This is a genomic window from Cupriavidus sp. MEYA8, assembly GCF_059278825.1.
Genome location: NZ_CM181221.1, coordinates 2,974,957 through 3,199,369, shown reverse-complemented (window position 1 = coordinate 3,199,369; position 224,413 = coordinate 2,974,957). Strand labels below are relative to the sequence as shown.

The 224,413-nt window shown below is 66.6% G+C and carries 207 protein-coding genes, 1 tRNA gene and 4 pseudogenes (1 of these 212 cut by a window edge); 124 read left to right on the top strand and 88 right to left on the bottom strand.

What is annotated here, in order from left to right; all coding sequences use genetic code 11:
• The 4 genes from AC5WJ1_RS14910 to AC5WJ1_RS14895 all read left to right on the top strand — a co-directional run.
• Positions 1-1,960, top strand: partial view of a molybdopterin-containing oxidoreductase family protein gene (locus tag AC5WJ1_RS14910; RefSeq protein WP_195431153.1) — the 3' portion only. The gene continues 149 nt to the left of window position 1, outside the view; the window shows 1,960 of its 2,109 coding nt (coding positions 150-2,109); the start codon falls outside the window, past its left edge; it ends in the stop codon at positions 1,958-1,960.
• Positions 1,961-2,022: 62 nt separating this feature from the next.
• The gene (locus AC5WJ1_RS14905; protein WP_494476196.1) at positions 2,023-3,105 is read left to right on the top strand and encodes an aminopeptidase; all 1,083 of its coding nucleotides are present in this window, start codon (positions 2,023-2,025) and stop codon (positions 3,103-3,105) included.
• Positions 3,106-3,160: 55 nt separating this feature from the next.
• Positions 3,161-3,811: a TetR/AcrR family transcriptional regulator gene (locus AC5WJ1_RS14900; protein ID WP_494476195.1), complete on the top strand. Its 651-nt coding sequence runs from the start codon at positions 3,161-3,163 to the stop codon at positions 3,809-3,811.
• A gap of 194 nt (positions 3,812-4,005) precedes the next feature.
• Positions 4,006-5,688: a long-chain fatty acid--CoA ligase gene (locus AC5WJ1_RS14895; protein WP_133097981.1), complete on the top strand. Its 1,683-nt coding sequence runs from the start codon at positions 4,006-4,008 to the stop codon at positions 5,686-5,688.
• Between the two features lie 69 nt (positions 5,689-5,757).
• Here AC5WJ1_RS14895 and AC5WJ1_RS14890 read toward each other — a convergent pair whose 3' ends face one another.
• The 4 genes from AC5WJ1_RS14890 to AC5WJ1_RS14875 form a co-directional block, all read right to left on the bottom strand.
• Entirely contained in the window at positions 5,758-6,201 is a 444-nt protein-coding gene (locus tag AC5WJ1_RS14890) for a hypothetical protein (RefSeq protein WP_135705981.1), read from the bottom strand.
• Entirely contained in the window at positions 6,198-6,701 is a 504-nt protein-coding gene (locus AC5WJ1_RS14885) for a MarR family winged helix-turn-helix transcriptional regulator (RefSeq protein ID WP_494476194.1), read from the bottom strand. The genes AC5WJ1_RS14890 and AC5WJ1_RS14885 overlap by 4 nt, the downstream gene beginning before the upstream one ends.
• Before the next feature lie 132 nt (positions 6,702-6,833).
• A complete protein-coding gene (locus tag AC5WJ1_RS14880) occupies positions 6,834-7,835 on the bottom strand; it encodes a tripartite tricarboxylate transporter substrate binding protein (RefSeq protein WP_133097984.1) in 1,002 nt (333 codons plus the stop codon).
• A 180-nt stretch (positions 7,836-8,015) separates the two neighbouring features.
• The gene (locus AC5WJ1_RS14875) at positions 8,016-9,149 is read right to left on the bottom strand and encodes a porin (RefSeq protein WP_133097985.1); all 1,134 of its coding nucleotides are present in this window, start codon (positions 9,147-9,149) and stop codon (positions 8,016-8,018) included.
• A gap of 338 nt (positions 9,150-9,487) precedes the next feature.
• Between AC5WJ1_RS14875 and coq7 the strand changes: the two genes are divergently transcribed.
• The 18 genes from coq7 to lpxC all read left to right on the top strand — a co-directional run bounded on the left by coq7 (position 9,488) and on the right by lpxC (position 30,217).
• Positions 9,488-10,111 (top strand): 2-polyprenyl-3-methyl-6-methoxy-1,4-benzoquinone monooxygenase, encoded by a 624-nt coding sequence (coq7, locus tag AC5WJ1_RS14870; protein ID WP_434033375.1) that lies wholly within the window; start codon positions 9,488-9,490, stop codon positions 10,109-10,111.
• A gap of 456 nt (positions 10,112-10,567) precedes the next feature.
• Positions 10,568-10,996, top strand: a complete 429-nt coding sequence (gene mraZ, locus AC5WJ1_RS14865) for a division/cell wall cluster transcriptional repressor MraZ (protein ID WP_010814778.1) — start codon at positions 10,568-10,570, stop codon at positions 10,994-10,996.
• Positions 10,997-11,003: 7 nt separating this feature from the next.
• Positions 11,004-11,993, top strand: coding sequence for a 16S rRNA (cytosine(1402)-N(4))-methyltransferase RsmH (gene rsmH / locus AC5WJ1_RS14860; protein WP_133097987.1), 990 nt, complete (start codon positions 11,004-11,006; stop codon positions 11,991-11,993).
• Positions 11,990-12,304, top strand: coding sequence for a cell division protein FtsL (gene ftsL, locus AC5WJ1_RS14855; protein ID WP_133097988.1), 315 nt, complete (start codon positions 11,990-11,992; stop codon positions 12,302-12,304). The genes rsmH and ftsL overlap by 4 nt, the downstream gene beginning before the upstream one ends.
• Positions 12,301-14,106, top strand: a complete 1,806-nt coding sequence (locus AC5WJ1_RS14850; protein ID WP_133097989.1) for a peptidoglycan D,D-transpeptidase FtsI family protein — start codon at positions 12,301-12,303, stop codon at positions 14,104-14,106. The genes ftsL and AC5WJ1_RS14850 overlap by 4 nt, the downstream gene beginning before the upstream one ends.
• Complete coding sequence (locus AC5WJ1_RS14845) at positions 14,103-15,671, top strand: UDP-N-acetylmuramoyl-L-alanyl-D-glutamate--2,6-diaminopimelate ligase (RefSeq protein ID WP_135705979.1); 1,569 nt, start codon at positions 14,103-14,105, stop codon at positions 15,669-15,671. Before AC5WJ1_RS14850 ends, AC5WJ1_RS14845 begins: the two co-directional genes overlap by 4 nt.
• Entirely contained in the window at positions 15,668-17,080 is a 1,413-nt protein-coding gene (locus AC5WJ1_RS14840; RefSeq protein WP_135705978.1) for a UDP-N-acetylmuramoyl-tripeptide--D-alanyl-D-alanine ligase, read from the top strand. The genes AC5WJ1_RS14845 and AC5WJ1_RS14840 overlap by 4 nt, the downstream gene beginning before the upstream one ends.
• A 13-nt stretch (positions 17,081-17,093) precedes the next feature.
• A complete protein-coding gene (gene mraY / locus AC5WJ1_RS14835) occupies positions 17,094-18,263 on the top strand; it encodes a phospho-N-acetylmuramoyl-pentapeptide-transferase (RefSeq protein WP_133097992.1) in 1,170 nt (389 codons plus the stop codon).
• A 79-nt stretch (positions 18,264-18,342) separates the two neighbouring features.
• Positions 18,343-19,854 (top strand): UDP-N-acetylmuramoyl-L-alanine--D-glutamate ligase, encoded by a 1,512-nt coding sequence (gene murD, locus AC5WJ1_RS14830; RefSeq protein ID WP_133097993.1) that lies wholly within the window; start codon positions 18,343-18,345, stop codon positions 19,852-19,854.
• On the top strand, positions 19,851-21,092 hold the full coding sequence (gene ftsW / locus AC5WJ1_RS14825; RefSeq protein ID WP_133097994.1) for a putative lipid II flippase FtsW: 1,242 nt from the start codon (positions 19,851-19,853) through the stop codon (positions 21,090-21,092). The genes murD and ftsW overlap by 4 nt, the downstream gene beginning before the upstream one ends.
• Positions 21,089-22,159, top strand: a complete 1,071-nt coding sequence (murG, locus tag AC5WJ1_RS14820; protein ID WP_135705976.1) for an undecaprenyldiphospho-muramoylpentapeptide beta-N-acetylglucosaminyltransferase — start codon at positions 21,089-21,091, stop codon at positions 22,157-22,159. The genes ftsW and murG overlap by 4 nt, the downstream gene beginning before the upstream one ends.
• 21 nt (positions 22,160-22,180) lie before the next feature.
• Complete coding sequence (gene murC / locus AC5WJ1_RS14815; RefSeq protein ID WP_133097996.1) at positions 22,181-23,608, top strand: UDP-N-acetylmuramate--L-alanine ligase; 1,428 nt, start codon at positions 22,181-22,183, stop codon at positions 23,606-23,608.
• A complete protein-coding gene (locus AC5WJ1_RS14810) occupies positions 23,605-24,588 on the top strand; it encodes a D-alanine--D-alanine ligase (protein WP_133097997.1) in 984 nt (327 codons plus the stop codon). Before murC ends, AC5WJ1_RS14810 begins: the two co-directional genes overlap by 4 nt.
• Before the next feature lie 19 nt (positions 24,589-24,607).
• On the top strand, positions 24,608-25,522 hold the full coding sequence (locus tag AC5WJ1_RS14805; protein ID WP_133097998.1) for a cell division protein FtsQ/DivIB: 915 nt from the start codon (positions 24,608-24,610) through the stop codon (positions 25,520-25,522).
• Positions 25,519-26,751, top strand: coding sequence for a cell division protein FtsA (ftsA, locus tag AC5WJ1_RS14800; RefSeq protein ID WP_012353950.1), 1,233 nt, complete (start codon positions 25,519-25,521; stop codon positions 26,749-26,751). The genes AC5WJ1_RS14805 and ftsA overlap by 4 nt, the downstream gene beginning before the upstream one ends.
• 184 nt (positions 26,752-26,935) lie before the next feature.
• A complete protein-coding gene (gene ftsZ / locus AC5WJ1_RS14795) occupies positions 26,936-28,129 on the top strand; it encodes a cell division protein FtsZ (RefSeq protein WP_063241547.1) in 1,194 nt (397 codons plus the stop codon).
• 509 nt (positions 28,130-28,638) lie between these two features.
• On the top strand, positions 28,639-29,145 hold the full coding sequence (locus AC5WJ1_RS14790) for a peroxiredoxin (RefSeq protein ID WP_133097999.1): 507 nt from the start codon (positions 28,639-28,641) through the stop codon (positions 29,143-29,145).
• Between the two features lie 154 nt (positions 29,146-29,299).
• The gene (lpxC, locus tag AC5WJ1_RS14785; protein ID WP_494476193.1) at positions 29,300-30,217 is read left to right on the top strand and encodes a UDP-3-O-acyl-N-acetylglucosamine deacetylase; all 918 of its coding nucleotides are present in this window, start codon (positions 29,300-29,302) and stop codon (positions 30,215-30,217) included.
• Positions 30,218-30,300: 83 nt separating this feature from the next.
• On the opposite strand, the gene AC5WJ1_RS14780 is transcribed toward lpxC, so the two are convergent.
• Positions 30,301-30,804 (bottom strand): DciA family protein, encoded by a 504-nt coding sequence (locus AC5WJ1_RS14780; protein WP_133098000.1) that lies wholly within the window; start codon positions 30,802-30,804, stop codon positions 30,301-30,303.
• 281 nt (positions 30,805-31,085) lie between these two features.
• Between AC5WJ1_RS14780 and secA the strand changes: the two genes are divergently transcribed.
• The 4 genes from secA (at position 31,086) to AC5WJ1_RS14760 (ending at position 36,644) form a co-directional block, all read left to right on the top strand.
• The gene (secA, locus tag AC5WJ1_RS14775; protein WP_494476192.1) at positions 31,086-33,863 is read left to right on the top strand and encodes a preprotein translocase subunit SecA; all 2,778 of its coding nucleotides are present in this window, start codon (positions 31,086-31,088) and stop codon (positions 33,861-33,863) included.
• A gap of 142 nt (positions 33,864-34,005) precedes the next feature.
• Positions 34,006-35,244 (top strand): bifunctional glutamate N-acetyltransferase/amino-acid acetyltransferase ArgJ, encoded by a 1,239-nt coding sequence (gene argJ, locus AC5WJ1_RS14770; protein ID WP_494476191.1) that lies wholly within the window; start codon positions 34,006-34,008, stop codon positions 35,242-35,244.
• A gap of 60 nt (positions 35,245-35,304) precedes the next feature.
• Positions 35,305-36,210 (top strand): ATP-binding protein, encoded by a 906-nt coding sequence (locus tag AC5WJ1_RS14765; protein WP_133098003.1) that lies wholly within the window; start codon positions 35,305-35,307, stop codon positions 36,208-36,210.
• Entirely contained in the window at positions 36,207-36,644 is a 438-nt protein-coding gene (locus AC5WJ1_RS14760; protein ID WP_133098004.1) for an NUDIX domain-containing protein, read from the top strand. The genes AC5WJ1_RS14765 and AC5WJ1_RS14760 overlap by 4 nt, the downstream gene beginning before the upstream one ends.
• Positions 36,645-36,818: 174 nt before the next feature.
• Here AC5WJ1_RS14760 and AC5WJ1_RS14755 read toward each other — a convergent pair whose 3' ends face one another.
• The 8 genes from AC5WJ1_RS14755 to ispB all read right to left on the bottom strand — a co-directional run bounded on the left by AC5WJ1_RS14755 (position 36,819) and on the right by ispB (position 44,075).
• Positions 36,819-37,010, bottom strand: a complete 192-nt coding sequence (locus AC5WJ1_RS14755) for a DNA gyrase inhibitor YacG (RefSeq protein WP_135705971.1) — start codon at positions 37,008-37,010, stop codon at positions 36,819-36,821.
• Between the two features lie 17 nt (positions 37,011-37,027).
• The gene (gene zapD, locus AC5WJ1_RS14750) at positions 37,028-37,786 is read right to left on the bottom strand and encodes a cell division protein ZapD (protein WP_133098005.1); all 759 of its coding nucleotides are present in this window, start codon (positions 37,784-37,786) and stop codon (positions 37,028-37,030) included.
• A 237-nt stretch (positions 37,787-38,023) separates the two neighbouring features.
• Positions 38,024-38,662: a dephospho-CoA kinase gene (gene coaE, locus AC5WJ1_RS14745; RefSeq protein ID WP_133098006.1), complete on the bottom strand. Its 639-nt coding sequence runs from the start codon at positions 38,660-38,662 to the stop codon at positions 38,024-38,026.
• Positions 38,663-38,713: 51 nt separating this feature from the next.
• Positions 38,714-39,616, bottom strand: coding sequence for a prepilin peptidase (locus tag AC5WJ1_RS14740; RefSeq protein WP_434033378.1), 903 nt, complete (start codon positions 39,614-39,616; stop codon positions 38,714-38,716).
• Positions 39,617-39,619: 3 nt separating this feature from the next.
• Entirely contained in the window at positions 39,620-40,891 is a 1,272-nt protein-coding gene (locus AC5WJ1_RS14735) for a type II secretion system F family protein (protein WP_133098008.1), read from the bottom strand.
• A gap of 72 nt (positions 40,892-40,963) precedes the next feature.
• Positions 40,964-42,733, bottom strand: coding sequence for an ATPase, T2SS/T4P/T4SS family (locus tag AC5WJ1_RS14730; protein WP_133098009.1), 1,770 nt, complete (start codon positions 42,731-42,733; stop codon positions 40,964-40,966).
• Positions 42,734-42,976: 243 nt separating this feature from the next.
• Positions 42,977-43,053: transfer RNA gene (locus AC5WJ1_RS14725), tRNA-Pro, on the bottom strand.
• A 92-nt stretch (positions 43,054-43,145) separates the two neighbouring features.
• On the bottom strand, positions 43,146-44,075 hold the full coding sequence (gene ispB / locus AC5WJ1_RS14720) for an octaprenyl diphosphate synthase (RefSeq protein WP_133098448.1): 930 nt from the start codon (positions 44,073-44,075) through the stop codon (positions 43,146-43,148).
• Between ispB and AC5WJ1_RS14715 the strand changes: the two genes are divergently transcribed.
• From AC5WJ1_RS14715 to proB, 5 genes are all read left to right on the top strand, one after another.
• Positions 44,074-44,367, top strand: a complete 294-nt coding sequence (locus tag AC5WJ1_RS14715) for a hypothetical protein (RefSeq protein WP_135705969.1) — start codon at positions 44,074-44,076, stop codon at positions 44,365-44,367. The two genes, ispB and AC5WJ1_RS14715, sit on opposite strands and share 2 nt — an antisense overlap.
• 195 nt (positions 44,368-44,562) lie before the next feature.
• On the top strand, positions 44,563-44,874 hold the full coding sequence (gene rplU / locus AC5WJ1_RS14710) for a 50S ribosomal protein L21 (RefSeq protein ID WP_006576525.1): 312 nt from the start codon (positions 44,563-44,565) through the stop codon (positions 44,872-44,874).
• 39 nt (positions 44,875-44,913) lie between these two features.
• Entirely contained in the window at positions 44,914-45,174 is a 261-nt protein-coding gene (rpmA, locus tag AC5WJ1_RS14705) for a 50S ribosomal protein L27 (RefSeq protein ID WP_010814747.1), read from the top strand.
• Positions 45,175-45,286: 112 nt separating this feature from the next.
• Positions 45,287-46,384 carry a GTPase ObgE gene (obgE, locus tag AC5WJ1_RS14700; protein WP_133098446.1) on the top strand — a complete coding sequence of 366 codons (1,098 nt, stop codon included), beginning with the start codon at positions 45,287-45,289 and terminating at the stop codon, positions 46,382-46,384.
• A 47-nt stretch (positions 46,385-46,431) separates the two neighbouring features.
• Positions 46,432-47,550: a glutamate 5-kinase gene (gene proB / locus AC5WJ1_RS14695; protein WP_133098445.1), complete on the top strand. Its 1,119-nt coding sequence runs from the start codon at positions 46,432-46,434 to the stop codon at positions 47,548-47,550.
• 80 nt (positions 47,551-47,630) lie between these two features.
• On the opposite strand, the gene AC5WJ1_RS14690 is transcribed toward proB, so the two are convergent.
• Both AC5WJ1_RS14690 and AC5WJ1_RS14685 read right to left on the bottom strand, forming a co-directional pair.
• Entirely contained in the window at positions 47,631-48,212 is a 582-nt protein-coding gene (locus AC5WJ1_RS14690; RefSeq protein ID WP_434033379.1) for a CNP1-like family protein, read from the bottom strand.
• Positions 48,205-48,867 (bottom strand): RNA pyrophosphohydrolase, encoded by a 663-nt coding sequence (locus tag AC5WJ1_RS14685; RefSeq protein WP_135705967.1) that lies wholly within the window; start codon positions 48,865-48,867, stop codon positions 48,205-48,207. The genes AC5WJ1_RS14690 and AC5WJ1_RS14685 overlap by 8 nt, the downstream gene beginning before the upstream one ends.
• Before the next feature lie 181 nt (positions 48,868-49,048).
• Here AC5WJ1_RS14685 and AC5WJ1_RS14680 point away from each other — a divergent pair, with 181 nt between their 5' ends.
• The 4 genes from AC5WJ1_RS14680 to AC5WJ1_RS14665 all read left to right on the top strand — a co-directional run bounded on the left by AC5WJ1_RS14680 (position 49,049) and on the right by AC5WJ1_RS14665 (position 53,155).
• On the top strand, positions 49,049-50,770 hold the full coding sequence (locus AC5WJ1_RS14680; RefSeq protein ID WP_133098442.1) for a proline--tRNA ligase: 1,722 nt from the start codon (positions 49,049-49,051) through the stop codon (positions 50,768-50,770).
• A gap of 5 nt (positions 50,771-50,775) precedes the next feature.
• Entirely contained in the window at positions 50,776-51,516 is a 741-nt protein-coding gene (locus tag AC5WJ1_RS14675; protein WP_133098441.1) for a lytic transglycosylase domain-containing protein, read from the top strand.
• Positions 51,513-52,415 carry a 2OG-Fe(II) oxygenase gene (locus AC5WJ1_RS14670; protein ID WP_133098440.1) on the top strand — a complete coding sequence of 301 codons (903 nt, stop codon included), beginning with the start codon at positions 51,513-51,515 and terminating at the stop codon, positions 52,413-52,415. Before AC5WJ1_RS14675 ends, AC5WJ1_RS14670 begins: the two co-directional genes overlap by 4 nt.
• Positions 52,416-52,531: 116 nt before the next feature.
• Entirely contained in the window at positions 52,532-53,155 is a 624-nt protein-coding gene (locus tag AC5WJ1_RS14665) for a LysE family translocator (protein ID WP_133098439.1), read from the top strand.
• Between the two features lie 63 nt (positions 53,156-53,218).
• Here the strand turns inward: AC5WJ1_RS14665 and AC5WJ1_RS14660 are convergent, their stop codons facing one another.
• Together AC5WJ1_RS14660 and ffh are read right to left on the bottom strand one after the other, a co-directional pair.
• Positions 53,219-53,761 (bottom strand): hypoxanthine-guanine phosphoribosyltransferase, encoded by a 543-nt coding sequence (locus AC5WJ1_RS14660; protein ID WP_133098438.1) that lies wholly within the window; start codon positions 53,759-53,761, stop codon positions 53,219-53,221.
• A gap of 52 nt (positions 53,762-53,813) precedes the next feature.
• Positions 53,814-55,208, bottom strand: coding sequence for a signal recognition particle protein (ffh, locus tag AC5WJ1_RS14655; protein WP_494476190.1), 1,395 nt, complete (start codon positions 55,206-55,208; stop codon positions 53,814-53,816).
• A gap of 130 nt (positions 55,209-55,338) precedes the next feature.
• On the opposite strand from ffh, the gene AC5WJ1_RS14650 reads away from it, so the two are divergent.
• From AC5WJ1_RS14650 to AC5WJ1_RS14620, 7 genes are all read left to right on the top strand, one after another.
• Positions 55,339-56,301 carry a cytochrome C assembly family protein gene (locus AC5WJ1_RS14650; protein ID WP_133098436.1) on the top strand — a complete coding sequence of 321 codons (963 nt, stop codon included), beginning with the start codon at positions 55,339-55,341 and terminating at the stop codon, positions 56,299-56,301.
• A 6-nt stretch (positions 56,302-56,307) separates the two neighbouring features.
• Positions 56,308-56,604, top strand: coding sequence for a PP0621 family protein (locus AC5WJ1_RS14645; RefSeq protein ID WP_133098435.1), 297 nt, complete (start codon positions 56,308-56,310; stop codon positions 56,602-56,604).
• Positions 56,601-58,715, top strand: a complete 2,115-nt coding sequence (locus AC5WJ1_RS14640; protein ID WP_494476189.1) for a sensor histidine kinase — start codon at positions 56,601-56,603, stop codon at positions 58,713-58,715. The genes AC5WJ1_RS14645 and AC5WJ1_RS14640 overlap by 4 nt, the downstream gene beginning before the upstream one ends.
• A 29-nt stretch (positions 58,716-58,744) precedes the next feature.
• Positions 58,745-60,400, top strand: coding sequence for a sigma-54-dependent transcriptional regulator (locus tag AC5WJ1_RS14635; protein WP_494476188.1), 1,656 nt, complete (start codon positions 58,745-58,747; stop codon positions 60,398-60,400).
• Positions 60,397-61,017, top strand: a complete 621-nt coding sequence (gene ampD, locus AC5WJ1_RS14630; RefSeq protein ID WP_135705963.1) for a 1,6-anhydro-N-acetylmuramyl-L-alanine amidase AmpD — start codon at positions 60,397-60,399, stop codon at positions 61,015-61,017. Before AC5WJ1_RS14635 ends, ampD begins: the two co-directional genes overlap by 4 nt.
• Positions 61,018-61,533: 516 nt before the next feature.
• Positions 61,534-64,470 carry a ribonucleoside-diphosphate reductase subunit alpha gene (locus tag AC5WJ1_RS14625; RefSeq protein WP_494476187.1) on the top strand — a complete coding sequence of 979 codons (2,937 nt, stop codon included), beginning with the start codon at positions 61,534-61,536 and terminating at the stop codon, positions 64,468-64,470.
• A gap of 137 nt (positions 64,471-64,607) precedes the next feature.
• Positions 64,608-65,795, top strand: coding sequence for a ribonucleotide-diphosphate reductase subunit beta (locus AC5WJ1_RS14620; RefSeq protein ID WP_116318196.1), 1,188 nt, complete (start codon positions 64,608-64,610; stop codon positions 65,793-65,795).
• Positions 65,796-66,034: 239 nt separating this feature from the next.
• On the opposite strand, the gene AC5WJ1_RS14615 is transcribed toward AC5WJ1_RS14620, so the two are convergent.
• The 3 genes from AC5WJ1_RS14615 to AC5WJ1_RS14605 are packed head-to-tail and all read right to left on the bottom strand — an operon-like array spanning position 66,035 to position 68,468.
• Positions 66,035-66,883, bottom strand: a complete 849-nt coding sequence (locus AC5WJ1_RS14615) for an SDR family oxidoreductase (protein WP_135705961.1) — start codon at positions 66,881-66,883, stop codon at positions 66,035-66,037.
• 41 nt (positions 66,884-66,924) lie between these two features.
• Positions 66,925-67,686: an SDR family NAD(P)-dependent oxidoreductase gene (locus tag AC5WJ1_RS14610; RefSeq protein ID WP_135705960.1), complete on the bottom strand. Its 762-nt coding sequence runs from the start codon at positions 67,684-67,686 to the stop codon at positions 66,925-66,927.
• Positions 67,687-67,727: 41 nt separating this feature from the next.
• A complete protein-coding gene (locus AC5WJ1_RS14605; RefSeq protein ID WP_167884598.1) occupies positions 67,728-68,468 on the bottom strand; it encodes an SDR family oxidoreductase in 741 nt (246 codons plus the stop codon).
• A 282-nt stretch (positions 68,469-68,750) separates the two neighbouring features.
• Between AC5WJ1_RS14605 and AC5WJ1_RS14600 the strand changes: the two genes are divergently transcribed.
• The gene (locus tag AC5WJ1_RS14600; RefSeq protein ID WP_149137637.1) at positions 68,751-69,644 is read left to right on the top strand and encodes an AraC family transcriptional regulator; all 894 of its coding nucleotides are present in this window, start codon (positions 68,751-68,753) and stop codon (positions 69,642-69,644) included.
• Positions 69,645-69,651: 7 nt separating this feature from the next.
• Here AC5WJ1_RS14600 and AC5WJ1_RS14595 read toward each other — a convergent pair whose 3' ends face one another.
• Genes AC5WJ1_RS14595 through AC5WJ1_RS14585 form a run of 3 tightly spaced genes read right to left on the bottom strand, consistent with a single transcriptional unit; the run spans position 69,652 to position 71,459 of the window.
• Complete coding sequence (locus AC5WJ1_RS14595; RefSeq protein ID WP_494476186.1) at positions 69,652-70,578, bottom strand: NADP-dependent oxidoreductase; 927 nt, start codon at positions 70,576-70,578, stop codon at positions 69,652-69,654.
• Positions 70,578-71,006 (bottom strand): nuclear transport factor 2 family protein, encoded by a 429-nt coding sequence (locus AC5WJ1_RS14590; RefSeq protein WP_135705958.1) that lies wholly within the window; start codon positions 71,004-71,006, stop codon positions 70,578-70,580. Before AC5WJ1_RS14590 ends, AC5WJ1_RS14595 begins: the two co-directional genes overlap by 1 nt.
• Before the next feature lie 21 nt (positions 71,007-71,027).
• The gene (locus tag AC5WJ1_RS14585; RefSeq protein ID WP_135705957.1) at positions 71,028-71,459 is read right to left on the bottom strand and encodes a DoxX family protein; all 432 of its coding nucleotides are present in this window, start codon (positions 71,457-71,459) and stop codon (positions 71,028-71,030) included.
• Between the two features lie 101 nt (positions 71,460-71,560).
• Between AC5WJ1_RS14585 and AC5WJ1_RS14580 the strand changes: the two genes are divergently transcribed.
• Positions 71,561-72,463: a LysR family transcriptional regulator gene (locus tag AC5WJ1_RS14580; RefSeq protein WP_135705956.1), complete on the top strand. Its 903-nt coding sequence runs from the start codon at positions 71,561-71,563 to the stop codon at positions 72,461-72,463.
• Between the two features lie 126 nt (positions 72,464-72,589).
• On the opposite strand, the gene AC5WJ1_RS14575 is transcribed toward AC5WJ1_RS14580, so the two are convergent.
• The 3 genes from AC5WJ1_RS14575 to AC5WJ1_RS14565 form a co-directional block, all read right to left on the bottom strand.
• On the bottom strand, positions 72,590-72,805 hold the full coding sequence (locus tag AC5WJ1_RS14575) for a SymE family type I addiction module toxin (protein WP_135705955.1): 216 nt from the start codon (positions 72,803-72,805) through the stop codon (positions 72,590-72,592).
• A 317-nt stretch (positions 72,806-73,122) separates the two neighbouring features.
• Positions 73,123-74,646, bottom strand: coding sequence for a M81 family metallopeptidase (locus AC5WJ1_RS14570; RefSeq protein ID WP_494476185.1), 1,524 nt, complete (start codon positions 74,644-74,646; stop codon positions 73,123-73,125).
• A gap of 34 nt (positions 74,647-74,680) precedes the next feature.
• Entirely contained in the window at positions 74,681-75,001 is a 321-nt protein-coding gene (locus AC5WJ1_RS14565) for a hypothetical protein (protein WP_205751638.1), read from the bottom strand.
• A gap of 22 nt (positions 75,002-75,023) precedes the next feature.
• On the opposite strand from AC5WJ1_RS14565, the pseudogene AC5WJ1_RS14560 reads away from it, so the two are divergent.
• A pseudogene (locus AC5WJ1_RS14560) lies at positions 75,024-76,240 on the top strand (RNA-guided endonuclease InsQ/TnpB family protein).
• 49 nt (positions 76,241-76,289) lie between these two features.
• Here AC5WJ1_RS14560 and AC5WJ1_RS14555 read toward each other — a convergent pair.
• Positions 76,290-76,628 (bottom strand): annotated as a pseudogene (locus tag AC5WJ1_RS14555) (D-serine ammonia-lyase); the annotation flags it as partial.
• A gap of 16 nt (positions 76,629-76,644) precedes the next feature.
• Here AC5WJ1_RS14555 and AC5WJ1_RS14550 point away from each other — a divergent pair.
• The 12 genes and pseudogenes from AC5WJ1_RS14550 to AC5WJ1_RS14495 all read left to right on the top strand — a co-directional run bounded on the left by AC5WJ1_RS14550 (position 76,645) and on the right by AC5WJ1_RS14495 (position 87,858).
• Positions 76,645-76,848 carry a hypothetical protein gene (locus AC5WJ1_RS14550; protein WP_240745900.1) on the top strand — a complete coding sequence of 68 codons (204 nt, stop codon included), beginning with the start codon at positions 76,645-76,647 and terminating at the stop codon, positions 76,846-76,848.
• Between the two features lie 654 nt (positions 76,849-77,502).
• Positions 77,503-77,943, top strand: a pseudogene (locus AC5WJ1_RS14545) (dihydrodipicolinate synthase family protein); the annotation flags it as partial.
• Between the two features lie 121 nt (positions 77,944-78,064).
• Entirely contained in the window at positions 78,065-79,330 is a 1,266-nt protein-coding gene (locus tag AC5WJ1_RS14540; protein WP_022540107.1) for an IS256 family transposase, read from the top strand.
• 47 nt (positions 79,331-79,377) lie between these two features.
• Positions 79,378-79,839, top strand: a pseudogene (locus AC5WJ1_RS14535) (dihydrodipicolinate synthase family protein); the annotation flags it as partial.
• Positions 79,840-80,352: 513 nt separating this feature from the next.
• A protein-coding gene (locus AC5WJ1_RS14530) for an IS3 family transposase (RefSeq protein WP_494476184.1) occupies positions 80,353-81,518 on the top strand; the annotation gives its coding sequence in 2 pieces (ribosomal slippage) (positions 80,353-80,617 and positions 80,617-81,518; 1,167 coding nt in all).
• Positions 81,519-81,729: 211 nt separating this feature from the next.
• A complete protein-coding gene (locus tag AC5WJ1_RS14525; protein WP_135705952.1) occupies positions 81,730-82,290 on the top strand; it encodes a PAAR domain-containing protein in 561 nt (186 codons plus the stop codon).
• Positions 82,287-82,928, top strand: coding sequence for a hypothetical protein (locus tag AC5WJ1_RS14520; RefSeq protein ID WP_434033387.1), 642 nt, complete (start codon positions 82,287-82,289; stop codon positions 82,926-82,928). The genes AC5WJ1_RS14525 and AC5WJ1_RS14520 overlap by 4 nt, the downstream gene beginning before the upstream one ends.
• Positions 82,925-83,470, top strand: a complete 546-nt coding sequence (locus tag AC5WJ1_RS14515) for a hypothetical protein (RefSeq protein ID WP_240745899.1) — start codon at positions 82,925-82,927, stop codon at positions 83,468-83,470. The genes AC5WJ1_RS14520 and AC5WJ1_RS14515 overlap by 4 nt, the downstream gene beginning before the upstream one ends.
• Positions 83,471-83,747: 277 nt before the next feature.
• On the top strand, positions 83,748-84,686 hold the full coding sequence (locus tag AC5WJ1_RS14510) for a LysR family transcriptional regulator (RefSeq protein WP_135705950.1): 939 nt from the start codon (positions 83,748-83,750) through the stop codon (positions 84,684-84,686).
• A 66-nt stretch (positions 84,687-84,752) separates the two neighbouring features.
• Entirely contained in the window at positions 84,753-85,721 is a 969-nt protein-coding gene (locus AC5WJ1_RS14505) for a Bug family tripartite tricarboxylate transporter substrate binding protein (protein ID WP_434033388.1), read from the top strand.
• Between the two features lie 59 nt (positions 85,722-85,780).
• Positions 85,781-87,016, top strand: a complete 1,236-nt coding sequence (locus AC5WJ1_RS14500) for a CaiB/BaiF CoA transferase family protein (RefSeq protein WP_195431195.1) — start codon at positions 85,781-85,783, stop codon at positions 87,014-87,016.
• Entirely contained in the window at positions 87,013-87,858 is an 846-nt protein-coding gene (locus AC5WJ1_RS14495; protein ID WP_494476183.1) for an enoyl-CoA hydratase/isomerase family protein, read from the top strand. The genes AC5WJ1_RS14500 and AC5WJ1_RS14495 overlap by 4 nt, the downstream gene beginning before the upstream one ends.
• Positions 87,859-87,961: 103 nt before the next feature.
• On the opposite strand, the gene AC5WJ1_RS14490 is transcribed toward AC5WJ1_RS14495, so the two are convergent.
• From AC5WJ1_RS14490 to AC5WJ1_RS14475, 4 genes are all read right to left on the bottom strand, one after another.
• A complete protein-coding gene (locus AC5WJ1_RS14490) occupies positions 87,962-88,465 on the bottom strand; it encodes a GNAT family N-acetyltransferase (protein WP_133092365.1) in 504 nt (167 codons plus the stop codon).
• Positions 88,466-88,595: 130 nt separating this feature from the next.
• Positions 88,596-89,768: an acyl-CoA dehydrogenase family protein gene (locus tag AC5WJ1_RS14485; protein WP_135705946.1), complete on the bottom strand. Its 1,173-nt coding sequence runs from the start codon at positions 89,766-89,768 to the stop codon at positions 88,596-88,598.
• A 66-nt stretch (positions 89,769-89,834) separates the two neighbouring features.
• Positions 89,835-90,764 carry a Bug family tripartite tricarboxylate transporter substrate binding protein gene (locus tag AC5WJ1_RS14480; protein WP_494476182.1) on the bottom strand — a complete coding sequence of 310 codons (930 nt, stop codon included), beginning with the start codon at positions 90,762-90,764 and terminating at the stop codon, positions 89,835-89,837.
• Positions 90,765-90,964: 200 nt separating this feature from the next.
• Positions 90,965-91,771: an IclR family transcriptional regulator gene (locus AC5WJ1_RS14475; protein WP_133092362.1), complete on the bottom strand. Its 807-nt coding sequence runs from the start codon at positions 91,769-91,771 to the stop codon at positions 90,965-90,967.
• Between the two features lie 270 nt (positions 91,772-92,041).
• Between AC5WJ1_RS14475 and AC5WJ1_RS14470 the strand changes: the two genes are divergently transcribed.
• Complete coding sequence (locus tag AC5WJ1_RS14470) at positions 92,042-93,199, top strand: CaiB/BaiF CoA transferase family protein (protein WP_494476542.1); 1,158 nt, start codon at positions 92,042-92,044, stop codon at positions 93,197-93,199.
• A gap of 218 nt (positions 93,200-93,417) precedes the next feature.
• Entirely contained in the window at positions 93,418-93,939 is a 522-nt protein-coding gene (locus AC5WJ1_RS14465) for a DNA-binding protein (RefSeq protein WP_434033391.1), read from the top strand.
• A 104-nt stretch (positions 93,940-94,043) separates the two neighbouring features.
• Here the strand turns inward: AC5WJ1_RS14465 and AC5WJ1_RS14460 are convergent, their stop codons facing one another.
• A complete protein-coding gene (locus tag AC5WJ1_RS14460; protein ID WP_135705942.1) occupies positions 94,044-95,054 on the bottom strand; it encodes a Bug family tripartite tricarboxylate transporter substrate binding protein in 1,011 nt (336 codons plus the stop codon).
• Positions 95,055-95,330: 276 nt separating this feature from the next.
• Here AC5WJ1_RS14460 and AC5WJ1_RS14455 point away from each other — a divergent pair, with 276 nt between their 5' ends.
• The 11 genes from AC5WJ1_RS14455 to AC5WJ1_RS14405 all read left to right on the top strand — a co-directional run bounded on the left by AC5WJ1_RS14455 (position 95,331) and on the right by AC5WJ1_RS14405 (position 109,393).
• Positions 95,331-96,632, top strand: a complete 1,302-nt coding sequence (locus tag AC5WJ1_RS14455; RefSeq protein ID WP_494476181.1) for a formylglycine-generating enzyme family protein — start codon at positions 95,331-95,333, stop codon at positions 96,630-96,632.
• 37 nt (positions 96,633-96,669) lie between these two features.
• The gene (locus AC5WJ1_RS14450) at positions 96,670-97,770 is read left to right on the top strand and encodes an HAD family hydrolase (protein ID WP_494476180.1); all 1,101 of its coding nucleotides are present in this window, start codon (positions 96,670-96,672) and stop codon (positions 97,768-97,770) included.
• Between the two features lie 56 nt (positions 97,771-97,826).
• A complete protein-coding gene (locus AC5WJ1_RS14445) occupies positions 97,827-99,575 on the top strand; it encodes an arylsulfatase (RefSeq protein WP_494476179.1) in 1,749 nt (582 codons plus the stop codon).
• 58 nt (positions 99,576-99,633) lie between these two features.
• Positions 99,634-102,282 carry a fused MFS/spermidine synthase gene (locus AC5WJ1_RS14440; RefSeq protein ID WP_494476178.1) on the top strand — a complete coding sequence of 883 codons (2,649 nt, stop codon included), beginning with the start codon at positions 99,634-99,636 and terminating at the stop codon, positions 102,280-102,282.
• On the top strand, positions 102,269-103,246 hold the full coding sequence (locus AC5WJ1_RS14435; protein ID WP_135705939.1) for an AAA family ATPase: 978 nt from the start codon (positions 102,269-102,271) through the stop codon (positions 103,244-103,246). Before AC5WJ1_RS14440 ends, AC5WJ1_RS14435 begins: the two co-directional genes overlap by 14 nt.
• Before the next feature lie 16 nt (positions 103,247-103,262).
• Entirely contained in the window at positions 103,263-104,291 is a 1,029-nt protein-coding gene (locus tag AC5WJ1_RS14430; RefSeq protein WP_135705938.1) for a DUF58 domain-containing protein, read from the top strand.
• Complete coding sequence (locus AC5WJ1_RS14425) at positions 104,288-104,833, top strand: DUF4381 domain-containing protein (RefSeq protein WP_195431232.1); 546 nt, start codon at positions 104,288-104,290, stop codon at positions 104,831-104,833. The genes AC5WJ1_RS14430 and AC5WJ1_RS14425 overlap by 4 nt, the downstream gene beginning before the upstream one ends.
• Entirely contained in the window at positions 104,820-105,842 is a 1,023-nt protein-coding gene (locus AC5WJ1_RS14420) for a vWA domain-containing protein (RefSeq protein ID WP_135705936.1), read from the top strand. Before AC5WJ1_RS14425 ends, AC5WJ1_RS14420 begins: the two co-directional genes overlap by 14 nt.
• Positions 105,842-107,479, top strand: a complete 1,638-nt coding sequence (locus tag AC5WJ1_RS14415; RefSeq protein ID WP_494476177.1) for a VWA domain-containing protein — start codon at positions 105,842-105,844, stop codon at positions 107,477-107,479. The genes AC5WJ1_RS14420 and AC5WJ1_RS14415 overlap by 1 nt, the downstream gene beginning before the upstream one ends.
• On the top strand, positions 107,476-108,828 hold the full coding sequence (locus AC5WJ1_RS14410; RefSeq protein ID WP_494476176.1) for a BatD family protein: 1,353 nt from the start codon (positions 107,476-107,478) through the stop codon (positions 108,826-108,828). The genes AC5WJ1_RS14415 and AC5WJ1_RS14410 overlap by 4 nt, the downstream gene beginning before the upstream one ends.
• A gap of 121 nt (positions 108,829-108,949) precedes the next feature.
• Entirely contained in the window at positions 108,950-109,393 is a 444-nt protein-coding gene (locus AC5WJ1_RS14405) for a thioesterase family protein (protein ID WP_133092349.1), read from the top strand.
• 45 nt (positions 109,394-109,438) lie between these two features.
• Here the strand turns inward: AC5WJ1_RS14405 and AC5WJ1_RS14400 are convergent, their stop codons facing one another.
• Together AC5WJ1_RS14400 and AC5WJ1_RS14395 are read right to left on the bottom strand one after the other, a co-directional pair.
• Positions 109,439-110,338 (bottom strand): recombination-associated protein RdgC, encoded by a 900-nt coding sequence (locus AC5WJ1_RS14400; protein WP_135705933.1) that lies wholly within the window; start codon positions 110,336-110,338, stop codon positions 109,439-109,441.
• 106 nt (positions 110,339-110,444) lie between these two features.
• Positions 110,445-111,023 (bottom strand): BPSL1445 family SYLF domain-containing lipoprotein, encoded by a 579-nt coding sequence (locus AC5WJ1_RS14395; RefSeq protein ID WP_133092347.1) that lies wholly within the window; start codon positions 111,021-111,023, stop codon positions 110,445-110,447.
• Positions 111,024-111,211: 188 nt separating this feature from the next.
• Here AC5WJ1_RS14395 and AC5WJ1_RS14390 point away from each other — a divergent pair, with 188 nt between their 5' ends.
• Entirely contained in the window at positions 111,212-111,634 is a 423-nt protein-coding gene (locus tag AC5WJ1_RS14390) for a hypothetical protein (protein ID WP_135705932.1), read from the top strand.
• 19 nt (positions 111,635-111,653) lie between these two features.
• Here AC5WJ1_RS14390 and AC5WJ1_RS14385 read toward each other — a convergent pair whose 3' ends face one another.
• Together AC5WJ1_RS14385 and AC5WJ1_RS14380 are read right to left on the bottom strand one after the other, a co-directional pair.
• The gene (locus AC5WJ1_RS14385) at positions 111,654-112,487 is read right to left on the bottom strand and encodes an aldo/keto reductase (RefSeq protein WP_135705931.1); all 834 of its coding nucleotides are present in this window, start codon (positions 112,485-112,487) and stop codon (positions 111,654-111,656) included.
• 164 nt (positions 112,488-112,651) lie between these two features.
• A complete protein-coding gene (locus AC5WJ1_RS14380; RefSeq protein ID WP_135705930.1) occupies positions 112,652-113,044 on the bottom strand; it encodes a tautomerase family protein in 393 nt (130 codons plus the stop codon).
• Positions 113,045-113,197: 153 nt separating this feature from the next.
• Here AC5WJ1_RS14380 and AC5WJ1_RS14375 point away from each other — a divergent pair, with 153 nt between their 5' ends.
• Positions 113,198-114,079, top strand: coding sequence for a LysR family transcriptional regulator (locus tag AC5WJ1_RS14375; protein WP_135705929.1), 882 nt, complete (start codon positions 113,198-113,200; stop codon positions 114,077-114,079).
• Positions 114,080-114,260: 181 nt separating this feature from the next.
• Positions 114,261-116,384 carry a TonB-dependent receptor gene (locus tag AC5WJ1_RS14370; RefSeq protein WP_135705928.1) on the top strand — a complete coding sequence of 708 codons (2,124 nt, stop codon included), beginning with the start codon at positions 114,261-114,263 and terminating at the stop codon, positions 116,382-116,384.
• Positions 116,385-116,515: 131 nt separating this feature from the next.
• On the opposite strand, the gene AC5WJ1_RS14365 is transcribed toward AC5WJ1_RS14370, so the two are convergent.
• Positions 116,516-117,001, bottom strand: a complete 486-nt coding sequence (locus AC5WJ1_RS14365; RefSeq protein ID WP_133092341.1) for a DUF2147 domain-containing protein — start codon at positions 116,999-117,001, stop codon at positions 116,516-116,518.
• Between the two features lie 1,645 nt (positions 117,002-118,646).
• Here AC5WJ1_RS14365 and AC5WJ1_RS14360 point away from each other — a divergent pair.
• Complete coding sequence (locus AC5WJ1_RS14360) at positions 118,647-119,228, top strand: histone H1-like DNA-binding protein (RefSeq protein ID WP_133092340.1); 582 nt, start codon at positions 118,647-118,649, stop codon at positions 119,226-119,228.
• A gap of 241 nt (positions 119,229-119,469) precedes the next feature.
• On the opposite strand, the gene AC5WJ1_RS14355 is transcribed toward AC5WJ1_RS14360, so the two are convergent.
• From AC5WJ1_RS14355 to AC5WJ1_RS14310, 10 genes are all read right to left on the bottom strand, one after another.
• Positions 119,470-119,937 carry an outer membrane lipoprotein gene (locus AC5WJ1_RS14355; protein WP_133092339.1) on the bottom strand — a complete coding sequence of 156 codons (468 nt, stop codon included), beginning with the start codon at positions 119,935-119,937 and terminating at the stop codon, positions 119,470-119,472.
• Positions 119,938-119,972: 35 nt separating this feature from the next.
• The gene (locus AC5WJ1_RS14350) at positions 119,973-120,920 is read right to left on the bottom strand and encodes a carbohydrate kinase family protein (RefSeq protein WP_135705927.1); all 948 of its coding nucleotides are present in this window, start codon (positions 120,918-120,920) and stop codon (positions 119,973-119,975) included.
• A gap of 97 nt (positions 120,921-121,017) precedes the next feature.
• Entirely contained in the window at positions 121,018-121,518 is a 501-nt protein-coding gene (gene tpx / locus AC5WJ1_RS14345; protein WP_133092337.1) for a thiol peroxidase, read from the bottom strand.
• A gap of 121 nt (positions 121,519-121,639) precedes the next feature.
• Complete coding sequence (locus AC5WJ1_RS14340) at positions 121,640-123,313, bottom strand: zinc-ribbon and DUF3426 domain-containing protein (RefSeq protein ID WP_135705926.1); 1,674 nt, start codon at positions 123,311-123,313, stop codon at positions 121,640-121,642.
• Positions 123,314-123,322: 9 nt separating this feature from the next.
• The gene (prmA, locus tag AC5WJ1_RS14335) at positions 123,323-124,216 is read right to left on the bottom strand and encodes a 50S ribosomal protein L11 methyltransferase (protein WP_135705925.1); all 894 of its coding nucleotides are present in this window, start codon (positions 124,214-124,216) and stop codon (positions 123,323-123,325) included.
• Positions 124,217-124,257: 41 nt separating this feature from the next.
• Positions 124,258-125,610, bottom strand: coding sequence for an acetyl-CoA carboxylase biotin carboxylase subunit (gene accC / locus AC5WJ1_RS14330; RefSeq protein WP_133092335.1), 1,353 nt, complete (start codon positions 125,608-125,610; stop codon positions 124,258-124,260).
• A gap of 255 nt (positions 125,611-125,865) precedes the next feature.
• Entirely contained in the window at positions 125,866-126,327 is a 462-nt protein-coding gene (gene accB, locus AC5WJ1_RS14325) for an acetyl-CoA carboxylase biotin carboxyl carrier protein (protein WP_135705924.1), read from the bottom strand.
• A gap of 173 nt (positions 126,328-126,500) precedes the next feature.
• Entirely contained in the window at positions 126,501-126,998 is a 498-nt protein-coding gene (gene aroQ, locus AC5WJ1_RS14320; protein ID WP_133092333.1) for a type II 3-dehydroquinate dehydratase, read from the bottom strand.
• Positions 126,999-127,193: 195 nt separating this feature from the next.
• Entirely contained in the window at positions 127,194-127,742 is a 549-nt protein-coding gene (locus AC5WJ1_RS14315) for a TlpA family protein disulfide reductase (RefSeq protein ID WP_135705923.1), read from the bottom strand.
• A 40-nt stretch (positions 127,743-127,782) separates the two neighbouring features.
• The gene (locus tag AC5WJ1_RS14310; RefSeq protein ID WP_135705922.1) at positions 127,783-128,472 is read right to left on the bottom strand and encodes a UDP-N-acetylmuramate--alanine ligase; all 690 of its coding nucleotides are present in this window, start codon (positions 128,470-128,472) and stop codon (positions 127,783-127,785) included.
• 200 nt (positions 128,473-128,672) lie between these two features.
• Here AC5WJ1_RS14310 and mpl point away from each other — a divergent pair, with 200 nt between their 5' ends.
• From mpl to mtgA, 8 genes are all read left to right on the top strand, one after another.
• The gene (mpl, locus tag AC5WJ1_RS14305; protein WP_135705921.1) at positions 128,673-130,088 is read left to right on the top strand and encodes a UDP-N-acetylmuramate:L-alanyl-gamma-D-glutamyl-meso-diaminopimelate ligase; all 1,416 of its coding nucleotides are present in this window, start codon (positions 128,673-128,675) and stop codon (positions 130,086-130,088) included.
• 16 nt (positions 130,089-130,104) lie between these two features.
• Entirely contained in the window at positions 130,105-130,719 is a 615-nt protein-coding gene (locus AC5WJ1_RS14300; RefSeq protein ID WP_494476175.1) for a YqiA/YcfP family alpha/beta fold hydrolase, read from the top strand.
• The gene (locus AC5WJ1_RS14295; protein ID WP_135705920.1) at positions 130,716-131,369 is read left to right on the top strand and encodes a chorismate--pyruvate lyase family protein; all 654 of its coding nucleotides are present in this window, start codon (positions 130,716-130,718) and stop codon (positions 131,367-131,369) included. Before AC5WJ1_RS14300 ends, AC5WJ1_RS14295 begins: the two co-directional genes overlap by 4 nt.
• A 4-nt stretch (positions 131,370-131,373) precedes the next feature.
• Entirely contained in the window at positions 131,374-132,114 is a 741-nt protein-coding gene (fabG, locus tag AC5WJ1_RS14290) for a 3-oxoacyl-ACP reductase FabG (protein WP_133092327.1), read from the top strand.
• Positions 132,115-132,361: 247 nt separating this feature from the next.
• On the top strand, positions 132,362-134,476 hold the full coding sequence (locus AC5WJ1_RS14285; protein WP_135705918.1) for a ribonuclease catalytic domain-containing protein: 2,115 nt from the start codon (positions 132,362-132,364) through the stop codon (positions 134,474-134,476).
• 111 nt (positions 134,477-134,587) lie between these two features.
• Complete coding sequence (locus AC5WJ1_RS14280; RefSeq protein WP_434033405.1) at positions 134,588-135,520, top strand: energy transducer TonB; 933 nt, start codon at positions 134,588-134,590, stop codon at positions 135,518-135,520.
• Positions 135,520-136,419 carry a shikimate dehydrogenase gene (gene aroE / locus AC5WJ1_RS14275; protein ID WP_133092324.1) on the top strand — a complete coding sequence of 300 codons (900 nt, stop codon included), beginning with the start codon at positions 135,520-135,522 and terminating at the stop codon, positions 136,417-136,419. The genes AC5WJ1_RS14280 and aroE overlap by 1 nt, the downstream gene beginning before the upstream one ends.
• 86 nt (positions 136,420-136,505) lie before the next feature.
• Complete coding sequence (gene mtgA / locus AC5WJ1_RS14270; RefSeq protein ID WP_133092386.1) at positions 136,506-137,207, top strand: monofunctional biosynthetic peptidoglycan transglycosylase; 702 nt, start codon at positions 136,506-136,508, stop codon at positions 137,205-137,207.
• A gap of 21 nt (positions 137,208-137,228) precedes the next feature.
• Here mtgA and corA read toward each other — a convergent pair whose 3' ends face one another.
• A complete protein-coding gene (gene corA, locus AC5WJ1_RS14265; RefSeq protein ID WP_133092323.1) occupies positions 137,229-138,191 on the bottom strand; it encodes a magnesium/cobalt transporter CorA in 963 nt (320 codons plus the stop codon).
• 557 nt (positions 138,192-138,748) lie between these two features.
• Positions 138,749-139,648: a DMT family transporter gene (locus AC5WJ1_RS14260; protein ID WP_135705916.1), complete on the bottom strand. Its 900-nt coding sequence runs from the start codon at positions 139,646-139,648 to the stop codon at positions 138,749-138,751.
• Between the two features lie 202 nt (positions 139,649-139,850).
• Here AC5WJ1_RS14260 and pyrF point away from each other — a divergent pair, with 202 nt between their 5' ends.
• Positions 139,851-140,669, top strand: coding sequence for an orotidine-5'-phosphate decarboxylase (gene pyrF / locus AC5WJ1_RS14255; RefSeq protein WP_135705915.1), 819 nt, complete (start codon positions 139,851-139,853; stop codon positions 140,667-140,669).
• A 101-nt stretch (positions 140,670-140,770) separates the two neighbouring features.
• Here pyrF and AC5WJ1_RS14250 read toward each other — a convergent pair whose 3' ends face one another.
• From AC5WJ1_RS14250 to thiL, 3 genes are all read right to left on the bottom strand, one after another.
• Complete coding sequence (locus AC5WJ1_RS14250) at positions 140,771-141,268, bottom strand: CinA family protein (RefSeq protein ID WP_133092320.1); 498 nt, start codon at positions 141,266-141,268, stop codon at positions 140,771-140,773.
• Positions 141,269-141,301: 33 nt separating this feature from the next.
• Positions 141,302-141,868 (bottom strand): phosphatidylglycerophosphatase A family protein, encoded by a 567-nt coding sequence (locus AC5WJ1_RS14245; RefSeq protein ID WP_133092319.1) that lies wholly within the window; start codon positions 141,866-141,868, stop codon positions 141,302-141,304.
• Positions 141,869-142,014: 146 nt separating this feature from the next.
• On the bottom strand, positions 142,015-142,995 hold the full coding sequence (gene thiL / locus AC5WJ1_RS14240; RefSeq protein WP_133092318.1) for a thiamine-phosphate kinase: 981 nt from the start codon (positions 142,993-142,995) through the stop codon (positions 142,015-142,017).
• Positions 142,996-143,364: 369 nt separating this feature from the next.
• On the opposite strand from thiL, the gene AC5WJ1_RS14235 reads away from it, so the two are divergent.
• From AC5WJ1_RS14235 to AC5WJ1_RS14225, 3 genes are all read left to right on the top strand, one after another.
• Positions 143,365-145,689, top strand: coding sequence for an NADP-dependent malic enzyme (locus tag AC5WJ1_RS14235; protein ID WP_195431267.1), 2,325 nt, complete (start codon positions 143,365-143,367; stop codon positions 145,687-145,689).
• 366 nt (positions 145,690-146,055) lie between these two features.
• Positions 146,056-146,427, top strand: coding sequence for a guanyl-specific ribonuclease (locus tag AC5WJ1_RS14230; RefSeq protein WP_133092385.1), 372 nt, complete (start codon positions 146,056-146,058; stop codon positions 146,425-146,427).
• On the top strand, positions 146,424-147,044 hold the full coding sequence (locus AC5WJ1_RS14225) for a barstar family protein (protein WP_029047850.1): 621 nt from the start codon (positions 146,424-146,426) through the stop codon (positions 147,042-147,044). The genes AC5WJ1_RS14230 and AC5WJ1_RS14225 overlap by 4 nt, the downstream gene beginning before the upstream one ends.
• A gap of 78 nt (positions 147,045-147,122) precedes the next feature.
• Here AC5WJ1_RS14225 and AC5WJ1_RS14220 read toward each other — a convergent pair whose 3' ends face one another.
• Genes AC5WJ1_RS14220 through AC5WJ1_RS14210 form a run of 3 tightly spaced genes read right to left on the bottom strand, consistent with a single transcriptional unit; the run spans position 147,123 to position 148,957 of the window.
• On the bottom strand, positions 147,123-147,725 hold the full coding sequence (locus AC5WJ1_RS14220) for a YidB family protein (protein ID WP_133092316.1): 603 nt from the start codon (positions 147,723-147,725) through the stop codon (positions 147,123-147,125).
• A 48-nt stretch (positions 147,726-147,773) separates the two neighbouring features.
• On the bottom strand, positions 147,774-148,529 hold the full coding sequence (locus AC5WJ1_RS14215; protein ID WP_494476174.1) for a 16S rRNA (uracil(1498)-N(3))-methyltransferase: 756 nt from the start codon (positions 148,527-148,529) through the stop codon (positions 147,774-147,776).
• Positions 148,529-148,957 (bottom strand): VOC family protein, encoded by a 429-nt coding sequence (locus AC5WJ1_RS14210; protein WP_133092314.1) that lies wholly within the window; start codon positions 148,955-148,957, stop codon positions 148,529-148,531. Before AC5WJ1_RS14210 ends, AC5WJ1_RS14215 begins: the two co-directional genes overlap by 1 nt.
• 275 nt (positions 148,958-149,232) lie before the next feature.
• On the opposite strand from AC5WJ1_RS14210, the gene tkt reads away from it, so the two are divergent.
• Together tkt and gap are read left to right on the top strand one after the other, a co-directional pair.
• Complete coding sequence (tkt, locus tag AC5WJ1_RS14205; RefSeq protein ID WP_195431272.1) at positions 149,233-151,266, top strand: transketolase; 2,034 nt, start codon at positions 149,233-149,235, stop codon at positions 151,264-151,266.
• Between the two features lie 84 nt (positions 151,267-151,350).
• Complete coding sequence (gap, locus tag AC5WJ1_RS14200) at positions 151,351-152,349, top strand: type I glyceraldehyde-3-phosphate dehydrogenase (protein WP_011298986.1); 999 nt, start codon at positions 151,351-151,353, stop codon at positions 152,347-152,349.
• Between the two features lie 67 nt (positions 152,350-152,416).
• Here the strand turns inward: gap and AC5WJ1_RS14195 are convergent, their stop codons facing one another.
• The gene (locus AC5WJ1_RS14195; RefSeq protein ID WP_195431274.1) at positions 152,417-153,040 is read right to left on the bottom strand and encodes a flavin reductase family protein; all 624 of its coding nucleotides are present in this window, start codon (positions 153,038-153,040) and stop codon (positions 152,417-152,419) included.
• A 300-nt stretch (positions 153,041-153,340) separates the two neighbouring features.
• Here AC5WJ1_RS14195 and AC5WJ1_RS14190 point away from each other — a divergent pair, with 300 nt between their 5' ends.
• Entirely contained in the window at positions 153,341-154,336 is a 996-nt protein-coding gene (locus tag AC5WJ1_RS14190) for a LysR family transcriptional regulator (RefSeq protein WP_133092312.1), read from the top strand.
• Positions 154,337-154,417: 81 nt separating this feature from the next.
• Here AC5WJ1_RS14190 and fur read toward each other — a convergent pair whose 3' ends face one another.
• Positions 154,418-154,849, bottom strand: coding sequence for a ferric iron uptake transcriptional regulator (fur, locus tag AC5WJ1_RS14185; protein ID WP_010813212.1), 432 nt, complete (start codon positions 154,847-154,849; stop codon positions 154,418-154,420).
• A 243-nt stretch (positions 154,850-155,092) separates the two neighbouring features.
• Here fur and AC5WJ1_RS14180 point away from each other — a divergent pair, with 243 nt between their 5' ends.
• The 9 genes from AC5WJ1_RS14180 (at position 155,093) to AC5WJ1_RS14140 (ending at position 164,993) form a co-directional block, all read left to right on the top strand.
• A complete protein-coding gene (locus AC5WJ1_RS14180; protein WP_133092311.1) occupies positions 155,093-155,743 on the top strand; it encodes an outer membrane protein assembly factor BamE in 651 nt (216 codons plus the stop codon).
• Between the two features lie 98 nt (positions 155,744-155,841).
• Positions 155,842-156,639, top strand: coding sequence for a 4-hydroxy-tetrahydrodipicolinate reductase (dapB, locus tag AC5WJ1_RS14175; RefSeq protein WP_135705912.1), 798 nt, complete (start codon positions 155,842-155,844; stop codon positions 156,637-156,639).
• A gap of 180 nt (positions 156,640-156,819) precedes the next feature.
• Positions 156,820-159,441, top strand: a complete 2,622-nt coding sequence (gene leuS, locus AC5WJ1_RS14170; protein ID WP_434033406.1) for a leucine--tRNA ligase — start codon at positions 156,820-156,822, stop codon at positions 159,439-159,441.
• A gap of 40 nt (positions 159,442-159,481) precedes the next feature.
• Positions 159,482-159,997 carry an LPS-assembly lipoprotein LptE gene (locus AC5WJ1_RS14165; protein ID WP_116318117.1) on the top strand — a complete coding sequence of 172 codons (516 nt, stop codon included), beginning with the start codon at positions 159,482-159,484 and terminating at the stop codon, positions 159,995-159,997.
• Positions 159,998-160,015: 18 nt separating this feature from the next.
• A complete protein-coding gene (gene holA, locus AC5WJ1_RS14160; RefSeq protein WP_434033407.1) occupies positions 160,016-161,074 on the top strand; it encodes a DNA polymerase III subunit delta in 1,059 nt (352 codons plus the stop codon).
• A 183-nt stretch (positions 161,075-161,257) separates the two neighbouring features.
• A complete protein-coding gene (locus AC5WJ1_RS14155) occupies positions 161,258-162,538 on the top strand; it encodes a glutamate-5-semialdehyde dehydrogenase (protein ID WP_135705909.1) in 1,281 nt (426 codons plus the stop codon).
• Positions 162,539-162,612: 74 nt separating this feature from the next.
• Positions 162,613-163,035 carry a CopD family protein gene (locus AC5WJ1_RS14150; RefSeq protein ID WP_063241672.1) on the top strand — a complete coding sequence of 141 codons (423 nt, stop codon included), beginning with the start codon at positions 162,613-162,615 and terminating at the stop codon, positions 163,033-163,035.
• A gap of 34 nt (positions 163,036-163,069) precedes the next feature.
• On the top strand, positions 163,070-163,675 hold the full coding sequence (locus tag AC5WJ1_RS14145) for a 2-hydroxychromene-2-carboxylate isomerase (protein WP_434033408.1): 606 nt from the start codon (positions 163,070-163,072) through the stop codon (positions 163,673-163,675).
• A gap of 64 nt (positions 163,676-163,739) precedes the next feature.
• The gene (locus AC5WJ1_RS14140) at positions 163,740-164,993 is read left to right on the top strand and encodes a THUMP domain-containing class I SAM-dependent RNA methyltransferase (protein ID WP_135705907.1); all 1,254 of its coding nucleotides are present in this window, start codon (positions 163,740-163,742) and stop codon (positions 164,991-164,993) included.
• Between the two features lie 33 nt (positions 164,994-165,026).
• Here the strand turns inward: AC5WJ1_RS14140 and AC5WJ1_RS14135 are convergent, their stop codons facing one another.
• The 4 genes from AC5WJ1_RS14135 to AC5WJ1_RS14120 form a co-directional block, all read right to left on the bottom strand.
• Positions 165,027-166,073 carry a response regulator gene (locus AC5WJ1_RS14135; RefSeq protein WP_135705906.1) on the bottom strand — a complete coding sequence of 349 codons (1,047 nt, stop codon included), beginning with the start codon at positions 166,071-166,073 and terminating at the stop codon, positions 165,027-165,029.
• Between the two features lie 154 nt (positions 166,074-166,227).
• Positions 166,228-167,706 (bottom strand): NAD(P)(+) transhydrogenase (Re/Si-specific) subunit beta, encoded by a 1,479-nt coding sequence (locus AC5WJ1_RS14130; RefSeq protein WP_133092302.1) that lies wholly within the window; start codon positions 167,704-167,706, stop codon positions 166,228-166,230.
• The gene (locus AC5WJ1_RS14125; RefSeq protein WP_133092301.1) at positions 167,706-168,047 is read right to left on the bottom strand and encodes an NAD(P) transhydrogenase subunit alpha part 2; all 342 of its coding nucleotides are present in this window, start codon (positions 168,045-168,047) and stop codon (positions 167,706-167,708) included. The genes AC5WJ1_RS14130 and AC5WJ1_RS14125 overlap by 1 nt, the downstream gene beginning before the upstream one ends.
• A gap of 188 nt (positions 168,048-168,235) precedes the next feature.
• Positions 168,236-169,357, bottom strand: a complete 1,122-nt coding sequence (locus AC5WJ1_RS14120) for a Re/Si-specific NAD(P)(+) transhydrogenase subunit alpha (RefSeq protein ID WP_494476173.1) — start codon at positions 169,355-169,357, stop codon at positions 168,236-168,238.
• Here AC5WJ1_RS14120 and AC5WJ1_RS14115 point away from each other — a divergent pair.
• Genes AC5WJ1_RS14115 through mnmA form a run of 3 tightly spaced genes read left to right on the top strand, consistent with a single transcriptional unit; the run spans position 169,350 to position 171,230 of the window.
• Positions 169,350-169,649: a hypothetical protein gene (locus AC5WJ1_RS14115; protein ID WP_135705905.1), complete on the top strand. Its 300-nt coding sequence runs from the start codon at positions 169,350-169,352 to the stop codon at positions 169,647-169,649. The genes AC5WJ1_RS14120 and AC5WJ1_RS14115 overlap by 8 nt on opposite strands.
• Positions 169,639-170,130: an NUDIX hydrolase gene (locus tag AC5WJ1_RS14110; RefSeq protein WP_133092298.1), complete on the top strand. Its 492-nt coding sequence runs from the start codon at positions 169,639-169,641 to the stop codon at positions 170,128-170,130. The genes AC5WJ1_RS14115 and AC5WJ1_RS14110 overlap by 11 nt, the downstream gene beginning before the upstream one ends.
• Positions 170,131-170,177: 47 nt before the next feature.
• Positions 170,178-171,230: a tRNA 2-thiouridine(34) synthase MnmA gene (gene mnmA / locus AC5WJ1_RS14105; protein WP_135706307.1), complete on the top strand. Its 1,053-nt coding sequence runs from the start codon at positions 170,178-170,180 to the stop codon at positions 171,228-171,230.
• A gap of 67 nt (positions 171,231-171,297) precedes the next feature.
• Here mnmA and AC5WJ1_RS14100 read toward each other — a convergent pair whose 3' ends face one another.
• Positions 171,298-171,912, bottom strand: a complete 615-nt coding sequence (locus tag AC5WJ1_RS14100; RefSeq protein WP_133092297.1) for a glutathione S-transferase family protein — start codon at positions 171,910-171,912, stop codon at positions 171,298-171,300.
• A 366-nt stretch (positions 171,913-172,278) separates the two neighbouring features.
• Here AC5WJ1_RS14100 and purB point away from each other — a divergent pair, with 366 nt between their 5' ends.
• The 9 genes from purB to AC5WJ1_RS14055 all read left to right on the top strand — a co-directional run bounded on the left by purB (position 172,279) and on the right by AC5WJ1_RS14055 (position 182,536).
• Positions 172,279-173,655 (top strand): adenylosuccinate lyase, encoded by a 1,377-nt coding sequence (purB, locus tag AC5WJ1_RS14095; protein WP_133092296.1) that lies wholly within the window; start codon positions 172,279-172,281, stop codon positions 173,653-173,655.
• Between the two features lie 289 nt (positions 173,656-173,944).
• Positions 173,945-174,499, top strand: coding sequence for a cytochrome b (locus AC5WJ1_RS14090; RefSeq protein WP_135705904.1), 555 nt, complete (start codon positions 173,945-173,947; stop codon positions 174,497-174,499).
• Positions 174,500-174,570: 71 nt separating this feature from the next.
• Positions 174,571-175,152, top strand: coding sequence for a YceI family protein (locus tag AC5WJ1_RS14085; RefSeq protein ID WP_133092294.1), 582 nt, complete (start codon positions 174,571-174,573; stop codon positions 175,150-175,152).
• Positions 175,153-175,238: 86 nt separating this feature from the next.
• Positions 175,239-175,829, top strand: coding sequence for a YceI family protein (locus AC5WJ1_RS14080; RefSeq protein ID WP_133092293.1), 591 nt, complete (start codon positions 175,239-175,241; stop codon positions 175,827-175,829).
• A 150-nt stretch (positions 175,830-175,979) separates the two neighbouring features.
• On the top strand, positions 175,980-177,296 hold the full coding sequence (locus AC5WJ1_RS14075) for an IS4 family transposase (protein WP_494476172.1): 1,317 nt from the start codon (positions 175,980-175,982) through the stop codon (positions 177,294-177,296).
• A 341-nt stretch (positions 177,297-177,637) separates the two neighbouring features.
• The gene (locus tag AC5WJ1_RS14070; RefSeq protein WP_494476171.1) at positions 177,638-179,029 is read left to right on the top strand and encodes a class I SAM-dependent methyltransferase; all 1,392 of its coding nucleotides are present in this window, start codon (positions 177,638-177,640) and stop codon (positions 179,027-179,029) included.
• 22 nt (positions 179,030-179,051) lie between these two features.
• Positions 179,052-180,383 carry a sensor histidine kinase gene (locus tag AC5WJ1_RS14065; protein ID WP_494476170.1) on the top strand — a complete coding sequence of 444 codons (1,332 nt, stop codon included), beginning with the start codon at positions 179,052-179,054 and terminating at the stop codon, positions 180,381-180,383.
• Between the two features lie 15 nt (positions 180,384-180,398).
• Entirely contained in the window at positions 180,399-181,532 is a 1,134-nt protein-coding gene (locus AC5WJ1_RS14060; RefSeq protein ID WP_135706306.1) for a hybrid sensor histidine kinase/response regulator, read from the top strand.
• Complete coding sequence (locus AC5WJ1_RS14055; protein ID WP_133092290.1) at positions 181,529-182,536, top strand: response regulator; 1,008 nt, start codon at positions 181,529-181,531, stop codon at positions 182,534-182,536. Before AC5WJ1_RS14060 ends, AC5WJ1_RS14055 begins: the two co-directional genes overlap by 4 nt.
• A 71-nt stretch (positions 182,537-182,607) precedes the next feature.
• Here AC5WJ1_RS14055 and secF read toward each other — a convergent pair whose 3' ends face one another.
• The 5 genes from secF to queA form a co-directional block, all read right to left on the bottom strand.
• A complete protein-coding gene (gene secF, locus AC5WJ1_RS14050) occupies positions 182,608-183,579 on the bottom strand; it encodes a protein translocase subunit SecF (protein ID WP_133092289.1) in 972 nt (323 codons plus the stop codon).
• Positions 183,580-183,629: 50 nt separating this feature from the next.
• Positions 183,630-185,501, bottom strand: a complete 1,872-nt coding sequence (gene secD / locus AC5WJ1_RS14045) for a protein translocase subunit SecD (RefSeq protein WP_195431947.1) — start codon at positions 185,499-185,501, stop codon at positions 183,630-183,632.
• Between the two features lie 217 nt (positions 185,502-185,718).
• Entirely contained in the window at positions 185,719-186,045 is a 327-nt protein-coding gene (gene yajC / locus AC5WJ1_RS14040) for a preprotein translocase subunit YajC (RefSeq protein WP_133092287.1), read from the bottom strand.
• 223 nt (positions 186,046-186,268) lie between these two features.
• Entirely contained in the window at positions 186,269-187,399 is a 1,131-nt protein-coding gene (gene tgt / locus AC5WJ1_RS14035) for a tRNA guanosine(34) transglycosylase Tgt (protein ID WP_133092286.1), read from the bottom strand.
• 14 nt (positions 187,400-187,413) lie between these two features.
• Positions 187,414-188,502: a tRNA preQ1(34) S-adenosylmethionine ribosyltransferase-isomerase QueA gene (gene queA / locus AC5WJ1_RS14030; protein WP_195431946.1), complete on the bottom strand. Its 1,089-nt coding sequence runs from the start codon at positions 188,500-188,502 to the stop codon at positions 187,414-187,416.
• Between the two features lie 228 nt (positions 188,503-188,730).
• Here queA and recG point away from each other — a divergent pair, with 228 nt between their 5' ends.
• From recG to ubiA, 7 genes are all read left to right on the top strand, one after another.
• Positions 188,731-190,947: an ATP-dependent DNA helicase RecG gene (gene recG, locus AC5WJ1_RS14025; protein WP_195431945.1), complete on the top strand. Its 2,217-nt coding sequence runs from the start codon at positions 188,731-188,733 to the stop codon at positions 190,945-190,947.
• Between the two features lie 111 nt (positions 190,948-191,058).
• A complete protein-coding gene (locus tag AC5WJ1_RS14020) occupies positions 191,059-192,009 on the top strand; it encodes a LysR substrate-binding domain-containing protein (RefSeq protein ID WP_133092283.1) in 951 nt (316 codons plus the stop codon).
• Between the two features lie 214 nt (positions 192,010-192,223).
• Positions 192,224-192,370 carry a hypothetical protein gene (locus AC5WJ1_RS14015; protein ID WP_494476169.1) on the top strand — a complete coding sequence of 49 codons (147 nt, stop codon included), beginning with the start codon at positions 192,224-192,226 and terminating at the stop codon, positions 192,368-192,370.
• A gap of 41 nt (positions 192,371-192,411) precedes the next feature.
• A complete protein-coding gene (locus AC5WJ1_RS14010; RefSeq protein WP_494476168.1) occupies positions 192,412-193,854 on the top strand; it encodes a catalase in 1,443 nt (480 codons plus the stop codon).
• 45 nt (positions 193,855-193,899) lie between these two features.
• Positions 193,900-194,094, top strand: a complete 195-nt coding sequence (locus AC5WJ1_RS14005; RefSeq protein ID WP_135705900.1) for a hypothetical protein — start codon at positions 193,900-193,902, stop codon at positions 194,092-194,094.
• 92 nt (positions 194,095-194,186) lie between these two features.
• Complete coding sequence (locus AC5WJ1_RS14000; protein WP_010815054.1) at positions 194,187-194,672, top strand: Dps family protein; 486 nt, start codon at positions 194,187-194,189, stop codon at positions 194,670-194,672.
• Positions 194,673-194,813: 141 nt separating this feature from the next.
• Complete coding sequence (ubiA, locus tag AC5WJ1_RS13995; RefSeq protein ID WP_195431948.1) at positions 194,814-195,671, top strand: 4-hydroxybenzoate octaprenyltransferase; 858 nt, start codon at positions 194,814-194,816, stop codon at positions 195,669-195,671.
• Positions 195,672-196,529: 858 nt separating this feature from the next.
• On the opposite strand, the gene proC is transcribed toward ubiA, so the two are convergent.
• Positions 196,530-197,363 carry a pyrroline-5-carboxylate reductase gene (gene proC, locus AC5WJ1_RS13990; RefSeq protein ID WP_135705899.1) on the bottom strand — a complete coding sequence of 278 codons (834 nt, stop codon included), beginning with the start codon at positions 197,361-197,363 and terminating at the stop codon, positions 196,530-196,532.
• A 39-nt stretch (positions 197,364-197,402) separates the two neighbouring features.
• Positions 197,403-198,092, bottom strand: coding sequence for a YggS family pyridoxal phosphate-dependent enzyme (locus tag AC5WJ1_RS13985; RefSeq protein ID WP_133092278.1), 690 nt, complete (start codon positions 198,090-198,092; stop codon positions 197,403-197,405).
• 65 nt (positions 198,093-198,157) lie between these two features.
• On the opposite strand from AC5WJ1_RS13985, the gene AC5WJ1_RS13980 reads away from it, so the two are divergent.
• The 3 genes from AC5WJ1_RS13980 (at position 198,158) to AC5WJ1_RS13970 (ending at position 200,980) form a co-directional block, all read left to right on the top strand.
• Positions 198,158-199,201, top strand: coding sequence for a type IV pilus twitching motility protein PilT (locus AC5WJ1_RS13980; RefSeq protein ID WP_063240245.1), 1,044 nt, complete (start codon positions 198,158-198,160; stop codon positions 199,199-199,201).
• Between the two features lie 69 nt (positions 199,202-199,270).
• Positions 199,271-200,410: a PilT/PilU family type 4a pilus ATPase gene (locus AC5WJ1_RS13975; RefSeq protein ID WP_133092277.1), complete on the top strand. Its 1,140-nt coding sequence runs from the start codon at positions 199,271-199,273 to the stop codon at positions 200,408-200,410.
• Between the two features lie 75 nt (positions 200,411-200,485).
• On the top strand, positions 200,486-200,980 hold the full coding sequence (locus AC5WJ1_RS13970) for a glutathione peroxidase (RefSeq protein WP_135705898.1): 495 nt from the start codon (positions 200,486-200,488) through the stop codon (positions 200,978-200,980).
• A 1-nt stretch (position 200,981) separates the two neighbouring features.
• On the opposite strand, the gene AC5WJ1_RS13965 is transcribed toward AC5WJ1_RS13970, so the two are convergent.
• The 11 genes from AC5WJ1_RS13965 to AC5WJ1_RS13915 all read right to left on the bottom strand — a co-directional run bounded on the left by AC5WJ1_RS13965 (position 200,982) and on the right by AC5WJ1_RS13915 (position 211,352).
• A complete protein-coding gene (locus AC5WJ1_RS13965) occupies positions 200,982-201,671 on the bottom strand; it encodes a helix-turn-helix transcriptional regulator (RefSeq protein ID WP_195431943.1) in 690 nt (229 codons plus the stop codon).
• A gap of 34 nt (positions 201,672-201,705) precedes the next feature.
• Entirely contained in the window at positions 201,706-202,077 is a 372-nt protein-coding gene (locus AC5WJ1_RS13960; protein WP_195431942.1) for a VOC family protein, read from the bottom strand.
• A gap of 85 nt (positions 202,078-202,162) precedes the next feature.
• Complete coding sequence (locus AC5WJ1_RS13955; protein WP_133092273.1) at positions 202,163-202,888, bottom strand: LrgB family protein; 726 nt, start codon at positions 202,886-202,888, stop codon at positions 202,163-202,165.
• Positions 202,885-203,262 (bottom strand): CidA/LrgA family protein, encoded by a 378-nt coding sequence (locus tag AC5WJ1_RS13950; RefSeq protein ID WP_434033414.1) that lies wholly within the window; start codon positions 203,260-203,262, stop codon positions 202,885-202,887. The genes AC5WJ1_RS13955 and AC5WJ1_RS13950 overlap by 4 nt, the downstream gene beginning before the upstream one ends.
• An 85-nt stretch (positions 203,263-203,347) precedes the next feature.
• Positions 203,348-204,601 carry a glycolate oxidase subunit GlcF gene (gene glcF, locus AC5WJ1_RS13945; protein WP_135705895.1) on the bottom strand — a complete coding sequence of 418 codons (1,254 nt, stop codon included), beginning with the start codon at positions 204,599-204,601 and terminating at the stop codon, positions 203,348-203,350.
• Positions 204,602-204,650: 49 nt separating this feature from the next.
• Positions 204,651-205,754 (bottom strand): glycolate oxidase subunit GlcE, encoded by a 1,104-nt coding sequence (gene glcE / locus AC5WJ1_RS13940; RefSeq protein WP_133092270.1) that lies wholly within the window; start codon positions 205,752-205,754, stop codon positions 204,651-204,653.
• 50 nt (positions 205,755-205,804) lie between these two features.
• A complete protein-coding gene (locus AC5WJ1_RS13935; protein WP_135705894.1) occupies positions 205,805-206,731 on the bottom strand; it encodes an ion transporter in 927 nt (308 codons plus the stop codon).
• Between the two features lie 10 nt (positions 206,732-206,741).
• Positions 206,742-208,265 (bottom strand): FAD-linked oxidase C-terminal domain-containing protein, encoded by a 1,524-nt coding sequence (locus AC5WJ1_RS13930; RefSeq protein ID WP_135705893.1) that lies wholly within the window; start codon positions 208,263-208,265, stop codon positions 206,742-206,744.
• 218 nt (positions 208,266-208,483) lie between these two features.
• The gene (locus AC5WJ1_RS13925; protein ID WP_135706305.1) at positions 208,484-208,999 is read right to left on the bottom strand and encodes a GNAT family N-acetyltransferase; all 516 of its coding nucleotides are present in this window, start codon (positions 208,997-208,999) and stop codon (positions 208,484-208,486) included.
• Positions 209,000-209,020: 21 nt separating this feature from the next.
• Positions 209,021-209,911, bottom strand: coding sequence for a LysR substrate-binding domain-containing protein (locus AC5WJ1_RS13920; RefSeq protein ID WP_494476167.1), 891 nt, complete (start codon positions 209,909-209,911; stop codon positions 209,021-209,023).
• Positions 209,912-209,921: 10 nt separating this feature from the next.
• The gene (locus AC5WJ1_RS13915; protein WP_133092265.1) at positions 209,922-211,352 is read right to left on the bottom strand and encodes an FAD-binding oxidoreductase; all 1,431 of its coding nucleotides are present in this window, start codon (positions 211,350-211,352) and stop codon (positions 209,922-209,924) included.
• 282 nt (positions 211,353-211,634) lie between these two features.
• Between AC5WJ1_RS13915 and AC5WJ1_RS13910 the strand changes: the two genes are divergently transcribed.
• The 4 genes from AC5WJ1_RS13910 to AC5WJ1_RS13895 all read left to right on the top strand — a co-directional run bounded on the left by AC5WJ1_RS13910 (position 211,635) and on the right by AC5WJ1_RS13895 (position 217,849).
• Positions 211,635-212,189, top strand: coding sequence for a cob(I)yrinic acid a,c-diamide adenosyltransferase (locus AC5WJ1_RS13910; RefSeq protein WP_135705892.1), 555 nt, complete (start codon positions 211,635-211,637; stop codon positions 212,187-212,189).
• Between the two features lie 247 nt (positions 212,190-212,436).
• A complete protein-coding gene (dnaK, locus tag AC5WJ1_RS13905) occupies positions 212,437-214,380 on the top strand; it encodes a molecular chaperone DnaK (protein WP_133092263.1) in 1,944 nt (647 codons plus the stop codon).
• A gap of 171 nt (positions 214,381-214,551) precedes the next feature.
• Positions 214,552-215,697, top strand: a complete 1,146-nt coding sequence (gene dnaJ / locus AC5WJ1_RS13900; RefSeq protein WP_135705891.1) for a molecular chaperone DnaJ — start codon at positions 214,552-214,554, stop codon at positions 215,695-215,697.
• Between the two features lie 229 nt (positions 215,698-215,926).
• Positions 215,927-217,849 (top strand): chorismate-binding protein, encoded by a 1,923-nt coding sequence (locus AC5WJ1_RS13895; RefSeq protein WP_494476166.1) that lies wholly within the window; start codon positions 215,927-215,929, stop codon positions 217,847-217,849.
• A gap of 3 nt (positions 217,850-217,852) precedes the next feature.
• On the opposite strand, the gene AC5WJ1_RS13890 is transcribed toward AC5WJ1_RS13895, so the two are convergent.
• From AC5WJ1_RS13890 to hda, 8 genes are all read right to left on the bottom strand, one after another.
• Positions 217,853-218,551, bottom strand: a complete 699-nt coding sequence (locus AC5WJ1_RS13890) for an ATP-binding cassette domain-containing protein (RefSeq protein WP_133092260.1) — start codon at positions 218,549-218,551, stop codon at positions 217,853-217,855.
• Positions 218,548-219,246, bottom strand: a complete 699-nt coding sequence (locus tag AC5WJ1_RS13885; RefSeq protein WP_133092259.1) for an ABC transporter permease — start codon at positions 219,244-219,246, stop codon at positions 218,548-218,550. Before AC5WJ1_RS13885 ends, AC5WJ1_RS13890 begins: the two co-directional genes overlap by 4 nt.
• Before the next feature lie 4 nt (positions 219,247-219,250).
• Entirely contained in the window at positions 219,251-220,072 is an 822-nt protein-coding gene (panB, locus tag AC5WJ1_RS13880; RefSeq protein WP_195431933.1) for a 3-methyl-2-oxobutanoate hydroxymethyltransferase, read from the bottom strand.
• A 106-nt stretch (positions 220,073-220,178) separates the two neighbouring features.
• Complete coding sequence (locus AC5WJ1_RS13875; protein ID WP_195431932.1) at positions 220,179-220,820, bottom strand: deoxynucleoside kinase; 642 nt, start codon at positions 220,818-220,820, stop codon at positions 220,179-220,181.
• Positions 220,821-220,848: 28 nt separating this feature from the next.
• Positions 220,849-221,376, bottom strand: coding sequence for a 2-amino-4-hydroxy-6-hydroxymethyldihydropteridine diphosphokinase (gene folK / locus AC5WJ1_RS13870; RefSeq protein WP_133092256.1), 528 nt, complete (start codon positions 221,374-221,376; stop codon positions 220,849-220,851).
• Complete coding sequence (gene pcnB, locus AC5WJ1_RS13865) at positions 221,377-222,906, bottom strand: polynucleotide adenylyltransferase PcnB (protein ID WP_135705887.1); 1,530 nt, start codon at positions 222,904-222,906, stop codon at positions 221,377-221,379.
• Between the two features lies 1 nt (position 222,907).
• Positions 222,908-223,582, bottom strand: coding sequence for a histidinol-phosphatase (locus AC5WJ1_RS13860; protein WP_133092254.1), 675 nt, complete (start codon positions 223,580-223,582; stop codon positions 222,908-222,910).
• A 61-nt stretch (positions 223,583-223,643) separates the two neighbouring features.
• A complete protein-coding gene (gene hda, locus AC5WJ1_RS13855; protein WP_133092253.1) occupies positions 223,644-224,354 on the bottom strand; it encodes a DnaA regulatory inactivator Hda in 711 nt (236 codons plus the stop codon).
• Positions 224,355-224,413 lie beyond the last annotated feature (59 nt).

The window sequence follows — 224,413 nt, the reverse complement described above, 5'->3', positions numbered from 1 at the left end:
GCGCTACACCGAACGCACCTACCATCCCGACCGCCTGCTGACGCCGATGAAGCGCATTGGCAGGAAGGGCGAGGGCAAGTTCGCGCCGATTTCCTGGGACGAAGCGCTCGACACCATCGCCACGCGCCTGCAGGCCATCGCCGCGCGCGATCCGCAGGCCATCGTGCCATACAGCTATGCGGGCACCATGGGGCTGGTGCAGGGCGAGAGCATGGCCGCACGCTTCTTCCACAAGCTGGGCGCATCGCGGCTGGATCGCACCATCTGCGCCAGCGCCGGCGCCACCGCGTTGCGCTACACCTATGGCGCCAGCGTCGGCATGGACATGGAGCACGTGGCCGATGCCAGGCTGGTGATCATCTGGGGCGGCAACCCGATCGCTTCCAACCTGCATTTCTGGACGCGTGCGCAGGAAGCCAAGCGCCGCGGCGCCACGCTGGTGGCGATCGATCCCTACCGCTCGCTGAGTGCCGAGAAATGCCACCGCCATATCGCGCCGATGCCCGGCACCGACGGCGCGCTGGCGCTGGGCATGATCCATGTGCTGGTCCGCGACGGGCTGCTCGACCACGACTACATCGAACGCCACACGGTGGGCTTCGAGGCACTGCGCGAGCGCGCCCAGTCCTATCCGCCGGCGCGCGTGGCCGAGATCTGCGGCATCCCCGTTGAAGACATCGAGTGGCTGGCAGGCCTCTACGGCCAGCTGGCGGTACGCGAGCGCCAGCCGGTGGCGATCCGCCTGAACTACGGCATGCAGCGCGTGCACGGCGGCGGCCAGGCGGTGCGGGCGGTGGCGTGCCTGCCGTCGCTGGTGGGCGCGTGGCGCCATGCCGCGGGCGGGCTGCAGCTGTCGACCTCGGGCTTCTTCCCGATCAACGAGGCCGCGCTGCAGCGGCCCGACCTGCTGCCGGGCTGGCCCGGGAAGCTGCCGCGGCTGGTCAACATGAGCACCATCGGCGATGCACTGCTGGCAGACCCCGCCCCCGGTGCACCGCGGATCGAGGCGGTGGTGGTCTACAACAGCAATCCGGTCGCGGTGGCGCCGGAATCCAGCAAGGTGGCCGCAGGCTTTGCGCGTGAAGACCTGTTCACCGTGGTGCTGGAGCACTTCCGCACCGATACCGCCGACTACGCCGACATCCTGCTGCCGGCCACCACGCAGCTGGAGCACACCGACGTGCACAAGGCCTACGGCCACACCTATTTCCTGGCCAACAACGCGGCGATCGCGCCGATGGGCGAGGCGCTGCCGAACACCGAGATCTTCCGCCGCCTGGCGCTGCGCATGGGCTTTGCCGAGGCGTGCTTTGCCGACAGCGATGACGACATCGCCGCGCAGGCGATCCTTCCGGGCGACGCGCGTGCCGCCGGCATCAGCTGGGCATCGCTCAAGGAGCAGGGCTGGCAGAAGCTGGCGCTGGCGCCGGCACCGTTCGCCGAAGGCGGCTTTCCGACCGACTCGGGCAAGTGCCAGTTCTATTCCGAGCCGATGGCGCGCGACGGCTTCGACCCGCTGCCTGACTACGTGCCGCAGTACGAGTCCCCGGCGACCGCGCCGGAACTTGCGGCGCGCTACCCGCTGGCGATGATCTCGCCGCCGGCGCGCAACTTCCTGAACAGCTCCTTCGTCAATGTCGACAGCCTGCGCGCCACCGAGGGCGAGCCGCACCTGGACATCCACCCGGCCGACGCCGCCGAGCGCGGCATCGTGCACGGCGCCATGGTGCGCGCCTTCAACGACCGCGGCAGCATGCTGGCGCGCGCCCGCGTGACCGACCGCGCCCGGCGCGGGCTGGTGGTAGGCCTGTCGATCTGGTGGAAGAAGCTGGCTTCGGACGGCAAGAACGCCAACGAGCTGACCAGCCAGCGCCTGACCGACCTGGGGCGGGCGCCGGTATTCTATGACTGCCTGGTGCAGGTCGAGGCCTGCACGGAAGGGGCGGTCCAGCCGGCATGAACGCGCGGCACGGTCCGCGGCCCGGCCGCCGGCGCGGGGCGGCAATCCTGGCGGCGGCGGTCATGACGGCCCTGGCCCTGCTCACGGCCGGGTGCGAAACCGTCAGCTACTACGCGCAGTCGATCGGCGGCCACCTCGGCGTGATGGCGCAGGCGCAGCCGCTCGACGACGCCATTGCCGGCGCGCGCGACGCCAACGACGCGCGCCTGGCGCAACGGCTGGCGCTGGCCGGCCGCATCCGCGACTACGCGTCGCGCGAGCTGAAGTTGCCCGACAACGGCAGCTACCGCCGCTACGCCAACCTGCACCGGCCCTACGTGGTGTGGAGCGTGTTCGCCACGCCCGAGCTGTCGATGGAGCTGCGCAAGTGGTGCTTCCCGATCGTCGGCTGCATCAGCTACCGCGGCTACTACGCGCAGGCCGATGCCGAGCAGTACGCGCAGGGCCTGCGCCGCGACGGCCTGGAAGCGTACGTGGCAGGCGTTCCCGCCTATTCGACGCTGGGCTATTTCGACGACCCGCTGCTCAACACCTTCGTCTACCTGCCGGAAGGCGAGCTGGCGCGGCTGATCTTCCACGAACTGGCGCACCAGGTGGTCTACGTGCGCAACGACACCGCCTTCAACGAGTCCTTTGCCACCGCCGTGGAAGCCGCCGGCGTGGAGCGCTGGCTGGCCGAGGATGCGTCGGAGGACGCGCGCGCCAGCTATCGCCAGTACGACGCGCGCCGCCAGCAGTTCCGCGCGCTGCTGCTCGGCACGCGCGACCGGCTGGCGGCGCTGTACGAGACGCCGCTGGACGACGAAGCCAAGCGCGAGGGCAAGGCCAGGATCTTCGCCGGCATGCGCGAACAATACGCGCGGCTCAAGGTGGAGTGGGGCAACTACAGCGGCTATGACCGCTGGTTCGACCAGCCCCTGACCAATGCCCACCTGGCGGCGGTGGCGACCTACCAGCAGTGGGTGCCGGCCTTTACCGCGCTGCTGGCGCAGTGCGATGGCGATTGGCGCCGCTTCTATGCCGAAGCCGGCCGCATCGGCGCGCTGCCGTCCGCCGAGCGCGAGGCGGCGCTGCGCCGGCTGGCGCCGCCCGCTACCCGCGTCGATACGCTGACCGCGAGCGGCAAGGCGGCCGCGACCAACTGACGATCGGCGCATTCTGGTCCGTTCCCGCCCATGGCGCCATGCGAGAATTGCGATCATGTCGACCGTACCGAGCCCCAACCCACAAGACGTCGCGCCCGAGCCCGTGCCGGCGCGCGCGCAGATCGCCGAGCGCCAGGAAGCGCGCCGCCGCCAGATCCTGGATACCGCCGCGCAGCTCTTCTACACCAAGGGCTATCCCGGCATGACCATGAACGACCTGTGCCGCGCGCTGGGCGTGACCAAGCCGGCGGTCTACTACTACTTCACCGACAAGTACGAGATCTTCGACATCCTGTGCCGCGAGTCGGCGCAGACCTGCCTGCCCGTGATCCGCGAAACCGCCGACCCGGCGCTGCCGGTGCGCGAGCGCCTGCATGCCTGCCTGCTCGAAATGGCGCGCCGCTGCGTCGCCTGCCACGTGCCCGCGACGCTCAGCTTCCGCGACAACCAGTACCTGCGCCCCGAGACCGTGGCGTGGCTCGACATCATGGCGCGCGGCTTCTACCGCGACCTGTATGCGTTGCTGGAAGAGGGCAAGCGCGAGGGCGTGTTTGCCTTTGGCGATGCGCGCGTGACGGCGCATGCGATCGGCAGCGTGGTCGGCTTCATGTACACGTGGCACCAGCCGGGCCGCATGGATGACGAGGCGCTTGCGCACGAACTCGCCACCAACATGATGAAGCTGGTGCTGCCCAGCGGCGGTTGAGCGCACCGTCCTAGGGGTTATCCCGCTGCCACCGCGGCACCGGTGGCGCATAATGCCCGTCAGGGGCGCGTTGCATCGTGCAATGTCCCCGAGGACTTCGTCTAAGTTGTTGCTAAGTTGTTGTTCTAACCGGGGCGCCCGTTTAGCATCTCGGAAAAATCGAACGACCATTCAGAAATTCAGGAGACGGTGCTATGGACAAGATTTGGCTGAAACACTACCCGGCCGGCGTACCCGCCGAGATTGATGCCAGCCAGTTTCGTACGCTTGCCCAGCTGCTCGAAGCGTCTTTTCGCACCTATGCCGACCGCAAGGCCTTCGTCTGCATGGACAAGGCCATCACCTACGGCGAACTCGACCAGATGTCCGCGCGCTTCGCCGCGTGGCTGCAGTCGCGCGGGCTGCGTCCCGGCGCGCGCGTGGCGATCATGATGCCGAACGTGCTGCAGTATCCGGTGGTGCTGGCCGCGGTGCTGCGCGCCGGCTTCGTCGTGGTCAACGTCAATCCGCTTTACACCCCGCGCGAGCTGGAGCACCAGCTCAAGGACAGCGGCGCCGAGGCCATTGTCATCCTGGAGAACTTTGCCGCCACGCTGCAGCAGGTGCTGGCCCGCACCCCGGTCAAGCATGTGGTGGTCGCCACCATGGGCGACATGCTCGGCGGACTGAAGGGCGCGATCGTCAATTTCGTGGTGCGCAATGTCAAGAAGATGGTGCCGGAGTGGGAGCTGCCCAACTGCGTGCGCTTCAACAGCGTGCTGGCCGAAGGCAGCAAGCTAACGCTGCAGCCAGCGACCACCGGACCTGACGACATCGCCTTCCTGCAATACACCGGCGGCACTACCGGCGTGAGCAAGGGCGCCGTGCTGCTGCACCGTAACGTGGTCGCCAACGTGCTGCAGTCCGAGGCCTGGATGCAGCCGGCGCTGGCCAAGGGCGGCCATATCGACCAGATCGTCACCATTACCGCGCTGCCGCTGTACCACATCTTTGCGCTGACGGTCTGCTGCCTGCTGGGGATGCGCAGCGGCGGCATGAGCGTGCTGATCCCGAACCCGCGCGATATCCCGGGCTTTATCAAGGAACTGCAGAAGTACAAGTTCCACATGTTCCCGGCGGTCAACACGCTGTACAACGCGCTGATCAACAACCCGGAGATCGCCAAGGTCGATTTCTCCGGCCTGCGCGTGGCCAACGGCGGTGGCATGGCGGTGCAGGAAGCGGTAGCCAAGAAGTGGCTGGACAAGACCGGCTGCCCGATCATCGAAGGCTACGGCCTGTCCGAGACCTCGCCGTCGGCCACCTGCAACCCGACCGACAGCAATGCGTTCTCCGGCACCATCGGCATGCCGCTGCCTTCGACCGAAGTGGTGATCCGCGACGACGACGGCAAGGACGTGCCGCTGGGCCAGCCGGGCGAGATCTGCATCCGCGGCCCGCAGGTGATGGCGGGCTACTGGAACCGCCCGGACGAGACCGCCAAGGTCATGACCCCTGACGGCTTCTTCAAGACCGGCGATATCGGCGTGATGGACGAGCGCGGCTACACCAAGATCGTTGACCGCAAAAAGGACATGATCCTGGTGTCGGGCTTCAACGTGTACCCGAACGAAGTCGAAGGCGTGGTGGCCGAGTGCCCGGGCGTGCTGGAAGTGGCCGCTGTGGGCGTGCCCGACACGCACTCGGGCGAGGTGGTCAAGCTGTTCGTGGTCAAGCAAGACCCGGCGCTGACCGAGGCGGACGTGATCGAGTTCTGCAAGGAGCGGCTGACCGGCTACAAGCGGCCGAAGTACGTGGAGTTCCGCACCGAGTTGCCCAAGACCAACGTCGGCAAGATCCTGCGCCGCGAACTGCGCGACAGCCGCAAGGCGGCCTGAGCGCCAGTTCCTGCGCAAACGAAAACGGCCTCCGCAACGGGGGCCGTTTGTCTTGCAGCCTTCAGCGGCTCAGCATTCGTTCGACGGCGCCAGCCTTGGGTCCGGGCTTCCGTCGAGGTAGATCACCCGCACGCACGCGCCAGGCTCCAGCCCCGCTATCGCCGGCGCATTGGCCGATACGAGCGCTCCTTCCGTGGTCCGCACCTTGTACTGGAACAGGTCGATCTGCTGCACCGGCCCCGGACGGCTGAACAGTCGGCTCAGGTCGAAGGCAAAGCCAACGCCCACCCCGCCGCCGCCGCCACCACCCGCCGCGCCCACGCCGACGCTGGTGCCGCTGCCGTAGTAGGGCACCTGCGCGACGTCCATCCTCGTCAGGAATGTCTTCTCGGTCACGCGGCCGAGCTTGATGGTGGCGTTCACCGGGGTCACCTGCGGCGGTTGCGGCGTGCTGCTGCACGCCGCCATGAGCGGCAGCAGGCCGCACAGCGTGAGGTAGGGTAGCGTCTTCATGGCGAGATCAGGCCATTCTTGAGCCTGCCGAGTAGTCGGAACAGCGCGCGCCGGTCGGTTTCGGCCAGACCCGAAAACAGTTGCCCGATCCAGTCCTCATGCGCGCGCGCCATGCGCGAGAATGCCGCGCGTCCGGCCGGCGTCAGGCGGATCAGGTAGGCGCGGCGGTCGGTGGGCAGCGCCTCGCGCGAGACAAGGCCTTCCTGCTGCAACTGGTCAGTGATGCCGGTGACGTTGCCGCCGGTGACCATCATGCGGCGCGACAGCTCGCCCATCTTCAGCCCTTCGGGGTGGCGGTCGAGCTGGGCCATCAGGTCGAAGCGCGGCAGCGTGCAGGCAAATTCCTGCCGCAGCCGCGAGCGGATGTCGCCTTCGATCAGGTTGGTGCAGGTCAGCAGCCGCAGCCACAGCCGCAGGTCTTCGTGCTCGGTCTGGTCGGCACGGGTTTCAAGGTCGACCGGCGCGGTCTCGGCGCCGGCGGCAGGGGACAGGTTTGGCATCTTCAGTGCAACGGTGCGCGGGTGTGCGGCGAACGCCGCCAGCGGCTGCCGGAGCGGGACCGGCAGCCAACATTTGATGCCTCAAGTATATGCGCGATGCGGACGGTCGCCCTGCCGGCGGTCAAACCGCCATCAATCCACCTTGGCGCCTGAATCCTTGACCACCTTGGCCCATTTGGCGGTTTCGGCGCGGATCAGCGCGGCGAACTGCTCCGGCGTGTTGCCGACCGGTTCGGCGCCCTGTGCCTGCAGGCGTTCGCGCACCGCGGGCGCGCCGAGCGCCTTGGCCACTTCCTGCTGGATGCGGTGGATGATGTCCGGCGGTGTCCCGGCGGGTGCCAGCATGCCGAACCAGGAACTGGCCTCGTACTGCGGCAGGCCGGCCGCCTGCGCGATGGTCGGCACGCCCGGCAGCGCCGGCGAGGGTTTGGCGCTGGTCACGGCCAGCGCCTTGAGCTTGCCGGCCTTGATCAGCGCCATCGACGAGGGCAGGTTGTCGAACATCACCTGCATGGTGCCGCCGGTCAGGTCGGTCAGCGCCGGCCCGCTGCCCTTGTACGGGAAATGGACCATGAAGGTCTTGGTCTGCGTCTTGAACAGCTCGCCTGCCAGGTGGATCGAGGTGCCGTTGCCGCTGGACGCCATGTTCAGCTTGCCCGGGTTGGCGCGCGCGTAGGCGATCAGGTCCTTGACGCTGTCGATCTTGTTCTGCTGCGCAAACGCCGGGTTGACCACCAGGACGTTCGGCACCGCCGCGACTTCGGCGATGGGGGCAAAGTCCTTGATGGGGTCGAACGGCAGCTTGCCGTACAGCGACTGGTTGATGCCGTGGGTGCCGACCGTGCCCATCAGCAGCGTATAGCCGTCCGGCGCCGCCTTGGCGACGATATCGGCGCCGATATTGCCGCCCGCGCCGGGTTTGTTGTCCACGACCACGTTCCAGCCGGGCAGCTTGGCCAGCTCCGCGGCGACAGCTCGGGCCAGGATATCGGTGGTGCCGCCGGCGGCGAATGGCACGACCAGGCGGATCGGCTTGGTCGGATACGGATCGGCGGCCAGTGCCGCGGGACTGGCGAGCGCGGCAAGGCTGGCGGACAGCAACAGCGCGACGGCGCGCCGGCGAAGGGGTTGCATGCGTGGTCTCCTGTTGTAGCCGCCTCGTGTTGCCGGGCGGTGGCATGGTCAGTGCATTCTAGTTGGCGGGAATCGGCGCGCCGATGGGGTGATGCCCTATGCGGCAGGCGCCACTCGCCCCCAATGAAAAAAAAAGGCACCCGCAGGTGCCTTTGATCGATCGGCCGGTGAGGCTGGCGATCAGAACTTGTGGCGGATGCCGATGGCGGCGCCAATCATCTTGTCTTCGCCGGTACCCAGGAAGTAACCATTGGCGAAGCTGATCGCCGAGGTGTCGAAGTTCAGGCCGGCGTTCTTCGAGAAGGCCGTGGTCAGGTACACGTCGGTGCGCTTGGACAGGTTGTAGTCGGCGATGAACGAGATCTGCCAGGGGTTCTTGATGTTGTTGGTGGCGCCGGTGGCGGCCGGGTTGAAGTTCTTGACGTCGTCGTAGTAGTACGCGAGCGTCAGGCCCAGTGCCGGGGTGACCTGGTAGTTGCCGCCGACCCAGTAGTAGTTGTCCTTCAGGATCGTATTGTCGTTCGGCGCCTTGCTCATGCCCCAGCGATAGCCGGCCATCAGCTTGGCCGGGCCAAAGGCATAGCTGGCAGCGACCGCGGCCTTCTTGAATTCCCCAGTGCCGCCGGCGGCGTTCAGGGTCGGGTTGTACTGGTCATACGCGCCGCTGATGCCGAACGGGCCGGCTGCCCACGACACGCCTGCACCGTAGCCGGTGTCGCGGCGGAACTGGCCCGGGACTTCGCCGCCGCCGGCGACGCCATTGCCGAACGACCAGTGGGCGACCGCGGTCACCGGACCGAACTTGCCCGTGTACTTGGCGGTGTTGTCCGAGCGGAAGTTCAGGCCCAGCTGCGCCACCACCGGCTCATACTGAGTGGCATAGCCGGTCGGCGAGAAGTTGGCCATCATGTCGAACAGCGAGGTGTACTGACGACCGAAGGTCACGCGGCCCGCCTGGGCGCTTTCCAGGCCGACATAAGCCTGACGGCCGAAGAGGCGGCCGCCTTGCTGCGAGCGGCCATCATCGAGGCCGAAACCGCTTTCGAGCACGAACAAGGCTTTCAGGCCGCTGCCCAGGTCTTCCACGCCGCGCAGGCCCCAACGCGAACCGGACAGGCCGCCGGACGACATGCGGAAGAGGTTCTCCGACGGGCCCGTTGCGAATCCGTTGGCCGCTGACGGCGTGACGCTCGACATATTGCTCACGTACTCGATGTTGGCATCCACCACACCGTAGAGCGTGACGCTCGATTGGGCCTGCGCCGCCCCGGTAAATGCGCCAAGCGCTGCCAGCGCCAGAAGCGATTTCTTCATGCTCGTTGATCTCCACTGTAAGAATTATTGGTGACGGCCCGGGGGAACCTCCTGTTGGTCTCCATCCCCCCTGCGTCAAACTTCCTTAGAAGTTGCGAAGTACTGTAACAAACAACTTTTCGTTCACCATTCGGGCGCAACCCCCTTGTCTGGTTTTAACAACTCAGGGTTTCTGAGTAGCGTGCCGCATCAATGCAAGGCGTGGCGCGGGATGGCGCGAATTAGAGGCAAGCTACAATGCGGGTAATCCCGATGGCGGTCGTAGCGGGCCGCGCCGGCAGCGCGTACCCCACCATGGCGGGGCCTTGGGAGCCAGAAGATCAATCCGCATCCGCGACATGGACACCCTGATCAAAGAATTCGACGTGGCACTGCGCGCCGTTGCCGGGGCAACCCGCTCCGCGCGCGCCAACCCGGCCGACCAGCTGGCACCGGACACCGAACAGATGAGCGCCGAAGAGCGGCGCCACGTGGCCGGGCTGATGCGCATCAACCATGTCGGCGAGGTTTGCGCCCAGGCCCTGTACCAGGCGCAGAAGCTGACCGCGCGCAACGCGACGGTGCGCGCGCAGATGGATGCCGCCGCGCGCGAAGAAGAGGACCACCTGGCCTGGTGCGCCGAGCGGCTGCGCGAACTGGGTTCGCGGCCGAGCCTGCTCAACCCGCTGTGGTACGCCGGCGCGTTTGCGATCGGCTTTGTCGCCGGCCGCGCCGGCGACAAGGTCAGTCTCGGCTTCGTGGCCGAGACCGAGCGCCAGGTCGAGCACCATCTCGGCGGCCACCTGGACCGCCTGCCTGGAGCTGACGGCCGCTCGCGCGCCATCCTCGAGCAGATGCGCGACGACGAGATCCGCCATGGCGATGCCGCGCGCGATGCCGGTGGCATCCCGTTGCCCGCGCCGGTGCGTGCGCTGATGCGTGGTGCCTCGCGCGTGATGACCACCGCGGCCTACCGCATCTGACGCGCTGGGTCCGAGCGCCCGGCCTTATGGCCGCGCGCTCGCGGTTGCCCGCCCGCCCTTGATTTTCAGGCGCTGGCGGGCGATTGTTGTATCCTTCCCTCGGGTTGCGGGACAGTCGTTCCCGCCGCCGCCGGCAGTCCTCCTCCCGCAGTTCTCAGGTGGTTTCTCTGCTTTCCTCCCTAAGATGTTCATTTCATTAAGGATTCACTTTCACGGTGCGTGAGGTGTGCGCGCTAAGTCATTGTTCTGATTCGAAAAATCTCGTTTGCTGCCCTGCAAGCAGCCTTGACCGCCCAAATTGCTTCCTCTAAAGTGGGAAATAGTGTGAGGAAGTGTATTTTTGTGTGAAATTGCGAACCGACCGTGGGATCATTTCGTCACAGTCGGAAACAGCCGAATTCACGCGATTGCCAGCCGCCAGGGGTCACCGGCAGCGGGCAGTAACCGGGGGCGAGCTTGTTTCAGGGAGCATCGGCGCTGTCGCTGGATGCCAAGGGGCGGATGTCCATTCCGTCCAGGCACCGCGAGGCGCTGCAACAGCAGGCCGAGGGCCGGGTGACGCTTACCAAGCACCCGGATGGCTGCCTGCTGCTGTTTCCCCGGCCCGAGTGGGAAACCTTCCGCACGCGCATTGCAGCGCTGCCGATGGATGCGCACTGGTGGAAGCGCATCTTCCTGGGCAACGCCGCCGACGTGGAAATGGACGGCGCAGGCCGGGTGCTGATCGCGCCAGAGCTGCGCAGTGCAGCCATGCTCGACAAGGAAGTCATGCTGCTCGGCATGGGCAGCCATTTCGAAGTGTGGGATGCCGCGACTTACGCCGCCAAGGAACAGCAGGCGATGGCGCAAGGCATGCCCGAAGCATTGAAAAATTTCTCTTTCTGAAGAGGTCATGAGTCCTACCGGAACGCCGGCAACCCCCGCCCTGCGCCATCGCACCGTGCTGCTGGACGAGGCCGTCGACGCCCTGGTCTGGCGCCCGGGCGGCGTCTACGTGGACGGCACCTTCGGCAGGGGAGGGCACAGCCGGGCGGTACTGGCCCGGCTGGGCCCAGACGGGGCCCTGGTCGCGTTCGACAAGGACCCAGCAGCAATCGCAGAAGCGGGCACCATCGGGGATGCCCGCTTCTCCATTGAGCACGCCAGCTTTGCGGACATGGCAGAGCGCCTGGCCGGGCGCGGCCACGTGGCCGGCGTGCTGCTCGACCTGGGGATCAGCTCGCCCCAGATCGATGAGGCGGCGAGGGGGTTTTCCTTTCGTTTCGAGGGCCCGCTGGACATGCGCATGGACACCACGCGCGGCATCACCGCCGCGCAGTGGCTGGCGCAGGCGGATGAGCAGGACATTGCCAGGGTGATACGAGACTATGGGGAAGAACGGTTTGCTGTACAGATTGCAAAGGCGATTGTTGCTCGCCGGCGCGAACCCGGCGATGGCGGACCCATCGCCACTACTGCCGACCTTGCCGCGCTCGTGGCGAAAGCCGTCAAAACACGCGAGAAGGGCCAGGACCCTGCGACCCGCACCTTTCAGGCTCTACGGATTCACGTCAATCAAGAGCTTGAGGACCTCGAAAGAGGGCTGAAGGCGGCTTATGACCTGCTGCAGGTAGGGGGACGCCTGGTGGTGATCAGCTTCCATTCGCTGGAGGACCGCATCGTCAAGCGGTTCATGGCGGCGCACGCCCGTCCCCAGCAGGATGCCGACCCGGCCCTGCGCCGCGCGCCGCTGCGCGCGGCCGACCTGCCGCAACCCACGCTGCGCCTGCTGGGCCGCTCCAAGCCCGGCGCCGAGGAAATCGCAGCCAACCCGCGCGCGCGCTCGGCCGTGATGCGTGTGGCCGAGAAACTGGCTCCGGCCGGCGGAGGTGCGCGCGCATGAACCGCCTGACCTTCTTCCTGCTGGCCGCGCTGATCCTGTGTGCGCTTTCGCTGGTGAGCGCGCAGCACCAGGCGCGCACGCTGTTCGTGGCGCTGGAGCGGGCGCAGGGGGAAGAACGCCAGCTCGACATCGACTGGGCGCGCCTGCAGTACCAGCAGAGCTCGCTTGGCAAGAGCGCGCGCATCGCCGACGCGGCGCGCGCGCAGCTGAAGATGGCGCCGGCCAACCCCGGCAAGACCCAATACCTGTCGGGCATCGTGCTGCCGCCGGCGCAGCCAGCGCCGGCCAGCGAGGCGGAGGCGCGCCAATGAGCATGGCCCGACCCAACCCGCCCGGCCGCAACGGCAGCGGCACCCCGTCGCGCCCGCGCAGCGGCCAGTTCTCGGCCAGCCCGGTGCTGGGGCTGCGCCTGCCGATGTGGCGCTCCAAGCTGGTGGTGTTCCTGATGTTCGCGGCCTTTGTCGCGCTGGCGCTGCGCGCCGCATGGATCCAGGGTCCGGGCAACCAGTTCTATGAGGCCGAGGGCAAGAAGCGCTTCCAGCGCACGCTGGAGCTGCCGGCCACGCGCGGCAAGATCCTCGACCGCAACGGCCTGGTGCTGGCCACCAGCCTGCCGGTCAAGGCGATCTGGGCGGTGCCCGAGGACGTGCCCAACCAGGTCGAGCTGGCCAAGATCCGCCAGCTGGCCAAGCTGCTCGGCATGTCCGAGAAAGACCTCGGCAAGAAGCTGTCGGAAGACAAGGGCTTTGTCTACCTGAAGCGCCAGGTGCTGCCCGACGTCGCCGACAAGATCGCCGCGCTCAAGATCGACGGCATCCACCAGACCCGCGAGTACAAGCGCTTCTACCCGGAAGGCGAGGCGATGGCGCATATCGTGGGCTTCACCAACGTCGAGGACCGCGGCCAGGAAGGCGTGGAGCTGGCGCGCGAGACCGGGCTGGCCGGCCGCGCCGGCGCGCGCCAGGTGATCAAGGACCGCCTCGGCCGCGTGGTCGAGGATATCGGCATCCTGAAGACTCCGCGCGACGGCGAGGACATCCAGCTGTCGATCGACGCCAAGATCCAGTACCTGGCCTACAACGAACTGAAGGCCGTGGTCGAGAAGCACAAGGCCAAGGCCGCCAGCGCGGTGGTGCTCGACGCCCAGACCGGCGAGGTGCTGGCGCTGGCCAACTGGCCCACCTACAACCCCAACGACCGCACCCGGCTGTCCGGCGAGCAGCTGCGCAACCGCGTGCTGACCGACACCTTCGAGCCCGGCTCAATGATGAAGCCGATCACCGTGGGGCTGGCGCTGCAGCTCAAGCGCGTGACGCCATCGACGGTGATCACTACCACCGGCAAGTACCAGTTCGAAGGCGCCACCATCACCGATACCCACAACTACGGCGCGCTCACCGTCACCGGCGTGATACAGAAGTCGTCCAATATCGGCACGACCAAGATCGCGATGCTGATGAAGCCGCAGGAGATGTGGGACATGTACACCAGCATCGGCCTGGGCCAGGCGCCCAAGATCGGCTTCCCCGGCGCGGTGGCGGGGCGCGTGCGCCCGTTCAAGAGCTGGCGTCCGATCGAGCAGGCCACCATGTCGTACGGCTACGGCCTGTCGGTGTCGCTGTTCCAGATGGCGCATGCCTACACCATCTTTGCGCACGACGGGGAGCTGATCCCGGTCACCATGTTCCGCACCAACGGCCCGGCCACCGGCGAGCGCATCCTGTCGCCGCAGGTGGCGCGCGACGTGCGCGCCATGATGGAAACCGTGACCGCGCCCGGCGGCACCGCGCCCGAGGCGCAGGTGATGGGCTACCGCGTCGGCGGCAAGACCGGCACCGCCTACAAGCACGAAGGCCGCGGCTACAACCGCAGCAAGTACCGCGCCTCGTTCATCGGCCTGGCGCCGATGTCCAACCCGCGCATCATCGTCGCCGTCAGCGTCGACGAGCCCACCGCCGGCAGCCACTATGGCGGCCTGGTAGCCGGCCCGGCGTTCGCCGCCATCACCGGCGGCACGCTGCGCGCACTGAATGTCCAGCCCGATTCGCCGATCCGCCAGCTGGTGGTCAGCGACAAGGTGCCGGAAAGCGAACCGTGGACTGCGACCCAATGACGGCCAAGCCCCTGCTCCCGCTCGAGGTGACCACCCAGGCCAGCAACGCGCTGGCCTGGCTGCGTACCAACGTGGCCGCTTCGGCGCAGCTGACCGGCGATAGCCGCCGGCTGGCGCACGGCGACGTGTTCTTCGCCTACGTGCTCGGCAACGAGCGCCTGACCACCGATGGGCGGCCGTATATCCAGCAGGCCATCGCGGCCGGCGCCGGCGCCATCGTCTATGAGGCCGACGGCTTCGACTGGCCGTTTGGCGATGTCGTGCCCCACCTGGCGCTCAGCAACCTGCATCAGCTTGCCGGCCCGATCGCCGCCGGCTGGCACGGCAATCCGGTGCGCGGCCTGGCCGTGACCGGCATCACCGGCACCAACGGCAAGACCTCGTGCAGCCAGTGGCTGGCGCGCGTGCTGCAGGCCGCGGGCACGCCATGCGCGACCGTCGGCACGCTCGGCACCGGTTTCCCCGGCGCCCTGCAGGCGACCGGCTTCACCACGCCCGACGCGGTGCAGCTGCAGGCCAGCCTGGCGGCGCTGCACGATGCCGGCGCGCGTGCCGTGGCGATGGAAGTGTCCTCGCACGGCCTCGAGCAGGAGCGCGTCGCCGGCACGCATTTCTCGGTGGCGGTGCTGACCAACCTGACGCAGGACCACCTCGACTACCACGGCTCGATGGCCGAGTACGAGGCTGCCAAGGAGCGCCTGTTCCGCTGGGACGGCCTGCGCACCGCGGTGGTCAACCGCGACGACGCCATGGGCCAGCGGCTGCTGGCCGCGGACGCGGCCGCGATCGCCGCGCCGCACGTGATCGAATACGGCATCGACGGGCCCGGCGCCGCCACGGTGCGCCGCCCGCGCGGCGAATGGCTGCGCGCCACCAACGTGCGCGCCACGCCCAACGGCACCGCTTTCCATATCGACGGCAACTTCGGCAGCGCCGAGATGTCCACGCCCATGATCGGCGCCTTCAACGTCAGCAACCTGCTGGCGGTGCTGGGCGCGGCGCTGGCCAACGGCGTGGCGTGGGATGCGGCCCTGGCCGCGCTGCGCGCGCTGACGCCGGTCGAGGGCCGCATGGAACTGTTCGGCGCCAACGGTGGCGATGCCGCGCTGGGCCCGCTCGCCGTGGTCGACTATGCCCACACCCCCGACGCGCTGGAACAGACGCTGGCCGCGCTGCGCCCGGTGGCGCAGGCGCGCCATGGCCGCCTGTGGTGCGTGTTCGGCTGCGGCGGCGACCGCGACCCAATCAAGCGCCCGCTGATGGGCGCAGTGGCCGAACGACTGGCCGACGACGTCATCCTGACCAGCGACAACCCGCGCAGCGAGGACCCGCAGGACATCCTTGACGCGATCTCCGACGGCATGGCGGACCGCGCGCGCGGCCGCCAGATCGAGGACCGCGCCGCGGCCATTCTCTACGCCATCAAGCATGCGGCCCCGGCCGACGTGGTGCTGGTGGCAGGCAAGGGCCACGAGGCCACCCAGGAGATCCAGGGGCGCAAGCGCCCGTTCTCCGACCGCGAGCATGTCCGCCTGGCGCTTGCCACCCGTGGAGTATCGGCATGAGCCAGACCACCATGACTACCTTGCAGGACGCCGCCGGCTGGATCGCCGGCGCGCGCGTTTGTGGCGACGGCGCCGTTGCGTTCTCGCGCGTGCAGACCGACAGCCGTACCGTCGAGCCCGGCGACCTGTTCGTCGCGCTGAAGGGCGAGCGCTTCGATGCGCATGATTTCATCGCCGACGTGGTGGCCAAGGGCGCCGCTGCGGTGCTGGTGAGCCGCGACGCGGCTACCAGCAACTATGCCGGCGTGCCGGCCATCGTCGCCCCCGACACCCGCATCGCGCTGGGCGAGCTGGGCGCCGGCTGGCGCCGCCGGTTCACGCTGCCCGCGGTGGCGGTGACCGGCAGCAACGGCAAGACCACGGTCAAGGAAATGATCGCGGCGATCTTCTCCGCGGCGGTGGGCGAGGACCAGCGCCTGGCCACCGGCGGCAACCTGAACAACGACATCGGCCTGCCGTTGACGGTGCTGCGCCTGCGCGCCACGCACAAGCTGGCGGTGCTGGAGCTCGGCATGAACCATCCGGGCGAGACCGTCTACCTGGCCGGCATCGCCCAGCCCACCGTGGCGGTCATCACCAACGCGCAGCGCGAGCACCAGGAATTCATGGTCAGCGTGGAAGCCGTGGCGCACGAACACGCGGCCGCGCTGGCGGCGCTGCCGGCGGACGGCGTGGCGGTGTTCCCGCTCGACGAGGAAAGCGGCGGTGCCTTTGCGCCGGTCTGGCGCGAGGCCGCCGGTGCGCGCCGCGCGCTGTCGTTCGGCACCTCGCAGCGCGCGGATGTGCACGCCACCATGGCACTGGTCGACGGCGCGCAGGTGATGCAGGTGCGCGCGCCGGGCCATGCGTTTGAAGTCAGGCTCGCGCTGCTGGGCGAGCACAACGTGCGCAACGCGCTGGCGGCTATCGCCTGCGCGCTGGCCGCGGGCGTGCACGTGCCGGCGATCCAGGCGGGGCTGGCCGGCTTCCAGGCGGTCAAGGGCCGTCTGCAGGTGAAGTACACACCGGGCGGCACGGTGGTCATCGACGACACCTACAACGCCAACCCCGATTCCATGCGCGCCGCCATCGACGTGCTGGCCGGCTTCGCCGCGCCGCGCGTGCTGGTGCTGGGCGACATGGGCGAGGTCGGCGACCAGGGGCCGGCGTTCCACGAAGAAATCGGCGCCTACGCGCAGGCGCGCGGCGTCGACACGCTGTGGGGCACCGGCGAGCTGGCCGTGCACGCGGTGCGTGCGTTCGGCGCCAATGGCCGCCATTTCGGCAGCGCGGAGGACCTGGCAAAGGCCCTGGAGGAAGACAGCGGGGGCATGGTGGCGCAAGCCGGCGCCGTGCTGGTGAAGGGATCGCGCTTCATGCGCATGGAACGGATGGTCGCTGCGCTGGTCGCAGACACTTCCGCACATTAACGAAGACAACACGATGTTATTGGCTCTGGCCCAGTGGCTGCAAAACGACTACAGCTTCCTCCGGGTCGTCAACTACCTGACTTTCCGCGCGGTGATGGCCAACCTCACCGCGCTGCTGATCGGCCTGACGTTCGGGCCGTGGGTGATCCGCAAGCTGACCGAGCTGAAGGTCGGCCAGGCGGTGCGCACCATCGGCCCGCAGACGCACCTGGTCAAGTCCGGCACGCCGACCATGGGCGGCGTGCTGGTGCTGGTGTCGATTGCCGTCTCGACGCTGCTTTGGTGCGACTGGGGCAACCGCTTTATCTGGGTGGTGATGCTGGTCACCTTCGGCTACGGCGCCATCGGCTGGGTCGACGACTACCGCAAGGTGGTCTATCGCGATCCGCGCGGCATGTCGAGCCGCGAAAAGTTTTTCTGGCAGACGCTGATCGGCCTGGTGGCCGCGGTCTACCTGGCGTTCTCGGTGTCCGAAAGCAGCAACGTGCGGGTCTGGGAGCTGTTCCTGAACTGGGTCGAGGGCGGGCTGTCGCTCGACATGCCGTACAAGTCCAACCTGATCGTGCCCTTCTTCAAGGAGATCAGCTACCCGCTGGGCGTGGCCGGCTTCATCGTGCTGACCTACCTGGTGATCGTGGGCTCGAGCAACGCCGTGAACCTGACCGACGGCCTGGACGGCCTGGTGATCATGCCGGTGGTGCTGGTGGGCGGCGGGCTGGGCGTGTTTGCCTACGTGATGGGCAACGCGGTCTACAGCAAGTACCTGCTGTTCCCGCATATCCCGGGCGCGGGGGAGCTGCTGATCTTCTGTTCCGCGCTGGGCGGGGCAGGGCTGGCTTTCCTCTGGTTCAACGCGCATCCGGCGCAGGTGTTCATGGGCGACGTGGGCGCGCTGGCGCTGGGCGGCGCGCTGGGCACGGTGGCGGTGATCGTGCGCCAGGAGATCGTGCTGTTCGTGATGGGCGGCATCTTCGTGGTCGAAACGCTGTCGGTGATGGCGCAGGTCACGTGGTTCAAGATCACCAAGCGCCGTTTTGGCGAGGGCAGGCGGCTGTTCCGGATGGCGCCGCTGCACCACCATTTCGAGCTGGGCGGCTGGAAGGAAACGCAGGTCACGGTGCGCTTCTGGATCATCACCATGCTGCTGGTGCTGATCGGATTGTCGACGCTGAAGCTGCGCTAGGGGTGTTGGTGGTTGCGCCGATGGTCAGAACCGCGGCGCTCTCTATATAGAAACAGGAAACCAAAGGCAGGAAATCGAAGTGTTTGGCGAGCTGCAGAAACCTCATGTGCTGGTACTAGGCCTCGGCGAATCGGGGCTGGCCATGGCGCGCTGGTGTGGCCTGAACGGCTGCGCGGTGCGCGTGGCCGACACGCGCGAGGCGCCCGCCAACCTTGTCTTCCTGCAGGCCGAGCTGACTTCGGCCGGGTTCGTGGGCGGGCCGTTCTCGGAAAGCCTGCTCGACGGTATCGGCCTGGTGGCGATCAGCCCCGGGCTGTCGCCGCTGGACGCCGGCACCGGAGCGCTTCTGGCCGCCGCGCAGGCGCGCGGCATCCCGGTGTGGGGCGAGATCGAGCTGTTCGTGCGCGCGCTCAGGCACCTGGAGGCCGAATCCGGCTACGCGCCGAAGCTGCTCGCGATCACCGGCACCAATGGCAAGACCACCACCACGGCACTGACCGGCCGGCTGGTCGAGCGCGCCGGCAAGACCGTGGCAGTGGCGGGCAATATCAGCCCGTCGGCGCTGGACAAGCTGTCGGCGTGCATCGCCTCGGCCACGCTGCCGGAGGTGTGGGTGCTGGAACTCTCCAGCTTCCAGCTGGAAACCACGCATACGCTGGCGCCGGATGCGGCCACCGTGCTCAACGTGAGCCAGGACCATCTTGACTGGCACGGCTCGATGGAAGCCTACGCTGCCTCCAAGGCGCGCATCTTCGGGCCCGCCGGCAGCGAGTGCGTGCAGGTGCTGAACCGCAATGACCGGCTCACGCTGGACATGGCGCGGGCGGGCCGCAAGCCGGTGACCTTCGGCATCGATCTGCCGGAAGTGCCGGGCAGCTTCGGCATCCTGCGCGAGGGCGGCATGCCCTGGCTGGTGCTGGCCGAACCCGATTCGGAAGCGGAAGGGGAGGGCAAGCCGCGCCGCCGCAAGGCCGCCGAAGCTACCGAGGAAGCCGTGCCGGTGCGCCACAAGCGCCTGATGCCGGCCGATGCGCTGCATATCCGTGGCATGCACAACGCCACCAACGCCATGGCGGCGCTGGCGCTGTGCCGTGCCATCGACCTGCCGATGAACGCGTTGCTGCATGGCCTGCGCGAGTATCGCGGCGAGCCGCACCGCGTGGAGTGGGTCGCCACCATCGATGACGTCGAGTATTTCGACGACAGCAAGGGCACCAATGTCGGCGCCACCGTGGCCGCGCTGTCCGGGCTGGACAAGCGCGTGGTGCTGATCGCGGGCGGCGAAGGCAAGGGCCAGGATTTCTCGCCGCTGGCCGCGCCGGTGGCGCAATACGCACGCGCCGTGGTGCTGATCGGCCGGGCCGCGGGAGAGTTGCGCGATGCCCTGCAGGGCAGCGGCTCGACCCTGGCCGATGCCGCCACGCTGGAAGAAGCCGTGACCAAGGCAACCGAACTGGCCGAGCGCGGCGACGTCGTGCTGCTTTCGCCGGCCTGCGCCAGCCTCGACATGTTCCGCAACTACGTGCACCGCGCCGAGGTATTCCGCGCCGCGGTGGAAGAACTGGCCCTGTCCCGGGGGATCCTGCCATGAGTGAGGCACAGGTCAAGCGCAGCGGTTTCATCGGCGCCACCATCGGCAACGCCTGGGGTGGCCTGCGTGACGCGGTTTCGGGCGTCAAGCCCACGCGTTCGCGCATGATGGAGTACGACCAGCCCCTGCTGTGGGTCGCGATCGTGCTGCTCGCGCTCGGCCTGGTGATGGTCTTTTCGGCCTCGATCGCGCTGCCGGATTCGCCGCGCTACGCCAACTACCGCGAAAGCCATTTCCTGGTGCGGCATGCGTTCGCGCTGTTTATCGGACTGTCGGTCGGGCTGGTGGCGTTCCAGGTGCCGGTGAAGGTGTGGGACCGGTATGCGCCCAAGCTCTTTATCGTCGCGCTGATCCTGCTGGTGATCGTGCTGGTGCCGTTCGTCGGCAAGGGCGTGAACGGCGCGCGCCGGTGGATCCCGCTGGGCGTGATGAATTTCCAGCCGTCGGAACTGATGAAGCTGGCAGTGGTGCTGTACGCCGCCAACTACACCGTGCGCAAGCAGGAGTGGATGCAGACCGTGTCCAAGGGCTTCCTGCCGATGGGCGTGGCGGTAGTGGTGGTCGGCATGCTGCTGCTGCTCGAGCCCGACATGGGCGCGTTCCTGGTGATCGCGGCGGTGGCGATGGGCATCCTGTTCCTGGGCGGCATCAACGGCAAGCTGTTCGCCGGGCTGGTCGGCGTGGCGGTGGGCGCGTTCGCGCTGCTGATCACGGCGTCCCCATGGCGGCGCGAGCGGATCTTTGCCTACCTGAGCCCGTGGGAAGAGAGCAACGCGCTGGGCAAGGCCTACCAGCTCACGCATTCGCTGATTGCCTTCGGCCGCGGCGAGTGGACCGGGGTCGGGCTGGGCGGCAGCATCGAGAAGCTGCACTACCTGCCCGAGGCGCATACCGACTTCATCCTTGCGGTAATCGGCGAGGAGTTTGGCTTTGTCGGCGTGCTGGTGGTGATCGTGCTGTTCTACTGGCTGGTGCGCCGCGCCTTCAATATCGGCCGCACCGCGCTGCAGCTCGACCGCACCTTTGCCGGACTGGTGGCCAAGGGCATCGGCGTGTGGATCGGCTGGCAGACCTTTATCAACATGGGCGTGAACCTGGGGCTGCTGCCGACCAAGGGGCTGACGCTGCCGCTGGTGAGCTATGGCGGGTCGGGGATTCTGATGAACTGCGTGGCGTTGGCGATCCTGCTGCGCATTGACTATGAAAACCGTGTGTTGATGCGCGGAGGCAAGGTATGACCGCACCGCGCACCCTGCTCGTGATGGCCGGCGGCACCGGGGGGCATGTGTTCCCGGGGCTGGCGGTCGCGCATGCGTTGCGCGAGCAGGGCTGGAACATCGTCTGGCTGGGCAACCGCACCGGCATGGAAGCCACGCTGGTGCCCAAGCACGGCATCCCGATGGAATACATCCAGTTCGGCGGCCTGCGTGGCAAGGGGCTGGTGACCAAGTTCCTGCTGCCGCTGAACCTGCTGCGCGCGTTCTGGCAGAGCATCGGCGCGCTGCGCCGGGTAAAGCCGAACGTGGTGCTGGGCATGGGCGGGTACATCACCTTCCCGGCCGGCATGATGGCCTCGCTGCTGGGCCGCCCGCTGGTGCTGCACGAGCAGAACTCGATCGCCGGCCTGGCCAACAAGGTGCTGGCCAAGGTGGCCGACCGCGTGCTGTGCGCGTTCCCGGACACGCTGCCCGGCGGCGAATGGACCGGCAACCCGGTGCGCGAGGAACTGGCGCACCTGGATGCGCCCCAGGCGCGCTACGACCAGCGCACCGGTCCGCTGCGCATCCTGGTAGTGGGCGGCAGCCTGGGCGCCGCGGCGCTGAACGAGGTGGTGCCGAAGGCGATCGCGCTGCTGCCGGAAAGCGAGCGCCCGGTGGTGACGCACCAGGCGGGCGCGAAGCAGATCGACACGCTGCGCGCCAACTATGCGGCGGCACAGGTGCCGGCGCAGACCCTGCCGTTCATCGACGACATGGCGCGCGCCTATGCCGATGCGGATCTCGTGATCTGCCGCGCCGGCGCGATGACGGTGTCGGAAGTGGCCGCGGCGGGCGTGGCGGCGCTGTTCGTGCCGTTCCCGCACGCAGTGGACGATCACCAGACCACCAACGCAAAGTTCTTATCCAGCCAGGGCGCGGCCCTGCTGGTGCAGCAACAAGACCTGACGGCCGGGGGCCTGGCGCAGACCATCGCCAGCCTGACCCGGCCGCAGCTGAAAGACATGGCGCGCCTGGCGCGCGGACTAGCCAAGCCTGAGGCAACCCGGCGCGTCGCCGAGGTGTGCAGCCAGCTGGCCAGGGACTGAAGTGAGCGAAGCAGCAATCCAATGAAGCATATCGTCAAAAACATCCACTTCGTGGGGATCGGCGGGGCCGGCATGAGCGGCATCGCCGAGGTCCTGCTGAACCTGGGCTACAAGGTCTCGGGTTCCGACGTGGGCAGCAATGCCGCCACGCGGCGCCTGGCCTCGCTCGGCGCCACGGTCATGCACGGGCATGACGCGGCCAACGTGACCGGCGCCAACGCCGTGGTGGTGTCGACCGCGGTCAGCGGCGACAACCCCGAGGTGCTGGCCGCCCGCAGCAAGCGCATCCCGGTGGTGCCGCGCGCGGTAATGCTGGCCGAGCTGATGCGCCTGAAGCAGGGCGTGGCCATCGCCGGCACGCACGGCAAGACCACCACCACCAGCCTGGTGGCATCGGTGCTGGCCGAAGGCGGGCTGGATCCCACCTTCGTCATCGGCGGCCGGCTCAACTCCGCCGGCGCCAACGCGCGCCTGGGCACCGGCGACTTCATCGTGGCCGAGGCGGATGAATCCGACGCATCGTTCCTGAACCTGTTCCCGGTCATCGAGGTCATCACCAATATCGATGCCGACCACATGGACACCTACGGGCACGACTTTGCCCGGCTCAAGCAGGCGTTCATCGAATTCACGCAGCGCCTGCCGTTCTACGGCATTGCCGTGCTGTGCGTCGACGACCCCAACGTGCGCGAGATCCTGCCGTTCGTGTCCAAGCCGGTGGTGCGCTACGGGTTTGCCGAAGACGCGCAGATCCGCGCCGTGGACGCGCGCGCGGTCGACGGCCAGATGCACTTCACCGTGCTGCGCCAGCTCAACGGCCATACCGAGCCGCCGCTGGAAATCGTGCTGAACCTGCCCGGCATGCACAACGTGCAGAACGCGCTGGCGGCGATCGCCATCGCGACCGAGCTGGAAGTGCCCGACGCCGCCATCGTCAAGGCGCTGCGCGAGTTCCACGGCGTGGGCCGCCGCTTCCAGCGCTACGGCGAAGTGGCCACCACCGACGGTGCCGGCACCTTCACGCTGGTGGACGACTACGGCCACCACCCGGTGGAAATGGCCGCCACGCTTGCCGCGGCGCGCGGCGCGTTCCCGGGCCGCCGCCTGGTGCTGGCGTTCCAGCCGCACCGATTCACCCGTACGCGGGATTGCTTTGAAGACTTCGTCAAAGTGCTGGGCACTGTCGATGCCCTGCTGCTGTCCGAGGTCTATGCCGCCGGCGAGACCCCGATCGTGGCCGCCGACGGCCGTGCGCTGACCCGCGCGTTGCGCGTGGCCGGCAAGGTAGAACCTGTTTTCGTGGAGCAGATGGAAGAGATGCCGCAGGCCATCCTGAATGCTGTCCGGCCCGGCGATGTGGTCGTGACGATGGGCGCCGGCTCGATCGGCGGCGTGCCGGGGCAGCTGGTGTCGCACCAGCAGACGCAACAGTCGGGAGGCCAGCAATGAGCTTCGTCGCCCATCCCAATATCGATCCCAAGTCGCTGGGCAAGGTCGGCGTGCTGTTCGGCGGCCGCTCGGCCGAGCGCGAGATCTCGCTGATGTCGGGCAGCGGCGTGCTGGCCGCGCTGCAGTCGCGCGGCGTCGACGCGCATGGCTTCGATCCCGGCCTGCAAGGCGTGGCCGAGCTGGCCGCGGCCAAGTTCGACCGCGTCTTTATCGCGCTGCACGGCCGCTATGGCGAAGACGGCACCATCCAGGGCCTGCTGGAACAACTGGGCGTGCCCTACACCGGCAGCGGCGTGCTGGCCTCGGCGCTGGCGATGGACAAGCAGGCCACCAAGCGCCTGTGGACCACGCATGACCTGCCCACGCCGCGTTTCGCGATGCTGCATGCCGATACGGATTTCGACGCGGTGGTCGCCGACCTGGGCCTGCCGCTGATCGTCAAGCCGGCGCGCGAAGGCTCGTCGATCGGCCTGACCAAGGTGACGGCGGCCGGGCAGATGCGCGAGGCGTTCGAGAAGGCCGAGGCGCTGGACAACGACGTCATCGCCGAGACTTTCATCGACGGCGCCGAGCTGACCTGCCCGATCGTGGGCGAGGGCGATACCGCCGAAGCGCTGCCGGTGATCCGCATCGTCGCGCCCGAAGCGAACTACGACTATCAAAATAAGTACTTTACTGACGATACCCAATACTTGTGTCCGTCAGGACTGGACCCCGAAGTCGAGAAGGAAGTCCAGGCGCTGGCGGTGCAGTCCTATCGCGTGCTGGGCTGCCGCGGCTGGGCGCGCGCCGACGTGATGCTGCGCGCCGACGGCAAGCCTTTCCTGCTCGAGATGAATACCTCGCCCGGCATGACCGGCCACTCGCTGGTGCCGATGGCGGCGCGCGCGGCCGGCATCAGCTACGAGGACTTCGTGCTGCAGGTGGTGGCCGCCGCGACGCTGGACCTGCACCCGAACGAGCACTGGAAGCCCGAATAACAGAGAACCCGCCTGGACCATGTGGCATAACGCACGCCTGCTCAACCTGATCGCCACCACGCTCTATGCCGTGGTGGCGCTGATGGCGCTCGCGGCCGGCCTGCTGTGGCTGGCGCAGCGGCCGGTGTTTGCCATCACCCACGTGGAGATCGCGCCGATGGACGGCGGTGCGCTGCGCCACGTGAACGCCCCCAGCGTGCGTGCCAGCGCGCTGGGCAAGCTGTCGGGCAACTTCTTCACGCTTGACCTGAACGCGGCACGGCAGGCGTTCGAGTCGGTGCCCTGGGTGCGGCGCGCCAGCGTGCGGCGCGAGTGGCCAAACGGCCTGGCTGTGGAGGTCGAGGAACACGAGGCGCTGGGTACCTGGGGCTCGCCGGAGAGCGGGCGCCTGCTCAATACCTACGGCGAGATCTTCGTGGCCAACACCGCCGAGGCGGAAGAAGACGCACAGTTGCTGGCGCTGGACGGTCCTCCGGACAGCGAGGGCGACGTGATCGAGAAGCTCGAGGTCATGCGCCAGTGGTTCAAGCCGCTGCATACCGAGCCGCTGGCGGTGACGCTGTCGGGCCGCTATGCCTGGCGCGCCAGGCTGTCCAACGGCATGGTGGTCGAGCTTGGCCGCGAGCAGAACGATGAAGACCGCACTGCGATGGACCAGCGGGTCAGGCGTTTCGTCGCTGCATGGCCGCAGGTCACCGAGCAGTGGGGCAAGCAGATCGACTACGCCGACCTGCGTTATCCCAATGGTTTTGCCATCCGCGCCGCCAATGCCCGCTTCCTGACCGAGGCGCAGATCGCTGCGGCGGTGCGGGCCGAGAAGGCGGAGCGGGCGGCGAAGGCGGCCCGGGCTACGCAGGCAGCGGCAGCGGTTTCCGGTACTTCCAACAACAATCCGACGCGACTGAAGAGCAAGAACGCGGAGAAAACCCGATGAGCAAGGAATACAAGGACCTGTTGGTCGGTCTCGATATCGGCACCTCGAAGGTGGCGGCGGTGGTCGCAGAACTGCGCCCCGACGGCAGCTACGAGGTGATCGGGATGGGCCAGTCGGAGTCCAAGGGTCTGAAGAAAGGGGTCGTGGTCAATATCGAGGCCACCGTGCAGTCGATCCAGAAAGCACTGGAAGAGGCTGAGCTGATGGCCGACTGCAAGATCTCGGAGGTCTTTACCGGCATTGCCGGCAGCCATATCCGCAGCTTCAACTCCAGCGGCATGGTGGCAATCAAGGACAAGGAGGTCACGCAGACCGACGTGGCGCGCGTGATCGAGACCGCCAAGGCGGTCAATATCCCGACCGACCAGCAGATCCTGCACATCCTGACGCAGGAATTCATCATCGACGGCCAGGAAGACGTGCGCGAGCCCATCGGCATGAGCGGCATCCGCCTGGAAGTGAAGGTGCATATCGTCACCGGCGCCGTCAGCGCCGCGCAGAACATCGTCAAGTGCGTGCGCCGCTGCGGCCTGGAAGTGCATGACCTGATCCTGCAGCCGCTGGCCTCGAGCCTGGCGGTGCTGACCGAGGACGAGAAGGAACTGGGCGTGGTGCTGGTCGACATCGGCGGCGGCACCACCGACATCGCCATCTTCAGCGAAGGCGCGATCCGCCATACGGCCGTGATCCCCATCGCCGGCGACCAGATCACCAACGACATCGCCATGGCGCTGCGCACGCCCACGCCGGACGCCGAGGACATCAAGATCCAGTACGGCATCGCCAAGCAGGCGATCGCCGATCCGGAAGACATGATCGAGGTGCCGGGCGTGGGCGACCGCGGCACGCGCACGCTCAGCCGCCAGGCGCTGGCCGCGGTGATCGAGCCGCGCATCGAAGAGCTGTACTCGCTGGTGCACCAGGTGGTGCGCGAGTCGGGCTATGAAGAACTGTTGTCGTCCGGCGTGGTCATCACCGGTGGTACCGCGATGATGCCGGGCATGGTCGAGCTGGGCGAGGACATCTTCCTCAAGCCCGTGCGCGTGGGCGTGCCGGAGTACCGCGGCAACCTGCACGAGGTGGTGAAGAGCCCGCGCTATGCGACGGTGATGGGCCTGCTGCTGGAAGGCCGCGTGCAACGGATGCGCGGGCGCAAGGTGGCGGTGCAGAGCGGGTCGGTCAAGCAGGTCTGGACCCGCATGAAGGAATGGTTCGTCGGCAATTTCTGATCGATGCGGAAATTGCCGGGCTGAAGATGCGACGGCGCGCGCAAGGTCTTGTCTACCGGACAGCCGATGGCGCGTTGAGCAAAGGTTTCGTGGTTCTTTCTTTTAATGGTTTTTTTGTTCAGAAACCAGGGGTTGCGGCGGGGAGGCTGCATCGTCTGGGGACTGATTCTTCTCGGAGGCAGTGATGGACTTTGACATGATCGAAACGGAAGTGATGGACGGCACCATCATCAAGGTGGTCGGCGTGGGCGGCGCGGGCGGCAATGCCGTGCAGCACATGATCAGCCGCGGCGTGCAGGGCGTCGAATTCATCTGCATGAATACCGACGCCCAGGCGCTCAAGCGTTCCAGCGCTTCGCGCGTGCTGCAATTGGGCAGTACGGGACTGGGTGCCGGCGCCAAGCCGGAAGTCGGCCGCGGTTGCGCCGATCAGGCCCGCGAGCAGATCGCCGACGCGCTGCGCGGCGCGCACATGGTCTTCATCACTGCCGGCATGGGCGGCGGTACCGGTACCGGTGCCGCGCCGATCGTGGCGCAGGTTGCCAAGGAAATGGGCATCCTGACCGTGGGCGTGGTCAGCAAGCCGTTCGACTTCGAAGGCGCGCGCCGCGCCAAGGTGGCCGAGCATGGCTCCAGCGAGCTGGAATCGAGCGTCGACTCGCTGATCGTGGTGCTGAACGAAAAGCTGTTCGAAGTGATGGGCGACGACGCCGAGATGGACGCATGCTTCCAGTGCGCCGACGACGTGCTGCACAACGCGGTGGCCGGCATTGCCGAGATCATCAACGTTGACGGCCTGGTGAACGTCGACTTCGAAGACGTGAAGACGGTGATGGGCGAGCAGGGCAAGGCCATGATGGGGACGGCCACCGTGTCGGGCGTGGACCGCGCCCGCCTGGCGGCCGAGCAGGCCGTTGCCAGCCCGCTGCTGGAAGGCGTGGACCTGTCCGGCGCGCGCGGCGTGCTGGTCAACATCACCGCCAGCCGTTCGCTGAAGCTGTCGGAAACCAAGGAAGTCATGAACACCATCCGCAGCTACGCCGCGGAAGACGCGACCGTGATCTTCGGTACGGTGTACGACGATTCGATGAGCGATGCGCTGCGCGTGACCGTGGTCGCGACCGGCCTGGGCCGCTCGGCCAAGAAGCAGCAGCCGATGACGCTGCTGAAGACCGGCACGGACAACATGCCGGTGCAGATGATGGCCAACATGGCCGCCACCGCTGCGCAGCACAGCTCGCCGGACTACAGCAACCTGGACACGCCGGCGGTATGGCGCAGCTCGCGCGAATCGGCGTCGGCCCACGTGGCGGCGCTGCAGGAAAAGGGTGTGGACACGTACGATATTCCGGCCTTCCTGCGCAAGCAGGCAGACTGAGCGCCGGACGGCTCGGCATCGGTGCCTCCACCGGCCGCCTGACGGATCGCGTCGCCTTGTCGCGATGCACGCGCGCTCCCTATCCGCGCGTGCCTTGCATGGACTGACGTGACCCGGCAGGCAGCCGGCGGCGCCGCGCCGCCTGCCGCAACGGCGCATCGTCCGCCACAACCTGCATCCCGTCGCCGGGCAGGGCGTGCCGCTGGCCGCCTCCCCGGACTGGTTTCCCGCCTTCCCGGTCGGGATGTCTCGCCGTCCGCGCGGCGCACCCACAGGTGCGTCGCGCGGACGTCTTTGTAGCAAGGTGTATCGAATGCGACCGGATGTGATCCGGCTTTTGCATCGCCGGCGCGGCGCCTATGATCTTGGGGTTGCCCGCAGTACGGAACACTACCCGGAACGCTGTCCGGATCGCTGTCCGGATTGTTGAACCGGCACGCTGCCGCGCCGCTGCGGCGCAGCCGGCCGCCATCCGTCCTATCCTTCAGACAACCCAGAGACTTCGCCCCATGATTACCGTCGGTTCCCGCGTCCCGGACGCCACCCTGCAGGAATTCATCGAAACCGAGAGCGAGGGCTGCTCGCTCGGACCCAACGCCTTCCGCGTCGCCGACCTGGTGCGCGGGCGCAAGATCGTGGTGTTCGGGCTGCCCGGCGCGTTCACGCCGACCTGCTCGGCCAAGCATGTGCCGGGCTTCGTGACGCATGCCGCAGACCTGCGCGCCGCCGGCGTCGATGAAGTGTGGTGCGTGTCGGTCAACGACGCCTTCGTCATGGGCGCGTGGGGCCGCGAACAGCAGGTCGCCGGCGCGGTACGCATGATGGCCGACGGCAGCGCCGAATGGACGCGTGCGCTGGGCCTGGACCAGGACCTGGGCGCGCGCGGCATGGGCGTGCGCTCCAAGCGCTATGCCATGGTGATCGACGATGGTGTGGTGACCCGGCTCGACGTGGAGGCGCCCGGCGAATTCCGCGTCAGCAGCGCCGACGCCGTGCTGGCTGCGTTGCGCGGCTGACACAGTCATCCGGGTAAACGTGGATTATTCGCAACATCTTAATGCGGTGTTAACAGCCGGAAACAAAACCCGGCTGCACCACCTTCCAGGTGGTGGTAAAATCGCTTAATCAAAAAAAGCACCACGATAGATTTTTATAATAGTTGAGGCTGTCATGCTCAAACAGCGCACGATCAAATCCCTGGTGAAGACGGTTGGCATCGGCCTGCACTCCGGCCGCAAGGTCACGCTGACCCTGCGTCCCGCAGCCGCCGACACCGGCATCGTCTTTACCCGCGTCGACCTGCCCGAGGCCGTCGAGATTCCCGTGGCCGCTTCGGCCATCGGCGACACGCGCCTGGCGTCGGTGCTGCAGAAGGATGGCGCGCGCGTTTCGACCGTCGAGCACCTGATGTCGGCATGCGCCGGCCTGGGCATCGACAACCTCTATGTCGACGTCGACGCCGAGGAAATCCCGATCATGGACGGCAGCGCCGCGTCCTTCGTGTTCCTGCTGCAGTCGGCCGGCATTGATGAACAGAACGCGCTGAAGACCTTTATCCGCGTCAAGAAGCCGGTGGAAGTTCGCGAAGGCGACAAGTTCGCGCGGCTCGAGCCGTTCTTCGGCTTCAAGCTGGCGTTCACCATCGACTTCCGTCATCCGGCGGTCGACAAGACCGGCCAGACCTTCTCGATCGACTTCGGCGACACCAGCTACGTGCGTGAGATCGCCAGGGCCCGCACCTTCGGCTTTGCCCATGAGGTGGAAGCGCTGCGCGAGATGGGCCTGGCGCGCGGCGGCAGCCTGGACAACGCCATCGTGCTGGACGAGCACCGCATGCTGAACAACGAGGAACTGCGCTATGGCGATGAATTCGTGCGCCACAAGATCCTCGATGCCATCGGCGACCTGTATGTGGTCGGCCATCCGCTGATCGGGTCCTATGTCGCGCACAAGTCGGGCCACGGCCTGAACAACCAGCTGCTGCGCGCGCTGCTGGCGGACCAGGAGGCCTATGAACTGGTCACCTTCGACCGTGTCGAGGAAGCGCCCGCTGCCTTCCTGCCGCAGGCGCAGCCGGCCTTTGCCTGAGCCGGGCCACCTGCCCGCCACGCAACGAGAAAGCCGACCCGGGGGTCGGCTTTCTTGTTTGTCCGGAAATCGCCGTCGGCCGCTCAGCGGTGATGCGAGAGCAGCGTCTTGAGCGCGTCGCGCAGCGGCGAATCGGGCAGCGTGCGCGCGAGCTGGTCCAGGCTGGCAAGGCCGGTCGGCGTCATCTGCCCGCTGGTGCGCTTGCGCTCGACCGGACCGGTGTCCCAGTCCGCGTGGCGCTGCACCTCGGGCTGCACCCGCACCCGGATCGCGGTGATCTGCGAGCCGCGCTGCTGCAGCCGTCCCAGCAGCGTCGGCACCACCTGCCGCACCCGCGCCGCGGCCGCGCCGTGTGCCGCCAGCAACAGCAGCACCTGGCCGTTTGCGTCGACGGCGTCGCGCTTGACCCCGGCCACGGCAATGCCGGCGCGCATGCCGGGGGGCAGCAGCGACAGCACTTCGGCCTCCAGCACGGACAGCTGGCGCGCGGTCTGCATCAGCCCGGAAACCGGGCCGGACTTGGCCAGCCAGTCATTGAGCGGCTTGGCGGCAGCGGTCTGCAGGGCGTGGTGGGTGAAGCGGCGCATGGCTGCATTCTAGCAAGGGGCGGCGGGGCTGCCCGGGGCGGAAAGGATTGAAGCACCCGCACCCGCCCCAAACTGCTGCAGGCAGGGGGCGGGGTCGGCCCGCGCTGGCCGGTGTCTGGCATTCGCAGCCTTGCACGGCAAGGCCCGGCGCGCGTTCCGGCCGTGACCCCGGCACATGATAAACTCGGCGTTTCGCGCCAATCTATCCATTCCTCGCCCGGCCGCCGGGGAGCCCGCTTACCAGGGGCGTCAATCCGGTCCCGCGCAGGTGAAAGCAATCGATGATCACGGGCCTTCTCAAGAAAGTCTTCGGCAGCCGCAATGAGCGGCTGATCAAACAATACCGCCGCACGGTGGCGCAGATCAATGCGCTGGAGCCGAAGTTCGAGCAACTCTCGGACGACGACCTGCGCGGCATGACCGAGACCTTCCGGCAGCGCCACGCCGGCGGCGAGTCGCTCGAAGCGCTGCTGCCCGAGGCTTTCGCCGTGTGCCGCGAGGCCAGCAAGCGCGTCATGAAGATGCGCCACTTCGACGTGCAGCTGATCGGCGGCATGGTGCTGAACGACAACAAGATCGCCGAAATGCGCACCGGCGAGGGCAAGACGCTGACCGCGACGCTGGCCGTGTACCTGAATGCCATCACCGGCAAGGGCGTGCACGTGGTGACGGTCAACGACTACCTGGCGCAGCGCGATGCCGAGTGGATGGGCCGCCTGTACAACTACCTGGGCCTGTCGGTGGGTGTGAACCTGTCGCAGATGGCGCATGACGAGAAGCAGGCTGCGTACAACGCCGACATCACCTACGGCACCAACAACGAGTTCGGCTTCGACTACCTGCGCGACAACATGGTCTACGACCCGTCGCAGCGGGTGCAGCGGCCGCTGAACTACGCCATCGTCGATGAAGTGGACTCGATCCTGATCGACGAGGCGCGCACCCCGCTGATCATCTCGGGCCAGGCCGAGAACCAGACCGACCTGTACCAGCGCATGAACGGCATCCCCAGGCTGCTCGAGCGCCAGATCGGCGAAGAGAAGGCCGACGGCACCGGCGTCGAGAAGCCGGGCGACTACTACGTCGACGAGAAGGGCCACCAGGTCTACCTGACCGAGGCCGGCCACGAGAAGGCCGAAGAAATCCTGGCGCAGCAGGGCCTGATCGGCGAGGGCGAGTCGCTGTACGCGCCGCAGAACATCACGCTGATGCACCACCTGTACGCCGCCCTGCGCGCGCACAGCCTGTTCCATCGCGACCAGCACTACGTGGTGCAGAACGACGAAGTCGTGATCGTCGACGAATTCACCGGCCGCCTGATGACCGGCCGGCGCTGGTCCGACGGCCTGCACCAGGCCGTCGAGGCCAAGGAAGGCGTGACCGTCCAGCAAGAGAACCAGACGCTGGCGACCATCACCTTCCAGAACTACTTCCGCATGTACACCAAGCTGGCCGGCATGACCGGCACGGCCGATACCGAGGCGTACGAGTTCCAGGAGATCTATGGCCTGGAAGTGGTGGTGATCCCGACCAACCGCCCGGCCCAGCGCAAGGACCAGCAGGACCAGATCTACAAGACCGGCAAGGAGCGCTACGACGCCGTGGTGCGCGATATCCGCGACTGCTACGAGCGTGGCCAGCCGGTGCTGGTGGGCACCACCTCGATCGAGACCTCGGAATACCTGTCGGGCCTGCTCGAGCGCGAACAGCTGCCGCACCAGGTGCTCAACGCCAAGCAGCACGCCCGCGAAGCCGAGATCGTGGCGCAGGCCGGCCGTCCCAAGATGATCACCATCGCTACCAACATGGCCGGTCGCGGTACCGACATCGTGCTGGGCGGCAACGTGGAAAAGCAGTCGGGCTTTATCGAAGCGGACCCGAACCTGTCCGACGCCGAAAAGGCCGCGCGCATCCAGCAGCTCGAGGACGAATGGCAGTCGCTGCACGAGCAGGTCAAGGCCGCCGGCGGCCTGCATATCGTCGGCACCGAGCGCCATGAATCGCGCCGTATCGACAACCAGCTGCGCGGCCGCGCCGGCCGCCAGGGCGACCCGGGTTCGTCGCGCTTCTACCTGTCGCTGGACGACCAGCTGCTGCGCATCTTTGCCGGCGACCGCGTGCGCGCGATCATGGAGCGCCTGAAGATGCCCGAAGGCGAGCCGATCGAGGCCGGCATCGTCACGCGCTCGATCGAATCGGCGCAGCGCAAGGTGGAAGGCCGCAACTTCGACATCCGCAAGCAGCTGCTGCAGTACGACGACGTCGCCAACGACCAGCGCAAGGAAATCTACAAGCTGCGCAACGACGTGCTCGAAGCCAATGACGTCGGCGAGATGGTCGCCAACCTGCGCGAAAGCGTGCTGGTCGAGCTGTTCCGCGACCACGTGCCGGCCGACACCATGGAAGAGCAGTGGAACATCGCCGGCCTGGAAGCGCGCCTGCGCGAGGACTGGGGCCTGGAAGTGCCGCTGGCGCAGACCATCGAGGGCGCGCAGAGCATCGAGGACGAAGAGCTGCTCAACCTGATCATGAAGGCGGCGACCGAACGCTACGACGGCAAGGTCGCGATGGTCGGGCGCGAGTCGTTCGCCGGCTTCGAGCGCTCGGTCATGCTGCAGAGCATCGACACGCACTGGCGCGAACACCTGGCCGCGCTGGACCACCTGCGCCAGGGCATCCACCTGCGCGGCTATGCGCAGAAGGATCCCAAGCAGGAGTACAAGCGCGAGTCGTTCGAGCTGTTCGCGCGCCTGCTGGACGTGATCAAGAACGAAGTCACCCGCGTGACCTTCAACGTGCAGATCCAGTCGCCGGAGGAACTGGAACAGGCTTCCGAGGAGATCGAGGAAGGCCTGTCGCACCTGGAGAACGTGCAGTACAAGCACGACGAGTTCGCCGAAGGCCGCGAGCCGGTCGAGGAAGCGCCGTCGCAGCGCACCGGCACTGCCATGGCCGCCGCCGAACTGGCGCTGGCGGGCATGCCCAAGGTCGGCCGCAACGATCCGTGCCCGTGCGGCTCGGGCAAGAAGTTCAAGCAGTGCCACGGCAAGCTCAGCTGAACTGAGCCGCGCCGGGTGCCCGGTATGACGTCGGTCCCGCAGCGCGGGGCGTGACGCAACAGGAAACGAACATGCCCGCCCCTCGCGGGCATGTTCGTCTGATGACAAGCAAGTCGCGAGCAGGAACATCGAGGAGTCCTACATGCCCGTCAATCTTCCGCTGCCCCAGGCAGAGAACCTGAAATCCGTCGCCGGCGTGGAGCTCGGCTGGGCCGAGGCGGGCATCCGCAAGGCCAACCGCAAGGACGTGCTGGTGGTGCGCGTGGCCGAAGGCAGCACCGTGGCCGGCGTCTTCACCAGCAACCGCTTCTGCGCCGCGCCGGTGCAGGTGTGCCGGGAGCACCTCGCTGCCGCGGACAAGTCGGGCAAGGGCATCCGCGCCCTGGTGGTCAACACCGGCAATGCCAACGCCGGTACCGGCGAGCAGGGCCTGGCCAATGCCCGCGCCACCTGCGACGCGCTGGCGGCGCAGCTGGGCATCAGCGCCAACCAGGTGCTGCCGTTCTCGACCGGCGTGATCCTCGAGCAGTTGCCGATGGACCGCCTGCTGGCAGGGCTGCCCGCCGCCATCGCCAATGCCAGGGCCGACAACTGGCTGGCCGCGGCGGAAGCCATCATGACCACCGACACACAGCCCAAGGTCGCGTCGCGCACGGTGCAGATCGACGGCAAGACCGTGACGCTGTCGGGCATCAGCAAGGGCGCCGGCATGATCCGCCCGAACATGGCGACCATGCTGGGCTTTATCGCCATGGACGCCGCCGTGGCGCAGCCGGTACTGCAGGGACTGGTGACGCACGCCGCCGATCACTCGTTCAACAGCATCACCATCGACGGCGATACCTCGACCAACGATTCGTTCGTGCTGATTGCCTCGGGCAAGTCCGGTGCCGTGGTCGACCGTGCCGAAGGCCCGGCCTTCGAAGCGCTGCGCGATGCCGTGACCGGCCTGGCGCAAGAGCTGGCGCAGATGATCGTGCGCGACGGCGAAGGCGCGACCAAGCTGATGACCATCCGGGTCGAAGGCGGCAAGGACGTGGCCGAGTGCCGCCAGATCGCCTATGCGGTCGCGCATTCGCCGCTGGTCAAGACTGCGTTCTACGCCTCGGACCCCAACCTGGGCCGCATCCTGGCCGCGGTGGGCTACGCCGGCGTGGACGACCTCGATGTCGGCCGCGTCAACCTGTGGCTGGACGATGTCTGGGTCGCCCGCGACGGCGGCCGCAATCCCGACTATCGCGAGGAAGACGGCCAGCGCGTGATGAAGCAGGCCGAGATCACGGTGCGCATCGCGCTGGGCCGCGGCAATGCCGAAGCCACGGTGTGGACCTGCGACCTGTCGCACGACTACGTGTCGATCAACGCCGACTACCGTTCCTGAGCCCGTTCCATCCTGCCCGCGCACGCGGGCAGGGCGCAAGAATTCATTCTCCGCCCCGCCATGTCCGACCTCGCCGCCCGCCTCGACAACTTCCTCTCACGCCTCGAACAATGGCTGCCGCCGCAACTGAACGACGCGGACTGGCAGGAGGCGGTAGCGTTCCGCTGGCGCAAGCGCCAGAGCCTGTTCGGTAATATCGGCTACCTGCAGCCGGTGCGCCAGCTGCCGCCAATCCACCTGGACGACCTGAAGAACATCGAGCGCCAGAAGGACGCCATCGTCGCCAACACGCGCCAGTTCGTGAACAGGCTGCCGGCCAACAACGTGCTGCTGACCGGCGCGCGCGGCACCGGCAAGTCGTCGCTGATCAAGGCCTGCCTGAATGCCTTCGTCAAGGACGGGCTGCGGCTGGTGGAGGTCGACAAGGATGACCTGGGCGACCTCGGCGATATCGTCGAGCTGGTCTCGACCCGGCCCGAGCGCTTTGTCATCTTCTGCGACGACCTGTCGTTCGAGGAAGGCGAGTCGGGCTACAAGTCGCTGAAGTCGGCGCTGGACGGCTCGGTCGCGGCGCAGTCGGACAACGTGCTGATCTACGCCACGTCCAACCGCCGGCACCTGCTGCCGGAGTACATGAAGGACAACGAAACCTACCGCCACACCGACGACGGCGAGATCCATCCTGGCGAAGTGGTCGAAGAGAAGATCTCGCTGTCCGAGCGCTTCGGGCTGTGGCTGTCGTTCTACCCGCCCAAGCAGGACGAGTACCTGGCGATCGTCGGCCACTGGCTCAGGCACTTCGGCTGCACCGACGAAGACATCGCCGCCGCGCGCGGCGACGCGCTGGTGTGGGCGCTGGAGCGCGGCTCGCGCTCGGGCCGCGTGGCGTGGCAGTTCGCGCGCGACTGGGGCGGCAAGCATGGCCAGCCGTACATCGCCGACGTGCCGGGGAACGACAAGGCATGAGCGCGGCCATGGACAAGCCCGCGGAGACCGCCGGCAACCCGCCGCGCAAGGTCACCGAAGTCGCCGTCGGCGTGATGGTGCAGCCGGATGGCCGCTTCCTGCTGGCGCAGCGCCCCGCGGGCAAGCCGTACGAGGGCTATTGGGAATTCCCCGGCGGCAAGCTCGAGCCAGGGGAGACCGTGGAAGCCGCGCTCGCCCGCGAGCTGCATGAGGAGCTGGGGCTGGACATTACCGCGTGCGAGCGCTGGCATGTGCTCGAGCACGACTACCCGCACGCCTATGTGCGGCTGCATTTCTGCAAGGTCACTGCCTGGCGCGGTGACCCGGTCGGCCGCGAAGGCCAGGCCTTTTCCTGGCAGACGGTGCCCGTGACGGTCGCGCCGCTGCTGCCGGCCACCATTCCGGTGGTCGAATGGCTGGGCGAAGAAGCCTAGGGCACAGACCCTGGGCCGGCTTGGCCTGACATACCCGCGGCCGCGGCGCCCGTGATTGCGCCGATCGACGGCGTGTGGCTGGGCCTGGCGGTCTTCGTGCTGGTGTGCGTGGGGTTCTACCGCCGCGTACTGGCGGCGGCGCACTGAGCGGACTGTGCGGCGAAGGCGATTACGTCAGTCGTCCTCGTCGTCAGGCAGGTCAGGCGAGGGCGTCTCGCCCGGCTTGCCGCCAATTACGTACTTTTCGGACGCCCAGGCGCCGAGGTCGATCTGCTTGCAGCGCTCGGAACAGAACGGGCGGAACTTGTTGTCGGGCACCCAGGCCACCTCGGTGCCGCAGGTGGGGCATTTGACTACAGCGGGCATGGCTTCAGACTCAGGCTTCAGAAATTGCAGAGTTTCAGCAGGAACGGGATATCGGCATCGACCGAGCGCGGCCGCAGGTCGCCGTCCTGCTGCGTGAAACGCACCCACAGCATGTACTTGTTCGCGCTCATTTCCGGGATGAAGGCCAGCAGCGAGTCATCCAGCCACACCTGCATCAACTGGTAGCTGCGCCCGGACAGCATCTGCTGGTAGCTGCCGCCGGTGGCGATGACCTTGCCGCTCTGGCCGGCTTCGCGCAGCAGGCGCAGCACGATGGTGGTGCCCATGCGCAGCGACACCAGCGGGCGCGCCCACTTCAGGATATCGGCGCGGCGATCCTCAGCGGGGCGATGCTGCCACGCGTAGTAGGCAGGCAGGTCGAACTCGCAGGTGCCGCCGGGAATGATGGCACGGCTGCGGATGCTGGTCAGCCACTCGTTGTCGGTCAGCAGCTGCCCGGCCTTGCCCACGGTCTGGTTGAGCATGGTGATGCCCTGCTCGATCTCGCCGATCACGCTGTCCAGCGCTTCCTGGTCGATCTGCGGGTTGGCGCGCAGCGGCGCCAGCGCCTGGCGCTGGCGTTCCAGTTCCTTGATCAGGTCGGTCTTGAGGTCGGCGCGGCCGGCTACGTCGATGATCTCGAACAGCGTGGTCAGCGCGACATGGTGCTGCTGGGGATGATCCTGGCCGAGGAAGTATTCCAGCCGATCGAACAGGTCCTCCAGGCGCAGGAGTGTCCTGATGCGTTCGTTGAAAGGGTATTCGTACAGAATCAAGTGCTATGTCCGTGCAGGGCGCCGGGCGGGCCCCGTGTGAGGAGCAGGCCCGGTGCGGAATGTGGCCCGGGGAACGCCGGAAGGGGCTGGGTGGACTGTGTCGGAGTGATCCGCGGTGTCCAATGCCCGCAGTATGCGGCGATTTCCCGGCATGTTCCAGCGCATTCTATGCGAGACCCGGGCCGAGGACAATGTCGGACGCGCGTTCGCCGCGTGCCGCCGGGCCGTGCCCGCGCATCATGCGCCAGCTTCGGGATGGACCTTTCCGGACGCCGACAGTTCGCGGTAATAGCGGTCGAGGCGGTCCACCTGTGCCACCAGCGCATCGACCGGCCCGTCGTTGTCGATGACGTCGTCGGCACATGCCAGCCGCGCGCGCCGCGTTGCCTGCCTGGCCATGATCGCCTGCACCTGTTCGCGGCTGAAGCCGTTGCGCGCCATCACGCGCGCCACCTGGGTGTCTTCCGTGCAGTCGACCACCAGCACCCGGCCCACGCGCTCGCGCCATGAGCCGGACTCGACCAGCAGCGGCACCACGTAGATCAGGTAAGGATGCTCGCCGGCGTCGCGGACCGCCTGCGCATGCTCGTTGGTCAGCGCGCGGATCAGCGGATGGGTGATGCCTTCGAGGCGCGCCTTGGCGGCCGGGTCGGCGAACACCAGCGCGCGCATCGCGTCGCGATCCATGGCGCCGTCAGGGCGCAGGCATTCGGTCCCGAAGGCCTCGACCAGCGCCGGGATGGCACGCCCGCCCGGGGCGGTGATCTGATGGGCGAGCAGGTCGGTATCGATGATCGCGGCGCCGCGCGCGGCGAACATGTCGGCCACGCGGGTCTTGCCGCTGCCGATGCCGCCGGTCAGTCCGATTTCCAGCATGTGGGGATGCCGTGAAGGCCAGTTGACGATGTTGCCGTCACAATACCAGCTTCACGGCAATACGGTCAGCGGCAGCACACCGGAGCCGAACACCAGCACCACCAGGCCCGCCAGCGCGATAAAGGGGCCGAAGGGGAAGGGCGTGTCGCGATCCTGCCGGCGCAGCGCGATGCTGGCCAGCCCGAACACCACGCCGGCCACCGATGACAGCAGCACCAGCGCCGGCAGCGCCTGCCAGCCAAACCACGCGCCGAGTGCCGCCATCAGCTTGAAGTCGCCGAAACCCATGCCTTCCTTGCCACGTACCAGCCGGAACAGCCAGTACGCCGCCCACAGCACCACGTAGCCGGCGGCGGCACCGACCACGGCATCGGCCAGCGGCACGAACAACCCGCCCAGGTTCAGCACCAGTCCCAGCCACAGCAGCGGCAGCGTGATCTGGTCCGGCAGCAGCTGGGTGTCGGCATCGATCAGGGTCAGCGCCAGCAGCGCCCAGACCAGCACCAGCGCCGCCAATGCCTGCACGCCAGGGCCGAAGCGCCACGCCACCAGCCCGCTCAGCACGCCGCAGGCCAGCTCCACCAGCGGATAGCGCGCGCTGATCCGGGTCTTGCAGGCCGAGCAGCGCCCGCGCAGCGCCAGCCAACTCAGCACCGGCACGTTTTCCCAGGGCGCGATCGCGTGGCCGCAGTGCGGACAGGCCGAGCGCGGCACCATCAGGTTGTAGCGGGCGGGGTAGGGCAGCGGATCGCCGCGCAGCTCGGCGATATAGTTGGCTTCCTCGCGCTCCATCATGCGCGGCAGCCGGTGGATCACCACGTTGAGGAAACTGCCCACCACCAGGCCCAGCACGGCCGTCACCGCCACCATGAAGGCAGGCGGCAGCGCCGCCAGTGCCTGCAGCAATTGCCCGCTGCCGGCGGGAAACGGCGAAACGGAATACGCCAGCGCCATCGCTTACACCACCTGTCCCAGCTTGAAGATCGGCAGGTACATCGCCACCACCATGCCGCCGATCAGCACGCCCAGCACCACGATGATGATCGGTTCGATCAGGCTGGAGATGGCGGCCACCGCGTCGTCGACCTCGCGCTCGTAGAACTCGGCCACCTTCAGCAGCATGTTGTCGAGCGCGCCGGATTCTTCACCGATCTGCGTCATCTGCAGCACCATGTTGTCGAACACGTGCGTGGCCTGCATGGCGTTGGTCAGGCTGGTACCGATGCGCACCGACTGTTCGATCTCGCGCGTGGCGTCGTAGTAGACCCAGTTGCCGGCGGCGCCCGCCACCGACTCCATCGACTCCACCAGCGGCGTGCCGGCGGCGAACATGGTCGCCAGCGTACGCGTCCAGCGGGCAATCACCGCCTTGCGGAACAGGCTGCCGAAGATCGGCAGCTTCAGCAGCGCGCGGTCGGACCAGCGCTGCACCTTCTCCGACTTCTTGCGCGCCCGCAGGTAGAACGTGATGCCGGCCACCGGTGCGCCGATGACCAGGTACCAGTACTGCACGAAAAAGTCCGAGATCGCGATCACCAGCAGCGTCGGCGCGGGCAGGTTGGCGCCGAAGCTGGAGAACACGCCCTTGAACGCCGGGATCACGAACAGCATCAGGATCACGGTGACGGCAAAGGCCACCGTCAGCACCGCGATCGGATAGATCATCGCCGACTTGATCTGGCCCTTCAGCGCGATGGTCTTTTCCATGTAGAGCGACAGGCGCTCCAGCAACGCATCGAGGATACCGCCCTGTTCGCCGGCATCGATCAGGTTGCAGTAGAGCGTGTCGAAGTACTTCGGCTGTCGCCGGAATGCCGCCGCCATGCTGCTGCCCGATTCGATATCGAAGCGGATCTCGGACAGCAGCTGGGTAAAGTTGGGATTGGCGTGCCCGCGCGCGATGATGTCGATCGACTGCAGCAGCGGAATCCCCGCCTTGAGCATGGTCGACAGCTGCCGGGTGAAGTAGGCGATGTCCTTCTCGGTGATCTTGCGCCCGCGCGCGGCCTTGCGCTTCTTGAGCTTGACGATGGTCAGGCCCTGCTTGCGCAGCGTGGCGGTGACCTCGGCCTGGCTCTCCGCGCGCAGCTCGCCGGTGAAGGTCTTGCCCTTGCGGTCCTTGCCTTCCCATTCGAAGATGTACTGGGTGGGGGCCTTGCGCCCCTTGCCTGATTTTGCCCGCGACGGTGCTGCCGTCCGGGCGCCCGCCGCTGGTGCGCGCGTCGCCATGTTGTTGACCCCCGGTGTAAATGACGCTTCTGGTACGTCTTGTATTTACGTTGTGACTTGACTGCGTTGCTACTACGTATTCGTGGTCGCCAGCACCTCTTCGAGTGACGTGACGCCCGCCCTGACCTTCAGCAGCCCGGCTTCGCGCAACGATAGCACGCCATCCTTGCGCGCCTGCTCGGCGATCTGCAGGGCGGTGCCGTGCGACAGGATGATCTGCTGCATGGCCTCGGTGATCGGCATGACCTGGTAGATACCGCAGCGGCCCTTGTAGCCGCTGCCGTTGCAGCGCTCGCACCCGACCGGATGGTAGGGCTGCCAGCTGCCGTCCAGGTCGTGTTCGCGGAAGCCGGCGTCCAGCAGCGTCTCGCGCGGCAGCTCGCCGGCGCGCTTGCATGTGCACAGCCGGCGCGCCAGCCGCTGCGCCGTGATCATCAGCACGCTGGAAGCGATGTTGAACGGCGCCACGCCCATGTTCATCAGCCGCGTCAGCGTGGTGGGGGCGTCATTGGTGTGCAGCGTCGACAGCACCAGGTGGCCGGTCTGCGCGGCCTTGATCGAGATATCGGCGGTTTCCAGGTCGCGGATTTCGCCGACCATGATGACGTCCGGATCCTGCCGCAGGAACGAACGCAGCGCCGCGGCAAAGGTCAGGCCGGCCTTGTCGTTGACGTTGACCTGGTTGATGCCGGGCAGCTGGATTTCGGCCGGGTCCTCTGCGGTCGAGATATTGATGTCGCCCTGGTTCAGCAGGTTCAGGAAGGTGTACAGCGACACCGTCTTGCCGCTGCCGGTGGGGCCGGTCACCAGCACCATGCCGTACGGACGCTTGATCACGTCCAGCAGCAGCGCCTTCTGTTGCGCCTCGTAGCCGAGCTGGTCGATGTCGAGCTTGTCGGTCGACGATTCCAGGATCCGCATCACGATCTTCTCGCCGAACAGCGTCGGCAGCGTCGAGACGCGGAAATCGACGGCTTTCTCGACCGTTTCCCTGGCGTCCTTGTCCTTGGGATCCTTCGCGTCCTTGCTGTCCTTGTTGTCCTTCGGATCCTTGGGCAGCGCGATCAGCAGCTTCATGCGGCCGTCCTGCGGCACGCGCTTTTCAGAAATATCCAGCCGGGACAGCACCTTGATGCGGGTGGCAATCTTGTCGCGGATATCCAGCGGTGGCCTTGCCACCTCCTGCAGCACGCCGTCCACGCGGAAGCGGATCCGGTAGAAGGTCTCGAACGGCTCGAAATGCAGGTCGGACGCGCCGCGGTGGAAGGCTTCGGTCAGCAGCTTCTGCAGGAAGCGCACCACGGGCGCGTCGTCGATGGCATCGGCGGCAGTGCGGTTGCGCTGCGCGCCGGCGGCCGCCACCGGGTCGTACTCGATCATCTTGCGCTCGGCCTGCACCGGCGAGATGTTCTTCAGCGTGCCCAGCGCCTCGCCGGCGGAGCGCACGTGCTTCATCAGCTTGTCGTGCTCGACCACCACCGCTTCGACCGGCACCTTGTACTTTTCCTTGATCGCGTCCAGGCCGGCCTGGTTGGACGGATCGGACAGCCCGAGCACCAGCCGGTTTTCGCGGCGGCCCAGCGGCAGCAGGCGGTGCGCATGGAATTCGCGGTTGCCCGCCAGCCCCGGCGGCACCTTGGTCAGGTTGTACTGGTTCAGGTCGAGCAGCGGCAGCTGGTACTTGTCCGCGGCAAACACCGCCAGGTCGTGCGCGCTCATGGTGCCGCTGCCGACGATCTCGTCGATCAGCTGCGACTGCTTTTCACGGGCGGCCTGCTCCAGCTGAGCAAGCAGGGCGGGCGCGATACGCCGGCTCTGGGCCAGGGCAAGTCCGAGTGTCATGACAGGTGCGCAGTGGTTGGACAGTGGCCGCCGGCCACGGACGGACGATACGGTTCACGTCCTGGGATCGGGGCAGTTTGCCGCTGGGGTCACTTTTTGTAAAGGCGATGGCGGGACGTGTTGGCGTTTGCGCGACACGGGCGCAACCCTACTTGCGCGGGGGCAGGGGTGGCCATGAGGATCGGGAGGGCAGAAAGACAAAAAGCCGAATCAACTTTCGTTGATTCGGCTTTTTTTTAAATCTGGTCGGGGTGAGAGGATTCGAACCTCCGGCCTCTACGTCCCGAACGTAGCGCTCTACCAGGCTAAGCTACACCCCGATTTGTTTTTGCTTGCCGTCGCTGGGCGTCAGCAGCAAAGAAGGTAACTATAACAGCGTTTTTCCTGAAATGGAAGAGGGGTGAAGCATCCCTTACGACTGCCGCTGCAGCGAGAACGCGCAGAGCTGGATCAGCGTTTCCTTCAGCGCGGAATCCGGGAATTGCTGCGCGGCCCGCTCGGCGGCTTCCGCTTCCTGGCGCGCGGCCTCGAAGGTGACCTCGAGCGCGCCGCTGGCGTGGATGGCCGCGAAGACCGCGTCGAAGTGCTCGGTGCCGCCCTGCACGATGGCGTCGCGCGCCAGCTGGCGCTGCTCCGCGGTACCGTGCTCCAGCAGATGCAGCAGCGGCAGCGTGGGCTTGCCTTCGCGCAGGTCGTCGCCGGCGTTCTTGCCCATCTGCTCGGCGCTGGCGGTGTAGTCCAGCATGTCGTCGATCAGCTGGAAGGCGGTGCCGATGCGGCGGCCGTATTCGGCGGCGGCTTCTTCCATCTGCGCGTCGGCGCCGGCCAGCACCGCGCCCAGCTGGGCGGCGGCCTCGAACAGCTTGGCGGTCTTGTAGCGGATCACCTGCAGGTAGCGCTCGATGGTGACATCCGGATCGTGCATGTTCAGCAGCTGCAGCACTTCGCCCTCGGCGATCACGTTGGTCGCGTTGGACAGGATCTCCATGATGCGCATGCTGCCGGCATCGACCATCATCTGGAACGCGCGCGAGTAGAGGAAGTCGCCAACCAGCACGCTGGCGGCATTGCCGAACACCGCGTTGGCGGTGTCGCGGCCGCGGCGCAGCTCGGATTCGTCGACGACGTCGTCGTGCAGCAGCGTGGCGGTGTGGATGAACTCGACGACGGCGGCCAGCTCGTGGTGCCGGTTGCCGTCATAACCCAGCGCGCGCGCCGTCAGCAGCAGGATCACCGGGCGCAGGCGCTTGCCGCCGGCACCGATGATGTATTCACCGATCTGTTCGATCAGGGGGACTTCGGAAGACAGCCGCTGGCGGATGACAGCATCAACCGCGCGCATGTCTGCAGCGACCGGGGCAAGCAAGGCAGTGGCGGAAGGCTGGGACAAGATGATCACCGTTACGCAAAACCGGACGATTATATGCGAAGCACGCGGCGTTCTACGCATGCCCCGCATTCTTGCCGCGGGTGGGCAGGTAGGCGGCTCAGGGTATGCGCGCAGCGGCGTCGGTGACCGGCGCAACTATAATGCGGACATGGACAAGCCCGTATCCCGTCGCCAGCTGCGCCGCACCGCGTGGTGGGTGGCGTTTGCCGCACTGGCGGGGTTCCTTCTCGCCGATCTGACCTGAGCTGGGCGGCCGCCGATTGTGCCGACCGCGCCGCTCACAGGCTATGTGCCTGTTTTCTTTGCAGTTTTCCCCGATCTCGTTTACAATTCCCGGTTTCCTCCGGTAGTCGCTCGCCTTGCGGGTCCTTGCCGGTGGGAGATAACCGGGCCGCATCGCGCGGTTTCGGCGTTTTATTCACATCCGAGAGGTTCGACAATGTACGCGGTCGTAAAAACCGGCGGCAAGCAATACAAGGTTGCTGCTGGCGAAAAACTGAAAGTAGAACAGATACCGGCAGACATTGGCGCAGAAATCACGCTCGACCAGGTGCTCGCAGTGGGCGCCGGCGACCAAATCAAGTTTGGTACGCCGCTGGTTAGCGGGGCTTCCGTCAAGGCTACCGTTATCTCCCAGGGTCGTCACGACAAGGTGAAGATCTTCAAGATGCGCCGTCGCAAGCACTACCAGAAGCGTCAGGGCCATCGTCAGAATTACACCGAACTGCGCATCGAAGCGATCGTTGCCTGATCGATCGAGCGTAATCCGGTAAAGCGACAGGAGTAAGACATGGCACAGAAAAAAGGCGGCGGTTCCACGCGGAACGGCCGTGATTCCGAATCGAAGCGTCTGGGCGTGAAGGTGTTTGGTGGCCAGGCCATCAACGCCGGCGGCATCATCATCCGCCAGCGCGGTACCCGCGTGCATGCCGGCGACAACGTCGGCGTGGGCAAGGACCACACGCTGTTCGCCCTGGTTGACGGCCACGTGCAGTTCGCCGTCAAGGGCCCTGCCAAGAAGCAGCAAGTCAGCGTCGTCCCGGCGGCCTGATAACAGCCTTTGCAGGATGAAAGGCCCCGCAACGCTTGCGGGGCTTTTTCTTTTCTGGCGAAGTAAACTACGCCGGCCCCCGATCTGCCGATCCCATCACGGAAAACCCATCATGAAGTTCATCGACGAAGCCCGAATCGAAGCCATCGCCGGCAACGGCGGCAATGGCAGCGCCTCGTTCCGGCGCGAGAAGTTTGTGCCCTTCGGCGGCCCGGATGGTGGCGACGGCGGCCGTGGCGGCAGCGTGTTCGCGCAGGCGGACCGCAATATCAATACCCTGATCGACTTCCGCTACGCCAAGAAGCACGTGGCCAGGAACGGCGAAAACGGCCGAGGCTCCGACTGCTATGGCGCCGCTGGCGACGACATCACGCTGCGCATGCCGGTCGGCACGCTGATCACGGATATGGATAGCGGCGAGGTCATCGCCGACCTGACCGAGCATGGCCAGCGCGTGTGCCTGGCCGAAGGCGGCATGGGCGGCTGGGGCAACCTGCATTTCAAGTCCAGTACCAACCGCGCGCCGCGCCAGCAGGTGGACGGCAAGCCGGGCGAGCGCCGCATGCTCAAGCTCGAGTTGAAGGTGCTGGCCGACGTCGGCCTGCTGGGCATGCCCAATGCCGGCAAGTCGACTTTCATTTCGCATATTTCCAACGCGCGCCCCAAGGTGGCGGACTATCCGTTCACCACGCTGCATCCCAACCTGGGCGTGGTGCGCGTTGACCATGAGCAGTCGTTCGTGGTCGCCGACATTCCGGGCCTGATCGAAGGCGCGGCCGAGGGCGCGGGCCTGGGCCACCAGTTCCTGCGCCACCTGCAGCGCACCGGCCTGCTGCTGCATATCGTCGACCTGGCGCCGTTCGACGAGGCGGTCGACCCGGTCGCCGAGGCCAAGGCCATCGTCAACGAGCTGAAGAAGTACGACGAGGACTTGCACGACAAGCCGCGCTGGCTGGTGCTGAACAAGCTCGACATGGTGCCCGAGGACGAGCGTGCCGCACGGGTCAAGGACTTCCTCAAGCGCTACAAGTGGAAGGGCCCGGTGTTCCAGATCTCGGCGCTGACCGGCGAAGGCTGCCGCGAGCTGATCTACGCGATCAAGGACCATCTGGCGGCGATCAAGGCCGAAGAGGCCGCGGCGCTGGCCGAACCGGACATCCGTCTGGACGATCGGCTGCACAACGTCGACCAGGACGAGCGCGAGGCATAATCAAAACCCAACGGTCTGAAACGAATTCCGGAGACAGGATTCCCGCCATGCAATCGGTCATCGCGCAGGCAAAGCGCATCGTCGTCAAAGTCGGCTCCAGCCTGGTCACCAACGATGGCAAGGGACTGGACCACGACGCCATCGCCCGCTGGGCATCGCAGATCGCCAGGCTGCGCGTGGCGGGCAAGGAAGTGGTGCTGGTCAGCTCCGGCGCCATCGCCGAAGGCATGCAGCGCCTGGGCTGGGTGCGCCGGCCGAAGGAAATCCACGAGCTGCAGGCCGCCGCCGCCGTCGGCCAGATGGGCCTGGCGCAGGTCTATGAAAGCCAGTTCACGCGCTACGGCATCCGCACCGCGCAGGTGCTGCTGACCCACGCCGACCTGGCCGACCGCGAGCGCTACCTGAACGCGCGTTCCACGCTGCTGACGCTGCTGTCGCTGGGCGTGGTGCCGATCATCAACGAGAACGACACCGTGGTTACCGACGAAATCAAGTTCGGCGACAACGACACGCTCGGCGCCCTGGTCACCAACCTGATCGAAGGCGACGCGCTGGTAATCCTGACCGACCAGCGCGGCCTGTACACCGCCGATCCGCGCAAGGACCCGGCGGCGCAGTTCGTCGACGAGGCCATGGCCGGTACGCCGGAACTGGAAGCGATGGCCGGTGGCGCCGGTACCTCGATCGGGCGCGGCGGCATGCTGACCAAGATCCTGGCGGCCAAGCGCGCCGCCAAGTCCGGCGCGCACACCACCATCGCCTCCGGGCGCGAGGCCAGCGTGCTCGAGCGGCTGGCCGCGGGCGAGGCCATCGGCACCCAGCTGCTGGCGCCGACCGGCCGGCTCACCGCGCGCAAGCAGTGGATGGCCGACCACCTGCAGCTGCGCGGGCGCGTGGTGATCGATAACGGCGCGGTCGAGAAGCTGACCGGCGGCGGCAAGTCGCTGCTGCCGATCGGCGTGGTCGAGGTGCAGGGCGAATTTGCCCGCGGCGAGGTGATCGCCTGTGTCGATCCGCAGGGCAAGGAAGTGGCGCGCGGCATCACCAACTATTCGAGCGCCGAGGCGCGCCTGATCGCGCGCAAGCCTTCGTCGGAGATCGAGTCGGTGCTGGGCCACCTGAACGAGCCCGAGCTGATCCACCGCGACAACCTCGTGCTGGTCTGAGCGGCGACCGAAAACAGCCAAAGAAAAACGGCGGAACTGCCAGGCAGTCCCGCCGTTTTTTTATGCCGATGCCGCCCGCCTCAGCGGCGGCTGGGCGCGCGCGATTGCAGCTCGCGCACCATGTCCTCCGGCTTGCCGGCCACCGTGCGGCCCTGGCAGAAGAACTCGATGGCCAGCGTGGCAGCATAGGCGTTGCGCACGCCGGTTTCCATGCGATGCCAGGTCTCGCCGTAGCCGCTGGTGTTAGGCACCCATTCGGTGGCGCCCTTGGGCAGCGTGGCGTAGAGCTTGCGCTCGAAGGCGTCGCAGCGCATGCCTTCGAAGGTCACGTTGCGGGCGCCGCTCTGGCTGGTGGTGACCACGGTGTAGCGCACCACGTTGTCCTTGCCCACCGAAACCGACTTGCTGTCCACCGCAAACGACAGCGTGCCGGTGCCGGAAACCGAGAACGGCACCAGGTTGGCATCCTGCGGCGGCGCCGGCAGCATCGCCTTGGCTTCCTCGAAGGTCTTGGGCGCGAAGGGGCTGAGCCAGGTGCTTTCTTCTTCCGCCATCTCCTTGCCGGTGGTCTTGCAGCCCGCCAGCGCCAGCGTGGCGGCGGCAAGCAGCAGGCCGGCAGCGGTCAGGCCGCCGCGGCGGCCCGGGCCGGTGCAACTAGTCATCAGTACTCCGTGAGTTGGTAACCGGCGCCGCCGGCGAAACAGTTTCTTGTGCTGCCGCGCCGCCGCAGTCGGCCGCGGCAGGCCTTGACGACTGGCCGGCGACCGGGGGCGGGATGCCGCGCTGGCCGCCTCCATGGCGGCCGTGCGCATGCGTGCCATAGGGGCTCAGCGGCACGCGCGGATGCCGGTTCAGGAAGCGCGACAGTTCCGTCAGCGCCATCTGGTAGACATCGCGCTTGAACTCGATCACCGCCTCCAGCGGCACCCAGTAGTGGCTCCAGCGCCAGGCATCGAACTCCGGATGGTCGGTGGCGCGCAGGTGGATATCGCAGTCCCTGCCCGCCATGCGGAGCAGGAACCAGATTTGTTTCTGGCCCCTGTAGTGGCCGCGGATCTCGCGGCGGATGAACTTGTCCGGCACCTCGTAACGCAGCCAGTCGCGTGTGCGACCTACGATCCTGACGTGCTCCGGAAGCAGGCCGGTTTCCTCATGCAGTTCGCGGTACATGGCCTGTTCCGGCGTCTCGCCGTACTTGATGCCGCCTTGCGGAAACTGCCAGGAGTGTTCGCCGATGCGCTTGCCCCAGAAAACCTCGTTGCGTGCGTTGAGGAGGATGATGCCGACGTTCGGGCGAAAGCCTTCACGATCGAGCATGACTGCACCTCGAATCCTTTAGAATTACGCTGATTATAAAGGAAGCGCGCAGCTGGGCTCTGGCGGGGGGATGCTGGTTTTCCCGAGCAGAAGGGCAGTTTCAGGCGCGTGCGCGACAATTCAGTGCCGCCGCTACCGGAATTCGCCGGGCAGGCGTTGCGGCCTCGAGAGAAAGCTACGGATGAAAGCCTCGCAATTCTTCATTTCCACCCTTAAGGAAGCGCCCGCCGACGCGGAAATCGTGTCGCACAAACTGATGATGCGTGCCGGCATGATCAAGAAGCTGGGCGCCGGCATCTACACCTACATGCCGATCGGGCTGCGCGTGATCCGCAAGGTGGAGAACATCGTGCGCGAGGAAATGAACCGCGCCGGCGCGGTGGAAATGTCCATGCCGGTGATCCAGCCGGCCGAGCTGTGGCAGGAGACCGGCCGCTGGGACAAGATGGGCCCCGAACTGCTGCGCCTGAAGGACCGCCATGAGCGCGACTTCGCCGTGCAGCCGACCTCGGAAGAGGTGGTGACCGACATCGCCCGCAGCGAGATCCGCAGCTACAAGCAGCTGCCGCTCAATTTCTACCAGATCCAGACCAAGTTCCGCGACGAGCGCCGGCCGCGCTTCGGCATCATGCGCGGGCGCGAGTTCACCATGAAGGACGCCTATTCCTTCGACCGCGACACCGACGGCCTGCGCAAGTCGTACGAGAACATGTACGACGCTTACGTGCGCATCTTCAGCCGCTTCGGGCTTGAGTTCCGCGCGGTGGCGGCCGACAACGGTGCCATTGGCGGTTCGGGTTCGCATGAATTCCATGTGATCGCCGATACCGGCGAAGACGCCATCGTCTACTGCCCGACCTCGGCCTACGCCGCCAACATGGAGGCCGCCGAGGCGCTGCCGCTGTTGGCGGAGCGCGCCGCGCCGAAGCAAGACCTGGTCAAGACCTTCACTCCGGAGAAGGTCAAGTGCGAGCAGGTTGCCGAATTCCTGAGCATCCCGCTGGAGACCAACGTCAAGTCGATCGTGCTGGCCACGGACAGCGAAGCCGGCGCCCAGATCTGGCTGCTGCTGATCCGCGCCGACCACGAGCTGAACGAGGTCAAGGCCTCCAAGGTGCCGGGGCTGGCCGACTTCCGCTTTGCCACCGAGAACGAGATCGTCGACGCCTTCGGCTCGCCCCCGGGCTATCTCGGCCCGATCGACATGAAGAAGCCGGTCAAGGTGGTGGCCGACCGCACCGTCGCCAACATGAGCGACTTTGTCTGCGGCGCCAACTACCGCGACTACCACTTCACCGGCGTCAACTGGGGCCGCGACCTGCCCGAGCCGATCGTCGCCGACCTGCGCAACGTGGTGGCGGGCGATGCCTCGCCGGACGGCCAGGGCACGCTGGAGATCTGCCGCGGCATCGAGGTGGGCCACGTGTTTATGCTGGGCACGCGTTACTCGGAATCGATGAACGCCACCTTCCTGGACGAGAACGGCAAGACCCAGCCGATGCAGATGGGCTGCTACGGCATCGGCGTCACCCGTATCCTGGGCGCCGCGATCGAGCAGAATTTCGACGAACGCGGCATCATCTGGCCGGCGGCGATCGCGCCGTTCGAGGTGGTGATCTGCCCGGTTGGCTATGACCGCTCCGAGGCCGTCAAGGCCGAGGCCGACCGCATCCATGCCGAGCTGCTGGCTGCCGGTGTCGACGTCATCATCGACGACCGCGGCGAGCGTCCGGGCGTGATGTTCGCCGACTGGGAACTGATCGGCGTGCCGCACCGCGTGGTGGTGGGCGACCGCGGCCTGAAGGAAGGCAAGGTCGAGTACCAGGGCCGGCGAGACGCGCAGGCCACCCCGGTCAGCGTGGCCGACGTGGTCAGCCACGTGCGCAACCAGCTGGCGAACTGAGCCCGATGCGCGCCGCACGCGCAATGCCCGCCGCCCGCCGCCTTGCCGGCGGGCTGCTGCTGGCGCTGGCCGCGGCGGCCGCGCATGCCGGCGCGCAGAAGGAAGAAGACCTGGCAGATTCCGTGCGCGGCGCGCTGGCCGCGGCGATTGCAGACGACCGGCCCACGCGGCCGGTCTTTGCATCCGGCGGCGAGCGCCTGGCTTACCTGAAGTGGCTGGGCGAAATGTCTTCGCGCCTGGCCACGCGCATCCCCGAGCCGCAGGTGCGCGTGGAACTGATCGAGGTCGCCTACTACGAGGCCAAGCGCGCCGGGCTGGAACCCGCGCTGGTGCTGGGCCTGGTCCAGGTCGAGAGCAATTTCCGCAAGTACGCGATCAGCTCGGCCGGCGCGCGCGGGCTGATGCAGGTGATGCCGTTCTGGGTCCGCGCCATCGGCGACAGCGACCCGCGCAAGCTGTTCCACCTGCAGAGCAACCTGCGCTACGGCTGCACCATCCTGCGCTACTACCTCGACCGCGAGCAGGGCGACCTGTACCTGGCGCTGGGCCGCTACAACGGCAGCCGCGGCCGCCCCGAGTATCCCAATGCCGTACTGGCGGCGTGGAAGCGCTGGCAGTATTCCGAAGCTTCGGTCACCGTTGCCGGCGAACCGGACAATGCGCCGGCGCGCGCCCCCCGTGCGCTGCCGTCGGATCCGCCGGAACGCAATCCTTTCTCGCCGCGCCGCGTCGCCAACCCGTCATGATCCGCGAAGCATCCGATGCCGGCGGCAGGGCCGGCTATACCGAATCCTCGCCCGAACTCGAGCAATGGCTGGCCCGGCATATCGCGCAGGGCTTTGCGGCCGATGCGCTGGTGCTGTCGATGCTGCGTTCGGGCTATGACGACGGCTTTGCGCGCCGGGCCGTGGCGGCAGCGTTCGGTGCGGACGTCGCCGCGGGCCGCCCGGCCAGGCCGGAGCCGGCGCGCACGGCGGCGCCTCCTCAGGCCAGGAGCACCGCGGCAGCCTTTGTGGCCGACGGCGGCGACCGCCAGGTGCCGATCCTGTTCCGGCTCGCCTCGCCGCAGATCCGGCTGTACCAGCAACTGCTGAGCGCCGACGAGTGCGACGCGCTGGTGGCGCTGTCGCGCGGCCGGCTGGCGCGCTCGCCGGTGGTCAACCCCGACACCGGCGACGAGAACCTGATCGACGCCCGCACCAGCATGGGCGCCATGTTCCAGGTGGGCGAGCATGCGCTGATCGAACGCATCGAGGCGCGTATCGCCGCGGTCACCGGCGTGCCGGCCGAGCACGGCGAAGGCTTGCAGATCCTCAACTACAAGCCCGGTGGCGAATACCAGCCGCATTTCGATTTCTTCAATCCGCAACGGCCGGGCGAGGCCCGCCAGCTGACCGTTGGCGGCCAGCGCATCGCCACGCTGGTGATCTACCTGAACACGCCCGCGGCCGGCGGCGCCACCGCGTTCCCGCGCCTGGGGCTGGAAGTGGCGCCGGTAAAGGGCAATGCGGTCTATTTCAGCTACCTGCTGCCCGACGGCATGCTGGACGAGCGCACGCTGCATGCGGGCCTGCCGGTCGCCGAGGGCGAGAAGTGGATTGCGACCAAGTGGCTGCGCGAGCGGCCGTATCGCAGCGAGGCCTGACCGCGCCGAGCAGGATTGCGCCGATCGATCCTGTATCGGCAATTTGCTGAAAAAGTGTACCGGTACTGTACCGTTGACTGACCGTAGACTGATTCCCTGAACGCATGGAGTCAGTCATGGAAGTATCCCAACTCGCAGCCGGCACCGGTGTCTTTGCCGCTTTTGCCGGTTTTGCGCTGGTGTCGTCGATCACCCCCGGTCCGAATAACACGATGCTGCTGGCCTCCGGCGTGAACTTCGGGTTCTTGCGCACGGTGCCGCACCTGCTCGGCGTCAGCATCGGCTTTGCGCTGATGGTGGCGCTGGTCGGGCTGGGGCTGGGGTCGCTGTTCCACGCCTTCCCATGGACCTGGCAGGTGCTGCGCGTGGTGGCGACCGTCTACCTGGTCTGGCTGGCATGGAAGCTCGCCACGGCCGGCGGCGTGCAGGACCAGCAGGTGGCGCGGCCGATGGGCTTCTGGGCCGCGGCGGCGTTCCAGTGGGTCAATCCCAAGGCGTGGGTGATGGCCGTGGGCGCGTGCAGCACCTATGTGCTGCACGGCAACCTGTGGCTCAACGTGCTGCTGCTGGCCGGGATCTTCGGGGTGGTGAACCTGCCCAGCGTGGCGATGTGGGCGTTATGCGGCTCGGCGCTGCGGCGCTGGCTGGCGCGGCCGAAGGTGCTGCGCGCGTTCAATATCGGGATGGCGGTGTTGCTGCTGGCTTCGCTGTGGCCGATTTTGGGGTCGCACCAGGCGTGATGTATTTTCTCCCCTCTCCCGCCTGCGGGGAGTGTAGGGGGGCCAAACCTCAGCCCGTCAAAATCAAACCAGCGCCCGGATCGCGCCCAGATTCCGCCAATACCCCTTGGCATCCATCCCGCACCCGAACACATAGCGATCCGGCACCGCAAAGCCGCAGAAGTCCGGGTGCATCGGCTTGAGCTTGGTCAGCGTCTTCTCGCACAGCACCGCCGCGTGGAATTCCCTGGCGCCCATTTCCATGATGCGCTCGCGGATCGCGGCCATGGTCTCGCCTTCATCCAGGATGTCGTCCAGCACCAGCACCACGCGGTCCTTGACCGACTCGCGCGGGGCCACGCGCCATTGCATCTCGCCGCCAACGGTCTTGTTGTTGTAGCGGGAGAGGTGGATGTAGTCGAACTCCAGCGGGAACGCCAGCTTGGGCAGCAGCATGCCGGTGAACACCACCGCGCCGCCCATCACGGACAGCACCAGCGGGAAGGCATCGCCCATCTTGGCGGTGATCTCGGCGGCCATGCGGTCCAGCGATGCCTGGACTTCCTCGGCCGAGACGATTTCTTCGGAGTTGGCCCACAGTTCGCGGGCCTGTACGGCGCTCATCATGATGTCTTTCCTGTCCTTTTGCGGGGGAGGCGGATAACGCTGCAGCGTGCGCTCAGCGGTTGAAGAGGCCCTTCATGCCGCCCTTCATCGCGCCCATTTGGCGCATCATCTTCATCATGCCGCCGCCCTTGAGCTTTTTCATCATGGATTGCATCTGGTCGAACTGGTTCAGCAAGCGGTTGACTTCCTGAACCGGCACGCCGGCGCCCGCGGCAATGCGGCGCTTGCGGCTGGCCTTGATCAGGTCGGGCTTGGCGCGCTCGGCCGGCGTCATGCTGTTGATGATGCCTTCCATGCGGGCCACCTGCTTCTCGGCCTGGTCCATGTTGGCGCCCTGCGCCTGCTGGGCGAACTGCGCCGGCAGCTTGTCGACCAGGCTGGCCATGCCGCCCATCTTCTTCATCTGGCCGATCTGCGCCTTGAAGTCTTCCAGGTCGAAATCGCCGGTCTTCTTGATCTTCTTGGCCAGCTTCTCGGCCGCTTCCATGTCGACACCGCGCTGGGCTTCCTCGACCAGCGCCATGATGTCGCCCATGCCCAGGATGCGCTGGGCCATGCGGTCCGGGAAGAACGGCTCCAGCCCGTCCAGCTTTTCGCCGACGCCGACGAACTTGATCGGCCGGCCGGTGATATGGCGCACCGACAGCGCGGCACCGCCGCGCGCATCGCCGTCCAGCTTGGTCAGCACCACGCCGGTCAGTGGCAGGGTGTCGTTGAAGGCCTTGGCGGTGTTGACCGCGTCCTGGCCGAGCATGGCGTCGACCACGAACAGGGTCTCGGCGGGCTTCAGCTCGGCGTGCAGCGCGGCAATTTCCTGCATCATCAATTCGTCGATGCCCAGGCGGCCGGCCGTATCGACGATCAGCACGTCGTGGTAGTGCTTGCGCGCCCAGTCCACCGCCGCGCGGGCGATCTCGACCGGCTTCTGGTCCGGCTGCGACGGGAAGAAGTCGGCGCCGACCTGCTCGGAAACGGTCTTCAGCTGGGCGATAGCGGCGGGGCGGTAGACGTCGCAAGAGACCGTCAGGATTCTCTTCTTCTTGTTTTCCTTGAGCCACTTCGCCAGCTTGCCGACGGTTGTGGTCTTGCCGGCACCCTGCAGGCCGGCCATCAGGATGATGGCGGGCGGCTGCACGTTCAGGTTCAGCTCGGCTTCCTTGTTATTGCCGCCGGCGGCCTCGGCGCCGCCGATGACCGAGGTCAGCTCGCGCTGGACCACGCCGACCAGCGCCTGGCCCGGCGTGAGGCTGGTGATCACATCCTCGCCCAGCGCCTTTTCCTTGACGCGGGCGATGAATTCGCGCACGACCGGCAGCGCCACGTCGGCTTCGAGCATGGCAAGGCGCACTTCGCGCAGCATCTCGGCGGTGTTGGCCTCGGTCAGGCGCGCCTCGCCGCGCATGGTCTTGACCACGCGCGCCAGGCGTTGAGTGAGATTGTCCAGCATGGCAGGAATCGGGGGAGATATCGGAGCAGGAGCTCGGTCTGAAATCGGGGCAGACCCGTGCCGGTTGCAGGCCCGGAGTACCGGTTCAACCGGCCGCCACCGTCCGTGGGCACTAAGGTAAACTGCGCAAATGGTCATTGTACTGTATGCCTTGACGGCACTTCTCTATTGCGGCCTGGCCTGGCACGGCTGGGCCACGCGCCATGCCGGCGTTGCCTCCACGGCCGCCAAGGCGGGACAGGCCGGCGGCGCGGCCTCGGCCGTGCTGGTCGCCGGCGGGCCCGGCAACACCCTGCCACCTGCGGGCGGTGCGCACGGCGAGGGCCGGCCGGCGTGGTGGCACGTGCTGATGCTGGCGGCGCTGGCCAGCCACGGCATGCTGCTGCACGAAACCATCTTCCCGGCCGAGCGCATGATGTTCGGCTTTGCTTTCGCGCTGTCGGCCATGCTGTGGCTGGGCGTTGGCATCTACTGGATCGAGAGCTTCTTCTTTTCGCTGGCCGGGCTGGGGCTGATCGTGATCCCCGTCGCGCTGGTCGCCAGCCTGATGCCGCTGGCCTTTCCCGGCTCGCAGATCCTGGGCTATGCCGCGCAGCCGCTGTTCAAGCTGCACTTCATCATCGCCAACGTGGCGTACGGGCTGTTCACGCTGGCGGCGTTCCATGCCTTCCTGATGCTGCTGGCCGAGCGCCGGCTGCACGGTTTCCGCCACGCGCCGGCGCGCCCGGCCGATGGCAAGGCCGCGCAAACCGGCCAGTGGCTGGGCCGCTGGCTGGACCTGCTGCCGCCGCTGCTGACGCTGGAGAAGCTGCTGTTCCGCCTGATCGGCGCCGGCTTCGTTCTGCTGACACTGACGATCGGCTCGGGCCTGCTGTTTTCCGAAGAACTGTTCGGCCGCGCTTTCCGGATGGACCACAAGACTGTGTTCGCGCTGATCTCGTGGGCCATGTTCGGCGGCATCCTGGCAGGGCGCATCTTCCGCGGCTGGCGCGGCAAGGTGGCGCTGCGCTGGGTCATCGCCTCGTTCGGCATCCTGCTGCTGGCCTATGTCGGCAGCCGCTTTGTAATTGAAGTGGTCCTCCACCGTTTCTGAGACACCATGGCACGTATCCTGATCCTGCTGGCCGTGGTGCTGGGCGTCTTCTGGTGGCTGCGCGCCCGCGCCGAAGCGCGGCTGGCGCAGCAACGCGCCCGGCAGCAAGCCAGCGAAAGCGCCGCCCGGTCCAGCGCCAACGCCCGGCAAACCGAATCCGCCGAACCGATGGTCCAGTGCGCCCAGTGCGGCGTGCACCTGCCGCAAGGCGAGGCCATCGCCTGGCGCGGCCTGCACTACTGCCGCCGCAGCCACTTGCCTGACGAGGCCAGCCACACCGACGGCGGCGGCGCGCGCCCATGATCGAACCGGCGCTGTCAGGCTGGCAGCGGCTCAATGCCTGGCGCGGCCTGGCGCAGCTGTGGCGCCAGCCTGAACCGCCCGAATTCCACTGGCGCCTGCTGCGCTATTTCTGCTGGACCCGCGTCGCCGTGGGCCTGCTGCTGCTCGGCTACGCGCTGATGCGGCGCGGCGAGCCTGCCCCAACGTCATTGCCGCCTTCGCTGCTGCCGGATTTGTCCTTCGGGATGGCCGGCGTCGAACATGCGGCGGCCATGACGGTCGCCGTGCCTTACCTTGGCATTGCGCTGGCGATGCTCGCCGGCACGCTGTGGCGCCGCCATTTCCACCTGCGCGTGCGCGTGCAGGTGCTGGCCGACCTGGCGCTGCTGGCGCTGGTCTTCCACGCCATCGGCCACCCGGCCAGCCAGGGCCAGGCCGACGGCCTCGCCATGATCTTCCTGCTGCCCGCGCTCGAAGCCGGTGCGCTCACCAGCCTGCCGTTCGCGCTCTTTGCCGCGTCGATCTCCGCGCTGGTGGTGATGGGCGGACCGTTCATGCACACAATCCTGCTGCGCCAGGCCGATGCCGGGCTGCTGGGCTCGGGCCTGTTCGGCCTGGTGTTCATGATCGCGGCGCTGCTGATGTATATGCTGGCCAACCGCCAGATCGCGCAGGAGCGGCTGGCGCTGGTGCGCGAGCAGGAATTGCGCATGCAGCAGCTGGTCAACCGGCTGATGGTCAACGACATGCAGGACGGCGTGATGCTGGTGCGCGCCAACGGCGCCGTGGTGGCGGCCAACCCGGCGGCGGTGGTGCTGCTGGGCGTGCAGGCGCATGAGCGCATCTATTCGCGCCGGCTGGGGGCATCGGCGGAGCAGGGCAGTGGCGGCGGCACCGATGCCGTGCTGTTCGACCTGCGCCGCATCCCGCGCCTGCAGCCGCTGATGGAAATGCTGCGCGACTGGCTGCGCAGCAAGGACGACGTGCCGCGCATCCTGCAGCTGCTGCCGATGGCGTCGGGCAGCGCGCTGGCCGACGGCACCATGCAGCACACCCGGTTGCGGCTGCGCTTCGTGCTGCCGGGGCTGGCGGGGTTGCGCTCGACGCTGGCGCAGGGGCGCACGGTGCCGTCGCAACTCGACACCGCCGCCTGGAACGAACTCTCGCCCGAGGCTGCCGCCCGCCTGCGCCTGGCCATCGCGCAGAACGAGGCCATGGCCTGGTCGCAGGAAGACGAAGCGCTGCTGCGCAGCGAGATGCGCGACACCGTGCTGGTTCATATCGAAAGCTGGGAGCGCATCGCCGAACAGGTGCAGCAGGAAAAGCTGGCCGCGATGGGCCGGCTGGTGGCCAGCATCGCGCACCAGATCCGCAACCCGCTGGCGGCGATCAGCCAGGCCAGCGAACTGCTGGCCGATTCCGCGCGGCAGGAGCCTGGCGCGGCGGACAGCGGCGCGGACGTCGACATCGACGCTCGCCTGCTGCGCATCATCAACGACAACGTGCGCCGGCTCGATCAGGTGGTGTCCGACGTGCTGCAGATGTCGCGCCGCCCGCGCACCGGCCGCAGCACCGTGCACCTGGCGCAGGCGCTGCCCGAGATCGTCGAGCGCTGGCGCCTGGAAATGCGCTCGCGCCGCCCGCACGCCGGCGAGACCCGCCCGGCCGGCCGCGCCGACGTCAACGCCAACGCCATCCGCCTGACCGTCGACGTGGCCCAGCCGGTGGTGTTCGACGCCGCGCAGTTGCAACAGGTGCTGGGCAACCTGCTCGACAACGCCTGGCGCTACTGCAGCCGGCTGCCCGGCTCGATCCGGCTGCTGGCGCACGCGCTGGACCAGCATCACGCCGAGCTGATCGTCTGGAACGACGGCGCCGAGGTCTCGCGCGAGCACCAGCGCAGCCTGTTCGAACCCTTCTTTACCAGCAACGCCCAGGGCACCGGCCTGGGCCTGTTCATGGCACGCGAGCTGTGCGGCGCCAACGATGCGCAAGTACGCTACGGCGCGGTCTCGGTGCCGGCGCTGCTCGAGCGCACCGGCGTGCTGGCCGCCGCTGCGCGCGATACACTGCCGGCCAAAGCCTTTGTCCTGACGCTGCGCATCGAGACCGCCGACGCGGCCGTCGCATGAACGGCGTCCGCCCATCCACACCCGCCACCATGCCACCCCGTACGCCCGATCCCATCCTCGTCATCGACGACGAGGCCGACCTGCGCGAGCTGCTCGACATCTCCATCCGGCGCATGGGCCATGACGTGGTGCTGGCCGGCTCGCTGGCCGAGGCGCGGCAGAAGCTGGCGCAGGGCCGCTACAGCCTGGTGCTGACCGACATGCGGCTGGGCGATGGCCTGGGCATCGAGATCGTGCGGCAGCTGTCGGCCGCGCCCGAGCGCATCCCGGTGGCGGTCATCACCGCCTACGGCAGCGCCGACAACGCGGTCGAGGCGCTCAAGGCCGGCGCCTTCGACTACATCGCCAAGCCGGTCTCGCTGGAGCAGCTGCGCAGCCTGGTGCTCAACGCGCTCGGCCGCCAGCAGCGCGACAGCACCGAAGCCGATGCCGGCGGCAGCGCCGGCGCGGATGCCGCCGCCGATCGCGCTGCGGCATTGCTGCCCGGCCATTCGGCCGCCATGCACGAGGTGCGCCGCTCGCTGTCGCGGCTGGCGCGCAGCATGGCCCCGGTGGTCATCAGCGGCGAATCGGGCAGCGGCAAGGAGCGCGCCGCGCGCGCCATCCACGCGATCAGCGCGCGCGCCTCGCATCCGTTCATCGCGGTCAACTGCGGCGCCATCCCCGAGACGCTGATGGAGTCGGAGTTCTTCGGCCACGTCAAAGGCGCCTTCACCGGCGCCGACGGCGAGCGCGGCGGCTTCTTCCACGCCGCCAACGGCGGCACGCTGCTGCTCGACGAGGTGGCCGACCTGCCGCTGGCCATGCAGGTCAAGCTGCTGCGCGCGCTGCAGGAGCGCCGCGTGCGCAAGATCGGCGCCAGCCGCGAAGACGCCGTCGACGTCCGCGTGATGTGTGCCAGCCACAAGGACCTGGCCGCGATGGTCGCCGCCGGCCAGTTCCGCCAGGACTTGTACTACCGCCTGAACGTGCTGGCGCTGCGCATGCCCACGCTGCGCGAGCGCGGCGAAGACATCCCGGTGCTGGCGCGCGCCATCCTGGACCACCTGGCAATGCGCTACGGCGACCCGCATCCCAAGCGGCTGGCGCCGGCGGCGCTGGAACAGCTGGCCGCCTACCGCTTCCCGGGCAACGTCCGCGAACTGGAAAACCTGCTCGAGCGTGCCTACGCCTTTGCCGAGAGCGAGCAGATCGAGGTGGCCGACCTCGGCCCGCTGGATGCCGGCGCGCCCGGCGCCGGGCTGATGGCCCCCGCGCCCACGATGGCGTCACCGGTCCCTGCGACCCAGTACGCCCCCTGGGGCGCGCCGGGCATGTGGGCGCCGATGCCGCCCGCGGCGACACCCACGCCCGCAGCCGTGGCCGAACCTGCTGCCGCGCCACAGGTTGCCGCACCGCCCGCCACCCAGCCCGAACCCGAGGGCGACGCCACCGAGCGCGCCTGCCGCGGCATCGTCTTCCCAATCGACCTGCCGGCCCGGCTCGAAGCCGTGGAGCGCGAACTGATTTTGCAGGCACTGGCGCAGACCAACTTCAACCGCACCGCTGCCGCGCCGCTGCTCGGCCTGAACCTGCGCCAGCTGCGCTACCGCATCCAGCAGCTTGGCATCCGCGAAGCCATGGACGCCGCTGACCGCGGCGTGGCCGAGAACAACGGCGACGGCGCGGGCGAGGGCACGCCATGACGAGGCCCAGCCAGCCCAATCTGCCTGCACAGGTGCGTGCCTTCCTCCCAGACGCAGACGGCTGGGTACCCGCCGCCCGCCGCGTGCCGTCGCCCAATTTCGACGAACGGCCCACCGGCATGCCCGTGGACCTGGTGGTGCTGCACAACATCAGCCTGCCGCCCGGCCAGTTCGGCAGCGGCGACATCGAAGCGTTCTTCCAGAACCGGCTCGACCCGGACAAGCACCCGTTCTTCGCCACCATCCACCAGGTCCAGGTGTCCGCGCACTTCCTGGTGACGCGGCAGGGCGAGCTGGTGCAGTTCGTGCCGTGCACGCAGCGGGCCTGGCATGCCGGCCAGTCCGACTTCTTCGGCCGCACGCGCTGCAACGACTTCTCGATCGGCATCGAGATCGAGGGTTGCGACGACCTGCCGTTCACCCCCGCCCAGTACGACACCGTGGCCGCCCTGGTCCCGGCCCTGATGGCGGCCTACCCGGTGCGCGCGATTGCCGGCCACAGCGACATCGCCCCGGGGCGCAAGACCGATCCCGGCCCGCATTTCGACTGGGACCGCTTCGCCGCCGGTGCAGCAGTGCCGCCAGGCATGTTGCCCTATCGGCATACCACGGGGTGATGAATTCGTAACGTCATTCCCCATGGTCGTGCGCCTCTTTTTGGCACACATGCCCCAGGCAGGTTAGGGGCTATCGCATGCTCGCAACAATCAAAAAAATTTTTGTGAAATGTGCAGTTGCGAACGGTTTCGCTGAAACCCTTGTGTGTACTAGGCTCCCGGGCATGTGGCGCTGCCGCACGCGGCGGCCCGACCGCGAAACGACCCCGAAATAACGGTTGTCAAGACTGGTCATTCGGATTCGTTTCACTATACTTAGCCAAGTTTTCAGCAGTACCCACTATATCTAGTAGTCAAACCGGGGAGCTGGCCCAAGTGTGAGGTGCCGGTTGCACAGCGAGTGCAACCCGTCCGGAAACCTCCGCAAAGCTAGCGAATCACAAAGAGTCCCTGGCGAAATGTTCACGCAAAGGCAGTTTGTCCGTGCGCGGTCACACCGAAACGGATCCTTCTTTCCGCCGCATTTCGCCAGGGACTCTTTTGTCTCTTAAATCCAGGGTAAAAACAGGACTTCACATGCAAACGGCCCAGAACGAACTCACCACGGGTGGCGCCGCCGCCGGCGTTGCCAGCCAGGCACCGAACGCACAGACCTCCAGCGCCGCTTCCACCAGCTACCCGGATCACAAGATCATCCGTCGCAACGGCGCCGTGGTGGCGTTCGAGCCGTCCAAGATCAACGTCGCCATGACCAAGGCCTTCCTCGCCGTCAACGGCGGGCAGGGTGCAGCTTCCGCGCGCGTGCGCGAGATCGTCGAGCAACTGACCGACAGCGTGGTGCGCGCGCTGGTGCGTAGCCGCCCGAGCGGTGGCGCCATCCATATCGAAGACGTGCAGGACCACGTCGAGCTGGCCCTGATGCGCTCGGGCGAGCATGAAGTGGCCCGCGCCTACGTGCTGTACCGCGAGAAGCGCGCCCAGGAGCGCGCCAGCGCCAGCGCCCAGGCCGTGGCCCGCGTGCAGCAGTCCGGCATCCAGATCAATGTGACAGACGCCGGCGTGACCAAGCCGCTGGACATCGTCGCGCTGCACGCCCTGATCGACAACGCCTGCTCCGGTTTGGGCGATGCGGTCAGCGCCGAGCCGATCCTGAAGGAAACCCTGAAGAACCTGTACGAAGGCGTGCCGATGACGCAGGTGTACGACTCCGCCATCCTGGCTGCGCGTACCCTGATCGAAAAGGACCCCAACTACAGCCAGGTCACCGCCCGTATCCTGCTGCACACCATCCGCAAGGAAATCCTGGGCGCCGAAGTGACCCAGACGGAGATGTCGGCCCGCTACGTCGAGTACTTCCCCAAGTTCATCGCCCGCGGCATCGAAGCCGAGCTGCTGGACGAAAAGCTGGCCACCTATGACCTGGCCCGCCTGGGCGCCGCGCTCGACGCCGGCCGCGACTTCCAGTTCAACTACCTGGGCCTGCAGACCCTGTACGACCGCTACTTCCTGCATATCGATGAAACCCGCATCGAAATGCCGCAGGCCTTCTTCATGCGCGTGGCCATGGGCCTGGCGCTGAACGAGAAGGACCGCGAAGCGCGCGCCATCGAGTTCTACCAGCTGCTGTCGTCGTTCGACTTCATGTCGTCCACGCCGACCCTGTTCAACTCCGGCACCCGCCGCTCGCAGCTGTCGTCGTGCTACCTGACCACCGTGTCGGACGACCTGGAAGGCATCTACGAAGCGCTGAAGGAAAACGCGCTGCTGTCCAAGTTCGCCGGCGGCCTGGGCAATGACTGGACCAACGTGCGCGCACTCGGCTCGCACATCAAGGGCACCAACGGCAAGTCGCAAGGCGTGGTCCCGTTCCTGAAGGTAGTGAACGACACCGCTGTCGCCGTGAACCAGGGCGGCAAGCGCAAGGGCGCCGTCTGCGCCTACCTGGAAACGTGGCACCTGGACATCGAAGAATTCCTGGAGCTGCGCAAGAACACCGGCGACGACCGCCGCCGCACCCACGACATGAACACGGCCAACTGGATCCCGGATCTGTTCATGAAGCGCGTGATGGAAGGCGGCGAGTGGACCCTGTTCTCGCCCGCCACCTGCCCGGACCTGCACGACAAGGTCGGCAAGGAATTCGAAAAGGCCTACCTGGGCTATGAAGCCAAGGCCGCCAGCGGCGAACTGAAGCTGTTCAAGAAGCTGCCGGCGCTGCAACTGTGGCGCAAGATGCTGGGCATGCTGTTCGAGACCGGCCACCCGTGGATCACCTTCAAGGATCCTTGCAACATCCGCAGCCCGCAGCAGCACGTCGGCGTCGTCCACAGCTCCAACCTGTGCACGGAAATCACGCTGAACACCAACGACAGCGAAATCGCCGTCTGCAACCTGGGCTCGGTCAACCTGGTGGCCCACCTGGCCAAGCAGGCCGACGGCTCGTACGCGCTCGACCACGCCAAGCTGCAGAAGACCATCCGCACCGCCATGCGGATGCTGGATAACGTCATCGACATCAACTACTACGCTGTCGAGAAGGCGCGCAATTCCAACCTGCGCCATCGTCCGGTCGGCATGGGCATCATGGGCTTCCAGGACTGCCTGCACGTGCTGCGCACGCCGTACGCAAGCAAGGCCGCGGTGCAGTTCGCCGACACCTCGATGGAAGCGGTGTGCTACTACGCCTACCAGGCTTCGACCGAGCTGGCCGAAGAGCGCGGCCGCTACAGCACCTACGAAGGCTCGCTGTGGGACCGTGGCATCCTGCCGCAAGATTCGCTCAAGCTGCTGGCCGAAGAGCGCGGCGGCTACCTGGAAGTGGACCTGTCCAGCACCATGGACTGGGACAGCCTGCGCGCCCGCATCAAGCAGCACGGCATGCGCAACTCGAACTGCATCGCGATCGCCCCGACCGCGACCATTTCGAACATCATCGGCGTGTCCGCTTGCATCGAGCCGACCTTCCAGAACCTGTACGTCAAGTCCAACCTGTCGGGCGAGTTCACCGTGGTCAATGACTACCTGGTGCGCGACCTGAAGGAACGCGGCCTGTGGGACGAGGTGATGGTTGCCGACCTGAAGTACTTCGACGGCTCGCTGTCGCGCATCGACCGCATTCCGCAAGACCTGCGCGACATCTACGCCACCGCGTTTGAAGTCGAGCCGACCTGGCTGGTGGAAGCCGCCAGCCGCCGCCAGAAGTGGATCGACCAGGCCCAGTCGCTGAACATCTACATGGCCGGCGCGTCGGGCAAGAAGCTGGACGACACCTACAAGCTGGCATGGGTGCGCGGCCTGAAGACCACGTACTACCTGCGCACCATGGCTGCCACGCACGTGGAGAAGTCCACCGTGTCGCGCGGCTCGCTGAACGCGGTGTCGTCGGGCAGCGACAGCGGCTCGGCCCTGGACGCAGCGGCCGCCTCGGCCCCGACCATGCCGGAAGCCGAAGGCGCGGTCTGCACGATGCGCCCGGGCGACCCCGGCTTCGAAGAGTGCGAAGCCTGCCAGTAAGTCTTACCTAGCCCTCGGTTCCTCCCCTCTCCCGCAAGCGGGAGAGGGGCCGGGGGAGAGGGCCGGCGCCACCACGAAGTGCAAAGTCAAAAACACTGAAACCGCCGCCCCCAAACCGAATCACGGAGAACCACATCATGCTGAGCTGGGACGACGACGTTCAAGCCACCCCGCAGGCCGCACCGCAGCCTGCCCTGCAACCCGCTGCATCGGCTGCCACCGCTGACCAGCAAGGCGTCCTGCCGTCGAGCGCCACGCAAGCCGGCATCCTGGGCAACAACCCCAACGCCGCCGCCGCGCAAAGCAACCGCCGCGTCAACGCCGCCGACAAGCGCGTGATCAACGGCTCGACCGACGTCAACCAGCTCGTCCCGTTCAAGTACAAGTGGGCGTGGGAAAAGTATCTGGCCGGCTGCGCCAACCACTGGATGCCGCAGGAAATCAACATGTCCCGCGACATCGCCACGTGGAAAGACCCCAACGGCCTGACCGAAGACGAGCGCCGCATCATCAAGCGCAACCTCGGCTTCTTCGTCACTGCCGACTCGCTGGCCGCCAACAACATCGTGCTGGGCACCTACCGCCAGATCACCGCGCCGGAATGCCGCCAGTACCTGCTGCGCCAGGCCTTTGAAGAGGCCATCCACACGCACGCCTACCAGTACATCGTTGAATCGCTGGGCCTGAACGAAGCCGAGATCTTCAACGCGTACCACGAAGTGCAGTCGATCCGCGACAAGGACGAGTTCCTGATCCCGTTCATCGACACGCTGACCGACCCGTCGTTCAAGACCGGCACGCCGGAAAACGACCAGAAGCTGCTGAAGTCGCTGATCGTGTTCGCCTGCATCATGGAAGGGCTGTTCTTCTATGTGGGCTTCACGCAGATCCTGGCGATGGGGCGGCAGAACAAGATGACTGGGGCTGCGGAGCAGTATCAGTACATCCTGCGGGATGAGTCGCTGCACTGCAATTTTGGTATCGACCTGATCAATCAGATCAAGCTGGAGAATCCGCATCTTTGGACGGCGGAGTTCAAGGCTGAGATTACGGAGCTGTTCAAGAAGGCGGTGGATCTGGAGTATCGCTATGCGGAAGACACGATGCCGCGTGGGGTGCTTGGTTTGAATGCGCCGATGTTCAAGTCGTATCTGCGGTTTATCTGCAATCGTCGTTGCCAGCAAATTGGTCTTGATCAGCTGTTCCCGAACGAGGAGAACCCGTTCCCGTGGATGAGCGAGATGATTGATCTGAAGAAGGAACGCAACTTCTTCGAGACGCGCGTCATTGAGTATCAGACGGGTGGGGCGTTGAGCTGGGATTGAGTTTTTTTGCTTTGATGATGAGAAATGGGAGCTGATGGCTCCCATTTTTTATGGACCTACCAAGACAAAAGGTGGCTGCAATCGGCCAGTTTGAGACATATCCCTACGCTCTTCGAATGTCCCATCTTGGCCAAAGCTGCCATTATGGGGCCTGAGTGGATACATTCTCAAAGCCCACGTTGTGTCGTAGGCCTTATAGGAAAAGAGTCCCGGCAAAGCCGGGACCCCCTCACTATCGATCAGTCTGCAAAGTCGGTAGCCTCGGACGAGCCCCTCCAGGTGTCGAGATCCTTTGCAACAGCGTTAGCTTTCGCAGCCGCAAGTTCATTGGCGATCTTGCCGGCGAACAGATGCAACGGCGCCGATTCGACCGCAGCGGCCTGCATGATCAGCAGGGCGAGCTTGTCAGGATCGCCGGCCTGATGGCCATGTAGAGTGTCGAGATGCAGGTCCAGCGAAGCCTTGGCCTCCGAGTAGTCGTCGATCTGTCGCTTGGCCACTGCGAGCGCACCGTTCGACAGAAAGTCCGTGCGCACAGGCCCCGGATAGACCACAGTGGCTCGGATACCCAGTTCCGCGACTTCCGCCGCCAGGGATTCCGTCAAGCCTGACAGTGCGAACTTGCTCGCGACGTAGCTGCCCCAGCCCGCATACCCGCCCTGGTAGCCCACGATGGAGGAGATGTTGATGATGTGCCCGCTGCGCTGGCGACGAAGCTGCGGCAGCGCATGGCGCAGTACAGCCATCGGTGCGAAGAAGTTGACCTCGAAATTGCCGCGCAGTTCGTCGTCGGACAGTGCCTCGACCGTGCCTTGCTGGGCATAGCCGGCATTGTTGACGACCACGTCGATCACGCCGAACCATTGCACTGTCTTCTCGACGGCCGCCTGGACACTGCGGTCGCTGGTCAGGTCAACTTCCAAAGGTAGAAAGCGGTCGGATGCGCCACCAAATGTCTCCGTCAGCGATGCGGCTATGCGGGACGTTGCCGCTACCCGGTGGCCTTGCTCCAGCAGGTGGGCAACGAGTTTCTGACCGACGCCCTTCGACGCGCCTGTGATGAACCATGTACGGGATGCTTGTTTCATGATGCAAATTCCTTCAGATAAATATGCGGTCAAGACGTTGATCAAGGCAGGGCCACGCTCATGCCACCGTCGGCCATGACCACGGCGCCGACGATAAAGCTGGCCTTTTCCGATGCGAGGAAGGCGATTACCTCGGCGATTTCCTTGGGCTGTGCCGCGCGGCGGATCGGTGCCTTCTTGCCATGCTCTGCGAGGAACGCCTGGCCGTCGGCATGGATGTGGTTGGTAATGTTGGTAATGACATCGCCGGAGCCCACCGCATTGACGCGAATGCCGTGTTCGATGGCTTCCAGCGAAAGGGCCCGCGTCAACTGCGCCAGCGCGCCCTTCGACGCCGCATAGGCCGCAATCAACGGAAAAGCCTGATAGCAGGCGTAGGACCCCACGTTGACGATGGCGCCTGTCTTTGCCGGCAGCATGGCGCGCATGGCTTCCCGCGAGAATAGGAAAGCGCCCGTGGCATTGACGGCCTGAATGCCATTCCAGTCTTCCAGCGACATGTCCACCAGTGGCTTGTTGATGATGACCGCCGCGTTGTTGACGAGGATGTCGAGCTTGCCAAACCGGTCGATTGCCGTGGCAACGGCCTGTACGGCACTTTCCTCGCGCGCCACGTCGGCGACGATGGGAACGATGCCAGGTCGCGCCAGTGCTTCCACGTTGCTGCTGCGGCCAACGGCAATCACATTCGCGCCTTCGGCGTGAAGCAGTTCGGTCGTGGCCAGGCCGATGCCACTGGCTGCACCGGTAACGATGGCGACCTTGCCTGCAAAGGCGCCGCCTGCCGTGTTTCGTGATGTCATGATGTTCTCCTGATTGATTTGGGTTCCGCGTGCTGCCTGGATCAGAACGGGCTGGCGGTGGGCCGTACGACGATCTCGCTGACGTCGACTTCGGCGGGCTGCTCCACCGCGTATGCAATGGCGCGAGCGATGGCGTCGGGCGTAATGGCGATGCGACGGAACTCCTGCATCGCGCTACGCGCGGTGTCGTCAGAGATCGAATCGGCCAGCTCGGACTCCACGACGCCGGGGCAGATCACCGTCACGCGGATCTTGTCGGTCTCCTGGCGCAGCCCGTCGGAGATGGCACGCACGGCGAACTTGGTCGCGCAGTAGACCGCGGCAGTGGGCGACACGGAGAGTCCACCAATCGAGGAAATATTGATGATCTGGCCGAGCCCTTGCGCCTCCATCGTCGGCAGCACGGCGGCAATGCCATGCAGCACCCCACGAATGTTCACGTCGATCATCCGGTTCCATTCGCTGACCTTCAGGGCGTTGAGGGGCGAAAGCGGCATCACGCCCGCGTTATTGATGAGGACGTCGATGCGGCCGAAGGCATCGAGCGCGAAGCGGGCGAATGCCGCCACGTCATCGGCCGACGTCACGTCGAGCTCGCGGTAACGAACCACGCCGCCGGAGGCTTCGATCGATGCCGCCAACTCGGCGAGCCGGTCGGTCCGGCGTGCACCGATCACGAGCCGGTGTCCTTGCGCGGCGAGCAGGCGAGCGGCGCCCTCGCCGATGCCGCTGCTGGCGCCGGTGATCAGAATAACTTTCGATTCGTTGGTGGCGATTGCCATGTTGCATACTCCTATTGTTGGTTCGGATCTGACCGCAGGGTTCAGCGCTTGATGCGGCGCGCTCTGCAGTCACGTTTCGGCCTTCAATGAAGCGGTATGGTTCGTCGGCCGGTGAATGAATGATAGGGATGACCTGCCTGCAGGCGAATACACGGACCGATGCCGTTATTGCCTATTCCTATTGATCTGGCTGGTACGGTGTGCAAGACGCGGCTAGAATGGCGCTGCAGGCAAACAACAGGAGGCTTTGTGTCCAAGGTCCGCTCCCCCGCTTCCGTCAAGATGATTCGTTTGATCGAGAAACTGGCGCCCAACGAGGGCTACACGCAGTCGACGCTCGACAGCGTGCGGCTGATGCGTTCGGATCGGCCCCTTGGGCGCACACCGGTGCTGTACGAGCCAAGCATCGTGATCGTGTGCCAGGGCCGCAAGCTTGGCTTTCTGGGCAATGAGGTCTATGTCTACGACGCGCAGCACTATCTTGTACTGTCGGTACCGCTGCCGTTTTCCACGGAAACCCAGGCTTCGCCAGAGGAACCCATGCTGGCGGTGTCCATCCGTCTGGACCTCCTCGAACTCAGCGAACTGATCACGCAGATCGGTGCAGCAGGAGATCTGCCTGAAGAGCCACCCAACGGCATGGTGTCTACGGAGCTGGACGAGAATCTGGCCGGTACAACCGTCAGGTTGCTGGAGGCATTGACCGTGCCGATGGATGCCCGGATTCTGGGTCCGGGCCTGGTGCGGGAAATCTGCTACCGCGTGTTGACGGGGGCACAGGGAGGCGCGATGCGTGCCGCCCTCGCTCACCACGGGCGCTTCGGCCGCGTCGCGAGAGCGCTGAAGCGCATCCACGCGGATTATGCGGCGCCCCTGAACGTGTCACGCCTGGCTGAAGAGGCTGGCATGAGCGTGCCAGCGTTTCACGCCAACTTCCGCACGGTGACCCAGACGTCGCCAATCCAGTACATCAAGTCCACCCGCCTTCATCAAGCGCGCCTGATGATGATTCGCGACGGGGTCACCGCTGCGGCAGCAGCGGGGCGGGTCGGCTACGAGAGCACTTCGCAGTTCAGCAGGGAGTTCAAGCGGCTTTTCGGGCGAACGCCGGTTGAGGAGGCACGCGACATGCGCGAGTCTTTCACCCTGTCACCGGCGGTTCGCTTTGGCGCCTAGGCGCACTCTACTGGGCCACGGCCACAACGACCTTGCCTTTCACGTGGCCGCCCTTGCTGTGGTCGAGCGCCTGGCTAACGTCTGAGAGCACAAAGACCGAATCGATCTGGGTACGCAGATCGCCCGATGCATGGAGCGTAGCCAGTTTCTCGAGCTGGGGCGCGTCGCTACGCGTAGCGAAATGTCTGCCGGTCGCCTGCGTTCCTTTGGCTCGAGCTGCGTCGGGCCTTGCCACCGTCGACACCAGGGTGCCGCCCGGCTTCAGCACCGACCATGAACGCTCCTGAGTTTCACCGCCAATCAGGTCGAGGACGAGGTCCAATCCCGAGACCCGCGCGGCGAAATCCTCGGTGCGGTAGTCAATAAAGGCATCGGCGCCGAGGCTTGCTACATATTCGCGGCTCTGGGCTGAACCGGTGCCGATGACGTGGGCGCCGGCCAACTTGGCAAGCTGCACGGCCGCAGTGCCTACGCCGCCTGCGGCCCCGTGGATTAGGACCGACTGCCCGGCTTGCAAGCCCCCATGCTCGTGGAGCGCCTGCCATGCCGTCAGCGTTGCAGCGGGAATCGCCGCGGCTTCCGCGAAAGCCAAGGACGCAGGCTTGCGCGCCAGGCGGGTGGCCTCCACGACGGCGCGCGTGGCGAAAGCCCCGACAATCCCGATGAATCCCATCACTTCATCGCCCGGCTTCAGTCTTGTGACGTTGCGCCCCACGGCGATGACGGTCCCTGCAGCATCAACCCCAGGGGTGAAAGGCAACGGCAGTGGAATAAACGCCCGCATGGCGCCACTGACGATCTTCCAGTCAATCGGATTCACCGATGCCGCGGCAATGTCGATCAAGACTTCGTTGTCGCCCGGTACGGGGTCGTCCGCCTCGACCAGCGTCATGCCGCTGGGGCTGCCGTAGCCAGTTACTTGGATGGCTTTCATCAGATGCTCCTGGAGGCGACGCCCACTACAGGCGCGTCAAGGGCAAGGGCTGCCTGAACCGGGTCGAAATACTCGCGCAGATGCACGATGCGACCGTCGCGGGCTGTCAGAAACACGACATACTCCTGGCGGTAGGTACGGCCGGTCGCCGCGATCAGGCCCTCCCCACGCACCCGAGCAATCGCCTGCTGCGGATCGTCCGTCGCAGTCACGATGGCATCGGAGAAGCGAAAGTTCCTGACCGCCCCCACGAACCAGCTCGCATGCCGCAGCACAGATTCACGTCCTTCGAGTTTCAGCGGATGACCCAGGCTGGGTGCGTACGGCAGATCCCAGACGATGCTGTCGGCGATTAGTTCCTGCCATTGCTCCGGCTTGTCGACTAGGAACTGGAGATGTTGCTCCAGAAGCGTTGTGGCAATGCTCATGATGTCTTCTCCTGCGATGTGTCAGGCGGCAACGCGCTTGGCCGGCGCGCGACGGTTGTCCAGACTGAAGGCGCCGGGGCCGAACGCCACTACCTGCAGGAGACCACCGGCCATCGCCAGGTTTTTCAGGAAATGGAACATCTGATTCTGGTCAGCGAGCGCGTGGTGAAAGATCAGCGCGGTCACGACAGCGTAGGCAGCAAGCAGGAGAGCCACCACGCGCGTCTTGTAGCCAATGACCAGGAGTGCGGCGCTCGCCAGTTCCAGCACCAGTGCGCCAATCAGTCCGAGCGCTGGCGCGGGCAGACCCAGCGATCCGATATAGGCCATCGTTGCGCCAGGTGCCATCAGCTTGCCGAAGCCGCTGATGAAAAAGATGACCGCGATGAGGGTGCGGCCAACGGCGGGGATGGCGGAGTTTTCGTTCAGCGAGGTGTTCAGGTTCGAGTTCATAGTGTTCATCCTTTCAAAGAGTGGATGAACGAAGATTAGAGACTTGACAACCATCAAGGTAGCCTATATTTCTAGATGCAATCCATCTACTCCATAGATATATGCTCGATGCCGTCTCGCTGGACCAGCTTCGCACCTTCATCGCTGCCGCCGACGAAGGCAGTTTCTCCGCCGCAGGCCGCAAACTCCGGCGAGCGCAATCCGTGGTCAGCCATACGCTGGCCAACTTAGAGAGTCAGATCGGCGTGCAGCTCTTCGATCGGGCGGGCCGTTATCCAAAGCTGACGGACGAAGGATCGGCCTTACTTGCGCAGGCGCGGCTGGTGGTGGGTGGCATGGACGGGTTTAAGGCGAAGGCGCGGACAATTTCCGACGGACTCGAGCCCGAGCTCTCTGTCGTGGTGGACGTCATGTATCCAATGACATCACTGACAGACGCCGTCGGTGCATTTCGAAGCGAGTTTCCGCACACACCATTACGCCTTTACGTCGAAGCGCTGGGTGCTGTCATGCAGCCGGTACTCGCCCAGACATGCCGGCTCGGAATCAGCGGCTCGATGCCATCGGTCCCAGAAATTCTCGATGCCGAGAAATTGCTGGATGTGCCAATGATTACGGTCTCTGCCTCGTCCCATCCCCTGGCATCAACGAATCGGATCCTAGGGCCGGTGGATCTCAAGGAGCACGTCCAACTCGTGCTGACGGACCGCACGACCCTCACAGAGGGCACCACTTTCGGCGTTTTCTCTCCACAGATATGGCGCCTTGCCGATCTAGGAGCCAAGCACGCATTCTTGCGCGCTGGCTTTGGATGGGGCCATATGCCGGTGGCAATGGTTCAGGATGACCTGGACAGCGGCAAGCTAGTGCCCCTGCGACTCGAAGCGTTCCAGCCACATACGCCGCCCATCGCCATGTTTGCAGTCTTTAGGAAGGACACACCGCCCGGGCCTGCTGGAAGGTGGTTTCTCAAGCGCCTCAGAGACGCAGGCGACACCCACTAACGAGCATCACTGCGGGGAGGCTATGTCTCCTAGTCATCCGTTGCCAGCCAGACGCAGTAACGACATGACGGACCAAGATGGGTCGGTAGGTGCCGTCGCCGGCGCCCACCGGATTGACTGTCTACGTTACTCCACCCAAATAACTATCCGCTTATGCTGAACTCTAACCTTCAGGGATTGGCCGACGCTGAATCCAGCCCGCTCCAACCAAAGACCTCGCAAGCGAATCCAAGGGATCGTCCGCAGACCAGTGAAGTTATTGCTGTTACTTGGAACAGCCGGGAATTGAGTCCGACTAATCTTGATAGTCCGTACGTGCGTGCCAGTGGATTTGATTTTCATGGCGGCTCCTGAGAGGATGACCGCAAGCTGTCCGGGTGCGGTAAGGCCGCTGCGAGAGTGTGTTCATCACTTGACGATGAAATAGGCTACGCATGACCGTTGCCGCTGGCAATCTCCTATAAGGGCACGTCAGGCACCACGATGGCCCGGCGATCGGCTAGGAGGCCAAGACGTCAAAGATCCCTCGGAAGAATTACGCGAAGGAGGCTGGGCACATGCTCCCCACGCGCGTGGGCCTGTTCATCGGGATAGCCGCTGCGGCCGCCGCGATTGCGCACGGGGCACCCAACTCGTTTGATGACGTAGTCTCGCTTCCGTCATGCGACATCGGCACCGCCATCGAAGCGCACCTCATCCGACAAGGGCCAAAACGCCCCAGCGAGCCTTTCACGCGGAAACGACGCAATCGCAGCTGTACTCAAGCCCTCACTGTCGACAGAAATGATCTGCTTAGCCACCGTCCGATATCCAGCACGGAAGTGGTTGGCCCCCTTGATCGCAACGAGCTTGTACCCAGTGACATCCAGCCCATGCAGCACAAACGGCTCGACATCAAAGATCTGCTCGGCACGCGAAGCCACGATGACATCGACACCGTTGATGATGAGGCGACACATCACCCCCAGGTCGAAGCGAACACCTTCGAACATCGATCCAGGGCGATTCACGAAGCGCCCGTCCGTGATGCATTTCACATAGGCATCGGCCTCAATGGGCGCGCCCTGGAAGCGGCCTTGCTTGCCACCCAGTGAGACCCTGATCGTGACGCCGACACCCGCGCGCTGTGCTTGTGCAACCACGGCAGCATCATTGATCGACGCGAAACAGCACGCGCCGGCGGGCGGATTGGCGTCCAGTAACGCGCGAAGCAGATGCGTGCCGTCTCCGGGTGTGCCGCCGCCCGGGTTGTCTGCGTACTCGTTGACAACGACAGGCCCCTCTGCCGCCGACAGGGCAAGGGCGACGCCCTGTGCGGGGGCCGGAAATGTCGGACGGAACGCCTCGCGATGCGACCAGATCCATTGCGCGACTTCGTCGACGCAACGCTGCGCAAGCGCGGCGTCTCCGCTTGTGGTGCACACGACCGCCGGGCAGGGGGCCGCGATATCCGCGTAGGGGAAACCATGGAACCACGAGCAGTCGATGACGCCGGGCTGTGCGGCCAGCTTCCGGCAAACGTCGTTGACTTCCGCTGGGATGAACCCGTCTTGTGTCGTCACGATGTACGGCAGCATCGGCAGGCGTCGCATTGCGGTGACCGGTGTGAGCCCGCCCCGAATCATCTCAAGCAGCAGCTCGACGGCTTCGACGGCCCGGTCATGGAAGTCGGTATGCGGATACAGCTTGCACGGCAACGTCAGGTCGCAAGCGTCGCGCATCGCGTCCGTCATGTTGCCGTGCAAATCGTAGACCGCGGCAATCGGGACACCCGGCCCGACCAGCGCACGAACGGCAAGCGCCAGGTCGCCTTCGACGTCTTCAGTGCCGTCGGCGACACCGGCGCCATGCAGGGCCAGCAGCACGCCGTCAACCGGCAGCGCAGCGCGAATGCCTTCGAGGATGTCTTGCTTCATGGCGGCATACGCGCCGGCTTCGATCGTGCCCGAGGGCGTCGCCTGCCCGACATAGGTGGGAATGAGCGTGGCGCCGGTCCTGCGCGCGCCTTCGATAAAGCCGCCCACCTGATGATTCGATTTGTCGAACGCCGCCAGGATTTCGTTGCCCCGATACTGCTCGAACACGCGCAGCGGCGTCATGCCCGCGAACTCGGCGGCGTACGTGTTGGTCTCGTGGAGGAGTCCGGCAACGGCCAGGCGGACGGGCAATTGGTCTGAAGTCACGGGAATGCCTCCGGGAGCTATGTGTTGCGCGCGATCAGCGATTGACCTTCTTTGGATCAAAGCTTAGGGCGATCAGGGCGCTGGAGACAAGCGCGGCGGCGATGATGAAGATGGCAGGCGCGGTGCTGTGGTACGTGTCGCGGATCCAGCCGATCAGGTGCGGGCTGACGAAGCCGCCAAGGTTCGCCAGGCTGTTGATCGGAATGCGCGTCAAACCTCGTCCTTCAGGGCGAGGAAGGATAGCGCGGACGCCACAGGCGTCCATTTCAGCGGTTAGTGTGGCGTCTTCTAGATCAAATGCACGCGCATCAGAAAGACGCAATGCCTGCCGTGCCGAATGCGATTTCTCTCTCATTGGCCAACTTTATAATGGGCCGATGCAACGACTTCAAGCCTTCAAATACGAACTGAAGCCGACCGGCGAACAGCAGCGCGACATGCGCCGCTTTTCCGGATCGTGCCGATTCGTCTACAACAAGGCGCTGGCGTTGCAGAAGGGAAACTACGAGGCCGGCGGCAACTTCATCGGCTATGTCGCCATGGCAAAGCACCTGACGGGATGGCGCAACGGGCCGGAGACACCGTGGCTCAAGGACTCTCCCGTTCATCCGCTGCAGCATGCGCTCAAGGACTGGAGCGAGCCTACAAGAACTTCTTCGCCAAACGGGCCGCGTTCCCGCGCTTCAAGAAGAAGGGGCAACGCGACAGCTTCCGCTACCCGGACCCGAAACAGATCAAGCTGGATCAGGCCAACAGTCGTATCTTCCTGCCCAAACTTGGATGGCTGCACTAACGAAACAGCCGGAATGTGCAGGGCGAGGTGCGCAACGCTACAGTATCCATGAGCGCGGGCAAGTGGTTCGTCTCGATCCAGACGCAACGTGAGGTCGAGCAGCCCGTGCCTCAGGGCACCAGCGCCGTCGGCATCGATGTTGGCGTGACACGCTTTGCGACACTCAGCGACGGCAGCTACCTTGCACCGCTCAATAGTTTCAAGCGGCACGAAGCTCGGCTGGGCCGAGCGCAGCGGACGATGAGCCGCAAACAGAAATTCAGCAGCAACTGGAAGAAGGCGAAAGCCCGCGTCCAGCGCATTCTCGCCCGCATCGGCAATGCCCGCCGCGATTACCTGCACAAAGCCACGACCACGATCAGCCAAAACCACGCGATGGTGTGTATCGAGGACTTGCAGGTGAGGAGCATGTCCAGGTCGGCAGCGGGCAGTGCCGAGAAGCCGGGCAAGAACATTCGGGCCAAGTCCGGCCTGAACAAAGCGATTCTGGATCAGGGCTGGTTCGAATTCCGCCGCCAGTTGGAATACAAGCTGGTATGGAACGGCGGCTGGCTTGTCGCAGTGCCGCCCGAGAACACGAGCCGGACGTGTCCGGCGTGCGGTTGCGTAAGCGCGGACAACAGGCTTACGCAAGCTCGGTTCGCCTGCATCGAATGCGGTTTCGAGGAAAACGCCGACGTGGTCGGCGCGATCAACGTTTTGGCGCGGGGACACCGCGTTGCAGCCTGTGGAGAGCCGGTGCAGTTAGGCCGCTCTGCGAAACAGGAACCCACCGAAGTGGCTGCGCAGCTCACCGCGTAGCGCCGTAGGAATCCCCTTCCATTCCGCCGACAAGCGGCGACCGAAGGTCGAGGGAGAGGAGGATGTCAACGTCGGGGACGGTGAACACGCCGGCGAGTTGGGAACCCATCAACGGGCTGACCAGATGCGATGCCTGGCCGACGGCGAGGCCATCGGCGTCGGTCCGGTTATCCAGGCCGATGTGGTAGACGGATACGGGAGCTTGCGCACCTGAGGCCAACTGCACCAGTACGCACGGCGAGGCCACGGGCTCGGCGAAGAAGCAGTGCACATGTTCGCCGAACAGTGCCTTGAGACCGTAAGTGATACCACCCGGTGCGCCGCCGACACCGCAGGGCAGATAGACGAAGAGCGGATGCGCGGCATCCACGACGCGGCCGGCTTCGGACGCGGAAGACATTGACGTGGCAGTTCGCTACGACCCCGTCCGCTACAGACAGTTGCACGCTGACGTTTTGCTGGATGAGTACCTGATTCCTGTGGCCACGCCCGAGTACCTCGCCCGGCATTCTGGGTTATCTGATGGCGCTTCGCTCGACGGCGTCGTGTTGCTGCATGACGCATCTCCATGGGTCGGCGCAGCCGAGTTCGTGGAATGGCGGACGTAGCTTGAGGCCTTTCATCCGGCATGGATTGCGCAGCTGGAGGGGCCGCAATTCAATCTGTCGAGCCTTGCCATCAGCGCGGCGCTGAACCACCAAGGGGGTGGCGATGGGGCGCACGGCCCTGGTCTATGACGGGATCAGGAGCGGACGGCTGGTGAATGTCTTCGGCAAGCACGTACGCGCGCCGGCGCGCTACATGCTGCATTCTCGTAATCCTGAGGATCGGCGCACGACCATTTTCTCTACGTGGCTTAAGGCCGAGTGTGCGCGCTTTGATGCTGCGCGAATGGAGTTGTTTTCGCTGGATGCCGTACCGCGAAGAGCCGGGTTGGGGGCGTTGATTCGATAGCCCCTTGGAGGAGAGCCCTTCCAAGCCAGGCTTGACGAGATTGCGGAGAAGCGGATAGATTGACGCAACCATGAGCCGCCGCCCCGCCTCCCTCTCTCTTGATCTCACTGCGAACCAGCCGCAGTGGGGCGCGCGCGCCAAATTCAAAAAACAGTCGCTCATCTGACCGGAGCGCGCTGTTCCGTCAGTTGAGCGACGGAACAGCATCAATGTAAAAGACGGTCTGCCAATCCCCCTTACTGTCTTGAGCGCATCTTGCTCCGTCGCTTGCCTGTGCGGTTTCCGAATCGGTCGATCCGGAGCATGCAATGCAAGAAGTGGAATATCTCTATCGTGGTATCTGGCTACCCCTGGTCACTCCTTTTCGCAACCATGAGGTTGATCACGTCGCGCTGCGGCGGCTAGTGGCCTATTACCGCTGCAGCGGCCTGGCGGGATTGGTGGTGTGCGGCAGCACCGGCGAAGCCGCCGCGCTCGATGAGGCGGAACAGTTGGCGGTGCTGGATACCGTGCTGGCCGAGGTCGGGGAGTTGCCGGTCATGATGGGCCTGGCTGGCAACAATCTCCGGCATGTGCTTGGCCGTCTGGACAGGATTGGCGAACGTCCGCTGGCGGGGGTGCTGGCGCCTGCACCGTACTACATAAGACCGTCGCAGGAAGGATTGAAGGGGTATTTTCGCGAGCTGGCCGACAGATCTCGGGCACCCTTGGTGCTTTATGACATCCCCTACCGAACCGGTGTGACGCTGAGGAGCTAAAGTCGAAACTGGTGTACGGGCGGGGAATTTGAGGCGCGGAGTAGAGGGCGGTGGAGCTTTCCGCTGAGAATCTGATTGTCGAGATCGGAAACCAGCACAAGAAAGGTCCACCATGAGCAAGGATAAAGGGAAAGAAGCAGTCGGTCTATCGGAAATCGGGCTTGGGCTCGAGGAGCTGATCAGGCGCGGGGCTCGGCGGGTCATCCAGGAGGCGATTGAAGTGGAGCTGGCAGAGCTGCTTGAGCAGTTCAGTAACGTCAAGACGTTGAGCGGGCAGCGCGCCGTGGTTCGCAATGGCTACCTCCCGGAGCGCGAGGTGCTGACGGGGGCCGGCCCGATTGCCGTGAAGGTGCCCAAGGTGCGCGATCGGTCCGGGTCTGGCGTGAAGTTCAACTCGGCGATCGTGCCGCCGTATGTGAGGAAGTCGCCGCGGGTGAGTGCAGCGCTGCCCTGGCTGTATCTGAAGGGAGTATCGACAGGCGACATGAGCGAGGCGTTGTCGGTGCTGCTTGGTGAGGATGCCAAAGGGCTATCGGCCAACGTGGTGAGCCGATTGAAGGCGCAGTGGGCAGACGAGCATGCGAGCTGGAATCAGCGTGATCTGTCGGCGGCGCGCCATGTGTATTGGTGGGTGGACGGCATCCACACGGGTCTGCGTAGCGAGGGATCGGACGGGCAATGCCTGCTGGTCATCATCGGCGTTACGCCAGACGGCAGGAAGGAGCGCGTGGCGATCGGTGACGGCTATCGGGAATCGAAGGCATCGTGGGTGGAAGTACTGTTGGACCTGAAATCCCGCGGCCTGCAGGCTGGCCCGCTGGCGGCGGTCGGCGATGGCGCCATGGGATTCTGGGCTGCCCTGGAGGAGGTGTTCCCGGCCACGCGCGCCCAGCGTTGCTGGTTCCACAAGATGGGCAATGTCCTGAACGCCTTGCCCAAGTCCCAGCACGGCCGCGCCAAGGCAGATCTGCAGGCGATTTGGATGGCGGCCACCAGGGCAGATGCCTATGCTGCCTTCGATCGCTTTGCGACGATCTACGGCGCCAAGTACCCCAAGGCCACCGGCGTGCTCACCAAGGACCGAGACAGCCTGCTGACCTTCTACGACTTCCCGGCCGAGCACTGGCAGCACATCCGCACGACCAACGCGATTGAGTCGACCTTCGCGACCGTGCGTCACCGCACGACGCGCACGCGCAATTGCGTGTCACGAGCGACTTTCCTTGGCCTGGCCTTCAAGCTGATCGAGGAAGCCGAGAAAACATGGCGCCGCATCAAAGGTGCCGAACACATCGAACTGCTCTTGAAGGGCGTCCCCTTCAAGGACGGTGCCCCGGCGCAAGACAATCCGCCGGTTCAGCAGAAACTCGCCGCCTGACGACCGGCCACGATCAACCTTCATACACCAGATTTGACTTTATCTCGACGCTGAGCGCCGAAACGCTGCTCTCGTTGGCAAGCCACGGCAATATTCGAGGAATCAAGGACTGCGGCGGCAATGCTGAAACCACGCAAGCGTTAATCGCCGATGGCCGCCTGGCAGTTCTCGCGGGAGAGGATAACCAACTGCTTGCCACGCTATGCATGGGCGGGCAGGGCGCGATCGTTGCGTCAGCGCACATTCGGCCTGATCTCTTTTCGGAGCTGTGGCGCGCTGTGGATGACCAGCGCCTGAGCGTTGCCCGCGAGCTTTTCCATGCCCTGATGCCGCTGATTCGGCTGATGTTTGCAGAACCTAACCCTGGACCGGTCAAGGCATTACTGGCCAGGCAAGGCTTGCTGTCTGAGGAACTGCGTTTGCCAATGATGCCGGCTTCAACAGCGCTCGCCGAGCAATTGGCAATTGTTTGTGATGCCTTGGACGCGGTACACGCGAATGCGTTGTAACTGAGCAGGTTAGATGTGGGCGTACGGTCGCCCGTATGCCTTCATAAGCGCAGCCCGGAGATATTCGGCGCAACACTGGACTATGGCCGCCGTGCTCAATCGACGGCGCTTCCTTAGCCATTGACTCCCGCCATCTTGCGACATCGGCACCGCCATCGACCCGCACCTCATCCGACGAAGGCCAGAATTCTCCAACGAGCCTTTCACGCGGGAAACGACGCAATTGCAGCCGTACTCAAGGCATCTGCTTCGATCGAAGCAACAGGAAGCGGCCTTGCTTGCCGCCAAGTGACACCCTGATGGTGGCACCGACACCTGCGCGCTGTGCTTGTGCAACCTAAATTCTGATACGAATTCATTTCATTCAGATTCGGAACCGTCCTATGGCGGGGCGGGCGCCCCTAGTGGAAGCATGGCTGTGTCGAATTGGGTCGTTGAATGTTGTGAGGTAGCCTGATCGAGGCGGACACGCTTGGTCCTTAGATTAAGATCGTGGATCAGGAGTGTGCACAGATGAGCAAGGCAAGACAGACGTACGGGGAAGAGTTTCAGGCAGAGGCCGTGAGACTGGTGCTGGAACAGGGACTGACGCTGCAGTCGGCCGCGCAGCGTCTGGGGATTCCGAAGGGCACGTTGACGAATTGGGTGTCGAAAGCCAAGGCGCCTGGAACAGCAGCGGCACCAGGGGGCGTGACAGTGGCAGAGTTGGCGGCGGAGAATGCGAGGCTGCGCAAGGAGCTGGCCGAGGCGAGGCTGGAGCGCGATATTGTAAAAAAAGCCGCGGCGTACTTCGCCAGGGAATCACTGCCCGGTACGCGTTCGTGAGTCAATGGCGAGAAGTGTATCCGGTGAAGTTGATGTGCCGGGTATTGGAGGTCTCGCGCAGTGGCTACTACGACTGGACACACAGACCTTACGGGCTCAGTCCGGAACAGGAGCGGCTGCGTCTGGCGATCCGGGCAGCCCACAAGCGCACGCGTCAGACGTACGGTACGCGGCGCCTGCAGCGCGAGCTGGCTGGCGATGGATTCGTGGTCGGCCGTGATCGGCTGGCCAGATTGCGCAACGAGATGGGGATTCGGTGTCGGCAAAAGCGTCGATTCGTAGCGACAACTCGCTCGGCTCATAATCTGCCAGTGGCGCCCAACCTACTGGAGCAGAAATTTGAAGCCGACAGGCCAAATGCCGCGTGGGTGACAGACATCACGTATATCGCGACCGATGAGGGTTGGTTGTACCTGGCAGGAATCAAGGACCTGTACACGTGCGAGATCGTGGGCTACGCGATGGGGCCCAGAATGACACAGGAATTGGTGGGCGAGGCGCTGTTCCGGGCGGTGCGCAGCAAGCGGCCACGGCCCGGCCTGATTCATCATTCAGACCGGGGCAGCCAATACTGTGCTCACGGCTATCGCAGGTTGCTAGCGCAGTTCGGCATGCTGGCTTCGATGTCACGCAAGGGAAACTGCTACGACAATGCGCCCATGGAAAGCTTCTGGGGCAGCCTGAAAGCAGAGTTGGTGTACCACCATCGGTATGCCACCCGGCTGGAAGCCATGGCCTCTGTCCGTGAGTACATTGAGATTTTTTACAATCGCCAACGGCGCCATTCGAAGTTGGGGTACCGAACGCCAGGCGAAGTCGCTGCAAGCTACCTCAGTCGACTAGCTGCAGCATGAACCAGACGTGTCCGCGCTGGACAGAACACCTCATTGGTCCGATTCGCTCATCCTTTTCCCTCTAAGGAATGCTAAACCTTGCGTAGCGCTGTCCACAGCGGCCCACCCTTGCGGACACATCCCCACACTACGCCGGACCTATGTATTCTGGTCCGCTACCAACCCAAAAAAGACGACGTCTTTTACGCCAACACCGCCATAAGGAGTTGTAATGCCTGATATTCGCTATGCTCTGCTAGATGGGGACAAGACCAACGCAAACGGTGTACTCATCGCCACCGGCGAGAGCATGTTCCATCACGGTGTGAAGGTGGGTGTCGAAGGCGACTATGCAACCTGTCTGGCCTGCAAGGCTGGCGGGCCTGTGATGAACGACTGTTACCCTGCCTTTGATCTGCGTGGGAAACAAATATTGGTGAGCGGCGCGCGCGTCTATTGCAAGTGCCCGACCAACCCGATAGTCATCCACTCCCAGACCAATTTCACCATAGAAGTAAACCGGATGGGGCACTATGCGCCGCCACTCTCATCGGGGCCAAGCTCCAGCGTAGTATCGGCAAGTCACGATACGCAAATCATTGAGCAATACTACGAGCTTGTTGATGCCGAGACCGGCGCGGGGGAGGAAGGTTATCGCTATGACCTATTTGTTGAGGGGCAGCGGATTAGCCAGGATACCCCGTTTGGCAGCGGAGCAACCCCGACGGTGCGCGGTGGCGTGTCCATGGAAATCGTCATGTGGCTGGACAAGGCAAAGGAAACACGAGCATGACAGAAGTATCAAGATCGGCGTCGGCAAGTTCAGCTCTGTCTTCTGAGGAGCGTCTGTTGGCAGCTATCGCCTATGGCGAGTCGTCAACAAGGGACCTGTACGAAGAAATGGCCGCACTGGCAAGTGTGATGGTCCGTCAGATGAAAGCCAGGGGCTATTCCACCATCGATGCCTTTACATCGAAGGACAAGAATTTTTCATTTGTGAGAGCAGACGGCAACGCGCGCTACGCTAAGTTAATGAAGGCCACGGAGAAAGACATTGAAAAGAGCCCGCCTATGTCCGATGCAGTCAAGGCCGCACGAAATGCTTTCTCAGGAGGCGTAGACTTCTCGAATGGCGCGTATTTTTGGGATGGAGCAGACATAAAGTCTAACTACAAGCATCACGCGAAAGTAAAGTCCGGAATCCATATCACGGATCCTGTTCACAATATTTACGGAATCAGCGACTCAGGGAAGACGAAAATTCTGTACAAAACAGTCAAGAAGAAGGTAGGCGGACAGGTGAAGACTGTGCGGGAGGAGGTTGGACGCTACTCCTGGGTCTATGAATCCACCGCAGGCGTAGGCGGCACCATCTTCTGGCGTTATGGCCGGGATTGGGTGACAGTCACCCGTGCGAAGGAGTACAGATGATACGGCCCACCATTCTGGCTTTGCTTGTCGCACTTTCAGTTTCTGCACATGCCGAACTGGTGCCGGAGGCGGTCATCGATAGTTGCCTGCTATTTGACAAATCGACTGACGCTTCGGTTTCTATTGTCCCAATTGAAGGGGAGGCGCATCTGATTGATGATGTAACGGTACCCGGCCATCGGCTATTTATACCTGCCAGCGACAGAAACAGGCTTCGGATTGGCTATGCGACCAGCAAGCGCGGACTCAAGGATTATATCTTCGTAGGTACACATCGTGGCTACATCATGCGAGCGGTTGCGGTCGGCAAATTCCGGCCAGCAAGAGTTGAGGAACCGGGCCTTGCAGCTTTTGCATTGTTGCGCCAGCGTGGACTTCAATATGTGTGCCTGATGGAAAGCAACGGCAACGGCAGTGCGGCTTTTGTGAGATCGGCCTTTGTAGGCCGAATTCCACCCTCGAAAGGCTCCGCACTGAAACTGTTCTACAAGGTGGCAGACGTGAAGAAGTTCAATGCATTCGATGGCGCAGAGCGCTTTTGATGCGGACTTAGCTTCCATCGCTTCAGACAACAAGCTTAGATGTAAGGAGGATGGCGGGACGACACAACGATTACAGTCCGGCCTAGCCGCGAAGCGCATCAATCATCAGCGGCTGCCCCGGTCCCGCCCAAATACTCGTTCGAGGGTTGCATGGGAATCTGCAATTGCCGAGATCGCTTGAGCGGTGGAAAATCGGGCCGCCACGGCTCTTTTTTCGAAGGGCCCAACCCCAGCCCGGCAGCCTTTCTTCCGCAACGACGCAGCAGATGCGACCATCGTGACGTCCTCCGCCTCCTCTCGCCTTCCTCGGCTGCATTTCGACCTGACCACTGTCCAGCTCTTCATTGCCGTCGCCGACCTGGGCAGCATCACCCGCGGCGCCGAACGCCTCCATCTGGCTCCCGCCGCCGCCTCCCGCCGCATCCTCGAACTGGAAGCCCAACTAGGCGTCTCGCTGTTCGAGCGCCTTCCCCATGGGATGGCTTGCACTGAAGCCGGCCGCGCACTGTTAGCCCACGCCCGCGGCATCACCCACACCGTCCAGCGCATGCAGGACGACGCCGCCTCCTTCGTCGGCGGCGACCTGGGCGTGGTACGCGTTGCCGCCCCAAAGTCAGCAGTCATCCAGTTCCTCCCCTTCGACATCCAGCGCTGCGCCACCGACTGCCCCGGCGTCCGCATCGACCTCCAGGAAATGAACAGCCTGGAAGTCCAGCAATCCCTGCGCCGCGGCACCGTGGACATTGGCATCTACGAAGGCAGCCTGGGCGTCGTGGACCTGCCGACCGCGCTCTACCGGACCGACAAGCTGGTGCTGGTGGTGGCGCGCGGCCACGCGCTGGCCAAGCGCAAGCAGGTCACCTCGGAAGACGTGCTCGACTGCGACCTGATCGTCCTCGGCGAAAGCTCGGCCATCTCCATCGGCCTTGAACGTCTGGCCGAGGAAGCCGGCCGCGTGCTCCATATGCGGATGCGCGTCGGCGGCTTCGACAGCATCGCCGCACTGGTGGCCCAGAACCTGGGCGGCGGCGTGATGCCGGAGGCGATTGCGCGCGAGGTGGCAGGCGGTAGCCGCTTCGTGCGTTTGCCGATCGCGGAAGATTGGGCGCGACGCCAGTTCGTGCTATGCCACCGGCCCCATGGCGCACTTTCCTCCGCCGCGCTCAGCGTCCTGGAAGTGCTTGCGCAAAACGCGAAACCAGAATCCCCAAAATAGCGATAGCCCTTGGCGCGCGCATTGCGGAAGATGGCTCCATAACGATTAGTACTACGGAGACACGCAATGCAGCGCAGACAATTCATCCTGGCCGCAGCGGCCGGACTGGCGATGCCCGGCCTGGCGCGCGCCGCCGCTGACGTACAAGGGCCGGTGCGCATCGTAGTGGGGTTTGCCCCCGGTGGCGGCACGGATGTGCTGGCGCGCGTGATCGGGCAGAAGCTCGGGGTCATGTGGAATACCAGCGTGCTGGTGGAGAACAAGCCCGGCGCGACCGGCGCGATCGCCGCTGCCTATGTGGCCAAGCAACCGCCGGATGGCACCACGCTGCTGATGGCGCATGTCAACAGCCATGCGATCGCCCCGGCGCTGCTGGACGTCAAGTACGACCCCCGCGCTGATTTCACCCCGATTTCGATGGTGGGCGTCACGCCCAATATGCTCACCTGCCGTCCGGAACAGAAGATGCGCACCGTTTCGGACATCGTGGCGCTGTGCCGCAAGAACCCGGGCAAGATTTCCTTCGGCTCGTCCGGCATCGGCTCGGCGCAGCATCTGGCGCTGGAGATGTTCCGGATGCAGGCCAGGATCGACGTGGTGCACGTCCCGTACAAGGGCTCGGGCCCGCTGGTGGCGGACCTGATGGGCGGCCAGATCGACTATGCGTTCGACACGATGACCGCCGCCACGCCCTTTATCCAGCAGGGCAAGGTGATCGCAATCGCGCAGACCCGGCTCAAGCGCGCGGCCAGCCATCCCAATGTGCCGACGCTGGCGGAGTCGGGCTTCCCCGGCCTGGACGCTGCGTCGTGGTACGGCCTGGTGGGGCCGAAGGGCATGCCGCCGGCGCTGGTGCAGCGCATGAACGCGGACGTCAACCGCGTGCTGGCGATGCCCGATGTGGCCGAGCGCCTCAAGAGCTTTGGCGCCGAGGACTCCGGCGGCACGAACCAGCAGTTCGGCGCCTTCATCGCGTCCGAGTCTACCAAGTGGGCCAAGGTCGTGAAGGACGCCGGCGTGAAGGCCGAGAGCTGATGGCGCGGAGCCGCCGCGCCCACATCCGCCGACTTGTCGAATTTCCCAGGAAGCACCCGATGACCGATTTCACCGATTCCGGCGCGCAAGCGCCTGCCACCAAACTGCCGCTGTCCGGCGTGCGCGTGCTCGACGTCAGCCAGGTCATGGCCGGGCCCTACGCGTGCATGCTGCTGGCCGACCTCGGCGCCGACGTGATCAAGATCGAACCGCCAGAAGGCGGTGACCAGACGCGCGGGGCGATGGGGTTCAAGATGAAGGGCCCGGACAGCATGGGCTTCCTCAACATGAACCGCAACAAGCGCAGTGTCACGCTGGACCTGAAGACCGAGTCGGGCCGGGAGGTGCTCTATCGCATGGCGGAATCGGCCGACATCCTGGTGGAGAACTACCGCCCCGGCGTGATGAAGCGCCTGGGGATCGACTACGAGACGCTCAGCAAGATCAATCCGAAGCTGGTCTATTGCAGCATCTCGGGCTTCGGCCAGAGCGGGCCGTGGGCCGGCCGGCCGGGCTTCGACCTGATGGCGCAGGCGATGTCGGGCGTGATGAGCGTCACCGGCTACCCGGGCGGCGCGCCGGTGAAGGCGGGCGTGCCGGTGGCCGATATCGGCTGCGCGCTGTTCGCGACCTACGGCATGCTGTCGGCCTATATCGGCGCCAAGGAGACGGGGAAGGGGCAGTATGTCGACGCGTCGCTGTTCGACTCGGCGCTGGCGTTCTCGGTGTGGGACACCTGCGAGTACTGGGGCACGGGCCGCGAGCCCGAGCCGCTTGGCACGGCCAACCGCATGAGCGCGCCCTACCAGGCGATGAAGGCCGCCGACGGCTACTTTGTGATGGGAGCTACCAACCAGAAGCTGTGGCAGCTTCTGTGCAACACGCTCGACCGGCAGGACCTGCTGGCGGATGAGCGCTTTGCCACCGTGGCGCTGCGGCTGGCCAACCGGCAGGCACTGATCACGGCACTGGAAGAGAGCTTCGCCAGGCAGGGCGCCGACTACTGGATCGAACAGCTGCTGGAAGTCGGCATCCCTGCCGGGCCGATCCTGACCTACCCGCAAGCTTTCGACAGCGAGCATGGCCGTCACCGCCAGATGCGTATCGAGATCGATCACCCGATCGAGGGCAAGGTGCCCAATATCGGCTTCGCGGTGAAGATGGGCGGCACGCCGCAGCAGGTACGCCGTCCGCCGCCGCTGCTGGGCCAGCATACGGAAGAAATCCTGGCCGAGCTGGGGCTGTCGAAGGACGAACAGCAGTCGCTGGCCGCGGCCGGCGCGTTCGGCGCATGAGCGCCGCGCAGCCGCGGGGAGGCGGTCAATCCGGGGCGAGCCAGCGTGAAGGCGGTGCTGGCAGCGACGGGCAAGTCCGGCTGACGGTGCAGGGGCAGGTCGCGACGCTGACGTTCGACCGCCCGGCCGCGCGCAACGCGATGACGTGGGCGATGTACGAGCAACTCGCCACTCACTGCCGCGCGCTCGCGGCGGATGGCAGCGCGGGCGTGCGCGTGGTAGTGCTGCGCGGGGAGGGCGGGGAGGCCTTTGTCGCGGGCACTGATATCGCGCAGTTCCGGCAATTCTCGAATGGCGATGACGGGGTGGCCTACGAAGCGCGCATCGACGAGGGCATCCGCCTGGTCGAACAGCTGCCGATGCCGACCGTTGCCGTGATCGAGGGCTGGGCGGTGGGCGGCGGGCTTGCCATCGCGACCGCCTGTGATTTCCGCGTGGCGACGTCCAAGGCCCGCTTCGGCGTGCCGATCGCCAAGACCCTCGGCAACACGCTGTCGGCGCTGAACCTCGCCAAGCTGCGCGCGGCGTGGGGCTTGCAGCCGGTGCGGCGCATGCTGCTGCTGGCGCAGATCCTGGACGCCGATGCCGCATTGGCGTGCGGATTCCTGGAAGGCGTCTATGCTGCCGAGTCGCTGGAGAGCGAGGTCGCTGCGCTATGCAGCCGGCTTGCCGCGCTGGCGCCTGTTACGCAGACGGTCGTCAAGGAGGCCTTGCGGCGGCAGACCGTGGAGGCGGTGGCCGATACCGATGATCTCGTGCGCCTGTGCTACGGGAGCGAAGACTTCCGCGAAGGGGTGGAGGCGTTTGTAGGCCGGCGGCCGCCGGAGTGGAAGGGGCGTTAAGCGTGCAGGCTGGCCCGGCGCGAATGATGGTTCGCGCCGGGCCATTATCGTTTACCGTCAAGCGGCCTTCCTCGCCTCGGAAGCATCCGGCTGTGTGCGCGCATCACCGCGCTGGCACTTCATAAATCAGCCGCACATATTTCGGCGCAGGCTGGCTGTCCACTACCACGCCGCCCATCGCCTCCGGAATCCGCCGGCTTGCCCAATTCTCTTCCGCCACCGGATAGATGAACCGCGGCGGCTGCAAGGCAGCCATCGCCCAGTCTTTCACCGCCAGCACGGCCTCCATTCCATAGCCGTGGCCGTGGGCGTCTTCCCGGATCCAGATGCCGAATTCCGGCGCGGGCGTATCGGCATGATGCAGCCCGGCCAGTCCCAGGAATTGGCCGTCACTCGTGCGGCGGATGGTAAAGATAAAATCCGATCCGTCGTCCATGGCCGGCAGCCAGGCTTGCCAGACGTCACGGAATGCCGCCAGGGATGGGGCAGGTTCCCATTCCATGTAGCGTGCCAGGGTTGGCGTGATGCAAGGCCATACTTCGTCGGCATCGGCGCCGGAGAAGGGGATCAGGGCGAGGCGTGCCGAATGGATCGTTGGTGCGGACATGGCGTTCTCGATGGGAGATCAGGCACCTTCATTATTGCGCACAAGAATCCATTCGACCGGTACTACGCATTGCTTTGGGGGAATCAAGCGGCTGTCATTCGTTGACCGTACGCATGGGTGTACCTGGGCGTTACCCTGCCCGATCCAGCACTCCTTCCCGCGCCTGCATCGTCCGCTTTGCGATATTTAACTGGTGAATCTGTGTGGTCCCCTCATACAAGCGGAACAACCGCACATCGCGATAGAAGCGCTCCGCCACCGTACGCGCCATATACCCGCTGCCGCCAAAGATCTGCACCGCACGATCCGCCACGCGTCCGCACATTTCAGAGGCGAACAGCTTGCACATCGATGCCTCCATAGTCACGTCCTCGCCGTTGTCGCGGCGGCGGGCGGTTTCCAGTACCAGCGCGCGCGCGGCGTGGATGTCGGTGTTGCTGTCGGCAACCATTTGCTGCACCAGCTGGTAATCGGCGATCGGCTTGCCGAACTGGCGCCGCTGGCTCGCGTAGCGCACCATCTCGTCCACCAGGCGGATTGCAGGGCCGATGCACAGGCCGGCCAGGTTGATGCGCTGCTTGTTGAGCGCCTTCATCGCCGTCTTGAAGCCGACGCCAGGCTGGCCGCCGACGATGGCGGTGGCGGGCACGCGACAGTCCCGCAGGTAGACGTCGCCCACCGGGGAGCCGTGCTGGCCCATCTTGCGTTCCGGTTCGCCGGTGCTGATGCCGGGCGTGCCGCGTTCGACCAGGAAGGCGCTGATGCCGTGCGCGCCAGGGGTATCGGAGTCGGTGCGCGCGAAGACGGTGAACAGGTCGGCGATCGGTGCGTTGGTGATGAAGCATTTGCTGCCGTTCAGCACGTAATGGTCGCCCTCGCGCCGGGCCGATGTCAGCAGCGAGGTGGCGTCGGATCCGGCTTCGGGCTCGGTCAGCGCGAAGCAGCCGGTCAGCTCGCCCGATGCAAGCCGCGGCAGGTAGCGCGTCTTCTGCGCTTCGGTGCCGTCGACGACCAGCGACTCGGAGGCGATGCCGGTGTTGCCGCCGAAGCGCGCGCGGAAGACGGTCGCGGCCTGCGAAACTTCGATGTTGACGAGCGTCAGTTCTTCGGACGTCAGCCCCGCGCCGCCATAGGCCTCGGGGATGCTGTGTCCGAACAATCCGAGTTGTCGCATGGCGTCGACCACCGGTTCAGGGATGACGTCGTCGCGGTCGATGTCGGCTTCGAGCGGAATGCAGGTGTTGAGGACGAACTGGCGGAGGTCGGCAAGCAGGGCTTGCATGCGGGCGGCGTCGCGGATCATGGGAGCGTCAGGTGGGTAGGTGTCTGGGAAGGAGCGGGATGTGTCTTGCCGTGTGGACGACAGGCGCTACTGGGCGCTGATGCCGGCGGTCTTCAGCACGCGGGTCCACTTCTTCGACTCGCTGTCCAGGTAGCGGTCAAAGGCCGGTGCGGATTGCGGGGCTACGTCCATGCCGATGTCGGCCAAACGCTTGACCACGGCAGGATCGCTGACGGCCTGCGCCGCGGCGTCGGCGAGCTTGCGCACGACGGCGTCGGGGGTGGCGTGCGGCGCGACCAGTCCGAACCACGCGCCTACTTCATAGCCGGGCAGGCGCGCAACTTTGGCGACGGTGGGAATGTCCGGCAACGCCGCGGACCGCTTGGCGGAAGTCACCGCGAGTGCGCGCAGCTTGCCGCTCTGGACCTGCTGGCGGGCGATCGCCGCGGTCAGCGCCATCATCGACACGCGCGCGCCCAGCACGTCCGTCAGCGCCTCGGGCTGGCCCTTGTACGGCACATGCATCAGCTTGACCTCGGTCATTTGCGCGAGCAATTCGCCGGAGAGGTGGTTGGAGGTACCCAAGCCGGCGCTGGCGTAGGTCAGCGCACCGGGCTGGCTGCGCGCGGCGTCAAGCAGTTCAGGCAGGGTGCGCAGGCGCGACGATGCGGGGACCACGATCACGTTGGGCACCACGCCAAAGCCGGCAACCGCGCGGAAGTCGCGGGTGCCTTTCCAGTTGATCGCGCTGTTGAGCAGCGGCCCGACCACGTAGCTGGGACTGACGGCAAGCAGGTTATAGCCGTCAGGCGTGGCCTTGGCAGCGATGTCGGTGCCGATGGAGCCGCCCGCGCCGGTGCGGTTCTCGACGATGACAGGCTGGCGCAGCAGCAGGGCCATGCGCTCGGCGGTGACGCGGGTGACGGTGTCGACCACGCCGCCGGCCGAGAACGGCACGATGATGCGAATGGGGTGGGCGGGGAACCTGTCGGCACTGTCGGCGGCGCCAAGGGCCACGGCAGGCGCGAGCGCGGCGCAGCCTCACATGGCGGCCAGCAGGCGCCGGCGTGCTGTTTGAGAGGATTGCATCTTGTCTCCTGGTCTGGGATGTTCCCGTGGTTTCCCGATAAGGCCGCAATCTCGCCGGATCGCTTGGCGCCTCCTTGCTACAACCTCCGCGGCGTCGTCACCGCTTGTCGTCACTGCCTGGCATCACATCAACGCGCGCACGCCAGCTCGATCTGCCTGACGCCTTCGCGCAACTTCTGCGCGACCGTGCGCGCCAGCATGTCGTCACGGTCGCGCGCGGCGGCGACGGTGCAGTTCAGCGCGAACGGGTCTTCATGCAGCGATTGCCGGATCGGCACGGCTATCGCGTGGATGTCCGTTCGCCATTCGCCGCGGCTAAGGCAAAAGCCATGCGCCGCGTAGTGCGCCTGTTCCGCAATCCACATCGGCTGCTCCCGTTCGAAGCGCCCGGCATCTTCCACGCGCAGCCGGTTCAGCACCGCGGCGCGCTCTTCCGCCCCGCACGCCAGCAGCACGGCGCGGCCGATCGAGGTGGACAGCAAGGGCCGCGTACTCCCGATGTCGGGCTGGTACACGTTGCCCGGATCGACGCGGCAGCTGTCCACGTACACCACCGTCAGCCGCTCGCGCATCCCCAGGTTCACCGTGCACCCGGTTTCGCGGGCGATGGCTTCCATATATGGCCGCGCGATCTGGCGGATAGCCAGCCCGGCAAGCATCGGATACGCCAGCGCCAGCACGCCAGCGCCGAGCCGGTACTTCTGGTTGCCCGGCACCCGGCTCAGGAAGCCAAGCAGGCTGAGCGTGTACGTCAGGCGCGACACCGTTGCCTTGGGCAGTCCGGTCCGCGCCACGATGTCCTGGTTGCCCAGCACCGGGCTGCCCGGCGTGAACGCCCGCAGCACGTCCAGCCCGCGAGCCAGGTTGCTGGCGAACTGGCGATCGGTTGAGAGTTCGTCGGCGCTGGCAAGGCCGGGCAGTGGAGTGCGTTCCATGTCTGGCGGCGGTCTGTTGGCATTCATGCTCGGATCCGTGAGGGGGCTCGTCAATGTTGTAGCACGACGGTTCCGCACAGCGAAACCGTGCTTGCGCCCGGCGAGCGGGGCTGTCAGTTTGGATCGCAGCAACCTGCGCCCAACCCCAAAACGAAGAGACAGATCCCAATGCCGAACGCGTCACCCGACCACGCCGCCACGGCGGCAACGCCTTGCAACACCCACACCGACGCCAGCACCGGCCCGCTGGCGGGCGTGCGTATCCTGGACATGGCCACCGTGGTGGCGGCACCGTTCTCGGCCACGCTGTGCGGCGACATGGGCGCCGAAGTCGTCAAGCTGGAACTGCCCGATGGCAGCGATCCGCTGCGCTCGCTTGAACCCGTCACCGACGCGCACGCGCTGTACTGGAAAGTGACCAACCGCGGCAAGCGCGGTATCTCGCTGGACGTGCGCACGCCGCGCGGCAAGGAGATCTTCCTGAAGCTGCTGCCGCAGTTCGATGTCCTGGTCGAGAACTTCCGCACCGGCACGCTGGCGCGCTGGGGGCTGGATATCGAGACCCTGCGCGCGGCCAATCCCGGCCTGGTGGTATTGCGGCTGACCGGCTTCGGCCAGACCGGACCGTATGCGCAGCGGCCCGGGTTTGCGCGGATCTTTGAAGCGATGAGCGGGTTCACCAACCTGGCAGGCTCGCCGGAGAGCGGGCCGATGCACATGAACTACCCGGTCGGCGACATGGTCGCTGGCTTGTTCGGCGCCTTTGCCATCGCCACCGCCGTGGCGGAGCGGCGCGCGCGGCCGGACCTGCCTGGCCGCGAGATCGACCTGGCCGCCACTGAAGCACTGTTCCGGCTGCTGGAGCCGCTGGCGGTCGAGTACGAGCAACTGGGCCGCGTGCGCCAGCGCGCGGGCAATCGGACTACCTATGCGGCACCGTCGAATATGTACCGGACCTCGGACGATGTCTGGGTCTCGGTGGTGGCCTCGTCCGATGCCACCTTCCGCCGCCTGGCAGAGGCGATGGCTGCGCCGCAGCTCGCGTGCGCGGCCGACTACGCCACCAACGCCGGCCGCGTGCGTAATCTCGATGCGCTCGACGCGCAGATCGCGGCCTGGTTTGCTGCGCGGTCCTACGCGGACGCGGCGTCGGCGCTCGAGGCGTGCCAGGTGCCGTTCAGCAAGGTGTTCAGCATCGCCGACATTGTTGAAGATCCGCAGATGCGCGCGCGCGCGGCGATCATGCGCCTGCCGGATGCCGAGCTTGGGTCAGTGCCGGCGCCATGCGTGGTGCCGAGATTCTCCGGCTACGCACCGGCCGCGCCGCGCTGCGGTCCGGCCGTGGGCGAGCACAATGCGCTGGTCTATGGCGCGTTGGGACTGGGGGCGAGTGAGTTGCGCGCACTGAGGGAAGCGGGCGTGATCTGAATCGTTTCAGTTCTTGCCGACTGGTGCCGCCGAAAGAACTTAGCGTGCGCGAAGGACACACCGATTGCAGTGTCCTCTCAGTGCCGCTTTAAGTCCCTATTTCACACTCCTTCGATTCATAGGCTTTCGTCTGCGTTAGTTGTCAGTTGACAACTAACGCAGACGCACTTAATCTTGGAGACAGGACCACGGTTCAATCTGCAGAAGGCGAAGTAGCTATGGAATATTCTTTCACCCTCAGATATCAACTATCACCGGACGATAACAATCCCGATGCCCTGGTCGAACGCCTGTACGAGGCGGGATGTGACGACGTAATCGTCGGGACGGGCGTGGCGGGCCGGATTGCAGTCGCCTTTGACCGTGATGCGGAGTCCGCCATGGACGCCATCATGAGCGCGCTCGCCGACATAAAGCGTGCCATACCATCCGCAATGCTGATCGAAGCCGCGCCGGATCTGGTCGGCCTGACGGATATTGCCGATGCGATCGGAATGTCCCGCCAGAACATGCGCAAACTGATGATCGGCCATCCCGAGTCATTTCCGCCGCCGGTGCATGAAGGCGCCAGTTCGCTATGGCACCTGCGCGAGGTCTTGTTGTGGATGAGCAAAAACAGCTACGAGATAGAGCGGACACTGATTGAAACGGCATCCACGACCATGCAAGTCAATCTGGCAATGCGCGTCAGGGACGTGAGCCCTGCAATGGAGCGCCGGTTCCGGCCGTTGGTGGCCTGATCAGCGCTTCCGGTTGCCCCTGTCAGCGCACCACACCCCGCTGCGGCATGCCGTAGCCAGTTGGTGCGCTGGTTCCGCAATTACGGCGTCTGACGCATGCCAGCTCAATCCAGCCGGATGTTGTACTCCTTGATCACATTCCCCCAATAAGCCTGGTCGGCCTTCGCCACCGCCGCGAACGCCGCCGGGCGCGAAGTCTTGACGATCAGCCCCAGGTCGGCCATGCGTTGCCGGATATCGGCCGCGGCCATCACGGTCTCCACATCCGCGGAAATCTTCTCGACGATAGCCTGCGGCGTCCCGGCCGTGGTGAACAGGCCGAGCCAGGCCGGGCCGTCCAGCCCCTTGTAGCCGAGTTCCTGGAAGGTGGGCACGTCGGGCAGCATCGGCGCGCGCGTGTTGCCGGTCACGGCCAGCGGCTGCAGCTTGCCGCTGCGCGCATGCTGGCGCACGGTCATCGGCGACAGCGTACCCAGCGAGATCTGGCCCCCGATCAGGTCGGTGGCGATCGGCGCCTCGCCCTTGTACGGGACGTGCAGCAGCTCGACGCCGGCACCGGTCGTGAACACCTGCATATAGAGATGGGCGCCGGTGCCGATGCCATAAGTGCCGTAAGAAAGCTTGTTCGGCTGCGACTTGGCCAGGCTCACCACCTCGGGCAGCGTGCGTGGCATGGCGCTGTTGGCGGTCAGCACCAGGCTGGAGGTGCACAGCTGGCCGATGGCGGTCAGGTCGCGCAGCGGATCGAAGGGGGGCTTGGCCACCATGTAGGGCGTCTGCACCAGGCTGGGCAGCGCCAGCAGCAGCGTGTAGCCATCGGGCGCCGCCTTGGCCACCACGTCGGCGCCGATCATGCCGCCGACGCCGGGGCGGTTCTCGACGATGACCGGGCGCTGCCACAGCTTGCCGAGCGGTTCGCCAAGCGCGCGTGCCAGCACGTCAGTGGCGCCGCCCGGCGGGTAGGGCACGACCAGCCGCACCGGCCTCGACGGATAGTTCAATACGGCGGACTGGGCTGACTGGGCCCGGGCATGGCCAAGGCCAAGCGCCGAGGCCGTGGCGGCGAGGGAACCTGCACCCAGCCACTGCAGGGCTTTGCGTCGGTCAGCTTGCATGGTGTTTCCTCCTGGTTGTGACGTCCTGGTTGTCTTGTCGCGCCTTGCGCGCATGGCAAACGGCAGCGTACGGGCCGCTGCCGGCGCGGCACATCGGCGCTATGGACGAGACAGTGGGATGGTATTTACCCCGAGGAGCAAACGGCGATGACAGCGCTGCCGTGAAATCTTTCAACACACTCGGCAAGAAATCTAAATTCCTTTTCAGTAACCGTTCTGTGACGATACCCGCAGGTGCGCTATTGCACCTTTTTGTCTTTTGGCGGAGGACGTCCTATGGCAACCGGCAAGCGCAACGGGCTTCATTCGCAGGCCCCGGCGCACGGCGCAGCGCAAGCGCCGCCTGCCTCTGCTGCTGCGGCGCCGCATCGACGCCGCACGTTCCTGATTGCCGTGCTGGCCTGTGCCTGCATGGCGGCAGGCGCGGGCGGCAGCTGGTGGTACGCGCAGTCGCTCTCCGGCAAGGCGCCCGGGGTGGTGGAAGGCGACGGCAAGAGCGGTCCGCTCGGCATGGTCCGCATACCCGGCGGCGAATTCCTGATGGGCAGCGACAGCAAGATGGCGCAGGCCAACGAGAAGCCGGCGCACAAGGTGCGCGTGCATGCGTTCTGGATGGACAAGCACCACGTCACCAACGGCGAGTTCCGCAAGTTCGTCGAGGCCACGGGGTACGTCACCACGGCGGAGCGGGTGCCGGACTGGGAGACCCTGAAGGTACAGCTGCCCCCTGGCACGCCGCGTCCGCCCGACAGCGCGATGGTGGCCGGCGGCATGGTCTTTGTCGGCACGCCGCGTCCGGTGCCGCTGCGGGACTATTCGCGCTGGTGGCGCTATGTGCCCGGCGCCGACTGGCGTCATCCGGGAGGTCCCGGTACCTCGATCGAAGGCAAGGACGACCATCCGGTGGTGCAGGTGTCGTACGAAGACGCCCAGGCCTATGCCAAATGGGTCGGCAAGCGCCTGCCTACCGAGGCCGAGTGGGAATTTGCCGCGCGTGGCGGGCTGGAGCAGGCCACCTACGCATGGGGCGACCAGTTCGCGCCCGCCGGCAAGCAGATGGCCAACGTCTGGCAGGGCCAGCAGAACCAGCCGTTCCCGGTTGTTAGCCCGGCAGTCAGCCCGGCAGTGAGCCAGGTAGTCAGCCCGAAGGCCGGTGGCGCGCTGGGCACCAGCCCGGTCGGCACGTTCCCGCCCAACGGCTACGGACTGTCCGACATGACCGGCAATGCCTGGCAATGGGTCGCCGACTGGTACCGCGCCGACCAGTTCCGGCGCGAAGCCGGCAAGGCGCAGCCGATCGAGAACCCGGCCGGCCCCCTGGCCTCATGGGATCCCAGCGAGCCTGGCGTACCGGTCAACGCGCCCAAGCGCGTGACGCGCGGCGGCTCGTTCCTGTGCAACGAAGACTACTGCCTGAGCTACCGCCCCAGCGCTCGGCGCGGGACGGATCCTTTCAACAGCATGTCGCACCTTGGCTTCCGGCTCGTGATGGACGACAGCCGCTGGGCCGAAATGCGCCGCAACGCGCCCCATCTGCCGCTGGCGATGGGCGGACAGCCGCAGCCGGCGTCACGCTGATGCCGGAGCGGTGCGACACGACACAGGAGCAAGTGCCATGAGCATGCCTGCCAACAGCGCCTTGCGCGCAAGCGCATCGCGCAAGACGATCGCCGCACTATGCGCCGTGCTGGCGCTTGCGGGCCTGCAGCTTTCCGGCTGTACCGCGCCCGCCGGACCCGCGGCCCCCGCGGCACAGGCCACTGCCGTCCAGGCGCAGCCCGCCGCACAGCCCGCGGAACAAGCGCTGCCATCGTGGCGCGACGGCGCCGCGCGTCAGGCGCTGCTCAAGTTCGTGGCCGACGTGACGCGCCCGGGCTCGCCCACCTTCGTGCCACCCGAGGCGCGCGTGGCGGTGTTCGACAACGACGGCACGCTGTGGAGCGAGCAGCCGCTGTACTTCCAGTTCTTCTTCCTGCTCGACCAGGTCAGGGCCGCCGCGCCGCAGCATCCCGAGTGGCGCAACAATGCCGCGTTCAAGGCGCTGATGGCCAACGACATGAACGCGCTGATGGCAAACCAGAAGCAGCTGCTCGGCTTGATCGCCACTGCCAACAGCGGCATGAGCGTGGACGAGTACGACCGCACCATCCGCGACTGGCTGTCCAGGGCGCGCCATCCCAGGTTCAAGCGGCCCTATACCGAGCTGGTCTACCAGCCGCAGCTGGAACTGCTGTCCTACCTGCGCGCTAACGGCTTCAAGACCTACATCGTCTCCGGCGGCACCATCGATTTCATGCGGCCGTGGAGCCAGCAGGTCTATGGCATCCCGCCCGAGCAGGTGATCGGCTCGTCGCAGGCGGTGCGCTACATGGTGCGCGACGGCAAGCCGGTGCTGGTGCGCGATCCCAAGCTCGACTTTATCGATGACGGCCCCGGCAAGCCGGTCGGCATCTACCGCCATATCGGCCGCCGGCCCATCCTCGCCGTCGGCAATTCCGACGGCGACCTGCAAATGCTCGAGTACACCGCCGGCGGCGACGGTCCGCGCATGGCGGTGCTGGTGCATCACGACGACGCCGAGCGGGAGTTCGCCTACGACCGCCAGTCCAAGGTGGGCAAGCTGGACAAGGCGCTGGATGCGGCGCGCTCGCGAGGCTGGACCGTGGTCAGCATGAAGCAGGACTGGCAGCAGATTTATCCGGCCGGCAAGCCATGAGCACGATGCGAGCAGCAGTGAACCGACCGTAACGGGTCAATGAACGGAGGCGGAACATGCACCGAGTTGAAGAAGGCATAGGGAAAGGGCGGGGCTCCAGGCTGGTGATACTGGCCATGGCCGCCGCCGTGTTTGCGATTGCGGGCTGCGGCAAGAAGGAGACGCCGCCTAAGGAACAGCAGCCGGCGGCGCAGGCGCCCACGGCGGCGCCAGTAGCGGCCGAGCCAGCGCCGGCCAAGGAGAATCCGCCGGTGGCGGCCAACGCGCCGGTTGCCGCAGCTTCGGCGCCCGCGCTGGCGGCCACCGCGCCGTCCGGCAAGAAGCCGAACATCCTCGTCATCTTCGGCGATGACGTCGGGCAGACCAACATCAGCGCCTACAGCCACGGTGTGGTGGGCTATCGCACGCCCAATATCGACCGGATCGCGAACGAAGGCATGATGCTCACCGACTACTACGGCGAGAACAGTTGCACGGCGGGCCGCTCCACCTTCATCACCGGCGAGGTCGGGCTGCGCACGGGCCTGCTGAAGGTGGGTATTCCGGGCGCGCCGGTCGGCCTGCAAGCGCAGAACGTGACAATTGCCCAGGCGCTCAAACCGCTTGGCTATGCGACCGGGCAGTTCGGCAAGAACCACCTGGGCGACCGCAACGAGTACCTGCCGACCGCGCACGGCTTCGACGAGTTCTTCGGCAACCTGTACCACCTCAATGCGGAAGAGGAGCCTGAGCGTCCGTACTACCCGAAGAACGACACGGCCTGGGTCAAGGCGAATGGGCCGCGCGGCGTCCTCCACTCCTACGCCGACGGCAAGGTGGAAGATACCGGTCCGCTGAACCGCAAGCGCATGGAGACCATCGACGACGAAACCACGGCGGCGGCGATCGGCTTCATGGAGAAGCAGGTGAAGGCGGACAAGCCGTTCTTCGTGTGGATGAACACCACGCGCATGCACGCGTTCACGCACGTGCGCGAGTCGATGCGCGGACAGAGCGGCATGCCTGGCAATGAGTACGCGGACGGCATGCTCGAACACGACGGCGACATCGGCAAGCTGCTCAAGTCGCTCGACGACCTGAAGGTTGCCGACAACACCATCGTTGTCTACACGACCGACAACGGACCCAACCAGTGGTCCTGGCCGGACGCGGCAACCACGCCGTTCCGCAGCGAGAAGGACACCAACTGGGAAGGGGCATTCCGCGTGCCGGCACTGGTACGCTGGCCGGGCAAGATCAAGCCTGGCACGGTGTCCACGACCATGATGTCCGGTCTCGACTGGTTCCCGACGCTGCTTGCGGCCGCCGGCGATGCCGACATCAAGGACCGGCTGCTCAAGGGCGCCAACATTGGCGGAAAGTCCTTCAAGGTCCACCTGGATGGCTATAACTTCCTGCCGTACCTGACCGGCCAGACCAATGCCGGGCCCCGCCAGGACTTCTTCTACTTCAACGATGACGGCGTACTGGTGGCAATGCGCCACAACGACTGGAAGTTCGTGTTCTGCGAGCAGCGTCACCCGGGCGGCTTCGAAGTCTGGGCCAACCCTTTTACCTGCCTGCGCGTGCCAAAGGTGTTCAACCTGCGCATGGATCCGTATGAACGGGCGGATATCGTCTCCGATCAGTACTATGACTGGACGGCGAAGAATGCCTATATGGTCAGCTATGCATCGTCACGGGTGGCGCCGTTCCTCCAGACGTTCAAGGACTACCCGCCCAGCCAGCGCCCGGCGAGCTTCACCATCGACCAGATGACCGAGGCGGTGATGAAGTCCCTCGACAAGGGGGCAGCCGGGAAGTAATTCCAGTGGCAATGGTTGGCCGGGTCATCCCGGCCAACCTCTTCACCAGGATCGCACCATGAGAGAAGCGCATGCCGGCGCCAACGCCGGCAAGCAGCAAGCGCGGCACAGTTCTGACAAGCCGCGGCGCGCGGAAGGCGCCGCCTTGCAGGCAGGGCAGGGTCAACTGGCGCATCACGGCGCCATGCTGACACCTGCCCTGCTGCTTTTCGTGTCCGGTGCGGCCGGACTGATCTACCAGATTCTCTGGATAAAGCAGCTCGCGCTCGTGGTCGGCGTGGATGTGCACGCCGTCACCACCGCCGTGGGCGCATTCTTTGCCGGGCTCGCACTCGGCGGCTGGTTGTTCGGGCGTGTCGCGGACCGCCATGCGCGGCCGCTGCGGCTGTATGCGTGGCTCGAAATCGCCGTGCTGGTGCTGGCCATTGGCGCCACGCTGGCGCTGGCGCGCTCCGCCGCGCCGTTCGCATGGCTGGAGAGCCGCGCCGGGCTGCTGGCCTGGGCGTTGCCGTTCGTGCTGGTGATCGTGCCGGCGGCAGCCATGGGCGGCACGCTGCCGGTGCTGATGCGTGTGCTGGCGTCGCGCCCCGGCTACATCGGCACACATGGCGGACGCCTGTATGCCGCCAACACCACGGGCGCCATTGCCGGCACGCTGCTGGCGGGCTTCGTGCTGATCCCGTGGCTCGGCATCACCGGCAGCGCGCTGGCCGCGGCCACGCTCAACGGTCTCGCCGCGGTCGCCGCGCTGGTCCTGGCTTCGCGCACCGTGCCTGCGCAGGAACCGGCCGCCACCGCTGCCGCGCCAGCATCCGCAGAGCGCGTGCGCGATGCGGACGACGGGCGGCTGGCGCTGGTGCTTTATGCCGCCGCGGGCGGCATCGCGCTCGGCTATGAAGTGGTGTGGTCGCAGGCCATCGTGCAGTTCATCAGCACGCGCACCTTTGCCTTCACGGTGGTGCTGGCGACTTATCTTGCTGGCCTTGCCATCGGCAGCGCGCTGGCCGCGCGGCGGTCCGATCGGGCGCGCGACCCGTGGGGCGCATTCGCGATGCTGATCGCCGCCGCAGGGCTGGTGGCGCTGCTCGAAATCGTGGTGCTTGGCGAATGGCTGCTGCAGGCGCAGGCTGGGGTGTCGGCCTGGGTGCAATCGGCCACGTCGAGCGGCCTGGCGGCCGCCTGCGCGAGTTTCGCGGTGGCGGCGCTGTGCGTGGTGTTCGTGCCTACGCTGCTGCTGGGCGCGGCGTTCCCGTTCGTGCTGCGAGTGGGCGTGGACAACCACCGGCTCGGCGCTGGCGTGGGCGCGGTGGTCGCGCTCAACACGCTGGGCGGCATCGTCGGCACGGCGGTGGCGGGGTTTGTCCTGGTGCCGCGCATCGGCCTGGTCCATACGCTGTCGCTGCTGGCCGTGGGCGCCGGCATGGTCGGCATCGTCGCGGTCGCGCTCGGCTCGGGTGTGCGCAAGCTGGCGCGCTGGTCGGTGCCGATGGTGGCGGTGCTTGCGGTGATTGCCGCGGCGCTCGCGCCCGCGGACCGGCTCGCCACGCTGCTGGCGCGCGCACGTGGCGGCGAGATCGTGTTTTACGAGGAAGGCGGTGGCGCCACCGTGGCGGTGGTGAAGCAGTCGTCGCCGAGCCACACATTCAACCGCCTCTATATCCAGGGCGTGTCCAATTCCGGCGACACCATGACGTCGCTGCGCTACATGCGATTGCAGGCGCTGCTGCCGCTGATCGTGCATGGCGGCACGCCGCGCTCGGCGCTGGTGATCGGCCTCGGCACCGGCATCACGGCCGCTGCCACGCTGCCATATCCGGGCCTGGAACAGCGCGTGGTGGCCGAACTGCTGCCGCCGGTGCTGCGCGCCGTGCCGCAGTTCCAGGGCAACTTCGGCGTGGCCGGGGACAAGCGCGTCGAGATCCGCGTGCGTGACGGCCGGCGCGAACTGTTGCAGAGCGAGCAACGCTACGACCTGATCACGCTGGAACCGCCGCCGCCTTCGGCCGCGGGCGTGGTCAACCTGTACTCGACCGATTTCTATCGCCTCGCCGCGGCACGGCTGCAACCGGGCGGACTGGTCGCGCAATGGCTGCCGTTGCCCACGCAGAACGATGAAGACACGCGCTCGCTGGTGCGTAGCTTCCTCGACGTGTTCCCGCACGCGACGCTGTGGACCACGGAGCTGCACGAGATGATGCTGGTCGGTTCGCCGTCGCCGATCACACTCGATGCAGTGCGCATCCGCCAGCGCTTTGCGGAGCCCGAAGTCGCGTCGGCGCTGCGCGCGGTGGGCGTGGCGTCGCCGGCAGCGCTGCTGGCGACCTGGGTGACGGACCGCGCGGGCCTGGAGCGCTATGCCGGCGATGCGCCCGCCGTGACCGACGACCGCCCGCGCATCGAATACGCTACCTGGGTGCGGCGCGCCGAGTTCCCGCAGGTCCTGCAGCGCCTGCTGACGCTGCAGACCGAGCCGACGGTGACGGGTGCCGATGCCGGGCTGATCGCCGACATCGGGCGCGAACGCGAAACGCTGCACACTTTCTACACTGCCGGCCTCGACGCCTATTACGGCGACCGCGACGCGTGGGCGCTGCATATGCAGCAAGTCATGCGTGCCGATCCCGACAACCCTTACTACGCCTGGTTCGGAGGTGGCCGCCGAACGCCCGGGCCGGCGCCATCGAGGAAGCCCCATGAGCACCCGTGACGACGTGCTGGCACTGCAGCAGCGGATGGGCGAAGCCATCGTCGGCCAGCAGCACATGATCGAGCGCATGTTGCTGGGCCTGCTCGCTGACGGCCACCTGCTGGTTGAGGGGCTGCCGGGGCTGGCCAAGACGCGCGCGATCAAGGTGCTGGCGCGGAACCTGGAGGCGAAGCTGTCGCGCATCCAGTTCACACCCGACCTGCTGCCGGCCGATATCACTGGCTCCGAGGTGTACTACGCCGAGGGCGGCAAGGGCGAGTTCCGTTTCCAGCCCGGGCCGATCTTCGCCAACCTGGTGCTCGCCGACGAGGTCAACCGCTCGCCGGCCAAGGTGCAGGCGGCGCTGCTCGAAGCCATGGAAGAGCGCCAGGTCACCGTCGGCGGCGTCACCCACAAGCTTGATCCGCTGTTCCTGGTCATGGCTACGCAGAACCCGATCGAGCAGGAAGGCACCTACCCGCTGCCCGAAGCGCAGATGGACCGCTTCCTGATGCACGTGAACGTGACCTATCCCGAGGCCGACGCCGAGGCGCAGATCGTGGCGCTGGCGCGCGCCGAGGAGTCCGGGGCCGCCCCGGGCGCGCAGTCGGCCGCCGCGCAGAAGCTGGCGCCTGAAGTCATCTTCGCCGCGCGGGCCGAGATCCACGGCATCCACGTGAGCGAAGCGGTCGCGCGCTACATGGTGGCGCTCGTGCATGCCACGCGCGAACCCAAGGCCGTCGACGACGAGCTGGACCGCTGGATCCAGGTCGGCGCGAGCCCGCGCGGTTCGATCGGGCTGGACAAGGTGGCGCGCGCCCATGCCTGGCTGCGCGGTCACGACTTCGTCTCGCCCGAGGATGTGCAGGCCGTGGTGCACGAGGTCTTCCGCCACCGCCTGATCCTGTCGTACGAGGCGCACGCGGCCGGTGTCAGCGCCGATGCCGTGATCGACCGCCTGGTGCGGCAGGTGGCCGTGGCCTGACGCGGCGGGCGGCGCCATGCGTTCCCACCTTGCCTCGCTCGGCCGCTCGCCGGTGCCCGCCGGGGAGGGGCCTGATTCGCGCGCGCAGCCTGGTGTCAGCGTCGATGCCGCGGCGCTGGCGGCGCTCGAAGTTGCCGCGCGCGATTTCCATTTCCTGCCGCGGCAGCCCGTGCACAGCGTGCTGGCCGGCCGGCATGCCTCCAGGGTGCGCGGGCGCGGCCTGACCTTCGAGGAGGTGCGCGGCTACCTGCCCGGCGACGATATCCGCAGCATGGACTGGCGCGTCACGGCGCGTACCGGCAAGCCGCACGTACGCGTGTACAGCGAGGAAAAGGACCGGCCGGTGCTGCTGCTGGTGGACCAGCGCATCAACATGTTCTTCGGCAGCCGCCGCGCGATGAAGTCCGTGGTCGCGGCCGAGGCCGCAGCGCTGGCCGCGTGGCGCGTGCTGTCCGAGGGCGACCGTGTCGGCGGCCTCGTGTTCGGCGACGGTGAATGCACCGAGCTCGCGCCGCGCCGCAGCCGCCAGGCGGTGGAGCACATGCTCGGCGAGATCGCGCGCCATAACCAGGCGCTGCGCGCCGATGCCCCCGCGCGGCGCGGCGCCGGCCAGCTCAATGCCGCGCTCGAGCGCGCGGCGCGGCTCGCGCGGCATGACCACCTCGTCATCGTCATCAGCGACTTCGACGGGCATGACGCGGCCACGCGCGACCTGATGCTGTCGATGAGCGCCCGCAACGACCTGCTGACGATGCTGGTCTATGACCCGTTCCTGCTCGAACTGCCGGCCTCCGGCCACCTTGTCGTCAGCGACGGCGAGCTGCAGGTCGAGCTGGGATTCGGCCACGCGTCGACACGCAAGGGCATTGCCGAATTCGTCGATGCGCAGAGCCGCGACCTGCTGGGCTGGCACCGCGCCATCGGCGTGCCGCTGCTGCCGCTGTCGGCTGCGGAGGAAACGCCGCTGCAACTGCGCCGCCTGCTCGGGCAGGCGCTGCCGCAAGGCCAGGGAACGCTGCGCGCCCGGCAGGGAGGGCGGCCATGAGCGACCTGGTGCACAGCACGGCCGCGCCCGACAGCGCCACGATTGCCGGCGATCTCCTGCATATGGCCGAGGTGGTCGTGCCGCCGCCGCCGTCATGGCGGCCGCAGACCATCGGCTGGCCGGTGGCCGGCGCGATCGTGCTGGCGCTGCTGGCCTTCGCGGCCTGGCGCTGGTGGCGCCACTTCCGCGCCAACCGCTACCGCCGCGAAGCACTGGCCGAGCTGGCACGGTTGCGCGCGGGCATGTCCGCGTCGCCGCAGGCTCGCGCGCACGCGCTGGTTGCCATGGCGGAGCTGCTCAAGCGCACCGCGCTGGCGGCGTGGCCGCGCACAGAGGTGGCGAGCTTGGCCGGCGCCGAGTGGGCGCGGTTCCTGCAAGCCTATGCGGGCAAGGCCGGCGCGGCGGCACCGGTGCTCGCGACGCTGGTCAATGACGCGCAGTACCGCGATGCGGCCGCGCTGGCGCAATGGCCCGACAGCCAGGTGACGGCAACCGCCGCGGCCTGCCAGCAATGGATCGCCGGCCACCATGTACCAGTTTGAATACCCGTGGCTCTTCGTGCTGCTGCCGCTGCCCTTGCTGCTGTGGTGGCTGTTGCCGCCGTATCGCGAGGAAAGCCCGTCGGTGCGGCTGCCGTTCTTCGGCGAGGTGGCCAGCGCCGTGGGGCTGAAGCCGGCGCCGGGCGCGGTCGTGCCGCGCAGCAACTGGCTGCAGCGCATCCTGGCGCCGCTCGCATGGGCGCTGCTGGTGACCGCGCTGGCGCGCCCGCAGTTCCTGGAGGCGCCGATCGAGAAGGTGCAGCCGGCGCGCGACCTGCTGCTCGCGCTGGACCTGTCGCAGTCAATGGATACGCAGGACTTCCGCGATCCGGCCGGCGCGCTGATTCCGCGCGTGCAGGCGGTGCGCGAGGTAGTCAGCAGTTTCGTGGCGCGCCGGCCCGGCGACCGCGTCGGCCTGATCGTCTTCGGCGACGCGCCGTACCCGCTGGCGCCGTTCACGCTGGACCACGCGCTGGTGCAGGCCATGATCCATGACCTGCTGCCGGGCATGGCCGGGCCCAGCACGGCGTTCGGCGATGCCATCGGCCTTGGCATCAAGATGTTCGACCAGAGCCAGGCGCCCGAGAAGGTGCTGATCGTGCTGACCGACGGCAACGACACCGCCAGCAAGATGCCGCCCGAACGCGCCGCGGAGATCGCCAGGCAGCGGCACGTGATCGTGCATACGATCGGCATCGGCGATCCTTCCGCCGAGGGCGAGCAGCGCGTCGATCTGGGCGTGCTGCAGCGCATCGCCGCGCAGACGGGTGGACGCTATTTCTTCGGTGCCGACCAAAAGGGACTCGAAAGCATCTACGCAACGCTCGACCGCATTACGCCGCACAACCACAAGACGCTGTCGTGGCGGCCGCGGCGCGAGCTGTTCATGTGGCCGCTCGGCGCGGCGGTTGGCATGGTGCTGGCGTACCAGCTCATCATGGCGGCGTGGTCTGCATGGCTTGCGCGTCCGCGCCGGCGTGGCGCGCCGCAGCCGGCGGCGCAGGAGTCGTGATGCAGGCGCTCGCGGATTTCCATTTCCTGCGCCCGTGGTGGCTGCTGGCGCTGGTCCCGGCGGCGCTGCTGGTGTGGGCCGTGCGCCGCCGTGGCGATGTGCGGCGTCGCTGGCGCGATGCGATCGCTCCGCACCTGCTGGACGCGTTGATGGTCGGCGAGCGGCGCCGGCTGGCCATCCGTCCCGTGCACCTGACTGCGCTGCTGCTTGCGCTCGGCGCCATTGCGCTGGCCGGTCCCGCGTGGGAGCGCGAGCGCCCGCCGTTTCTCGACGACAAGGCGCCGCTGGCGATCGCCATCGACCTGTCGCCGACCATGGATGCCATCGACGTGACGCCCACGCGGCTCGAGCGCGCGAAGCTCAAGGTCAAGGCGCTGCTGGCGCGCCGCGACGGCGGACGCACCGCTATCTGGGCCTACGCCGGCTCCACGCACCTGGTGCTGCCGCTGACCGACGACGCCATGCTGCTGCAGACTTTCGTCGATGCGCTGCAGACCCGTATCATGCCGGCGCCCGGCAGGGACACCGCACTTGCGCTGCGCACCATCGACGCGGCGCTCGCGCACGAGGAGGTGCCTGGCACCATCCTGTTCCTGACCGACGGCGTGGAAACCGCCGCCGTGCGCGCGTTCAAGACCCGGGCAGGCAGCGGGCGCAGCCAGCCGGTGGTGCTGGCGATCGGCACCGAACGCGGCGGCCCGCTGCGCAGCGGCACCGACGGCTTTGTCGAGAAGGACGGCGTGCGCGTGTTCGCGCGCATGGACACGGCCGCACTCAAGCGCTTTGGCGACGACACCGGCGTGCCGGTCGCCACGTTCACGCCCGACAGCGACGACGACGTCGCCTGGGTGCAGCGCCATGTGCAGTCGCACCTCGCGCAGAAGCAGTCGGCGGACAACACGCGCTGGAAGGATGAGGGCTGGTGGCTGACGGTTCCCATCGCACTGCTCGGCGTGCTGTGGTTCCGCAAGGGCTGGACCGTGCGCTGGATCACCGGCGTGCTGCTTGCCGTGGCGCTGGCGGCGCCGCAGCAGGCGCTGCGCGCGCAGGCGCCGGCGCCCGGTGCCGAAGCGCCACGCGCGTCGCGCTTTGTCGACCTGTGGCTCACGCATGACCAGCAGGGCCGCCGGGCCTTCGAGCGCGGCGATTTTGCCGCCGCCGCCGCGCTGTTCGACGACCCCATGTGGCGCGGCGTGGCGCAGTACCGCGCCGGGCAGTACGCGCAGGCGGTGCAGAGCTTCGCGCTGATCGATTCGCCCGAGAGCGACTTCAACCAGGGCGATGCGCTGGCACGGATGGGCAAGTACAAGGACGCGGCGGCGCGCTACCGGGAGGCCCTGAAGCGCCGCCCCCAATGGCCCGCGGCAACGGCCAACCTGGCGCTCATGGAGAAGCTGGCCGCGAAGGCGGAAAATCCGAAGGAAGGCGAGGAGCCGCCCGACATCAAGCCCGACGAAGTGAAGTACGACAGCGAGTCCAGGCCGCCCGAAGGCGAGGGCAAGAAGCTGGAGATGGGCGCGGTCGAAAGCGCGGAGACCTGGATGCGCGCGATCCAGACCACGCCGACCGAACTGCTGCAACGCAAGTTCGCGCTGCAGCAGGGCCAGGCGCAGCCGGGCGCCGGAGCCAAACCATGACGCGCGCGGGTCGGGGCTTCGGCATCTGGCTCGCCGGCCTTGCGCTATGGCTGGCGAGCGCGCTCGCGCTGGCGGCCGATCCCATCGTGCGCGTCGACGTGGCGGCGCGGCAGCCCGTGCTGCCGGGCCAGCAGATCCGCATCGACGTGACGATACTGGCGCCCAACTTCTTCCTGTCGGCGCCTGCCTTCCCGACACTGCAGGTGCCCGGCGCGATCATCACCATGCCGGACGACCGCGGCCAGAACACGGTCGAGACCATTGGCGGCGTGAGCTATGCCGGCATCCGGAAGACCTACCTGTTTGCCGCGGAGCAGGGCGGCGAGTTCCGGTTGCCGCAGGTCTCCATCGCCTTCACTTATGCCGGCGACGACGGCAAGCCGCGCCAGGGCAGCGTGACGCTGCCGGCCACCACGATCCGTGCCGCGGGCGCAGCCGGCGCGCCGGCCGTTGCCACGCTGCCGGTGGCGCGCCTGAACGTCACGCAGCGCTTCGACCGCCCGGTCAGCGGCCCGCAGGCGCAATTCCATGCCGGCGACGCGCTGGTGCGCACTATCATCACGTTCGCGCCGCAGACGCAGGCCATGATGATCCGGCCGCCCAAGGTGGAAGCGCCGGCCGGCGTGCGCGTGTTCGCGGGCGATCCGCAACTCAGCGATGCCGCGCACGACAGCGCGGGCAACACGGGCGGCAGCCGCACCGACCGCATCACCTATGTGTTCGAGCACGCAGGGACCTATACGCTGCCGGCGATCAAGGTGGAGTGGTTTGACCCGGTCACGCGCAAGCCCGGCGAATCGGAGGCGCCCGAGGTGAAGGTGGACGTGGCCGCCGCGCCGCACCTTGCAGGATTGTCCCCGACCGGCCCCCACGCCGCGCCGTTGCCCGGGGAGGGCGGGACCGCGTGGCGCCTGTGGCTGTGGGCGGCCGGCGGCGCCCCGGTTTTGCTGCTGGGATGGCTGCTGCTGCATTGGGCACGGCCGCGCGTGGCACGCCTGCGCCGGGCGCTCTCGGCACGGCGCAGCGCCAGGGCGGCTGGCAGCGAGGCGCGGCTCGCGGCGCTGCTGCAGGCCTGCCGCGCGAACGACGCGCCGGCAGCCTATCGCGCCCTTGGCGTGTGGTCGCGCAGCGCGTGGGGCAAGGCACCATCGGAGTGGGCGGCAGGCACCGACGCGGCGCTGGCTTCCGCCGTCGATGGACTCGAACGGCGCCTGTTCGGTGCCGGCACCGGCACGGGGCAATGGAACGGCAGCGAACTGGCGGGCCTGTTGCCGAAGTACGGCCCCGCACACCGGCCTGTCCGGGCGCATCGGGCCACGCCGGCAGCCCTGCCGCCGCTCAATCCCTGAGCCCCGCTGGCGAACCGGCCGGATCGACTATGATGGGCGCCTCGCCGCCAGCCTGCCCGGAATCGGATGGTCCTTATGCGTGCCTGGCGGCGGCTTCTTGTCCACTTTGCCCGATGCCGCCATGGCCCGCCTTCAACTCGATCTTCCCGACGACCAGTTCTGCTATTCGACCCACCTGACCGTGCGCGTCACCGACATCAACTCGGCCAACCACCTGGCCAACGATTCGATGATCTCGATGATCTCCGAGGCGCGCGCCCGCTTCCTCTATGAGTTCGGCAGCGAGGGAGACAAGGTGGAGGGTCTCGGCATCATCGTCACGGACCTGGCCACCATGTACCGCAACGAAGCGCACGCGCGCGACCAGCTGCTGTTCGAAGTCGGCGTGATGGACTTCAACAAGTACGGCGGCGACATCATCTTCCGCATCACGCGCCCGGCTGACGGCACCCTGATCGCCATGGCCAAGTCCGGCTTCGTGTTCTTCGACTACGTCGGCAAGACCGTGATGCCGATGCCGGCCGGATTTGCCGACCGCTTCCCCAAGGTGAACTGGGTAGCGTAACCGGCGTATCGGTGCGCCGGCGCGCGGCAGCGCGCGCCGCCAGCATCAGCTCTTGCGCTCGCCGCCCAGCGCTTCGGTCAGGTCGCCCAGCAGGCCCGACAGCTCGCCGGCCATCATGGCAAAGTCGGCGTCGAAGCGCTCGTCTTCGTCATACGTGGTGCCGTCGGCCTGTTCCTTGATCACGTCCAGCGGCGCCACCTTCTTCACCACCAGCCCGTCGGTCAGCACGAACGAGACCCGGTCGTTCCAGGTCATCGCCAGGCGCGTGCAGCGCTTGCCGGCGGCAATGTGCCGGCGCAGGTCTTCAGGATCGAGGGGGTGGCGCACGTAGCGCACCGTGGCCTTGCTTTCGCTGCCGGACTGCAGCTCGATTTCCTGGTCGACGGTGAAGCCGCCCGGCGCGGCGTCGCCGGCCAGCCATTCGGTCATCGCCGCCACCGGCGACTGGTTGACATGCAGGTTGACCAGGGGCAGCGGATCCAGCGCCTTGAATAGCATGCCGCGCACTTCATCGGCCTTGGCCGCGGCAGCGGCGTCGATCGCCAGCCAGCCGTTGTCCGGGTCGATCCACACGCGGGTGTCGCGGCGGATGCTGAAGGCGCGCGGCAGCAGTTCCTCGGTGACCTGCTCCTTCAGTTCCTTCAGCTGCTTGCGGCCCGGCTTGTAGCCTTGCTGCTCCTCGATCTCCGCGGCGCGTGCGCGTGTGACCTGGTTGACCACGGTGGTCGGCAGCAGCTTCTTCTCGGTGCGCAGCGTCAGCAGCATCTGGCGGCCGACGGCGTGGACCAGCTGGCCGTTGTCACGGGGCGAGGCCCAGCCCTGCGTCTGCATTTCGAGGCTGGTGCCGGGGTAGAAGGCGTGCTTCGCCAGGCTGGCTTCGACCTCGTCGGCGCCGGGCGTCCACGGGGCGGAGAAACGATGGACCTGCAGGTTCTTGAACCACATGAGAATTCGGCCAAAGGGACGAATTCTATCCCCTCGCGGCGGATGGCCGCGAAAAACCGCCGCCGCACGACCGTCGGACCGTGCGGCGCAAGCCGGCGCCAGGCGCTTACAGGTCGAGCCGGGTGACCTTGCTGCCTTCGAGGCTCAGGCCTGCCATCAGCCCGGCATTGGTCATCACGAAACCGACGATCGGCTGCTGCGCGGTATTGGTGTCGAGCACGCCGCTGGCGCCGACCGTCGCCAGCGCGACGGTAGCGTCGACACCAGCGGTCCAGCCTGAACTGCGCACGAATTTGTCGTACGCGTCCTGCGTCAGGAACATCAGGATCACCGACTTGGACTGCGCGCCGATCTGCCAGCCGACCGAGCCGGAGACCAGGCGGTAATAGCCGCGCGTCGCGCCGCCCGAGCGCAGCGCGCCGTCCCCATATTCGCCGCCGACGATAAAGCCCGCCGACAAGGTCTTGGGGAACACCAGGATGCCGCGCGCGCGATTGCCGAGTTCACGCGAGCCGTTGACCGAGCCATACAGGCGCGACAACGTGGCATCGACGCCCGAGTCCAGCTCGCGGCGCCGTGCCGCCTTGTCGGTCGGTGCGTCGGGCTTTGTGGTGGTGCAGGCACCCAGTGCCAGGCTGCCCAGGGCAAGGCCCGCGCTGGCGGTCAGGAAGTTTCGACGTTTCATCTTGTCTCCTTGGGTGTTGTTGTCGTCTCTGAAGCATAGGCGGCAAAAGCACTCGGACAAAAGATCACGTGGTGACGAGTCGTTTCCATTTGTGACGAAGGTAGCCTCGCCCGGGCATTCATGGCAGTTTGTCGGCTCCAGAAATGACTACGCATCCATGCGGCACCGCCGCATCGCATCATCAAGGCATGAAGAAATTACTTACCGCCCTGCCACTGGCCTTGCTCGCCGCGTGCGCTTCCCAGCCCTCGACCGGACCCGCCAGTGAAACTACCAACGCTGCCGCCAGCGCCGCCACCGCCGACAGCAGCGGCTGGCAGGCGCTGCGCGCCAAATACATGGACTGCGTCAAGGAGAAGGCCGACGACAACCTGTCGTCCAAGGGCCAGTCGAAAGACGTGGCGAATGCGGCGCTAGCCGCATGCCAGTCCGACCTGAACGCCATGCACGACTCTTTCCGCAGTTACCTGGACGGCCAGATGTCGTCGGCGCACGGCAAGAACAGCGCCCGCCAGGCGGCGGCGCGCGTCACTGCCGATACCCGCGACAAGGCGCGCAACTACCTGGTGCGCTATGTCGAGAACCAACGCTACGCGTCGCGCGTGAACTGACGCCGCGCCGCGGGCGCGCTCACAGCATCTCCAGCGCCCCCGGCCCGTCCGGAGGCGGGAAGATGCGGTCGAGTTCGGCCAGCTGGGCCGCCGACAACGGGTGCGACAGCGCGCCGATATTCTCCTGCAGGCGCTCGCGCCGGCCGGTCTTGGGGATGGCGATGACGCCGTCCTGCGCCAGCAGCCAGGCCAGCGCCGCCTGCGCCGCGGTCATGCCGTGGTCGCGCGCGAAGCGCTTCAGCCCCGGGTTGCCCAGCAGCCGCGATTGCTCGATCGGCGAGTAGGCCATCACCGGGATGCCGCGCTGGCGCAGCCACGGCAACAGGTCCCATTCGATGCCGCGCCGGCCGAGGTTGTACAGCAGCTGGTTGGTTGCCATGCCGTCGCCGCCGGGCGCGTCCCATAGCTCCTGCAGGTCTGCCAGGTCCAGGTTGCTGACGCCCCAGTGGCGGATCTTGCCGTCGCGCTGCAGCGCCTGCATGGCGGCGACGGTCTCTTCCAGCGGCACGCCGCCGCGCCAGTGCAGCAGGTAGAGGTCGATGCGGTCGGTGCGCAGCCGCTGCAGGCTGCGCTCGCACGCCTGCACGGTGCCGCGGCGGCTGGCGTTGAACGGATAGACCTTGCTGACCAGGAAGGCTTCGTCGCGCCGTCCGGCCACGGCCTCGCCGATCATCTCCTCGGACTGGCCCTCGCCATACATCTCGGCGGTATCGATCAGCCGCAGGCCCAGGTCCAGGCCCAGCCTCAGCGTGGCGATCTCTTCGGCGCGCGCGGCGGGCGACTCGCCCATGTTCCACGTTCCCATGCCGAGCGCGGGGATGCGCTCGCCGTCGGGCAGGGTGATCTGTTTCATGCGTCGGATTCCAGGATGGCCGGGTTGGATGCCGGCGGCACCCAACTCACACTAGTTAACAACGCACTAAATGTACAAGCGGCGGGGCCCCCGATTGCTTCAGACCAGTCCGGTCACAAAATACAGCCCAGCGCGATAACGCCGCCCTGCAGGCGACGCGCGCTTCATCCGTGCTGGTGCCGATACTCCTGCGTGCGGCCGCCGTAGCCATACGCCGCCGCGCGGGCATCGATCACATGCACATAAGAGACGGGATGCAGGTTGCCGAGCAGGCCCGCCATGGTCTCGAACACAGCCTGGATGAACTGCGCCTTCTCGGCTTTGGTATTGGTCTCATCGGTGACGCTGATATCGAGATGGAAGGCGTTGCGGCCCTGCTCGGACAGCGGCACGCCGCCGATGATCCAGCTGTCGTGCGGCACGTAGTGGACGGTGATGGCAATCACGTCGCGTTTCTTGCCGAGCACGCTTGCGGTCAGGTCGGCGATGGCGGCGGCGCTGCGGCGGGTGAGGGCGGCATCGGGCTGGCCGGACAGTTGCAGGACGATGTGGGGCATGGCTGGCTCCTGGTTTCGTGGGTGGGTGATGCCATGTTAGGAGCCGGTGTAGTATCGGAAAAGCGGGAATGTCCGATACCATCCATCGGATTTGCCGAAGTAACTGCGGCCGCCTTTGCCACCCTCTGCCAGCCCATGCCGGAGCGTCCCATCATGCGTGGATTCGACACAGACCAGTTGCGCACCTTCGTCACCGTTGCCGACTGCGGCAGCCTGTCCGCCGCCGCGCCCCGGCTGTTCCTGTCGCAATCGTCGGTCAGCGAACAGCTGCGCAAGCTGGAAGAGCGCGCCGGCGTGCCGCTGCTGTCGCGCGGGCGGCACGGCGCGGTGCCGACGCCGGCCGGCGCGCGGCTGCTGGAGCACGCGCGGCGCATCCTCGCGCTGAACGAACTGGCGCTGCAGGAACTGCGCGGACACGCGCTGGAAGGCGACCTGCGGCTTGCCGTCACCGACTACTTCCGCCCGGGCGAAATCGCCGGCATGCTGCGGCGCCTGCGCGAACGCTATCCCTACCTGCGGCTGCACGTGACGGTGATGAAGAGTGCGGCAATCGATGCCGCCGCCGACATGGATGCCTTCGATATCGGCCTGAGCATGCGCCTGCCGCGCGGCCGCCACACCCCGGGCAAGAGCACGCGGGGCACGGTGCTGCGGCGCGAACCGCTGGCCTGGGTGGCGGCCTCCGGCGATGCCGATGCCTTGCCCGCCACGCTGCCGCTGGTGCTGCTGCCCGACACCTGCTCGCTGCACCAGTTCGTGGTGCAGCTGCTGCTGCGCAAGCGCTTGCCGTTCGAGGTCGCGCACTCGGCCTCGGGCGTGGCGGGCCTGCATCTCGCGCTCGCGGCCGGGCTCGGGCTGTCCTGCCTGAATGCAGCGGCGATCGGGCCGGGCGTCGCGCCGCTGGACGGCGGCACGGTTGCGCGGCTCGGCTTGCCGCGCCTGCCCGAAGCGGAGTTCTTCCTGCTACCTGCCCGCCGCAACGAATCGCCGTTCATTGCCGAGGCTCGCAACGTGCTGGCCGAGCAGTTGGCCTGAGTCGGCCCACCTGAGTCGGCTCACAAGTCAAACACCAGCGTACTGCCCCGGTCAACGCCGATCTGAAAACAACGCTCGCGCGGCAATAAATGGGAATAATTCGCAATCTCATTGACCCCTTCATTCTCATAATTGATAATGCATCGCTTTCTTAAAAAGAATTACAGTCAATTACAGGGAAATGAGAATAAAACTTCACCCGATCTGCGCCGCGGTGGCAGGGACTCTTGTTTTTCAACCGATGGCAGCCTGGTCGCAGGCGACACCGACTGCAGCGGCGCAGCTGCCCGAGGTCACCGTCAAGGCCGACGTCAGCCGAGAACTGGGCGCCGGCTACAACCCGCCCAACGCGCTCAGCGCGACCAAGACCGAAGCGCCGCTGCGCGACGTCCCGCAGACCGTCAACGTGGTCACCGCCGAGGTAATGCGCGACCAGCACGCCACGTCGATGCAGGACGCGCTGAAGAACGTGCCCGGCGTGTCGTTCTCGCATGGCGACGGCCAGCGCGACCAGGTCTCGATCCGCGGCTTCACCGCGATCGCCGACCAGTTCGTCGATGGCATTCGTGACGATGCGCTGTACTTCCGCGACCTGTCCAACGTGGATCGCGTCGAAGTGGTCAAGGGCCCGGCGGCGGTGCTCTACGGGCGCGGTTCGGCAGGCGGTCTGATCAACCGCGTCACCAAGAAGCCTGGCATCGACGTCACCGATTTCGCGCTGAGCTATGGCATGTGGGCCGACCGCCGCGCCGAGGCCGACGTCGGCCGCGTGTTCGCCGACGGCGCCGCCGCGTTCCGCATCACCGGCGCCGTGGAGAAGGCCAACAGCTATCGCTCGCAGCAGTTCCTGGACCGCAAGGCGATCGCGCCGTCGCTGGAGCTGCGCGTCGCACCCGAGACCACCGTGCTGTTCCAGGCCGACTACCTGGAAGACCGCCGCGTCACCGACTTCGGCATCCCGGCCTACCAGGGCCGCCCGGTCGACGTGCCGGCCTCGCGCTACTACGGCGCGGCCAATGCGCGCGATGCCGACTACTCGCAGTCGCGCGTGTTCTCCGGCACCGCCACGATCAACCACCGCTTCAACCAGAACTGGTCGATCCGCAACGCCACGCGCTACTACCACTACTCGCTGGACCGCAACAACACGCTGACCGCTGCGGTCAACGAAGCGGCGCGCACGCTGACCATGAACCACGGCAATGTCCGCCGCGAGGAACATGGCTGGTTCAACCAGACCGACCTGACCCAGAAGGCCACCTTCCTGGGCATGGAGCACGAGATCCTGTACGGCATGGAGATCGGGCAGCAGAACAAGGACCAGGTCAACAACACCAAGCCGGTGCTCGGCGCCAACGGCCGCCCGGCAGTGTTCGACCTGTTCAACCCGGTGCTGATGACGCTGCCGCTGAAGGCGCCGGGCAACCCGACCACCTCGAACCTGGGCGTGTTCGACACCCTGGCGTTCTACACCCAGGACATGATCAAGTTCAGCGAGCAGTGGAAGGCGCTGGTGGGGGTGCGCTACGACAACTTCCAGCAAGAGACCAGGAACCGGATCGCCGGCCAGCGCGACCTGTCGCGCACCGACACCGCCTGGAGCCCGCGCGCCGGCCTGGTGTGGCAGCCGTCGAAGGCGCAGTCGTACTACGTGTCGTGGAGCAAGTCGTTCCAGCCGTCGGGTGAGGCCTTTGCGCTGGCGGCCAACAACGCCGACCTGGCGCCCGAGACCACCAACAACACCGAAGTCGGCGCCAAGTATGACTGGCTGAACGGCAAGGCCAGCACCACGATCTCGGTGTTCCGCCTGGAGCGCAGCAACATCAAGGTGGCCAACGCCACCAACACGGCACTGCTGCCGATCGGCGAGCAGCGCACCGACGGCATCGAGATCTCCGGCGCGGCCGAGCTGGGCGGCGGCTGGCGCATGCTGGCGGGCTACGCGTACCTGGATGCCACCATCACCAAGTCCACCGCCGCGCTGCAGGGCAAGCGCGCCACCATCACGCCGCGCCACTCGGGCAACGCGTGGGTGACCAAGGACCTGGGCCACGGCTTCGGCGTGGGCGCCGGCCTCAACCTGGTGGGCGCGCGCTATGCCGATCCGCTCAACACCGTGACGCTGCCCGGCTACGTCACCGCCGACGCTATGGCCTGGTACCGGCGCGGCGCCTTCGAGGCGCAGCTGAACGTGTACAACCTGTTCGACAAGGGCTACATCGTGTCGGCGCACGGCACCAGCCCTAACCTGAACATGCCGGGCGCCCCGCGCAGCGTGATGGCGACGCTGCGGTACCGGATGTAAAGCGCAGCATCGAGGACAAAAAAACCGGGCGGTGAGAATCGCCCGGTTTTTTTTCGCCAGCCGCGTCGCCGCGCCATCGCATGCTGCCGGCGGTTGCGGAGAAACCCTGAGTCACATGAGCCGTCGCACGCTCAGTGATCGCGCTCCCAGGTCTGGGTGCGGCCGATCAGGCTGATGCCGATGAAGCCGCGCACGTTGAGCTTGCTGCCATCCTCGGCGAGCGACATCTTGCTCTTGTAGACCTTGCCGTTCTCGGGGTCGAGGATCTCGCCGCCGCTCCACTCGTTGTCGCCGGTCTTGCGCAGGCCGGTCAGGATGGTCATGCCGATCAGCGGCTGGTCCTTGCGCGCGTCGGTGCACTTGTCGCAGACCCTGGGCTTGCCGTCGCCTTCGACGAAGGTCTTCACCAGGCGTCCGCTGTAGACGCCGTTCTTCTCGCTGATCTCCACCAGGCCGCGCGGCTTGCCGGTGCTGTCGTCGATGGTCTTCCACATGCCGCTGGGCGAGGCCTGCGCCATCGCGGCGGCGCTGCCGAGCAGGGCGGCGGCGAGCACCGCGGCACGCAGTGCCGGACGCACCAGCGGACGGACAGCGGCGAGGTGGGATGGATTGCGCATGATGTCTCCTTTGAGGTTCGTTGCCCACCGGCAGGGTGCCGGTGCGATGCGCCGCGTGGCGATTGCCGCCTGCGTCGAAGCAGCGGAGCCTGGGCGGCGGGCGCGCACGCCAATCTACTGTCGCAGCAGCGGCACTGCAATCGCCCGGCATGCTGCGCCGGTCCCCGCGGCGGCCTGCGCGCACGCCTTGCATGCTCCCCGCAAAGCCGCATGCAGCCGTTGTTTGCGGGTTATTGTGTTGCAGCAAATCGGGCCGCCGAGCGCGCTGCCGAAGCATTCCTCTAAGCGGACGTGCGGCGCATCGCCGGGCTCTCGCGGCGAGATCGGCAAGCCTGTGGCAAGCGCTGCGAAGCGTGCCGGCACGCTCGGCATCGCGCGATGCGCGCAGCGATCTGTGGTGCGTGATCGGAGTCATCCGAATGGATGAGAGCGGCGATCGCGATGCTGTCGGCGCAGCTGTGTCCCGACAAACGATCGAAGTGTTGCCGCGATGCTTCGCACGCGTCGCCGCTTTGCTCAATCGCAACGCTTTGATGTCCTCGCGCTGTTGCTTCGATGCAAACCGTTGCGTTCGCGCATCACTCTTCGTGGGCTTGTTCGGCGTGCTTTCGCGAGGTGAGTGGCGCGAGTCGTCGCAGTCAGCCGGACGCCCTTCGCGCGTGCGCGCTGACGACTGTGTAACGCATGCAGGCGACGAAGCGCGCCACCCGTTTCCGGCGCGAGCGCTTACGTGCTCGCGCACTGCCGCGCAGGTCGCGCGCGTATCGGTGCATCGCCCGCAAAGCCTTTGTCCATGCGGCTTTTCGGAAAGCGCGATGACGTGCGCAGCAGGGCGCGCGCAATCCTGCGATGCGCGTTGCGCGGGTTGTAATCGGGTGCCGTGCGGGTGTGTAAAAGCTGCGCGTGCGCGGGTCGGGATGGAGGGCCGCGACGCGTGTGTGAACGAGCGAAGCGCGTGTTCGCATCAGCGTGCGCGCGATGCATTGCGATGCCATCGGCAACGTCTTCGTGACGACGCGCGAGAGAACTAGTTTGAGTAATGCATGCAGGCAAGTTTTTTTGCACTTTTTTCTTAACATCATCGTGCAAACGAATTATGATTCGCCTTGACAAGAGTCTCACTTCATTGCAGAGAAGCAGGAAGCAAGATTGGAACGACGAGCGCGATGCGCGCTTCGATGCAGTGATGAAGGTTGTAGCTGAGGAGCACGAGAACTTTGACGCAGACCTGGCCGAGCCGGCTTCTTAAAACGCGTGCAGTCTCCCTTGGTCCATTGACGGGTTGGACCAGCTACCACCGAATGAATGCCGCTTGCCGTGCGCGAGGCCATGCCCGCACCGCAGGCCTGCTGTCCGATATCTCCTCTTTTCAGGCCGCGCGCCGACCCGACTGGCGGGGCGGGCCGATCGAATATTCCAGGGCGCGGCAAGTGCCCCGGTCCCGCTTGCGGGTCCGCGACTGCCGCGAAGTCACCGCCATGGGCGGTGCGCCTGCAACCGAATTCATTAGCGTGCAGCCGCAGTCGGGCCGCGCGCCGATGAATCGCTCGCTCGACTGGGGCCGCGCTGTGGTATCGCGCCTCGGGTCGGTCGGGTCGCCTGACTTAGGTCATTCGATATTCACTCTCTAGTGAAGGAGTTATCCATGGCAACTGCTGCAAAGAAAAAGCCGGCGGCTAAGAAGGCCGCCAAGCCGGCCGCCAAGAAGGCCGCTCCGGCCAAGAAGGCCGCAACCAAGAAGGTAGCCGCCAAGAAGGCAGCACCGGCCGCCAAGAAGGCACCGGCCAAGAAGGCCGCCGTGAAGAAGGTCGCCGCCAAGAAGGCTGCGCCGGCCAAGAAGGCTGCGGCCAAGAAGGCCCCCGCCAAGAAGGCCGCGGTGAAGAAGGTCGCCGCCAAGAAGGTTGCAACCAAGAAGGTCGCCGCCAAGAAGGCAGCACCGGCCAAGAAGGCCGCAGTAAAGAAGGTCGCCGCCAAGAAGGCAGCACCGGCCAAGAAGGCTGCAACCAAGAAGGTCGCCGCCAAGAAGGCTGCACCGGCCAAGAAGGCTGCTGCCAAGAAGCCGGCTGCCAAGAAGGCTCCTGCCAAGAAGGCTGCTGCGAAGAAGCCGGCTGCCAAGAAGGCTGCCGCGAAGCCTGCCGCTGCCCCTGCCGTTGCTCCCGCTTCGGCTGCCAAGACCGCGCTGAACCCGGCCGCTGCCTGGCCGTTCCCGACGGGCAACCGTCCGTAAGCTGCGCCGCCACGGCGTGGGACTTACGCGTTCCGTACGGAACCACATCGGCACGCAGTGCGTGCCAGCATGACCGGATACTGCGTATCCGGTCAGCAAGACGCCAGTCTTGCAGACCCGCCGATGGCCGCTGGCCCGGCGGGTTTTTTCATTGGTGCGCGAGCAAAGAAAAAGCGCCGCGGCCCTTGCGGGCGCGGCGCCTGGATGCGCTGCATGCTGGCGCCCGCCCGGGCGCAGCGGTTCAGTGCGTGACGCGGGTGACGCCGCCCGAGGACAGCAGCCGCACGCGCTCGCCCGGGCGGAAAACCTCGTCGGCCTCCTGCGTGATCGCGCGCATCTCGCCGTTGTCCAGGCGCACGGTGATCTCCAGGCCGCGCCGCTCGTTGACCTTGTTCTCGGCAGCGCTGCCGGCGATGCCGCCCAGGATCGCGCCGAGGATGCCCGCCGCCACCGCGCCGTTGCCGCTGCCGATGGTGCTGCCAGCGGCGATGCCGCCGATGGCACTGCCGGCGAGCGTGCCCGCGCCGGTCTGGCTGCGCTGGATGGCAACTTCGCGTATGCCTTCGACCACGCCATAGCGTACGGTCTGCTCGCGCTGCGCCTGCCCGGTGCTGTAGACGCTGTTGGAGTTCGACTCCGTCGCACAGCCGGCGACCAGGGCCGCGATGGCAATGACGGCAAGCGCGCCGCCACGGAGCTGGTGGTTCATGTCAAATCCCGAAGAGGCCACGCACTGGCCGCAGGTCAGGCGTAGCGGTACCCGAATGCAGACTGGAACCGGTTGCCGATTTCCTCGCGCGACAACCAGTGGTTCTGCGGACCCTGCTGCGCGATCTTGACCGACCCCATCAGCGATGCCAGGCGGCCGGTCGTTTCCCAGTCTAAACCGTTTTCAATGCCGTAGAGCAGGCCGCCGCGGAAGGCGTCGCCACAGCCGGTCGGGTCGACGATGCGCTCGGCCCGCACGGCCGGGATCGCGTACTGCTGGCCATCGGCATAGATGCTGGCGCCGCGCTCGCCGTGCGTGACGATGAAGGCACGAACCTTGGCGGCAACCTCGGCGCTGGTCCATGCGGTACGGGACAGCAGCACCTGCGCCTCGTAGTCATTGACTGTCACGTAACTGGCGAGTTCAACGAACTCCCGCAGGTCTTCGCCGTTGAACAGCGGCATCGCCTGGCCCAGGTCGAAGATGAACGGAACACCCGCCTCGGCGAACTGGCGCGCGTGGTGCAGCATGCCTTCGCGGCTGTCCGGGGCCACGATGCCGAGCGCGGGCGCCTTGCCGCTGCCGAGCGCGTCCTTGACGTTGTTCAGCTGCGACTGGCTCATTGCGCCAGGGTGGAAGGCGGTGATCTGGTTGTTGTCCAGGTCGGTGGTGATCATGGCCTGCGCCGTGAAGCTCTCGGGCAGCACGCGGATGTGGCTGGTGGGAATCTCCAGCTTGCGCAGGTATTCCAGGTAGGGCTCGGCATCGGTGCCGACGGTGGCCATCACCACCGGATCGCCGCCCAGCATCTTCAGCGTGTAGGCGATGTTGCCGGCGCAGCCGCCGAACTCGCGGCGCATGCCGGGCACCAGGAACGAGACGTTCAGCATATGGATCTGGTCCGGCAGGATGTGTTCGCGGAAGCGTCCGTCGAACGTCATGATGGTGTCGTAGGCGACGGAGCCGCAGATCAGGCTGGCCATGCTCTCTCCAGGTGGTAGGTTGTTGGTGGATAGGTCAGATAAAGCAAAAACGGCCGCCCCGGTTGCGCGGGCGGCCGCTGCCGTCAGGCGGTGCGGATTACTTCAGCGCGGCCAGGGCGGCTTCGTAGTCCGGCTCGGTCTTGATTTCCGGGACCAGCTGGGCGTACTTGACGGTGTCGTTCTCGTCGAGCACCACCACTGCGCGCGCGGTCGCGCCGGCCAGCGGGCCGCTCTTGATGTCCACGCCGTAGTTGCCCTTGAACTCGGCGCCGCGCATCGTCGACAGCGTCACCACGTTGGCCAGGCCTTCGGTGGTGCAGAAGCGGCCCATCGCGAAGGGCAGGTCGGCCGAGATCGTCAGCACGACGGTGTTGGCCAGGCTGTTGGCGGCCTCGTTGAACTTGCGGGCCGAAGCCTGGCACACCGGCGTGTCCAGGCTCGGGACGATGTTCAGCACCTTGCGCTTGCCGGCGAAGTCGGCCAGCGTGACGTCCTTCAGGTCCTTGCCGACCAGCGAGAAGGCGGGCGCCTTGTCGCCGGCTTGCGGGAACTTGCCTGCGACTTCGATCGGGTTGCCGCCGAGGGTAACGCTGCTCATGTCTGCTCCTTGATGTCTGATGGTTTCCGGTTCAGTTTCCGGCGCCTGGCCGGCCAATGCCCCGGTGGGGGGCGCTGCCCGCCGCCGGACTCGGATTCGGTCCGGCGGCAGGCCGCGGAATTCAGGGATAAAAAATCAGCACGCGGTAGTTGGATGGCGCCTGCTGCGTCCGGAATCGTACCCGAACCGGCAGCTCCATGCCGGCGCGAAGCCCCTCTGTCGCGAAGGCCTTTTGCGAAGGGTCCAGGTAATCCGCCGGTTGCAGCACACGCCTCAGCAGCAGCTGGTCCTGCAGGTCGGTCATTACCAGCTCGATCGCTGGCAGCGCGGTGGTGGCGCGGCCGAGGTTGCGCAGCGTGACGGCGAGCATGTAGGCATCGCCGCCTTCGTCCAGGCGCTGCAGCTGCGAACTCTCGATGCGCAGTGCGTCGATGTCGCGCCACGGCGGCACGTCGCAGCCGAACGGGGCGCATGCGGCTTCCAGTGCCGGGCGCAGCATCGGGAACTGTCCGGCCAGCGGGCTGCGCGCGAGATACACGGCCTGCACCGTCGCGCCCAGGGCGAGCACCGCTGCCGCGGCGTACCAGAGCGTGCGCGGCGCCGGCGCGCGGCTGCGCGCGGGGGCACGCTCGCGCTCGCGTTCGCGGGCGTGGCGCAGGAAGTCGGGAGCGAAGACCGGGCCGGCCGGGGCTTCGGCGCGGGTCCAGCGGCGCGTGGTCTGCTCGCGTGCGACGGCTTCGCCAGTGATGCTGGCGGGCGCGCCAGTGTCGGGCGCGGGCCCGGCGTCGCGGCCGTAGCGCGTATCGCTGGTGTCGGTGCGCTCGGCAGCCTTGCTCTCGGACGGCTCGGCGGCGGACTCGGGCGTGTCTGCCGGCGCCGGATGGATCGCCGGTGGCGGGCCGATATCCGCCGACGCCGCGCGCAGGAATTCGCTGGCACTCGGGATTGCCGCGGGTGCGGGCACAGCGTCCGGCTGGGGCGCCGGCGCTTCCGCTTTCCCTCGCGCTTCTGCTTCGGGCTCCCCGGCCTTGCCGATCCGTGCCGGCTCTTCAAGCGCAGGATGATCGAGTGCGTTGTGGTTCAGTGCGGGCCATGCCGGCGCTGCAACTTCGGGTTCGGCCGGCTGAGGCGCCGCGTGCGTCGCCGTGGCCTCTGCGTCGTGCGTGGCTTTGCGCTCTGGTTCAGGCTGCGCTTCGGGTTCCGGTCCTGGTTTTGCCTCTGGCTCCGGTTCCGACTCCGCCATGGGTTCCGCTTCCCGCGCGGTCTCCGTGGCAGGCGTCTGCTGCGGCACGGGCTCGACGTCCGCCTGCCGCTCCGCATCGCGCGCGTCGCGCTGGGCGACGGCATCGTTGGCCTCGCGCAGCGCCCGTTCGATCTCGTCCTCATGCACGTCCGCGTGGGGCGGTGCCGCGACGTCGAGGTCCGCGGGCGAGGTCATGAGCATGGTAGGCGCGTCCAGCGCCGGCACGTCATAGCCGGGATCGGTGGTGGGCGTGAAGGGCGTGAAGGGGGCAGGGGCTGGCTGCGATGCCGGGGCAGACTCGCCGGGGCGCGCAGCTTCAGCTGCCGGTGCGGGCGTGGCCGCGGTCGGCGTGGTCGTTGCCGGTACGGCGGACGCCGGCGGCGTGGCACTGCCTGCCGGCACGGGGATTTCGATCAGGTGCTCGCGCGCATCGAACACCGTTTCGCAGTGGCCGCAACGCACCAGCCCCTGGCGCAGGCGCAACTGGTCGGCGACCAGCCGGAAGGCGGTGCGGCAGGCCGGGCAGCGCGTGACGAGCTTGACGGCGGCCATCTGGACTGGTCAGGGACGGGTGCCGTGCAGGCACACCCAGCCTTCCTCGGCGCGCCATACCGTCAGCGGCAGCCACGGTGCATAGGCGGCGGCAACTTCATCCGCCTGGCGCTCCAGCACGCCCGACAGCACCAGCCGGCCGCCGGGGCGCACGCGGGCGCTGAGCATGGCGGCCATCAGCTTGAGCGGGTTCGACAGGATATTGGCGACCACCAGGTCATAGGTGGCCTCCGACACCGACTCGGGCAGCGCGAACGACGCCTCGACCTGGTTGCGCTCGGCGTTGTAGCGCGACGCTTCCACGGCGTTGGGATCGATGTCGATGCCAACGGTAGCGCCCGCGCCGAGCTTGCGCGCGACGATCGCCAGGATGCCGGAGCCGCAGCCATAGTCGAGCACGGTCTCGCCCGGCACCACATGTTGCTCCAGCCACTGCATGCACAGCCGCGTGGTCGGATGGCTGCCGGTGCCGAAGGCCAGGCCGGGGTCCAGCTCCAGCACCACCGCATCGGGCTCGGGGGCGTCGTGCCACGACGGCACCACCCAGATGCGCTCGCCGATGCGGATCGGTTCGAACTGCGATTGCGTCAGGCGCACCCAGTCCTGGTCTTCCACCGCGCGCAGTTCGTATGCCGGCACCGGATCGATGCCAAGCTGGTTGGCGGCAGCGGCCACCACCACGGCGGGATCGGCATCGTCGCCGAACAGCGCCACCACGCGCGACCGGTTCCACGCGAGTTGCTTGGGTTCGAGCCCGGGCTCGCCGAAAAGCGGTTGCTCATCGGGCGTATCGGCATCGGCGTCTTCCACCGAGACCGACAGCGCACCGAGGTCGAACAGGGCCTCGGACCAGGCTTCGGCCTGGTCCTGCGCCACTTCGATCACACATTCCTGAAATGCCACGGGCTTCCTTGCTTGCTGCTTGGGGTTGCGGGTAAGTCGCGTCAGGCCTTCGCGCGCTCCGCCAGGCGATGCTCGAGATAGTGGATGCTGGTGCCGCCTTCGACGAAGTTGGCGTCCATCATGAGCTCGCGGTGCAGCGGCACGTTGGTCTGGATGCCGTCCACAACCATTTCGGACAGCGCGATGCGCATGCGGGCGATGGCCTGCTCGCGCGTGGCGCCGTATGTGATGATCTTGCCGATCATCGAATCGTAGTTGGGCGGCACGAAGTAGCCATCATACGCGTGCGAGTCCACGCGTACACCAGGGCCCCCCGGCATGTGCCAGGCGGTGATGCGGCCGGGCGACGGGATGAACTTGAACGGGTCCTCGGCATTCACGCGGCATTCGATCGCGTGGCCGCGGAATTGCACGTCCTTCTGGCGGAAACGCAGCTTCTCGCCGAAGGCGATGCGGATCTGTTCCTGCACGATGTCGATGCCGGTGATCATCTCGGTGACCGGGTGCTCCACCTGCACACGCGTGTTCATCTCGATGAAGTAGAACTCGTTGTTTTCGTACAGGAACTCGAAAGTGCCGGCGCCGCGGTATCCCATCTTCTTGCAGGCCTCGGCGCAACGGTCGCCGATGCGCTCGATCAGGCGGCGCGGGATATGCGGCGCCGGCGCTTCTTCGATCACCTTCTGGTGGCGGCGCTGCATCGAGCAGTCGCGCTCGCCCAGCCAGATCGCCTGCTTGTGCTGGTCGGCCAGGATCTGGATCTCCACATGGCGCGGATTCTCCAGGAACTTCTCCATGTAGACCTCGGGATTGCCGAAGGCGCGGCCGGCTTCCTCACGCGTCATGTTGACGGCGTTGATCAGCGCCGCTTCGGTGTGCACCACGCGCATGCCGCGGCCACCGCCGCCGCCGGCGGCCTTGATGATTACCGGGTAGCCTACGCGGCGCGCGGTCGCCAGGATTTCCTTGGGGTCGTCGGGCAGGGCGCCGTCAGAGCCCGGCACGCACGGCACGCCGGCCTTGATCATGGCCTGCTTGGCCGAGACCTTGTCGCCCATCAGGCGGATGCTGTCGGCGGTCGGGCCGATGAAGACGAAGCCGGATTTCTCCACGCGCTCGGCGAAGTCGGCGTTCTCCGACAGAAAGCCGTAGCCCGGGTGGATGGCCTGCGCATCGGTCACTTCGGCGGCCGAGATGATGGCCGGCATGTTCAGGTACGACTGCGGCGACGGGGCCGGGCCGATGCAGACGGCTTCGTCGGCCAGGCGCACGTACTTGGCCTCCTTGTCGGCCTCGGAATACACCACCACCGTCTTGATGCCCAGTTCGCGGCAGGCGCGCTGGATGCGAAGTGCGATTTCGCCGCGGTTCGCGATCAGAATTTTTTCAAACATGGTCTCTCTCTGCGAGAACGGGAGCGGTCCCGCTGCGTGCCGCCATGGCACGTCGGGCGCGCGGCCGTCAGGCTGGCCGCCGGGCCGCACGCCGGGCCGCACTAACGCGCGGAACTGCATGGAACTGCACGGAACGGGTCGCGATGCCCACAACGTCCCTGGCGTCCTGAAACGCCATAGAGGGCCGCGCCGGTGCTGTGCCTGCCGCCGCAAGGGCGGTCGTCGGCAGCGCTGGGCGCGGCATGCCTTTCAGGCTCAGCCGATGACGAACAGCGGCTGGCCGTATTCCACGGCCTGGCCGTTCTCGACCAGGATTTCCTTGATGACGCCGGCCTTGTCGCACTCGATTTCGTTGAGCAGCTTCATGGCTTCGATGATGCAGACGGTCTGGCCTTCCTTGACCGAATCGCCGACATTGACGAACGGTGCGGCGCCCGGCGACGGCGCGCGGTAGAACGTGCCCACCATCGGCGAGGTCACGATGTGGCCGGCGGGCAGTTGCGCAACCGGCTCGGCGGCCGGGGCGGCGGTGCCGACCGGGGCAGCGGCCGATGCGGCCGGCAGTGCCTGCAGCTGCGGCATGGCCATCGGCGCGGCGACGATTTGCGGCGGTTGCTTGACGATGCGTACCTTGCCGTCGCCTTCGGTGACTTCCAGCTCGGAGATGCCGGATTCGGCCACCAGGTCGATGAGCGTCTTCAGCTTGCGCAGGTCCATCTTCTTATCCTCCTGAATCAGGTTGTCCGGCCGCGGCCCCGCTGGGCTGCGGCGGAAGAAATCGTTTGGCGCCCACCACGGAGCCGCGCCCGCCGCGCCGTGCCGCAGCACGTGCAACGGGCGCGGTCCGCCGGGCGGCGCGCGCAGGTTCGTCAAAAAAATTCTGGCAGGGGTCAGCGCCCCGGGCTTCCTGGCGGCGGCTGTTCCTGGGCGAGCGCATAGTCGAGTGCCAGCAGGTATCCCTGCCAGCCCAGCCCACAGATCACTCCGACAGCGATATCGGAGAAATAGGAGTGGTGACGGAAGCTCTCGCGGCGGTGCACGTTGGACAGGTGGACCTCCACAAACGGGATGGCCACGCCGGCCAGCGCATCGCGCAGGGCCACGCTGGTGTGCGTGTAGGCCGCCGGGTTGATGATGATGAAATCGACGCCTTCCTCGCGCGCGGCGTGGATGCGATCGACCAGTGCCCCCTCATGGTTGGACTGGAACGAAGCCAGGGAAATACCGGCCTTGGATGCATGGTCGGCCAGCGCTGCGTCGATATCGGCCAGGGTGGTGTGCCCGTAGGTCTCCGGTTCGCGCGTTCCCAGCAGGTTCAGGTTAGGCCCATGCAGGACCAGCACCTTGCGGTAGCGGGCTGAGCGACGGATGGAGCGGGTTGCAGTCACGGCGGCTCGACCAGATCAACGAAATTGCGCGGAGATTACCGTAGCTTAGAGGGATTTGTCTAGCGCGGGATACAAGGCGCGGCGGCATCGGGACGATACGGCGGCGCTTTCGGCACTTTCTCGGGCCTCACATACGGAAACGGAACAAATCGCGCGAGAAATCCGAAATTGACCGGAGATACCGAAAGAACTTACTCAGGTGCGAGGCAGCACCGCGCGCAGCTCTTCCGCGGTGACGCGGCCCATCTTGCGGTACTTGACGCTGCCGTCGGGGTTGATGACCACGGTATAGGGCAAGCCGCCGGCGCTGTTGCCGAAATTGCGCGACAGCTCGGTGCCGGCGAAGCCTGCCACCGCGAGCGGATAGGCGACCGGTACCTTCCTGGTGAACTGCTGGATATTACTGGCTGAATCGATGCCGATGCCGACAAACTCGACTTGCCGGTTCTTGTATTCCTCGTGCAGCGCGGTCAGCTCGGGCATTTCTTCGACGCAGGGGCCGCACCACGGCGCCCAGAAGTTCACCACCAGTGTCTTGCCCCGCAGCGTGCCCAGGTCAAGCTCGGTGCCCGCGGGGTCCGGCAGCCGCGTCTGGAAGAACGCCTCGACGGCCTGGTCGCTGGCCGGCTTGGGCGAGAACACGAAATGGCCGGCAATCGCGCCGGCGGCGCATGCCGCCACGGCAACTGCGATCCACAGCCAGAGGCGGGAGCGGCGGACGGTCGAGGAGACGGTATCAGTCATTGGATTAGGTAGCGTGAGCGGGGCGGGCGCGGGCCGTGATTCAGGACGGCCCGGTGCCGGCATCTTCGCCGATCAGCGCGCGTACGGCCTGCAGGTCCGCGCGGGTGAGCCGCCCGGAGGCGTCGGCGCGCACGGCGCCGCGTTCGTCGACGGCATCATACAGCGCAATATGGATGCCGACCGGCGCACCCAGTTCCGCGCGCACCTCGCCGGCCAGCTGGCGGGCCGCGCGGCGGTCGGGCCACTGGCCCTTCCACAGGAAGCTGAGGGTCTCGACATCGCCGCGGCCGCCGAAGTGACGGCTTTCGCTGGTTTCGAAGTCGACCCCGGCGTTCAGCAGGTGCAGCGTGGCGTCCTTGGCGCTGTCGCAGAAGCACTGCAGGTAGATATCCGAGTGCTCGGTGGCGGTGCCGTTCAGCACGGCGCCCACCAGGTAGGGCCGGAACGGCGCGAGGTCCTCCATGGCCAGCACGGCCACGCGGCGCAGCAGGGCCAGCACGCGCGGCTGGGTGTCGCCATGGAACAGCGCCTGGTAGGCGCGCACTTCGGCCTCGACCTGGTCGTTGTCGGGCAGCCATTCGCCGGGCACGCGCTGCTCGCCCAGCACCTGGCGCGCGGCCTTGCGCTTGGCGGTGGCGTAGTCGGCGCCGTCCTCGGCGATCATGCGGGCGGCGGCCTGGGCGATTTCCTCGCGCAGGCGGGTGGGGTCGGGCGGGGTACGTCGGCTCATTGCCCCATGATACCGGAGCGCACGCGGGGCGCCGCACGCACGTGGCCGCCGGTGCCGCGGTGCAGCGAAGGCCGCCGGCGCTCGGGTACAATCAGTGGCTTCCTGCCCGGCCTGCCATCACCATGCGGCCACGCTGCCGCCGCGCGAGCGCCGGGTGCCGAGTCCCCAAGCCTGCGGGCTTCATGTCTTCCCGGGAACCCATGCATATTCATATCCTTGGCATCTGCGGCACCTTCATGGGCGGCCTGGCGGTGCTGGCCAAGCAGGCCGGCCATCGCGTCACCGGCTGCGATGCCAATGTCTATCCGCCGATGAGCACCCAGCTGGAAGCGCAGGGCATCGAGCTGATCGAAGGCTTCGACCCCGCCCAGCTGGCGCTGGAGCCTGACCTGTTCGTGATCGGCAACGTGGTTTCGCGCGGCAATCCGCTGATGGAAGCCATCCTCGATCGCAACCTGCCCTATGTGTCCGGCCCGCAATGGCTGGGCGAACACGTGCTGGCGCGCAAGTGGGTGCTGGCGGTGGCCGGCACGCACGGCAAGACCACCACCACGTCGATGCTGGCCTGGATCCTGGAGGATGCCGGCTACAACCCGGGCTTCCTGGTGGGCGGCGTGCCGCAGAACTTCGGCATCTCGGCGCGCGTGACCGAGTCCGATTTCTTCGTGATCGAGGCCGACGAGTACGACACCGCGTTCTTCGACAAGCGCAGCAAGTTCGTGCATTACCGCCCGCGCACTGCGATCCTGAACAACCTGGAATACGATCACGCCGACATCTTCCCGGATCTGGCGGCGATCGAGACGCAGTTCCACCACCTGGTGCGCATCGTACCGGGCCAGGGCCGGCTGGTCGTCAACGGCGTCGAGGAAAGCCTGGCGCGCGTGCTCGAGCGCGGCTGCTGGAGCGAGGTCGAGCAGTTCGGCGTGGGCGACTGGCGCGAGAGCGATGCCGCCCACACCGCCCACACCGCCCACACCGCCCACACCGCCCACACCGCACAGCCGGGCAAGGATGCCTTCGACGTCTGGTTCGAGGGCGCCGTGGTCGGCACCGTGGTGTGGGACCTGCAGGGCACGCATAACCGCATGAACGCGCTGGCGGCAATCGCCGCGGCGCGCCACGTGGGCGTGCCGGCGGAGCAGGCGATCGCTTCGCTGTCGCGCTTCGCCAACGTCAAGCGCCGCATGGAAGTGCGCGGCGAGGTCGGCGGCGTGACCGTCTACGACGACTTCGCCCACCATCCGACCGCGATCCAGACCACGCTGGAAGGGCTGCGCCGGCGTGTCGGCAATGCCCGCATCCTGGCGGTGCTGGAGCCGCGCTCGAACACCATGAAGCTGGGCGTGATGAAAGCCCAGCTGCCGGCAAGCCTGGAGCAGGCTGACCTGGTGTTCGGCTACGGCGCCCCGGCCGGCAAGGACGCGCTGGGCTGGGACCTGGCCGAGTCGCTGGCGCCGCTGGGCGACAAGGCTGGCGCATTCCAGGACCTGGGCGCGCTGGTGCAGGCCGTGTGCGCCGCGGCACAGCCGGGCGACCACGTGCTGGTGATGAGCAACGGCGGCTTCGGCGGCGTGCACCAGAAGCTGCTGGACGCGCTGGCCGCGGCGGCCTGAGCCGCAGGGGGCTGCCATGCTGCTGTACCTGCACGGATTCCGCTCCTCACCGCAGTCGTTCAAGGCGCGCCTGGTGCAGGAGCGCATGCGCGAGTGGGGCGTGGGCCGCTACTACGCCTGTCCGGAGCTCAATGTCTCGCCGGCGCTGGCGATCGCCCAGGCCGACGCCGCCATCCGCGCCGCCCAGGCCGGCGGCGACCAGGAAGTTGCCATCGTGGGCTCGTCGCTGGGCGGCTTCTATGCCCGCTGGCTCGGCGAGCGCCACGGCTGCAAGACCGTGCTGCTGAACCCGGCGGTCCATCCGTGGACCGACCTGGAGCAATACCTCGGGGAGCAGCCGCTGTGGCTCGGCGGCGGCTCGGTCACGGTCGAGCGCCGCCACCTGCAGGAGCTGCTGGCCCTGCGGGTGGACGCCATCACGCGCCCCGAGCGCTACTACCTCCTCGCCGCCACCGGCGACGAGGTGCTGGACTACCGTGAAATGGTGGCCGCCTGCCCCGGCGCGAATATCCGCGTGATCGAGGGCAGCGACCACGGCATCAGCGAATTTGCCGACTACGTCGACGAAGTGCTCGCTTTCTGCGGCTATGGCCCGGGCGGCAAGGTGCCGGCAAGCGCGGGCGCGGCATGAGCGCGCAGTCCGCGCGCCGCTGCGGCTGGAGTTCGCACCTGGCATTCGATGCGGCGATCACGCCCAACCTGCGGCGCTGGGTCACCGGCGACGACGGTTCGCTGACCGCGCGGCTGGTGGCCGCGTCCGAGCGCTTCCGCGTGGCGCAGCTGCTGCAGCGCCCATTGCGGCCGCTGGCCGATGAATGGCAGGTGCTGGGCCAGCACGACCGCGTCCCGGCGCTGACGCGCGAAGTGCTGCTGATCTGCGACGATATCCCCGCCGTCTTCGCCCACACCGTGGTGCGGCTGCGCCATGCGCGGCGCGACTGGCCGTTCCTGCGGGGGCTGGGCGCGCGCCCCCTGGGCGGGCGGCTGTTTATCGATCCGGCCGTGACGCGCGACCCGTTCCAGTTTGCCCGGCTGCTGCCGCACCATCCATTGCGCCATGCGCTGCAGCGCGTGCTGCCGGCGATGGCGCCGCTGCCCATGCTGCCTGCGCGACGCTCCGTATTCCGGCGCGGCGACGGCGTCATGCTCGTGACAGAGGTCTTCTTGCCGGACCTGCTGGCACGGCCAGCCCCGGGGACCAAGGCGATTGCGCTACCGATGTTCCGGCGCACCACAGACCGCGGCCCCATCACTTCACACACTACCGAAATCAAGAGATAACAAGATGAAACTGCAGGGTCGGGTTGCCATCATCACCGGTGCCGCCGCTGGCATCGGCTTTGCCACCGCGCAGCGCTTCGCCGCCGAAGGCGCCGTCGTCGTGCTGTGCGACGTCAATGAAGCGCGCGTGCGCGAAGCCGCCGGCAAGCTTGCCGGCGCCGGCGCCAGCGTCTCCGCCTACCGGGTCGACGTGACCCGCCGCGAAGACGTCGATGCCATGGTGGCTGCGGTGCTGGCCGCGCACGGCCGCATCGACATCCTGGTCAACAACGCCGGCATCACCAAGGACGCGCGCCTGGCCAAGATGACCGAGGCGCAGTTCGATGCCGTGATCGACGTCAACCTGAAGGGCGTCTTCAACTGCGCCCAGGCTGTCGCCACGATCATGACCGAGCAGGGCAAGGGCGTGATCCTGAACGCTTCCAGCGTGGTCGGCCTGTATGGCAACTTCGGCCAGACCAACTATGCCGCCAGCAAGTTCGGCGTGATCGGCTTCACCAAGACCTGGGCGCGCGAGCTGGGTCCCAAGGGCGTGCGCGTCAACGCCGTTTGCCCCGGCTTCGTCAATACCGAGATCCTGCAGACCGTGCCCGACAAGGTGCTCGACGGCATGAAGTCGTCGTGCTGGCTGCGCCGGCTGGCCGAGCCGGCCGAGATCGCCAGCATCTACGCCTTCCTGGCCAGCGACGACGCCAGCTATGTCAACGGCGTGGCGATCGAAGCCAGCGGCGGCATGTCGCTCTGACCCTTCCGGTTATTTCGGGCCCGGTCCCCGGCGTCCCGCGGCGCGCACCGCCCCGGGGCGCACGCCCGGGGCCGCAGCGCCGGTGCGGTATCATTCCGGGTCTGCGGCCTGGCCCTCGTGGCCACGGCGCGGCGTGCAGCGCGCCGCCGGCCGGGGCCGTTTGCACCATTTCTCCCACAGGATCCACCGCTGCGCCCGCTCCGTGGCGCCCCGAAGCGGATCCGCGCATTTCTGAAAGTACCGATCGATGCAGTTGCTGTTCGAAGAAGGCGGCGAGATCCGCGCCGGCACCGTGCTGAACCAGCAGGGCGAGGCTTACCAGGTGGAGCTGCCGGCCGGCAAGCGCACCAAGGTCAAGTCGCGCGACGTGCTGCTGCAGTTTGCGCAGCCGTCGGCGATCGAGCTGGTCCGCCAGACCGGCGACATGGTGGCCGAGATCGACCTGGACTTCCTGTGGGAATGCGCCCCCGAGGCCGAGTTCGGCTTTGCCGAGCTGGCCGCCGAGTATTACGGCGCCGAGCCTGGCGCGGTGCAGCAGGCGGCGCTTGCGATGGCGCTGCACGGCAACCCGGTGTACTTCCGCCGCAAGGGGCGTGGCCGCTACCAGCGCGCGCCCGAGGACCAGCTCAAGGCCGCGCTGGCCGCGCTCGAGCGCAAGCGCCAGCAGGCGCTGGTCCAGGCCGAATATGAAGAACAGCTCAAGGCGCTGACGCTGCCGGAATCGTTCCGCAACAAGGTGCTGCAACTGCTGTTCAAGCCGGACAAGAACAGCCTGGAATACAAGGCCATGGACGCGGCCTGCACCGCGCTCGGCATGACGCCGATGCGGCTGATGGTGGCCGTCGGCGGCGTCGCCAGCGCACGTGCGCTGCACGAGGCCAAGTTCCTCGCCGAGTGCTTTCCGAAGGGCACCGGCTTCCCCGATACCGACGTGCCCGAGCCGCCCGCCGACCTGCCACTGGCCGAGGTCGAGGCGTTCTCGATCGACGACGTCACCACCACGGAGATCGACGATGCGCTGTCGGTGACGAAGCTGCCCGATGGCAAGCTGCGCATCGGCATCCATATCGCCGCGCCCGCGCTGGGTATCCGCCGAGGCGAGGCGCTCGACGTGATCGCGCGCCAGCGCCTGTCTACGGTGTACTTCCCGGGCGACAAGATCACCATGCTGCCCGACCCGGTGGTCGAGCGCTACACGCTGCAGGAAGGCCGGGTTTGTCCGGCCCTGTCGTTGTATGTGACGGTGGACCCGACGGTCTGGCTGATCACCGGCAGCGAGACCCGCGCCGAGATGGTGCCGATCTCCGCCAACCTGCGCCACAACCTGCTCGACGATGTCATCACCGAGGCCTCGCTCGCCGACGGCACCGGCGACTACCCGTTCCGCGAGGCGCTGACCCAGCTGTGGCACTTCGCCGGCTACCTGTACGATGAGCGCCAGAAGGCGCGCCTGGCCAGCGGCCTGCGCCCCGAGACACACAACCGCGCCGACTTCAACTTCTACCTCGACGACCAGGACGACGGCAGCCAGCGCGTGCGCATCGAGCAGCGCAAGCGTGGCTCGCCCTTGGACAAGATCGTGGCCGAGCTGATGATCCTGGCCAACAGCACGTGGGGCAAGCTGCTGGCGGACAACGGCGTACCGGGCATCTACCGCACGCAGAAGGCGTGGGGCATGCACCGCACCCGCATGCAGACCTACCCGGCGCCGCACGAAGGCCTGGGCGTGCAGCAGTACGCGTGGAGCACCTCGCCGCTGCGCCGCTACGTCGACCTGGTCAACCAGTGGCAGATCCTGGCGGTGGCGCAGCACGGCGTGACCGCCAAGCTGGTGGCGCCGTTCAAGCCCAAGGACGCCGACCTGCTGGCTGCCGTGGCCGACTTCGAAGGCACTTATGCCGCCTATGCCGACCACCAGTCGACCATGGAGCGCTACTGGTGCCTGCGCTGGCTCAAGCAGGAGAACCGCGAGCGCCTGGTCGCCGCAGTGCTCAAGGAAGGCGCGGTGCGCTTTACCGAGATCCCGCTGGTCACGCGCGTGCCCGAGCTGGTCCAGGCGCAGCGCGGCACCCAGGTGCTGCTGGAGATCGGCGAGACCGACGAGATCACGCTGGAAGTCTCGTGCCGCGTGCTGGAAATCTTTGCCGGCGAGGGTGTGTTGCCTGAAGAAGAGCTGGAAAGCGACGAGGAAGCCGCTGAAATGTCAGCCGAAGCCGCTGCCGAGGCTGCTGCGGAAGACGCTGCCGAGCAGGCCGCGGGGGCCTCGGAAGAGGCTGCCGCAGAAGCCCCCGCAGAAGCCGGTGGCAACGTGCCGGCGGAGCCGTCGGCTGAGCGCGACACCGGCGGCACCGCCGCGGGCTGAAGCCTTCGGAAATCGGCGGGGCTCACTTACAATGCCTAGCGGCATTCCCGGCTGGCCGGGAATGCTCGTCAACCAGTCGCCTCGCACCTTCCGAGCCAAATTCCCGCCATCGTGAACGCCGCATTCGCCGCTCCCCGCCACTGGTGGCACGCCAGGTGGCACAACAGCAGTACGCTGGCCAAGGCGCTGGCCATTTCCCTGGTTGTGCATGCGCTGCTGCTGATGGTGCGCGTCGCCGCGCCCGAGGTGTTCGAGATCAAGCGCACCGACTCGCCGCTTGACGTGGTGCTGGTCAACGCCAAGTCGGCGCAGAAGCCGCGCAACCCGACCGCGCTGGCGCAAGCCAACCTCGACGGCGGCGGCGACCACGACCTGCAGCGCGCCACCACGCCGCTGCCCGCGCAGACCGTGACGCAGGAAGGCGACCTTGTGCGCCAGGTGCAGCGCCGCGTCGAGCAGCTCGAAATGGAGCAGCAACGCCTGCTGACACAGGCGCGCGAGGCCGCGCCCGCGGTGCACAGCCAGCCGCTCAAGCCCGGCGAGAAGCGCCAGGACAATCCCCAGCGCGGCCAGGACGAGCGCACCTCGGCCGACGAGATGGCCAAGCTCGAAGCCGAGATCGGCCGCAACCTGGACCACTATGCCAAGCGGCCCAAGCGCTTCCAGCTGACCGCGACCAGCGCGCAGGCGGTCGACTACGCGCAGTACTACGACCGGCTGCGCCGCAAGATCGAGGCGCGCGGCACCACCGATTTCCCGCAGCGCAATGGCAAGCCGCTGTACGGCCAGCTGATCCTGGTGATCAACGTGAACCGGCTCGGCAAGCTCGGCTACAACCGCGACGGCTACAACATCGACGCCATCGACGTGGTCAAGAGCTCGGGCGATCCCGCGCTGGACCGACAGGCCGTGGCGATCGTGCGTGCGGCCGCGCCGTTCGGCGCCTTCACCGCGGAAATGGCGGCACGCCAGGACATCCTGGAAGTCATTTCCACCTTCAAGTTTTCGCGCAGCGGGCTGGAAACCCGGCTGCAGGCACGCTGATGACAACTCCAGACACTACGCCCGACAGCACCCAGAACACGCCGGACCAGTATGTGGTGATCGGCAATCCGATCGCGCACAGCCGTTCGCCGGCGATCCACGCCGCCTTTGCGCGCCAGACCGGCGAAGCGGTGCAGTATGACCGGCTGGAAGCGCCGCTGGACGGGTTTGCCGATACCGTGCGCAAGTTCTTCGCCGACGGCGGTTACGGCTGCAACGTGACGGTGCCGTTCAAGCTGGAGGCCTATGACCTGGCCGACCGCCTGACCGAGCGTGCCGAAGCCGCCGGCGCGGTCAATACGCTGTGGATCGAGGATGGCCTGATCCACGGCGACAACACCGATGGCGTGGGCCTGGTGCGCGATATCCAGGACAACCTCGACACGCTGGTCGAAGGCAAGCGCGTGCTGCTGCTTGGCGCGGGCGGCGCGGCCATGGGTGCGATGCTGCCGCTGATCGAGGCGCGTCCGTCGCGCATCGTGGTGGCCAATCGCACCGCGTCGCGCGCGTCCGACATGCTTGAAGAATTCGTCGAAGCGGCCGACCAGTTCGGCGTGGAGCTGTGGGGCGGCGGCCTCGATGCGCTCGAAGGCCTGTCCGAGGACGAGGCCTGCGACATCGTGATCAACGCCTCGTCGAGCAGCCTGCATGGCGAAGTGCCGCCGCTGCCCGAGTTCCTGCTGGGCGAAGGCGTGCTGGCCTACGACATGATGTACGGTGCCGAGCCGACCGTGTTCCTGCAGTTCGCCGCGCGCTGCGGCGCGCGCACCAGCGACGGCCTGGGCATGCTGGTCGAGCAGGCCGCCGAGGCCTTCTATATCTGGCGCGGCGTGCGTCCCCGCACCGCTCCCGTGCTGGCCGAGCTGCGCGAAGCGCTGCAGGCCGAACGCAAGGGCTGAGCGGGGCGCCGCCAGCCGTGGCCATCCGCAACCGCACGGCCGGCGCTGCCCGCGGCGCTGCTTCCGCCGGCTCGGCGCTCAATCCGCTGCGCTGGCTCGGCTACCTGCTGGGCTGCGTGGTCGCGGGCGTGCTGGCGATGCAGCTGTATTTCTTCGTGCAGATTGCCAGCTGGCAGTACGTCAATCCGTCGAGCACGACCTTCATGCGAGCCGAGCGCTGGCGGCTGTGCGGCTTCAATTTTTGGAGCTGCGGGCTGGAACGCGACTGGGTGCCATACGAGCGCATCTCGCGCAACCTCAAGCGCGCGGTGATCGCCAGCGAGGATGCGGGCTTCGTCAACCATCCCGGCTACGAACTCGACGCCATGCTCGATGCCTGGGAGCGCAACAAGAAGCGCGGCCGCATCGTGCGCGGCGCGTCGACCATCACGCAGCAGCTGGCCAAAAACCTGTTCCTGTCGTCCGAGCAGCATTACCTGCGCAAGGGGCAGGAGCTGGCGATCACGTGGATGCTGGAGTTCTGGCTGGACAAGCAGCGCATCTACGAGATCTACCTGAACTCGGTGGAGTGGGGCGAGGGCGTGTTCGGCGCGCAGGCCGCGGCACAGCACTACTTCCGCACCAATGCCGACAAGCTCAGCATCGGCCAGTCCGCGCGGCTGGCGGCGGCGCTGCCGGCGCCCAAGTGCTTCGACAAGAAGGAGTACTGCGCCAACGTGCGGGTGAATTTCCGCGCCAAGGCGGGGATCATCGCGCGCCGGATGGGCGCGGCGACGCTGCCGGACTGAGGCCCGGCGGGCCTCCGGGACTCAGCTCAGCCACCCCTTGCGGCGGAAATACACCAGCGGGATCGCCGCCGACACCGCCATCAGCGCAATCGCCCACGGATAGCCCGCGGCCCAGTCCAGTTCCGGCATCACCTTGAAGTTCATGCCGTAGATACTCGCGATCAGCGTGGGCGGCATCAATGCCACCGACACCACCGAGAACAGTTTGATGATCTTGTTCTGGTTGATGTTGATGAAACCGACGGTCGCATCCATCAGGAAGTTGATCTTGTCGAACAGGAACGCGGTGTGGTTCTCGATCGAGTCGATGTCGCGCAGGATCTGGCGCGCTTCGTCCTGCTGCTCGGCCGACAGCAGCTGGCTGCGCATCAGGAAGGACACCGCACGGCGCGTGTCCATCACGTTGCGGCGGATGCGGCCGTTCAGGTCTTCCTCGCGGGCGATGGTTTCCAGCACGTCGGCCGCGGCGGCATCGGTCACGTTCTCGGCCAGCACGCGGCGGCTGGCTTCTTCCAGGCGCTCGTAGACTTCTTCGATCGAGTCGGCCGAGTATTCCGCATCGGTCGCGTACAGGTCCATCAGCACATCCTTGGCGTTGCGCACCGAGCCCGGTCGCATGCGCGCGCGCAGCCGCACCAGCCGGAACACCGGCAGGTCTTCGTCGTGGATGGAGAACAGGACGTCCTTGGTCAGCACGAAGGCCACGCGCACGTTGCGCGAGACCTCTTCCTCGGCGAGCAGGAAGTCGGTGCGGATATGGATATTTTCGTCCTCGCCCTCGAAATAGCGCGCCGACGCCTCCAGGTCGCCCAGGTCTTCCAGCTCGGGAAGGGCGACGCCGTAGGCTTCCTTGATCCAGTTCAGCTCTTCGTCGTCAGGGTTGACGACATCGATCCAGATCGGCTTGTGCTGCAGCAGCTCATTGCGCTCGTCGACTTGCTCCTGGGCAAGCCGGCCTTTCTGCAGGACGAACAGGTTGATCATCCCCGGGATTCCTTATTGCTGATTTGCGACGAAAAACAATGACAAGCGCGAAGACAAGCGCAGGCGGCTCGCCGCATCCCAGGTATTGCGTCATGCCCCGTCATGGCCCAGCGGCAAGCCGCGAAAGGCCGGGCCACGGGCAAGCGTGATCGCGCTGTCCCGCGGCTGCGCGAGAGCAGGGCGGACAAGGCGATGGCGTTTGCCTGGGTTGGCTGGCTAGCCGGGAGAGGGAAGATCCGCCACGGCAGGGCGCGCATGGAGGCGCCGCCGGTGGCACGGAAAGACACTCGCCCGCAGTTCTGACTGCGGGCAAGGCCGACGAAGCGCGGAGCCGGGTGCTCCGGGCAGGTCGTCGTTACGCAGCCCGCAGTGACATGGCATTCGCAGTGGCCGCATGACTGCGCCAACTCGAACACCCGATGCTACTGCCCACGTAATTTCTCCGGGATTGTGATGGCCGCGAGTGTAGCCCAACGAAGGGGCGCTTGTTAAGTGAAATCTCCGCGAAGTCGGCGCGGCAGGCGGCGTGGCCGTTGTGCTCCGCCCCCCAGGCGGGCTCAGCCCATGGCACCGCGCAGCCGGCGCCACAACAGCGGCGCCAGCATCACCGAGGACAGGGCCATGAACATCAGCACGATGGCGGCGTAGTCCTGCCAGTGCGGCTGCTCGCCCAGCAGCCACATGCCCGAGAAGACGCCGACCACCGGGATGAACATGATCGACAGGCTCGACACCACCGGCGGCAGGCTGCGCGCCAGCCCGAACCAGACCAGGTGGCAGAAGGCGAAGACCACCACCGCGTTGTAGGCGATCGCACCCCATTCGACGGCGGTCGGCATGCGCCACCCGTGCTCCAGCAGCAGCGTGCCGGCGAGCAGGAAGGGCACGGTTGCCAGCAGCATCCAGAAGGTCATGGCGCCGATCGGCACGTCAGTCTGGGTGCGCTTCATCAACTGGGTGCCGAAGCCCCAGCCAGCCGCGGCCAGCAGCATCAGCAGCGTGCCGGCAGGGCTGCCGGTCAGCGCGCTGATTTCGCCCGACAGCAGCAGCACCGTGCCCGCCAGCGCGCAGCCGATGCCAATCCAGGCCCAGCCGCCGATGCGTTCGCGGAAGAAGACCAGGCCCCACACCACGGCCCAGATCGGCATGGTGTAGCCGAGGATGGCGGCACGTCCCGACGACAGCATCTTGACCGCGCAGATGGCGAACAGGTGCCACACCACCATGTTGGGCAGGGCAAGGCGGAACACCGTGCCCCATTCGCGCCGCGGCACCGCCAGCGAATCGCCGCGCAGGCGCAGCGCCAGGCCCAGCGCGACCACGCCGCCGGCCATGCACAGCAGGCGGAAGCCCATCGGCGGAAAATGCGCAACCCCGACCTTCATGATGGGCCAGTTGATGCCCCAGGCGAGGGTCAGAACGACAAGCAGGAAAATACCGCGGCGATCGAGAGACATGACTGCAGGATGGCGGCTGTGCGCGATGCCGCTCTTTGTTTTGAGAGGAAGCGCAAAACGATAGCACGCAGCGGGTAAAATTGCCGGAAACGACATATGCTGCAGGGATGAAAGGTTTTCACGCCGCTGCGGCCAACCGTGCCGGCCTGGGACTTGGATGTCCCATGAGGCGCCGGCGCCACCAGGAAATTTCGAGCATCCCATGACTTTCACCGAGCAGCTTGCTGCCGCCTGGCAGCGCAACGATTCCCTTCTGTGCGTCGGGCTCGACCCTGATCCGCATAAGCTGCCGCTGTCGCTGACCGGCACGGGCGGCGCCATCTTCTCGTTCTGCCGCGAGATCGTCGATGCCACCGCCGACCTGGTTTGCGCCTTCAAGCCGCAGATCGCGTATTTCCATTCGCAGCGCGCCGAAGACCAGCTCGAGCAGCTGATCCACTACATCCACGACGCCCACCCCGGCATCCCGGTGATCCTGGACGCCAAGCGCGGCGATATCGGCTCGACCGCCGAGCACTATGCGCTGGAAGCATTCGAGCGCTACCGCGCCGACGCAGTCACGGTCAGCCCGTACATGGGCTTCGATTCGATGCAGCCGTACCTGGCCTACCCGGACCGCGGGGTGATCGTGCTGTGCCGCACTTCCAACCCCGGCGGCTCGGACGTGCAGTTCCTGCAGGTCGAGGGCAAGCCGCTGTACCAGCTGGTGGCCGAGGCCGCGCGCGAGCGCTGGAACACCACCGGCCAGATGGGCCTGGTGGTGGGCGCCACCTTCCCCAACGAAATCGCGCGCGTGCGCCAGATCGTCGGCGACATGCCGCTGCTGATCCCCGGCATCGGCGCGCAGGGGGGCGATATCGAAGCGACGGTCAAGGCCGGGCGTACCGCGGATGGCACCGGCATGATGATCAACTCGTCGCGCGCGATCCTGTACGCCAGCCGCGAGAAGGATTTCGCGGCGGCGGCGCGCAACGTGGCGCTGCAGACGCGGGAGACCATCAATCGCTACCGCCACGGCTGACTGCCGCATGCGGCAGGTTAAAAAAACCGCGCCAGCTGGCGCGGTTTTTTGTTGGGCTGCAGTGTGGGCTGCGGTTGGGCACCCTGGGACGGCAGGAGCCCTCAGGCCTCATTGCGCAGCAACTCCAGCAACCCCCGCATCGCGTGCTCCGCCGCCTGGCGCCGGATCTGCGCCCGGTCGCCGGGAAAGCGCTGGGTTTCCACGATGGTGGTGATGCGGTTGCTCCAGCCAAAGCACACCATGCCCACCGGTTTTTCCGGCGTGCCGCCGTTGGGGCCGGCCACGCCGGTGATCGCCAGCGAGACCTGCGCGCGGCTGTTCAGCAGCGCCCCTTCTGCCATCGCGCGCGCGACCTCTTCGCTGACGGCACCGTGGTCGCGGATCAGCTTGGCCGGCACGCCCAGCATAGTGGACTTGGCTTCGTTGGAATAGGTGACGAAGCCGCGCTCGAACCAGCCTGAAGAGCCCGAGACATCGGTGATGGCGGCGGCGACCAGTCCGCCGGTACAGGACTCGGCGGTGGCCAGCATCAGGGATTTATCGGCAAGGGCGACGCCGGACTGGACGGCAAGCTGGTCGAGCAGGCGGCTGACTGACATGATGGATTTGGGGTTTGTTGGAAGGGGCGGGACTCAGAACGAGCGCCACAGCGCGAACACCAGCAGCGTGTAGAAGGCCGCGAAGATGTCGTCGAACATCACGCCGAAGCCGCCGCGCAGGCCGGGGCCCTTGAGCGTGCGGTCGTAGTAGCCAATCGGCGCGGGCTTGGCGATATCGAACAGCCGGAACCACAGGAAGGCGGCGAACTGCCCCCAGAATCCGGTCGGCGTGACAAAGGCCAGCACCAGCCAGAACGCGATGATCTCGTCCCACACCATGCTGCCATGGTCATGCACGCCCATGTCGCGCGCGGTTTTGGCGCAGGCCCAAAGGCCCAGCAGGAAGCCGCCGCCTACCACCCATAGCCAGGTGGTCGGCTCGATCCACAGCGACACCACCACGAACGACAGCCACGCGTAGAGCGTGCCGACCGTGCCGGGGCTGACCGGCGACAGGCCCGAGCCGAAGCCGAAGGCGATCAGGTGGGCCGGATGCGCCAGCATGAAGCGCGCCGTCGGGCGCGTGACCTTGACGGTCTGGCCGGCTTCCAGGGTCATGGCGGGATCGCGGGGTGCGGCCCCGGACGGGATGGTGGACATCAAGGTTGGCTCGTGTGATGCGGATGCTGCTTATGGTTATGGCCGGCTTGCTGCGGCAACTGCTGCTTTTAGTGCTGCAAAAGGCGGGACTCCGGTTCCCGCGCGGCGCGCCGATGCCGGCATCATGACACGCCTGTGCCCCGGTGTCAGGAGGAGGCGAAGTGGTCGAAGCTGGCGCCGGTGTAGCGCGTGGGGTTGCCGGCATGGTCGACCAGGCGCAGGCCCGGCTCCGATGTGATCGCCCCGACTCGCGTCAGCGGCAACGCCAGCCGTTCGCTGATTGCGGCGAGCGCATCGCGGTTGCCCGCCGGGGCGGTGAAGCACAGCTCGTAGTCGTCCCCGCCCGCCAAGACGCATTCACGCTGGATCGCCTCCGGCTGGCTGGCCAGCACCGCCGAGCGCGGCAGGGCGTCGACATCGACCAGTGCGCCCACCTGCGAGCGTGCCAGGATATGGCCAAGGTCGCCGATCAGGCCGTCGGAGATGTCGAGTGCTGCATGCGCTACGCCGCGCAGGGCCATGCCCAGTGCCACGCGCGGTGTCGGCGTGTCCATGCGCGGGCGTACCTGGGTGAAGTCGGGCTCGGGCAGCAGCCATTCTCCACGGCAGTCGCCCAGTGCGAGGCGCGCGTCGCCAAGCGTGCCGGAGATCCAGATATCGTCGCCCGGGCGTGCCGCGTCGCGGCGCAGCGCCGCGCGGTGCGGGACATCGCCGAACACGGTCAGCGACAGCGTCAGCGGACCGCGCGTGGTGTCGCCGCCGACCAGCTCGCAGCCGTGGGCGTCGGCCAGGGCCAGCATGCCGTCGGCCAGCTCGGCCAGCCATGCCGGGTCGGCCTCGGGCAGGGCTAGCGCCAGCGTGAAGGCGCGCGGCTCGGCCCCCATCGCGGCGAGGTCGGACAGGTTGACCGCCAGCGCCTTGTGGCCCAGCGCGCGTGGCGCCACGTCGGCAAAGAAATGGCGGCCGCTGACCAGCATGTCGGTGCTGATGGCGAGGTGATGGCCCGGGCGGCCTTCGATCAGTGCGCAGTCGTCGCCCACGCCGAGTGCGGCTTTGTGCACCGGACGCGTGAAATAGCGGCGAATCAGGTCGAACTCTGAAAGGGGAGCGGTCTGGGCGTCGGACATCGCGGCGAACTGGCAGTGGACAGGTGTTTGCCCGGCCGGCAGGCACCGGAGGGACGGAAGGACTCGGATGGGCGCATCAGGATGCGGCGCCGGCAGCGTTTCAGCAAGATACTGCCGCGCACGACAGCCATGACCGCAGCGAGTCACCAGCCATGCGCCGGGCGGCGCTACGCTTGCTGGTGTTGCCCCGCTGGATGGGGCATATTGTACCGAATAGCAAAGGTGCCCCAAGCAAAAGGCTTATTGTGAAATAGTATTTCACTATATAAAATGCTGGGTTCCAAAGGAAGAGAAGGGCGGACACGTGGAGCCGGTCCGCCGATCGTCCCCGCCAGTCAATGACGGCTCCACCGATTGGAAAATGCGCCGATGACCAGCCCTCAGCAGTCCCCGTCCCAAGACGATCTGAAACAGCAGCAGCGTGAGGCGCTGCGCAAAGCGGCGCTCGAGTACCACGAGTTTCCGACCCCCGGCAAGATTTCCGTCACCCCGACCAAGCCGCTGTCGAACCAGCGCGACCTGGCACTGGCCTACTCGCCGGGCGTGGCCGCGGCCTGTGAAGAGATCGTGGTCGACCAGGCCAATTCCTTCCGCTATACCGCGCGCGGCAACCTCGTCGCGGTGATCACCAACGGCACCGCCGTGCTCGGCCTGGGCGACATCGGCGCCGCGGCCTCCAAGCCCGTGATGGAAGGCAAGGGCGGCCTGTTCAAGAAGTTTGCCGGTATCGACGTGTTCGATATCGAAATCGACGAGAAGGACCCGGAAAAGCTGGTCCAGATCATCGCCGCGCTGGAGCCCACCTTCGGCGGCATCAACCTGGAAGACATCAAGGCACCGGAGTGCTTCTACGTCGAGCGCAAGCTGCGCGAGAAGATGAAGATTCCCGTCTTCCACGACGACCAGCACGGCACCGCAATCGTGGTGGCCGCGGCCGTGATCAACGGCCTGAAGGTGGTCGGCAAGGACATCAGCAAGGTCAAGCTGGTCGCCTCGGGCGCCGGCGCCGCCGCGCTGGCCTGCCTGGACCTGCTGGTCGACATCGGCCTGCCCATCGAGAACATCTGGGTGACCGACCTGGCCGGCGTGGTCTATGAAGGCCGTACCGAGCTGATGGATCCGGAAAAGGCCCGTTTCTCGCAGAAAACCGACAAGCGCAAGCTGGGTGAGGTCATCGACGGCGCCGACATCTTCCTGGGCCTGTCCGCCGCGGGCGTGCTCAAGCAGGACATGGTCCAGCGCATGGCCGACAAGCCGCTGGTGCTGGCGCTGGCCAACCCGAACCCGGAAATCGCGCCCGAGCTGGTCAAGGAAGTGCGCCCGGACGCCGTGATGGCCACCGGCCGCACCGACTACCCGAACCAGGTCAACAACGTCCTGTGCTTCCCGTTCATCTTCCGTGGCGCGCTGGACTGCGGCGCCACCACCATCACGCGCGAGATGGAGATCGCCGCGGCCAACGCGCTGGCCGAGCTGGCGCGCCAGGAGCAGAGCGACATCGTTGCCAGCGCCTATGGCATCCAGGACCTGTCGTTCGGCCCCGAGTACCTGATCCCGAAGCCGTTCGATCCGCGCCTGATCGTCAAGGTGGCGCCGGCCGTGGCCGAAGCCGCGATGAAGTCGGGCGTGGCCGCCCGTCCAATCGAGGACATGGACGCCTACCGCCTGCAACTGCAGCAGTTCGTGTACCACTCCGGCACGCTGATGAAGCCGATCTACGCCGCCGCGCGCAAGGTCGAGATGGAGAAGAAGCGCATCGTCTTTGCCGAGGGCGAAGAAGAGCGCGTGCTGCGCGCCGTGCAGGTGATCGTCGATGAAAAGCTGGCCAACCCGATCCTGATCGGCCGCCCGGCCGTGCTGCAGCACCGCATCGAGCGCTTCGGCCTGCGCCTGCGCGCCGGCGTCGACTTCACTGTGGTCAATCCCGAGCACGACGAGCGCTTCCGCGACTACTCCGACGCGTATTACCGCATGATGGCGCGCCAGGGCATCACGCCCCAGTACGCCAAGCTGGAACTGCGCCGCCGCACCACGCTGATCGGCGCCATGCTGGTCAAGCAGGGCGAGGCCGACGGCATGATCTGCGGTACCGTCAGCACCACCGCGGCGCACCTGCGCTACATCGACCAGGTGCTGGGCGGCACTGGCAAGGTCTACGCGGCCATGAACGGCCTGGTGCTGCCGGGCCGCCAGATCTTCCTGGTCGACACCCACGTCAACGTGGACCCGACCGCCGAGGAGCTGGCCGAGATCACGCTGATGGCTGCCGAAGAACTGAAGCGCTTCGGTATCGAGCCCAAGGTCGGCCTGCTGTCGCACTCGAACTTCGGCACGTCCGAGGCGCCTTCGGCCCGCAAGATGCGCGATACGCTCGCCATCCTGCGCGAGCGCGCGCCGGAACTCGAAGTCGACGGTGAAATGCACGGCGACAGCGCGCTCGACCAGAAGCTGCGCGACCGGCTGGTGCCGGACAGCACGCTGCAGGGCGAAGCCAACCTGCTGGTGTGCCCGAACATCGACGCAGCCAATATCTCGTACAACCTGCTCAAGGTTGCCGCGGGCAACAACGTGGCGATCGGCCCGATCCTGCTGGGCGTGAACGCGCCGGTGCATATCCTGACGCCGTCGGCGACGGTGCGCCGCATCGTCAACATGACCTCGCTGGTGGTGGTGGACGCTGCTGCCAAGCGTTAAGCCGGCTGCGTTGCAGCGGTTGCGGAAAAGCCGGGTTCGCCCGGCTTTTTTGTCGCTTGGCGGTGACGGTTAGTATGCGCACACATACGCTTAACATATTGAAACAATTGAAGAAATCCCGCTGCGCCGGGGCCGGGATTGATTAATTGCGTGCATGCGCGTAACCTTACGCCTTTGATACAGGCGCTCGCCATGAGCGCCCCGGTGCGGTTGGCATCCGGCGCGTGAATTGAAAGGCGCGCAAGGTTTGCCGGCCAGGGTGGCCCGGACAGATCGTCTACCCAAACAGCGGCAGGCTCGATTTCCGGTTCAACCTAGACAAGCAACGTGGTTTCCCAAGTACCCTTGATGCAGCAGGCAGCGCGGATGCTGGCCCGGTCGATGACCGGCGCGGCGTTGGTGCTGGCCCTGGCGCAGCCCGCGCTGGCGCGCCAGGCGCAGACCGAAGGCATGGGAACCATTGCGGTGCAGCAGTTGCCCAACGAAGCACGGCAGACCCTGGAGCGCATCGAAGCCGGCGGCCCGTTTCCGTATGACAAGGACGGAACCAGGTTCGGGAACTACGAACGCCTGCTGCCGCAAAAAGAACGCGGCTACTACCGCGAGTACACGGTAAAGAGCGCCAGAAGCCGGAACCGGGGAGCCAGGCGGATCGTATGCGGCGGGGAACAGCGCGCTGCCAACGATTGTTACTACACGGAAGACCACTACAACAGCTTCAAACGGATACTCAAATGATGACTGACATTTTCGGATTGGGCGACGCCCTTGCCGCCCGCGAAGAGCGCGGCGCCGGAGATGGCTGGCAGCGGGCCCAGCAGCAGGCCCAGAACCTATACGACAACGTGCTGACGATGCCGCAGCGCCAAGAGCTCACGCACAAACTCCCGCCCGCGAACGCGCCCGTGGCCATGCCGGCCGGTGCAGGCTGGGCTGACGGCACCAGCGAGGGGGCCATGAACCTGTTCAAGACGGTGCGTCCGAACATCGTCCAGTCGATCCGCGCCTTCCGCGTGCCCGAGCTGGCCCAGGCGGCCGCCGATCTCGGCCAGCATTTCCTGTATGCCAACTGCGCGCATTGCGCCAGCAAGGCCGAGGTTCTGGAAACGATCGCAACGTCGTTTATCTTCCCCAAGCATTTCGGCAAGAACTTCGATGCGCTGGCGGACTGCCTGACCGACCTGATCTACAAGGCTGGCCCGCAGCCGGGCTTTGTCATCGTTCTGGAAGGCCTGCCGATTGCGCAGAAGTTCGACAAGGAAGGGCGCGAGGTGCTGCTCGACGTGTTTCGCGATGCCGCCGAGTTCTGGGGCGAGCGTAAGGTGCAGTTCCGGGTGTTCTACTCGTTCGCCTGAGCGCCGGTACCGTTCCATACAAGCAAAAAGCCCGCAATTGCGGGCTTTTTGCTTGTATGCGCGCGGCGCGTGCCGGCCTCACTCCTGCGCAGGGACATGCCCGTGCGGCGTCAGCCGGTCGATCAGCTCGGGCAGGCCCTCGCTCAGTTGCGCTGCCACGTCCTCCTGCGACATCCCGGTCGACTGTGCCAGCGAGTCCAGCGCCCCGGTCCCGCCCAGCGCGTCGCTCAGCGCCGAAGGCGTGACCGGCTGGTTGGCGCCGGTGCCGATCCACGAATCCACCTGCTCGCCCAGCCCCGCCTGCGCCAGGATCTGCTGCAGCGCGCCGATGCCGCCTGCGGCAGCGCCCAGCGCCTGGCTGTTGGCCGGGGCGCCACCCTGGCCGCCAAGCAGCCCGCCGAGCAGGGAGCCAAGGTCGAGCCCGCCGGTGGCGCCGGGCGCGCTGGCATTGCCGCCGATCATGCCGCCTAGCAGCCCGCCAAGGCTGCCCAGTCCACCGAGCCCATCGTCGACCGGCGCTGCGGAGCCGCTTTCCTGGCTGCGGTTGCGCATGGCCAGCATTGCCAGCAGGCCGAGCGCCATCATCAGCTTCGGATTGAGCCCGCCGGCGCTGCCTTCTTCGCCGCGGGCATTGCCCAGTTGTCCGAGCACGCCGCCCAGCACGCTATCGAGTAGTCCCATGGTCGACTCCTTCAGTCAAGGTTGGCGCTGGCCGGATGGCCGCCGCCGTCAGAATCCGCCAAGCAAGGCGTTGAGCGTGGAAAGGCAGGCCAGCCCGGCGGTCTCGGTGCGCAGGATGCGCGGGCCGAGCGACACGCCGGTGAAGCCGGCTTGCCGCGCCGCTTGTTCTTCATCGGGCGACAGCCCGCCTTCCGGTCCGATCAGCAGCGTGACGCCATCGGCGAGCAGGGCGTCGCGGTGCTCGGCAATATAGGCCGGCAGCGACTGCTCGGCCCGCGGCGATACCAGCAGCCGTGCACCGGCGCCGCTGCCTGACTGCGCCAGCCACGTCTCAAAGTTAGCGACCGGGGCCACTGCCGGCAAGCGATTGCGCCCGCATTGTTCGCAGGCGGCCTGCACCAGCGCCTGCCAGTGCGCCTGGCGCTTGTGCGCGCGGTCACCGGCGAGGCGCACCACCGAGCGGTTGGCCTGCAGGGGCTGGATCGCGGCGACACCGAGTTCTACCGCTTTCTCGATCAGCCAGTCCATCTTGTCGCCGCCGGCCAGCCCTTGCGCCAGCCTGACGCGGAAGGGCAGCTCGGCCTCGGCCGCGTCGTGCGCGCCGATGCGCGCCAGCGCATGGCGCTTGCCCAGTTCAAGCAGGGTGGCGGCGTGGCTGCCGCCGCGACCGTCGAACAGCGTGATGGCGTCACCGGGCGCCAGGCGCAGCACCTGGGCGTGGCGTACCACCGGCTCGGGCAGCGGAAATTCGGCTTCGGCGGCCAGGACCGTGTCCGTGCCGCCGACAAAGAAACGCGGAGCCATCAGCTTGCCTTGCCCCCGTTCGGATCGAGCGGCTTGCCGAAGCCCCAGCGGTACCCGTCCGGGTCCTCGACCATGCAGTAGCGGTCGCCCCAGAACTGGTCGGCGGGGGCCATCAGGCTGACGGCGCCGGCGTCGACCGCGCGCTGGTGCATCGCGTCGACATCGTCGCAGTAGACATAGAAGGTTTGCGGGCATTCCACGCCCAGCGAGCGGGGCGTGCGGGCGGTGCTGCCCCAGGCGCCTTCGGGTGCGAACATTACCACCAGGTCGCCCTGGTAGTGCATTTCGGCATGGGTCGGCACGCCGTTTTCATCGACCACGTTGCCGGCGGCAAAGCCGAAGGCGCGGCTGTAGAAGTCCAGTGCGGCGCGCCCGTTGGCGACGGTCAGGTAGGGGGTGAGCCAGGGGGTGTTGGCCGGTCTGCTCATGATCGTCTCCTGTCTGCGGGAAACCCGGCGCGGTCTGTCACTCGTCTGTTGCCGAGCCGGCCCGCGCGGTGCGAGTGTGCATCTTACGCGCGTGGCGGTGCGCTGTCGAAGTGCGGCGCAGCGCTACGTGCACAGCCACCCGGGTGATCCCCGAGCCATGCCCGCTGCCGGTGTCCGGGAGTCCGGAAAACCCCTTAGCTTCTGTTAAAATTGCGGTTTTCCCGCCGACAGGCTCACGCCCGCCCGCGTCCAAGCTCACGTCCAAGACCGCACGAATGTCCGCCCTAGCCCATCCCGCCACGAGTCCCTTCGCTTCCCAGCCCGCCAAGCTGATGGCCGATGCCATCCGCGTGCTTGCCATGGACGCCGTCCAGCAGGCCAATTCCGGCCACCCCGGTGCGCCGATGGGCATGGCGGATATCGCCGTGGCGCTGTGGGGCCGGCACCTGAAGCACAACCCGGCCAACCCGCACTGGGCCGACCGCGACCGCTTCGTGCTGTCGAACGGCCACGGCTCGATGCTGATCTATTCGCTGCTGCACCTGAGCGGCTATGACCTGCCGGTCGAAGAGCTGAAGAACTTCCGCCAGCTGCACAGCAAGACCGCCGGCCACCCGGAATACGGCATCACCCCGGGCGTGGAGACCACCACCGGCCCGCTCGGCCAGGGCATCACCAACGCGGTCGGCATGGCGCTGGCCGAACGCCTGCTGGGCGAAGAATTCAACCGCCCCGGTTTCGATATCGTCAACCACCACACCTACGTCTTCCTGGGCGATGGCTGCCTGATGGAAGGCATCTCGCACGAGGCCTGCTCGCTGGCCGGCACGCTGAAGCTTAATAAGCTGATTGCGCTGTGGGACGACAACGGCATCTCGATCGACGGCGACGTCGTGCACTGGTTCAACGACGACACCCCGAAGCGCTTCGAAGCCTACGGCTGGAACGTGATCCGCGGCATCGACGGCCATGACGTTACCGCCGTCGACCTGGCGATCTCGCAGGCCAAGGCCAGCGACAAGCCGACCCTGATCTGCTGCCGCACCAAGATCGGCAAGGGCGCGCCCAACAAGGAAGGCGGCCACGACGTGCACGGCGCGCCGCTGGGCGGCGCCGAAGTGCTGGCCACGCGCGAGGCGCTGGGCTGGGCCCATGCCCCGTTCGAAGTGCCGGCCGACGTCTATGACGCCTGGGACGCCAAGGCCAACGGCCAGGCGCTGGAGCGTGCCTGGACCGCGCTGTTCGACGCGTACGCCGAGCGCCACCCGTATGAAGCCGGCGAATTCACCCGCCGCATGAAGGGCGAGCTGCCAGGTTCGTTCGACGCCGCCGTCGAGGCTTTCATCGCCAAGTGCGAGGAAAAGGCCGAGACCATCGCCACCCGCAAGGCCAGCCAGAACACCATCGAAGCCTTCGGCCCGGTGCTGCCCGAGTTCCTCGGCGGCTCGGCCGACCTGACCGGCTCGAACCTGACCAACTGGTCGGGCAGCAAGGCCGTGCGCGTGGACGCCTGGGGCAACCACATCAACTACGGCGTGCGCGAGTTCGGCATGAGCGCCATCATGAACGGCATCACGCTGCATGGCGGCTACATCCCCTACGGCGCGACCTTCCTGACCTTCTCGGACTACAGCCGCAATGCGCTGCGCATGGCGGCGCTGATGAAGATCCGCTCGCTGTTCGTGTTCACCCATGATTCGATCGGCCTGGGCGAAGACGGCCCGACGCACCAGTCGATCGAGCATGTCGCCAGCCTGCGCCTGATCCCCAACATGGACGTCTGGCGTACCGCCGACACCACCGAGACCGCGGTGGCCTGGGCCGAGGCGATCCGCCGCGAGAATGGCCCGAGCTGCCTGATCTTCAGCCGCCAGAACCTGCCGTTCCAGCAGCGCGACGACGCCACCCGCGCCAATATCGCGCGCGGCGGCTACGTGCTGCGCGACAGCGTCAACGCCAGCACCGGCCGTCCGGACGCCGTGATCATGGCGACCGGCTCGGAAGTGGGCCTGGCGGTTGGCGCGGCAGACGCGCTGGCAGCGGAAGGCGTGCATGTGCGCGTGGTCTCGATCCCGGCGACCACCGTGTTCGACAAGCAGGACACCGCCTACAAGGCCAGCGTGCTGCCGGCCGGCGTGCCGCGCGTGGCGGTCGAGGCGGGCGTGACGGACTTCTGGTGGAAGTACCAGGTCCAAGCGGTAGTGGGCATCGACACCTTCGGCGAATCGGCCCCGGCCGGCGTGCTGTTCAAGCACTTCGGCTTCACCGTCGACAACGTCGTGCGTACGGTGAAAGACACCCTTATCTAAGCATCCGGGCGCTGCAACCGCGCGGTGCGCCGCGCGGCAGCAGCGGCGCCCACCGGTTTTCATCGATCCTCAGGAGAGACAGTCATGACCATCAAGATCGGCATCAACGGCTTCGGCCGCATCGGGCGCATGGTGTTCCGCGCCGCCGCCGCCAACTTCAAGGACATCGAAGTCGTTGCCATCAACGACCTGCTCGAGCCCGACTACCTGGCCTACATGCTGAAGTACGACTCGGTGCACGGCCGCTTTGACGGCGAAGTGTCGGTCGACGGCAACACCCTGGTCGTCAACGGCAAGAAGATCCGCCTGACCGCGGTCAAGGATCCGGCCGAGCTGAAGTGGGGTGAAGTCGGCGCCGACGTGGTGATCGAGTCGACCGGCATCTTCCTGACCAAGGAAGGCGCGCAGAAGCACATCGATGCGGGCGCCAAGAAGGTGATCATGTCGGCCCCGTCGAAGGACGACACCCCGATGTTCGTGTACGGCGTGAACCACGAAACGTACAAGGGCGAAGCGATCATCTCCAACGCGAGCTGCACCACCAACTGCCTGGCACCGGTGGCCAAGGTGCTGAACGACAAGTGGGGCATCAAGCGCGGCCTGATGACCACCGTGCACGCTGCCACCGCCACCCAGAAGACCGTTGACGGCCCGTCCAACAAGGACTGGCGCGGCGGCCGCGGCATCCTGGAAAACATCATCCCGTCGTCGACCGGCGCCGCCAAGGCCGTGGGCGTGGTGATCCCGCAGCTAAACAAGAAGCTGACCGGCATGTCGTTCCGCGTGCCGACCTCCGACGTGTCGGTGGTCGACCTGACAGTCGAGCTGGAAAAGTCGGCTTCGTACGAGGAAATCTGCGCCGAGATGAAGGCCCAGAGCCAGGGCGCGCTCAAGGGCGTGCTGGGCTACACCGAAGACAAGGTTGTCGCCACCGACTTCCGCGGCGATGCCCGCACCTCGATCTTCGACGCCGAAGCCGGCATCGCGCTGGACGGCACCTTCATCAAGGTCGTGAGCTGGTATGACAACGAGTGGGGCTACTCGAACAAGTGCCTGGAAATGGCCCGCGTGGTGGCCAAGTAATCCGGCTGTCCTTGCAGCCAATAAAAACGCGCCTTCGGGCGCGTTTTTTATTGGGCGCGATGGCCGTTCAGGCGCCCTCGCGCGGCGCCAGCGGGCGCGCGTCGACCGCCGCGCCGTCCACCAGGAAGTGGCCGCCGGCGACATGGTGGATCGTACGCAGCGCGTCGTGGCCCTCGAAATGCCAGCGCCCATTGCTGAACACGCGCGAATCCGCATGCGCGGCTACCACCTCACCGAGGAACAGGTCATAGGTCTGCTGCGTTGCCGGTTCCGGCAGCAGCCTGCATTCGAGCCAGGCCGCGCTGCCTTCCAGCAGCGGCGCGCCGACGACGGTGCCGGCAAAGGTGCCCAGCCCGTAGGCATCGAACTTGTCGATCCCTTCCTGCTCCAGCAGGGCCAGCCCGGAGCTGGAGCCAAGCGCTTCGGTCAGGTCGACCTGGCTGACGGTGGGCACCTGCAGCACGAATTCGCCGCTATCTTCCAGCAGGCGCCGGGTCCAGGTGCTCTTGTCCAGCACCACCGCAACCTTGGGCGGCGCGAAATCCAGCGGCATTGCCCACGCGGCGGCCATGATGTTGCGCTTGCCGCCCGCGGCCGCGCTGACCAGCACGGTCGGGCCATGATTGAGCAGCCGGTAGGCCTTGGGCAGTTCGACAGGAAGGCGGTAATGGTCGGTGCGGGAGTCAGGCATGATGGCGGACGCGTTCGCGGCCTGGGAAAAGAATGACAAAAATGGGATGGTGACCCCCAATATACGCCGATGCCCAAGGCTCTGCTGCGGCACGGAAAGTATGCGTATATGAGACCAACTTCATAAAAATGACCTCATTTTTCAGAAATGTGACAAGGTTTGGCGCTCCGAAAATGCCGAATTTGCTTTCCGAGCTTGTTTTTTCCTCTTACACTATCAAGATGCCGTTGAACTCTGATGTGCAGCCAGTGCAAGTGGTGGGGCCATCTTTGCTAAGAAAAATCTGACCTGGGCCTGATCATGGTGAACGTAGACACAAAGCTTTTAGTGATCTTCACCGAGCTGCTGAGTAAGCGAAACGCCACCTACGTCGCGGAGAAGATGCACATGACCGCGCCGGCGGTATCGCATTCGCTGGGCCGGTTGCGCGAGATTTTTGATGATCCGCTCTTCATCCGCGTTCCCCACGGCCTGACGCCCACCCCCCGCGCGCTGGAGCTGGGCCCCAAGATCCGCGACATGCTGGACCTGTGGTCGTCGATCAACGAAGGCGACGCCGATAATTTCGATCCCGCGGTGGCCACCGGCACGCTGAGCATCGGCTTTGCCGCCGAGCTGGGCGACACGGTGTTCAACCGCTTCGTGCTGCGCATCAAGCAGCTGGCGCCGGACCTGCATATCAAGCTGGTCGAGTCCCATTCCTGGGAAGCCGACGTGGCCTCGATGCGCGCCAATGAGCTGGACCTGGCGTTTTCCCCGTTCCCGACCCGGCATCCGGAAATCGTCGAGGAAATGGTGACGTCGCTGAACCTGTGGGTGTGCGCGCGCAAGAACCACCCGGTGCTGAAGAACCACTGCACGCTCGAGCAATACCTGGACTGCGGCCATATCTTCATGGCGCATTCCGGCGGCGCGGGCCGCCCGGCGCCGTCGCTGATCCCGCTCGACTACGCGCTGCAGCAGCGCGGCCTCAAGCGCAATGCGACGCTGACGGTGCATTCGTGGCGGGCGCAGGCCGAGATGGCCGCGCAGACCGACATGATCTTCACTGTCAATGCGCTGACCAAGGACATGGCCTGCGAAACCTACGGCCTGAAGGCGTTCCCGCTGCCGGCTGAACTCAATACCACGGTCGGCCTGAACATGTTCTGGCACCGCAGCCGCAACACCCATCCGATGCTGGTATGGGCGCGCAACCTGTTCCGCCAGGTGGTGGCCGAGTTTGTCGGCCTGTCGGCGTCGCGCCCGTCGCGCGTGGTTGCTGCAGACGACCTGCAGGCGCTGCGCGAGCCCTGAACCAGGGCATTCCCATAAAAAAACCGGCGCCTGGCGCCGGTTTTTGTTTTGCCGGATGCGCTACGCGGTGCGTGCGCCGGCTTATCGTTTGGGTCTGTGGGGACAGTCGGTCTTCGTGCAGTTGCCGTACAGCGACAGTGCATGTTCCTGCAGGGTAAAGCCGCGCTCGCGCGCAATGCTTTGCTGGCGATGCTCGATCTCGGAGTCGAAGAACTCCTCGACGCGGCCGCAATCGAGGCAGACCAGGTGGTCGTGGTGCTTGCCTTCGTTGAGTTCGAAAATGGCCTTGCCGGATTCGAAGTTGTTGCGCGACAGCAGGCCTGCCTGTTCGAACTGGGTGAGCACGCGGTAGACGGTTGCGAGGCCGATATCCATATGCTCGTTCAGCAGGATACGGTAGACGTCTTCCGCGCTCAGGTGCCGCTGTTCGCTGGTCTGAAAAATTTCAAGAATCTTCAGCCTGGGCACGGTCGCCTTCAGGCCGATATTCTTGAGGTCCGCCGGACTCGGCATGGGCGTGACTCCCTAGAGTACAATGTCTGGATAGTTGAATCATAAGGGTTTTGACAGCAAAAGTCGCCCGCGGTGCCGCATGCCATGTGGGCAACGCGCCTCAGGCATTTGCCGTCGGTCCCATGTGGTTGCCGCGGCAGGCGCCCCGTGCGCATGTGGTGTAGCCGGCTCTTGCAGCGCTTGCTGCGCCGGTCTTCCGCGGTACTTTCCGTACTTTCCCTTTCCCTCCCGGAAGCGAGATACATGCGTTATATCCGTTCGTCCGCCATGCGCCCGACGCTGGTTGTCTCCCTGCTGGCCGCGGCTCTGCTGGCCGGCGCCTGCTCGGCCTACGATTCCACCTCGCGCAAGGTAGCCAACGCCATCACGCCGTACCGGATCAATATCGTGCAGGGCAACTTCGTGTCCCGCGAGGCCGCTTCGCAACTGCGCGAAGGCATGACGCGCGAGCAGGTCAAGTTCCTGCTCGGCACGCCGCTGCTGACCGATGTGTTCCACGCCAACCGCTGGGACTATGTGTTCTCGTTCCGCCGCGGCAATACCCCGGTGGTGCAGCAGCGCCGCTATACGGTCTTTTTCGATGGCGACCGCCTGGTCAAGTTTGGTGGCGACGAACTGCCGTCCGAATACGAGCTGATCGCCGAAATTGACGGCATGAAGAAGGCGCTGAAGGACCAGACCCCGGGCAAGGTGTCCACCAGCAGCACGGCCGCTGCCCAGGCTGAGCCGCAGACCACCGTGGAAAACTTCGTGCCGCGGCAGGCGGCCGAGCCGGCCGCCGCGCCGGCACAGGCGCCCGCTGCATCTGCCGCCCCCGCGGCTGAAGCGCCGCCGGCTGCGGCCCCCGCCCCCGCCCAGGCCACCGCGCCCGCCGAAGCGTCCAAGGCCAACTGAGCCGCCATCCGCGGCTTGCCATCTGTTCCCGGGCCGGTCAGCCATGACCGGCCCATTCACTTTTCGCGTATTGCGCACATTCCGCTGAGCCAGACACCATGAACATCGCCATCGCAGGCGCATCCGGCCGCATGGGCCGCATGCTGATCGAACAAGTGCTGAACACCGAGGGCGTGAAGCTGTCGGGCGCGCTCGACCTGCCGGGCTCGCCGGCACTGGGCCAGGACGCGGGCCTGTTCCTGGGCCGCAACACCGGCGTGGCGATCACGGCGGACCTGGAAGCCGGCCTGGCCGCTGCGGATTGCCTGATCGACTTCACCCGTCCGGAAGGCACGCTGGCGCACCTGGCCGTGGCGAAGAAGCTGGGCGTCAAGATGGTGGTCGGCACTACCGGCTTCGACGACGCCGGCAAGGCCGCGCTGGCCGAAGCCGCCAAGTCCATCGGCATCGTCTTTGCCGCCAACTTCAGCGTCGGCGTCAATGCCACCTTCAAGCTGCTGGAAGTGGCGGCCAAGCTGCTGTCGACCGGCTACGACATCGAAGTGATCGAGGCCCACCACCGCTTCAAGGTCGACGCCCCGTCGGGCACCGCGCTGAAGATGGGTGAAGTGATCGCCGATGCGCTCGGCCGCGACCTGAAGACCTGCGCCGTCTATGCCCGCGAGGGCCATACCGGCGAGCGAGATCCCAATTCGATCGGCTTTGCCACCATCCGCGGCGGCGACATCGTCGGCGACCACACCGTGATGTTTGCCGGCATCGGCGAGCGCATCGAGATCAGCCACAAGTCGTCCAGCCGCCAGTCCTATGCCGACGGTGCCGTGCGTTCGGCCCGTTTCCTGGCCGACAAGCCCAACGGCCTGTTCGACATGCAGGACGTGCTGGGCCTGAAGTAAGGCGCCCCCGGCGCGGCCAGCGCCGGCGCCACGGTTATAATCGATTGCTTTAGCATTGCTCGCCGGACGGGCGCCCCAGACGGGCGCCCGCCGCCCACATTCCAACGCTTCCCCGGCTGCCGGCAGGCCAGATGCCGCGCAGGCGCTGCCCTGATCGTTGCCCTGACTGCTGTCCCGACCATGCAAGACAAATACCTTCCTTCCGCCGTTGAACAAGCCGCCCAGCAGCACTGGCAAGCCATCGACGCCTACCGCGTGTCGGAGCATGCAGCGGGCCCCGACGGCAAGGAAAAGGCCAAGTTCTACGCCTGCTCGATGCTGCCATACCCGTCGGGCAAGCTGCACATGGGCCACGTGCGCAACTACACCATCAACGATGTGATGGCGCGCTACCTGCGCATGAACGGCAACAACGTGCTGATGCCGATGGGCTGGGACGCCTTCGGCATGCCGGCGGAAAACGCCGCGCTGAACAACGGCGTGGCGCCGGCCGCCTGGACCTACGACAACATCGCTTACATGAAGAAGCAGATGCAGTCGATGGGCCTGGCCATCGACTGGTCGCGCGAGGTCGCCACCTGCAGCCCGGACTACTACCGCTGGAATCAGTGGCTGTTCCTGAAGATGCTGGAAAAGGGCATCGCCTACCGCAAGACCGGAACCGTCAACTGGGACCCGGTCGACCAGACTGTGCTGGCCAACGAGCAGGTCATCGACGGCCGCGGCTGGCGCTCGGGCGCGGTGGTGGAAAAGCGCGAGATCCCGATGTACTACCTGCGCATCACCGAGTATGCGGAGGAGCTGCTGGGCGACCTCGACGGCCTGGGCTGGCCCGAGCGCGTTAAGGTAATGCAGCAGAACTGGATCGGCAAGAGCGTGGGCGTGCGCTTCGCCTTCACGCATGACATCCCGGGCGAGGACGGCAAGCCGATCAACGACGGCAAGCTCTACGTCTTCACCACGCGCGCCGACACCATCATGGGCGTGACCTTCTGCGCGGTCGCCGCCGAGCACCCGCTGGCCACGCACGCCGCGCTGAACAACCCCGAACTGGCTGCCTTCATCGACGAATGCAAGCACGGCTCGGTCATGGAAGCCGACATGGCGACCATGGAGAAGAAGGGCATGCCGACCGGCCTGCAGGTCACGCACCCGCTGACCGGGCACAAGGTCGATGTGTGGGTCGGCAACTACGTGCTGATGAGCTACGGCGACGGCGCCGTGATGGGCGTGCCCGCGCACGATGAGCGCGACTTCGCCTTTGCCAACAAGTACAGCCTGCCGATCAAGCAGGTGATCGACGTGAAGGGCCAGCCGTACTCGACCGAAGCCTGGCAGGAATGGTACGGCGACAAGGAAAACGGCACCTGCATCCATAGCGGCAAGTATGACGGCCTCGGCTACCAGGCCGCGGTGGAAGCCATCGCCGCCGACCTGGGCGCGATGGGCCTTGGCGAGAAGAAGACCACCTGGCGCCTGCGCGACTGGGGCATCTCGCGCCAGCGCTACTGGGGCACGCCGATCCCGCTGATCCACTGCGACAGCTGCGGCGTGGTGCCGGTGCCTGAACAGGACCTGCCGGTGGTGCTGCCCGAAGACCTGGTGCCGGACGGCACCGGCAACCCGCTGGCCAAGGACCCGCGCTTCCTGCAGTGCACCTGTCCGTCGTGCGGCAAGCCCGCGCGCCGCGAGACCGACACGATGGATACCTTCATCGATTCGTGCTGGTACTACATGCGCTATACCTGCCCGGACGCGGCCACCATGGTCGATGCCCGCAACGACTACTGGATGCCGATGGACCAGTACATCGGCGGCATCGAGCACGCGATCCTGCACCTGCTGTACGCGCGCTTCTGGACCAAGGTCATGCGCGACCTGGGCCTGGTCAAGTTCGACGAGCCGTTCACCAACCTGCTGACGCAGGGCATGGTGCTGAACGAGACCTTCTACCGCGAAGACGCCTCGGGCAAGAAGCACTGGTACAACCCGGCCGACGTCGACGTGCAGACCGACGAGCGCGGCCGCCCGGTTGGCGCCGCGCTGAAGGCCGACGGCCAGCCGGTGGTGATCGGCGGCATCGAGAAGATGTCGAAGTCCAAGAACAACGGCATCGACCCGCAGGCGCTGATCGACCAGTACGGCGCCGACACCGCGCGCCTGTTCGTGATGTTCGCCGCGCCGCCCGAGCAGCAGCTGGAGTGGAGCGGCTCGGGCGTGGAGGGCGCCTCGCGCTTCCTGCGCCGTGTGTGGAACTACGGCTACGCCAACGCCGCCGCGTTGCGCGATGGCGCCGGCAGTGCGATCACGGCCGATGACGCCGAGCTGCGCCGCGAGATCCACGGCGTGCTCAAGCAAGCCAACTACGACTACCAGCGCATCCAGTACAACACCGTGGTCTCGGCCACGATGAAGATGCTGAACGCGCTGGAAGACGCCAAGACCGCTTCGCCGGCCGCGCGCCGCGAGTGCTTCGGCATCCTGCTGCGCGTGCTGTACCCGGTGGTGCCGCACATCACCCACGGCCTCTGGGAACAGCTGGGCTTCGCCGCCGAAGCCGGCGACCTGCTCGACGCCCCGTGGCCGCAGGTCGACGAAGCCGCGCTGGTGCGCAGCGAGATCGAACTGGTGCTGCAGATCAACGGCAAGGTGCGCGGCAGCATTACCGTGCCGGCCAGCGCCGACCGCGCCGCGATCGAGGCGGCCGCCGCCGGCTGCGAGACCGTGGCCAAGTTTGCCGAAGGCAAGGCGCCGAAGAAGATCGTGGTGGTGCCGGGCCGGCTGGTGAACGTGGTGCTGTAACGGGTCAGCGGCCCGGAACCTGACTGAGGAATCGCCAAGAATGAAGCGACTGAACATGGGCCGCCGCAAGGCGCTCGCGGCGATGCTGGCGGTGCCGGCAACGGGCCTGCTGGCCGGCTGCGGCTTCCACATGCGCGGCAATTCGGACTTCGCGTTCAAGCGGCTCTATATCGGGATCCCGCCCAACTCGCTGATGGGCGCGGACCTGCGCCGCGCCATCCGCGGCGGCTCCGACACCCAGGTGGTGGCCGACCAGAAAGAGGCCGACGCGCTGCTGGACGTGCTACAGGACACCCGCACCAAGTCCATCCTGTCGATCACGACCGAGGGCGTGGTGCGCGAATACCGCCTGACGCAGCGCTTCACCTTCCGCCTGCGCGATGCCGCCGGCAAGGAACTGATCGCGCCGTCGCAGCTGGTGCTGACGCGCGACCTGACCTACAACGAAGCCAACACGCTGGCCAAGGACTACGAAGAGCAGCAGCTGTACCGCGACATGCAGCGCGACATCGTGCAGCAGCTGATGCGCCGGCTGGCCGCGGTCAAGGCCATCTGAGCAAGGCAGAGTGACGGCATGCAACTCAAGCTCGACGGGCTCGACGCGCACCTGAAGCAGGCCAGGGCCCGCGGCCTGGCGCCGCTGTATGTGGTGCACGGTGACGAGCACCTGCTGGTGCTGGAGGCCGTGGATCGCCTGCGCGCCACGGCGCGCGAAGCGGGGTTTTCCGAGCGCGAGGTGCTGGTGGCCGAGCGCGGCTTCCACTGGGGCCAGCTGGTCGAGGCGCAGCAGTCGATGTCGCTGTTCGGCGACCGCAAGATCGTCGAGCTGCGCATCCCTTCGGGCAAGCCCGGCAAGGACGGCGGCGAGGCGCTGCGCGCGGTGGCGGCGCAGCCGTCGCCGGACGTGGTGATGCTGGTGACGCTGCCGCGGCTGGATTTCGCCACTTCCAAGTCGGCGTGGTTCCAGGCGCTGGAAGGCGCCGGCGTGTCGATCAAGGTCGACACGGTGGACCGCACCCGGCTGCCGGCCTGGGTGGGCGAACGGCTGGCACTGCAGCAGCAGCGCGTCGAGGGCGGCGAGTCTGGGCGGCGCGCGCTGCAGTTTGTCGCCGACAAGGTCGAGGGCAACCTGCTGGCGGCGCACCAGGAAATCCAGAAGCTGGGCCTGCTGTACCCGCCGGGGGAACTGAGCTTCGACCAGGTCCACGACGCGGTGCTGAACGTGGCCCGCTACGACGTTTTCAAGCTGTCCGAGGCGATGCTGTCGGGCGACGTGCCGCGCCTGGTGCGCATGCTCGAAGGGCTGCGCGGCGAGGGCGAGGCGACGGTGCTGGTGCTGTGGGCGCTGACTGAGGAAATTCGCGTATTATCCAAGGTCCGGCAAGGCCTTGCGGCCGGCAAGCCGGCGGGCGTGCTGATGCGCGAACTGCGCGTCTGGGGACCGCGCGAGCGGCTGGTGCCACAGGCCGCGCAGCGGCTCCAGCTGCCCCGGCTGGAAGCGGCGCTGGCACTGGCGGCGCGGCTGGACCGGCAGGTCAAGGGCCTGTACGACCTGCCGCCACCGGGCGGCGCGCCGCTGCCGGCCGAGCCATGGGACGGTTTGCAGCAGCTGGCGCTGATGATTGCGCGCTAGGGTTTGCTTCCCTGAGGGTTTGCTCCCCTCTCCCGCTTGCGGGAGAGGGGCCGGGGGAGAGGGCAGGCAGGCGGGAAATCTTGCGATATCGCCCGTTGATGCACCGGCCCGCTCCCCCAACCCCTCTCCCGCGCGCGGGAGAGGGGAGGAACACACACTGACGGCCTTCCCCCGGCCACTGACATGAACGAGCTCGACCTCAACCAATACATGGACCGCGTCGGCCGCCAGGCCCGCGCGGCGTCGCGCGCGATGGCGCGTGCCTCCACGGCGGACAAGAACCAGGCGCTGCTGACCATTGCCGCCGCCATCCGCCGCGATGCCGACAAGCTCAAGGCCGTCAATGCGCGCGATGTGGAACGTGCCCGCGCCAACGGCCAGGATGCCGCCTTCGTCGACCGCCTGACGCTGTCGGACAAGGCCATTGCCACCATGGCCGCCGGCCTGGAGCAGATCGCCGCGCTGGCCGACCCGATCGGCGAGATCTCAAACATGAAGTTCCGCCCGACCGGCATCCAGGTCGGCCAGATGCGCGTGCCGCTGGGCGTGATCGGCATCATCTACGAGTCGCGCCCCAACGTGACCATCGATGCCGCGGCGCTGTGCCTGAAGTCGGGCAACGCCACCATCCTGCGAGGCGGATCCGAAGCGATTGAATCCAACACCGCGCTGGCCGCGCTGGTGGCAGAGGGCCTGGCCGCCGCCGGCCTGCCGCCGGAAGCCGTGCAGGTGATCGAGACCACCGACCGCGCCGCGGTCGGCCGCCTGATCACCATGACCGAATTCGTCGACGTGATCGTGCCGCGCGGCGGCAAGAGCCTGATCGCGCGCCTGATGGAAGAAGCGCGCGTGCCGATGATCAAGCACCTGGACGGTATCTGCCACGTCTACATCGACGCCGCCGCCGACCTGGACAAGGCCGTGCGCGTCTGCGACAACGCCAAGACCCAGCGCTACGCGCCATGCAACACCATGGAAACGCTGCTGGTGTCGCGGGACATTGCCGCCACCGCGTTGCCGCCGCTGTGCCGCATCTACCAGGAGAAGGGCGTCGAACTGCGCGTCTGCCCGGCCACCCGCGCCACGCTGGAAGCCGCCGGCTTCAGCGGCCTGGTCGATGCCGCCGAGGAAGACTGGCGCCTGGAATACCTGGCCCCGATCCTCGCCATCAAGACCGTCGCCGGCCTGGATGACGCCGTCGCGCATATCAACGAATACGGATCGCACCACACCGATTCGATCATCACCGAGGACTACTCGGCGGGCATGCGTTTTATCCGCGAGGTCGATTCGGCCAGCGTCATGATCAACGCCTCGACCCGCTTCGCCGACGGTTTCGAATACGGCCTGGGCGCGGAGATCGGCATCTCCAACGACAAGCTGCACGCACGCGGCCCGGTCGGGCTGGAAGGGCTGACCTCGCTCAAGTACGTGGTCTTCGGGCACGGCGAGATCCGGACCTGAAGCTGGACCTGAGGCCGGACCTCAAGCCGGCCCGCCAACAACAATAACAACCGCAAGCCAACGTCTGTCCGCCGATGCTCTGGGTCAAAGCGCTGCATATCGTCTTCGTCGTTTCGTGGTTCGCCGGCCTGTTCTACCTGCCGCGCATCTTCGTCAACCTGGCGATGGAGACCGACGCCGCCAGCACCCAGCGCCTGCTGCTGATGGCGCGCAAGCTGTTCCGCTTCATGACCATGCTGGCGGTGCCGGCGGTGGTGTTCGGGCTGTGGCTGTACCTGGGCTACGGCATCGGCCGCGGCACCGGGCAGGGCTGGATGCATGCCAAGCTGGCGCTGGTGCTGGTGCTGATCGGCTACCACCACGGCTGCGGCGTACTGCTGCGCAAGTTCGAAGGCGGGCGCAATACGCGCTCGCACAAGTTTTATCGCTGGTTCAACGAGCTGCCGGTGCTGGTGCTGCTGGCTGTGGTGATCCTGGTGGTCGTCAAGCCGTTCTGAGCAGGGCGACCGCTCCACAAATTGCGAGATCGAGATGAGCAAGCTGGTTGACTACTACCTGACGCCGCAATCGCCGTTCGTCTACATGGGCCATGCGCGCTTTGCTGCCATGGCCGAACGCCACGGCGTGCAGGTGAACCTGAAGCCCTGCGACATGGGCAAGGTATTCTCCGTCTCCGGCGGACTGCCGCTGGCGCAGCGCCCGCCGCAGCGCCAGGCTTACCGGCTGGTCGAGCTCAAGCGCTGGAGCGCATTCCTGGACCTGCCGCTGAACCTGGAGCCAACCTTCTTCCCGGTCTCCGGCGACGCGGCCAGCAAGCTGATCATCGCGGCGCAACTGGCGCACGGCACCGCGCGCGCGCTGCAGCTGACCGGCGCGATCGGCGCAGCGGTGTGGGCGCAGCAGCGCAATATCGCCGATGCCGCCACGCTGGCGCAGATCGCCGACGAGGCCGGCCTGGATGGCGCTGGCCTGCTCAAGGCCAGCGAGGCCCAGTCGGTCCAGGCGGCCTACGCGCAGAACACGCAGGATGCGATCTCGGCCGGCGTGTTCGGTGCGCCGTGGTATGTGTTCGACGGCCAGCCGTTCTGGGGCCAGGACCGGCTCGACTTCCTCGAGCGCGCGCTCGCCGCCGCTTGAACTAAGCTATCGGATATCTCCCGTCCGCTACGGCGGACGTTTTTGTTTGCAGGAAACCTGACCCATGACCCAAGCCTTTTTTGCCCCTTGCCCGCGCGGCCTGGAGGGCGCCCTCGCCGAAGAACTGCGCGAGATCGCCGCCCGGCCGGGCATGGCCGCGCTGGCGCCGTTCACGGTGCACCAGGAGGTGCCGGGCGGGGTCAATTTCTCCGGCGAGATGGCCGCAGCCTATGCGGTCAACCTGCATTCGCGCATTGCCAGCCGCGTGCTGCTGCGCGTGGCCGCGCGCGGCTACCGGCACGAGGACGACATCTACAACCTGGCGCGCGGCGTGCGCTGGGAGCAGTGGTTCTCGCCGGACGAATCGCTGCGCGTCGATATCACCGCGCACAAGTCGCCGCTGCGCAGCCTGAATTTCATCGCGCTGCGGGTCAAGGACGGCGTCTGCGACGCCATGCGCGAACGCCTCGGCGCGCGCCCGAGTGTCGATACCGTCAGCCCGGATGTGCGCGTCTATGCCCACCTGACCGAGCGCGACTGCACGCTGTACCTGGACACCACCGGCGAGCCCCTGTTCAAGCGCGGCTGGCGCACCGAGAAGGGCGAGGCGCCGCTGAAGGAAAACCTGGCCGCCGGCATCCTGCGCCTGGCGGGCTGGGTCCCTGGGCAGACCTTCCGGCCGTTCTACGACCCGATGTGCGGCAGCGGCACGTTCCTGATCGAAGCCGCCCAGGTGGCGCTGGGCATTGCCCCGGGCGGCAGCCGCAGCTTTGCCTTCGAATGGCTCAAGGGCGTCGACCGCAAGGCGTGGCAGAAGCTCAAGGACGACGCCCAGCGCGCGCGCATGCTGGCCTCGGCGGATGAGCTGCAGGTGGTGGGATCGGACATCTCAACCGACATGCTGGCCATCACGCAGGCCAACTGGCAGCGCGCCGGCCTGCCGGGCGAGGCGCGCACCAAGCAGGTCGATGCGCGCTTCGTGCAGCCGCCCTACGACGAGCCGGGCCTGCTGCTGATGAACCCGCCATACGGCGAGCGCATCGCGGTCCGCGGGCAGCGCCGCATGGCGGAGGAGGAGATGCCGCGCGACGAGGTGGAGGAGGCGGCCGCCAACCAGTTCGCCAACGCCTTTGCCACGACGCTCAAGCAGAACTTCGCGGGCTGGCAGGCGTGGGTCTTTACCGGCGACCTGGGCTTTCCGCGCCGGCTGCGGCTTAAAGAATCGCGCCGCACGCCGCTCTACAACGGCAATATCGAATGCCGGCTGTTCCGCTTTGACATGGTGCGCGGCACCAACCGGGTGCCGCAGGCGGACTGAGCGCCTCTCTGTCCTGGCAGTGCCCGGCCGGTGTCAGAGGCGCTTGCGCCCCGTCAAGGCCTCGGAATGGCGCGAAAAATCGGCCAGGAAGCCCTGCAGGCTGACCACCGGCTCCTGCAGCAGGTGGCGCGGCAGGTCGAACAGGGCGTAGAAGAACTCTTCGTTGCCCTCGCAGCGCTCGGCCGGCAGGCAGTATTGCTCCCAGTCGATGCAGGCGGGCGTGTACATGCCGTTGCCCGGCCAGAAAAACGGTATCAGGCGGCCCTCGCGCAGGCCTTCGATCAGCGCGGCGGGCGCATCGTAGGCTTCGGCCGATTCCACCTGGCTCATCAGGCCGGCGCGGGTCTCGATCACCATCAGCGTGGCGTGGCCTTGCGCAGTCAACAGCAGGATGCCGGCCGGGTTGGGGTACAGGTAGTACTCGACAAAGCCGTAGCGCGCCGTGAGCTGGCGCACCCGCTCGGTCATGGCCGGGTCGGACAGGAACGAGAACGAATGCCGCGTCAGCAGCTCGCGCAGCGTGCGCGACAGCGTGGCGAAGTATGCCTGCTGCATGGCCTCGATTTCCTGGTCCAGCCGCTCCACCATATTGCTGTCGTGCTTCTTGACGTAGCGGTCGATCAGCCCGTGGTTGAAGCCCTGCACGGCGATGCTTTCGTCAGCCGTGCCGGTCAGCAGGATGGTCTTGCACGGCAGGTCCTGCAGCGCCTGGCAGAACTCCAGTCCGTCCATTTGCGGCATCGAGTAGTCCACCACGATCACGCCCGGCTGCAGGAAGCGGTTGACATCGTGGATTTGGCGGTAAATCCGGTCGATGTCGAGCTGGACGGTGCGGCGCTCGGTCAGGAAGGTCAGGTCGTCATGCGTGACCCGCACCGGCAGGAAGCCGGGGAAGCGGGTGGCATAGGCCTCGCGGATCCATTGCAGTGCTTCACGCGGATCGGTAAAGGTGATGACCGCGCGCGAGGCATCCATCTGGAAGGCCAGGCTGTCGATGAACGATTTGCTGTCGTCGACCAGGACGGTCAGGACCGGGTGATGGAAGACCGACAGGTTCCGGTCATGCGGGTTGAAGGTCATGATGCGTTGGCGTCGGGGCCGGCGGGCAGGGGTTCGGCGCATTCGGCAAGCCGGCGTGCGCATTCGCAGGCCAGTATAGCGCGCCGTGGCTGCCTTGCAAGGCACGGCGCCGCAGGCGGCCGGGACGGCCCGGCCGCCTGCGGGCACGGCGGTCTTAGTCGACCGCCTTGAACATGTCCTCGACCACCTTCTTGGCGTCGCCGAACACCATCATGGTCTTGTCCATGTAGAACAGCTCGTTGTCCAGGCCGGCGTAGCCGGCCGCCATCGAGCGCTTGTTGACGATGATGGTCTTGGCCTTGTACGCCTCCAGGATCGGCATGCCGGCGATCGGCGACTTGGGATCGGTCTTGGCCGCCGGGTTGACCACGTCGTTGGCGCCCAGCACCAGCACCACGTCGGCCTGGCCGAACTCGCTGTTGATGTCTTCCATCTCGAAGACCTGGTCGTACGGCACCTCGGCCTCGGCCAGCAGCACGTTCATGTGGCCGGGCATGCGGCCCGCCACCGGGTGGATCGCGTACTTCACGGTCACGCCCTTTTCGGCCAGCTTTTCGGTCAGTTCCTTCAGCGCGTGCTGCGCGCGCGCCACCGCCAGGCCATAGCCGGGGACGATGATCACGGTCTCGGCGTTGCCCATCAGGAAGGCGGCATCGTCGGCCGAGCCGGACTTCACGTTGCGCTGCGCCTGCGCGCCGGCGGACGCGCCAGCCGACGCATCGCCGCCGAAGCCGCCCAGGATCACGTTGAAGAACGAGCGGTTCATCGCGCGGCACATGATGTACGAGAGGATGGCACCGCTTGAGCCCACCAGCGAGCCGGCGATGATCAGCATCGGGTTGTTCAGCGAGAAGCCGATGCCCGCCGCCGCCCAGCCCGAGTACGAGTTCAACATCGACACCACCACCGGCATGTCGGCGCCGCCGATCGGGATGATGATCAGCACGCCCAGCACGAACGCGATCGCCAGCATGATCAGGAACGGCAGCCAGTCCTGCGACATGAAGAAGATCACGCCGAAGCCGACCATCGCCACCGCCAGCAGCAGGTTCAGCCAGTGCTGGCCGGCGAACACCACCGGCGCGCCCTGGAACAGGCGGAACTTGTAGCGCCCGGCCAGCTTGCCGAAGGCGATCACCGAACCGGAGAAGGTGATGGCGCCGACGAAGCAGCCGATGAAGAGCTCGATGCGGTTGCCCAGCGGGATCAGGTGCGAGCCTGCCGGCGTGATGCCAAACGCGGCCGGCTCGGCCACCGCGGCCACCGCGATGAACACCGCCGCGAGACCGATCAGCGAGTGCATCGCCGCGACCAGCTCGGGCATCTTGGTCATCTGCACCTTGCGCGCCACGTAGGCGCCGATGCCGCCGCCGACCACCAGCGCGCCGAAGATCAGCGCCAGGCCGGAGCCCACCGACGACTGCGCCGTGCCGGCCGCCAGGAACTCATTCTTGAGCTTGATGATCAGGACCAGCGTGGTGACCACCGCGATCGCCATGCCGATCATGCCGAAGGCATTGCCCTTGCGCGCCGAGGCCGGGTGCGACAGCCCCTTGAGCGCCTGGATAAAGCAGACCGAGGCCACCAGGTAGAGCAGGGTGACGAGGTTCATGCTGACGAGGCCGGCTGCCATTACGCGCCCTCCCTGGCCAGTGCCTGCTTGGGTTCGGCCGCCTTGGCCTTCGGCTCCTTCTTCTTGAACATTTCCAGCATGCGCTGGGTGACCAGGAAGCCGCCGAACACGTTGACCGCGGCCAGTGCCACCGCCAGCGTGCCCATGATGCGGCCCGTGGCGCCTTCGGTCAGGCCCGCGGCGAGCATCGCGCCGACGATGATGATGGCCGAGATTGCGTTGGTTACCGCCATCAGCGGCGTATGCAGGGCTGGCGTGACCGTCCAGACCACGTGGTAGCCCACGTAGATTGCCAGCACGAAGATGATCAGGTTGATCACCGTGTGGTTCACCATCTCCATCGACTTCTCCTCCTTTGCTTTGAAACCGGGATGCTGCGTGTCGCTATGTTGTTCTTTGCAGTATTACGGTCAGGGCACGTCAAGGGCCAGTGGCTCTGGAAGACCGTTGCGTGCCCCCTCTCCCGCTTGCGGGAGAGGGGCGCAGACTCAAACCTTCTTGATTTCCTCGCGCGCGGCGCCCGCGGGCATTACGCAGCCTCGCGCACGACCTGGCCGTCCCGGCACATCAGGCAGGCGGCGACGATGTCGTCTTCGAGGTTGAGCGTGAACTGGCCATCCTTGTCGACGACAAGCTTGAGGAAATCCAGCACGTTGCGCGCATAGAGCGCCGAGGCGTCGGCCGCCACCATGCTGGCCAGGTTGGTATGGCCGATGAGGGTGACGCCATGGCGCTCGACCACTTCGTCGGCCACCGTCAGCGGGCAGTTGCCGCCCTGCGCGGCGGCCAGGTCGACCACCACCGAGCCCGGCTTCATCTGCTGCACGGTCGCTTCCTGCAGCAGCACCGGCGCCTTGCGGCCCGGGATCAGCGCGGTGGTGATGACGATGTCGGCCTGGATCGCGCGCTGGTGCACCAGCTCGGCCTGGCGCTTCATCCAGTCCGGCGGCATCGGCCGCGCATAGCCGCCCACGCCCTGCGCGATCTCGCGCTCTTCGTCGGTCAGGAACGGCACGTCGAGGAACTTGCCGCCGAGCGATTCGATCTGCTCCTTGACCGCGGGGCGCACGTCGGACGCTTCGATCACCGCGCCCAGGCGCTTGGCGGTGGCAATCGCCTGCAGGCCGGCGACGCCGGCGCCCAGGATCAGCACGCGTGCGGCCTTGACGGTGCCGGCGGCGGTCATCAGCATCGGCATGAAGCGCTGGTAATGGTGCGCGGCCACCAGCACGGCCTTGTAGCCGGCGATGTTGGCCTGCGACGACAGCACGTCCATGCTCTGCGCGCGCGTGGTGCGCGGCGCGGCCTCGAGTGCGAACGCGATCACGTTGGCTGCCGCCATGCGCGCGTTGTTCTCGGCATCGAAGGGATTGAGCATGCCCACCAGTACGGCCCCCGGCTTTATCTGTGCCAGTTCCGCGTCGTCGGGCGCGCGCACCTTGAGCACCAGCTGTGCCCCCAGCGCTTCGGCAGCGGTGCCGATGGTGGCACCGGCCGCTTCATACGCGCCGTCGGGCTGGCTGGCGCGAACGCCGGCGCCGGCCTGCACGACCACCTTGTGGCCCTGGGCGACGTATTTCTTGACCGTCTCGGGGGTGGCGGCGACGCGAGTTTCGCCTGCCCGCGTCTCCTGCGGGATGCCGATGTACATCGTCGATTTCTCCTTTAGCTGGCGTCGTAATCTGGTTGGTCGGACCGACGTCTGGCCCGTTGCTCGCCGTGCCGGTTTGGCCGCAGCGCACAATTTTTTCGCAGCTTACAGCAATCTGACGCGCTATGGTGTGACCGCGCGGTCGGTTATTGCTGCACTGCGGTGCCGGATTTCCGGACAGTTCCGAACAGTTACGCAGCGCTGGGCGGCCGGCAAGCCCATGGCGCTGCACGATGGCCCGGCAACCGGTAGAATGCGAGATTGCCTAAAAATTGAGCATCATGCCACGTGATTGGAATGCCAGCGTGACCGTTGCCGCCGTGATCGAGCGTGGCGGACGTTTCCTGCTGGTCGAAGAGGAAACTGCGGACGGGCTGCGCCTGAACCAGCCGGCCGGCCACCTGGATCCGGGCGAGAGCCTGATCCGCGCCGTCATCCGCGAAACCCTGGAAGAAACCGCGCACACCTTCGAGCCGCGCGCGTTGCTCGGCTGCTACATGGGCCGCTCGCTGTCGTCGCGCACCGGTACGGATGTCACATACGTGCGCTTTGCCTTTACCGGCGACCTGGGCTCGCTCGACGCCGGCCGACAGCTCGACACCGGTATCGTCCGCACCGTGTGGATGAGCGCCGACGAGATCCGCGCCTGCCCGGAACGCCACCGCTCGCCGCTGGTGATGGCCTGCATCGACGACTACCTGGCCGGCAAGCGCTTCGCGCTGGACGCGCTGTACACGCACCCTTCGGCGTTGTCCATGGGAGCACAGCTGTGAGCGCGAACGGCAACGGAAGCGCGAACGGGAAGCGCGTGGTCGTGGGCATGTCGGGCGGGGTCGATTCGTCAGTGACCGCGTGGCTGCTCAAGCAGCAGGGCTACGAGGTCATCGGCCTGTTCATGAAGAACTGGGAAGACGATGACGACAGCGAGTACTGCTCCACGCGCCAGGACTGGCTGGACGTGGTGTCGGTGGCCGACCTGATCGGCGTCGACGTCGAGGCGGTCAACTTTGCCGCCGAGTACAAGGACCGCGTCTTTGCCGATTTCCTGCGCGAGTACTCGGCCGGCCGCACGCCCAACCCCGATGTGCTGTGCAATGCCGAGATCAAGTTCAAGGCCTTCCTCGACCATGCGATGACGCTCGGCGCCGAGACCATCGCCACCGGCCACTACGCGCGCGTGCGCCAGAACGCGGCAGGGCGCTTCGAGCTGCTCAAGGCACTCGACCACACCAAGGACCAGAGCTATTTCCTGCACCGGCTGAACCAGGCGCAGCTGTCGCGCACGCTGTTCCCGCTGGGCGAGATCCCCAAGACCCGCGTGCGCGAGATCGCCGCCGAGATCGGCCTGCCGAACGCGAAAAAGAAGGACTCGACGGGCATCTGCTTTATCGGCGAGCGGCCGTTCCGCGATTTCCTGAACCGCTACCTGCCGACCAAACCGGGCCCGATGAAGACGCCCGAGGGCAAGGTCGTGGGCGAGCATATCGGGCTGGCGTTCTATACGCTGGGCCAGCGCAAGGGCATTGGCCTGGGCGGCAGCCGCGACGGCAACGGCGATGCCTGGTACGTGGCACGCAAGGATATGGCGAATAACACGCTGTACGTGGTGCAGGGCCACGACCACCCGTGGCTGCTGACGCCGGTGCTGACCGCGTCGGACTTGTCGTGGGTGGCGGGCGAGGCACCGGCGGCGGGCGCGGCGATGGCGGCCAAGACCCGCTATCGCCAGAGCGATGCCGCCTGCACCGTGCAGGCGGCGGACGGCGACACGCTGCAGCTGGGGTTTGCCGAGGCGCAATGGGCCGTCACGCCGGGGCAGTCGGCGGTGCTGTATGACGGCGAGGTGTGCCTGGGCGGCGGCATCATCCAGTAGGCGCTGCCGTCGGCCGAATAAAAAACACCCACTGCGTGCGGGTGTTTTTTATTGAGGCAGGCGGGTTTCAGCCGCGCGGCGGCGCGGTATCGATGAACGACTGCCGCTTCGACAGCTTTTCTTCCAGCGCCGCCAGATTGGGATGGCGCTCGCGCCAGGCGATGTCGGGGAAGCGGAAATCCAGGTAGGACAGCGCGCAGCCTACCGCGACGTCGGCCAGCGAATAGTGCGTGCCGGTGCAGAACGGGCGGTCGGCCAGGCCCTGGGCCATGGCGGCCAGCGCCGTGTCGATCTTGCCGAGCTGGCGCTTGACCCAGCGCTCGCTGCGCTCGTGCGGCTCGCGCTGCGTCACTTCCAGGCGAGCCAGCAGGGCCGCGTCGAGCAGGCCGTCGGCCAGCGCTTCCCAGCAGCGCACTTCCAGCCGCTCGCGCCCGCCCTGCGGGATCATCCGGCTGACCGGCGTCAGCGTGTCGACATACTCGACGATCACGCGCGAATCGTAGATGGCACTGCCGTCTTCCATCACCAGGCAAGGCACCTTACCCAGCGGGTTGTACTGGACGATCTTCGATTCCGGCGACCAGACGTCCTCTTCAACCAGCTGGTAGTCGATCTTCTTTTCCGCCATCACCACGCGTACCTTGCGCGCGTAGGGACTGGTATGGGACGCATACAGCTTCATGTTCTCCCCTTGAGCTTGTTATGAAGTGCATCGCCTGCCGCGTGGCAACGGCGCCGGGGTGCGCTGCTGCCCGATGCACTTCATAACAGGCTACTGGAACGGCGTGCGCGAGTATACCTGCGGTACCGGACGAATGCGGGGTCGCGCACCGATGCCCCGCGGGCGCACTGGACCGCTGCCCCGGAGCCGGGGCAGGGGTGGTAAAATCCCGCGTTGCGCAGCGCCGGGTGCCGGTGCGGCGCATCGGGCGCTTCGCCCTTGTTGCCGGCGCTTCAGGCGCCTCCGCCCATCCGACGCTGATTTCGCGCCAGCCTCCGCGGCGCGCACCGTACGTCCCCTATTTCCTTCCTTTCCCCGGTTTCCAGCATGACCACCTCTTCGCTTTCGCCGCTCACCGCTCTTTCCCCGATCGATGGCCGCTACGCCGCCAAGGCCGACGCGCTGCGCGAATGGCTGTCCGAGGCGGCCTTCATGCGCAACCGCGTCAAGGTCGAGGTGCACTGGCTGATCGCGCTGGCCCAGACCGGCCTGCCCGACATGCCGAAGTTCTCCGCCGCCTCCGAAGCCGCGCTGCTGGCGCTGGTGGACAAGTTCTCCGAAGCCGATGCCGCCCGCATCAAGGAAATCGAAGCCGTCACCAACCATGACGTGAAGGCCGTCGAGTACTGGCTCAAGGAGCAGGTCAAGGGCAATGCCGAACTGGAAGCGGCCAGCGAGTTCATCCACTTCGCCTGCACCTCGGAAGACATCAACAACACCTCGCACGGCATGATGCTCAAGGGCGCCCGCGACGGTGTCATCGTGCCGGCGCTCAAGCGCGTGCACGCCCGCCTGGTGGAGCTGGCCAGGCTCAATGCCACCCAGCCGATGCTGTCGCGCACCCACGGCCAGCCGGCCAGCCCGACCACGCTGGGCAAGGAAATGGCCAACGTGGCCGCGCGCCTGGCGCGCGCGATCCAGCGCATCGAGCAGGTCGAGCTGCTGGGCAAGATGAACGGCGCGGTGGGCAACTACAACGCGCACCTGTCGGCGTATCCGGCGTTCGACTGGGAAGCGTTCTCGAAGCAGGTGATCGAGACCCGCCTGGGCCTCGCCTTCAACCCGTACACCATCCAGATCGAGCCGCACGACTACATGGCCGAGCTGTTCGACGCGGTCGCCCGCGCCAACACCATCCTGCTCGACCTGAACCGCGACATCTGGGGCTATATCTCGCTGGGCTACTTCAAGCAGAAGACGAAGGCCGGCGAAATCGGCTCGTCGACCATGCCGCACAAGGTCAACCCGATCGATTTCGAGAACTCGGAAGGCAACGTCGGCCTGGCCAACGCGGTGCTGCGCCACCTGTCGGAAAAGCTGCCGGTGTCGCGCTGGCAGCGCGACCTGACCGATTCGACCGTACTGCGCAACATCGGCGTGGCCTTCGGCTACAGCCTGCTGGCCTACGAGGCCTGCCTGCGCGGCCTGGGCAAGCTGGAAACCAACCCCGAGCGCCTGGACGAAGACCTCGACAATTGCTGGGAAGTGCTGGCCGAGCCGGTGCAGACCGTGATGCGCCGCTTCGGCGTGCCCAACCCGTACGAGCAGCTCAAGGAGCTGACCCGCGGCAAGGGCATCTCGCGCGAGGCGCTGCAGACCTTCATCAACGGCCTGGCCATCCCGGACGATGCCAAGAAGCTGCTGCTCGACATGACGCCCGGCAGCTACATCGGCAAGGCGGTTTCGCTGGCCGAGCGCATCTAAAGGCACATTTGCCGGCCGCTGGGTCGGCATAGCCGAAAAAGCCATCCGCAGGATGGCTTTTTTGTTTTTGTGGCAACGGGTTGCGCCAACTGGCCGGCCGCCTGCGGCGTTGTGGCGTATGCGGCAGAATGACACTTCAAAGCATTTGAATAACTTAATGAAGGACTGTCCTGCATGGGCGCACTTCCCGCCGCAATAATGCGAGAATCTTCAGCGGCCCGGCGGATCCAATTGCTGGGTGCGTCCCCAAATTTGTGAAATGCCCATGACCACGGGCGAGAGGAAACAGATGCGTTCTACCGCCAATGCCCCGGCCGGCTACGGTGCCACCGCCATCGCGCTGCACTGGATCGTCGCCCTGGCGATCTTCGGCGCGTTCGGGCTCGGTCTGTACATGACCGGCATCCCGGGGCTGACGCCGACCAAGCTGAAGCTGTATTCGTGGCACAAGTGGCTGGGCGTGACGATCTTTGCCGTGGCGCTGCTGCGCGTGCTGTGGCGCGCCACGCACGCGGCGCCGCCGGTCGCGCCGGGCACGCCCGTGTGGCAGGCCAGGGCCGCAGCCGGCGCGCATCACCTGCTGTACCTGCTGATCGTGATCGTTCCCATCAGCGGCTATCTCTACAGCTTGGCGGCTGGCGTGCCGGTGGTCTACCTCGGCCTGTGGAAGATGCCGGTGCTGATCGAGAAGAACGACGAACTGAAGGAAGTGCTCAAGTTTGCGCATGCCTGGCTGAACTATCTGATGGCCGCCGTGGTCGTTGTCCATGCGGCGGCGGCGGTGAAGCACCAGTTCGTCGACCGCGACGGCACGCTGGGCCGGATGCTGCCGTTCTTGCGCTGAACTTCTGCGCTGACATTACCGTTACCGCGGCGCCTTGCGCCAAACCCCGAACCTGACAGGAGTCATTGAAGATGAATCGCCATTCCCGCCGCGGCTCGCTGGCCCTCAACGCCACCGTGGCAGCCGTGCTGGCCGCCGCCGGCATCGCCGCCAACCTGGCCTGGGCCCAGGTCGACGCGGCCAAGAGCTCGGTGACCGCCGTGGCGCGCCAGATCGGCGTGCCGATGGAAGGCAAGTTCAGGAAGTTCGACGCGCAGGTCAGTTTCGATCCCGCCAAGCTGGCCACCTCGTCGGCCAAGGTCGAGATCGACGTCGCCAGCTTCGAGATCGGCGATGCCGAGACCACCAAGGAAGTGAAGGGCAAGGACTGGTTCGACGCGGCCAAGTACCCCAAGGCCGTGTTCCAGTCCACCAGCATCAAGAACGGCACGCCGGGCAAGTACGACGTCGCCGGCAAGCTGACCATCAAGGGCAAGACCGTCGACGTGGTGGTGCCGGCCACCTACCGCCAGGAAGGCGCCAGCCAGGTGTTCGAGGGCGCGCTGCCGATCAAGCGCACCGTCTTCAATATCGGCGACGGCGAGTGGAAGGACACGTCGGTGGTGGCCGACGATGTCCAGATCAAGTTCCGTATCGTGCAGGCCAGGAAGTAAGGCCGGCAATCCGCTGACGTACCAGGACGTTAATAACCAAGAACGTTCCGCTTAACCTGTTTAACCTGATTTTGTCGGGAGATCCCATGAAACTGCGTTCCGTCGTTGCCGCCGTCGCGGCCATTTCCGCAACCGCCGCTTTCGGCGTGGCTTCGGCCAATACCGTGACGTACAACCTCGATCCGACCCATACCTACCCGAGCTTCGAGGCCGACCACCTGGGCGGCCTGTCGACGTGGCGCGGCAAGTTCGACAAGTCCAGCGGCACCGTCACGCTGGATCGTGCCGCCAAGGCCGGTACCGTCGAGGTCAAGATCGATCCGTCCTCGATCGATTTCGGCAATGCCAAGCTGAACCAGCACGCCAAGGGCCCGGACATGTTCAACGTGGAAGCCTTCCCCGAGGCGACCTACAAGGGCAAGTTCAGCAAGTTCAAGGGCGACGTGCCGACCGAAGTCGACGGCGTGCTGACGCTGCGCGGCGTGTCCAAGCCGGTCAAGCTGGAAATCCGCGAGTTCAAGTGCATCCAGCACCCGATGCTCAAGCGCGAAGCCTGCGGCGCCGACGCCGTGGGCGAGTTCAACCGCGCCGATTTCGGCCTGGACTACGGCGTGAAGATGGGCTTCAAGCCCGAAGTCAAGCTCGCCATCCAGGTGGAAGGCGTGCGCGCCGAGTAAGAGCGCGCCCATGGGCTGGCTCCGCAGGGGCCGCTCACATGAAGCGACAAAAGGCCGGCGATCGCCGTAATGCCGTTCAGTTAAGTCTGAACGGCATTTTTCTTTGCAGGGGTTGTAAACAAGGTGTCGAGCTGTTAACTTGCCGTTCCGATGCTATCGGAACAAGTCCACGCCACCCTTGAGCTTAGTGAGCCGGCCAGTTTTGCCCGGCTCAGCGAGCACCTGCCGATGGCTTGGATTGAGCAAGCGCTGGCAGCCTCGGGGACAGCGTCCGCTCGCCGGCGCCGACTGCCAGCAGAGCAGGTGGTCTGGCTGGTCATCGCGCTGGCGCTCTATCGGCACCAATCGATTCCCGATGTGCTGGAGACGCTGGACCTGGCACTGCCCAACGATGCCAACGCCTGTGTCAGCAAGAGCGGGATCGCCCAAGCCCGCGAGCGGCTTGGAGACAAGCCTCTGTTGTGGCTGTTCGAGCAGACCGCACGGGCGTGGGTGGCTCAGGATGCTGCGCACTACAAATGGAAGGGCTTGGCGCTTTACGCCATGGATGGGACCACCTTCCGCACTGCCGATAGCCCTGAGAATCGCCTCCACTTTGGCGCGCAGAGCTACGCCAGCGGCAAGGTCGCCAGCTATCCACAAGTCCGCGGGGTCTCGCTCACGGCTGTTCCCACCCATCTTGTTGCCGATATCGCCTTTGGCTGCTATGGGCGCAACGAGATGCTCTATGCCAAGGAGCTCATTGAGCGGATCCCGGATCATTCGTTAACGATCTTTGACAAGGGCTTTCTGGCCGCAGAGATCCTGTGGGGCTTGCGCATGGGCGGCAGCGAGCGCCACTTCCTGATCCCCGCTAAGAAGAATCTGCAGTGGGAGTTGCTCTCAGGCAACGAGGGCGATGGCATCGTCCAGATGAAGGTCTCGCCTCAGGCTCGCCGCAAGAATCCTGCCTTGCCAGAGACTTGGACAGCTCGCGCGATCCGGGACGAGGACTCAGACCGCGTCCTGTTGACCTCGTTGACAGACCGTCGGCGCTTCAAGGCAGCCGACATCATTGGGTGCTACAAGCGCCGTTGGGAAATCGAAACCAGCTATCGGGAACTGAAGCAGACGATGCTCGGGGCCGAACTGACCTTGCGCAGCCGCCAGCCTGAGGGCGTGCATCAGGAAATCTGGGGGGCACTGATTGCGTACAACCTGGTGCGTCTGGAGATGGCCAAGGCTGCGCTCGAGGCCCGCGCCGAGCCCACCGACTTGAGCTTTGTGCTGGCCTTGCGCCTGATACAGGGCGAGTTGATCTGGGCAGCCGGCATGGCCCCAGGCAAGCTGCCGGCCCACCTGCAGCGCATGCGCGCCAAACTTCAGTTGGCGATCGTCCAAAAGCGACGGGGGCGTAAGTGCCCCCGTGAAGTCAAAGCCCTGCCTAAGCGCTACACCGTCCGGTTCCTCAGAAAGGACCTTAACTGAACGGCATTACGGCGATCGCCGGCCTTTTTTCATGGTTTTGGGTATCCTGTAGCCGATCCCGCCGCAAGAGGGGACGGAAAGGCACTTGGTTGTACGCGCCGCAATTGCCACAGTACAATGGGCCGCGGCAATTCCACACGATCCGGGCTTGTCGGTGCTCTCCCGCACAGGGCGGGACCGCCACCCTCCCAACAGGCTATAGCGCATCCCTATGAGCATTCGCTGCACATCCCGATACCGGTAGCCTTCCCCGCGATTCCCTCGCCCCTCCTGCTGTACCCGGCCGTTCCGCCCAGGCAGTATGGCCCGCAGCGTTTCTCGGATTTCCCTGGCGCAATACCGTGTATTCCAAAACGCAAATCGATCCGGTAGTTAGTTTCCGCAACTCGCAGGGCGAGCAGGTGCGGGGCACGATCATCAATCTCCAGAGAAAGTCTCTGGTGATGGAAATCTACAATCCGTATTCGATCGTGCAGGTCAGCGAGGTGCTGAGCGAGCTCAGTGTCCGCATGGGCGCCAAGAATGCCTACCTGGGCAAGGCCGTGGTGATGAGCCTGGTGAATACCGGCCTGACCGCGGTGGTATCGCTGACGCTGATCGACGAGTGGCGCGAGCTGACCGACCTGAACAACGAGCCCAAGTCGGTGGCACGCGAAGCCGAGCTGTTCGTGCAGGACTGGGATACGCGCTTCAATATCCGGCGCGACTACCAGATCGTGGTCAATGAGATGCGCGCCTTCCTGTCCGAAGTATCGCGCTGGGTCGAGCAGGTCGACCTGACCGAATCGCTGCCGAAGAAGGACGGCAAGCTGCGCGAGGACGTGTTCTACGAGCTGGCCACGCCGATCATGGTCAAGACCAAGACCTACCTTGACTGGCTCGAGGGCGAGGCCGAGCGCGTGGACCCGGAAATCGCGCCGGTGCACCGCACCTATGCCCAGTCGGCGCTGCACCCGCTGCTGCTGCGCGCGCCGTTCGTGTACCGGACCTTCACCAAGCCGCTCGGCTACGCGGGCGACTACGAGATGGTCAACCAGATCCTGAGCGATCCGCAGCAGGGCCCGACCACTTACTTCCAGATCGTCAACACCGCTTTCCTGAAGGCGGCGGTGGCGACCGCGCACCGCAACCGCATCGACCTGCTGGTGGATTTCCTGACGCGCCAGGCCGAGCGCGCGCGCGCCGCCGGCCGCCCGTTCCGCGTGCTCAACGTGGGTTGCGGGCCAGCCTTCGAGATCCAGCGCTTCGTGCGGGAGTATCCCAATCCCGAGCTGCTGTCGTTCCAGCTGGTCGACTTCAGTGAAGAAACGCTGGAATACACGCGCAGTTCGATCGAGCGGGCGGCCTCTGGCGCCGGGCGCAAGGTGTCGGTGGAGATGGTGCCTCAGTCGGTGCACGATCTGCTCAAGCGCCGCATCTCGCCTGACGATATCAGTGCCCGGGAGTTCGACGCGGTCTACTGCGCGGGGCTGTTCGATTACCTGTCGGACAAGGTCTGCACGCGGCTGCTGGCGTATTTCGCCTCGCGTTCGCGTGCGGCCGGCCAGGTGCTGGTCACCAACGTGCATGCCAACAATCCAGAGAAATTCGGCATGGAGCACCTGCTGGAGTGGTACCTGATCTACCGCGACGACGCCGGCATGGCGCAGCTGCTGCCGGAGAATTCGCACTCGCACCGCATCTACGTCGACGCCACCGGCGTCAACGTCTTTGCCGAAGCCACCATTGAATGAGGCTGTCCGCGCGGACCACCCCATGAGCACCAACCAACTCTACGCCGGTTACCAGTCCGAACTGGCCGACTTCCGCCTGGCGTTCAGCCGCGGCGGCGCCTATACCGCGATCGTGCTGGTCCTGCTCGGCGTCGGGCTTGACTACGGCCAGTATCCGCAGCAACAGCTGGCGTTCGCAGTGGCGCGCGTGGTGGTGTCGCTGCTGATCGCGGGCGTGGTGGTGATGCTGTACAGCGCGATCGGGCGCCGGTTTGCGCCGTGGCTGACGCTGACCTGGCTGCTGCTGCCGCAGATCATGATCGCGTGGATGATCTCGCAGACCGAAGGCGTGCAGTCGCCTTACTACGTCGGCCTGAACCTGGCGATCTTCGCCTCGGGCATCGCGCTGCCGTTCGGGCTGTGGCAGAACCTGGTCTTCGGTCTGCTTTCCTACCTGCTGTACGTGCTGGCGTGCCTGTTCCACGCAGGGGGCATCGAGCCGATGGGGACGTTTATCGTCAACTCGCTGTTCCTGCTATTCGCGGCCGCCGCCAGCGGCGTCTATACCTTCTTCAACGAGCGCGCGCGTTTCATGCTGTTCCGGCTGAAGGCGGAGGTGGCCGAGACCAACGCCGAGCTGGAAGTCATCAACCGCAAGCTGGTCGACATCAAGGGCCAGATGCTGCAGCAGGAAAAGATGGCCGCGATCGGTACGCTGGCGGCCGGGCTGCTGCACGAGGTCAACAACCCGGTCAACTTCTGCCTGATGGCGATCGAGGTGGCGATGGAAGAGCCGCAGGCCAAGGAGAGCGAGTCGCTGACCGAATGCCTGGTCGATGCCAAGCAGGGCATGCAGCGCATCCAGCATATCGTGTCCGACCTGAAGACCTTCGCCTACCGCAAGCCGGGTGCGGAGGTGGAGGGCACGCCGTTCCTGTTCGAGAAGGCGCTGGATTCCTCGATCCGCCTGACCGCGCACGAGCTGCGCGGCGTCAAGGTGACGCGCGAGCTGCCGGCCGACACGCTGGTGCTGGGCGACGAGGCCGCGGTCATCGGCGTGCTGATCAACCTGTTCTCCAACGCCGCGCTGGCCATGCGCAAGGCCGCCACGGCCGCGCCGGCGATCCATACCACGGTGCGCTGGGCCGACGGCCGGCTCCACGTCACGGTGCGCGACAATGGCCCCGGCATCGCCGAGGAAAACCTGGCGCGCGTGTTCGAGCCCTTCTTCACCACGCGCGACGTGGGGCAGGGTCTGGGGCTGGGGCTGTCGATCAGCTACGCGGTGATCGAGCGCCATGGCGGCCAGCTCTTCGCCGAGAGCGAGCTGGGGCAGTGGGCCGCGTTCAGCTTCGACCTGCCGCGCGCGGAGTAAGCCGTCATGAGTACCATGACCGAGGTGCAGCAAGCGCGGCCGACCCTGCTTTACGTCGACGACGAAGACATGGCGCGCAAGTATTTCGCGCGCGCGGTGGGCTCGGAGTATGAGGTACTCCTGGCCGCCAGTGCCGAGGAGGCGATCGCCACGCTCGCCACGGATGGCGCGCGCATTGCCGTCCTGGTAACCGACTTTCGCATGCCCGGCCGCGATGGCGGCGAGCTGCTGCGCGAAGTGGCGCAACTGTACCCGCAGATCGTGCGCATCCTGGTGACGGCGTATGCCGACAAGGACATGCTGCTGCAGACGGTCAACAGCGGCGAGGTGTTCCGCATCCTGGAGAAGCCGCTGAGCGTGGCGCAGGTGCGCGAAGTGCTGCGCCTGGCCGGCGAGCGCCACCGCGAACGCGCGCTGCGCCAGCACCGGCTGATGGCGATCGACGAGACCCTGGCCTTCCTGGCGCACGAACTGAACACGCCGCTGGCGGCGATCGCCAACTTCGCGCGCGGCATCGAAAGCCGGGTCGCGGGCGAGTACAGCGAGCAGCGCCAGGGCGAGATCGGCCAGGCCGCCAGCGCCATGCATGACAACGCGCAATATTGCCTGGCGGTGCTGTCGTCGTTCCTGCAGTCGGTGCGCAGCAGTGCCGGCAGCAAGGCGGCGCGGCCCGAGCCCGGTGCCGAGGTCAGCGCGGGTGCGCTGGTGGCGTCGCTGCTCGATACCTATCCGTTTTCCGGCGACCAGCGCCAGTGGGTGCAGGTCGAGATGCACGGCGATTTCCCGGTGCAGACGCTGCCCAACTGCGTGGCGCTGGTGCTGTCCTCGGTGATGAGCAACGCGCTGCGCGCGCTTGCCGGCACGCCGTCGCCGGCGCTGCGCTTCGTGGTGATGGCCCACCCGCACCAGGAAATCCATATCAGCGACAACGGACCCGGCATCCCGCCCGAGGTGATGGAGCGCCTGCTGGTCGATCCCGTGACCACCCACGCCAGCGCCGGCGGCAGCGGCCTGGGCATGATTTTCTGCAACCGCGTCATGCAGTCCTTTGGCGGCGGCATCCGGATCGCATCCGCGTCCGGCGCCGGCACGACCGTGACGCTGGACTTTCCAAGTTTCAAGAATCGAATGATTAGGAGTGACCGATGAGCGAACCGAATGCCACCCAGGCACCACCCCCGGCGATTCTGTTCGTCGATGACGAAGCCACCGCCGTCAAGTATTTCCAGCGCGCCATCGGGGCGCTGGCACCGGTGGTGACCGGCGGTTCGGTGGAAGAGGGCAAGGCTCTGCTGGACGCGCACGCCGACAGCCTGGCGGTGCTGGTGTCGGACCAGCGCATGCCCGGTGAATACGGCAACGAGCTGCTGCGCTATGCGCGCGAGCGCTATCCGCACATCGTGCGCATCCTGACCACGGCTTATTCCGAGCTGGACCAGACCGTCGAGGCGGTCAACCAGGGGCAGATCCACCGCTATATCAAGAAGCCGTGGGACATCACCGCGCTGCGCATGGAGCTAAAGCAGGCGCTGGAGCTGTCCGGGCTGCGCAAGGAGCGCGACCAGCTGGTGCGAGAGAAGCTGGCGGTGCTGCAGACGCAGACCGTGGCCACCCGCATCGGCATGCTGCATGCGCTGTGCGCGAGCCTGATCGGCCCGGGCCGTTTCCAGCCGGTGGAGACCTACCTGGCGGCGGTCGACCTGGCCGGCGCACGCAATGCCGACCCGGACTGGCAGCGCATGGATTATGCCGACCTCGTGCGTGCCGAGGCCGAGCGCAGCGGCACCTTCGGCCATGCAGTGGCCACGCGCCTGGCGGCGCTGCGCAGCGCCAACGCGGGCAAGGGCGCGGCCGATGCGGTCGCGGTCATTGCCGACACGCTCGGCAGCGACGTGGTGCGCCGCGATGGCGACTCGGTGGTGTGGACCACGCCGGCCACGCTGGCGGAGTTCCTGGCGCAGCCGGTAGGTACGCCGGTATCGCCGCATCATGCGGCCTGGCTGGCGAGCCTGCTGTGGCTTGACGAGGTTGGCGGCGCGGTGCAGTTCGCGCGCGATGGCGACACTATCCTGTGCCGGACAGCGCCGCGCACCGAGACCTTCGCGGCTGACCGGCTGGCGGCGTGGATCGAGCGATTTTCGGAACCGGTTTGATCCGTCTGTATCTGCTCCAATAAAAATGGCGCCCCGCAGGGCGCCATTTTTTTTACCGGGGCTGCAGGGCGTCAGGCCTGCGCACCGAAGTTCGGATCGTTGCGGTCGGTCGACTCGCCTTTCCTGTCGGTCTTGACCAGGTCCTCGCGCTTCACGCCCAGCCACATCGCCAGCGCCGCGGCCACGAACACCGACGAATAGATACCGAACAGGATACCCACCGTCAGCGCCAGCGCGAAGTAGTGCAGGGTCGGGCCGCCGAAGAAGAACATCGACAGCACCATCATTTCGGTCGAGCCGTGGGTGATGATGGTCCGCGACATCGTGCTCGTGATCGCGTGGTCGATGACCTCATGCGTGGTCATCTTGCGGTACTTGCGGAAGGCCTCGCGGATCCGGTCGAAGATCACCACCGACTCGTTTACCGAGTAGCCCAGCACCGCCAGGATCGCCGCCAGTACCGACAGCGAGAACTCCCACTGGAAGAAGGCGAAGAAGCCCAGGATGATGACGATATCGTGCAGATTGGCGATGATGCCGGCCACCGCGAATTTCCATTCGAAGCGGAACGACAGGTAGATCACGATGCCGGCCACCACGAACAGCAGCGCCAGCAGTCCGTCGGTGGCCAGCTCCTTGCCGACCTGCGGGCCGACGAACTCGACGCGCTGCAGCTTGACGTCAGGCGACGCCGCGGTCAGCGCGCCCATCACCTGCTCGCTCTGCTGGGCCGAGGTGGCGGGCTTGCCGTCCGGGCCCTTCTGCAGCGGCAGGCGGATCATCACGTCGCGCGAGGTGCCGAAGTTCTGCACCTGCACGTCGGTATAGCCCAGCTTGCTTACCTGGCCGCGGATCTTTTCCAGGTCGGCCGCCTGCTGGTAGCTGACCTCCATCACCGTGCCGCCGGTGAATTCGATCGACAGGTGCAAGCCTTTCTGCCAGAGGAAGAACACGGCCGCGGCAAACGTCACGAAGGAGATCACGTTGAAGATCAACGCGTGCTTCATGAACGGAATGTCGCGCCGGATGCGGAAGAATTCCATGTTGAATCCTGTTCTGTACTGCTAGTTTGCTGATCGACTGTCCTGGCCGCTTACTTGGCGACCGGGGTGTCAGAGGCGTTGCCCGGCTTCCAGATCTGGCCGATGGCCACGCTCTGCAGCTTCTTCTTGCGGCCGTACCAGAGGTTGACCAGGCCGCGGTTGAAGAACACCGCCGAGAACATCGAGGTCAGGATGCCCAGGCAGTGCACCACGGCAAAGCCGCGCACCGGGCCCGAACCGAAGGCCAGCAGCGCCAGGCCGGCGATCAGCGTGGTCACGTTCGAATCCAGGATGGTGGCCCAGGCGCGGTCGAAGCCGACCGCGATGGCCATCTGCGGCGACGCGCCGGCGCGCAGTTCCTCGCGGATGCGCTCGTTGATCAGCACGTTGGCGTCGATGGCCATGCCCAGCACCAGCGCGATAGCGGCGATGCCCGGCAGCGTCAGAGTGGCCTGCAGCATCGACAGCACCGCAATCAGCAGCAGCAGGTTCACGCCCAGCGCCACCACCGAGAACACGCCGAACAGCATGTAGTACAGGATCATGAACACGCCGATGGCGGCAAAGCCGTAGGCGACCGAGTCAAAACCCTTCTGGATGTTGTCGGCACCCAGCGACGGGCCGATGGTGCGTTCTTCGATGATCTCCATCGGCGCGGCCAGCGAGCCGGCGCGCAGCAGCAGCGCCAGGTCGTTGGCGGCTTCGGTGGAGTAGGAGCCGGTGATCTGGAAGCTAGAACCCAGTTCGGACTGGATCGTCGCCACCGTCAGCACTTCGCCCTTGCCCTTTTCGAACAGCACGATCGCCATCGGCTTCTTCAGGTTCTCGCGCGAGACGTCGCGCAGCACGCGGCCGCCCTGGGCGTCGAGCTTGATGTTGACCGAAGGCTGCTGGTTCTGGTCGAAGCCGGCGGAGGCGCTTTCGATGCGGTCGCCGGAGAAGATGACCTGCTTCTTCAGCACCACCGGGGCGCCGTTGCCTTGCGTGAACAGCTCGCTGCCGAACGGGACCGGGTCGCCCGGGCGCGGGCTGCGCGGCGCGTCGTTGTCGACCAGGCGCGCTTCCAGCGTGGCGGTGCGGCCGATGATGTCCTTGGCCTTGGCGGTGTCCTGCACGCCCGGCAGCTGCACCACGATGCGGTCGGCGCCTTGTTGCTGGATCACCGGCTCGGCCACGCCGAGTTCGTTAACGCGGTTGTGCAGCGTGGTGATGTTCTGCTTGACCGCGGCATCCTGCACGGCCTTGCGGGCCACTTCGGTGAAGGTGCCGACGACGTTGTTGCCGTCCATGGCGAAGGCCACTTCGCGCAGGTTGTCGGCCAGCAGGGCACGTGCGCGGTTGCCTTCGTCGGCGTTGTTGAAGCGCACCGTCAGGCGTTCGCCGTCGCGGTCGATGCCGCCGTGGCGCATGTTCTTGTCGCGCAGCAGCGTGCGCGCGTCGCCGGCCAGGCTGTCGAGCTTCTTGTCGACGGCGCCCTTCATGTCGACCTGCAGCAGGAAGTGCACGCCGCCGCGCAGGTCCAGGCCCAGGTACATCGGCAGCGCGTGCAGCGAGGTCAGCCAGCGCGGCGAGCCCGACAGCAGGTTCAGCGCGACCACATAGGTAGGATCGGCGGCGTCCGGGTTGAGCGTGCGCGACAGCACGTCCTTGGCCTTGAGCTGCTCGTCGGTGGTGCGGAAACGCGCCTTGACCGAGCCGGACTGGCCGGAAATGTCGAAGAACACGCCGTCAGGCTGCAGCTGGTTCTGCGCCAGGATCTCTTCGACCTGCTTCTGCATCGACAGGTCGACCTTGACCGTGGCCTTGCCCGAAGACACCTGCACGGCGGGTGCCTCGCCGAAGAAGTTCGGCAGGGTATAGAGGATGCCGATGGTCAGCGCCACCAGGATCACGAGGTATTTCCAAAGCGGATAACGATTCATCTCGGGCCAGTCATTCAGCGGTTGGCGGGGCCGGCGCAGGCGTGGCGCGCCACGTCGGCGGGGCCGAACCGGTTTGGCAAACAGCCGCCTGGCAGCCACGGAACGGAGCCACGAGGCTCCGGCGGGCTGGATCAGGCGGCTGCCGGGGCATGCGCGAACGGGCATGCCGGAAAAGACAAAGGCGGGAGTCGCTTAGTCGATCGGGGCGATCGGCGGATCAGAGCGCCTTCAGCGAACCCTTCGGCAGCACCGCGGTCACGGCATTCTTCTGCACGGTAATCTCGGTGCCTTCCGAGATTTCCAGGCTGACGTACTGGTCGGTGACCTTGGTCACGCGGCCCAGGATACCGCCGGCGGTGACGACTTCGTCGTTCTTGGCCAGCGCTTCGAGCATTGCCTTCGCTTCTTTCTGGCGCTTCATTTGCGGGCGGATCATGATGAACCACAGCACCGCAAACATCAGGATGATGGGCAGGAAGCTCATCAGGCCGCCAGCCGCGCCGCCGGCACCGGCGGTCTGGGCATATGCGTTAGAAATCAGCACGTTGATTCTCCGTCACAAAAGTCAGTCAAGTAATCGATCATTCTACCATTCGCATTCCGCCCGCCTTTGGCATTCTAGGGCGGAATACGGGTTTCTTCGGGGTGCCTTCGGGGCGACTCGCGGCTGATGCCGGCGAGCACAGCGCGGGATGCCGGATGTCGTCTCCGGGCAACCCCGGTATTCGACCGGCAGCGGCACGAAAGTTCGCGCCGCTGCACGGATTTCACTGCGTGCCGCGGGCGCGGTCAGACGCAAACTGGCGGCGGAAGTCGGCGAAGCGGTGATGCTCGATCGACTCGCGCACCTCGCGCATCAGCTGCAGGTAGTAGTGCAGGTTGTGGATGGTATTCAGGCGCGCGCCCAGGATTTCGCCGACCCGGTGCAGGTGGTGCAGGTAGGCGCGCGAGAAGTTGCGGCAGGTGTAGCAGGCGCAGCTTTCGTCGAGCGGGCGCGGGTCGTTGCGGTGCGCGGCGTTCTTGATCTTGACGTCGCCGTAGCGGGTGAAGAGCCAGCCGTTGCGCGCATTGCGGGTCGGCATCACGCAGTCGAACATGTCGACCCCGGCGGCCACGCCAGCGACCAGGTCCTCGGGCGTGCCCACGCCCATCAGGTAGTGTGGCTTGTTGGCCGGCAGGCGCGGTGCCACGTGCTCGAGCACGCGCATCATGTCTTCCTTGGGCTCGCCCACCGACAGGCCGCCGATGGCGAAGCCGTGGAAGTCCAGCTCGGACAGGCCCGCCAGCGATTCATCGCGCAGGTCCTCGTACATGCCGCCCTGGACGATGCCGAACAACGCATTGGGGTTCTCCAGCCGCTCGAACTCGTCGAGGGAGCGCTTGGCCCAGCGCAGGCTCATGCGCATCGACTTGGCCGCTTCCTCGTGCGTGGCGGGGCGGCCGTCGATCTCGTACGGCGTGCACTCGTCGAACTGCATCACGATGTCCGAGTTCAGCGTGCGCTGGATCTGCATCGAGATCTCGGGCGAAAGGAAGAGCTTGTCGCCATTGACCGGCGACGCGAAGGTGACGCCATCCTCGGTGATCTTGCGCAGATCGCCCAGCGAAAACACCTGGAAACCGCCGGAATCGGTCAGGATCGGCTTATCCCAGCCGATAAACTTGTGCAGGCCGCCATGGGCGTTGACCACGTCCAGCCCCGGGCGCAGCCACAGGTGGAAGGTATTGCCCAGGATGATGTGCGCGCCGATCTCGTTCAGTTCCAGCGGCGACATGGCCTTGACCGAGCCATAGGTGCCCACCGGCATGAAGATCGGGGTCTCGACCACGCCGTGGTTCAGCGTGACGCGGCCGCGGCGGGCGTTGCCGTCGGTGGTGATGAGTTCGAAGTTGAGCATGCTTATGTCAGGGTTCAGGCCGCGGTTTCTGCGGGTTCCGCGGTATCGGCATCATTCCGGCGGGTCAGCAGCATGGCGTCGCCATAGCTGAAGAAGCGGTAGCGCTGCTCGACCGCATGGCGGTAAGTGGCGCGGATGGCTTCCACGCCGGCCAGCGCCGACACCAGCATCAGCAGCGTCGACTTGGGCAGGTGGAAGTTGGTGATCAGGGCATCGACCAGCCGGAAACGGTAGCCCGGGGTGATGAAGATATCGGTGTCGCCGCTGCCGGCGGTGAGCGTTCCATCAGGCTGCGCCGCCGATTCCAGCGCGCGCAGCGAAGTGGTGCCGACCGCGATCACGCGGCCGCCGCGGGCGCGCGTCTCGCGCACGGCCTGGGCCAGTTCCTCGGTGACGGCATACCACTCCGAATGCATCTTGTGCTCGGCCAGGTTCTCGGTGCGCACCGGCTGGAAGGTGCCGGCACCCACGTGCAGCGTCAGGAAGGCGCGGCGCACGCCGGCGGCATCCAGCCGCGCGAACAGTGCGTCGTCGAAGTGCAGGCCCGCGGTCGGCGCCGCCACGGCGCCAGGATTGCGCGCGTAGACGGTCTGGTAGCGGGTCTCGTCGTAGGCGTCGGGGTCGTGCGTGATATACGGCGGCAGCGGCAGGCGGCCGTAGCGCTCGATCAGGTCCAGCGCCGGCTCGGGGAAGCGTAGCGTGAAGAACTGGTCCACGCGTGGTCCGACCGTCACCGTGAAGGCGTCTTGGGCCAGGTGCAGAGCGCTGCCCTCGCCGGGCGTCTTCGAGGCGCGCACCTGGGCCAGCACGGTATGCGAGTCCAGCACGCGCTCGACCAGCACCTCGACCTTGCCGCCGCTGGGCTTGTGGCCGAAGAAGCGTGCCTTGATCACGCGCGTGTCGTTGAAGACCAGCAGGTCTTCGCGGCGCAGGTAGTCGACGATGTCGCTGAAGGCGCGGTCGACCAGGCGCACCGCATCGGCGGTGTCGGCGGGCGCGAGCCGTTCCACCACCAGCAGCCGGCTGGCGCTGCGGTCGGGCAGCGCGCTCTGGGCGATCAGTTCTGGCGGCAGCGGAAAATCGAAATCGGAAAGCGTCAACATCGTGGAAACGGCGCGCGGGGCCCGCGACGGGTCGGAAAGCGAGGCACAAAGCGGCACTCGCCGCCCGTAGTGGCGGCCGGCATGGGTACAATCGGCGAATCCGATATTGTAAGGCCACGGGCGTGCTTGCCGCCGGGCCGGGCGTGATACCGGCTATTTCGGCTATTTGCCGGCGTTCCTGCCCATGCCCGCTGCCCCAGCCGTCCCTGCCGCCTGTCTTCGCTGCCGATGCCCGGAACCGCCACCGAAACGAACGACCTGTCCGCCGATGCCGCCAAGGAGGCGGCCGCACCCGCGCGTGGCAAGGCGGGGGAGGGCAAGGGCAAGCCCGCATCGTCCACCACCTCGTCCGCCACCTCGTCGGCGGCAGCGCGCCTCGCCAAGCTCGGCCTGCGCCGCCCGGTCGACCTGGTGCTGCACCTGCCGATGCGCTACGAGGACGAGACCACGCTGGCGCCGATCGCCGATGCGATCCGCCGCGCGGGGCTCGGCCAGCCGGCGCAGGTGGAAGGCGAGGTCATCTCCAACGAAGTCACGTTCCGTCCGCGCCGCCAGCTGGTGGTCAAGATTGCCGACGCGTCCGGCGAGCTGACGCTGCGCTTCCTCAACTTCTACGGCAGCCAGACCAAGCAGATGGCCGAAGGCGTGCGGCTGCGCGTGCGCGGCGAGATCCGCGGCGGCTTTTTTGGTGCCGAGATGGTCCATCCGACGGTGCGGCCGGTGGTGGAGGGCGAAGCGCTGCCGGACCGGCTGACGCCGGTGTATCCGTCCACCGCGGGCATCGCGCAGGCCTACCTGCGCAAGGCCATCGGCGGCGCGCTGTCGCGCACGCCGATGCCGGAGACGCTGCCGCGCCCGGTGCTGCAGGGTCCGCTGGCGCGCCTGCACCTGCGCCCGCTGGCCGACTGCCTGCGCCTGCTGCATGCGCCGCCTCCTGAAGAAAGCGAAGCGGCGCTGGCCGACCGCACGCATCCGGCCTGGCAGCGCATCAAGTTCGACGAACTGCTGGCGCAGCAGATCTCGCTGCGGCGCGCGCACGCGGCGCGGCGCGAGAAGACCGCGCCGACCATGCCGCGCCGCGAAGGCGGCCTGCTGACGCGCTTCCTGGCGGCGCTGCCGTTCCGGCTGACCGGCGCGCAGGAACGCGTGGTGGCCGAGATCGCCGCCGACATGGCGCGCCCGCACCCGATGCATCGGCTGCTGCAGGGCGATGTGGGCAGCGGCAAGACCATCGTCGCCGCGCTGGCGGCGTGCCAGGCGATCGACGCCGGCTACCAGGCCGCGCTGATGGCGCCGACCGAAATCCTGGCCGAGCAGCACTTCCGCAAGCTGTCGGCCTGGCTGGAGCCGCTCGGCGTGCCGGTGGTCTGGCTGGCCGGCAGCCTGAAGGCGCGCGACAAGCGCGTGGCCGCGGCACGCGTGGAGTCGGGCGAGGCGCAACTGGTGATCGGCACCCATGCGCTGATCCAGGACACGGTGCGCTTCGCGAAGCTGGGCCTGTCGGTGGTCGACGAACAGCACCGCTTTGGCGTGGCGCAGCGCCTGGCCTTGCGCGGCAAGGCGGGCGCGACCGATGTGCCGGCGACCGATGTGCCGGCGCCCGATGTGCCGGCGACCGACACCGTGCCGCACCAGCTGATGATGTCGGCCACGCCGATCCCGCGCACGCTCGCCATGACGTATTACGCGGACCTGGACGTATCCGTGATCGACGAACTGCCGCCGGGCCGCACGCCGATCGTCACGCGCCTGGTCAACGACGAGCGGCGCGACGAAGTGATCGCGCGCATCCATCACGCCGCTGCAGAAGGCCGCCAGGTCTACTGGGTTTGTCCGCTGATCGAGGAAAGCGAGGCGCTGCAGCTGCAGACCGCGGTCGAGACCTATGAAACGCTGGTGGCCGCGCTGCCCGACCTGCGCGTCGGGCTGGTGCACGGCCGTCTGCCGCCTGCCGAAAAGGCCTCGGTGATGGATGACTTCAGCGCCAACCGCATGCAGGTGCTGGTCGCCACCACGGTGATCGAGGTGGGCGTGGACGTGCCCAACGCCTCGCTGATGGTGATCGAGCACGCCGAGCGCTTTGGCCTGGCGCAACTGCACCAGCTGCGCGGCCGCGTAGGGCGGGGCAGCGCCGAATCGGTGTGCCTGCTGATGTACCAGGCGCCGCTGTCGCCGACCGCGCGCGAGCGGCTGGCGACCATGCGCGAGACCACCGACGGTTTCGAGATCGCGCGCCGCGACCTGGAAATCCGCGGCCCGGGCGAGTTCCTCGGTGCGCGCCAGTCGGGCGAGGCCATGCTGCGCTTCGCCGACCTGCAGACCGACGCGTGGCTGGTGGAGTACGCGCAGGAAGCGGCCGAGCTGATGCTGGCACAGTTCCCCGAAGCGGTGGAAGCACACCTGTCGCGCTGGCTCGGCGGGCGCGAACACTACCTGAAGGCCTGATTGCGCCGGTGCTTGTGCCGCATCGTACGCATGCCGCACAAATCCCGGGGGCGCTCTGACAGATCCCGGAATCGAAGGTAAAATCTATCGCCTACCCGGAATTGATAAGTCATGACGCTCACTGAACTGAAGTACATCGTCGCCGTGGCGCGCGAGCGCCATTTCGGCCGGGCCGCCGAAGCCTGCTTCGTGTCGCAACCGACGCTGTCGGTGGCCATCAAGAAGCTGGAAGACGAACTCAACGTGCAGATCTTTGAGCGCGGCACCTCCGAGGTGTCGGTGACCAACATCGGCGAGCAGATCGTGGCGCAGGCCCAGCGCGTGCTCGAGCAGACCATGGCCATCCGCGAGATCGCCAAGCAGGGCAAGGACCCGCTGGCCGGGCCGCTGCGCGTGGGCGTGATCTACACCATCGGGCCATACCTGCTGCCATCGCTGGTCAAGCAGATGATCGGGACCGTGCCGCAGATGCCGCTGATGCTGCAGGAGAACTACACGCACAAGCTGATCGAGCTGCTCAAGCAGGGCGAGATCGATTGCGCGGTAATGGCCGAGCCGTTCCCCGATTCCGGCCTGACGGTGCGTCCGCTGTACGACGAGCCCTTCGTGGTCGCTGTGCCGCGCGGCCACCAGCTCGCCGAGGCGCGCGCGATCGACCCGGACGAGCTGAAGCGGCAGACCATGCTGCTGCTGGGCAGCGGCCACTGCTTCCGCGACCATGTACTGGGCGTGTGCCCGGAGCTGTCGCGCTTCTCGCAGGCCGCGGATGGCATCCAGAAGACGTTCGAAGGCTCCTCGCTGGAAACCATCCGGCATATGGTGGCCAGCGGCGTCGGCATTACCGTGCTGCCGCGTACCTCGGTACCCGACCTGAAGGCCAAGGGCGACATGCTGTCGTACGTGCCGTTCGCCGATCCGGTGCCTGACCGCCGCGTGGTGCTGGCCTGGCGCAAGAGCTTCACCCGCCTGCCGGCGATGGAAGCACTGGCCAATGCCGTGGCCGCCTGCGAGCTGCCCGGCGTGCGCAAGCTCGATGCCAAGGAGCTCGCGGAAGCCGCCTGATCCTCCAACCAGACGCAAGCCAGAGGCCGCAACGGGCTGTCCGTTGCGGCCTTTGTTTTTCTGTCCCCGCAGTACGGCATTTTCGGAGCCTGCCTTCGCTCCATCACTTTGCGCCGGCATGAAACCGCGGCAAGTCGAATAGATTTGACCTAATACATAGGTATAAATAATTAAATTCTCAGCGTAATAGTTTGTTTGTAGACTGCCTTCTACCATGCCGACTGGCATCGAACCAGGCAAGGAGCCGATCATAAGCACCAGTGCCCAGTCCATTTCCGGCACAACGATCAAGCGCCCGTTCTCTCTCCGCATGGGGCGCTACCTGCTCGATTGCCTTGCCTGCTACGCCGCCGCCAACTGAGGCGGAATTCTCTTCCAGCCCACCCACAACAAGAGGAATAGATGAGCAAGAAGGACACTCTCACCACCGCAGCCGGCGCACCCGTTGCCGACAACCAGAACTCGCAGACCGCCGGCCCGCGCGGCCCGATGCTGCTGCAGGACGTCTGGTTCCTCGAAAAACTGGCCCACTTCGACCGTGAAGTCATTCCCGAGCGCCGCGTGCATGCCAAGGGCTCCGGTGCCTACGGCACGTTCCGGGTCACGCACGACATCACGAAATACACCAAGGCCTCGATCTTCGCCGAAATCGGCAAGGAAACGCCGCTGTTTATCCGCTTTTCGACCGTCGCCGGCGAGCGTGGCGCGGCCGATGCCGAGCGCGACGTGCGCGGGTTCTCGGTCAAGTTCTATACCGATGAAGGCAACTGGGACGTGGTGGGCAACAACACGCCGGTGTTCTTCGTGCGCGATCCGCTCAAGTTTCCCGACTTCATCCACACGCAGAAACGCAACCCGCGCACCAACCTGCGCGACCCGATCGCGGTGTGGGACTTCTGGTCGCGCCATCCGGAATCGCTGCACCAGGTCACCATCCTGATGAGCGACCGGGGCCTGCCGCAGAACTATCGGCAGATCCACGGCTTCGGCTCGCATACGTATTCGTTCATCAACGCCAACAACGAGCGCTTCTACGTCAAGTTCCACTTCAAGTCGCAGCAAGGCATTGCCAACTGGACCAATGAAGAGGCGGCCAAGGTGGTGGCGAACGACCGCGAGAGCGCGCAGCGCGACCTGTTCGGGAATATCGAGCAGGGCAACTTCCCGCGCTGGAACCTGCGCGTGCAGATCATGCCGGAGGCGGACGCGGTCAGGTACCACATCAACCCGTTCGATTTGACCAAGGTCTGGCCGCACAAGGACTACCCGCTGATCGACGTAGGCGTGCTGGAGTTGAACCGCAACCCGGACAACTATTTTGCCGAGGTCGAGCAGGTGGCGATGAATCCCGCCAATATTGTGCCGGGCATCGGCTTTTCGCCCGACAAGATGTTGCAAGGCCGCCTGTTCTCGTACGGCGACACGCAGCGCTACCGGCTCGGCATCAACCACCACCAGATCCCCGTGAATGCGCCGCAATGCCCGTTCCACAATACCTTCCACCGCGACGGTGCGATGCGCGTGGACGGAAACCAGGGCGGCAAGCTGAACTACGAACCGAACCGCGAAAGCGCCTACAGCGCCAGCGAACGCGCGATCGAGCCGCCGCTCGCGCTCGACGGCGCGGCCGACCGCTGGGACCACCGCGTCGACACGGACTACTACAGCCAGCCCGGCGCGCTGTTCCGGTTGTTCGACGAGGGCCAGCGCCAGCGTCTGTTCGCCAATATCGCGGCGGCAATGCAGGGCGTGCCGGAAGAGATCGCGCGCAAGCAGATCGAGCACTTCACCAAGGCCGATCCGGCCTACGGCGAGGGCGTGAAGCGCGCGCTTGACCTGAAGTAACCGTCTGGCGCGGCTGGCATGGCCGCCGCGCCTGGGAGAACCACCATGGCAATGATCCGGTTCTTTATCGACGAGTGGCGCAAGCTTTGGCATGACGGCCATGACAAGCCCGAGCGCCCCGATGCCGCGCGGCTGCGCCACAAGCTGTGGCGCAAGGAAGTCGGCGTCGGCGTGATCCTGATCGGCGCCGCGGTGGTCTTTATCGAGATAGTCCGGGGTTTGTCCGGGATCGCCGGCTAATGCAATAATGCGGGTAACGCGCCGCCCGGAACCGTGTTTTCGGCAATTCCGGCGGCGCTCCTCGTGCTTTACCAGAACGGAGCGTACCTACCATGGCAAAGAAGAATGAGATGAGCGTGAACATCGGTATTTCCGACAAGGACCGCAAGAAGATCGCGGAAGGCCTGTCCAAGCTGCTGGCAGACACCTACACCCTCTACCTCAAGACCCATAACTTCCACTGGAACGTGACGGGGCCCATGTTCAATACGCTGCATCTGATGTTCGAGACGCAGTACACCGAACTGGCGCTGGCCGTGGATTCGATCGCCGAGCGCATCCGCGCGCTGGGCTATCCGGCACCGGGCACCTACAAGGAATACGCCCGCCTGTCGTCGATCGCCGAAGAAGAGGGCGTGCCCGAGGCGACCGAGATGATCCGCAAGCTGGTCGAAGGCCAGGAAGCCGTGGTGCGCACCGCACGCTCGCTCTTCCCGGTGATCGACGCCGCCGGCGACGAGCCGTCGGCCGACCTGCTGACCCAGCGCATGCAGACGCACGAGAAGACCGCGTGGATGCTGCGCGCGATGCTCGCCTGACGCCTTTGAGCGACTTCCGGCCGCGGCCACGCGGCGGCCGGCATTGCGCGCTGCAGCCATCCGGGCTGTGGCGCGTTTTCATTGAATCTTCCTTCCCGGATCCCCGCCGTGCAGTCCCTGTCGCCATTGCCTCCTCCTTCCATGCTTGAACGCCTTTCCCTCTACGCGCGCCTGGTGCGCATCGACAAGCCGATCGGCACGCTGCTGCTGTTGTGGCCGACGTTGTGGGCCATGTGGATGGCAGCCGGCGGGCCGCCGTCGTGGGGATTGTTCTGGATCTTCGTGGCAGGGACGTTTTTGATGCGCTCGGCGGGATGCGCGATCAATGACTGGGCGGATCGGGATTTTGACAGGCATGTGAAGCGGACCAAGGAGCGGCCGCTGACTGCCGGCAAGATCGCCGCCTGGGAAGCGCTTGCTGTTGCTGCGGTGCTGGCGCTGGTGGCGTTTACGCTGGTGCTGCCGCTTAATGCCTTGACCAAGTGGCTCGCCGTGGTGGCGGCGGTAGTGGCGGGGACTTATCCGTTCTTCAAGCGGTTCTTTGCGATTCCGCAGGCTTATCTCGGGATTGCATTCGGGTTTGGCATTCCGATGGCGTTTGCCGCGATCCAGGATCAGGTGCCGCCGGTGGCGTGGGTGATGTTGCTGGCCAATGTGTTTTGGGCGGTGGCTTATGACACGGCTTATGCGATGGTGGATCGGGATGATGATCTGCTGATCGGGATGAAGACTTCGGCGATTACGTTTGGTCGCTTTGATGTCTTTGCGATTATGGTTTGCTATGCGGCGTTTCTGGTGCTGATGGCTTTGGCAGGATTAATGCTGGGACTTGGGTGGCCGTATTGGGTTGGGCTGGCTGCGGCGGGTGTTTGTGCGGGGTATCACTACACGCTGATCCGGGGGCGGGATCGGATGAGGTGTTTTGCTGCCTTTCGGCATAACAATTGGCTGGGGGCGTGTGTTTTTGTTGGGACGGCGTTGGCTTATTTGATTGTGTGATTCTTGATTGATGGCCGACGGCTCATGCTATTGATGACATGTTGTCGGCTGTTTTAGTGCTCGCATATCGCTGCTTGTGACATGCTGTCGGCCGTTGAACCGCCTGGTTCCGCCCTCCTGGGCGGGTCACTTTTTGCCCGAGCGGCAAAAAGTAACCAAAAAGCGCGTTACGGCCCTGCGGGCGGCCACTCTTATCGTAGTGTGCCGGGGCTTTCGTACGGGGCTTTGCTTCGTTGCGGGGCAGGACTGCCTGACGCCGTGGTGCGCCACGGTGGCTCTGGATTGACGCGATGTTTGAACGAGCCCAGAGCTGTGAGTGGCCCCTGCTGCGGGCGTCATGGTAGGAACGCCTTCGGCTGCGCTGCGCGCCGGCCCTAAGGGCAAGGCCGCCCCCCCACGTCCTCGCCCGGGCTTCGGGCCCGACGTCATTCACGACGGCGCTGTGCGAGCGCAGCGACGCACTCCGTGCCCGAGCCCTAAATTCCCGATACTGCCGGCGCGCAGCGCAGCCGAAGGCGTTCCTGTGTTGACGCCTGCAGCAGGCGGCCTACGCCCGGCATGGGGATAGTTCAATAGTGGGTCGACGTAGCCGCTATCCCAGACTCACCTGGCGTAGCAGGTCCGAACCACTAGCCACATCGAACGGAAATCACCACCGCCCGAACCACCCACGCCGATAACTTGATAGCCAGCCGCTCAGGCGACACGTTTTTTGGTTACTTTTTGTCGCTCGGACAAAAAGTGACCCGCCCAGGAGGGCGGAACCAGGCGCTTCAACGGCCGCAGCATGTCACCAACGGCGACAGCGGACACCTAAACGCCCGACAGCATGTCATCAGCAGCGAAAGCCCACGAGCACTAGTCCTTCCCAAACTCCCCCCCCATCTCCGCCCCCCGAGCCGCGGCAGCATGCATCGCGCGCACGAAAGCATCACCAATCCCAGCCGCCTCCATTGCTGTCAGCGCGGCATAAGTCGTACCGCCCTTTGAAGTCACCCGTTCCCGCAGCGTCGAAACCGCCTCCGAAGACTGCCCAGCCAGCGCCGCAGCACCGCGAAAAGTCTCAACCGCCAGCTCGCGCCCCTGCTCCGCACTCAGTCCCAGCTCAGTAGCTGCCCGCTGCATCGCCTCGATGAAATAGAAGACATAGGCCGGGCCACTGCCGGAGATGGCGGTGACGCCATCGATCTGCGCATCATTCTCGACCCACACACACTTGCCCACAGCCTGCGCCACGGCGCTGGCAACATCCCGGTCAGCCGACGACAATCCTTCCGCCGCCGCCAGGCCAGTCATCCCCATCCCCGCCAGTGCCGGCGTATTCGGCATCGCCCGCACCAGCCGGTTGCGTCCACCCAGCCACCGCTGCATGTCCTGCAACCGGATCCCGGCCGCCACGCTGATCACCAGGTTGCCATCGCCCGCCGGCAGGTATGGCAGCAGCTGCGCCGCAGCCTCGCGGAACTGCTGCGGCTTGACCGCCAGCACCAGCACGTCACTGGCGCCGAATGCCGCATCCGGCGCCCCCGCGGCATGGACGCCGAGATCGCGCGACAGGCGCTGCTGCGCCTCCGGGAAAGGATCGACCACGCGGATCGAACCAGCGGGAACGCCGCGGGCGATCAGGCCGCCGATCAGCGCGGAGGCCATATTGCCGCCGCCGAGAAAGCCGAAGGTGAGGGTATCGAGCATGGGTGTCTCTGCAGTGTCTGGATTGATATTGGCGCCGGCTCAGCCGCGCGCACCGAAGATCGCGGTGCCGATCCGCACCAGGTTGGCGCCCTCGGCGATGGCGGCTTCCATGTCGCCCGACATGCCCATCGATAGCGTGTCGAGGTCCAGGCCGTTCTCCCGCAGCCCGCCCAGCAGCGCGCGCATGGCGGCAAACGGCCGCCGCTGGGCAACGGGATCGTCTTCAGGTTCGGGAATCGCCATCAGGCCCCGCAGCCGCAGGCCGGGCAGCGCGGCCACGGCCTGTGCCAGCGCCGGCACCTCAGCCGGCGCGACGCCGCTCTTGCTGGCTTCGCCACTGATATTGACCTGGAGGCAGACCTGCAGCGGCGCCATCCCGGCCGGGCGCTGCGCCGACAGCCGCTCGGCGATCTTGAGCCGGTCGATGGCATGCGCCCAGTCGAAATGCTCCGCCACCGGTCGCGTCTTGTTGCTTTGCAGCGGGCCGATGAAATGCCACTGCAACCGGCCCCGCAAATCGGCCAGCGCGGCGATTTTCTCCACCCCTTCCTGGACATAGTTCTCGCCAAAGGCGAACTGACCGGCCTCGGCGGCGGCGCGTACGCGGTCAGCGGATACGGTCTTGGAAACGGCCAGCAGGGCGATGTCGCCGGGCTGCCTGCCAGCCTGTTGTGCGGCCGCCGCAATGCGCTGGTTCACGGCTTGCAAGTTGGCGGCAATCACAGACATAATCCGGCGGACATATAAGAAGTACTTAAAGTACTGATAACTATTTCAGGGTGGGGTCATTATAGATGGACATCGCGCAGCTATTGGCTTTCGCCGTCAAGAACAAGGCGTCCGATCTTCATCTGTCATCGGACATGCCGCCGATGGTCCGGATCCACGGCGACATGCGCCGGATCAATGTCGCGGCGATGGCGCACAAGGATGTCCACGCCATGGTGTACGACATCATGAGCGACACCCAGCGCAAGCTCTACGAAGAACGGCTGGAAATCGACTTCTCGTTCGAGATTGCCGGCCTGTCGCGCTTCCGGGTCAATGCCTACAACACGCAGCGCGGCGCCGCCGCGGTGTTCCGTACCATTCCCTCCAAGGTCCTGACGCTGGAAGAGCTGCGCGCGCCGGCGGTGTTCGCCGACCTGTGCATGAAGCCGCGCGGACTGGTGCTGGTGACGGGGCCGACCGGTTCAGGCAAGTCCACCACGCTGGCGGCGATGGTCGACCATCGCAACGAAAACGACATGGGTCACATCCTGACGGTGGAAGACCCGATTGAATTCGTCCACAACTCCAAGAAAAGCCTGATCAACCAGCGCGAGCTGGGGCCGCACACGCATTCGTTCGCCAACGCGCTGCGCTCGGCGCTGCGTGAAGATCCGGACGTCATCCTCGTGGGCGAATTGCGCGACCTGGAAACCATCCGCCTGGCGCTGACCGCGGCCGAAACCGGCCACCTCGTCTTCGGCACGCTGCACACCAGTTCCGCGGCCAAGACCATCGACCGTGTGGTCGACGTGTTCCCGCCGGAAGAAAAGGACATGGTGCGCACCATGCTGTCCGAATCGCTGGAAGCGGTGATCTCGCAGACGCTGCTGAAGACCCGCGACGGCAACGGCCGCACGGCCGCGCACGAAATCATGATCGCCACGCCGGCAATCCGGCACCTGATCCGCGAGAACAAGATCGCGCAGATGTACTCGATGATGCAGACCAGCAGCGGGCTGGGCATGCAGACGCTGGACCAGTGCCTGTCGGACCTGATCAAGCGCAGCGCCATCAGCTACAACGACGCGCGCGCCATTGCCAAGAACCCCGACGCATTCATGGGCTGAGGCCCGCACCGACGTTTGCCTCCTGGCCGCCGCACGCATGCGGCTGCCGCACTCCTGCAGGACACCGCCATGCTCGATCGCGAATCCGCCGCCAAGTACATCAACGACCTGCTGGAGCTGATGGTCAGCAACCGCGGCTCGGACCTGTTCATCACCGCCGACTTCCCGCCGGCGATCAAGGTCGACGGCAAGATCACGCCGGTGTCGCAGCAGCCGCTGAACCCGACGCAGGCGCTGGGCCTGGTGCGCTCGGTGATGAACGAGCGGCAGGTGCAGGACTTCGACACCAGCCGCGAATGCAACTTCGCCATCACCGCGCCCAAGGCGGGGCGCTTCCGGGTGTCGGCGTTTATCCAGCAGGGGAAGGCCGGCATGGTGGTGCGGACCATCAATACGCGGATTCCGTCGGTGGCGGACCTGGACCTGCCCCCGACGCTGCATGACATCGTGATGTCCAAGCGCGGCCTGGTGATCGTGACCGGCGCGACCGGGTCGGGCAAGTCGACCACGCTGGCGGCGATGCTCGACCACCGCAACGCGCATTCCTACGGCCACATCATCACCATCGAGGACCCGATCGAATACGTGCATGCGCACCAGAACTGCGTCGTCACGCAGCGCGAGGTCGGCATCGATACCGAGTCTTGGCACGTGGCGCTGAAGAACACGCTGCGCCAGGCGCCCGACGTGATCCTGATCGGCGAAATCCGCGACCGCGAGACCATGGAGTACGCGATGCAGTACGCGGAAACCGGCCACCTGTGCCTGGCCACGCTGCACGCCAACAACGCCAACCAGGCGATCGATCGCGTGGTCAACTTCTTCCCCGAGGAAAAGCGCCAGCAGTTGCTGATCGACCTGTCGCTGAACCTGAAGGCGATGGTGTCGCAGCGGCTGCTGCCGCGCGCCGGGCGCAAGGGCCGCGTGCCGGCGGTGGAGATCATGATCGGCACGCCGCTGGTGGCCGACCTGATCTTCAAGGGCGAGATCCACGAGCTGAAGGAAGTCATCAAGAAATCGCGCGAGCAGGGCATGATCTCGTTCGACCAGGCGCTGTTCGACCTGTACGAGGAAGGCAAGATCACCTATGAGGATGCGCTGCGCAATGCCGACTCGCTCAATGACCTGCGCCTGATGATCAAGCTGCACAGCGCGCGCGCCAAGGACACCGACCTGGGCGCCGGCACCGAGCACCTGAACGTGATCTAGAGTCCGGCTGCCGTGCACGCCAGCGCGCATGGGCGTATGCTTCGGCCACGAGCAAGCAGTCCGCAGGAGTCTGCCATGAGCAATATCTACCAGTTCGATGCCAATTCGCTGTCGGGGCAACCCGTGCCGCTGTCGCAGTTCCACGGCAAGGTGCTGCTGGTCGTCAATACCGCCAGCGAATGCGGCTTTACGCCGCAGTATGCCGGCCTGCAGAAGCTGTATGAGGAGTATCGCGAGCGCGGGCTGGAAGTGCTGGGCTTCCCGTGCAACCAGTTCGGCAAGCAGGAGCCGGGCGATGCGCAGCAGATCGGCCAGTTCTGCGAATCGCGCTTCAGCGTGAGCTTCCCGATGTTCGCCAAGATCGACGTCAACGGCGAGCAGGCGCATCCGCTGTACCGCTGGCTCACCACCGAGAAGCGCGGCGTGCTGGGCACGCAGGGCATCAAGTGGAATTTCACCAAGTTCCTGGTGCGGCGCGATGGCACGGTGTACGAACGCTACGCCCCGACCACCAAGCCGGAAGAGCTGCGCAAGGATATCGAGACGCTGCTGTCCGATCCGGCGGCCTGAGCTACGCGCCGCTGGCGCGCACCGCGCGCAGGAAGCCGTTGAGCGACCGGTCCGGGGTTTCATGGAAATGGTCGTCCAGCATGCGGATGGCGCGGCAGCGGTCGAGGCGGAAGCTGCGGTAGTCCGAGCGCGTGGTGCACCACGCCGCCAGCAGCCACGCATTGCCCCAGAAGAACAGGCCCAGCGGCATCACCACGCGTTCGGTGATGCGCTGCTGCGCGTCGCAGTAGTCGAGCAGCAGCAGCTTCTGCTCGCCCAGCGCGCCGTGCACCACGTCGAAGGCCTCGCGCACGTGCGACTGGTTGACGTACTCGGGTGCGAACACGCGGCTTTGTTGCGCCGCCAGCCGGCGCGGCGGGGGCAAGGCGGCGACCAGCTTCTCCAGCGCCGGATCGGCCGCGGCGGCGAGCGCGCCGCCGCCCCAGGCTTTCAGCAGCCGCAGGCCGGCCACCAGCGCTTCCACTTCCATGGCACTGAACATCAGCGGCGGGACATCGAAATCGGCGCGCAGCCGGTAGCCGATGCCGGCCTCACCCTCGACCGGCACGCCTGACAGCGACAGCGCCTGGATATCGCGATAGACCGTGCGCTCCGACACGCCGAGCCGCTGCGCCAGCAGCGCCGCCGTGGTCAGGCGGCGGCCGCGCAGGACCTGGACGATCTGGAAGAGGCGATCGGCGCGGCGGCTCATCCGTGGCGGCTTCCCTTATGTGGCACAGGTTCCCTTATCCGGCAAATGGCTCGTGCAGCCCGATGCGGTTGCCTTCGCTGTCGGTGATATGCGCGATGCGGCCGATCTCGCCCGGCAGGCGCAGCGGCCCGAACACGGTCTTGCCGCCGGCGCGCGCGGCGCGCTCCAGCAGCGCGTCCAGCTCGGGTGCGTGCAGGTAGGGCACCGTGCCGTAGTAGTTGCTGGGACGGTAGCCTTCGCCGGCAACCAGCGCGCCGCCGGGATCGGGGTGCGGGAATACGGCCATGTCGACCTGGCTCATGGTCTCGCGGCGCAGCCTGGTATCGAAGACTTGTTCGTAGAATCCGATGGCGCGGACCATGTCGACGACAGGGATCTCCAGCCAGTTGATCAGACGGTTGCTCATGACGGGCTCCTTGGTTCCGGTTGATGGGGAGTGAGGAGCTCGCATCATGCGCGGGGGCTGCTGACAGCGTGCTGTCAGGAGGCTGTCAGTGTGGCATCCACGCCGCCATCACCGGCACCAGGATCGCGGTCAGCACGCCGTTCAGCCCCATGCCGAGCGCGGCGAAGGCGCCGGCTTCCTGGTTCACCTGGAACGCGCGCGCGGTGCCGATGCCATGCGCAGCCACGCCGGTGGCAAAGCCGCGCACGCTGTAGTCGCGGATGCGCAGCAGGTTCAGCAGGCTGGTCGCGCTGACCGCGCCGATGATGCCGGTGCCCATCACCAGCACCGCGGTCAGCGATGGCAGGCCCCCGATCTTCTCGGCCACGCCCATCGCAATCGGGATGGTCACGGATTTTGGCGCCAGCGAGCGCACGGTCTCGGGCGAGGCACCCAGCAGCCAGGCGATGCCGACCGCCGATACCACCGCGACCACCGAGCCGGCCACCAGGCCGGCCAGCAGCGGGAACACATGGGTGCGCAGCTTGGGCAGCTGCATGTACAGCGGCACCGCCAGTGCCACGGTGGCCGGTCCGAGCAGGAAGTGCACGAACTGCGCGCCGTCGAAGTAGGTCTTGTACGGCGTGCCGGTGACGGTCAGCACCGTGACCAGCAGCGCCACCGCGATCATCACCGGGTTGGCCAGCGGCGAGAAGCGCGACTTCTCGTAGATGCGGAAGGCAAAGACGTAGGCGAGCAGCGTGGCCGTCAGGCCGACCAGCGGGCTCGCGGCCAGGTAGACCCAGATCTCGTTGAGGCGTGGCGTCATCATGCCTGTTCTCCCTCCGCACCGGCGTTGGGCGCGCCGGTGCGCTTGCGCATCAGCAGGCGCGTGACTACCGCGGTGGTGGCGATGGCGAGCCAGGTGGAAATCACCAGCGCCACCAGGATCGGCATCCATTCGCCTTCGATGCGGTTGGCGTGCACCATGATGCCGACGCCGGCGGGGACGAACAGCAGCGACAGGTGCTTGAGCAGTTCGCTGGTGGTGCCCTGGATGATGGGCAACAGGCGGTCGTCGAAGACGAGCCAGCCGAACAGCAGGATCATGCCGAGCACGGGGCCGGGCACGGGCAGGCGCAGCGCGTAGCTGATCACCTCCCCGACGGATTGGAAAACCAGCAGGATGGCAAAGGTCTGGAGCATGGGGGCGGTCGTGGTTGCGCATTTCGCCCCTCTCCCGCAAGCGGGAGAGGGGAGACAACCACGGCCTTGCTCCGGCCGGGGGATGTTATCCCAGCATCCGGTCGACCAGTTCGACCCAGTGCATCACCGGCGTATCGGTACCGCTTTGCAGGTGCGTGATGCAGCCGATATTGGCTGACACGATGGCTTCGGGCTGCGTGGCCTGCAGTTTGCCGAGCTTGTCGTCGCGCAGGCGGTAGGCCAGTTCCGGCTGCAGCACTGAATACGTGCCCGCCGAGCCGCAGCACAGGTGGCTGTCAGCGCAGAGTTTGACCTCCACGCCGAGGTCGGTCAAGAGTGCCTCCACCTTGCCGCGGATCTGCTGGCCGTGCTGCAGCGTGCAGGGCGGGTGGTAAGCGACGCGCCGGCTGTCGCGCGGCACCGCGCCGGCCAGGGCGTGCAGGTCGTCGGCAAAGTCCGGCAGGATCTCGGACAAGTCGCGCGTCAATGCGGAAACGCGTCGCGCGCGCTCCGCGTACTTTGGATCGTTGCGCAGCAAATGCCCGTAGTCCTTGACCATCGCGCCGCAGCCGGAGGCGGTCATCACGATAGCCTCGGCGCCGGCTTCGATATGCGGCCACCACGCATCGATATTGCGGCGCATATTGTCGAGGCCGCCGTCGTGGTCGCCGGTGTGGAAACGGATTGCCCCGCAGCAGCCCGCCTCGCGCGCCACCACCAGTTGCACGCCGACACGGTCGAACACGCGCGCGGTCGCGGCATTGATGTTGGGCGACATCGCCGGCTGCACGCAACCGTCGAGCAACAACATCTTGCGTGCGTGGACATTGCGGGGCCAGGTGCCGGCTTCGGCGGCTTGCGACAGCGCCGGCACCTTGTTGCGCAGCGCGCCCGGCAGCATCGGCCGCACCATCTGGCCAAGCCGCAGCGCGGTGCTGAACAGCTTCGGGCGCGTCAGCCCCTCGCGCAGCACCCAGCGCGCCATGCGCTGGCCGGCGGGGCGCTGGATGCCTTCGGCTTCGAGCTTGTCGTCGACCACCTTGCGGCCGATGTCGACCAGGCGCCCGTAGCGCACGCCCGACGGGCAGGTCGACTCGCAGTTGCGGCAGGTCAGGCAGCGGTCCAGGTGCAGGCGCGTGCTTTCGGTGATGGCATTGCCTTCCAGCACCTGCTTCATCAGGTAGATGCGCCCGCGCGGCCCGTCGAGTTCGTCGCCGAGCAGTTGATACGTCGGGCACGTGGCGGTGCAGAAGCCGCAATGCACGCATTTGCCGACGATGGATTTGGCTTCCTCGCCTTCGGGCGTGTTGCGGAGAAAATCGGCCAGGGTCGTTTGCATGGTGTGGGGAGGTCTTTGCCTGGGCGTGGGAACGCTTGGGTGGTCCGGATCAGAGTCCGGGATACATGCGCTGCGGATTGAAGATGCCGGCCGGGTCGAAGGTCGCCTTCAGGCGGCGGTGGATTGCCGCCAGCGGCGAGGCCAGCGGCGTGAACACGCCCACCGACTTGTCGCCGTTGCGGAACAGCGTGGCATGGCCGCCGGCGGCCTGGGCCACGGCGCGCACGCTTTCGGCATCGGTCCTGGTGGCGCCATCGGCGGGCAGCCACCAGCGCTGGCCGCCGCCCCATTCCACCAGTTGCTGGCCCGGCAGGTCCAGCGGCGCGGCGACCGGCGGCACCGCCAGGCGCCACAGCGCGCGGCCCGCGTGCGCCGGCGCGAAGAAGGCATGGGTCTGCTCGCGCAGCGATTGCCACAGCGCGGTGGCCACGGCGGCATCGACACGCTCGCCACCCAGTCGTGCGCATGCGGCGCGCACCGCCGCGGTGGCGCCTGCCAGGCGCACGTGCAGCACGCCGTCATGCCAGGCTGACGCGGCCAGCGGCAGCGGCTGGCCGCCCCACTGGTTCAGCTGCCGGATCGCATCGGCCTGCGCCAGCTCGAAGCGCAGCGTGGCTTCGTCGAACGGCGCGGGCAGCACCTTGAGCGACACTTCCAGCACCAGCCCGAGCGTGCCCAGCGAGCCCGCCAGTAGCCGCGAGACATCGTAGCCGGCCACGTTCTTCATCACCTGGCCGCCGAAGTTCATCACCTCGCCCTTGCCGTCCATCAGCTGCGCCCCCAGCACGAAGTCGCGCAGCGCGCCGACCGACTGCCGGCGCGGGCCTGACAAGCCGGCGGCCACCGCGCCGCCCAGCGTGGCCGCGCTGGCCTGGCCGGGCAGCGCGAAGTGGGGCGGCTCGAAGGCCAGCACCTGGCGCTTCCCGGCCAGCGCGGCTTCGACTTCCGCCAGCGGCGTGCCGCAGCGCGCCGTGATCACCAGCTCGGCCGGGTCGTAGTCGACGATGCCGGCGTAGGCGCGCGTGTCCAGCACCTGGCCTTCAGGTGCCTGGCCGTAGAAGTCCTTGCTGCCGCCACCGCGCAGCCGCAGCGGCGTGCGGGTTTCGGTGGCTTGCCTGACGGCGTCGCGGAAGGCGTCGAGGGTGGCTTGCATATGCGTGGGTGGTGCGTGGCTGATGAGGAGGAGATTGTTTCCGTCGCGGCTCAGGATCCGGGCTTGCCGTCGCGGCCGCCGGGGACTTCAGGCCTGTCGTTCTGGTAATCCGGCAGCGCGCTGCCGCAGTGCTTGCAGTACATCGCGTCGGGCTCGTGGCCCTCGGTCAGGCAATGGGTGCAGGTGCGCGTGGTCAGCGGCTTCTTCAGGATGCTTGCGGCCAGCTCGGCGCCGACGATGCCGGTGGGGAAGGCGATGATGCCGTAGCCCAGCAGGATCGTCAGCGAGGTGATGAACTGGCCCAGCGGCGTCTTCGGCACCATGTCGCCGAAGCCGGTGGTGGTGAGCGTGACCACCGCCCAGTACATGGCGAGCGGAATGCTGTGGAAACCGTGCTCGGGACCTTCGACCACATACATCACCGTGCCCAGGATCACGGTGATGATGAACACCGTGCCCAGGAACACGAAGATCTTGCGCCGGCTGTTGATCAGCGCGTTGTACAGGATCTCCGCTTCCTCGAAATACACCGTCAGCTTGAGGATCCGGAAAACGCGCAACAGCCGCAGCAGGCGCACGTCGATCAGGAAGTGCAGTTCCGGCACGAAGAACGCGAGCCACGTCGGCATGATCGAAATGAAGTCGATGATGCCGTAGAAGCTGAAGACATAGCGCCATGGCCTGCGCACCACGAGGATGCGCATCACGTACTCGGCCGTGAAGATCAGCGTGAAGCCCCACTCCAGCACGGTGAACAGCGTGCCGAGCCGGTCATGGACGGCGGGCAGGCTGTCGAGCATCACCACCATTACGCTGGCGACGATCGCGATCAGCAGCGCGACGTCGAAAATGCGCCCTTCGCGCGTGTCGGCCTCGAAGATGATGGTGTACCAGCGCTGGCGCCAGCCGGTCTCGGGCTGGCCCAGGCGCTGGCGGACCACCGCTTCCTGGTACTGGCGTCGGCGTTCGTTGGCCATGGCGCGGGCTTCAGAAGCGCGGCAGGTCCGGATGCGGCAGCAGTCCCTTCCTGACGTGCATCTTGCCGTATTCCGCGCAGCGCGCCAGCGTGGGGATGGCCTTGTCGGGGTTCAGCAGGCGGGCCGGGTCGAAGGCTGCCTTGACGCCGAAGAACGCCTCGCGCTCGCTGGGCGAGAACTGCACGCACATCGAGTTGAGCTTCTCCACGCCCACGCCATGCTCGCCGGTGACGGTGCCGCCGAGCTCGACGCACGCTTCCAGGATGTCGGCGCCGAACAGCTCGGCACGGTGCCATTCGTCCTGGTCCGAGCCATCGAACAGGATCAGCGGGTGCATGTTGCCATCGCCGGCATGGAACACGTTGATGCAGCGCAGGCCGTACTTGCGCTCCATCTCTTCGATGCGGCGCAGCAGCGTGCCGATGTGCTTGCGCGGGATGGTGCCGTCCATGCAGTAATAGTCCGGCGAAATGCGGCCCGCGGCGGGGAAGGCATTCTTGCGCCCGCTCCAGAAGCGCAGGCGCTCGGCTTCGTTCTGCGAGACCACGATGCGGGTGCAGCCCGACGCCTTCAGCACCGCGCTCATGCGCTCGATCTCTTCCGCCACTTCCTCGGGCGTGCCATCGGATTCGCACAGCAGGATGGCGGCGGCATCGAGGTCATAGCCGGCGTGCACGAACTCTTCCACCGCGGCGGTGGCGGGCTTGTCCATCATCTCCAGCCCGGCCGGGATGATGCCGGCGGCGATCACGTCGGCCACCGCATTGCCGCCTTTCTCGACGTCGTCGAAGCACGCCATGATGACTTGCGCCAGCTGCGGCTTGGGGATCAGGCGCACGGTCACCTCGGTGACCACGGCCAGCATGCCTTCGGAGCCGATCACCGCGGCTAGCAGATCCAGGCCGGGCGAATCGGGCGCATCCGAACCGAACACCACCACCTCGCCTTCCATGGTCACGGCGCGCACGCGCAGCACGTTGTGCACGGTCAGGCCGTACTTCAGGCAATGCACGCCGCCGGAGTTCTCGCTGACGTTGCCGCCTATGGTGCAGGCGATCTGCGAGGAGGGATCGGGCGCGTAGTAGAGGTTGTGGGGCGCGGCGGCATCGGAGATGGCCAGGTTGCGCACGCCGGGCTGGACCACCGCGGTGCGCGAATACGGGTCGACCGACAGGATGCGCTTGAACTTGGCCAGCGACAGCACCAGGCCCTCGGCGATCGGCATGGCGCCGCCGGACAGGCTGGTGCCGGCGCCGCGCGGCACCACCGGCACGCCCAGCTTGTGGCACAGGCGGAGGATTGCGCAGACCTGTTCCTCGGTGTCGGGCAGGGCCACGGCCATCGGCACCTGGCGGTACGCGGCGAGGCCGTCGCACTCGTAGGGCACGGTGTCCTCCGGCCTGGACAGCAGCGCGGCGTCCGGCAGGATCTGCGCCAGGCCGGCTAGCAGCGCATTGCGGCGGCCTTCGGCGGTGGCCTGCGCGCCTGCGGTGCCTTCGGTGGCGAGGGTGCGGGCTTCGTGCGGGGCATTCATGGCGACTCCTGGACTCTGGTCGGGCCGGCGGGCGGCCCGCCGTGGGGACGGCTGACGGGACGGCTGACTATAGCGCAGCCCTCATGCCGCGGGCACCACCAGGCACGTGAATTCCGCATGGCAAGCCGATCAAAAATGCTCATCATGGCCAGGCAGGCACCGGCCCCGGTTTCAGCGTAGCACCGGCCGGCGAGTGCAGGAAATGCGGCGCCCCCGCCTCAGCGTGCCGGGGCCGGCAGCCGCAGCACCATGTCGAGCTTGTCGTAGAAGTGCGGCGCGACATACAGCGCGTCGGGCTCCAGGCCGAAACGCTCGAAGCCAAGCGATTCGTACAGCCGCACCGCACCGGCGCTGCCGGCATTGACGCACAGGATCACCTGGCGCACGCCTTCCATGGCGGCGGCCTGCTCCAGCACGCGCTCCATCAGCGCGCGCCCGAGCTTCCTGTCGCGCCAGCCCGGCGCCACATACATGCCGAAGATCGATGCCTTGTGCCAGTGCTTGCGGCGCGGCTCGCGCATGATGCCGACCACGCCGGCCAGTGCGGTGCCGTCGAAGGCGCCGTATACGGCCTTGTCGGCGCTCGGCGCGAGGCGCTGCGCCACCACTTCCGGCGACAGGTCCCGTTCTTCTTCCAGGCTGGCGGCAAAGGCTTCCGGCGCCTCGGCCAGGCCCTGCAGGCGCAGCGCATGGAAGGCTTCGGCATCGGCGGGGGTCAGCAGCCGGATCTCCAGGTTCTGCATACGGGCGGTCTCCTACCAGTCCAGGCTTAGCAGCCAGTCGACGAAATAGCGTGCCTCGGGCTTCAGCGGCGCCTGCTCGCGCTCGACGATGTAATAGCCGTGCGGCGATACCGACTCGATATCGAGCAGCCGCACCATCTGCCCCAGCGACAGCCAGTGCCGCGCCATGCGCTGGCGCACCAGCGCCACGCCCTGGTTGGATGCGATCGCTTCCAGCATCAGGCCGATGTCGTTGAACTGCGGCCCGGTCTGCGGCTCGGGCCAGTCCAGTCCGGCGGTCTCGAACCACGGCTTCCACGGCTCCAGCGGGCTGCGCAGCAGCACCAGGCCGTGCAGGTGCTCGGGCTTGGTGATGGCGCGGCCGTTGACGCGCTCGTAGTATTCGCGCCCGCATGCCGGGAACACCGGTTCGACCAGCAATTTCGTGGTCTTCAGGTCGGGGTAGCGGCCGGTGCCGTAGCGGATCTCGACGTCGGTGTCCTCGGCCTTGACGTCGAGGAACGGGATCGCCAGGTGCAGTTCCAGGTCGATGTGCGGGTACAGCGCGCCGAACTCGGGCAGCCGCGGCACCAGGTGCTGGCGCCCGAACGTCGGCGGGATCGCCACGCGCAGCCGCGTGCGCAGCTTGTTGTACTCGGGCCGCGCCAGCTCGTTCAGCGACTTGAGCGCGTCCTGCACGTTACGCAGGTAGCGCGTGCCGGCCGCGGTCAGCCGCAGCGCGGCGTTGGCGCGCACGAACAGGTCGTCGCCCCACAGCTCCTCGAGGTTCTTGATGCGGTGCGATACGGCGCTGGGCGTGACCGACAGCTCCTCGGCCGCGCGCGCGAAGCTGCCCAGCCGCGCGGCGGCCTCGAAGGCGATCAGCAGGTGCAGCGGCGGGACGCGGTTGAACATGGAAGCCATGCCGGCCGGTTCAGTGCGCGCCGCCGCGCGTGGCACTGAAGATCTTGCCCGGGTTGAGGATATGGTTGGGATCGAGCGCGTCCTTGATCACGCGCATCAGGTCGAGCGCATCCTCGCCGTGCTCCTTCACCAGGAAGCGCTGCTTGTGCAGCCCCACGCCGTGCTCGCCGGTGCAGGTGCCGCCCATCGCCAGCGCGCGTTCGACGATGCGCTGGTTGATGGCCTCGGCCTCGGCCATTTCCTCCGGCTTGTCCGGGTCGACCAGGATCGCCACGTGGAAATTGCCGTCGCCGACGTGGCCGACGATCGGGCAGGGCAGGGCGGAGGCGTTGAGGTCCTTTTCGGTTTCAGTCACGCACTCGGCCAGGCGCGAGATCGGCACGCACACGTCGGTGGTGACCGACTTGCAGCCGGGCTTGAGCTGCAGCATCGCAAAGTACGCGGTATGGCGCGCGTTCCACAGCCGGCTGCGGTCCTCGGGGCGCGTGGCCCACTCGAAGCCCTGGCCGCCGTGCTCGGCGGTGATCTGCTGCACGGTCTCGGCCTGCTCGCGCACGCCGGCCTCGGTGCCGTGGAATTCGAAGAACAGGTGCGGCGTCTCCGGCAGCGTCAGGTTGTCGTGGCGGTTGATGGCGCGGATCGCCAGCGCATCGACGAATTCAACACGCGCCACCGGCACGCCAAGCTGAATGGTCTGGATCACGGCCTGCACCGCGCTGCCCATGCTGGGGAAGGCGCACACCGCGGCCGAGATCGCCTCCGGCTGCGGGTAGAGCCGCACCGTGACCTCCGTGATGATGCCGAGCGTGCCTTCGCTGCCGATGAAGAGGCGGGTCAGGTCATAGCCGGCCGACGACTTGCGCGCGTGCGTGCCGGTGCGGATCACGCGGCCATCGGCGGTTACCACGGTCAGCGCCAGCACGTTCTCGCGCATGGTGCCGTAGCGCACCGCGTTGGTCCCGGAGGCGCGCGTCGCGCACATGCCGCCCAGCGACGCGTCCGCGCCCGGGTCGATCGGGAAGAACAGGCCGGTGTCCTTGATTTCCTGGTTCAGCTGCTTGCGCGTGACACCGGGCTGCACGGTCACGGTCAGGTCCTCGGGCTGCACCGCCAGCACGCGGTTCATCTGCGACAGGTCGAGGCTGACGCCGCCGGCGACGGCCAGCAGGTGCCCTTCCAGCGACGAGCCGGCGCCGTAGGGAATGAGCGGTACGCCGTGGTGGTTGCACAGGCGCGCCACCTCGGCGACTTCGTCGGTGCTGTGGGCGAACACGACCGCATCCGGCGCGGCCGGCGGGAACGGCGATTCATCGCGCCCATGGTGCTCGCGCACGCCGGCCGAGGTGGTGAAGCGCTCGCCGAAGCGCGCCGCGAGGGCTTCGCTGAAGGCGGGCGGCAGGGGGCGGCGTTCGAGCGCGGCGGGCGGCGTGGGGTGGTTCATGCGGGTCTCCGGCGGGTCGGCGCGGCGAGGTTGCCGGCGGTGGCGTTCCGGTTTTGTGGTCCGGAAAGGCAGGCGGGGCGCGACCCGGTTGGCGAATGGACGAATAACGGCATTCTACGCCGCGCGGCGGCTCATGCACCCTTGGCCGGCGCCGGGCTGGCCGATAGCCGCACAAGCGGGCGGAAGCGGGGGCAGCCCCTCGCGCGCATGGCGCATCCCTGCGCTCCGGCGCGATAATGCCCCATTTCCCCCCACACGCTTACCAGCCAAGAGGAGACCGGCATGGGCAACCGCCTGTCCAAGATTGCCACCCGCACCGGCGATGCCGGCACCACCGGCCTGGGCGACGGCACCCGCACCGGCAAGGACAGCCTGCGCATCGCCGCCATCGGCGACGTCGACGAACTGAACTGCCACGTCGGCGTGCTGCTGACCGAGACGCTTCCCGACGACGTGCGCGCCGCGCTGCTGCATATCCAGCATGACCTGTTCGACCTGGGCGGCGAGCTTTCCATCCCCGGCTACACCCTGCTCAAGCCCGAGCAGGTGGCGCAGCTCGACACCTGGCTGGCGGACTACAACGCCAACCTGCCGCGGCTGGCCGAATTCATCCTGCCCGGCGGCAGCCGCGCCGCGGCCCAGGCCCACGTGTGCCGCACCGTGTGCCGGCGCGCCGAGCGCGCGCTGGTGGCGCTGGGCGCGGCCGAGCCGCTGAACGAGGCGCCGCGCCAATACCTGAACCGGCTGTCTGACCTGATGTTCGTGCTGGCGCGGGTGCTGAACCGGGCCGGCGGCGGCTCCGACGTTCTGTGGCAGCGCGACCGGCAGGGAGGCTGAGTCGCGGCCAGTTACGCAGCAAGCCAGGCAGGAAGCGGGGCGGCAAGTTAAGTCGGCGGCATTTTTTTGTCGCCGGCCGAGGGCTTGGGCTCAAGCCCCGGCCGCAAATGCCGTTGAGGAAACGCAAAATCCGAGAAATTTACTCGGATTTGCCGTTTCTGCCCTTGAAAAGACCCCGGGCGGCCACATTTCGGCCTCAGGTTGAATTGCAGCCGCGCGGATGGCGATGGCTCAAGAGGAGAGAATAATGGGTAAGATCATCGGTATCGACCTCGGTACCACCAATAGCTGTGTGGCGATCATGGAGGGCAATACCCCCAAGGTCATCGAAAACTCGGAAGGTGCCCGCACCACCCCGTCGATCATCGCCTACATGGAAGACGGCGAGATCCTGGTCGGCGCGCCCGCCAAGCGGCAGGCCGTGACCAACCCGCGTAACACGCTGTACGCGGTCAAGCGCCTGATCGGCCGCAAGTTCGAAGAGAAGGAAGTCCAGAAGGACATCGGCCTGATGCCGTACTCCATCGTCAAGGCCGACAACGGCGACGCATGGGTGTCGGTGCGCGACCAGAAGCTGGCGCCGCCGCAGGTGTCGGCCGAAGTCCTGCGCAAGATGAAGAAGACGGCCGAGGACTACCTCGGCGAGCCGGTGACCGAAGCCGTGATCACGGTGCCGGCGTACTTCAACGACTCGCAGCGCCAGGCGACCAAGGACGCCGGCCGCATCGCCGGCCTGGACGTCAAGCGCATCATCAACGAGCCGACCGCGGCCGCGCTGGCTTTCGGCCTGGACAAGAACGAGAAGGGCGACCGCAAGATCGCCGTGTATGACCTCGGCGGCGGTACCTTCGACATCTCGATCATCGAGATCGCGGACGTTGACGGCGAGAAGCAGTTCGAAGTGCTGTCGACCAACGGCGACACCTTCCTGGGCGGCGAAGACTTCGACCAGCGCATCATCGACTACATCATCGCCGAGTTCAAGAAGGACCAGGGCGTCGACCTGTCCAAGGACGTGCTCGCGCTGCAGCGGCTGAAGGAAGCCGCGGAAAAGGCCAAGATCGAACTGTCGAGCTCGCAGCAGACCGAGATCAACCTGCCGTACATCACGGCCGATGCCTCGGGTCCGAAGCACCTGAACCTGAAGATCACCCGCGCCAAGCTGGAGTCGCTGGTCGAAGAGCTGATCACCCGCACCATCGAGCCGTGCCGCACCGCGATCAAGGACGCCGGCGTCAAGGTCAGCGACATCGACGACGTGATCCTGGTCGGCGGCATGACCCGCATGCCCAAGGTGCAGGAGCAGGTCAAGGAGTTCTTCGGCAAGGAAGCGCGCAAGGACGTGAACCCGGATGAAGCCGTGGCCGTCGGTGCCGCGATCCAGGGCTCGGTGCTGTCGGGCGACCGCAAGGACGTGCTGCTGCTGGACGTGACGCCGCTGTCGCTGGGGATCGAGACCCTGGGTGGCGTGATGACCAAGATGATCACCAAGAACACCACCATCCCGACCAAGCATGCGCAGGTGTTCTCGACCGCCGACGACAACCAGCCGGCCGTGACCATCAAGGTGTTCCAGGGCGAGCGTGAAATGGCCTCGGGCAACAAGCTGCTGGGCGAGTTCAACCTGGAAGGCATTCCGCCCGCAGCGCGCGGCACGCCGCAGATCGAAGTCTCGTTCGACATCGACGCCAACGGCATTCTGCACGTGGGCGCCAAGGACAAGGCCACCGGCAAGGAAAACCGGATCACCATCAAGGCGAACTCGGGCCTGTCGGAAGACGAGATCCAGCGCATGGTCAAGGACGCCGAGGCCAACGCCGAGGAAGACAAGAAGGCCCGCGAGCTGGCTGATGCCCGCAACCAGGCCGACGCGCTGATCCACTCGACCAGGAAGGCCGTCACCGAATACGGCGACAAGCTGGAAGCCGGCGAGAAGGAAAAGATCGAAGCCGCGATCAAGGAACTGGAAGACGCCGCCCGCGGCGGCGACAAGGCCGAGATCGATGCCAAGGTCAACGCGCTGTCGGAAGTCAGCCAGAAGCTGGGCGAGAAGGTCTACGCCGACATGCAGGCCAAGGCCGGCGAGCAGGGCGCAGCGGGTGCGGCAGGTGCCGGCGCGCAGCAGCAGGCCCAGCCGCAGGACGACAACGTTGTGGACGCCGAATTCAAGGAAGTCAACGACAAGAAGTAATCGGGACACGCGGGCGGCGGTGCAGGCACTGGCCGGCACCGCTCCCGCCCCGACGCCGGGCGCGGCCATCGGACCCAGCGGGAAACCGCCGTCGGATGCCTCGCTCGGCTTTTTTGCTATTCGCCGGTGGAGCGCCGCATGCGCGTGCCGGCCAAAAAGGTTTGAGCCACCATGGCAAAACGTGACTATTACGAAGTGCTCGGGGTAGGCAAGAACGCGAGCGACGACGAAATCAAGAAGGCTTATCGCAAGCTCGCGATGAAGTACCACCCGGACCGCAATCCGGAGGGCAAGGACGGCAAGGTCGCCGAGGAAAAATTCAAGGAGGTCAAAGAGGCCTACGAGATGCTTTCCGACTCGGAGAAGAAAGCGGCCTATGACCAGTACGGCCACGCCGGCGTCGACCCCAACATGGCCGGCGGCTTCGGCGGCGCGCAGGGCTACGGCGGTTTCGCCGAAGCCTTCGGCGACATCTTCGGCGATATCTTCGGCCAGCAGCAGGGTGGTCGCCGCGGCGGCGGCGGCCCGCAGGCCTATCGCGGCGCCGACCTGCGCTACAGCATGGAGATCAGCCTGGAGCAGGCCGCGCACGGCCACGAGGCGCAGATCCGCGTGCCGCACTGGGACGACTGCGACCACTGCCACGGCAAGGGCGCGGAGCCGGGCTCCAGCGTCGAGACCTGCCCGACCTGCCACGGCGCCGGCCAGGTGCGCGTGTCGCAGGGCTTCTTCACCATGCAGCAGACCTGCCCGAAGTGCCACGGCAGCGGCAAATTCATTCCCAAGCCGTGCACCAAGTGCCACGGCCAGGGCAAGCTGAAGTCGCAGAAGACGCTGGAAGTGAAGATCCCGGCGGGCATCGACGAAGGCATGCGCATCCGCTCGTCGGGCAACGGCGAGCCGGGCATCAACGGCGGGCCGCCGGGCGACCTGTACGTGGAAGTCCACATCAAGCAGCACGCGGTGTTCGAGCGCGACGGCGACGACCTGCATTGCCAGATGCCGATCTCCTTTGCCACCGCGGCGCTGGGCGGCGACCTGGAAGTGCCGACGCTGAACGGCAAGGCCACCTTCCCGGTGCCCGAGGCGACGCAATCGGGCAAGACCTTCCGCCTGCGCGGCAAGGGCATCAAGGGCGTGCGCTCGGGCTATCCGGGCGATCTCTACGTGCATGTGAACGTGGAGACGCCGGTCAAGCTGACCGAGTCGCAGAAGGAACTGCTGCGCCAGTTTGACCGCTCGGTGCACGAGGGCGGTTCGCGGCATAGCCCGCAGGAGCAATCATGGCTGGATAAGGTGAAGAGTTTCTTCAGCTGATCCGGCCTGGCGGTATGAGACCGGCCACGTGAGAGCGTGGCCGGTTTTGTTTTTGGTGCGGCGCTGTCCCTCAAAAAGCCGCCGGTTTTCTCCCCTCTCCCGCCTGCGGGAGAGGGGCCGGGGGAGAGGGCAGGCGCCTCCATCGCCCACCACCCCGTCGCGCGCGATAATGCATCCTAGTACATCATGCCGGCCGTGCCGGCAGTCCAGTTTTCCCTGACGATTTCCCGTGGTAGCCAGCATCCAGCCCCCGCTCTTACCCCTGGCCCCTCTCCCGCAAGCGGGAGAGGGGAGCACGCCCTCAGCCCAAGGAGAGGTCTTCGTCCTTCTCGATGACGCCACTGCCCCGGTGCCACAGGCCGCATCGCGTCTCTACACCAGCTTCCTCCACGAAGACGTACTGCCCGCTGGCAGCGATACCGCCCGGCTCGACGCGATGCTCGCCGAAGGTTGGCGACAAGGCTGGCACGCCACGCTGTTCGCCCCTTACGAGTTCGGCGGCGCGCTGGTCGACGCCCCGGTCCACACCGGCGGGACGATGCCGTGCCATGACGGTGCGCTGCGCCTGCTCTGGTTCCGCGAGCTGCGCCACCTCGACGGCGCGGCCGTGACTGAATGGCTCCAGGGTAACGCCACACCTGCGCCTGCCGGCCTGATGGACGTCGCCTCCGATACTCCGCGCGAAGCCTTCGACGACGCCATCGCCCGCATCCACCAGTGGATCGAGGCCGGCGACACCTACCAGGTCAACTACACCCAGCGCCTGCGCTTCCATGCCTTCGGCGATCCGCTGGCGCTGTACGCCGCGCTGCGCGCCGCGCAGCCGGTGCCCTACGGCACGCTGGCACGGCTGCCGGGCGACGCCTGGGTGCTGTCGCTGTCGCCGGAGCTGTTCGTGCGCCACGACAGCGGCGGCCACCTGCTGACGCGCCCGATGAAGGGCACCGCGCCGCGTTCGGGCGATGCGCAGCGCGACGCGCAGGCCGCGGCCGCGCTCGCCGCCGATGCCAAGAACCGCGCCGAGAACGTGATGATCGTCGACCTGCTGCGCAACGACCTGGGCCGCATCGCGCAGCCGGGCAGCGTGGCGGTGCCCGAGCGCTTTGCCGTGCAGCCGTTCGGCGCGGTACTGCAGATGACCTCGACGGTCACCGCCACGGCGCGTCCAGGGACCGGCTTCGGCGCGCTGATGGCGGCGCTGTTCCCATGTGGCTCGATCACCGGCGCGCCCAAGCGCCGCACCATGGAGATCATCGCCGCGCTGGAAGGCACGCCGCGCGGCCTCTACACCGGCGCGATCGGCTGGATCGATGCCCCGCAAGCCGGTGCCGCCATGGGCCCGTTTGCGCTGTCCGTGGCAATCCGCACCCTGGTGCTGGCGCCGCCAGCGGCCAGCGGGCTGCGTTCCGGCGAGATGGGCGTCGGCGGCGGCATCGTCCACGACAGCGTGGCCGCCGAGGAATTCGCGGAATGCGGCTGGAAGGCGCGCTTCCTGACGCGGCTCGATCCCGGCTTCACGCTGTTCGAGACCATGCGTGTGCAGGACGGTGAATGCCTGCACGCGGACCGCCACCTTACGCGCCTCGGAAATTCGGCGCGTGCGTTCGGGTTTGCCTTCGATGCCGACGCTGCACGGGCAGCGGCGGTGACGCAGGCCGGGCAACTTGGCGCCGGTACCTGGCGCCTGCGCATGGCGCTGGACAAGGCGGGCACGCTGTCCATCTCCAGCGGCGCGGTTGTGCCGTTGCCGGTGCCCGTCTCGGTCGACCTGGCGCCCGAAACATTGCCCGACGTCGATCCGTTGCGCCGCCACAAGACCAGCGCCCGCGCCGTCTACGACGCCGGCTGGCAAGCCGCGGAGCGCGCCGGCGGCTTCGACCGCCTGTTCTTCAATACCCGTGGCGAGTTGCTGGAAGGCGGGCGCAGTTCGGTTTTCGTCCGCATCGATGGCCGCTGGCTGACGCCGCCGCTGTCGGCCGACATCCTGCCCGGGGTGATGCGCGCGGTCGTGCTGGAGCAAGGCGGCGCGGCACTTGGCGCGCCCGGTGAAACGGTAGAGGAGGGCGTCATCACTCGTGCCATGCTGGCGCGTGCCGACGCCGTCGTGGTAGTCAGTGCACTGCGCGGCGCAATGCCGGCAACGCTCATCTAGGCGCTACGGGTGATGCGTGTCCAGCACGCCGTCGCCCAGCTTCCAGCGCACCACGCCCGGCAGGTTGATCAGCTCGCGGTCGTGGCACACCATGATCACGGTGCGGCCTTCGGTGGCGAGGTCGCGCACCAACGCAATCACCTGTTCGCGTGCATGGCCGTCGAGACTCGAGGTCGGTTCGTCGAGCAACAACAGCTCCGGCTCCAGCACCTTGGCGCGCGCCAGCGCCACACGCTGGATCTCGCCGCCCGACAGGTATTCGGGCGCGGTATCCTGCAGGTGCGACACGCCGGCCCAGCCCAGCGCCTCGCCCACGCGCCGCGCGATCTCGTCGTGCGGCAGGCGGCGCGCATGCAGGCCGTAGGCGATGTTCGCGCGCACCGAAGTGCGGAACAGGTAGGGGTGCTGGTGCAGATAGGCAATGCGCTGGCGCACCGCCAGCGGCAGCGGATCGAGCGGCGCGCCATGGGTCTGGCCGTTGGCATCGGTCCATTGCACGGTGGCGCCGGGCGCGCGTTCCAGCCCGGCCAGCATGCGCAGCAGCGTGGTCTTGCCGGCGCCATTCATGCCGGTCAGCACGATCGCGGTGGCGCGCGGGATCAACAGCGTGTCGATGGCAAACAGGCGGCGCAGGCCGATGGTGCGGGCCAGCCCGCGCACGGTCAGCAACGGGGAGGCCGGTGGTTGGGATGCCGCTGTCATCGCCGGAACCCTCCTGCGCCCTGCAGCCACGCCATGCCGATATTGACCAGCAGCGCCAGCGCCACCAGCACGATGCCCAGCGCGATGCCCTGCGCGAATTCGCCCTTGCTGGTTTCCAGCGCGATCGCGGTGGTGATGGTGCGGGTCGAGCCTTCGATATTGCCGCCGATCATCAGCGCCGAACCGACCTCGGCGATCACGCGCCCGAAGCCCGCCACCACCGCCGCCATCAGCCCGAAGCGCAGCTCGCGCAGCACGGTAAAGAAGGTGCGCCAGCGCCCGGCGCCCAGCACCCACGCGGTTTCGCGCAGGCGTACATCGGCACCCTGCAGCGTCGACAGCGCAAACGCCAGCACCACCGGGAAGCCGATCACCGCCTGCCCCAGCACCATGCCCGACGGCGTGAACAGCAGGTGCAGGCTGCCCAGCGGCCCCTGGCGCGTCAGCAAGAGATAAAGGATCAGCCCGACCAGCACGGTCGGAAACGAGAGAAAAGCCTGCACCACCACCACCACCGCGCGCCGCCCCGGGAACTGCCGCGTGGCGATCAGCCAGGCGGCGGCGATGGCGGGCACGGTGGCGAGCGCCAGTCCCAGCACCGCGATGGCCAGCGAGGTCCAGACGATGAACCACAGCCCCGCGTCGCCGCTGCCGAGCAGGCGGAATGCGGCGGCGGTGGCGGCAGCGATCTCCACCGGGTCAGGCGGAGAAGGTGTGCTCGGGAGCGGGGAAGCTGCCGTCCTTGACCGCGGCCACGTAGGCACGCACGGCGCCTTCGATCGAGGTCTGGCCTTCCATGAAGTTGCGCACGAACTTTGCCTTGCGGCCGGGGTAGACGTTGATCATGTCCTGCAGCACCAGCACCTGGCCGGTGCAGTCGGCGCCGGCGCCGATGCCGATGGTCGGCACCTTCAGCAGCTGCGTGATCTCGCCGGCGAGCTTGGCCGGCACCGCTTCCATCAGCACCACCTGCGCGCCCGCTTCCTGCAGCGCCAGCGCGTCGCGCTTGAGCTGCGCGGCGCCCGCGTCGGTCTTGCCCTGCACCTTGAAGCCGCCCAGCGCATGCACCGACTGCGGCGTCAGGCCAATATGCGCGCACACCGGGATGCTGCGCTCGACCAGGAATTTGACGATAGGCGCGAGCCAGTCGCCGCCTTCGAGCTTGACCATCTGCGCGCCGGCCTTCATCAGCGTGACGGCGCTGGCAAACGCGGTTTCCGGCGTTGGGTAGGTGCCGAATGGCAGGTCGGTCACCAGCATGGCGGTCTGGTTGCCGCGCACCACGCATTCGGTGTGGTAGGCCATGTGTTCCAGCGTCACCGGCAGCGTGGTCTGCTGGCCCTGCATCACGTTGCCCAGCGAATCGCCGACCAGGATCATCTCGACGCCGCAGTAGTCGAGCAGCGCCGCGAAGCTGGAGTCGTACGCGGTCAGCATGGCGATTTTCTCGCCGGCGTCGCGCATCGCCTGCAATTTGGGGATCGTGATGGTCTTGCGGGAGGGGTCGAGGAGGTAACTCATGGCAGTGCCCGAAGGTGACGGCGGGTTGTGCCGCTAAACCACCCGCGATACCACGCAGGGCAACGGCTGCCGTCGTTATTGTGTTGTGGCTGGCAGGCGGGGCCTGTCAGGGCGCAGCGAGATTGAGAAAGGCCTTGCGGCCGCGCATGATTTCAATGCGCGACAGTAGTGTACGGAAATCGTCATCGTTGTCCACCGGATTGAAGTGGGCGGTATCGACGACCAGTACCGGGGCCTCGTCGTAGCGGTGGAACAGTTCGCCGTAGGCGTCGGCCAGCCGCTGCAGATAGTGTTCGTCGATGCCGGCCTCGCCCGGCTCGCCGCGGCGCACGATGCGCTCGCGCAGCAGCGACGGCGTGGCCTGCAGCACGATGACCAGGTCGACCCGCTGCGGCGGCAGGCTGAAACGCGCGGCAATGGCGTCGTACAGCGCCAGTTCGTCAGGCGCCAGCGTCAGGGCCGCGTGCAGGCGGTCCCTGGCCATCAGGAAATTGCTGACCATGCGCTGGCCGGCCAGCAGCGCGGCCTGCCATTGCTGCAGCTGCGCGGCGCGCTGCGTCAGGCACCACAGCTGCATTGCCAGCGCGTGGCGCGCGGGATCGCGGTAGAACGGTTCCAGGAAGGGGCTGCGGCGCGCGCAGTCAGGCAGCTCGTGCGCCTGCAGCGTGTGCGCCAGGCGCTGGGCCAGCGAGGTCTTGCCCGATCCGACGGGGCCTTCGACGACGATGCGGCGCAGGTGGTCGAGCATGGCGCTTTGCGCGGATGACCCGGGAGCCTCAGCCGTTGCTGCCGGCCCTGCCTTCGGCCTGCAGGCGCAGGCACTTGCAGGTGGAGACTTTCTCGATGCGCTGGGACGTCACGCCGGCCAGGAAGTCGGCGGCGCGGCCGCGCCCGGGGATCGACAGTTCGGCGTCCAGCTCCACCAGCGGCACCAGCGTGAAGGCGCGCTCGGTCACGCGCGGATGCGGCACGGTCAGGTGCTCGTCGTCGTATTGTTCGTTGCCGAACACAAGGAGATCCAGGTCGAGCGTGCGCGGCGCGTTGCGGAACGGGCGCTCGCGCCCGAACTGGTCCTCGATGTGGTGGCAGATGCGCAGGAGCTGCGACGCGGTGAACGAGGTCTGCACCTTGACCACCGCGTTGTAGTAGTCGTCGCCGCCGGCATCGACTGGCGCGGTGCGATAGAGCGAGGAACGCGCCAGCACCGTGATGCCGACCTGCTGGGCCAGGCACACGATGGCGTCCTTGATGGCCTGGCGGGCATCGCCCAGATTTGCGCCGATGCCGATGAAGGCGAGAGTCATTTACGTTTCCTCCGGCTGGCCGGGGCCGGCATGTGCTGCCTGGCCCGCGTCCGAGTCGCTCCGGGAAGAAACTTTATCCGATTTCCGCGGACTGCGTCGGCGGCGCTTCTTGCGCGCCGGGCCTTCGCCTTCCGCACCCTGGGCTCCGCCCTGGCCGCCACCCTGGCCCCGCGCGCCGCGCACGGCGTCGATCAGGTCTTCGCGCTCATGTGGCTCGGCGTTCTGGAAGTCCTGCCACCAGGCGGCCAGCTCTTCCGGCAGCTCGCCGGACTGGCAGCGCAGCTGCAGGAAATCGTAGCCGGCACGGAAGCGCGGCGACTCCAGCAGGCGGAACGGCATGCGGCCGACGCGCTTCTCGAAGCGCGGCTGCATGCCCCAGATATCGCGCATGTCGGTGACGAAACGGCGCTGGATCGCCAGCTGGCCGGTCTGCTTTTCGAGCACCGAATCCATGGCGCTGTTGAGCGCGGCGATGGCGTGCTCGCCTTCGTCGCGCAACTGGTTCCAGCGCTGCAGCACGTGGTGCCACAGCAGCGCGGCAAACAGGAAGCCCGGCGACACCGGCTTGCCGGCCTGCACGCGGCGGTCGGTGTTATCCAGCGCCAGCTGCACGAAGCGCTGGCCCATGGGCTGCTCCAGCGCCACGTCCAGCAGCGGCAGCAGGCCCTTGTGCAGGCCCGCCTTGCGCAGCTCCTGCAGCGAGGCCCAGGCGTGGCCGGACATCAGCAGCTTGAGCATCTCGTCGAACACGCGTGCGCTGGGCACGTTGTGGATCAGCTCGGCCAGGCTGGCGACCGGATGGCGCGTGGCCTCGTCGATATCGAAGCCGGTCTTGGCAGCAAAGCGCACCACGCGCAGCATCCGCACCGGGTCTTCGCGGTAGCGCGTGGCCGGGTCGCCGATCATGCGCAGCGTGCGGGCGCGGATGTCTTCCATGCCGTGATGGTAGTCATGCACGGTCTGCGCGGCCGGGTCGTAGTACATCGCGTTGATGGTGAAGTCGCGGCGTTCCGCGTCTTCGGCCTGCGAGCCCCACACGTTGTCGCGCAGCACGCGGCCCGAGGCGTCGATCGCATGGGTCTTGCTGTCGAGCTCGGCGCGCTTCAGGCGGCGGCCTTCGGGCAGGGTCTCGCTGGCGATGGCGTCGACCAGCGCACGGAAGGTCGAGACCTCGATGATTTCCTGCTCGCGCCCGCCGTAGAAGGTCACGTGCACGATCTGGAAGCGGCGGCCGATGATGCGCGAGCGGCGGAACAGCGACTGCACCTGCTCGGGCGTGGCATTGGTGGCGACGTCGAAATCCTTGGGCTTGATGCCGAGCAGCAGGTCGCGCACGGCGCCGCCGACGATATAGGCCTGGTAGCCGGCCTGCTGCAGCGTCGAAGTGACCTTGACGGCATTGCGCGACAACAGCGTGGGGTCGATCTGGTGCTCGTCCACGTTGACGATGCGCGGCGTATGGGCGCGGCCGGTGCGGCGCTGCTTGGGGCCGGGCTTGCCCAGCAGCCTGGTAATGAGCTTCTTGATCACGTCAGAACAGATCCATGATGCGCCAGCCGGCCGCGGCGGCGTGGTGGCGCAGGCGATCGTCCGGATTGGTGGCGATCGGCTCGGAGACTTTTTCCAGCAGGGGCAGGTCGTTGGCCGAGTCGCTGTAGAAGGTGGTGGTCTCGAAGTTGTCCCAGGTCGCGCCCTGGGCCTTGAGCCAGGCTTCGACGCGGGTGATCTTGCCTTCGCGGAAACTCGGCACGCCGAAGACATCGCCGGTGAACTGGCTTTCCGGCTTGCCGTCGACGGTGGCGGGCTCGGTCGCGATCAGGTGCTTGATGCCGAAGGCGGCGGCGATCGGCGCCGTGACGAAGCTGTTGGTGGCGGTCACCACCGCGCACAGGTCGCCGGCCTCGATGTGCTTGTAGACCAGCGCGCGCGCCTGCGGCGTGATCACCGGGTCGATCACCTCGTGCATGAACTGCGCGCGCATGGCGTCGAGCTTGTCGCGCGGGTTGGCCGCCAGCGGCCCCAGCGCAAAGCGCAGGAACGCCTGGATGTCCAGCGTGCCCGCCTTGTAGTGGTTGTAGAACTCGTCGTTCTTCTGCCGGTAAATTTCCTCGTCGACGATGCCCAGGCGGACCAGGAAGCGGCCCCATTCGTGGTCGCTGTCGGTCGGGATCAGGGTGTGGTCGAGGTCAAAGAGTGCCAGATTCATGGGGCGCGATTTTACCTTAAGGCAGGATGGGGTAAGGGAGCGGGCGGGGCGGGGCCGTCGCCTAGTCCCGGAATTCAGCGAACATCTCGCGCAGCAGCGGCAGCGTGACCGGCCGCTTGCGTTCGAGCGAGTAGGTATCGAGCGCGTCGAGCAGCGCCATCAGGCTGGGCATGTCGCGGTAGTGGCGCGTGACCAGCCAGTGCGTGATCTCGGGCGACAGCTGCAGGCCGCGCTCGCGTGCCGCTTGCAGCACCGCGGCCTTCTTGTCGTCGTCGGACAGCGGCGCGACCTGGTACACCAGGCCCCAGCCCAGCCGGGTGCGCAGGTCTTCCCGCACTGGCATGGCGCGCGGGGCCAGGCCGCCGGCGACCACCAGCGCGGTGCGCACGTGGGCGCGCACCTCGTTGTACAGCGAAAACACCGCGATCTGGCGCGCTTCGTCCAGCAGCTCGACATCGTCGACGGTGTAGAGCTGGCACCACGGGTCGAACAGGAAGTCGGACAACGGGTGGTGCGGGCTCAGGTAGCGCGAGCGGATGCCATGCTGTGGCGCTGCCTCGCAGACCGCGTGCAGCAGGTGGGTGCGGCCGCAGCCGACCTCGCCCCACAGGTAGACCAGCCGGTCGGTGGCGCGCTCCTGCGCGACCGCGGCGGGCAGCTCCTGCAGGCGCTGCACCGGCTCGCGGTTGGCCGCCACCACGAAATTCTCGAAGGTCGAAGGCGGCGGACTGCCCAGTTCGAGCGACAGTTGCTTGTTGGGACGCGGGGACATGACGTATGGCTAACTTGCGGGGTGGCGTCTGGGGGATGGGGTCGGGATAGTGGCAGCCG

Bases quoted from the DNA above. Each gene is read 5' to 3' on its own strand.
- AC5WJ1_RS14015 (WP_494476169.1), top strand. From the start codon at position 192,224: ATGCCGACTGGCATCGAACCAGGCAAGGAGCCGATCATAAGCACCAGT.
- AC5WJ1_RS14740 (WP_434033378.1), bottom strand. From the start codon at position 39,616: ATGGCGCTGGCGTATTCCGTTTCGCCGTTTCCCGCCGGCAGCGGGCAA.
- AC5WJ1_RS14680 (WP_133098442.1), top strand. From the start codon at position 49,049: ATGAAAGCCTCGCAATTCTTCATTTCCACCCTTAAGGAAGCGCCCGCC.
- AC5WJ1_RS14400 (WP_135705933.1), bottom strand. From the start codon at position 110,338: ATGTGGTTCAAGAACCTGCAGGTCCATCGTTTCTCCGCCCCGTGGACG.
- AC5WJ1_RS14230 (WP_133092385.1), top strand. From the start codon at position 146,056: ATGCTGGCCCGGTCGATGACCGGCGCGGCGTTGGTGCTGGCCCTGGCG.
- AC5WJ1_RS14620 (WP_116318196.1), top strand. From the start codon at position 64,608: ATGCTGAGCTGGGACGACGACGTTCAAGCCACCCCGCAGGCCGCACCG.
- AC5WJ1_RS14060 (WP_135706306.1), top strand. From the start codon at position 180,399: ATGACCGAGGTGCAGCAAGCGCGGCCGACCCTGCTTTACGTCGACGAC.
- obgE (WP_133098446.1), top strand. From the start codon at position 45,287: ATGAAGTTCATCGACGAAGCCCGAATCGAAGCCATCGCCGGCAACGGC.
- AC5WJ1_RS14415 (WP_494476177.1), top strand. From the start codon at position 105,842: ATGCAGGCGCTCGCGGATTTCCATTTCCTGCGCCCGTGGTGGCTGCTG.
- folK (WP_133092256.1), bottom strand. From the start codon at position 221,376: ATGACTCTCGCCTTCATCGGCATCGGCGCAAATCTGGGCGATGCCCGC.
- AC5WJ1_RS14605 (WP_167884598.1), bottom strand. From the start codon at position 68,468: ATGGCAATCGCCACCAACGAATCGAAAGTTATTCTGATCACCGGCGCC.
- AC5WJ1_RS14505 (WP_434033388.1), top strand. From the start codon at position 84,753: ATGCAGCGCAGACAATTCATCCTGGCCGCAGCGGCCGGACTGGCGATG.
- dapB (WP_135705912.1), top strand. From the start codon at position 155,842: ATGAACATCGCCATCGCAGGCGCATCCGGCCGCATGGGCCGCATGCTG.
- AC5WJ1_RS14065 (WP_494476170.1), top strand. From the start codon at position 179,052: ATGAGCACCAACCAACTCTACGCCGGTTACCAGTCCGAACTGGCCGAC.
- AC5WJ1_RS14640 (WP_494476189.1), top strand. From the start codon at position 56,601: ATGATCGAACCGGCGCTGTCAGGCTGGCAGCGGCTCAATGCCTGGCGC.
- AC5WJ1_RS14125 (WP_133092301.1), bottom strand. From the start codon at position 168,047: ATGGAGATGGTGAACCACACGGTGATCAACCTGATCATCTTCGTGCTG.
- AC5WJ1_RS14080 (WP_133092293.1), top strand. From the start codon at position 175,239: ATGAAACTGCGTTCCGTCGTTGCCGCCGTCGCGGCCATTTCCGCAACC.
- mnmA (WP_135706307.1), top strand. From the start codon at position 170,178: ATGTCGGGCGGGGTCGATTCGTCAGTGACCGCGTGGCTGCTCAAGCAG.
- AC5WJ1_RS14715 (WP_135705969.1), top strand. From the start codon at position 44,074: ATGTCTGCAGCGACCGGGGCAAGCAAGGCAGTGGCGGAAGGCTGGGAC.
- ubiA (WP_195431948.1), top strand. From the start codon at position 194,814: ATGCTTGAACGCCTTTCCCTCTACGCGCGCCTGGTGCGCATCGACAAG.
- AC5WJ1_RS14285 (WP_135705918.1), top strand. From the start codon at position 132,362: ATGCAGTTGCTGTTCGAAGAAGGCGGCGAGATCCGCGCCGGCACCGTG.
- AC5WJ1_RS14010 (WP_494476168.1), top strand. From the start codon at position 192,412: ATGAGCAAGAAGGACACTCTCACCACCGCAGCCGGCGCACCCGTTGCC.
- dnaJ (WP_135705891.1), top strand. From the start codon at position 214,552: ATGGCAAAACGTGACTATTACGAAGTGCTCGGGGTAGGCAAGAACGCG.
- AC5WJ1_RS14135 (WP_135705906.1), bottom strand. From the start codon at position 166,073: ATGACCTTCAACCCGCATGACCGGAACCTGTCGGTCTTCCATCACCCG.
- recG (WP_195431945.1), top strand. From the start codon at position 188,731: ATGCCCGGAACCGCCACCGAAACGAACGACCTGTCCGCCGATGCCGCC.
- AC5WJ1_RS14665 (WP_133098439.1), top strand. From the start codon at position 52,532: ATGGAAGTATCCCAACTCGCAGCCGGCACCGGTGTCTTTGCCGCTTTT.
- dnaK (WP_133092263.1), top strand. From the start codon at position 212,437: ATGGGTAAGATCATCGGTATCGACCTCGGTACCACCAATAGCTGTGTG.
- AC5WJ1_RS14390 (WP_135705932.1), top strand. From the start codon at position 111,212: ATGAAGAAATTACTTACCGCCCTGCCACTGGCCTTGCTCGCCGCGTGC.
- AC5WJ1_RS14340 (WP_135705926.1), bottom strand. From the start codon at position 123,313: ATGGCCGCCGTCAAGCTCGTCACGCGCTGCCCGGCCTGCCGCACCGCC.
- AC5WJ1_RS14790 (WP_133097999.1), top strand. From the start codon at position 28,639: ATGATTACCGTCGGTTCCCGCGTCCCGGACGCCACCCTGCAGGAATTC.
- AC5WJ1_RS14410 (WP_494476176.1), top strand. From the start codon at position 107,476: ATGACGCGCGCGGGTCGGGGCTTCGGCATCTGGCTCGCCGGCCTTGCG.
- AC5WJ1_RS13980 (WP_063240245.1), top strand. From the start codon at position 198,158: ATGGACATCGCGCAGCTATTGGCTTTCGCCGTCAAGAACAAGGCGTCC.
- ftsA (WP_012353950.1), top strand. From the start codon at position 25,519: ATGAGCAAGGAATACAAGGACCTGTTGGTCGGTCTCGATATCGGCACC.
- AC5WJ1_RS14420 (WP_135705936.1), top strand. From the start codon at position 104,820: ATGTACCAGTTTGAATACCCGTGGCTCTTCGTGCTGCTGCCGCTGCCC.
- argJ (WP_494476191.1), top strand. From the start codon at position 34,006: ATGCCCGTCAATCTTCCGCTGCCCCAGGCAGAGAACCTGAAATCCGTC.
- AC5WJ1_RS14260 (WP_135705916.1), bottom strand. From the start codon at position 139,648: ATGTCTCTCGATCGCCGCGGTATTTTCCTGCTTGTCGTTCTGACCCTC.
- AC5WJ1_RS14300 (WP_494476175.1), top strand. From the start codon at position 130,105: ATGCTGCTGTACCTGCACGGATTCCGCTCCTCACCGCAGTCGTTCAAG.
- secF (WP_133092289.1), bottom strand. From the start codon at position 183,579: ATGGAATTCTTCCGCATCCGGCGCGACATTCCGTTCATGAAGCACGCG.
- AC5WJ1_RS14615 (WP_135705961.1), bottom strand. From the start codon at position 66,883: ATGAAACAAGCATCCCGTACATGGTTCATCACAGGCGCGTCGAAGGGC.
- AC5WJ1_RS14590 (WP_135705958.1), bottom strand. From the start codon at position 71,006: ATGAGCATTGCCACAACGCTTCTGGAGCAACATCTCCAGTTCCTAGTC.
- AC5WJ1_RS14235 (WP_195431267.1), top strand. From the start codon at position 143,365: ATGACCAGCCCTCAGCAGTCCCCGTCCCAAGACGATCTGAAACAGCAG.
- AC5WJ1_RS14395 (WP_133092347.1), bottom strand. From the start codon at position 111,023: ATGAAACGTCGAAACTTCCTGACCGCCAGCGCGGGCCTTGCCCTGGGC.
- AC5WJ1_RS14600 (WP_149137637.1), top strand. From the start codon at position 68,751: ATGATTCGTTTGATCGAGAAACTGGCGCCCAACGAGGGCTACACGCAG.
- rplU (WP_006576525.1), top strand. From the start codon at position 44,563: ATGTACGCGGTCGTAAAAACCGGCGGCAAGCAATACAAGGTTGCTGCT.
- AC5WJ1_RS14500 (WP_195431195.1), top strand. From the start codon at position 85,781: ATGACCGATTTCACCGATTCCGGCGCGCAAGCGCCTGCCACCAAACTG.
- AC5WJ1_RS14765 (WP_133098003.1), top strand. From the start codon at position 35,305: ATGTCCGACCTCGCCGCCCGCCTCGACAACTTCCTCTCACGCCTCGAA.
- AC5WJ1_RS14515 (WP_240745899.1), top strand. From the start codon at position 82,925: ATGATACGGCCCACCATTCTGGCTTTGCTTGTCGCACTTTCAGTTTCT.
- AC5WJ1_RS14485 (WP_135705946.1), bottom strand. From the start codon at position 89,768: ATGATCCGCGACGCCGCCCGCATGCAAGCCCTGCTTGCCGACCTCCGC.
- AC5WJ1_RS14350 (WP_135705927.1), bottom strand. From the start codon at position 120,920: ATGGCCAGCCTGATCTGCGGCTCCGTCGCCTACGACACCATCATGACG.
- AC5WJ1_RS14425 (WP_195431232.1), top strand. From the start codon at position 104,288: ATGAGCGACCTGGTGCACAGCACGGCCGCGCCCGACAGCGCCACGATT.
- AC5WJ1_RS14670 (WP_133098440.1), top strand. From the start codon at position 51,513: ATGATCCGCGAAGCATCCGATGCCGGCGGCAGGGCCGGCTATACCGAA.
- AC5WJ1_RS13965 (WP_195431943.1), bottom strand. From the start codon at position 201,671: ATGAGCCGCCGCGCCGATCGCCTCTTCCAGATCGTCCAGGTCCTGCGC.
- AC5WJ1_RS14645 (WP_133098435.1), top strand. From the start codon at position 56,308: ATGGCACGTATCCTGATCCTGCTGGCCGTGGTGCTGGGCGTCTTCTGG.
- AC5WJ1_RS14385 (WP_135705931.1), bottom strand. From the start codon at position 112,487: ATGAAACAGATCACCCTGCCCGACGGCGAGCGCATCCCCGCGCTCGGC.
- rsmH (WP_133097987.1), top strand. From the start codon at position 11,004: ATGAGTCCTACCGGAACGCCGGCAACCCCCGCCCTGCGCCATCGCACC.
- AC5WJ1_RS14610 (WP_135705960.1), bottom strand. From the start codon at position 67,686: ATGACATCACGAAACACGGCAGGCGGCGCCTTTGCAGGCAAGGTCGCC.
- ispB (WP_133098448.1), bottom strand. From the start codon at position 44,075: ATGCGCGCGGTTGATGCTGTCATCCGCCAGCGGCTGTCTTCCGAAGTC.
- holA (WP_434033407.1), top strand. From the start codon at position 160,016: ATGCAACTCAAGCTCGACGGGCTCGACGCGCACCTGAAGCAGGCCAGG.
- AC5WJ1_RS13935 (WP_135705894.1), bottom strand. From the start codon at position 206,731: ATGGCCAACGAACGCCGACGCCAGTACCAGGAAGCGGTGGTCCGCCAG.
- AC5WJ1_RS14370 (WP_135705928.1), top strand. From the start codon at position 114,261: ATGAGAATAAAACTTCACCCGATCTGCGCCGCGGTGGCAGGGACTCTT.
- ftsZ (WP_063241547.1), top strand. From the start codon at position 26,936: ATGGACTTTGACATGATCGAAACGGAAGTGATGGACGGCACCATCATC.
- AC5WJ1_RS14130 (WP_133092302.1), bottom strand. From the start codon at position 167,706: ATGGCAGCCGGCCTCGTCAGCATGAACCTCGTCACCCTGCTCTACCTG.
- AC5WJ1_RS13955 (WP_133092273.1), bottom strand. From the start codon at position 202,888: ATGATGACGCCACGCCTCAACGAGATCTGGGTCTACCTGGCCGCGAGC.
- murG (WP_135705976.1), top strand. From the start codon at position 21,089: ATGACCGCACCGCGCACCCTGCTCGTGATGGCCGGCGGCACCGGGGGG.
- AC5WJ1_RS14145 (WP_434033408.1), top strand. From the start codon at position 163,070: ATGAGCAAGCTGGTTGACTACTACCTGACGCCGCAATCGCCGTTCGTC.
- AC5WJ1_RS14850 (WP_133097989.1), top strand. From the start codon at position 12,301: ATGAGCATGGCCCGACCCAACCCGCCCGGCCGCAACGGCAGCGGCACC.
- coq7 (WP_434033375.1), top strand. From the start codon at position 9,488: ATGGACACCCTGATCAAAGAATTCGACGTGGCACTGCGCGCCGTTGCC.
- AC5WJ1_RS14180 (WP_133092311.1), top strand. From the start codon at position 155,093: ATGCGTTATATCCGTTCGTCCGCCATGCGCCCGACGCTGGTTGTCTCC.
- gap (WP_011298986.1), top strand. From the start codon at position 151,351: ATGACCATCAAGATCGGCATCAACGGCTTCGGCCGCATCGGGCGCATG.
- panB (WP_195431933.1), bottom strand. From the start codon at position 220,072: ATGAGTTACCTCCTCGACCCCTCCCGCAAGACCATCACGATCCCCAAA.
- fur (WP_010813212.1), bottom strand. From the start codon at position 154,849: ATGCCGAGTCCGGCGGACCTCAAGAATATCGGCCTGAAGGCGACCGTG.
- fabG (WP_133092327.1), top strand. From the start codon at position 131,374: ATGAAACTGCAGGGTCGGGTTGCCATCATCACCGGTGCCGCCGCTGGC.
- corA (WP_133092323.1), bottom strand. From the start codon at position 138,191: ATGATCAACCTGTTCGTCCTGCAGAAAGGCCGGCTTGCCCAGGAGCAA.
- AC5WJ1_RS14845 (WP_135705979.1), top strand. From the start codon at position 14,103: ATGACGGCCAAGCCCCTGCTCCCGCTCGAGGTGACCACCCAGGCCAGC.
- AC5WJ1_RS14495 (WP_494476183.1), top strand. From the start codon at position 87,013: ATGAGCGCCGCGCAGCCGCGGGGAGGCGGTCAATCCGGGGCGAGCCAG.
- AC5WJ1_RS14635 (WP_494476188.1), top strand. From the start codon at position 58,745: ATGCCACCCCGTACGCCCGATCCCATCCTCGTCATCGACGACGAGGCC.
- AC5WJ1_RS14490 (WP_133092365.1), bottom strand. From the start codon at position 88,465: ATGTCCGCACCAACGATCCATTCGGCACGCCTCGCCCTGATCCCCTTC.
- AC5WJ1_RS13975 (WP_133092277.1), top strand. From the start codon at position 199,271: ATGCTCGATCGCGAATCCGCCGCCAAGTACATCAACGACCTGCTGGAG.
- AC5WJ1_RS13920 (WP_494476167.1), bottom strand. From the start codon at position 209,911: ATGGCTTCCATGTTCAACCGCGTCCCGCCGCTGCACCTGCTGATCGCC.
- AC5WJ1_RS14780 (WP_133098000.1), bottom strand. From the start codon at position 30,804: ATGCGCCGCTTCACCCACCACGCCCTGCAGACCGCTGCCGCCAAGCCG.
- AC5WJ1_RS14245 (WP_133092319.1), bottom strand. From the start codon at position 141,868: ATGTCCACCATCCCGTCCGGGGCCGCACCCCGCGATCCCGCCATGACC.
- tpx (WP_133092337.1), bottom strand. From the start codon at position 121,518: ATGAGCAGCGTTACCCTCGGCGGCAACCCGATCGAAGTCGCAGGCAAG.
- AC5WJ1_RS14315 (WP_135705923.1), bottom strand. From the start codon at position 127,742: ATGACTGATACCGTCTCCTCGACCGTCCGCCGCTCCCGCCTCTGGCTG.
- AC5WJ1_RS14380 (WP_135705930.1), bottom strand. From the start codon at position 113,044: ATGCCCCACATCGTCCTGCAACTGTCCGGCCAGCCCGATGCCGCCCTC.
- AC5WJ1_RS14005 (WP_135705900.1), top strand. From the start codon at position 193,900: ATGGCAATGATCCGGTTCTTTATCGACGAGTGGCGCAAGCTTTGGCAT.
- AC5WJ1_RS14355 (WP_133092339.1), bottom strand. From the start codon at position 119,937: ATGAACCACCAGCTCCGTGGCGGCGCGCTTGCCGTCATTGCCATCGCG.
- AC5WJ1_RS14360 (WP_133092340.1), top strand. From the start codon at position 118,647: ATGGCAACTGCTGCAAAGAAAAAGCCGGCGGCTAAGAAGGCCGCCAAG.
- AC5WJ1_RS14075 (WP_494476172.1), top strand. From the start codon at position 175,980: ATGCTATCGGAACAAGTCCACGCCACCCTTGAGCTTAGTGAGCCGGCC.
- AC5WJ1_RS14090 (WP_135705904.1), top strand. From the start codon at position 173,945: ATGCGTTCTACCGCCAATGCCCCGGCCGGCTACGGTGCCACCGCCATC.
- AC5WJ1_RS14225 (WP_029047850.1), top strand. From the start codon at position 146,424: ATGATGACTGACATTTTCGGATTGGGCGACGCCCTTGCCGCCCGCGAA.
- AC5WJ1_RS14690 (WP_434033379.1), bottom strand. From the start codon at position 48,212: ATGACTAGTTGCACCGGCCCGGGCCGCCGCGGCGGCCTGACCGCTGCC.
- ffh (WP_494476190.1), bottom strand. From the start codon at position 55,208: ATGCTGGACAATCTCACTCAACGCCTGGCGCGCGTGGTCAAGACCATG.
- AC5WJ1_RS14880 (WP_133097984.1), bottom strand. From the start codon at position 7,835: ATGCAACCCCTTCGCCGGCGCGCCGTCGCGCTGTTGCTGTCCGCCAGC.
- thiL (WP_133092318.1), bottom strand. From the start codon at position 142,995: ATGTCCGACGCCCAGACCGCTCCCCTTTCAGAGTTCGACCTGATTCGC.
- coaE (WP_133098006.1), bottom strand. From the start codon at position 38,662: ATGCTGGAAATCGGACTGACCGGCGGCATCGGCAGCGGCAAGACCCGC.
- AC5WJ1_RS14250 (WP_133092320.1), bottom strand. From the start codon at position 141,268: ATGTCAGTCAGCCGCCTGCTCGACCAGCTTGCCGTCCAGTCCGGCGTC.
- AC5WJ1_RS14595 (WP_494476186.1), bottom strand. From the start codon at position 70,578: ATGAAAGCCATCCAAGTAACTGGCTACGGCAGCCCCAGCGGCATGACG.
- AC5WJ1_RS14055 (WP_133092290.1), top strand. From the start codon at position 181,529: ATGAGCGAACCGAATGCCACCCAGGCACCACCCCCGGCGATTCTGTTC.
- AC5WJ1_RS14735 (WP_133098008.1), bottom strand. From the start codon at position 40,891: ATGGCGACGCGCGCACCAGCGGCGGGCGCCCGGACGGCAGCACCGTCG.
- AC5WJ1_RS13915 (WP_133092265.1), bottom strand. From the start codon at position 211,352: ATGAACCACCCCACGCCGCCCGCCGCGCTCGAACGCCGCCCCCTGCCG.
- AC5WJ1_RS14375 (WP_135705929.1), top strand. From the start codon at position 113,198: ATGCGTGGATTCGACACAGACCAGTTGCGCACCTTCGTCACCGTTGCC.
- AC5WJ1_RS14525 (WP_135705952.1), top strand. From the start codon at position 81,730: ATGCCTGATATTCGCTATGCTCTGCTAGATGGGGACAAGACCAACGCA.
- AC5WJ1_RS14000 (WP_010815054.1), top strand. From the start codon at position 194,187: ATGGCAAAGAAGAATGAGATGAGCGTGAACATCGGTATTTCCGACAAG.
- AC5WJ1_RS14650 (WP_133098436.1), top strand. From the start codon at position 55,339: ATGGTCATTGTACTGTATGCCTTGACGGCACTTCTCTATTGCGGCCTG.
- AC5WJ1_RS13930 (WP_135705893.1), bottom strand. From the start codon at position 208,265: ATGAATGCCCCGCACGAAGCCCGCACCCTCGCCACCGAAGGCACCGCA.
- tkt (WP_195431272.1), top strand. From the start codon at position 149,233: ATGTCCGCCCTAGCCCATCCCGCCACGAGTCCCTTCGCTTCCCAGCCC.
- glcE (WP_133092270.1), bottom strand. From the start codon at position 205,754: ATGCAAGCCACCCTCGACGCCTTCCGCGACGCCGTCAGGCAAGCCACC.
- proB (WP_133098445.1), top strand. From the start codon at position 46,432: ATGCAATCGGTCATCGCGCAGGCAAAGCGCATCGTCGTCAAAGTCGGC.
- secD (WP_195431947.1), bottom strand. From the start codon at position 185,501: ATGAATCGTTATCCGCTTTGGAAATACCTCGTGATCCTGGTGGCGCTG.
- AC5WJ1_RS14520 (WP_434033387.1), top strand. From the start codon at position 82,287: ATGACAGAAGTATCAAGATCGGCGTCGGCAAGTTCAGCTCTGTCTTCT.
- secA (WP_494476192.1), top strand. From the start codon at position 31,086: ATGATCACGGGCCTTCTCAAGAAAGTCTTCGGCAGCCGCAATGAGCGG.
- AC5WJ1_RS14840 (WP_135705978.1), top strand. From the start codon at position 15,668: ATGAGCCAGACCACCATGACTACCTTGCAGGACGCCGCCGGCTGGATC.
- AC5WJ1_RS14220 (WP_133092316.1), bottom strand. From the start codon at position 147,725: ATGGGACTACTCGATAGCGTGCTGGGCGGCGTGCTCGGACAACTGGGC.
- AC5WJ1_RS14365 (WP_133092341.1), bottom strand. From the start codon at position 117,001: ATGCGCAATCCATCCCACCTCGCCGCTGTCCGTCCGCTGGTGCGTCCG.
- AC5WJ1_RS14875 (WP_133097985.1), bottom strand. From the start codon at position 9,149: ATGAAGAAATCGCTTCTGGCGCTGGCAGCGCTTGGCGCATTTACCGGG.
- AC5WJ1_RS14215 (WP_494476174.1), bottom strand. From the start codon at position 148,529: ATGGCTCCGCGTTTCTTTGTCGGCGGCACGGACACGGTCCTGGCCGCC.
- purB (WP_133092296.1), top strand. From the start codon at position 172,279: ATGACCACCTCTTCGCTTTCGCCGCTCACCGCTCTTTCCCCGATCGAT.
- mraY (WP_133097992.1), top strand. From the start codon at position 17,094: ATGTTATTGGCTCTGGCCCAGTGGCTGCAAAACGACTACAGCTTCCTC.
- AC5WJ1_RS14310 (WP_135705922.1), bottom strand. From the start codon at position 128,472: ATGAGCCGACGTACCCCGCCCGACCCCACCCGCCTGCGCGAGGAAATC.
- AC5WJ1_RS14905 (WP_494476196.1), top strand. From the start codon at position 2,023: ATGACGGCCCTGGCCCTGCTCACGGCCGGGTGCGAAACCGTCAGCTAC.
- AC5WJ1_RS14210 (WP_133092314.1), bottom strand. From the start codon at position 148,957: ATGAGCAGACCGGCCAACACCCCCTGGCTCACCCCCTACCTGACCGTC.
- AC5WJ1_RS14020 (WP_133092283.1), top strand. From the start codon at position 191,059: ATGACGCTCACTGAACTGAAGTACATCGTCGCCGTGGCGCGCGAGCGC.
- AC5WJ1_RS14660 (WP_133098438.1), bottom strand. From the start codon at position 53,761: ATGATGAGCGCCGTACAGGCCCGCGAACTGTGGGCCAACTCCGAAGAA.
- AC5WJ1_RS13875 (WP_195431932.1), bottom strand. From the start codon at position 220,820: ATGCTCGACCACCTGCGCCGCATCGTCGTCGAAGGCCCCGTCGGATCG.
- AC5WJ1_RS14195 (WP_195431274.1), bottom strand. From the start codon at position 153,040: ATGCCTGACTCCCGCACCGACCATTACCGCCTTCCTGTCGAACTGCCC.
- AC5WJ1_RS14540 (WP_022540107.1), top strand. From the start codon at position 78,065: ATGAGCAAGGATAAAGGGAAAGAAGCAGTCGGTCTATCGGAAATCGGG.
- AC5WJ1_RS14455 (WP_494476181.1), top strand. From the start codon at position 95,331: ATGGCAACCGGCAAGCGCAACGGGCTTCATTCGCAGGCCCCGGCGCAC.
- AC5WJ1_RS14435 (WP_135705939.1), top strand. From the start codon at position 102,269: ATGAGCACCCGTGACGACGTGCTGGCACTGCAGCAGCGGATGGGCGAA.
- mpl (WP_135705921.1), top strand. From the start codon at position 128,673: ATGCATATTCATATCCTTGGCATCTGCGGCACCTTCATGGGCGGCCTG.
- AC5WJ1_RS14580 (WP_135705956.1), top strand. From the start codon at position 71,561: ATGCTCGATGCCGTCTCGCTGGACCAGCTTCGCACCTTCATCGCTGCC.
- AC5WJ1_RS14760 (WP_133098004.1), top strand. From the start codon at position 36,207: ATGAGCGCGGCCATGGACAAGCCCGCGGAGACCGCCGGCAACCCGCCG.
- AC5WJ1_RS14685 (WP_135705967.1), bottom strand. From the start codon at position 48,867: ATGCTCGATCGTGAAGGCTTTCGCCCGAACGTCGGCATCATCCTCCTC.
- AC5WJ1_RS13890 (WP_133092260.1), bottom strand. From the start codon at position 218,551: ATGACAGCGGCATCCCAACCACCGGCCTCCCCGTTGCTGACCGTGCGC.
- AC5WJ1_RS13970 (WP_135705898.1), top strand. From the start codon at position 200,486: ATGAGCAATATCTACCAGTTCGATGCCAATTCGCTGTCGGGGCAACCC.
- AC5WJ1_RS14450 (WP_494476180.1), top strand. From the start codon at position 96,670: ATGAGCATGCCTGCCAACAGCGCCTTGCGCGCAAGCGCATCGCGCAAG.
- ftsL (WP_133097988.1), top strand. From the start codon at position 11,990: ATGAACCGCCTGACCTTCTTCCTGCTGGCCGCGCTGATCCTGTGTGCG.
- AC5WJ1_RS13860 (WP_133092254.1), bottom strand. From the start codon at position 223,582: ATGAATCTGGCACTCTTTGACCTCGACCACACCCTGATCCCGACCGAC.
- AC5WJ1_RS14475 (WP_133092362.1), bottom strand. From the start codon at position 91,771: ATGGAACGCACTCCACTGCCCGGCCTTGCCAGCGCCGACGAACTCTCA.
- accB (WP_135705924.1), bottom strand. From the start codon at position 126,327: ATGGACCTGCGCAAGCTGAAGACGCTCATCGACCTGGTGGCCGAATCC.
- AC5WJ1_RS14445 (WP_494476179.1), top strand. From the start codon at position 97,827: ATGCACCGAGTTGAAGAAGGCATAGGGAAAGGGCGGGGCTCCAGGCTG.
- AC5WJ1_RS14465 (WP_434033391.1), top strand. From the start codon at position 93,418: ATGGAATATTCTTTCACCCTCAGATATCAACTATCACCGGACGATAAC.
- AC5WJ1_RS14755 (WP_135705971.1), bottom strand. From the start codon at position 37,010: ATGCCCGCTGTAGTCAAATGCCCCACCTGCGGCACCGAGGTGGCCTGG.
- aroE (WP_133092324.1), top strand. From the start codon at position 135,520: ATGACAACTCCAGACACTACGCCCGACAGCACCCAGAACACGCCGGAC.
- AC5WJ1_RS14730 (WP_133098009.1), bottom strand. From the start codon at position 42,733: ATGACACTCGGACTTGCCCTGGCCCAGAGCCGGCGTATCGCGCCCGCC.
- AC5WJ1_RS14895 (WP_133097981.1), top strand. From the start codon at position 4,006: ATGGACAAGATTTGGCTGAAACACTACCCGGCCGGCGTACCCGCCGAG.
- AC5WJ1_RS14120 (WP_494476173.1), bottom strand. From the start codon at position 169,357: ATGTACATCGGCATCCCGCAGGAGACGCGGGCAGGCGAAACTCGCGTC.
- murC (WP_133097996.1), top strand. From the start codon at position 22,181: ATGAAGCATATCGTCAAAAACATCCACTTCGTGGGGATCGGCGGGGCC.
- AC5WJ1_RS14440 (WP_494476178.1), top strand. From the start codon at position 99,634: ATGAGAGAAGCGCATGCCGGCGCCAACGCCGGCAAGCAGCAAGCGCGG.
- AC5WJ1_RS14140 (WP_135705907.1), top strand. From the start codon at position 163,740: ATGACCCAAGCCTTTTTTGCCCCTTGCCCGCGCGGCCTGGAGGGCGCC.
- AC5WJ1_RS14805 (WP_133097998.1), top strand. From the start codon at position 24,608: ATGTGGCATAACGCACGCCTGCTCAACCTGATCGCCACCACGCTCTAT.
- rpmA (WP_010814747.1), top strand. From the start codon at position 44,914: ATGGCACAGAAAAAAGGCGGCGGTTCCACGCGGAACGGCCGTGATTCC.
- AC5WJ1_RS14675 (WP_133098441.1), top strand. From the start codon at position 50,776: ATGCGCGCCGCACGCGCAATGCCCGCCGCCCGCCGCCTTGCCGGCGGG.
- AC5WJ1_RS14810 (WP_133097997.1), top strand. From the start codon at position 23,605: ATGAGCTTCGTCGCCCATCCCAATATCGATCCCAAGTCGCTGGGCAAG.
- AC5WJ1_RS13910 (WP_135705892.1), top strand. From the start codon at position 211,635: ATGGGCAACCGCCTGTCCAAGATTGCCACCCGCACCGGCGATGCCGGC.
- AC5WJ1_RS14565 (WP_205751638.1), bottom strand. From the start codon at position 75,001: ATGAGAGAGAAATCGCATTCGGCACGGCAGGCATTGCGTCTTTCTGAT.
- ftsW (WP_133097994.1), top strand. From the start codon at position 19,851: ATGAGTGAGGCACAGGTCAAGCGCAGCGGTTTCATCGGCGCCACCATC.
- AC5WJ1_RS14890 (WP_135705981.1), bottom strand. From the start codon at position 6,201: ATGAAGACGCTACCCTACCTCACGCTGTGCGGCCTGCTGCCGCTCATG.
- AC5WJ1_RS14190 (WP_133092312.1), top strand. From the start codon at position 153,341: ATGGTGAACGTAGACACAAAGCTTTTAGTGATCTTCACCGAGCTGCTG.
- AC5WJ1_RS14100 (WP_133092297.1), bottom strand. From the start codon at position 171,912: ATGAAGCTGTATGCGTCCCATACCAGTCCCTACGCGCGCAAGGTACGC.
- AC5WJ1_RS14430 (WP_135705938.1), top strand. From the start codon at position 103,263: ATGCGTTCCCACCTTGCCTCGCTCGGCCGCTCGCCGGTGCCCGCCGGG.
- AC5WJ1_RS14110 (WP_133092298.1), top strand. From the start codon at position 169,639: ATGCCACGTGATTGGAATGCCAGCGTGACCGTTGCCGCCGTGATCGAG.
- proC (WP_135705899.1), bottom strand. From the start codon at position 197,363: ATGCTCGATACCCTCACCTTCGGCTTTCTCGGCGGCGGCAATATGGCC.
- AC5WJ1_RS13985 (WP_133092278.1), bottom strand. From the start codon at position 198,092: ATGTCTGTGATTGCCGCCAACTTGCAAGCCGTGAACCAGCGCATTGCG.
- pyrF (WP_135705915.1), top strand. From the start codon at position 139,851: ATGACTTTCACCGAGCAGCTTGCTGCCGCCTGGCAGCGCAACGATTCC.
- ampD (WP_135705963.1), top strand. From the start codon at position 60,397: ATGACGAGGCCCAGCCAGCCCAATCTGCCTGCACAGGTGCGTGCCTTC.
- leuS (WP_434033406.1), top strand. From the start codon at position 156,820: ATGCAAGACAAATACCTTCCTTCCGCCGTTGAACAAGCCGCCCAGCAG.
- AC5WJ1_RS14470 (WP_494476542.1), top strand. From the start codon at position 92,042: ATGGCCACCGTGGTGGCGGCACCGTTCTCGGCCACGCTGTGCGGCGAC.
- queA (WP_195431946.1), bottom strand. From the start codon at position 188,502: ATGTTGACGCTTTCCGATTTCGATTTTCCGCTGCCGCCAGAACTGATC.
- AC5WJ1_RS14295 (WP_135705920.1), top strand. From the start codon at position 130,716: ATGAGCGCGCAGTCCGCGCGCCGCTGCGGCTGGAGTTCGCACCTGGCA.
- AC5WJ1_RS14165 (WP_116318117.1), top strand. From the start codon at position 159,482: ATGAAGCGACTGAACATGGGCCGCCGCAAGGCGCTCGCGGCGATGCTG.
- AC5WJ1_RS13960 (WP_195431942.1), bottom strand. From the start codon at position 202,077: ATGAGCAACCGTCTGATCAACTGGCTGGAGATCCCTGTCGTCGACATG.
- AC5WJ1_RS14885 (WP_494476194.1), bottom strand. From the start codon at position 6,701: ATGCCAAACCTGTCCCCTGCCGCCGGCGCCGAGACCGCGCCGGTCGAC.
- AC5WJ1_RS14900 (WP_494476195.1), top strand. From the start codon at position 3,161: ATGTCGACCGTACCGAGCCCCAACCCACAAGACGTCGCGCCCGAGCCC.
- accC (WP_133092335.1), bottom strand. From the start codon at position 125,610: ATGTTTGAAAAAATTCTGATCGCGAACCGCGGCGAAATCGCACTTCGC.
- AC5WJ1_RS14115 (WP_135705905.1), top strand. From the start codon at position 169,350: ATGTACATCGTCGATTTCTCCTTTAGCTGGCGTCGTAATCTGGTTGGT.
- AC5WJ1_RS14150 (WP_063241672.1), top strand. From the start codon at position 162,613: ATGCTCTGGGTCAAAGCGCTGCATATCGTCTTCGTCGTTTCGTGGTTC.
- AC5WJ1_RS14085 (WP_133092294.1), top strand. From the start codon at position 174,571: ATGAATCGCCATTCCCGCCGCGGCTCGCTGGCCCTCAACGCCACCGTG.
- AC5WJ1_RS14585 (WP_135705957.1), bottom strand. From the start codon at position 71,459: ATGAACTCGAACCTGAACACCTCGCTGAACGAAAACTCCGCCATCCCC.
- hda (WP_133092253.1), bottom strand. From the start codon at position 224,354: ATGTCCCCGCGTCCCAACAAGCAACTGTCGCTCGAACTGGGCAGTCCG.
- AC5WJ1_RS14460 (WP_135705942.1), bottom strand. From the start codon at position 95,054: ATGCAAGCTGACCGACGCAAAGCCCTGCAGTGGCTGGGTGCAGGTTCC.
- AC5WJ1_RS14625 (WP_494476187.1), top strand. From the start codon at position 61,534: ATGCAAACGGCCCAGAACGAACTCACCACGGGTGGCGCCGCCGCCGGC.
- AC5WJ1_RS13950 (WP_434033414.1), bottom strand. From the start codon at position 203,262: ATGCTCCAGACCTTTGCCATCCTGCTGGTTTTCCAATCCGTCGGGGAG.
- tgt (WP_133092286.1), bottom strand. From the start codon at position 187,399: ATGCTCAACTTCGAACTCATCACCACCGACGGCAACGCCCGCCGCGGC.
- AC5WJ1_RS14575 (WP_135705955.1), bottom strand. From the start codon at position 72,805: ATGAAAATCAAATCCACTGGCACGCACGTACGGACTATCAAGATTAGT.
- AC5WJ1_RS14155 (WP_135705909.1), top strand. From the start codon at position 161,258: ATGAACGAGCTCGACCTCAACCAATACATGGACCGCGTCGGCCGCCAG.
- AC5WJ1_RS14405 (WP_133092349.1), top strand. From the start codon at position 108,950: ATGGCCCGCCTTCAACTCGATCTTCCCGACGACCAGTTCTGCTATTCG.
- glcF (WP_135705895.1), bottom strand. From the start codon at position 204,601: ATGCAAACGACCCTGGCCGATTTTCTCCGCAACACGCCCGAAGGCGAG.
- lpxC (WP_494476193.1), top strand. From the start codon at position 29,300: ATGCTCAAACAGCGCACGATCAAATCCCTGGTGAAGACGGTTGGCATC.